This is a genomic window from Bradyrhizobium sp. USDA 4506, from assembly GCF_054058795.1.
This window is the reverse complement of record NZ_JBSSBM010000002.1, coordinates 4,474,360-4,703,216: the sequence shown is the minus strand read 5'-3', so window position 1 is coordinate 4,703,216 and position 228,857 is coordinate 4,474,360. Positions and strand designations below refer to the sequence as shown.

At 65.0% G+C, this 228,857-nt stretch carries 200 protein-coding genes, 2 other RNA genes, 6 pseudogenes and 1 riboswitch (2 of these 209 only partly in view); of the genes and pseudogenes, 127 read left to right on the top strand and 81 right to left on the bottom strand.

The genetic code is table 11. The annotated features are described in order from the left end of the window. Positions 1-154, bottom strand: the beginning of a protein-coding gene (locus ACVIHF_RS24520) for a hypothetical protein (RefSeq protein ID WP_310883019.1). It extends 242 nt beyond the left edge of the window; 154 of the gene's 396 nt are visible here — the first part of the coding sequence; its start codon is at positions 152-154; the stop codon falls past the left edge of the window. 153 nt (positions 155-307) lie between these two features. Between ACVIHF_RS24520 and ACVIHF_RS24515 the strand changes: the two genes are divergently transcribed. Next, positions 308-1,975 (top strand): flavin-containing monooxygenase, encoded by a 1,668-nt coding sequence (locus tag ACVIHF_RS24515; RefSeq protein ID WP_310883020.1) that lies wholly within the window; start codon positions 308-310, stop codon positions 1,973-1,975. A gap of 112 nt (positions 1,976-2,087) precedes the next feature. On the opposite strand, the gene ACVIHF_RS24510 is transcribed toward ACVIHF_RS24515, so the two are convergent. The 7 genes from ACVIHF_RS24510 to ACVIHF_RS24480 all read right to left on the bottom strand — a co-directional run bounded on the left by ACVIHF_RS24510 (position 2,088) and on the right by ACVIHF_RS24480 (position 8,329). Continuing rightward, the gene (locus tag ACVIHF_RS24510) at positions 2,088-2,483 is read right to left on the bottom strand and encodes a hypothetical protein (RefSeq protein WP_057014948.1); all 396 of its coding nucleotides are present in this window, start codon (positions 2,481-2,483) and stop codon (positions 2,088-2,090) included. A gap of 336 nt (positions 2,484-2,819) precedes the next feature. Then, positions 2,820-4,685: a phosphomethylpyrimidine synthase ThiC gene (gene thiC, locus ACVIHF_RS24505; protein WP_310883021.1), complete on the bottom strand. Its 1,866-nt coding sequence runs from the start codon at positions 4,683-4,685 to the stop codon at positions 2,820-2,822. A 133-nt stretch (positions 4,686-4,818) separates the two neighbouring features. Beyond that, positions 4,819-5,427, bottom strand: a complete 609-nt coding sequence (gene thiE, locus ACVIHF_RS24500; RefSeq protein WP_057014950.1) for a thiamine phosphate synthase — start codon at positions 5,425-5,427, stop codon at positions 4,819-4,821. Then, positions 5,414-6,196 (bottom strand): thiazole synthase, encoded by a 783-nt coding sequence (locus tag ACVIHF_RS24495; RefSeq protein ID WP_310883022.1) that lies wholly within the window; start codon positions 6,194-6,196, stop codon positions 5,414-5,416. The genes thiE and ACVIHF_RS24495 overlap by 14 nt, the downstream gene beginning before the upstream one ends. 168 nt (positions 6,197-6,364) lie before the next feature. Next, positions 6,365-6,562, bottom strand: coding sequence for a sulfur carrier protein ThiS (gene thiS / locus ACVIHF_RS24490; protein WP_057014951.1), 198 nt, complete (start codon positions 6,560-6,562; stop codon positions 6,365-6,367). Next, complete coding sequence (locus tag ACVIHF_RS24485; RefSeq protein WP_310883023.1) at positions 6,553-7,566, bottom strand: FAD-dependent oxidoreductase; 1,014 nt, start codon at positions 7,564-7,566, stop codon at positions 6,553-6,555. The genes thiS and ACVIHF_RS24485 overlap by 10 nt, the downstream gene beginning before the upstream one ends. After that, positions 7,554-7,695: riboswitch (TPP riboswitch) on the bottom strand. Its footprint overlaps the gene before it by 13 nt. Before the next feature lie 109 nt (positions 7,696-7,804). Further along, positions 7,805-8,329, bottom strand: a complete 525-nt coding sequence (locus ACVIHF_RS24480; RefSeq protein ID WP_310883024.1) for a lytic transglycosylase domain-containing protein — start codon at positions 8,327-8,329, stop codon at positions 7,805-7,807. A gap of 370 nt (positions 8,330-8,699) precedes the next feature. On the opposite strand from ACVIHF_RS24480, the gene ACVIHF_RS24475 reads away from it, so the two are divergent. Continuing rightward, positions 8,700-8,897 carry a hypothetical protein gene (locus ACVIHF_RS24475; protein ID WP_456792668.1) on the top strand — a complete coding sequence of 66 codons (198 nt, stop codon included), beginning with the start codon at positions 8,700-8,702 and terminating at the stop codon, positions 8,895-8,897. 29 nt (positions 8,898-8,926) lie between these two features. Here ACVIHF_RS24475 and ACVIHF_RS24470 read toward each other — a convergent pair whose 3' ends face one another. Continuing rightward, a complete protein-coding gene (locus ACVIHF_RS24470) occupies positions 8,927-10,282 on the bottom strand; it encodes an ATP-binding protein (protein ID WP_310883025.1) in 1,356 nt (451 codons plus the stop codon). Between the two features lie 2 nt (positions 10,283-10,284). Next, positions 10,285-11,022, bottom strand: coding sequence for a response regulator (locus ACVIHF_RS24465; protein ID WP_018273044.1), 738 nt, complete (start codon positions 11,020-11,022; stop codon positions 10,285-10,287). A 290-nt stretch (positions 11,023-11,312) separates the two neighbouring features. Here ACVIHF_RS24465 and ACVIHF_RS24460 point away from each other — a divergent pair, with 290 nt between their 5' ends. After that, positions 11,313-11,690 (top strand): PRC-barrel domain-containing protein, encoded by a 378-nt coding sequence (locus ACVIHF_RS24460; RefSeq protein WP_028344225.1) that lies wholly within the window; start codon positions 11,313-11,315, stop codon positions 11,688-11,690. Here ACVIHF_RS24460 and ACVIHF_RS24455 read toward each other — a convergent pair. Then, complete coding sequence (locus ACVIHF_RS24455; RefSeq protein WP_310883026.1) at positions 11,672-12,046, bottom strand: hypothetical protein; 375 nt, start codon at positions 12,044-12,046, stop codon at positions 11,672-11,674. The two genes, ACVIHF_RS24460 and ACVIHF_RS24455, sit on opposite strands and share 19 nt — an antisense overlap. Here ACVIHF_RS24455 and ACVIHF_RS24450 point away from each other — a divergent pair. The 3 genes and pseudogenes from ACVIHF_RS24450 (at position 12,027) to ACVIHF_RS24440 (ending at position 15,805) form a co-directional block, all read left to right on the top strand. Then, positions 12,027-12,554 carry a PRC-barrel domain-containing protein gene (locus ACVIHF_RS24450; protein ID WP_225164377.1) on the top strand — a complete coding sequence of 176 codons (528 nt, stop codon included), beginning with the start codon at positions 12,027-12,029 and terminating at the stop codon, positions 12,552-12,554. The two genes, ACVIHF_RS24455 and ACVIHF_RS24450, sit on opposite strands and share 20 nt — an antisense overlap. Positions 12,555-12,735: 181 nt before the next feature. Continuing rightward, positions 12,736-14,040 (top strand): annotated as a pseudogene (locus ACVIHF_RS24445) (glycoside hydrolase family 38 N-terminal domain-containing protein); the annotation flags it as partial. Then, positions 13,988-15,805, top strand: a complete 1,818-nt coding sequence (locus tag ACVIHF_RS24440) for an alpha-mannosidase (RefSeq protein ID WP_456794118.1) — start codon at positions 13,988-13,990, stop codon at positions 15,803-15,805. The pseudogene ACVIHF_RS24445 and the gene ACVIHF_RS24440, both read left to right, overlap by 53 nt. A gap of 79 nt (positions 15,806-15,884) precedes the next feature. Here ACVIHF_RS24440 and ACVIHF_RS24435 read toward each other — a convergent pair whose 3' ends face one another. The 3 genes from ACVIHF_RS24435 to ACVIHF_RS24425 all read right to left on the bottom strand — a co-directional run bounded on the left by ACVIHF_RS24435 (position 15,885) and on the right by ACVIHF_RS24425 (position 19,821). Continuing rightward, positions 15,885-17,099: an ABC transporter substrate-binding protein gene (locus tag ACVIHF_RS24435; protein ID WP_310883028.1), complete on the bottom strand. Its 1,215-nt coding sequence runs from the start codon at positions 17,097-17,099 to the stop codon at positions 15,885-15,887. A gap of 273 nt (positions 17,100-17,372) precedes the next feature. Continuing rightward, on the bottom strand, positions 17,373-18,941 hold the full coding sequence (locus ACVIHF_RS24430; protein ID WP_310880712.1) for a DUF4403 family protein: 1,569 nt from the start codon (positions 18,939-18,941) through the stop codon (positions 17,373-17,375). 190 nt (positions 18,942-19,131) lie between these two features. Then, complete coding sequence (locus ACVIHF_RS24425) at positions 19,132-19,821, bottom strand: L,D-transpeptidase (protein ID WP_168857511.1); 690 nt, start codon at positions 19,819-19,821, stop codon at positions 19,132-19,134. A 254-nt stretch (positions 19,822-20,075) separates the two neighbouring features. On the opposite strand from ACVIHF_RS24425, the gene ACVIHF_RS24420 reads away from it, so the two are divergent. Then, positions 20,076-21,296, top strand: coding sequence for an acyltransferase family protein (locus ACVIHF_RS24420; protein WP_310880711.1), 1,221 nt, complete (start codon positions 20,076-20,078; stop codon positions 21,294-21,296). Positions 21,297-21,319: 23 nt separating this feature from the next. On the opposite strand, the pseudogene ACVIHF_RS24415 reads toward ACVIHF_RS24420, so the two are convergent. Continuing rightward, a pseudogene (locus tag ACVIHF_RS24415) lies at positions 21,320-22,103 on the bottom strand (sulfite exporter TauE/SafE family protein). A gap of 116 nt (positions 22,104-22,219) precedes the next feature. Then, entirely contained in the window at positions 22,220-23,602 is a 1,383-nt protein-coding gene (locus ACVIHF_RS24410) for a TAXI family TRAP transporter solute-binding subunit (RefSeq protein ID WP_310880710.1), read from the bottom strand. 138 nt (positions 23,603-23,740) lie between these two features. Between ACVIHF_RS24410 and ACVIHF_RS24405 the strand changes: the two genes are divergently transcribed. The 3 genes from ACVIHF_RS24405 (at position 23,741) to ACVIHF_RS24395 (ending at position 26,379) form a co-directional block, all read left to right on the top strand. Further along, positions 23,741-24,796, top strand: coding sequence for a glycosyltransferase family 4 protein (locus tag ACVIHF_RS24405; protein ID WP_310880709.1), 1,056 nt, complete (start codon positions 23,741-23,743; stop codon positions 24,794-24,796). Positions 24,797-24,829: 33 nt separating this feature from the next. Then, positions 24,830-25,519 carry a class I SAM-dependent methyltransferase gene (locus ACVIHF_RS24400; protein ID WP_028332588.1) on the top strand — a complete coding sequence of 230 codons (690 nt, stop codon included), beginning with the start codon at positions 24,830-24,832 and terminating at the stop codon, positions 25,517-25,519. Between the two features lie 242 nt (positions 25,520-25,761). Continuing rightward, complete coding sequence (locus ACVIHF_RS24395) at positions 25,762-26,379, top strand: hypothetical protein (RefSeq protein WP_057014961.1); 618 nt, start codon at positions 25,762-25,764, stop codon at positions 26,377-26,379. A 399-nt stretch (positions 26,380-26,778) separates the two neighbouring features. On the opposite strand, the gene ACVIHF_RS24390 is transcribed toward ACVIHF_RS24395, so the two are convergent. Continuing rightward, entirely contained in the window at positions 26,779-28,443 is a 1,665-nt protein-coding gene (locus ACVIHF_RS24390; RefSeq protein ID WP_310880708.1) for an aminotransferase class III-fold pyridoxal phosphate-dependent enzyme, read from the bottom strand. Positions 28,444-28,477: 34 nt separating this feature from the next. On the opposite strand from ACVIHF_RS24390, the gene asd reads away from it, so the two are divergent. After that, on the top strand, positions 28,478-29,344 hold the full coding sequence (asd, locus tag ACVIHF_RS24385; protein WP_310880707.1) for an archaetidylserine decarboxylase: 867 nt from the start codon (positions 28,478-28,480) through the stop codon (positions 29,342-29,344). 121 nt (positions 29,345-29,465) lie between these two features. Further along, positions 29,466-30,266 (top strand): NUDIX hydrolase, encoded by an 801-nt coding sequence (locus tag ACVIHF_RS24380; RefSeq protein WP_310880706.1) that lies wholly within the window; start codon positions 29,466-29,468, stop codon positions 30,264-30,266. Here the strand turns inward: ACVIHF_RS24380 and ACVIHF_RS24375 are convergent, their stop codons facing one another. Continuing rightward, positions 30,267-32,072, bottom strand: coding sequence for a winged helix-turn-helix domain-containing protein (locus tag ACVIHF_RS24375; RefSeq protein ID WP_253607526.1), 1,806 nt, complete (start codon positions 32,070-32,072; stop codon positions 30,267-30,269). Positions 32,073-32,235: 163 nt separating this feature from the next. Here ACVIHF_RS24375 and ACVIHF_RS24370 point away from each other — a divergent pair, with 163 nt between their 5' ends. The 3 genes from ACVIHF_RS24370 to ACVIHF_RS24360 all read left to right on the top strand — a co-directional run bounded on the left by ACVIHF_RS24370 (position 32,236) and on the right by ACVIHF_RS24360 (position 33,974). After that, a complete protein-coding gene (locus ACVIHF_RS24370; protein ID WP_057014965.1) occupies positions 32,236-32,541 on the top strand; it encodes a nickel-binding protein in 306 nt (101 codons plus the stop codon). A 78-nt stretch (positions 32,542-32,619) separates the two neighbouring features. After that, a complete protein-coding gene (locus tag ACVIHF_RS24365; protein WP_310880705.1) occupies positions 32,620-33,027 on the top strand; it encodes a hypothetical protein in 408 nt (135 codons plus the stop codon). 119 nt (positions 33,028-33,146) lie between these two features. Next, positions 33,147-33,974: a class I SAM-dependent methyltransferase gene (locus ACVIHF_RS24360; RefSeq protein WP_310880704.1), complete on the top strand. Its 828-nt coding sequence runs from the start codon at positions 33,147-33,149 to the stop codon at positions 33,972-33,974. A gap of 90 nt (positions 33,975-34,064) precedes the next feature. On the opposite strand, the gene ACVIHF_RS24355 is transcribed toward ACVIHF_RS24360, so the two are convergent. The 3 genes from ACVIHF_RS24355 to ACVIHF_RS24345 all read right to left on the bottom strand — a co-directional run bounded on the left by ACVIHF_RS24355 (position 34,065) and on the right by ACVIHF_RS24345 (position 36,888). Then, entirely contained in the window at positions 34,065-35,651 is a 1,587-nt protein-coding gene (locus tag ACVIHF_RS24355; protein WP_310880703.1) for a FecR domain-containing protein, read from the bottom strand. A 154-nt stretch (positions 35,652-35,805) separates the two neighbouring features. Continuing rightward, the gene (locus ACVIHF_RS24350) at positions 35,806-36,129 is read right to left on the bottom strand and encodes a hypothetical protein (RefSeq protein WP_310880702.1); all 324 of its coding nucleotides are present in this window, start codon (positions 36,127-36,129) and stop codon (positions 35,806-35,808) included. Positions 36,130-36,273: 144 nt separating this feature from the next. After that, positions 36,274-36,888: an inner membrane-spanning protein YciB gene (locus ACVIHF_RS24345; protein WP_092087682.1), complete on the bottom strand. Its 615-nt coding sequence runs from the start codon at positions 36,886-36,888 to the stop codon at positions 36,274-36,276. Between the two features lie 740 nt (positions 36,889-37,628). Here ACVIHF_RS24345 and ACVIHF_RS24340 point away from each other — a divergent pair. The 4 genes from ACVIHF_RS24340 (at position 37,629) to ACVIHF_RS24325 (ending at position 43,867) form a co-directional block, all read left to right on the top strand. Next, positions 37,629-41,252 carry an autotransporter domain-containing protein gene (locus tag ACVIHF_RS24340; protein ID WP_310880701.1) on the top strand — a complete coding sequence of 1,208 codons (3,624 nt, stop codon included), beginning with the start codon at positions 37,629-37,631 and terminating at the stop codon, positions 41,250-41,252. A 124-nt stretch (positions 41,253-41,376) separates the two neighbouring features. Then, on the top strand, positions 41,377-42,612 hold the full coding sequence (locus tag ACVIHF_RS24335; protein ID WP_057014972.1) for an extensin-like domain-containing protein: 1,236 nt from the start codon (positions 41,377-41,379) through the stop codon (positions 42,610-42,612). Positions 42,613-42,725: 113 nt separating this feature from the next. Beyond that, complete coding sequence (locus tag ACVIHF_RS24330; protein ID WP_050425581.1) at positions 42,726-43,109, top strand: response regulator; 384 nt, start codon at positions 42,726-42,728, stop codon at positions 43,107-43,109. Between the two features lie 59 nt (positions 43,110-43,168). Next, positions 43,169-43,867, top strand: a complete 699-nt coding sequence (locus tag ACVIHF_RS24325; protein ID WP_016845814.1) for an ABC transporter permease — start codon at positions 43,169-43,171, stop codon at positions 43,865-43,867. On the opposite strand, the gene ACVIHF_RS24320 is transcribed toward ACVIHF_RS24325, so the two are convergent. Then, positions 43,841-44,659, bottom strand: a complete 819-nt coding sequence (locus ACVIHF_RS24320) for a substrate-binding domain-containing protein (RefSeq protein ID WP_310880699.1) — start codon at positions 44,657-44,659, stop codon at positions 43,841-43,843. The genes ACVIHF_RS24325 and ACVIHF_RS24320 overlap by 27 nt on opposite strands. A gap of 140 nt (positions 44,660-44,799) precedes the next feature. Here ACVIHF_RS24320 and ACVIHF_RS24315 point away from each other — a divergent pair, with 140 nt between their 5' ends. Together ACVIHF_RS24315 and ACVIHF_RS24310 are read left to right on the top strand one after the other, a co-directional pair. Next, positions 44,800-45,504, top strand: a complete 705-nt coding sequence (locus ACVIHF_RS24315) for an SDR family oxidoreductase (RefSeq protein WP_253607534.1) — start codon at positions 44,800-44,802, stop codon at positions 45,502-45,504. A 412-nt stretch (positions 45,505-45,916) separates the two neighbouring features. Continuing rightward, the gene (locus ACVIHF_RS24310; RefSeq protein ID WP_310880698.1) at positions 45,917-48,589 is read left to right on the top strand and encodes a flavin-containing monooxygenase; all 2,673 of its coding nucleotides are present in this window, start codon (positions 45,917-45,919) and stop codon (positions 48,587-48,589) included. Positions 48,590-48,786: 197 nt separating this feature from the next. Here ACVIHF_RS24310 and ACVIHF_RS24305 read toward each other — a convergent pair whose 3' ends face one another. After that, positions 48,787-49,629, bottom strand: coding sequence for a GNAT family N-acetyltransferase (locus tag ACVIHF_RS24305; RefSeq protein WP_310880697.1), 843 nt, complete (start codon positions 49,627-49,629; stop codon positions 48,787-48,789). Positions 49,630-49,896: 267 nt separating this feature from the next. Then, a complete protein-coding gene (locus ACVIHF_RS24300) occupies positions 49,897-50,538 on the bottom strand; it encodes a TetR/AcrR family transcriptional regulator (RefSeq protein WP_057014977.1) in 642 nt (213 codons plus the stop codon). A 188-nt stretch (positions 50,539-50,726) separates the two neighbouring features. Between ACVIHF_RS24300 and ACVIHF_RS24295 the strand changes: the two genes are divergently transcribed. The 4 genes from ACVIHF_RS24295 to ACVIHF_RS24280 all read left to right on the top strand — a co-directional run bounded on the left by ACVIHF_RS24295 (position 50,727) and on the right by ACVIHF_RS24280 (position 57,247). After that, positions 50,727-52,013 (top strand): HlyD family secretion protein, encoded by a 1,287-nt coding sequence (locus ACVIHF_RS24295; protein WP_310880696.1) that lies wholly within the window; start codon positions 50,727-50,729, stop codon positions 52,011-52,013. 47 nt (positions 52,014-52,060) lie between these two features. Beyond that, complete coding sequence (locus ACVIHF_RS24290) at positions 52,061-53,650, top strand: DHA2 family efflux MFS transporter permease subunit (RefSeq protein WP_310880695.1); 1,590 nt, start codon at positions 52,061-52,063, stop codon at positions 53,648-53,650. A gap of 566 nt (positions 53,651-54,216) precedes the next feature. Continuing rightward, the gene (locus tag ACVIHF_RS24285) at positions 54,217-54,750 is read left to right on the top strand and encodes an REP-associated tyrosine transposase (RefSeq protein WP_310880694.1); all 534 of its coding nucleotides are present in this window, start codon (positions 54,217-54,219) and stop codon (positions 54,748-54,750) included. 697 nt (positions 54,751-55,447) lie between these two features. Next, positions 55,448-57,247 carry an ABC transporter ATP-binding protein gene (locus ACVIHF_RS24280; RefSeq protein WP_456779569.1) on the top strand — a complete coding sequence of 600 codons (1,800 nt, stop codon included), beginning with the start codon at positions 55,448-55,450 and terminating at the stop codon, positions 57,245-57,247. 62 nt (positions 57,248-57,309) lie between these two features. Here ACVIHF_RS24280 and ACVIHF_RS24275 read toward each other — a convergent pair whose 3' ends face one another. Continuing rightward, complete coding sequence (locus ACVIHF_RS24275; RefSeq protein WP_018273026.1) at positions 57,310-58,053, bottom strand: sulfite exporter TauE/SafE family protein; 744 nt, start codon at positions 58,051-58,053, stop codon at positions 57,310-57,312. Positions 58,054-58,257: 204 nt separating this feature from the next. Between ACVIHF_RS24275 and ACVIHF_RS24270 the strand changes: the two genes are divergently transcribed. Next, positions 58,258-58,974, top strand: coding sequence for an alpha/beta fold hydrolase (locus ACVIHF_RS24270; protein ID WP_456779570.1), 717 nt, complete (start codon positions 58,258-58,260; stop codon positions 58,972-58,974). Positions 58,975-59,106: 132 nt separating this feature from the next. Here ACVIHF_RS24270 and ACVIHF_RS24265 read toward each other — a convergent pair whose 3' ends face one another. The 3 genes from ACVIHF_RS24265 to ACVIHF_RS24255 all read right to left on the bottom strand — a co-directional run bounded on the left by ACVIHF_RS24265 (position 59,107) and on the right by ACVIHF_RS24255 (position 62,761). Continuing rightward, positions 59,107-61,614 (bottom strand): arylsulfatase, encoded by a 2,508-nt coding sequence (locus tag ACVIHF_RS24265; RefSeq protein ID WP_456792667.1) that lies wholly within the window; start codon positions 61,612-61,614, stop codon positions 59,107-59,109. A gap of 256 nt (positions 61,615-61,870) precedes the next feature. Next, positions 61,871-62,398 (bottom strand): hypothetical protein, encoded by a 528-nt coding sequence (locus ACVIHF_RS24260; RefSeq protein ID WP_310880690.1) that lies wholly within the window; start codon positions 62,396-62,398, stop codon positions 61,871-61,873. A 183-nt stretch (positions 62,399-62,581) separates the two neighbouring features. After that, a complete protein-coding gene (locus tag ACVIHF_RS24255) occupies positions 62,582-62,761 on the bottom strand; it encodes a hypothetical protein (protein WP_310880689.1) in 180 nt (59 codons plus the stop codon). Positions 62,762-62,990: 229 nt separating this feature from the next. Here ACVIHF_RS24255 and ACVIHF_RS24250 point away from each other — a divergent pair, with 229 nt between their 5' ends. Continuing rightward, positions 62,991-64,010 (top strand): patatin-like phospholipase family protein, encoded by a 1,020-nt coding sequence (locus ACVIHF_RS24250; RefSeq protein WP_310880688.1) that lies wholly within the window; start codon positions 62,991-62,993, stop codon positions 64,008-64,010. Between the two features lie 4 nt (positions 64,011-64,014). Next, positions 64,015-65,466, top strand: a complete 1,452-nt coding sequence (locus ACVIHF_RS24245) for a GntP family permease (protein WP_310880687.1) — start codon at positions 64,015-64,017, stop codon at positions 65,464-65,466. A 110-nt stretch (positions 65,467-65,576) separates the two neighbouring features. On the opposite strand, the gene rnpB is transcribed toward ACVIHF_RS24245, so the two are convergent. Beyond that, positions 65,577-65,991, bottom strand: an RNA gene (rnpB, locus tag ACVIHF_RS24240) — RNase P RNA component class A. A gap of 145 nt (positions 65,992-66,136) precedes the next feature. On the opposite strand from rnpB, the gene ACVIHF_RS24235 reads away from it, so the two are divergent. Then, the gene (locus tag ACVIHF_RS24235; RefSeq protein ID WP_168859073.1) at positions 66,137-67,036 is read left to right on the top strand and encodes a LysR family transcriptional regulator; all 900 of its coding nucleotides are present in this window, start codon (positions 66,137-66,139) and stop codon (positions 67,034-67,036) included. A 105-nt stretch (positions 67,037-67,141) separates the two neighbouring features. Continuing rightward, on the top strand, positions 67,142-67,576 hold the full coding sequence (locus ACVIHF_RS24230; RefSeq protein WP_092087651.1) for a PAS domain S-box protein: 435 nt from the start codon (positions 67,142-67,144) through the stop codon (positions 67,574-67,576). A gap of 201 nt (positions 67,577-67,777) precedes the next feature. Here ACVIHF_RS24230 and ACVIHF_RS24225 read toward each other — a convergent pair whose 3' ends face one another. Beyond that, the gene (locus ACVIHF_RS24225) at positions 67,778-67,978 is read right to left on the bottom strand and encodes a hypothetical protein (protein WP_057014987.1); all 201 of its coding nucleotides are present in this window, start codon (positions 67,976-67,978) and stop codon (positions 67,778-67,780) included. A 7-nt stretch (positions 67,979-67,985) separates the two neighbouring features. Beyond that, positions 67,986-68,141: a hypothetical protein gene (locus tag ACVIHF_RS24220; RefSeq protein WP_176937094.1), complete on the bottom strand. Its 156-nt coding sequence runs from the start codon at positions 68,139-68,141 to the stop codon at positions 67,986-67,988. 228 nt (positions 68,142-68,369) lie between these two features. Here ACVIHF_RS24220 and ACVIHF_RS24215 point away from each other — a divergent pair, with 228 nt between their 5' ends. Further along, a complete protein-coding gene (locus tag ACVIHF_RS24215) occupies positions 68,370-68,723 on the top strand; it encodes a YciI family protein (protein WP_057014988.1) in 354 nt (117 codons plus the stop codon). Positions 68,724-68,817: 94 nt separating this feature from the next. Continuing rightward, entirely contained in the window at positions 68,818-70,053 is a 1,236-nt protein-coding gene (locus ACVIHF_RS24210; protein WP_310880686.1) for an RNA polymerase sigma factor, read from the top strand. Between the two features lie 80 nt (positions 70,054-70,133). Here the strand turns inward: ACVIHF_RS24210 and ACVIHF_RS24205 are convergent, their stop codons facing one another. Continuing rightward, entirely contained in the window at positions 70,134-70,361 is a 228-nt protein-coding gene (locus tag ACVIHF_RS24205) for a hypothetical protein (protein ID WP_016840052.1), read from the bottom strand. Between the two features lie 120 nt (positions 70,362-70,481). After that, positions 70,482-71,348, bottom strand: coding sequence for an N-acetylmuramoyl-L-alanine amidase (locus tag ACVIHF_RS24200; protein WP_176937093.1), 867 nt, complete (start codon positions 71,346-71,348; stop codon positions 70,482-70,484). Between the two features lie 580 nt (positions 71,349-71,928). On the opposite strand from ACVIHF_RS24200, the gene rsmH reads away from it, so the two are divergent. From rsmH to recN, 20 genes and pseudogenes are all read left to right on the top strand, one after another. Then, positions 71,929-72,924 (top strand): 16S rRNA (cytosine(1402)-N(4))-methyltransferase RsmH, encoded by a 996-nt coding sequence (rsmH, locus tag ACVIHF_RS24195; RefSeq protein WP_456779572.1) that lies wholly within the window; start codon positions 71,929-71,931, stop codon positions 72,922-72,924. Between the two features lie 2 nt (positions 72,925-72,926). Next, positions 72,927-73,376, top strand: coding sequence for a cell division protein FtsL (gene ftsL, locus ACVIHF_RS24190; protein ID WP_253625833.1), 450 nt, complete (start codon positions 72,927-72,929; stop codon positions 73,374-73,376). Between the two features lie 11 nt (positions 73,377-73,387). Continuing rightward, entirely contained in the window at positions 73,388-75,145 is a 1,758-nt protein-coding gene (locus ACVIHF_RS24185) for a peptidoglycan D,D-transpeptidase FtsI family protein (protein WP_050385389.1), read from the top strand. Positions 75,146-75,194: 49 nt separating this feature from the next. Then, positions 75,195-76,652 carry a UDP-N-acetylmuramoyl-L-alanyl-D-glutamate--2,6-diaminopimelate ligase gene (locus ACVIHF_RS24180; RefSeq protein WP_456779573.1) on the top strand — a complete coding sequence of 486 codons (1,458 nt, stop codon included), beginning with the start codon at positions 75,195-75,197 and terminating at the stop codon, positions 76,650-76,652. Beyond that, positions 76,649-78,082, top strand: a complete 1,434-nt coding sequence (locus ACVIHF_RS24175; protein ID WP_456792666.1) for a UDP-N-acetylmuramoylalanyl-D-glutamyl-2,6-diaminopimelate--D-alanyl-D-alanine ligase — start codon at positions 76,649-76,651, stop codon at positions 78,080-78,082. The genes ACVIHF_RS24180 and ACVIHF_RS24175 overlap by 4 nt, the downstream gene beginning before the upstream one ends. A gap of 9 nt (positions 78,083-78,091) precedes the next feature. Further along, on the top strand, positions 78,092-79,198 hold the full coding sequence (gene mraY, locus ACVIHF_RS24170; protein ID WP_456779575.1) for a phospho-N-acetylmuramoyl-pentapeptide-transferase: 1,107 nt from the start codon (positions 78,092-78,094) through the stop codon (positions 79,196-79,198). A 109-nt stretch (positions 79,199-79,307) separates the two neighbouring features. Then, positions 79,308-80,708, top strand: a complete 1,401-nt coding sequence (gene murD / locus ACVIHF_RS24165) for a UDP-N-acetylmuramoyl-L-alanine--D-glutamate ligase (protein ID WP_456779576.1) — start codon at positions 79,308-79,310, stop codon at positions 80,706-80,708. A gap of 281 nt (positions 80,709-80,989) precedes the next feature. Then, on the top strand, positions 80,990-82,027 hold the full coding sequence (locus ACVIHF_RS24160; protein ID WP_253605065.1) for an IS110 family RNA-guided transposase: 1,038 nt from the start codon (positions 80,990-80,992) through the stop codon (positions 82,025-82,027). A 387-nt stretch (positions 82,028-82,414) separates the two neighbouring features. Beyond that, positions 82,415-83,566 carry a putative lipid II flippase FtsW gene (gene ftsW / locus ACVIHF_RS24155; protein WP_057014997.1) on the top strand — a complete coding sequence of 384 codons (1,152 nt, stop codon included), beginning with the start codon at positions 82,415-82,417 and terminating at the stop codon, positions 83,564-83,566. A 142-nt stretch (positions 83,567-83,708) separates the two neighbouring features. Further along, positions 83,709-84,809 (top strand): undecaprenyldiphospho-muramoylpentapeptide beta-N-acetylglucosaminyltransferase, encoded by a 1,101-nt coding sequence (gene murG / locus ACVIHF_RS24150; RefSeq protein WP_456779577.1) that lies wholly within the window; start codon positions 83,709-83,711, stop codon positions 84,807-84,809. Between the two features lie 120 nt (positions 84,810-84,929). After that, on the top strand, positions 84,930-86,333 hold the full coding sequence (gene murC / locus ACVIHF_RS24145) for a UDP-N-acetylmuramate--L-alanine ligase (protein ID WP_253607554.1): 1,404 nt from the start codon (positions 84,930-84,932) through the stop codon (positions 86,331-86,333). 2 nt (positions 86,334-86,335) lie between these two features. Next, a complete protein-coding gene (gene murB, locus ACVIHF_RS24140) occupies positions 86,336-87,256 on the top strand; it encodes a UDP-N-acetylmuramate dehydrogenase (RefSeq protein ID WP_456781859.1) in 921 nt (306 codons plus the stop codon). 107 nt (positions 87,257-87,363) lie between these two features. Further along, a complete protein-coding gene (locus ACVIHF_RS24135; protein WP_092088695.1) occupies positions 87,364-88,350 on the top strand; it encodes a D-alanine--D-alanine ligase family protein in 987 nt (328 codons plus the stop codon). A gap of 68 nt (positions 88,351-88,418) precedes the next feature. Continuing rightward, positions 88,419-88,743, top strand: a pseudogene (locus ACVIHF_RS24130) (D-alanine--D-alanine ligase); the annotation flags it as partial. After that, positions 88,683-89,693: a cell division protein FtsQ/DivIB gene (locus ACVIHF_RS24125; protein ID WP_057015001.1), complete on the top strand. Its 1,011-nt coding sequence runs from the start codon at positions 88,683-88,685 to the stop codon at positions 89,691-89,693. The pseudogene ACVIHF_RS24130 and the gene ACVIHF_RS24125, both read left to right, overlap by 61 nt. Further along, positions 89,690-91,006, top strand: a complete 1,317-nt coding sequence (gene ftsA, locus ACVIHF_RS24120) for a cell division protein FtsA (RefSeq protein WP_028332543.1) — start codon at positions 89,690-89,692, stop codon at positions 91,004-91,006. The genes ACVIHF_RS24125 and ftsA overlap by 4 nt, the downstream gene beginning before the upstream one ends. Positions 91,007-91,095: 89 nt before the next feature. Then, on the top strand, positions 91,096-92,886 hold the full coding sequence (gene ftsZ, locus ACVIHF_RS24115) for a cell division protein FtsZ (RefSeq protein WP_092088690.1): 1,791 nt from the start codon (positions 91,096-91,098) through the stop codon (positions 92,884-92,886). Between the two features lie 350 nt (positions 92,887-93,236). Further along, positions 93,237-94,199 carry a UDP-3-O-acyl-N-acetylglucosamine deacetylase gene (gene lpxC, locus ACVIHF_RS24110; RefSeq protein ID WP_168858441.1) on the top strand — a complete coding sequence of 321 codons (963 nt, stop codon included), beginning with the start codon at positions 93,237-93,239 and terminating at the stop codon, positions 94,197-94,199. Positions 94,200-94,457: 258 nt separating this feature from the next. Beyond that, complete coding sequence (locus tag ACVIHF_RS24105) at positions 94,458-95,366, top strand: outer membrane protein assembly factor BamD (protein WP_028332540.1); 909 nt, start codon at positions 94,458-94,460, stop codon at positions 95,364-95,366. 13 nt (positions 95,367-95,379) lie between these two features. Further along, positions 95,380-97,053: a DNA repair protein RecN gene (gene recN, locus ACVIHF_RS24100; protein WP_456779578.1), complete on the top strand. Its 1,674-nt coding sequence runs from the start codon at positions 95,380-95,382 to the stop codon at positions 97,051-97,053. 95 nt (positions 97,054-97,148) lie between these two features. Here recN and ACVIHF_RS24095 read toward each other — a convergent pair whose 3' ends face one another. Further along, on the bottom strand, positions 97,149-97,436 hold the full coding sequence (locus tag ACVIHF_RS24095; RefSeq protein WP_057015104.1) for a GIY-YIG nuclease family protein: 288 nt from the start codon (positions 97,434-97,436) through the stop codon (positions 97,149-97,151). Between the two features lie 124 nt (positions 97,437-97,560). Between ACVIHF_RS24095 and ligA the strand changes: the two genes are divergently transcribed. Next, a complete protein-coding gene (gene ligA, locus ACVIHF_RS24090) occupies positions 97,561-99,711 on the top strand; it encodes an NAD-dependent DNA ligase LigA (protein ID WP_456792665.1) in 2,151 nt (716 codons plus the stop codon). 117 nt (positions 99,712-99,828) lie between these two features. On the opposite strand, the gene ACVIHF_RS24085 is transcribed toward ligA, so the two are convergent. Together ACVIHF_RS24085 and ACVIHF_RS24080 are read right to left on the bottom strand one after the other, a co-directional pair. Further along, the gene (locus tag ACVIHF_RS24085) at positions 99,829-101,106 is read right to left on the bottom strand and encodes a multidrug effflux MFS transporter (protein WP_456792664.1); all 1,278 of its coding nucleotides are present in this window, start codon (positions 101,104-101,106) and stop codon (positions 99,829-99,831) included. 304 nt (positions 101,107-101,410) lie between these two features. Beyond that, positions 101,411-103,240, bottom strand: coding sequence for an aminopeptidase P family protein (locus ACVIHF_RS24080; protein WP_456792663.1), 1,830 nt, complete (start codon positions 103,238-103,240; stop codon positions 101,411-101,413). Positions 103,241-103,430: 190 nt separating this feature from the next. Here ACVIHF_RS24080 and ACVIHF_RS24075 point away from each other — a divergent pair, with 190 nt between their 5' ends. Next, positions 103,431-103,616: a hypothetical protein gene (locus ACVIHF_RS24075; RefSeq protein ID WP_253607564.1), complete on the top strand. Its 186-nt coding sequence runs from the start codon at positions 103,431-103,433 to the stop codon at positions 103,614-103,616. 18 nt (positions 103,617-103,634) lie between these two features. On the opposite strand, the gene ACVIHF_RS24070 is transcribed toward ACVIHF_RS24075, so the two are convergent. Both ACVIHF_RS24070 and ACVIHF_RS24065 read right to left on the bottom strand, forming a co-directional pair. Then, positions 103,635-104,141: a hypothetical protein gene (locus ACVIHF_RS24070; RefSeq protein WP_456779580.1), complete on the bottom strand. Its 507-nt coding sequence runs from the start codon at positions 104,139-104,141 to the stop codon at positions 103,635-103,637. Then, a complete protein-coding gene (locus ACVIHF_RS24065; RefSeq protein ID WP_456792662.1) occupies positions 104,138-105,022 on the bottom strand; it encodes a 50S ribosomal protein L11 methyltransferase in 885 nt (294 codons plus the stop codon). Before ACVIHF_RS24065 ends, ACVIHF_RS24070 begins: the two co-directional genes overlap by 4 nt. Before the next feature lie 170 nt (positions 105,023-105,192). Here ACVIHF_RS24065 and ACVIHF_RS24060 point away from each other — a divergent pair, with 170 nt between their 5' ends. Beyond that, a complete protein-coding gene (locus ACVIHF_RS24060; protein ID WP_016841571.1) occupies positions 105,193-105,357 on the top strand; it encodes a Flp family type IVb pilin in 165 nt (54 codons plus the stop codon). Between the two features lie 262 nt (positions 105,358-105,619). Here the strand turns inward: ACVIHF_RS24060 and ACVIHF_RS24055 are convergent, their stop codons facing one another. Beyond that, on the bottom strand, positions 105,620-107,221 hold the full coding sequence (locus ACVIHF_RS24055; protein ID WP_456792661.1) for a phytoene desaturase family protein: 1,602 nt from the start codon (positions 107,219-107,221) through the stop codon (positions 105,620-105,622). Between the two features lie 177 nt (positions 107,222-107,398). Between ACVIHF_RS24055 and ACVIHF_RS24050 the strand changes: the two genes are divergently transcribed. Then, complete coding sequence (locus ACVIHF_RS24050; RefSeq protein WP_456792660.1) at positions 107,399-109,663, top strand: spermidine synthase; 2,265 nt, start codon at positions 107,399-107,401, stop codon at positions 109,661-109,663. Positions 109,664-109,709: 46 nt separating this feature from the next. Here ACVIHF_RS24050 and ACVIHF_RS24045 read toward each other — a convergent pair whose 3' ends face one another. After that, positions 109,710-110,297, bottom strand: coding sequence for a TetR/AcrR family transcriptional regulator (locus ACVIHF_RS24045; RefSeq protein ID WP_456792659.1), 588 nt, complete (start codon positions 110,295-110,297; stop codon positions 109,710-109,712). Positions 110,298-110,431: 134 nt separating this feature from the next. Between ACVIHF_RS24045 and ACVIHF_RS24040 the strand changes: the two genes are divergently transcribed. Further along, positions 110,432-110,989, top strand: coding sequence for a DUF308 domain-containing protein (locus ACVIHF_RS24040; protein ID WP_310880667.1), 558 nt, complete (start codon positions 110,432-110,434; stop codon positions 110,987-110,989). Positions 110,990-111,088: 99 nt separating this feature from the next. Here ACVIHF_RS24040 and ACVIHF_RS24035 read toward each other — a convergent pair whose 3' ends face one another. Further along, complete coding sequence (locus tag ACVIHF_RS24035) at positions 111,089-111,937, bottom strand: alpha/beta fold hydrolase (protein WP_310880666.1); 849 nt, start codon at positions 111,935-111,937, stop codon at positions 111,089-111,091. 309 nt (positions 111,938-112,246) lie between these two features. After that, positions 112,247-113,038: a L,D-transpeptidase gene (locus ACVIHF_RS24030; protein WP_456792658.1), complete on the bottom strand. Its 792-nt coding sequence runs from the start codon at positions 113,036-113,038 to the stop codon at positions 112,247-112,249. 300 nt (positions 113,039-113,338) lie between these two features. Here ACVIHF_RS24030 and ACVIHF_RS24025 point away from each other — a divergent pair, with 300 nt between their 5' ends. Continuing rightward, positions 113,339-113,668, top strand: a complete 330-nt coding sequence (locus ACVIHF_RS24025; RefSeq protein ID WP_229190145.1) for a hypothetical protein — start codon at positions 113,339-113,341, stop codon at positions 113,666-113,668. Positions 113,669-113,898: 230 nt separating this feature from the next. Here the strand turns inward: ACVIHF_RS24025 and ACVIHF_RS24020 are convergent, their stop codons facing one another. From ACVIHF_RS24020 to ACVIHF_RS24000, 5 genes are all read right to left on the bottom strand, one after another. Continuing rightward, positions 113,899-114,660, bottom strand: a complete 762-nt coding sequence (locus tag ACVIHF_RS24020; protein ID WP_028342160.1) for an ABC transporter permease — start codon at positions 114,658-114,660, stop codon at positions 113,899-113,901. After that, positions 114,657-115,580, bottom strand: coding sequence for an ABC transporter ATP-binding protein (locus tag ACVIHF_RS24015; protein WP_225643686.1), 924 nt, complete (start codon positions 115,578-115,580; stop codon positions 114,657-114,659). Before ACVIHF_RS24015 ends, ACVIHF_RS24020 begins: the two co-directional genes overlap by 4 nt. A 447-nt stretch (positions 115,581-116,027) precedes the next feature. Then, on the bottom strand, positions 116,028-116,720 hold the full coding sequence (locus tag ACVIHF_RS24010; protein WP_076824165.1) for an OmpA family protein: 693 nt from the start codon (positions 116,718-116,720) through the stop codon (positions 116,028-116,030). Further along, positions 116,717-117,130 carry a hypothetical protein gene (locus ACVIHF_RS24005; RefSeq protein WP_057015016.1) on the bottom strand — a complete coding sequence of 138 codons (414 nt, stop codon included), beginning with the start codon at positions 117,128-117,130 and terminating at the stop codon, positions 116,717-116,719. Before ACVIHF_RS24005 ends, ACVIHF_RS24010 begins: the two co-directional genes overlap by 4 nt. Before the next feature lie 90 nt (positions 117,131-117,220). Further along, entirely contained in the window at positions 117,221-119,812 is a 2,592-nt protein-coding gene (locus ACVIHF_RS24000) for an ATP-dependent helicase (RefSeq protein WP_456792657.1), read from the bottom strand. 293 nt (positions 119,813-120,105) lie between these two features. Here ACVIHF_RS24000 and ACVIHF_RS23995 point away from each other — a divergent pair, with 293 nt between their 5' ends. Then, positions 120,106-120,279: a DUF1328 domain-containing protein gene (locus tag ACVIHF_RS23995; protein WP_016846258.1), complete on the top strand. Its 174-nt coding sequence runs from the start codon at positions 120,106-120,108 to the stop codon at positions 120,277-120,279. 42 nt (positions 120,280-120,321) lie between these two features. On the opposite strand, the gene ACVIHF_RS23990 is transcribed toward ACVIHF_RS23995, so the two are convergent. Next, positions 120,322-120,810, bottom strand: coding sequence for a thioesterase family protein (locus tag ACVIHF_RS23990; protein ID WP_456794117.1), 489 nt, complete (start codon positions 120,808-120,810; stop codon positions 120,322-120,324). Between the two features lie 160 nt (positions 120,811-120,970). Between ACVIHF_RS23990 and ACVIHF_RS23985 the strand changes: the two genes are divergently transcribed. From ACVIHF_RS23985 to ACVIHF_RS23975, 3 genes are all read left to right on the top strand, one after another. Next, positions 120,971-122,395, top strand: coding sequence for an FAD-binding oxidoreductase (locus ACVIHF_RS23985; protein ID WP_456792656.1), 1,425 nt, complete (start codon positions 120,971-120,973; stop codon positions 122,393-122,395). Positions 122,396-122,510: 115 nt separating this feature from the next. Continuing rightward, the gene (locus ACVIHF_RS23980; protein ID WP_456792655.1) at positions 122,511-123,890 is read left to right on the top strand and encodes a Spy/CpxP family protein refolding chaperone; all 1,380 of its coding nucleotides are present in this window, start codon (positions 122,511-122,513) and stop codon (positions 123,888-123,890) included. Positions 123,891-124,126: 236 nt separating this feature from the next. Further along, the gene (locus ACVIHF_RS23975) at positions 124,127-124,519 is read left to right on the top strand and encodes a hypothetical protein (RefSeq protein ID WP_456792654.1); all 393 of its coding nucleotides are present in this window, start codon (positions 124,127-124,129) and stop codon (positions 124,517-124,519) included. A 309-nt stretch (positions 124,520-124,828) separates the two neighbouring features. On the opposite strand, the gene ACVIHF_RS23970 is transcribed toward ACVIHF_RS23975, so the two are convergent. The 3 genes from ACVIHF_RS23970 to ACVIHF_RS23960 all read right to left on the bottom strand — a co-directional run bounded on the left by ACVIHF_RS23970 (position 124,829) and on the right by ACVIHF_RS23960 (position 128,679). Further along, the gene (locus ACVIHF_RS23970) at positions 124,829-126,517 is read right to left on the bottom strand and encodes a SulP family inorganic anion transporter (RefSeq protein WP_456792653.1); all 1,689 of its coding nucleotides are present in this window, start codon (positions 126,515-126,517) and stop codon (positions 124,829-124,831) included. Between the two features lie 91 nt (positions 126,518-126,608). After that, complete coding sequence (locus ACVIHF_RS23965; RefSeq protein ID WP_016846251.1) at positions 126,609-127,340, bottom strand: cytochrome c biogenesis CcdA family protein; 732 nt, start codon at positions 127,338-127,340, stop codon at positions 126,609-126,611. A gap of 598 nt (positions 127,341-127,938) precedes the next feature. After that, positions 127,939-128,679 (bottom strand): FadR/GntR family transcriptional regulator, encoded by a 741-nt coding sequence (locus ACVIHF_RS23960; protein ID WP_253607579.1) that lies wholly within the window; start codon positions 128,677-128,679, stop codon positions 127,939-127,941. A gap of 160 nt (positions 128,680-128,839) precedes the next feature. Here ACVIHF_RS23960 and ACVIHF_RS23955 point away from each other — a divergent pair, with 160 nt between their 5' ends. From ACVIHF_RS23955 to ACVIHF_RS23905, 11 genes and pseudogenes are all read left to right on the top strand, one after another. Then, the gene (locus tag ACVIHF_RS23955) at positions 128,840-129,871 is read left to right on the top strand and encodes a TRAP transporter substrate-binding protein (RefSeq protein ID WP_018273005.1); all 1,032 of its coding nucleotides are present in this window, start codon (positions 128,840-128,842) and stop codon (positions 129,869-129,871) included. Positions 129,872-129,880: 9 nt separating this feature from the next. Next, a pseudogene (locus ACVIHF_RS23950) lies at positions 129,881-131,730 on the top strand (TRAP transporter large permease). 11 nt (positions 131,731-131,741) lie between these two features. Beyond that, positions 131,742-132,725, top strand: a complete 984-nt coding sequence (locus tag ACVIHF_RS23945; protein WP_456792652.1) for an NAD(P)-dependent oxidoreductase — start codon at positions 131,742-131,744, stop codon at positions 132,723-132,725. 161 nt (positions 132,726-132,886) lie between these two features. Continuing rightward, positions 132,887-134,083, top strand: coding sequence for an ABC transporter substrate-binding protein (locus ACVIHF_RS23940; RefSeq protein WP_456792651.1), 1,197 nt, complete (start codon positions 132,887-132,889; stop codon positions 134,081-134,083). Positions 134,084-134,102: 19 nt separating this feature from the next. Further along, the gene (locus ACVIHF_RS23935; RefSeq protein WP_050385417.1) at positions 134,103-134,960 is read left to right on the top strand and encodes a branched-chain amino acid ABC transporter permease; all 858 of its coding nucleotides are present in this window, start codon (positions 134,103-134,105) and stop codon (positions 134,958-134,960) included. Then, positions 134,960-136,759 (top strand): branched-chain amino acid ABC transporter ATP-binding protein/permease, encoded by a 1,800-nt coding sequence (locus ACVIHF_RS23930; protein ID WP_456792650.1) that lies wholly within the window; start codon positions 134,960-134,962, stop codon positions 136,757-136,759. Before ACVIHF_RS23935 ends, ACVIHF_RS23930 begins: the two co-directional genes overlap by 1 nt. Continuing rightward, positions 136,740-137,486 (top strand): ABC transporter ATP-binding protein, encoded by a 747-nt coding sequence (locus tag ACVIHF_RS23925; RefSeq protein ID WP_456779581.1) that lies wholly within the window; start codon positions 136,740-136,742, stop codon positions 137,484-137,486. The genes ACVIHF_RS23930 and ACVIHF_RS23925 overlap by 20 nt, the downstream gene beginning before the upstream one ends. Positions 137,487-137,710: 224 nt before the next feature. Further along, complete coding sequence (locus ACVIHF_RS23920; RefSeq protein ID WP_456792649.1) at positions 137,711-140,950, top strand: AAA family ATPase; 3,240 nt, start codon at positions 137,711-137,713, stop codon at positions 140,948-140,950. A gap of 40 nt (positions 140,951-140,990) precedes the next feature. Continuing rightward, the gene (locus ACVIHF_RS23915; protein ID WP_456792648.1) at positions 140,991-141,632 is read left to right on the top strand and encodes a hypothetical protein; all 642 of its coding nucleotides are present in this window, start codon (positions 140,991-140,993) and stop codon (positions 141,630-141,632) included. Further along, positions 141,571-142,230 (top strand): hypothetical protein, encoded by a 660-nt coding sequence (locus tag ACVIHF_RS23910; protein WP_456792647.1) that lies wholly within the window; start codon positions 141,571-141,573, stop codon positions 142,228-142,230. The genes ACVIHF_RS23915 and ACVIHF_RS23910 overlap by 62 nt, the downstream gene beginning before the upstream one ends. A 170-nt stretch (positions 142,231-142,400) precedes the next feature. Then, complete coding sequence (locus tag ACVIHF_RS23905; protein ID WP_456792646.1) at positions 142,401-143,693, top strand: MFS transporter; 1,293 nt, start codon at positions 142,401-142,403, stop codon at positions 143,691-143,693. Positions 143,694-143,697: 4 nt separating this feature from the next. Here ACVIHF_RS23905 and ACVIHF_RS23900 read toward each other — a convergent pair whose 3' ends face one another. Next, positions 143,698-144,309 carry a TetR/AcrR family transcriptional regulator gene (locus ACVIHF_RS23900; protein WP_456792645.1) on the bottom strand — a complete coding sequence of 204 codons (612 nt, stop codon included), beginning with the start codon at positions 144,307-144,309 and terminating at the stop codon, positions 143,698-143,700. A 158-nt stretch (positions 144,310-144,467) separates the two neighbouring features. Here ACVIHF_RS23900 and ACVIHF_RS23895 point away from each other — a divergent pair, with 158 nt between their 5' ends. Together ACVIHF_RS23895 and ACVIHF_RS23890 are read left to right on the top strand one after the other, a co-directional pair. Beyond that, positions 144,468-145,700 carry a cytochrome P450 gene (locus ACVIHF_RS23895; protein WP_225643645.1) on the top strand — a complete coding sequence of 411 codons (1,233 nt, stop codon included), beginning with the start codon at positions 144,468-144,470 and terminating at the stop codon, positions 145,698-145,700. Positions 145,701-145,900: 200 nt separating this feature from the next. Then, positions 145,901-149,608, top strand: coding sequence for an AsmA family protein (locus ACVIHF_RS23890; RefSeq protein WP_456792644.1), 3,708 nt, complete (start codon positions 145,901-145,903; stop codon positions 149,606-149,608). Between the two features lie 64 nt (positions 149,609-149,672). Here the strand turns inward: ACVIHF_RS23890 and ACVIHF_RS23885 are convergent, their stop codons facing one another. The 6 genes and pseudogenes from ACVIHF_RS23885 to ssrA form a co-directional block, all read right to left on the bottom strand. Next, positions 149,673-150,026 carry a VOC family protein gene (locus ACVIHF_RS23885; RefSeq protein ID WP_076824248.1) on the bottom strand — a complete coding sequence of 118 codons (354 nt, stop codon included), beginning with the start codon at positions 150,024-150,026 and terminating at the stop codon, positions 149,673-149,675. A 56-nt stretch (positions 150,027-150,082) separates the two neighbouring features. Continuing rightward, positions 150,083-150,358, bottom strand: coding sequence for a ribbon-helix-helix domain-containing protein (locus ACVIHF_RS23880; protein ID WP_024580116.1), 276 nt, complete (start codon positions 150,356-150,358; stop codon positions 150,083-150,085). Further along, complete coding sequence (locus ACVIHF_RS23875; protein WP_016841076.1) at positions 150,355-150,543, bottom strand: DUF4169 family protein; 189 nt, start codon at positions 150,541-150,543, stop codon at positions 150,355-150,357. The genes ACVIHF_RS23880 and ACVIHF_RS23875 overlap by 4 nt, the downstream gene beginning before the upstream one ends. A 274-nt stretch (positions 150,544-150,817) precedes the next feature. After that, positions 150,818-152,237 (bottom strand): annotated as a pseudogene (gene fumC, locus ACVIHF_RS23870) (class II fumarate hydratase). A gap of 167 nt (positions 152,238-152,404) precedes the next feature. Then, complete coding sequence (locus ACVIHF_RS23865) at positions 152,405-152,926, bottom strand: SspB family protein (protein ID WP_057015035.1); 522 nt, start codon at positions 152,924-152,926, stop codon at positions 152,405-152,407. Between the two features lie 148 nt (positions 152,927-153,074). Further along, positions 153,075-153,430: a transfer-messenger RNA gene (gene ssrA, locus ACVIHF_RS23860) on the bottom strand. Between the two features lie 89 nt (positions 153,431-153,519). On the opposite strand from ssrA, the gene ACVIHF_RS23855 reads away from it, so the two are divergent. From ACVIHF_RS23855 to ACVIHF_RS23800, 12 genes are all read left to right on the top strand, one after another. Next, the gene (locus tag ACVIHF_RS23855; RefSeq protein ID WP_310880652.1) at positions 153,520-154,131 is read left to right on the top strand and encodes a chromate transporter; all 612 of its coding nucleotides are present in this window, start codon (positions 153,520-153,522) and stop codon (positions 154,129-154,131) included. Further along, complete coding sequence (locus tag ACVIHF_RS23850) at positions 154,128-154,661, top strand: chromate transporter (protein ID WP_076824254.1); 534 nt, start codon at positions 154,128-154,130, stop codon at positions 154,659-154,661. Before ACVIHF_RS23855 ends, ACVIHF_RS23850 begins: the two co-directional genes overlap by 4 nt. A 93-nt stretch (positions 154,662-154,754) precedes the next feature. Then, positions 154,755-155,255, top strand: coding sequence for a tripartite tricarboxylate transporter TctB family protein (locus ACVIHF_RS23845; RefSeq protein WP_057015038.1), 501 nt, complete (start codon positions 154,755-154,757; stop codon positions 155,253-155,255). Between the two features lie 7 nt (positions 155,256-155,262). Next, positions 155,263-156,777 carry a tripartite tricarboxylate transporter permease gene (locus ACVIHF_RS23840; protein WP_018272999.1) on the top strand — a complete coding sequence of 505 codons (1,515 nt, stop codon included), beginning with the start codon at positions 155,263-155,265 and terminating at the stop codon, positions 156,775-156,777. Positions 156,778-156,910: 133 nt separating this feature from the next. Next, positions 156,911-157,891 carry a tripartite tricarboxylate transporter substrate binding protein BugD gene (locus tag ACVIHF_RS23835; protein WP_092089948.1) on the top strand — a complete coding sequence of 327 codons (981 nt, stop codon included), beginning with the start codon at positions 156,911-156,913 and terminating at the stop codon, positions 157,889-157,891. Between the two features lie 175 nt (positions 157,892-158,066). Next, positions 158,067-158,861, top strand: a complete 795-nt coding sequence (locus tag ACVIHF_RS23830) for a thymidylate synthase (protein ID WP_028332488.1) — start codon at positions 158,067-158,069, stop codon at positions 158,859-158,861. Positions 158,862-158,881: 20 nt separating this feature from the next. Further along, positions 158,882-159,367, top strand: coding sequence for an N-acetyltransferase family protein (locus tag ACVIHF_RS23825; RefSeq protein WP_456792643.1), 486 nt, complete (start codon positions 158,882-158,884; stop codon positions 159,365-159,367). Then, on the top strand, positions 159,367-159,879 hold the full coding sequence (locus tag ACVIHF_RS23820; RefSeq protein WP_456792642.1) for a dihydrofolate reductase: 513 nt from the start codon (positions 159,367-159,369) through the stop codon (positions 159,877-159,879). The genes ACVIHF_RS23825 and ACVIHF_RS23820 overlap by 1 nt, the downstream gene beginning before the upstream one ends. Before the next feature lie 144 nt (positions 159,880-160,023). Next, complete coding sequence (gene hflK / locus ACVIHF_RS23815) at positions 160,024-161,163, top strand: FtsH protease activity modulator HflK (RefSeq protein WP_028342342.1); 1,140 nt, start codon at positions 160,024-160,026, stop codon at positions 161,161-161,163. Further along, positions 161,160-162,059 (top strand): protease modulator HflC, encoded by a 900-nt coding sequence (gene hflC / locus ACVIHF_RS23810; RefSeq protein ID WP_016841064.1) that lies wholly within the window; start codon positions 161,160-161,162, stop codon positions 162,057-162,059. The genes hflK and hflC overlap by 4 nt, the downstream gene beginning before the upstream one ends. 94 nt (positions 162,060-162,153) lie before the next feature. Next, on the top strand, positions 162,154-162,354 hold the full coding sequence (locus ACVIHF_RS23805) for a DUF2065 domain-containing protein (RefSeq protein WP_028332483.1): 201 nt from the start codon (positions 162,154-162,156) through the stop codon (positions 162,352-162,354). 269 nt (positions 162,355-162,623) lie between these two features. Beyond that, positions 162,624-164,120, top strand: coding sequence for a Do family serine endopeptidase (locus tag ACVIHF_RS23800; RefSeq protein WP_168857168.1), 1,497 nt, complete (start codon positions 162,624-162,626; stop codon positions 164,118-164,120). Positions 164,121-164,229: 109 nt separating this feature from the next. Here ACVIHF_RS23800 and serB read toward each other — a convergent pair whose 3' ends face one another. Next, on the bottom strand, positions 164,230-165,135 hold the full coding sequence (gene serB, locus ACVIHF_RS23795; RefSeq protein ID WP_456792641.1) for a phosphoserine phosphatase SerB: 906 nt from the start codon (positions 165,133-165,135) through the stop codon (positions 164,230-164,232). Here serB and miaA point away from each other — a divergent pair. From miaA to ilvC, 8 genes are all read left to right on the top strand, one after another. Further along, positions 165,134-166,063: a tRNA (adenosine(37)-N6)-dimethylallyltransferase MiaA gene (gene miaA, locus ACVIHF_RS23790; RefSeq protein ID WP_253609927.1), complete on the top strand. Its 930-nt coding sequence runs from the start codon at positions 165,134-165,136 to the stop codon at positions 166,061-166,063. The two genes, serB and miaA, sit on opposite strands and share 2 nt — an antisense overlap. Before the next feature lie 442 nt (positions 166,064-166,505). Continuing rightward, complete coding sequence (locus ACVIHF_RS23785; protein WP_168857166.1) at positions 166,506-168,281, top strand: acetolactate synthase 3 large subunit; 1,776 nt, start codon at positions 166,506-166,508, stop codon at positions 168,279-168,281. Between the two features lie 207 nt (positions 168,282-168,488). Further along, positions 168,489-169,475: a threonine dehydratase gene (locus ACVIHF_RS23780; protein ID WP_310880647.1), complete on the top strand. Its 987-nt coding sequence runs from the start codon at positions 168,489-168,491 to the stop codon at positions 169,473-169,475. Positions 169,476-169,496: 21 nt separating this feature from the next. Beyond that, entirely contained in the window at positions 169,497-170,039 is a 543-nt protein-coding gene (ilvN, locus tag ACVIHF_RS23775) for an acetolactate synthase small subunit (RefSeq protein WP_016841057.1), read from the top strand. Between the two features lie 3 nt (positions 170,040-170,042). Further along, complete coding sequence (locus ACVIHF_RS23770; RefSeq protein ID WP_028332477.1) at positions 170,043-170,738, top strand: class I SAM-dependent methyltransferase; 696 nt, start codon at positions 170,043-170,045, stop codon at positions 170,736-170,738. Positions 170,739-170,773: 35 nt separating this feature from the next. Beyond that, positions 170,774-171,649 (top strand): EamA family transporter, encoded by an 876-nt coding sequence (locus tag ACVIHF_RS23765; protein WP_057015046.1) that lies wholly within the window; start codon positions 170,774-170,776, stop codon positions 171,647-171,649. Between the two features lie 7 nt (positions 171,650-171,656). Continuing rightward, positions 171,657-172,265 carry a LysE family translocator gene (locus tag ACVIHF_RS23760; RefSeq protein ID WP_092089957.1) on the top strand — a complete coding sequence of 203 codons (609 nt, stop codon included), beginning with the start codon at positions 171,657-171,659 and terminating at the stop codon, positions 172,263-172,265. A gap of 150 nt (positions 172,266-172,415) precedes the next feature. Further along, a complete protein-coding gene (ilvC, locus tag ACVIHF_RS23755) occupies positions 172,416-173,435 on the top strand; it encodes a ketol-acid reductoisomerase (protein WP_018272993.1) in 1,020 nt (339 codons plus the stop codon). Between the two features lie 155 nt (positions 173,436-173,590). On the opposite strand, the gene ACVIHF_RS23750 is transcribed toward ilvC, so the two are convergent. Further along, positions 173,591-174,697, bottom strand: coding sequence for a DUF2336 domain-containing protein (locus ACVIHF_RS23750; RefSeq protein WP_168857165.1), 1,107 nt, complete (start codon positions 174,695-174,697; stop codon positions 173,591-173,593). A gap of 193 nt (positions 174,698-174,890) precedes the next feature. Continuing rightward, the gene (locus ACVIHF_RS23745; protein WP_253607603.1) at positions 174,891-175,910 is read right to left on the bottom strand and encodes an adenylate/guanylate cyclase domain-containing protein; all 1,020 of its coding nucleotides are present in this window, start codon (positions 175,908-175,910) and stop codon (positions 174,891-174,893) included. Between the two features lie 212 nt (positions 175,911-176,122). Between ACVIHF_RS23745 and ACVIHF_RS23740 the strand changes: the two genes are divergently transcribed. Then, positions 176,123-176,356 (top strand): hypothetical protein, encoded by a 234-nt coding sequence (locus tag ACVIHF_RS23740; RefSeq protein ID WP_076824274.1) that lies wholly within the window; start codon positions 176,123-176,125, stop codon positions 176,354-176,356. Between the two features lie 12 nt (positions 176,357-176,368). Here the strand turns inward: ACVIHF_RS23740 and ACVIHF_RS23735 are convergent, their stop codons facing one another. After that, on the bottom strand, positions 176,369-176,989 hold the full coding sequence (locus tag ACVIHF_RS23735) for a hypothetical protein (RefSeq protein WP_456792640.1): 621 nt from the start codon (positions 176,987-176,989) through the stop codon (positions 176,369-176,371). Between the two features lie 107 nt (positions 176,990-177,096). Here ACVIHF_RS23735 and ACVIHF_RS23730 point away from each other — a divergent pair, with 107 nt between their 5' ends. Both ACVIHF_RS23730 and ACVIHF_RS23725 read left to right on the top strand, forming a co-directional pair. Continuing rightward, positions 177,097-177,804 carry a TetR/AcrR family transcriptional regulator gene (locus ACVIHF_RS23730; protein ID WP_310880645.1) on the top strand — a complete coding sequence of 236 codons (708 nt, stop codon included), beginning with the start codon at positions 177,097-177,099 and terminating at the stop codon, positions 177,802-177,804. 171 nt (positions 177,805-177,975) lie between these two features. Next, positions 177,976-179,688 carry a sulfatase-like hydrolase/transferase gene (locus tag ACVIHF_RS23725; RefSeq protein ID WP_057015052.1) on the top strand — a complete coding sequence of 571 codons (1,713 nt, stop codon included), beginning with the start codon at positions 177,976-177,978 and terminating at the stop codon, positions 179,686-179,688. 99 nt (positions 179,689-179,787) lie between these two features. Here the strand turns inward: ACVIHF_RS23725 and ACVIHF_RS23720 are convergent, their stop codons facing one another. From ACVIHF_RS23720 to ACVIHF_RS23710, 3 genes are all read right to left on the bottom strand, one after another. Beyond that, positions 179,788-181,347 carry an ABC transporter permease/substrate-binding protein gene (locus ACVIHF_RS23720; RefSeq protein ID WP_456792639.1) on the bottom strand — a complete coding sequence of 520 codons (1,560 nt, stop codon included), beginning with the start codon at positions 181,345-181,347 and terminating at the stop codon, positions 179,788-179,790. Continuing rightward, a complete protein-coding gene (locus ACVIHF_RS23715) occupies positions 181,344-182,132 on the bottom strand; it encodes an ATP-binding cassette domain-containing protein (protein WP_253607606.1) in 789 nt (262 codons plus the stop codon). The genes ACVIHF_RS23720 and ACVIHF_RS23715 overlap by 4 nt, the downstream gene beginning before the upstream one ends. A 147-nt stretch (positions 182,133-182,279) precedes the next feature. Next, positions 182,280-182,495, bottom strand: a complete 216-nt coding sequence (locus ACVIHF_RS23710) for a hypothetical protein (protein ID WP_016844293.1) — start codon at positions 182,493-182,495, stop codon at positions 182,280-182,282. Between the two features lie 230 nt (positions 182,496-182,725). On the opposite strand from ACVIHF_RS23710, the gene ACVIHF_RS23705 reads away from it, so the two are divergent. The 4 genes from ACVIHF_RS23705 (at position 182,726) to ACVIHF_RS23690 (ending at position 185,082) form a co-directional block, all read left to right on the top strand. After that, positions 182,726-183,562, top strand: coding sequence for a hypothetical protein (locus ACVIHF_RS23705; protein WP_026193124.1), 837 nt, complete (start codon positions 182,726-182,728; stop codon positions 183,560-183,562). 112 nt (positions 183,563-183,674) lie between these two features. Beyond that, positions 183,675-184,385, top strand: a complete 711-nt coding sequence (locus ACVIHF_RS23700) for a hypothetical protein (protein WP_456792638.1) — start codon at positions 183,675-183,677, stop codon at positions 184,383-184,385. 39 nt (positions 184,386-184,424) lie between these two features. Then, the gene (locus tag ACVIHF_RS23695; protein WP_456792637.1) at positions 184,425-184,694 is read left to right on the top strand and encodes a DUF3551 domain-containing protein; all 270 of its coding nucleotides are present in this window, start codon (positions 184,425-184,427) and stop codon (positions 184,692-184,694) included. Positions 184,695-184,809: 115 nt separating this feature from the next. Beyond that, positions 184,810-185,082 carry a DUF3551 domain-containing protein gene (locus ACVIHF_RS23690; protein ID WP_016844297.1) on the top strand — a complete coding sequence of 91 codons (273 nt, stop codon included), beginning with the start codon at positions 184,810-184,812 and terminating at the stop codon, positions 185,080-185,082. 24 nt (positions 185,083-185,106) lie between these two features. Here ACVIHF_RS23690 and ACVIHF_RS23685 read toward each other — a convergent pair whose 3' ends face one another. From ACVIHF_RS23685 to ACVIHF_RS23655, 7 genes are read right to left on the bottom strand one after another with little or no spacing between them, the layout of a single operon-like run. Beyond that, positions 185,107-186,306: an FAD-dependent monooxygenase gene (locus tag ACVIHF_RS23685; RefSeq protein ID WP_456779598.1), complete on the bottom strand. Its 1,200-nt coding sequence runs from the start codon at positions 186,304-186,306 to the stop codon at positions 185,107-185,109. Between the two features lie 10 nt (positions 186,307-186,316). Continuing rightward, complete coding sequence (locus tag ACVIHF_RS23680; RefSeq protein WP_225162579.1) at positions 186,317-186,712, bottom strand: hypothetical protein; 396 nt, start codon at positions 186,710-186,712, stop codon at positions 186,317-186,319. Positions 186,713-186,735: 23 nt separating this feature from the next. After that, complete coding sequence (locus ACVIHF_RS23675; protein ID WP_310880637.1) at positions 186,736-186,930, bottom strand: hypothetical protein; 195 nt, start codon at positions 186,928-186,930, stop codon at positions 186,736-186,738. A gap of 42 nt (positions 186,931-186,972) precedes the next feature. Then, positions 186,973-187,566: a 3-phenylpropionate/cinnamic acid dioxygenase subunit beta gene (locus ACVIHF_RS23670; protein ID WP_310880636.1), complete on the bottom strand. Its 594-nt coding sequence runs from the start codon at positions 187,564-187,566 to the stop codon at positions 186,973-186,975. A 32-nt stretch (positions 187,567-187,598) separates the two neighbouring features. Next, the gene (locus ACVIHF_RS23665; RefSeq protein WP_310880635.1) at positions 187,599-188,405 is read right to left on the bottom strand and encodes an SDR family NAD(P)-dependent oxidoreductase; all 807 of its coding nucleotides are present in this window, start codon (positions 188,403-188,405) and stop codon (positions 187,599-187,601) included. Further along, complete coding sequence (locus ACVIHF_RS23660; RefSeq protein WP_057015061.1) at positions 188,402-189,751, bottom strand: aromatic ring-hydroxylating oxygenase subunit alpha; 1,350 nt, start codon at positions 189,749-189,751, stop codon at positions 188,402-188,404. Before ACVIHF_RS23660 ends, ACVIHF_RS23665 begins: the two co-directional genes overlap by 4 nt. A gap of 56 nt (positions 189,752-189,807) precedes the next feature. Then, positions 189,808-191,043, bottom strand: coding sequence for an ABC transporter substrate-binding protein (locus ACVIHF_RS23655; RefSeq protein ID WP_456792636.1), 1,236 nt, complete (start codon positions 191,041-191,043; stop codon positions 189,808-189,810). Positions 191,044-191,174: 131 nt separating this feature from the next. Between ACVIHF_RS23655 and ACVIHF_RS23650 the strand changes: the two genes are divergently transcribed. Further along, positions 191,175-191,972 (top strand): IclR family transcriptional regulator domain-containing protein, encoded by a 798-nt coding sequence (locus ACVIHF_RS23650; RefSeq protein WP_438073288.1) that lies wholly within the window; start codon positions 191,175-191,177, stop codon positions 191,970-191,972. On the opposite strand, the gene ACVIHF_RS23645 is transcribed toward ACVIHF_RS23650, so the two are convergent. Beyond that, on the bottom strand, positions 191,948-192,871 hold the full coding sequence (locus ACVIHF_RS23645) for a ketopantoate reductase family protein (protein WP_456792635.1): 924 nt from the start codon (positions 192,869-192,871) through the stop codon (positions 191,948-191,950). The genes ACVIHF_RS23650 and ACVIHF_RS23645 overlap by 25 nt on opposite strands. Before the next feature lie 199 nt (positions 192,872-193,070). Between ACVIHF_RS23645 and ACVIHF_RS23640 the strand changes: the two genes are divergently transcribed. Both ACVIHF_RS23640 and ACVIHF_RS23635 read left to right on the top strand, forming a co-directional pair. Then, positions 193,071-193,886 (top strand): ABC transporter ATP-binding protein, encoded by an 816-nt coding sequence (locus ACVIHF_RS23640; RefSeq protein ID WP_456792634.1) that lies wholly within the window; start codon positions 193,071-193,073, stop codon positions 193,884-193,886. Next, positions 193,886-194,671 (top strand): ABC transporter permease, encoded by a 786-nt coding sequence (locus tag ACVIHF_RS23635; protein WP_225643575.1) that lies wholly within the window; start codon positions 193,886-193,888, stop codon positions 194,669-194,671. The genes ACVIHF_RS23640 and ACVIHF_RS23635 overlap by 1 nt, the downstream gene beginning before the upstream one ends. Before the next feature lie 76 nt (positions 194,672-194,747). Here the strand turns inward: ACVIHF_RS23635 and ACVIHF_RS23630 are convergent, their stop codons facing one another. Both ACVIHF_RS23630 and ACVIHF_RS23625 read right to left on the bottom strand, forming a co-directional pair. Next, positions 194,748-195,146 (bottom strand): hypothetical protein, encoded by a 399-nt coding sequence (locus ACVIHF_RS23630; RefSeq protein WP_253607617.1) that lies wholly within the window; start codon positions 195,144-195,146, stop codon positions 194,748-194,750. A gap of 6 nt (positions 195,147-195,152) precedes the next feature. Next, a complete protein-coding gene (locus tag ACVIHF_RS23625; protein ID WP_253607618.1) occupies positions 195,153-195,992 on the bottom strand; it encodes a helix-turn-helix transcriptional regulator in 840 nt (279 codons plus the stop codon). Positions 195,993-196,084: 92 nt separating this feature from the next. Here ACVIHF_RS23625 and ACVIHF_RS23620 point away from each other — a divergent pair, with 92 nt between their 5' ends. Further along, the gene (locus ACVIHF_RS23620; protein WP_456792633.1) at positions 196,085-196,969 is read left to right on the top strand and encodes an SDR family oxidoreductase; all 885 of its coding nucleotides are present in this window, start codon (positions 196,085-196,087) and stop codon (positions 196,967-196,969) included. Between the two features lie 72 nt (positions 196,970-197,041). On the opposite strand, the gene ACVIHF_RS23615 is transcribed toward ACVIHF_RS23620, so the two are convergent. From ACVIHF_RS23615 to ACVIHF_RS23605, 3 genes are all read right to left on the bottom strand, one after another. After that, complete coding sequence (locus tag ACVIHF_RS23615; protein WP_456792632.1) at positions 197,042-197,962, bottom strand: 4Fe-4S binding protein; 921 nt, start codon at positions 197,960-197,962, stop codon at positions 197,042-197,044. Next, the gene (locus tag ACVIHF_RS23610; protein ID WP_456792631.1) at positions 197,962-198,369 is read right to left on the bottom strand and encodes a hypothetical protein; all 408 of its coding nucleotides are present in this window, start codon (positions 198,367-198,369) and stop codon (positions 197,962-197,964) included. Before ACVIHF_RS23610 ends, ACVIHF_RS23615 begins: the two co-directional genes overlap by 1 nt. A gap of 218 nt (positions 198,370-198,587) precedes the next feature. Further along, on the bottom strand, positions 198,588-199,037 hold the full coding sequence (locus ACVIHF_RS23605; protein ID WP_225162591.1) for a cupin domain-containing protein: 450 nt from the start codon (positions 199,035-199,037) through the stop codon (positions 198,588-198,590). A gap of 182 nt (positions 199,038-199,219) precedes the next feature. Between ACVIHF_RS23605 and ACVIHF_RS23600 the strand changes: the two genes are divergently transcribed. From ACVIHF_RS23600 to ACVIHF_RS23535, 14 genes and pseudogenes are all read left to right on the top strand, one after another. Further along, the gene (locus ACVIHF_RS23600) at positions 199,220-200,245 is read left to right on the top strand and encodes an ABC transporter substrate-binding protein (RefSeq protein WP_456779606.1); all 1,026 of its coding nucleotides are present in this window, start codon (positions 199,220-199,222) and stop codon (positions 200,243-200,245) included. Positions 200,246-200,257: 12 nt separating this feature from the next. After that, a pseudogene (locus ACVIHF_RS23595) lies at positions 200,258-200,960 on the top strand (NUDIX hydrolase). 15 nt (positions 200,961-200,975) lie between these two features. Next, positions 200,976-201,740 carry a substrate-binding domain-containing protein gene (locus ACVIHF_RS23590; protein WP_456792630.1) on the top strand — a complete coding sequence of 255 codons (765 nt, stop codon included), beginning with the start codon at positions 200,976-200,978 and terminating at the stop codon, positions 201,738-201,740. Between the two features lie 176 nt (positions 201,741-201,916). After that, complete coding sequence (locus ACVIHF_RS23585; RefSeq protein WP_456792629.1) at positions 201,917-203,227, top strand: ABC transporter substrate-binding protein; 1,311 nt, start codon at positions 201,917-201,919, stop codon at positions 203,225-203,227. A 22-nt stretch (positions 203,228-203,249) separates the two neighbouring features. Then, the gene (locus ACVIHF_RS23580) at positions 203,250-204,023 is read left to right on the top strand and encodes an ABC transporter ATP-binding protein (protein ID WP_050385458.1); all 774 of its coding nucleotides are present in this window, start codon (positions 203,250-203,252) and stop codon (positions 204,021-204,023) included. Positions 204,024-204,027: 4 nt separating this feature from the next. Beyond that, positions 204,028-204,732 (top strand): ABC transporter ATP-binding protein, encoded by a 705-nt coding sequence (locus tag ACVIHF_RS23575; protein WP_253607624.1) that lies wholly within the window; start codon positions 204,028-204,030, stop codon positions 204,730-204,732. 232 nt (positions 204,733-204,964) lie between these two features. Then, the gene (locus ACVIHF_RS23570) at positions 204,965-205,846 is read left to right on the top strand and encodes a branched-chain amino acid ABC transporter permease (RefSeq protein WP_456792628.1); all 882 of its coding nucleotides are present in this window, start codon (positions 204,965-204,967) and stop codon (positions 205,844-205,846) included. Continuing rightward, a complete protein-coding gene (locus ACVIHF_RS23565) occupies positions 205,843-206,853 on the top strand; it encodes a branched-chain amino acid ABC transporter permease (RefSeq protein WP_456779607.1) in 1,011 nt (336 codons plus the stop codon). The genes ACVIHF_RS23570 and ACVIHF_RS23565 overlap by 4 nt, the downstream gene beginning before the upstream one ends. Then, positions 206,819-207,760, top strand: a complete 942-nt coding sequence (locus tag ACVIHF_RS23560) for a polyphosphate kinase 2 family protein (protein ID WP_456792627.1) — start codon at positions 206,819-206,821, stop codon at positions 207,758-207,760. The genes ACVIHF_RS23565 and ACVIHF_RS23560 overlap by 35 nt, the downstream gene beginning before the upstream one ends. 92 nt (positions 207,761-207,852) lie before the next feature. Next, positions 207,853-208,866, top strand: coding sequence for a phosphatase PAP2 family protein (locus tag ACVIHF_RS23555; RefSeq protein WP_456792626.1), 1,014 nt, complete (start codon positions 207,853-207,855; stop codon positions 208,864-208,866). Between the two features lie 409 nt (positions 208,867-209,275). Beyond that, entirely contained in the window at positions 209,276-210,835 is a 1,560-nt protein-coding gene (locus ACVIHF_RS23550; protein WP_038383406.1) for a 2-isopropylmalate synthase, read from the top strand. A 320-nt stretch (positions 210,836-211,155) separates the two neighbouring features. Continuing rightward, positions 211,156-212,145: a LysR substrate-binding domain-containing protein gene (locus ACVIHF_RS23545; protein ID WP_253607628.1), complete on the top strand. Its 990-nt coding sequence runs from the start codon at positions 211,156-211,158 to the stop codon at positions 212,143-212,145. Positions 212,146-212,378: 233 nt separating this feature from the next. Next, the gene (locus ACVIHF_RS23540) at positions 212,379-213,998 is read left to right on the top strand and encodes a hypothetical protein (protein WP_456792625.1); all 1,620 of its coding nucleotides are present in this window, start codon (positions 212,379-212,381) and stop codon (positions 213,996-213,998) included. 280 nt (positions 213,999-214,278) lie between these two features. After that, positions 214,279-214,917: an HD domain-containing protein gene (locus ACVIHF_RS23535; RefSeq protein WP_456792624.1), complete on the top strand. Its 639-nt coding sequence runs from the start codon at positions 214,279-214,281 to the stop codon at positions 214,915-214,917. A gap of 15 nt (positions 214,918-214,932) precedes the next feature. On the opposite strand, the gene mobA is transcribed toward ACVIHF_RS23535, so the two are convergent. Both mobA and ACVIHF_RS23525 read right to left on the bottom strand, forming a co-directional pair. Continuing rightward, positions 214,933-215,565 (bottom strand): molybdenum cofactor guanylyltransferase MobA, encoded by a 633-nt coding sequence (gene mobA / locus ACVIHF_RS23530; protein WP_456792623.1) that lies wholly within the window; start codon positions 215,563-215,565, stop codon positions 214,933-214,935. Further along, positions 215,558-216,442, bottom strand: a complete 885-nt coding sequence (locus ACVIHF_RS23525) for a formate dehydrogenase accessory sulfurtransferase FdhD (protein WP_082653657.1) — start codon at positions 216,440-216,442, stop codon at positions 215,558-215,560. Before ACVIHF_RS23525 ends, mobA begins: the two co-directional genes overlap by 8 nt. Positions 216,443-216,626: 184 nt before the next feature. Here ACVIHF_RS23525 and ACVIHF_RS23520 point away from each other — a divergent pair, with 184 nt between their 5' ends. The 4 genes from ACVIHF_RS23520 to dapD all read left to right on the top strand — a co-directional run bounded on the left by ACVIHF_RS23520 (position 216,627) and on the right by dapD (position 223,827). Beyond that, complete coding sequence (locus ACVIHF_RS23520) at positions 216,627-217,880, top strand: molybdopterin molybdotransferase MoeA (RefSeq protein ID WP_456792622.1); 1,254 nt, start codon at positions 216,627-216,629, stop codon at positions 217,878-217,880. A 207-nt stretch (positions 217,881-218,087) separates the two neighbouring features. After that, a complete protein-coding gene (locus ACVIHF_RS23515; protein WP_456792621.1) occupies positions 218,088-219,800 on the top strand; it encodes an NADH-ubiquinone oxidoreductase-F iron-sulfur binding region domain-containing protein in 1,713 nt (570 codons plus the stop codon). Between the two features lie 36 nt (positions 219,801-219,836). Next, positions 219,837-222,623, top strand: a complete 2,787-nt coding sequence (fdhF, locus tag ACVIHF_RS23510) for a formate dehydrogenase subunit alpha (protein WP_456779614.1) — start codon at positions 219,837-219,839, stop codon at positions 222,621-222,623. A gap of 232 nt (positions 222,624-222,855) precedes the next feature. Further along, positions 222,856-223,827: a 2,3,4,5-tetrahydropyridine-2,6-dicarboxylate N-succinyltransferase gene (dapD, locus tag ACVIHF_RS23505; RefSeq protein WP_456779615.1), complete on the top strand. Its 972-nt coding sequence runs from the start codon at positions 222,856-222,858 to the stop codon at positions 223,825-223,827. A 531-nt stretch (positions 223,828-224,358) separates the two neighbouring features. Here dapD and ACVIHF_RS23500 read toward each other — a convergent pair. Further along, the gene (locus ACVIHF_RS23500) at positions 224,359-225,312 is read right to left on the bottom strand and encodes an MBL fold metallo-hydrolase (protein ID WP_092090555.1); all 954 of its coding nucleotides are present in this window, start codon (positions 225,310-225,312) and stop codon (positions 224,359-224,361) included. Between the two features lie 311 nt (positions 225,313-225,623). On the opposite strand from ACVIHF_RS23500, the gene ACVIHF_RS23495 reads away from it, so the two are divergent. From ACVIHF_RS23495 to ACVIHF_RS23485, 3 genes are all read left to right on the top strand, one after another. Further along, positions 225,624-225,977, top strand: coding sequence for a DUF2200 domain-containing protein (locus ACVIHF_RS23495; protein ID WP_057020632.1), 354 nt, complete (start codon positions 225,624-225,626; stop codon positions 225,975-225,977). 1,088 nt (positions 225,978-227,065) lie between these two features. Next, complete coding sequence (locus ACVIHF_RS23490) at positions 227,066-228,070, top strand: TRAP transporter substrate-binding protein (protein WP_028342401.1); 1,005 nt, start codon at positions 227,066-227,068, stop codon at positions 228,068-228,070. A 320-nt stretch (positions 228,071-228,390) separates the two neighbouring features. Next, positions 228,391-228,857: the 5' portion of a TRAP transporter small permease gene (locus tag ACVIHF_RS23485; protein WP_057020631.1), read on the top strand. 106 nt of this gene lie beyond the right edge of the window; 467 of the gene's 573 nt are visible here — the first part of the coding sequence; its start codon is at positions 228,391-228,393; its stop codon lies beyond the right edge, outside the window.

Sequence of the window (228,857 nt, the reverse complement as noted above, 5' to 3'; positions counted from 1 at the left end):
TGTGCGTGCTGATCGGACAGCCCGGCATCACGCAGGGTTCGGTCACGCTGCCGCCGAGCGCGCCGCCGGCGTCGATCAGCGTCGCCAGGAACGTGACCATGCCGCTCGGCTGAACATAGCTGCCGTCCCAGACGCCGGTGAGATTGTCGGTCATGTCGCTTGCCCGGATTGCGCTCGGTGAAATTGCAGTGATCGATGTGGTGCATGCAGCGCCTCAACGCAAGTCGTGCCCGATCGCGCGGTTGCTTGCAGGTGCAAAAGGGTCTGTAATCCGCTCAAACAGATCAAGAAGAATTCGGGAGCGGACATGACAGGAGAGGCGAAAACCCACTTTGAGGTGATCGTGGTCGGCGCCGGCGTCGCGGGCATCTACCAGATCAAGCGGCTGGCCGATCTCAGCATCGACGCCACCGTGCTCGAAGCCGCGCCCGATCTCGGCGGCACCTGGTACTGGAACCGCTATCCGGGCTGCCGCTTCGATTCCGAGAGCTACACCTATGGCTTCTCATTCTCGCGCGAGCTGCTCGACGAGTGGCACTGGAAGGAGCGCTTCTCCGGCCAGCCCGAGAATCTGCGTTACCTCAACTACGTCGCCGACAAGTTCGACCTGCGCAAGTACATGCAGTTCAATTGCAAGGTCGATATCATGCAGTTCGACGAGACGCGCGACCTCTGGCAATTGAGGATCAGTGACGGCCGCGAACTGACCTGCCGCTTCGTGGTGCTCGCGATCGGGCTGTTGTCGGCGCCGACCATGCCGCGCGTGCCTGGCATCGATGACTTCAAGGGCCGCTCGTTCCACACCTATTACTGGCCGCACGAGCCCGTCGATCTCGCCGGCAAGAAGGTCGCGGTGATCGGCACCGGCGCGACCGGCATCCAGCTGATCGGCGAGATCGCCGACAAGGTCGGCGAGCTCACGGTGTTCCAGCGCCGGCCGAACTGGAGCGCGCCGCTCAACAACTCTGCGATCTCCGTTGACGAGATGGCCGAGATCCGCGGCCGCTATGACGAGATTTTTGCTGCCTGCGCGTTGACGCCGGGCAGTTTTGTCCATGGCCCCGACAAGCGCGGCTTCTACGAGGTGAGCCGCGAGGAGCGGCTCAAGCTGTGGGACAAGCTCTACGACGAGCCCGGCTTCGGCATCTGGCTCGCGAACTTCCGCGAGATCTTCATGGACGAAGCCGCCAATGCGGAGCTCTCGGAATATATCGCGGGCCGCATCCGCCAGCGCGTGAACGATCCTGATGTCGCCGAGAAGCTGATCCCGCGGGATCACGGCTTCGGCGTGCAGCGCCTGCCGCTGGAGACCCGATATTTCGAGGCGTACAATCGCGACAATGTGCAGCTCGTCGATCTCTCCGAAACGCCGCTGGTGCGCGTCACCGAAAAAGGCCTCCGCACCGCGGCGCGCGACTACGATTTCGACATCATCGTCTACGCCACCGGCTTCGACGCCATCACCGGCGCCTACGACCTGATCGATATCAGGGGCATCGGCGGCGAGAGCCTTGCCGACAAGTGGAAGCACGCGCCGTCGACCTTCCTCGGCATGCTCGTGCACGGCTTCCCGAACCTGTTGATGCCGACCGGCCCGCAAAGCGCCTCCGCGTCGACCAACTTCCCGCGCGGCATCGAGAACGGCGTCAACTGGTGCACCAACCTGCTGCAATACATGTGGGACCGCGGCCTGACCCGCGCCGACGCGACCCTGGAAGCGCAGCAGCGCTGGACCGCGCATGTCGTCAAGATGTACGAGATCATGCTGATGCGCAAAGCCAAGTCGTGGTTCACCGGCTACAACTCCAACGTCGCCGGCCACGAGGAGGGGACGGTCCGCTACTTCGTCTACAACGGCGGCACGCCGAAGTTTTTGGGGATCATCAACGGGGTTGCGGAGAAAGGGTATCAGGAGATTGCGTTTGGTGCGGGGGCGCGGGGCGGTGTGCAAGCAGCTGTCGGGGCGACGGCGTAGGATTCAGGAATAGTCCGGTAGCCCGCATGAGCGTAGCGATATGCGGGACAGGTAAACCCCGGATATCGCTTCGCTCATCCGGGCTACTTGCTCAAGCCGTCGCCGCCGAATGTCACATCGAGCAGCGAACATACGGCGTCTCGATGGGCACCGGTGCCTTGGAGCTGAGTATGATCTTGTTCTCTCCGGAGAGTGTTATGTCGAATGACACGTCCGAAACCGCGACGCCGTCCGAGCACGCCGCAATCACGCGAACATTCTGCCCGTCATCATGCAGCGATTTGACGGTGCATTTTTGAAACGTGCCGGTGATTTGCTTGCCCTGGACGATCAAGCCTCCCGCGTTGAGATCGGCATCTTTCTTGAACGCGAGCTTGTTGTTCTCCTTGGTGAAGACCTGGTTGCAGGCCGAGGCGTCGATCGTCCAGGCTCCGCTCAAATCCGCAGCCTGTGTCGAGGCCGCTTGCGCAACGAGAAGCACGAATAGCACGGCGTTGAAGGTTCTCATGAAACTCTCCAATCAAATTGTCATTGGGCTACTGGACTCTCTGCGAAACGAACGTGGAATGGCGCTCAATCGTCTATTTGAGAAGAGCCATGATAACATGTCCGGCGCGGCTTTCATCGCTTTTTGAGCATCGTAGCATACGATGAGATGAAGGGTTTTCGTTGATCCAGGTCAATGGTTCTCCGGGGCTCTTGGGCCGGTCGCTGTCGTGATCGGGCCATCTGGACACGCGCGATGGATTGAGTGAGTGCTCCAGAAGCAAAAGGCCGGGCTTTCACCCGGCCTTTCGTTTTCGATGGATGCCCAGGTTTTGCCTGGGCATGACGAGCGCGAGGGTTAAAAGACCCTGTTGCTCTCCTTTACCTTGTCCGCGTCGAGATACACGTTCTCACCCATCTCCTTGAACTTGGCGCTCATCTGCGCCATGCCCTGCTCCTTGTCGTTGAGCGTCGCGGCGTAGTCGCGGACGTCCTGGGTGATCTTCATCGAGCAGAATTTCGGGCCGCACATCGAGCAGAAATGCGCGACCTTGTGGGCTTCCTTCGGCAGGGTCTCGTCGTGGAAGTTCTTCGCGGTGTCGGGATCGAGGCCGAGGTTGAACTGGTCCTCCCAGCGGAAATCGAACCGGGCACGGCTGAGCGCATCGTCGCGCAGCTGCGCGGCGGGGTGGCCCTTGGCCAGATCAGAGGCGTGGGCCGCGATCTTGTAGGTGATGACGCCGGTCTTGACGTCGTTGCGGTCGGGCAGGCCGAGATGCTCCTTCGGCGTGACGTAGCATAGCATCGCGCAGCCGAACCAGCCGATCATCGCCGCGCCAATGCCCGAGGTGATGTGGTCGTAGCCCGGCGCGATGTCGGTCGTCAGCGGCCCGAGGGTGTAGAACGGCGCCTCGCCGCATTCCTTGAGCTGCTTGTCCATGTTGATCTTGATCTTGTGCATCGGCACGTGGCCGGGGCCCTCGATCATGACCTGGCAGCCCTTGTCCCACGCGATCTTCGTCAACTCGCCGAGCGTCTCGAGCTCCGCGAACTGCGCGCGGTCGTTGGCGTCGGCGATCGAACCCGGGCGCAGACCGTCGCCGAGCGAGAACGAGACGTCATACTTGCGCATCAGATCGCAGATCTCGTCGAAATGCGTGTACAGAAAACTCTCCTTGTGATGCGCGAGGCACCACTTCGCCATGATCGAGCCGCCGCGCGACACGATGCCGGTGACGCGGTTGGCGGTGAGGTGGATGTAAGGGAGGCGCACGCCGGCGTGGATCGTGAAATAGTCGACGCCCTGTTCGCACTGCTCGATCAGTGTGTCCTTGTAGAGCTCCCAGGTCAGCTTGACGGGATCGCCGTCGCACTTCTCCAGCGCCTGGTAGATCGGCACGGTGCCGATCGGCACCGGCGAGTTGCGCAGGATCCATTCGCGGGTGGTGTGGATGTTGCGCCCCGTCGAGAGGTCCATCACGGTGTCGGCGCCCCAGCGGATCGCCCACACCATCTTGTCGACCTCTTCTTCCACTGATGAGGTCACCGCCGAATTGCCGATATTGGCGTTGATCTTGGTCAGGAAGTTGCGGCCGATGATCATCGGCTCGAGCTCGGCATGGTTGATGTTGGAGGGAATGATGGCGCGACCGCGTGCGATCTCGTCGCGGACGAATTCCGACGTGATGAAGGCGGGTACCGCAGCGCCGAAGCTCTCGCCGTCGGCGAGCGCGGCCTCGGCGCGCTCGAGCTGTCGCTTGCGGCCGAGATTCTCGCGCTCGGCGACGTAGATCATCTCCTTGGTGATGATGCCGGCGCGGGCGAACTCGAGCTGCGTGATCTTGTGGCCGTCGAGGCCGCGCAGCGGCCTGTGGTGCGCGGTGAACGCCTTGGCGGCGTGCGAGGCGCCGACATTGCCGTTGTCCTCCGGCTTGATGGTGCGGCCCTCATATTCCTCGACGCCGCCGCGCTCCTTGACCCAGGCGAGGCGATTGCGCGGCAGGCCGGCGTTGACGTCGATCGTCACGTTCGGGTCGGTGTAAGGGCCCGAGGTGTCGTAGACCGGCAGATTCGGCTCGCCGGCGCCCTCCGACAGCATGATCTCGCGCAGCGGCACGCGCAGATCGGACGCGGCCTCCGGCGTCGCAAAGATCTTGCGTGAGGCGGGCAGCGCGCCGGTGGTGACGGCGGGACGGGTGGTGTCGGGATTGGAGCGGATGTTCATGAGGGATCCTCCTTAATCTTGTCGTCATTCCGGACGGTCCGTTAGGACCGATCCGGAATCTCGAGGTGGTGGCGCGAGATTCCGGGTTCACGCTTCGCGTGCCCCGGAATGACGCTGGTGAGAGTTACGTGCATCACGCGGCCTCCGCGCTGAGGCCGAGCCATTGTCTGACCCGCGCGTCTGGGTCGGGGTTCTGGGTGACGTCACTGACGACGGCGATCGAATCGGCGCCGGCGGCGAAGATCTCGGCCGCATGCTCGAACTTGATGCCGCCGATCGCGACAAGGGGGATCCCGCCGATCCGCTTCTTCCACTCGGTGATCTTCGGAATGCCCTGCGGCTCGAACCGCATCGATTTGAGCGTGGTGAAGAAGATCGGGCCGAGCGCGACATAGTCGGGCTTGGCGGCGAGCGCGGTGGCGAGCTCGGCGTCGTCATGGGTGGAGATGCCGAGCGTCAAGTTCGCTTTGCGGATCTCGCCGAGGTCGGCCTCGGCGAGGTCTTCCTGCCCGAGATGCAAATGCTCGGCGCCGGCGACGATCGCCGCGCGCCAATAGTCGTTGACCACGAGCTTGGTCGGCGTGCCCTTGGTCACTGCGAGCGCATCGCTGACGATCTGCAGCGCCCCGGCATCGTCGAGCTCCTTGGCGCGCAGCTGGATGGTGCCGACGCCGAGTTTTGTCAGTCGCTCGACCCATTTGATGCTGTCGACGACGGGATAGAAGGGATCAGGATACGGCATGCCAGAACGGGGTCCCAACGACAGGGGTGGACGGGGAGGCGAAGTCGCGGGCTTCCATCAGCCCGGCTTCGTAAGCGGTGCGGCCGGCCTCGACGCCGAGGCGGAAGGCATTGGCCATCGCAACGGGATCGGCGGCTTTGGCCACGGCGGTGTTGAGCAGAACGGCGTCATAGCCGAGCTCGAGCGCCTCGGCGGCATGCGACGGCGCGCCGAGCCCGGCGTCGATCACCAGCGTGATGTCGGGCAGGCGGTCGCGCAACAGCTTCAGCGCGTCGCGGTTGGTGATGCCCTTGGCGCTGCCGATCGGTGCTGCCCACGGCATCACCACCTTGCAGCCGGCGTCGACCAGCCGCGAGGCGACCGAGAAATCCTCGGTGCAATATGGGAAGACTTCAAAACCGTCCTTGATCAGGATGCCGGCCGCCTCGACCAGGCCGACCACGTCGGGCTGCAGCGTGTCGTTGTCGGCGATCACCTCGAGCTTGATCCACGGCGTGCCGAACAATTCGCGCGCGAGCTTGGCGGTGGTCACCGCTTCCCTCACGCTGCGGCAGCCCGCGGTGTTCGGCAGCACGGTGACGCCGAGCTCGCGGATCAGCGACCAGAACGCATCGCCCGTCTTGCCGCCCGCCGCTTCGCGCCGCAGCGACACCGTAACGATGCTGGCGCCGGAGGCGCGGATCGCGTTCTGCATGATCGCAGGCGAGGGATACAGCGCCGTGCCGATCAGCAGGCGTGACGGGAAGGATTTGCCGTAGAAGGTGACCATGTGTCTCCTCAAACTATGCCGTCGTCCCGGCGAAAGCCGGGACCCATAACCACGACCGGAAATTGTCGGATGGGACGTCTCCCCGCGTGCTTCACTGAAGGGCCGCTGAGTATGGGTCCCGGCTTTCGCCGGGACGACGTGGGGAGGGAGCTTGCGAATAAGCTCACATCACCCTCCCTGCCGCGGCGTGATGATCTCGATCTCGTCGCCGGCTTTCAGCGCGGTGTCGGCCCAGCGGCTCTTCGGCACCACGTCGTAGTTCAGCGCGATCGCGAAATGCGTGCCCTCGTAGTCGAGCTCGGCCAGCAGCGCATCGACGCTGGAGGCCGCGATCTCCCGCTGCTCGCCGTTGACGATCACGCGCATTGCATCACCTCATTGTCGATTTCGCCGCGCGCGAGGTAGGCGAGCGTCAGCTCGGCCAGCGCCGGCGCCAGCAGAAAGCCATGACGGTAGAGTCCGTTCACCGTGATGCGTTCCTGCTCGATCCTGATTTTCGGGAGATTGTCGGGAAATGCAGGGCGCAGGCCGGCGCCGAATTCGACGATGCGCGCCTCGGCGAATGCCGGATGCACGACATAGGCGGCCCCTAACAGCTCCAGCGCCGAGCGCACGCTGACGCCGTTGTCCTCGGCCTCGATCGAGGTCGCGCCCAGCATGAAGCGGCCGTCGCCGCGCGGGATCACGTAAAGCGGCCAGCGCGGATGGATCAGCCGCACCGGGCGCGCCAGCTCGATCTCGGAGGTCTCGATGATGATCATCTCGCCCTTGACGCCGCGCAAGCTCGCCTCGCGGTCGCGCGCGGCAAGGCCGCGGCAGTCGATCACGACGCCGTCGAGATCGGTTGCCTCGGCGTCGCTGCCGAACTTGATGGCGCCGCCGGCCTTGGCGATCGCGGCATGCAGCCGCGGCAGCACGCGGCGCGGCTCGACATGGCCCTCGTCGGGATAGAACAGGGCGTCACGGAAACGGCCCTCGAGCGACGGCTCGAGCGCGCGAACGCCCTCGGCGTCGATCCGGCGATGGCCGGTGGTGAGGCGGGCAAAGCGCTCGAAATCGGCGCGGTCGCGCGGATGCGCCACCACCAGCGAGCCGTTGAACGGGGTTTCCGGAACATGCTGCCGCCACAGCTCGAGCGAGCGGATGCCGAGCCGGGAGATCACCGGCTCGGAGGCCTCCGCCTCGCACCAGGGCGCCAGCATCCCGCCGGCCCAGTGGCTTGTGGATTCCGTCATCGCGGCGTCACTGCGCTCATGCAGGGTGACGGCACGTCCGGCCTCTGCGAGCAAGAGCGCATGCCAGGCGCCAGCTATGCCTGCGCCGATGATGGAAACGGGGGAATCCCCCCGCGGTCTTGACGTCTGATACATCCCTGTCCCTTCGCCGGCATGACCCGGATCAGGTTCAAAGGGTCACCGCGGTCCCGGACTATTCGCCTACTGGCTAGTCCAAGCTTGCGGTATCTCAGCTCCTCCTTCGGAGCACCCCTCGGAACGCCCCTAATGTAGGCGGATGGGCTCGTGTGTCAACTTGTATGCCAGACACGTTTGACAGGCGGTGTCGAGGATGGCCGGCACGCGTCGTGGGGCTGCGCGGACGCGATCGGTGCTATTTTTCGGCCTGTTCCGGCTTCGGCTCGGCGGTATCGGCCGTCATTTGCTCCGACTTGGCGAATTCCTTCGGCGGTGCACCCGCGCCGCCATGCTTCGCTTCCTTCAGGTGATCCCCGCGCTGGCGCTTTGCGACGTAGTAATACCCGCCCGCGAAATAACGCACGGCTCGATCGTGATTGCCATCGGCGGCGCGATAGGCGCCGGCGAGGTACTTGATGCCGTATTTGAGGTTGGTCTGGGGATCGCGCAGACCCTCGGCGGTACCGGTGTAGCCGAGGCCGCGTGCAGTGCCGAGCTTGATTTGCATCAGCCCGATCGCGCCGCCGCGTCCGATCAGCTGCGGATGGTACTTGCTCTCGCGCACGATGACGCGATGCACCAGCTCTTCCGGTACGAGGTTGGCCTGGGCCTCGGCCGCCACCATCGCCTCATATTGCGCGCGCGATTGCGCCTGCGCGCTCGCGCAGGACGCCAGCACCGCGATTGCGGCAAGGCAGCCAAGGGCTTGTACGGTCTTCATCTCAATCGCTCGGGCTTTCAGATGCGCGTCGGTTCTGCGGTCTCATTGGTACGGCGAGCGGGCAGGAATGTGGCAAAACCTTCGCATCAGCGAACGTTAATGCATCCGTGATTGTCCGGTCATGGGGTGAAGGGACGACGCGATTGCAAGACGGATGCTTCAAATTGTTTGCTTCAATCGTCTCAGCCAAAAATTGTCTTGGCCTGCAATTTCCTTCTAATTTTTCTGACTAATTTTGCCGCACGCTCCACAGCAGTTTGTCGTGCAAACGAATCAATGAAGGTCTAGACTTCATCCACGACAGAGTGCGCGATCGTTCAGTCAGCAGCTCTGTCCAAGCACGCAAGAAACAACATTCGGGAGATGCGCCATGGTCCGTCAGGACACCGGCTATATGCCTCGCGAAAATCCCTGCGCGCAATGCGGCAAGCCGATCGCCCGCCCTGATTGGGTGGAGCACAGCGAAGGCCGCTCCTCGTTCCTGTGGAATTGCCGCGCCTGCAATTACCGCTTCGAGGCCGTCGCGATCTACGAGGAAGCGGAGCTCATTACGCCGCTCGCCGCCTGACGTCTCCTCATCGCATCAGCTTCGCCTGATCAGGCCGCGGATTTCTGCCGCTGCAATTGCTGTTGCCGCGCCGGCAATTCGATCCGGACCACGAGTCCGTGCGGCTTGCGATCGTGCAGCGACAGCGTGCCGGCATGCGCGAGCACGATGGCGTTGGCGATCGACAGACCAAGGCCGAAGCCTTCGGCCTCATCCATGTTGCGCGCCTGGTCGCCGCGCACGAACGGCTCCAGCACGCTCGCCTTGTGCGCATCCGAGATGCCGGGCCCGTCATCCTCGATATCGACGACGAGGCGGTCGGGCTTGACGTCGAGGCGGACGGCAACTTCGCCGCCGAACCGCACGGCATTCTCCACCAGATTGGTGATGCAGCGATGCAGGTCGGCCGGCCGCGCGGTCGCCATCGCGTGCTGCGGGCCCGTGTAACTGACCTTGTGTCCCATGTCGGCGAACTGATCGGTGACGAGGTGCAGCGTGCTCGCGATGTCGACCAGCGTCATCTCCTCGAGCTTGCGGTCGTTGCGCAGGAACGACAGCACCGATTCCAGCATCGAGCGCATCTGGTCGAGGTCGCGCAGCATGCGGTGGCGGTGGGTCTCGTCCTCGATGAATTCGGCGCGCAGCCGCATCCGCGTGATCGGCGTGCGCAGGTCATGGCTGATCGCGGCCAGCATCTTGGTGCGATCGTCGATCAATGCGGTGATGCGCTCGCGCATCCGGTTCAGCGCCCGGGCCAGCGAACGAATCTCCTCCGGACCGCGCTCGGGCAGCGGCGCGGCGGCGCCGTTCAGGCTGAAGGTCTCGGCGGCCTTGACGAAGGACGACAGCGGCGCGGTCAGCGCCCATGCCGCCCACAGGCCGAGCAGGGTGACGCTGATGACGGCGAACAGCACCGTCATCATCCACGGTCCACCCCAGAACGGCCGCATGTGCTGATCCGGCGTCAGGTTGGCGGCGAACATGGCGCCGTCGGGCAGGCGGATCGCGACGCGGCGAATTTCGCCGTCATGCGGCGTGCCGCCAGCCTCGCGCGGCAGCAGGAAGATGCGATAGCCGGCGCCGAGCCGGCGCAGCGCGTGCAGGCTCGGCGTGTCGGTTTCGGTGAGCGCGCCGGCATCGGCCGGCAGGTCGCCGATCGCAAGTTGCGGGAAGGCACGGGCGACGTCGGCCACGAGCCGCGGCCGCTCCGACGCCGGGGCATGCCCGAGCAGCTGCGCGGCGGCGGCGAGCTGGGTGTGCCAGCGGTCCGAAGGCTCCACCCGATCAGGGCGATGGATCAGGAAGGTGGCGGTGATGATCAAATGCAGCGCGACGATCGAAACGACGACCAGCGCCGCCATCTGGGCGCCGATCCCCCGCAGACTCAGCACGCGCAGCAGCTTCATGGTCAATTGTTCGTGGCGGCAACCGCCTCCACCCTCGGCGTGAACACATAGCCGCCGGAACGCACCGTCTTGATCATGGTGGCTTCCTGCGGATCGGGCTCGATCTTGCGGCGGATGCGGCTGACCAGCACGTCGATCGAACGTTCGAACGAGCCGGCGCTGCGGCCCTGGGTCAGGTCGAGCAGGCTGTCGCGCGACAGCACGCGGCCGGGCCGCTCGCAGAAGGTGCGCAGCAGGTCGAACTCGGCGCTGGTCATGGCGACGCGTGCGCCTTCGGGGTTGCGCAGCTCACGCAGGCGGATGTCGATACGCCAGCCGAGGAAGGTCAGCGTGGTCGCGCCCTCGATCGCGCTGGCGTTGCGCGCGGCGGCCTGCCGGCGCAGCACTGCGTTGATCCGCGCCAGCAGCTCGCGCGGGTTGAACGGCTTTGCCAGGTAATCGTCGGCGCCCATCTCGAGGCCGAGGATGCGGTCGACGTCCTCGCCGCGCGCGGTCAGCATGATGATCGGCGTCTGCGATTCCGCCCGCACCTTGCGGCACAGGCTGAGGCCGTCCTCGCCGGGCAGCATGACGTCGAGCACCAAGAGATCCACGCGGTGGTCGGTCATCGCCTTGGCCATCTCGCGGCCGTCGGAGGCGGTCGTGACATGACAAGAATTGGTACGGAGATATTTTGCGATAAGGGACCGCGTCTCGCGGTCGTCCTCGACGACAAGGATATTGGGCGCAGCCTGGGTCATACCGATCTTTTGTCCGTGATTCGGGGAAAGCGGCTCAGGAATTTTGTTTCAGTATGTGTCTGAAATCTTGCCCGGCTATTCGGGTTAACAGGTCGGCCGCAGGGAGAAAAGTTATCGTTCTGTCATCAATCCTATGCCCTGAAATGCGGGCAGAACCCTCTCGGGACAGCGCATCGGCCCCTGGTCGTCGTTATGGCGGCCGGAGAAAGGGAAGGGCGGCTGTCATATCCGGGGGCGGAACCCGTTACCCCGGCGACGCGTTATTTCCCTTTCGGGTCAAGGAGGGTGAGATGGCTGTCGAGGTCGAGACCAGGCCGCATCAGCTCATTGCAAGCGACCGGGTCGAGGGGACGGCGGTGCGCCGGGCCAATGGCGACATGATCGGCCATATCGAGCGGCTGATGATCGACAAGATCTCCGGCAAGGTATCGTACGCGGTGTTGAGCTTCGGTGGCTTCCTGGGCATTGGAACCAATTTGATCCCGCTGCCCTGGGGCCGGCTGCACTACAACCCGAAGTTCGAGGCCTATGAGCTCGACATCGAGGACGAGGAGCTGAAGCGCGCGCCGTCGTTCCGTGCCGACAAGGATTTCGATTGGGGCGATCGCTCGCAGGAAGTCGAGCTGCATCGCTTCTACGGCGTGCCGCCCTATTGGGGCGGCTTCTGATCGCGCGGCAACATGTGCGCATGACGACGCTCGCCGATCGATGATGCGGTCGCCGGGACGAGCGCGCGGCTTGTGCAGCGCGGTTCGCCGGGACGACTTAGTGAGCCAAACATCGTCACATCATGGACTGCGCGTCCGGCGCAGTCGTGAGGCTCAACCGCAAGCTTGGTTGAGAGATCACGATACCTTTCGTCAAGCGGCGCAGCGTTTCCGTGCGCTGAAAGGTCCTCACCCTGTTCCTCGGCATTTAAGCGGCTTTTGAGCGCAGGTCCGTTAGGAACGGTTGCGAAGATGACGGGTTTTCCCAGCATCGATTTTGCGAGAGGAGAGCCATCAATGTTGGTCAAATCCATCATCGCCGGCCTCGCCGGCACCGCGCTGCTTGCAACCGTCGCCGTTGCGCAGACGCCAACCGATAAGGGCGACAAGATGTCTCCTGCGGCGTCGACGTCAGCCACGTCAGCCACGTCGCCGGATTCGTTCAAGGGCAACTGGCGCGCGTCGAAGGTCGTCGGCCTCAGCGTGTACAACGATGCCAATGAAAGCGTCGGCTCGATCAATGATCTGCTGATGGAGAAGGGCGGCGCCATGAAGGCGGTCGTGATCGGCGTCGGCGGCTTCCTTGGCGTCGGCGAGCACCTGGTCGCGGTCCCGATCGACAAGGTGAAGTTCGTGAACGAGCCGATCGCCTATACCGGCGCCTCGAACACCGGCAGCACAAGCAAGTCGACGACCACCACCACGGGCGCGGCGCCTGCGGCGGCGACGTCGAAGCCGAATCCCTGGTATCCGGATCATGCCGTGTTCAATGCGAGCAAGGATGAGCTGAAGGCGATGCCGGAATTCAAGTATTCGATCGACTAACGCATCGCGTCACCTGCAAGAGAAGAGCGCGTCCGGTTGCTGCCGGGCGCGCTTTTTTTCTGGCCGGATGGATAAAATTTGGGAAGAGTGTAGGGAGTAGGTCAGGCGATCCAATTCGGACAGCGCGTTGCAATCATCATCAACCCTTACGTGATCATTCGTCAAATGGCTGAAGAACCTGATGAATGACAAGGAGCGCGATGGCGGCGATCCCGCGGTAGCCCGGATTCGCGGCCGCTACCCGCAATACACGCGGCGCCGGTTGGCAGGCTTTGCGGAGCGGCTGCAACAGAAGGTTCATGCCGGCCGCGTGCCGGTCACCTCGCTCGCGCTTGCCGGTCCCACCGAGCGGATCAGCCTCGAGGACGCGCTCAAGCTCGATTATCGGCCGGTCCCATTGGGCGAGACGCTGGGACCGCTATGGGCGACTTATTGGGTGCAGGTCGTGGCCGAGGTGCCGCAGGCCTGGGCCGGCTCGCGCGTGGATCTGTATTGGGACAGCCGCTCGGAAGCGCTGCTTTGGCTCAACGGACGTTCCTCGCAGGGTCTCAATCCCGGCCGCCACATAGCGCCGCTCGTTCAGTCGGCGAGCGGCGGGGAGACGATCAGCATCCATGTGGAGGTGGCCTGCAACGGCCTGTTCGGTGCGTTCTGGAGCGATCCGCAGGCCTACGCGCTGGTCGCCTGCGAGCTGCGCCGCTTCGATCCCGAAGCTACGGCATTCTATTTCGACTACGAGGTGCTGCGCCAGCTCGAGGCTGACCGCGACCCCACGACAAAGTCGAGGTCATACGGAGCTGTCGGAGAGACGGCGCAGCCGGCGCTGGATCGGACCTGGGCGGGGCGCCTGCTGCACGATCTCAACCGCATCTGCAACATCACCGATCCCGACGATCGCGCGACCTGGCCGGCGGCGCGGGCGATCCTCGATGGCCTGCTCGCGGCACGAAATGGCAGCATCACCCACGAGATGTCGGCGATCGGCCACGCCCATCTCGACACGGCATGGCTGTGGCCGCTGGCGGAAACCCGGCGCAAGGCGCAACGCAGCTTTTCCACGGCGGTGGCGCTGATGGAGCGCTATCCCCATTTCAAGTTCGCCTGCTCGCAGGCCTATCAGTATGCCGTCATCGAGCAGAATGACCCTGACCTGTTCGCCCGAATTCGCGCCAAGGCCGCCGCCGGCCAATGGATTCCGGTCGGCGGCAGCTGGATCGAGCCGGACTGCAATCTGCCGTGGGGCGAGTCGATCTGCCGTCAGTTCCTCTACGGTCAGCGCTATTTCGAGCGAACGTTCGGCGCGCGCTCCAGCGTGTTCTGGAATCCCGACGTGTTCGGCTACGACGCCCAGCTGCCGCAGCTGATGCAGTCGGCGGGGATGTCGCGCTTCCTGACCCAGAAGCTGTCGTGGAACAAGTTCACCTCACCGCCGCATCACAGCTTCCATTGGCGCGGACTGGACGGCAGCACGGTGCTGGCGCATTTCCCACCCGGCGGACACCTACAACGGATCGGCGCAGGTCGCGGAGCTCCGCTATCACGCCGCCAATTACAAGGACGCCGACCGTTCGTCCGACGCACTCTATCTGTTCGGCTATGGCGACGGCGGCGGCGGTGCCGACGAGACGATGCTGGAGACGTTGCAGCGCGCAAGGGACTTGCAGGGGCTGCCGCGAATCCAGATTCGCTCCGTCGACGAGTTCTTCGACCGCCTGGCGATATCAGCGCCGGATCTGGCGACGATCGAGGGCGAGCTCTATCTCGAATATCATCGCGGCACCTACACCACGCAGGCCGAGACCAAGCGCCTCAACCGCGCTTGCGAGGCCGGCCTTCAGGCACTCGAATTCGTGACCACTGTCGCGGCTGCCTGCCGGCAACCGGCACCGTCAGCACAGGAGATCGAAGCGCTGTGGCGCACGCTGCTGGTCAACCAGTTTCACGACATCATTCCCGGCAGCAGCATCCGCGAGGTCTATGAACGTGCGGAGGTCGAACTCGCTGGCGTGGCGGAGGAGGCCGGGCGTCGCACGCAAGCCGTGCTGGCGACGCTGTGCGATCCCGAAGACGGCAATTGGACACCCGTCAACACGCTGGGCTGCGCGCGTGCCGAGGTCGCGTCCGACCCCGACGGCGAGCTTCGTCACATCGTCGCCGCGCCGTTTGCGGCGGGTGAAACGACGACGACCGACGATCGCGTTGTGGTCGCCGCCGATCTGGACGGCTTCGTGCTGTCGAACGCGCGGCTCGAAGCGCGCATTGATCGCAGCGGGCTCGTTTGGTCGCTGCTGCATGTTGCGACCGGCCGCGAGACCTTCGCATCACCGGCAGCCCGGCTGCTGCTGCTCGATGACCGGCCGCTCGATTTCGAGGCATGGGATATCGATCCGTTCGCGCTGGAGACCGCGCGCGAGGTGACAGAGGAGGTGAGCTGCGCCGTGCTGTCGGATGGCGGACTGCGCGGCGAGGTCCGTTTCGAGCGCGGGCTCGGACGCGCAAGCCGGCTCACGCAGGTGATCCGCCTCGATGCCGGCGCCGATCATCTCGAATTCGAAACCACGGTCGATTGGCAGGAGCGCAAGACGGCGCTGAAGGTCATGTTCCCCGTCGCCTGCCGTGCATCGAACGCAACCTATGAAACCATGTTCGGCGCAACCGAGCGGCCGACGCATGCCAACACGGATGCCGACGCGGCCAAGTACGAGGTGCCCGGGCATCGCTGGGCCGATCTCGCCGAGCCGGATTTCGGCGTGTCGCTGTTCAGCGACCGCCGTCACGGCTATTCGGCGTTCGGCAATCAGCTCGCGTTGACGCTGCTGCGCGGCTCCGAATTGCCTGATCCGCAGGCCGATATCGGGCGGCACCGGATGCGCTATGCGATCTATCCCCACCACGGCGACTGGCGCAGCGCGGACACGGTCGGGCGCGCCTTGCGGTTCGAGCGTCCGGTGCTGTGGACGAAGGGAAAACCGCACGCGCCGTTGCGACACTCGCTCCTGACCGCGTCCCCGGCCAACGTGATCGTCGATACGATCAAGCCCGCCGAGGATGGAGACGGCTGGGTGGTGCGGCTGTACGAGAGCGCAGGCATCCGCACCGCCGTGACTCTCGATTTCGGCGTCGACATCGCGTCGGTGTGGATGAGCAACACCCTGGAAGACCGCATCGAGACCCTGCCGACCGAGGATCGGGGATGCCGCCTGGCGCTGCGTCCATTCCAGATCGCAACGCTGCGGGTCTGCCAGGCGTAGTGATTGCAGTGACTTTCGCCCCGGCTTGCGCGGAGAGACCGGATCGCATCGCCAGATGCGATCCGGTGTGGCGTAGCCGTCAGTTCGACTTCACCAGCGGACAGCCGCCCTTGTCGAGCGGGCGGAACGCCTCGTCGCCGGGCACGGTGGCGATCAGCTTGTAGAGGTCCCACTCGCCCTTGGATTCCTCGGGCTTCTTGACTTCGAACAGATACATGTCGTGCACCATGCGGCCGTCGATCCGGATATGGCCGTTCTTGGCGAAGAAGTCGTTGACCGGCGTGGCGCGCATCTGGGCCATCACCTTCGGCGCCTCGTCGGTGCCGATGGCCTCGATCGCCTTCAGGTAATGCATGGTCGCCGAATAGAGGCCGGCCTGGATCATGGTCGGCATGTGGCCGACCTTCTCGTTGAAGCGCTTCGAGAAGGCGCGGGTCTCGTCGTTCATGTCCCAGTAGAAGGCGTCGGTGACGATCAGGCCCTGGGTCGCCTTGATGCCGAGCGAATGCGTGTCGGTGATCTCCTGCAGCAGCGCGATCATCTTCTGGCCGCCTTGGGTCAGGCCGAACTCGGAAGCCTGCTTCAGCGCGTTGGTGGTGTCGCCGCCGGCGTTCGCCAGTGCCACGACCTTGGCCTTGGAGGCCTGCGCCTGCAGCAGGAAGGACGAGAAGTCCGACGAGTTGAGCGGATGACGCACGTCGCCCAGCACCTTGCCGCCACTCTCCTTGACGACATTGGCGGCATCGCGTTCCAGCGCCATGCCGAAGGCGTAGTCGGCGGTGACGAAGAACCAGGTGTCCTCGCCGCGCTTGACCATCGCCTTGCCGGCGACGTTCGATAGCGCATAGGTGTCGTAGGTCCAGTGCACCGTGTTGGGCGAGCAGGCGGTGCCGGTGATATCGGAGGAGCCGCCGCCGGAATTGATGTGGATCTTGTTCTTCTCGCGCGTCAGCGCCGAGATCGGCAATGCGACCGACGAGGTCGGCACGTCGAGGATCGCGTCGACCTTGTCGTTGTCGTACCAGTTGCGTGCGATGTTGACGCCGACGTCGGGCTTGTTCTGGTGATCGGCTGCGATCACCTGCACCGGCTTGCCTTTCACCTTGCCGCCGTAATCGGCGACCGCCATCTCGACGGCGGCGACCGAGCCCTTGCCGGTGGCGTCCGCATAGAGGCTCGACATGTCGGTGAGCACGCCGATCTTGACGACATCGTCGGAGATCTGGGCGTTCGCCGCGGTCCCTGAGGCCGCGAGCGCGAGGCCGGCCGCCGCTGCGGCCAAGAGTGTTTTCATCGTGTTTTTCTCCCTGACTTTTTCGTTGAGGGTTGCTTCCACCGGGGCGTTCTAGCCGCTGCGACAAGCTGTCGCAAAGACGACTTTTTGAGCATGCGCGCGGCAAGTGTTCCCCCTCTCCCCGCTCTTCGCGGGGAGAGGGTTGGGATGAGGGGCCTTATCCACGGGTGGCGATTGTCGTGAGACCTGTACCCCCTCACCCGGATTGCTTCGCAATCCGACCTCTCCCCGCAAGCGGGGCGAGGTAAGAGAGCAATCCGCTCGGGCAGTGTCCTACAGCGCCGGTAACGCGGTGACGGCGGCCTTGATGCTGCCGTCGGTTTCCACGATCACCCGCAACGTCTTGGAATCGAAGTCGATCCCGGCCAGCCGGATGCTGTTGACCTCGGCGTCGACGCGGATGCCCTCCTCGTTCTTCTGCAGGTCGGCGATGGCGGCGGCGACCTTGCGCTGCGCGTTGGTCGCGAATGGCTTCAGGTCGACCACCAGCCGATCGTTGAGGGTCTGCTGCATGTGCGGGATCGCCGCGCGTGCGGCGGCGCCGAGCAGGCCGAACGCGGCCTCGGATTCCACCGCCAGCTCGACGTCGGTCAGCCGCAGCGTCTGCGACGGCTGGTCGAGCCGCGGCCGGCCCCAGATGTGCACGGTTGCCTCGGCGCCCAGCCCGAACCAGCTGGCCTTTTCCTTGGCGTGCACCAGGAGCGAGATCAGAAGCCGGTCGCCGGAGGCGGCGATGCTCGCGCTTTTGACGGTTACGTCGACCGGACCGGAGCCGTCCTCGGGGAAGGTCTTGCCCTTGAGCTGTGCCTCGACCAGCTGGCTCAGCGTGGTGAAGGACAGGTCGACCGGCAGGCCGATCGCGACCTGGCTCGGCATCGGCGGCACGATCGAGAGTTTTTCGGGGAACGGGCAGTTCGGGGTGGTCTGCGCCTCCGTGATCCGCGTTTCGGCCTCGATCCCCATCGTCAGGATCAGCGAGGACGCATCGACCTTCGGCTGCGCGGCGATCGCGCGGGTCGGTCGCAGTTCGAGCCACATCGGCGGCATCGAGGTGGTGCCGCCGGTACCTTGCAGCGGGATCGAGCGGCAGGCCTTGGCCCATTGCGTGCGGGCGTTGTTCTGGAACACCGGGTCGTTGTGCAATCGGGCCTCGACCACGGAAATCTGGTCGGCGACCGCCTTGTCGATGACAGGCTTGACCTGGGCCGGCACGCTGATGCGGACGCCGGCCGTCGACAGGCTGGTGTCGCCGAGATTGACCTGTGCCTGCAGGTTCGGCTCGATCCGCCAGGATGCACCGAGCTTCGGGCGCGCGGTGAGGGTGACGTTGCCCTTGATCTCGGCGTTGGCGTTGATGTTCTTGATGTTCACGGCGCCGATCTGCTTGGCGACATTGCCGCCGAGCAGGCTGCCGAGCGCGTCGTTGACCGCGCCGGTTGCCTTGGCGGACAACGCGCCGGTGACCTTGAGCGTGCCGTTGATCGGGGTGGTCAGCGTCAGCACGTCCTGCGCGCCGGTGGCGGCGATCGGCCCGCGCGATGCGGTCCAGCCGATGTCGGCATTTTGCAGGATTTGCTGGACCGGGTTGTCGGCCTTGCCGCCGAACGTCTTCGGCGCGCCGCGTTCGGCGGCGTCGCGGATCGCCGACAGCGCGACCGAGACCTGCGCCACGATCGTCGAAGAACGCGGCGCCTGCGGCAGCGGCGGCAGCTCTGCGAGCTTCGGCTGCTGCACGGTGACGCTCGGCGCGAGCCAGTCCATTGCCTTGAGGCTGATCACGAACGAGACCAGCACCACCGCGATCCCGAGCGCTATCGTCCTTGGATGCATCGGTAGACGCATCATTCCCCCGGATGAAAATCAACTTGACGGCTTGTACAGGCCCCCCGACGAGGGCGCCAGTGTGGCGGGATCAAGCTGCTTCAGGGGCGGAAGGCGTTAAGGTTGATGAACGCGACAACGGCCCCGGCACGAGAATGCCGGAGCCGTGGTCGAGGACGCCTTTATTAAGGACGCCTTGGAGGGGAGGGGCTTAGCGGACGGCCGAGCCGAGATCGGCGCGGCGGTCGGTCATCGGCAGCACGATCACCTTGGTGCCGACGCTGACCCGCGAATAGAGGTCGGAGACATCTGCGTTGGTCAGGCGCAGGCAACCGGAGGACACGCGGGTGCCGATCGTCTCCGGCGCGTTGGTGCCGTGGATGCGGTAGATGGTGCCGCCGAGATACATGGCGCGGGCGCCGAGCGGATTGCCGGGGCCGCCGGCCATGTGGCGCGGCAGATAGGGCTGGCGGGCGATCATTTCCGGCGGGGGCGTCCAATCCGGCCACTCTGCCTTCTTGGTGATGGTCTGGGTGCCCGACCAGGTGAAGCCGTCGCGGCCGATGCCGATGCCGTAGCGCATGGCCTGGCCGTTGCCGAGCACGAGATAGAGATAGGTGTGCGGGGTGTCGATGATGATGGTGCCGGGCGCCTCGCGCGTCGGATAGGCGACGACCTGGCGGCGCAGGCGGGCGGGCAACTCAACCGAACGGTCTTCCTCCTGCGCCTGCGGCATCGACTGCACCGGCGGCTGCACGGCCTCGGTCGGCGGCGTCAGGATGAAGGGGAACATCGGCAGCGGAGCGGCCGCGGCGGAATTCGAAAAAGCGACGGTGCCAATCGCCAGCGCACCGAAGGCGGCGGCAGCGAGACGTGAGTTCAGCTTGATGGAATTGAACATTGTCGACCCCTGTTGTTTGCGCCCTGCGCGCCAGTTCCGGCGCGTCGTTGGGTCAAAGCAGTACAGGTGAGGCGTTTCAGGACGTTTGCACGAAATCGCCAAAATGGTTTCGTGCCGTTAGGGAATTGTTTCGTGCGTGTTTCGTCGCACGGTTAAGGCCGGGTTGCCGGGAAGGGGTTGTCCCGCCGCAAGACAGTCTTCCTGGCACGGCGCTTGCTGTCCCAGCGCATTGGTTTCGGAATGGAGTGGAAATGATGCTGGGGCACACGATCGGCAGCATGCTGGATCGGCAGAAGGGCTTCGGCCCCGGGTTCGATTTTCTCCGTATCGCACTGGCGATTTCCGTCGTCGCCGCCCACGCGCCCTATGTCGCGGGCGGCAGTGGCGACGGCGAGCAGGCGTGGATCGCCTGGTTTCCGCACTACGCCATTCTCGTGATGTTCTTTGCGCTGAGCGGGTTTCTGATCGCGGCCAGCGGGCTGCGGCTCTCGCTGAGGGAGTTTCTCACCAATCGCGGCATGCGGATCATTCCGGCGCTTGCGGTCGAGATCGTGCTGTCGGCGCTGATCCTCGGACCGATCTTCACCGCGCTGCCGCTGTCGGACTATTTCACCAATTTCGGCACCTACAAATACTTCACCAACATCATCGGCCTCGTGAACTACGTCCTGCCCGGCGTGTTCAGCGGCAATCCCGCGCCGGAGGTCAACAGCTCGCTGTGGACGGTGCCGTTCGAATATGGCTGCTACGCGCTGATGACGGTGTTCATCCTGTTCGGCCTGTTGCGCAAGCCGCCGCTCATCGTGCTCGGTGCGCTCGTGCTGGTCGGCATCGGCCTTGCGCTCGTACTCACCGGGCATGGCGCGCAACCCTCGCAACTGCCCGCCGGGGTCGCCGGTACGCTGCATGACAGGATCTTCAGCACGGCGCCGTTCCTCGGACGCGGCGCGAAGCTGCCGGTCGCGTTCATGCTCGGCATCGCGATCTATCTCTATCGTGACCGCATTCCCTACAACGGAAGGCTTCTCGCCGCGTGCTGCGCGCTCTGCGCGGGCGCCGCGCTGCTCGGTCCGGCGGACTGGATGAGCCAGCCGGTGCTCAATCTGCTGATCGCCCCGGCGCTGGTCTATATCACCGCCTATCTCGGCGTTTCGAAGCTGCCGAGGCTGCCGCTGATTTCGCGCGGCGACTATTCCTACGGCATCTATCTCTACGGCTTTCCGGTGCAGCAGGTTGTGCGGGTATGGCTGCCGCACGCGCCCGTGATCGTTCAGTTCGCGATTGCGCTGCTGCTGATCACGCTGTTCGCCGCGTTCTCCTGGCACTGGATCGAGAAGCCGATCCTGAAACTGCGCAGCCGCTTCTCCTTCGTGGCGCGCGAGCGCCTTGCGCCGGACGACGCGTCCGCGCCGCGCCAGGACATTGCGCCTCTTGCCGTTGCCGCGAACGTCGTCCGCAGCAGACACTCCTCCTGACGAGGAGCCAGCACCTTCGCCGTTCAGGAGCTGAGATATCCGGCCGATCCGTCCCACAGCAGCTTGGCCGCGGTGATGACCAGAATGGCGTAGCAGGCGCGGTACAGCGCGCGCTGGTCGAGACGTTCGTGCAGCCGCCATCCGGCCCAGACGCCAACCGGCACCGCCGGCACGCAAAGCGCCATCAGCATCCACAGGCTGCGCGACGGCGTGGCCAGCACGAGCCACGGGCCGGCCTTCAAGAGGTTTGCCGACCGTAAAGAACAGGCTGGTGGTGCCGGCGTAGAGCGCCTTCGGCATGCCGAGCGGCAGCAGATAGATCGCAAGCGGCGGCCCGCCCGAATGGGCCACCATCGTGGTGACGCCGGAGGACAGGCCGGCGAACGTCGCCTTGAACGTCGAGCGCGGACGCGGCTTGATCTCGCCGCCGCCGAGAAACCACAGCGCGGCGAACACCAGCGTCACCACGCCCATCACGATCTCGACGGCATGCCGGTCGAGATCGCGCAGCACGAAATAGCCGAGGCCGATGCCGATGACGAGCGCCGGCAGCAGCATCGCGAGGTCGATGCGCGACCACGTGCTCGGGCGCCAGAACCGCAGCGCGGTGACGTCCATGACGACGAACAATGGTGCCAGCAGCGCGCCCGCCGCGATCGGGTCCATCGCCAGCGACAGCAGCGGGATGCCGACGATGGCAAAACCGCCGCCGAACGCGCCCTTCATGAAGGCGATCAGGAAGACGCCGGCGAAGGCAACCGCGAGCACGAAAGGCCCGGGCAGGTCAGCGACGATGGACGTGATCATGGTGTCGTGCGAAGCGTTGTGGTCAGTACTCAACATGGCCACGCGCGCCTGCATGCGCAATCCAAACATTGCTCTCGGTGCACATTGCTCTCGGTGCAATTCGGCGTGCACGCGGCCTAGCCGGCGCGCATCCGCGGCAGGCCCGGCTTGTCGCCGTTGATCACGGCGCGGCGGTCGGAGACGGCGTGATGGAATTGCTCGAGCGTCAGCCCGATCACCGAGAGATCGCCTTCCTCGATCGCGCCGTCGTCGTAGCAGTCGAGCGCCTCGCGCAACAGGGCATCCGCTTCGCCCTGCATGGCGGCGAGCTGTTCCGGCGTCTCGGCGCCGCGCACCTGCGAGATCAGGGTCAGCAGATTGTCGCGATGGGTGATGTAGTGCTCGCGCTCGTCGCGCTTCACGTAGTGGCGCAGCCAGGCGCCGGCCGAGCCGAGGCCGGAGAGCAGCAGGATGCCGCCCCAGATGTAGTCGGAGTATTTTTCGAGGAAGGTGCGCTCGGTGCCGTCGATATAGGCGGCCGCGCCCTGATGCGCCGGCAGCGCGGCGTCCTTGTCGGTGTCGGGCTTCTCGATCTTTGCCGCCGCCGGCAGATCGCGCGCGACCTGGAGGCGCAGCGTGAACAGCTGCCGGTCGAGCGCGCCGACGGTCGCCTCGCTCAGCGCATGCTGCGCGATGATGAGGTGATTGACGCTGACGGTCTCAACCTTGTCCTCGGGCCGCGCCGGCGACGAGGAGAAGATGCTGCCGGCGATCTCCTCGGACTCATAGCGCGGATGCTTCTGCGCGATTGCCTCCGAGACATCGACCGGGAGGAAGACCGGCTCGCCGCGCGCGGCCGCCGTCGCTGTAATCGCTTCCGCCGTCACCTTGCTGTCGAGCGGGCCGACGGTCATGTAGGCATCGAGCGAGGGATCGCGCGCGAGGTCGGCGATCTTGTTGACGGCGAACTGGCTGACCGCGACCTTGTCGGGGTTGACGCCGGATTCGGTCAGGATCACGCGCAGCAGCGTGACATTGGCCTGGGTGCTGCCGACCACGCCGACCTTGTGGCCGGCGAGATCGTCGATGCTCTTGATCTTCGCGGACCGCCGCTTGCCTTTGGCGCCCGAGGGCGCCCACAGCACGACGACATTCTTGCGCAGGATCGCAACCGACTCGGCGCTCGCGGGCAGATCGAGGTCGCCGCGCACCACCGCGAGGTCGACCTTGTTCGCCGTGAACAGCGCGATGCTCTCGGCGGAGCCCTGCGTCGTGACCGGCTTCAGCCGCACCGAGCTGCCGTCGTGCGTAAAGACCTGGGCGAAACCCTGGATCAGCTTGACGTCCTCGCTGCCGGTCGGGCCGACCGCGATCGCGAGCGTCACCGGACGCAGCGCGTAATACAGCGCGCCGGCGGCGAGGCCGAACACAAGCATGCCGGCCGCAAGGATCAGCAGCGACGAGTTTCGTCGCCTGAGCCTGCGGCGCTTGGTGCCGGGATTTTCACTCTGCTCTGACATCTGGCTGTCACGTTACACGAAAAACCGGCCGTTTGCCGTGAAAAACAACCTAACATTTCGATGACGTCATACGTTTGAAACATCCATGTCAGAACGTCGTGCGAGCAGAATCAAGATTAACGATTTGGATCTCCTGCAATGCGCATACTCGTTGCGACCGATGCCTGGCATCCGCAAGTCAACGGCGTGGTCCGGACGCTGACGTCGCTTGCGCGCAGCGCAGCCGGGCTCGGCGCCGAGATCGAATTCCTCACTCCCGACGGTTTCCGCTCGGTTGGCGTGCCGACCTATCCTGGCCTGCGCGTGGCGCTGCCGAACCGCCGCGAGATCGCGCGCCGGATCGAGGAGGCCGCGCCCGAGGCGATCCACATCGCGACCGAAGGGCCGATCGGCTGGGCGGTGCGCGGCTATTGCCAGCGCAACAAGCTCGCCTTCACCACATCCTATACAACGCGCTTCCCGGAATATGTTTCGGTTCGCACCGGAATTCCCGACAGCGTCGGCTACGCGGTGCTGCGCCACTTCCACGCCGCCGGGTCGATGACGATGGTCGCGACCGACTCGCTGCGCAGCGAGCTCGCCGAGCGCGGCTTCCGCAGGCTCGGCTTCTGGACCCGCGGCGTCGACACCAGGATCTTCAATCCGGACCAGCCGGCGGTGCTCGATCTGCCGCGGCCGATCTTCATGACCATGGGCCGCGTCGCGGTGGAGAAGAACCTCGACGCCTTCCTGTCGCTGGACCTGCCGGGCTCCAAGGTCGTGGTCGGCGACGGCCCGCAAAGGGCGGCATTGGAACAGAAATATCCCGACGCGATTTTCCTCGGCGAGAAGAAGGGGCAGGATTTGACCTCGCACCTCGCCGCCGCCGACGTCTTCGTGTTCCCGAGCCTGACCGACACCTTCGGCGTCGTACAGCTCGAGGCGCTGGCCTGCGGCACGCCGGTCGCGGCATTCCCGGTCACCGGCCCGAAGGACGTCATCGCCAACCATCCGATCGGCGCGATCGACAACGACCTGCGCAGCGCCTGCCTGCGCGCGCTGACGATGTCGCGCGCGGACTGCCGCAATTTTGCGTTGGAGCGTTCCTGGGAAAACAGTGCGCGTCAGTTCATCGGCAATCTGGCCACGCTGCAGCCGAGCCGCGCGCTGCGGCCCGCCCGCCGCGTTGCCGGCCGCAGCGCGGTTCCGAATTAACAGCTCAATCGAACGAGAGGCGAGAGACGATCTATGGCTGAAATCATCAAGCTGGGTGCCGACCGTTCCATGGACTTCGACCGCGAGACGGTCGAGCAGGCCTATGACCGCTGGGCGCCGATCTACGACCTCGTGTTTGGCGGTGTGTTCAGCAAGGGCCGGCAGGCCGCGATCCAGGCCACCAACAAGATCGGCGGCCGGGTGCTCGAGGTCGGCGTCGGCACCGGCATCTCGCTGCCGCTCTACAGCCAGAACGTCCGCATCTTCGGCACCGACATCTCGGAAGCGATGCTGGAGAAGGCTAAGAAGCGGGTCGCGGAGCGGGGCCTGAAGAATGTCGAGGGCCTCGCGGTGATGGACGCCGAGAAGCTGGAATTCCCCGACAATTCGTTCGACGTGGTGATGGCGCAGTATGTGCTGTCGGCGGTGCCGAACCCGGAAGCCGCGCTCGACGAGTTCGCCCGCGTGGTGCGTCCGGGCGGTGAACTGATCATCCTGACCCGCGTCAGCGCCGATGCCGGCGTGCGCCGCTTCATCGAGCAGAAGCTGCAGCCGGTGGTGCGCCCGCTCGGGTTCCGGACCGCCGAATTCGCCTGGTCGCGCTACACCAAATGGCTCGCGGGCGCGCGCGGCATGGAGCTCGCGGAGCGGCGCCTGATTCCGCCGCTCGGCCACTTCTCGCTGGTCCGCTTCCGCAAGGCGGATGTCGCCAAAGCCGCCTGAGGCGGCCCGGCCAGGCGGCCCAGCCCGCCGCTCCTCCCGGGTGAGGTAGCGCACAGCGCACCCCAGGCCGGGAGGCTACGATCTCCTTCGCCTGATCTCCGCAGATCTTCTCGGGATGAGGCGAGACCCTGCTCCGGTTGCGTCAAGGCGTCGCTCCGCATTGTCATATGTCATTATGATGATGTCACACGCGATACATCGAATCCCTGTAAATCCTGTTCCGAAAGATGTTGGGGGAACCAATGATCAAGAATTTCCTGCAAGAGCTGCGTACCCAGCGTTGGGATGACCATCGCTTCTACCATCACAGCCGGATCAACCAGAGCCTGCACTTCGTCAGCGCGCTGAGCTTCCTGTTCGCCTATGTGATGCTGTTCTTCGATCCGGTCGTGTCGGCGCTGGTCGGCTGGCTGGTCTCGATGACCTCGCGCCAGGCCGGTCACTTCTTCTTCGAGCCGAAGGGCTACGACCACGTCAACCAGGCGACCCATGAGCACAAGGAAGACATCAAGGTCGGCTACAATCTGCAGCGCAAGGTCGTGCTGATGGCGATCTGGGCGCTGTCGCCGATGGTGCTGTACTTCGATCCGACGCTGTTCGGCCTGTTCAAGCCCTGGGTCACGATGGGCGACTTCACCCGCCAGGTGGCCAAGATCTGGCTCGTGGTTGGCATCGGTGGCCTCTTGTTCCGCACGATCCATTTGTTCTTCATCCGCGACGTCGAGACCGGCCTCGTCTGGATGACCAAGATCGTCACCGACCCGTTCAACGATCTGAAGCTCTATCACAAGGCGCCGCTGTTCCTGATGAAGGGCGAACTGATCGATCCGGGTCTCGAGAAGCACGTCAAGCACGCCTGATCGGTTGCCCTCAGCGTCTTCAAGCTGCGTCATGCCCGGGCTTGTCCCGGGCATCTACGTCTTAGGATTACGGCGGATCATCACTTGAGCGCCTTCGACCGCGCGTACACGTCACCTCGCCCCGCTTGCGGGGAGAGGTCGGATCGCGCCAGCGATCCGGGTGAGGGGGGCTCACCACGAGTCCGTCCATTTCCGATTTTATGGATGCAGCCCCTCACCCCAGCCCTCTCCCCGCAAGAGCGGGGCGAGGGAGTAGGAGGGCCGCGCGTTGCCTCAGCGCCTGAACTTCACGGTGACGACCCAAACGCCGTCATTCCGGGGCGATCGCGCCAGCGAGCGAACCCGGAATCTCGAGATTCCGGGTTCGATGCTGTGCATCGCCCCGGAATGACGGTGTGCTCAGCGGCCGAACCTCACGGCGACCATCTCCTTCAGGATCTGCCGCTTGATGTTCTTGTTGGTAAGGCCGGCCTTGTGCCACCACCAGCCGTCGCGCTTCATCTTCTCGGCTGCCGCAACGAAGCGGTCGCTGACCTCGGCGAAGTCGGCGTCGGTGTAGTTCAGGGTGAAGATCAGGCGGCCGGTGCCGACCCAGCTCAGCGCCAGTCCCTCGGCCCGCAGATAGTATTGCAGCATCCAGTTGTAGCGGGACGGCTCGGTGTAATAGACGGTCCAGATCGACGAGATGTTGCCGACCCGAACTGGAAGGCCTTGCGCGGCGAGGCGGTCGTTGAGCGCCTTGGCACGGCCGTTCCAGGTCTCGTCCAGCCCGTTGTAGATCGAGCGGAAGTTCGGGCTGGCGAGCCGGCTCAGGAACTCGTCCATCGCCGTCATCACATAGGGATGCGAGTTGAAGGTGCCGCGGGCGAAGCAGATGTCGGCCGGGCGGTCGTCGCGGAAGCGCCGCATCAAATCCTTGCGGCCGCACACCACGCCGACCGGAAGCCCGCCGGCCAGGCTCTTGCCGTAGGTCGCCATGTCGGCCTTGACGCCGAAATATTCCTGGGCGCCGCCGGCGGCGAGGCGGAAGCCGACGAACACCTCGTCGAAGATCAGGACGATGCCGCGTTCGGTGCACACCTCGCGCAGCTTCTTCAGCCATTCGGTGTAGGCGGCGCGGTCGTATTTGGAGGAGCGCGAGGAGTCGACCAGCGCGGAATCGCCGGGCGCGTTGGAATTGGGATGCAGCGCCTGCAGCGGGTTGACCAGCACACAGGCGATGTCGTTGCGCGTCCGCAGCACGTGCAGCGTCTTCTCCGACATGTCGGCGAGCGTGAAGGTCTCGTGCGGCGACACCGGGTTGCCGACGCCGGGCTGCACGTCGCCCCACCAGCCGTGATAGGCGCCGGCGAAGCGCACGAGGCGCTTCCGCTTGGTGTGGTAGCGCGCGAGCCGCACCGCCTGCATCACCGCCTCGGTGCCGGACATGTGGAACGAGACCTCGTCGAGGCCGGACAGCTCGCACAGCCGTTTGACGTTGTCGGCAATGATCGGGTGGTAGGGGCCGAGCACGGGGCCGAGCGCGTGGGCGCGCTTCTCACCCTCGGCGATGCACTCCTTGTAGAAGTCGTTGCCGAAGATGTTGACGCCGTAGGAGCCGGTCAGGTCGTAGAACACATTGCCGTCGACGTCGGTGACGGTGACGCCGCTGGAGGCCTCGACGAAGGCCGAGGTGCCGAGATGTTCGCGCACCAGGCGGCTGTACTGGAACGGCACGCGGTAGGTTTCGGTGAACTGCAGGTCGGAGATGCGCTCCGTGACCTCGGCGGTCAGCGCGCGGCCCTTGGGGTAGCGATCCCCGTAGAGGCCGGCGAGGCGGAAGAAGCCGTCCTGGCGCTGCATCGCGACGTCCTTCGGCGCGCCGTCGGAGCGGAAGAAGTCGTCGATGTCGAATTCGTAGTGCGGGACCATCCGCGCGACCATCTTGGACATCTTGGAATGTCCGGTCAGCGAGCGGTGCTTGGCACGCGAGAGCGCGATGCGGGCCTGAATTTTGGGGAAAGCTGCGGCGGCGCCGGCAAGCGCGGCGGCGGACAGCGAGAGAATCGGAAGGGATGTTTCCATGACAGAAGCGCTAGCCTCAGCACCTAACAGATTCATGACAGTCAAGGGCCTGATCTCGGCATTCACCCAGCAGGAAGACCTCAATTTCCTGCTCACCAACCGGATTCCGCGGGCGGCGCTGACCCGTTTCATGGGCTGGTTCTCCAAGGTCGAGAACCCCCTGGTGCGCGACGCCTCGATCGCCTGCTGGAAGCTGTTCTCCGACCTCGATCTGTCGGAGGCCAAGAAGACCGAGTTCAGGAGCCTGCACGATTGCTTCACCCGCGAGCTCAAGCCCGGCCTGCGTCCGGCAGCGGCCGATCCCGCCATCATCGCGAGCCCGTCGGACGCGATCATTGGCGCGCATGGGCGGATCGAGGACGGGCAATTGTTCCAGGTCAAGGGCGCGCCCTATTCGCTGCTCGATCTGGTCGGCGATCCGGCGCTGGTGGAGCAGCACCGGAACGGCCGCTTCGTCACACTGCGGCTGACCTCGAGCATGTATCACCGCTTCCACGCGCCCTATGATCTTGCCATCGACAAGGTGGCGTTCATTCATGGCGACGTCTGGAACGTCAATCCGATCGCGCTGAAGCGGATCGAGCGGCTGTTCTGCAAGAACGAGCGCGCGGTGCTGCGCGCCAAGCTTCCAACCGGCGAGGCACTGACGCTGGTTCCGGTCGCGGCGATCCTTGTCGCGAGCCTCCGCCTGCATTTCCTCGACATTACGCTGAACGCGCAGTCGCGGGGTCCGGTGGATTTTTCCTGTAACGCGCATGTGAAGAAGGGCGATGAACTCGGCTGGTTCGAACACGGCTCGACGATCATCGTGCTGGCGCCCGGCAATTTCGAATTCCCTGACAACGTCGCGGAGGGAACGCGGATCAAATGCGGCGAGCCGCTGCTGCGGAAGCCTTTATAGCCTTGTTTCCATCGCGCTCATCGTTTGAGCATGAAAACTGGCTTCCACTTTTCGCGATCATGCATAGAATGGTCGGGATCGTCGTGCGACGATCCTAAATCGCAAACCTGATGGACACGAGATGGCGCGGACGCCTGTTCTGGCGGCGGGAGGCATTGTGCTGCGGCGGGACGCACCGCAGCGCTTCGCCGTAGTGCGGCTGCGCAAGCGCAATGAATGGGTGTTGCCGAAAGGCAAGCTCGACGACGGCGAGACGCCGCGCGCCGCTGCCGAACGCGAGGTGCTCGAGGAAACCGGCCACGACGTCGACGTGCACGAATTCCTCGGCACGCTGGTCTATGATTCAGGCGGCCGATCCAAGGTGGTGCATTACTGGCGCATGGATGCCGGCGGCAAGCCGGTGCGGGCGCTGATGAGCGACATCCGCGAGGTGGACTGGCTGCCGCTCGATGAGGCACTCGAGCGTCTGTCACGCGGCTATGAGCGCGCGTTCCTGGAAAATGTCGGACCGATCGCGTTGCAGGCCGCGGCGATCGCCGAGCGCGAGCGGCGCGCGCGGGCGAGAGCCGTGGCCGCAGAGCGCCGTCGGATTCGCGAAGTCGCTGTGCCACAGGTCATCGACGAGCAGGAGGTCGCCGACGCGCCTGATGTTGCCGATGCGGCTACGCCGGCGGAGACGCCGGCCATCGATCAGCCGCCGCTGGTGCAAAGCGAGCCCGATCCGCCGGCCATGGCGCCGCAAGACGTTCCGGTGGCCGCACCCGATGCAACTGCCGAGACCGAGCGGGGCGCCGAGACGGTCATCCCTGAACAAGCGCCGCCATTCGTGCACGAGGTCGTGCCGGCCGGCGCGGCACCTCAGCCCACGCCGCGCAAGAATCTGATCGAACGCGTGCGCGACTGGCTGCGCCGCGCGGCGTGATCACCCGCACATCTGACGTCGCGCCGTTGGCTGCCAGGCGTCAATGTCACGCTGCAAGGCAAGACACTCGGCAAGACGCTTGGGCGAGCCCAGGTCACGGGCCAGAAGCTGTGCCGCATGAACTTCGGCCATGGCGCCGCGAACATCTCCATGCTCCAGCTGGAGGCTGGAGATCTGAAGCCGCAGCCGCACGATCTGGACCCGCCCTTCGATGCTGGACCACAGCTGGCGGGCGAGATGGAGATGCCGCATGGCTGTTTCATGGTCCTGCCGGGAAAGCGCGAGGATCGCCTGTGCTTCGTTGGTGAGTGCGCGGATCGAGGGCATCGGCCAGCGATCCGGACTTCCCGACAGTTCGCAGATCAATGCCTTCGCTCGAACGGTCCGATGCGTGTGCGCGGCAACCAGCGCCAGATGCGCGAGCAGGATTCCGCGTCGCTGCAGCGTCCACCAGGTCTTGCCGATCAGGCTCCGCTCGAGGCTTGCATAGGCGGCCTCCGCTTCCCCTCTTGCGAGCAGCAGCATGGCGCGGCCCGGCTCCGGACACCAGCCCAGCGTGTAAGCCCTGTCATAGGCTTCGAGCGCTGCGTCGTCATTGCCGATCGCCGCCTGAATATCGCCCAGCACCCGGTTGGCATCGCCAAGCGACCAGGGCGCATCGCTGGTGAGGCGCGCGAGCGCGTCCTGAATGCGCGCCAGCGCTTCGTCGAGCGAGCCTCGGATGCCGAGCACCTCGGAGCGGTGCAGCTGGCACGAGCCCGTCAATTCCATGCCGCTGCCCGAGCAGAAGTTCTGGTAGCTCCGCGTCCACTGGTCGGCGCGTGCCCAATCTCCGAACATCCGGGCCGCCCAGAGGATGTTGCAATAGAGGTTGCCGCCCATGATCGGGTCCAGATTGTTGCTGGACAGGGCAACTGCGGCGGCATGGTCCTGATCGGACAGTCCTCCGTGTGTGTCGCCGAGGCACAGCCGATAGAAGCCGCGATAGGCCAGGCTCAGCGCTTCGATATTGATCGCATCCTTGTATCGGACGGCGGTGTAGGCAGCATCGGCCAACGCGAGTGCCTGTTCCGGTTCGCCATCGAAAGCAGCCAGTTTCGACTTCATCCATAACACCAGGGCCGTCGTCGGAGGATCGTCGAGCGTTGAAGCCCAATCTTCCGCCCGCGCGAGCCAGCCCTTTCCGATCGCGGCCTGGCCGCTTTCGAAATGCAAGGCCGAGAGTGCTATCGCGTCGACCGTGGCGCCTGCGGCGTCACCGGCCTGGCTGCGTGCGCCGACCGCGCGAACCAGAATCGGAATCGCTGCCGTGGCCCTGCCGAGGCACTGCAGGGCGAGCGCCCAATCGTGCAGATCTTCAGCGTTGAGCTGGCCGCTTTCATCCGCGCTCGCGAACAGGGTCGCTGCCTGCAACCACAATTGTCCGGCCGCTGCGCGTCGGGCGAGACCGATTGCACCGACGGTGCCATCGACTTGCTTAGGGTCGATCCGTTCCGGCTGCCGGATCTCGGACTCGAGGAAGAAGCGATAGCCTTTGCCCGGCAGATTTCGGATCGCGCCGTCCATGCCGCCGTTGCGCAGCGCGGCGCGCAACGCACTCACCGCCCGCTGCAGCGAGTTGTCTGTGACCGTCACATCCGGCCAGACGGCTTCGAGGAGTTCTTCCTTGGGGATGACCCGGTCGCGGTGTCGAACCAGATAAATCAGCAGATCGAACACACGCGGCTGCAATGGGACCTCTTGGCGCGCGCACAGCAACACGCGTCCAGCTTCATCAAGCTCGAACAGTCCAAATGAGAATGCCATGTGTATGAGTGCGGGCTCGGCGGAAAAGGTTCAGGCAAGGATCAGACAAAGATCAGGCAATGATCAGTCCGCGGTAAGGACAGTCGGCATCGACAGCGCCTATAGCTGATCATGGCTCGCCATGAGCGCCTGCCGTTCAATAATTGCAACCGAGGAGATTTCGATGGAACTCTATGTCATTCGCCGTCCGAGCGCCTGGGCGAACATGAGCGAGCTGGAACTCGCCGGCGCAACGTCCGCAAGGGTCGGCGACGAGCAGATGCCGGACCGTGTCCGCTGGATCCGCAGCTACGTGGTGCACGAGGCGGATGGTCGCATCGGCACATTCTGCATATACGAGGCGCGTGACGGTGACTCGATCCGGGAGCATGCGCGCTGCGTCGGCATGCCGGGCGAGGAATTCTACAAGGTCGCGGCAACCGTGGTGGTGCGTGGTGATCCGGTCCAACCGCCCATTGCAGCCGAATGACGCCTGCGCGGCGTCGCATGGCGTATCCCGACCAAACCTGATCCGGAGCGCCATCACACTTCGATCAAGGAAACAATTATGTCGATTTCATTCATGGAATCCATTTCAAGTCCGGTACGAAGGCATTTTTCCTTCCTGCTTTTGCGGATCCGCCGGATCGTCAATCAATCGGTCGCAGGCATGCTCGCCCATCGCGAGCGGCAGGCCAGTCGCCTGATGCCGCGCGAGGCCGGCGGCCAGTCGAAGGGTGCCGGGAACCGCTGCTCACGGCCGATCGGGCGAAGCGCGCTGCTCGGGCTGGTGATCGCGGGTTTGTCCTCGCCCGTGTTCACCCGAGCGGAGGAACCTGTCGTTCCGGAGCATCGTGCAGCTCCGGCGCAGCAGGCCGCCTCGACGCAGCGTAGCAGCCACGGCTGCAGGCATCGCTCGGACTGGAGCATAGTTGCCGCATCGACCATCCCGGTCCTGCTCGACCGCCGCACATAGCGCGCAGCACATTTGAAGTCATTGCACTGCTCGACGCCGTTTTTTGGCGCAACCCGCGGACTTTCGGCGAAGCCGGCGGCCTCGCCGCGAGCCGCACCACATTTTCAAAGGAGATGCACATGAACGTTCAGACCGAAATGCCGGCCATCGATCTCGCCGCCGTCAAGGCGCGCCAGCAAGCCACCTGGAGTTCGGGCGACTACGCGATCGTCGGCACCACGCTCCAGATCGTCGGCGAGATGCTCTGCGAGGCAGTCGACCTGCGCAGCAATCAAATGGTGCTCGACGTCGCCGCCGGCAACGGCAATGCGACGCTGGCCGCGGCACGGCGCTTTGCCGACGTGGTCTCGACCGACTACGTCGCGGCGTTGCTCGAGCGCGGCCGCGAGCGGGCGGCGGCGGAGCATCTGCCCGTCACGTTCCAGGAGGCGGACGCGGAGAAGTTGCCGTTTGCCGATGCCAGCTTCGATGTCGTGCTGTCGACCTTCGGGGTCATGTTCACCGCGGACCAGCAGCAGGCGGCGAATGAACTGCGCCGCGTCTGCCGCATCGGCGGCAAGATCGGCCTCGCAAGCTGGACGCCGGAAGGCTTCATCGGCCAGCTGTTCAAGACCATCGGGAAGTATGTGCCGCCGGCGCCGGGCGTGAAGTCTCCCGCGCTGTGGGGCACCGAGGCGCATCTCGGCGCCTTGTTCGGCCCGCAGGCGACGCTCGATGCCAGGCGCAGGCACTTCAATTTTCGTTACAGGTCGCGCGAGCATTTCCTCGAGATCTTCCGCACCTATTACGGGCCCGTGCTGAAGGCGTTCGGGGCGATCGATCCGGTCAAGCAGCAATTGCTCGCCGCCGACATGTTCAGCCTGATGGACCAGTTCAATATCGCCAGGGACGGCACGCTGGTGATCCCGAGCGAATATCTGGAGGCCGTGATCACCAGGCGCGGCTGACCTGCCGCTCGGCATTGGTCGATCTGTGCATGGCGCCGGCGTAACTCGCCGGCGCCATTCGCTCGTTGATCGACATTGCTGTGATCTCAGTTACTGGCGCTTGTCCCTGGGTGGAGGCTTCGCGCCGCGCGGCGGAGGCGGCGCGCGCCGTTGCTGGAAGCCCGAACGCGCCTGCACCGCGGGCCGTTGCATGCCCGGACGTACGCCCGGTGCGGCTTGCTGGATACCGGGTCGGATCTGGCCGGGCGCCTGCGGCACGGGCTGCGCGGTGCCTTGTCGCGGCGCGCCCGGTTGACCCGGCTGGGCCGCTGGTGGTCCTGGCTGGCGCACGCCGCCCGGCGCCTGGGTGCGGCCGGGCTGCAGACCGCCTTGACGTGCCGGCGATTGTTGTCCGCCGGGTTGCGTCGCGCCGCCTTGGCGCGCGGGCTCTTGCGTGGGGGCTTGGCGCGTTGGCTGTTGTCCCGCCGGCTGTTGTCCGGCTGGCGTCTGGACGCCGGGCGCGTGCGGCAGCGTCGCGCCGCCGGGTTGGCCGGGCAGCGCATGCTGTGCGCCGCCTTGCTGCTGCGTGCCGGGCCGCTGCTGCGAACCTTGCCGGCCAGGCGTGCCCGGTTGCTGGCCGGGACGGTTCGGCTGACCGGGCTGCTGCATCTGGCCCGGACGGTTTTGCTGACCCGGCTGCTGCGGCGTGTTGCGGTTCTGGCCCGGCAGGCCGTTCTGCCGCTGCGGGTTCGGCTGCACGGGCTGGCCGCGGTTCGGATAGGGCGCGGCCGGATTGGCCCTGCGGAAATCGGGATTGGCGCGGCGGAAGTCGCGCTGCTCGGTCACGACCTGGCGGCCCAGCGTCTGCGCGCTATGGACCTGGCGCACAAAGCCCTGGTCGCGCGTGATCTGTTGCGGCGAGATTGTCAGCGGCACCGCGGCGAAGCGGGCGCCGCCGGTGCCCGGACGAATCGCAAAGCCACTCGCGCCGCGCGTCAGCACGCCGAGCGAAGCGCCACTGCGGTCGTTGACCTCGATGCGGCCGACATGTCCGTCGGCGTCGGGATAGAGCTTGATGCCGACATTCCTGCTGGTCGCGGTGGCGCCTTCGGGCACCTCGACGAGGCCGGTGGTGCCGCGGATGCCGAGCGTCGCGGTCGGGGTCGAGATCTTCATGTCGCCGGTCTTGGCGACCGCGGCGGCAACGAAGGCCGCCGTTCCCTTGGTGACGTTGAACAGCGCACTGTTCTGCTGGCCGCCGTCCTCATAGACATAATTGTCGATCGTGATCCTGGCATTGGCGCGCAGGTTGAAGGTGGTGCCGTCGTTGAAGGTGATGCCGAGCGAGGAGGTCGCTGATGTCGCGACCTCGTCATTGGCAAAGATGTCGTCGCGGATCTGCAGCGGCGTCGCGGTGTTGTTGCGCGTGACGGTCGCGGTTCCTGTCAGTGTTGCCACGTTGCCGATCGGCTCGGGCGCCGCGGGCTGCGCGCTCGCGGCCGGCGCCGGCGTTGCAGGCGCGGGTGTTGCAGGAGCGGGCGTAGCCGGCGTCGCACTCGGCGCCGGGGCGGGCGCCTGTGCAGGCTGCGCCTGTGCGAGCCGCGTCAAGTCCGGCGCGGCATTGGCCGTTGGTTGCCAACCGATCGTGACGCCGGCGCCAAGCAGAAGCGCAAAGAGAAAGCTGCGGCGCATCGCCATCGATTCCCGGGGGAGGCAGTGGGGACGGCAATTGAGCCGCGTCAGGCTGAATGCCGGATGAACGGTCGTGCCTTGTTGTCATGGCGGACCGAAACGATCAAGCACCGCGCTCCGTTGCCGGAAGCGCGGTGCTTGGTCGCTGTTGGGGTTTTGCTTAGCCGCGCTTGTGAGGAGTGATATTGAGCGGTTTCGCCGGCTTGGCCGCGGGCGCATAACTCGCGGGTTGCGCAGCCGCCGGCGGCACGTAATGGAACACCGCCTTGCAGCCGTCGCTGAGCAGCGCGCGCTGACGGATCATGCAGGCGGTGACGCGATCGACGTCGGGAATTTCCGAGCTGCACAGCCGCATGGCGTCGCTGGTGCACATCTGCTGCTGCTCGTCGGTGTAGGCATAGGACGCCGAGGTCAGCAGACCGAGCGTGAACGCGGTTGCCGCCAGCAGTTTGCCGTGACGAAGCGCGGAAGCGGTGAAAGCCATCATGTCCCCCTTGTGATCGCGCCGAAGCAGCGCGTTATCGAACCGATCACTAGGCAGGCTTGGTTTCAGCAATTCTTCGTCGTCATGGCAAAATGGTTTCGTCGCGCGGGCCGTTTGTTTCGTCAACAACACCCCGATCGGGGGTTACGGCGCCGCGGGCGCCGGTGCTCCTTCGAGCGCGAGCACAGCCTCGCGCTGCGTCTCCGGCATGGCGCGGATACGGCGCCTCGCGGTGAGGCGGAGCGCGGCAAAGCCGCCGAGGAATACCACGATCTTGCTCACGATGCCGAAGATCGGCATCACGACGGCCCATGTCGTGATCTCGCAGGTCAGCGCGACGACGGCGTTCACCGCGGCGGAGATGAACATCAGGGCGGCCCAGGCATAGCCGACCTTGACGGCGACATCGGGCACGACCTTCTGTGCGATCTCGGGCAGGTAGCGGTTGAGCCAGCCGGGCTTCAGCATCACGACGCCGACGATGGCGTAGATCACGCTCGGCTTGAACAGCACGAAGCGCGGGTCGTGGGTCAGCAGCGTGGCGGAGCCGGCGGCGACAACCAGGAACAGGCTGAGCCATTCCATGGTGTCGATCCGTTTGCCGCGCACCATCTGGACGCCGATCTGCACGACGCCGAATGCGATGCCGAGGCCGACCGCAAGCGCGGTGTTGTGCGTCAGCAGGAACAGAACCAGAAACACAAGCGTCGAGGCGAGATCGAGGGCCAGCAGCCTGGCCGCGGTGAGAAAATGCTTCATTGGTTGCCGGTCGCCTGCAGGTTCAATTCATTTTCGACAATGCGGCTCTTATAGCGGGTCCGGCGACGCACATGAAGCGACCGCCGGGCAGATACAAGCCATTACCTGAAGGGCGACTCGCAAAACTCGCCCGCCGTTGCACGGCGCAGCCCTGCTCCCGCATCGCATTCGGGCCCTTCGTTGCGATCGTCGAGTCGTAGTTGTGGCGGAGTGAATGCAAAACAGCAAAGCGCCGGCGGGGGCGGCCGCCGGGCGCTGAACTCATGCCTGTCGAATGTCCTAGAACACGCCGAGAATAATGGCGCCGACGAAGGCTAACGCGATGTACGCGGCCACAATGCTCAGCTTGCTCAGCAGAGGACTCGCGAAATCCATTGGGGAAACTCCCTCGGTTCACACAACGCTGCCCGCATTAACGTCAAAGCTAGCAAGGGGTTCCAGGCCGAAAAAGGCAGTCTTGTTGTCAGGCTCGCAATTCGCGGCGATGCCGCATTGCGATGCGCGGCTCAAATGGCCGCCAAATCAAGGCGTTGACGCGCCGCAAATATATTCAGCGGCGGCGCCGGTTCCAGGCGCCGATAGCAGTACCCGCTTGGATGTCCGTCGGTTGCTCTCGCCCCTGTGTCGTTGCGCCGCAAGGCAGCATCGTCATTTGTTGTGCGCCTGTCACAAACCATACCCAGATTGCCGCCCGCAATGACCGGGGCTCTACCCCGGTAATAAGTACTTGGGGGCGTTACGTGAAATCTGAGTTTCTGAGCCGCGCAAGCCGGCTTGCGCTGGCTATTTCTGCGACTTCGTTGGGGTTCTCCTGTCCGGCACTGGCCGCAAGCTTCAGCACTCCTCCGAACAGCACGACGGCGCAGACCGTCTCCAACAATGACGCCGGCTCGGTCGGCGCCGGCAGCAGCCTGTCGGTGACGGGCACCGCGATCACCTGGATCACCGGCCTGTCGTCGCCCGGCGTCGTCATCACCAACAACGGCACCATCTCGGCGACCTCACGCGGCATCGACACCTCGAGCAGCGCCATCAGCGGCAATCTCACGCTGATCAACAATGCCGGCGCGCTCTTCACCGCGTCCAACGATGCATTCCGGATCAATGGCGGCCTGAGCAGCGGGTCGGTCACCGTCGACAATGCCGGCACCATCCAGTCGACGGGCAACGGCCGCGTCTTCGACTTCGTCAACGCGACGTCGAACACCACCGTGTTCTCGATCACCAACCAGAGCGGCGGCACCATCAGGTCATCAGGCAGCGACGTAATGCGGATCGGCGGCGGAACCACCACGATCACCAATTCCGGCATGATCGACGCGACCAATACGGCCGGGTCTCGCGCGATCCGCGCCACCACCAATCTCAACAACGTGATCTCGCTGTCGGTCGTCAACAATGCGGGCGCGACGATCCAGTCGGCGGACGACGCCATCCAGATCAACGGCGCATCGGGCAGCAACAGCACGACCGCGGCCAGGTTCTCGGTCGACAATGCCGGCACCATCAAATCGGCGACCGGGCAGGCGATCGACTTCGACAATCTCACCTCGACCGCCGCGAGCGTTCACATCACCAACCGCGCGACCGGCCTGATCACCGCGGCCAATGCGGATGCGATCCGTCCCGGCGAAAACTTCACCATCGACAATTACGGCCAGATCATCGCCAATGGCACGATCGATCCCGCAACCGGCCGGCCCAGCGCCGATGCGATCGATCTTCAGGGCGGCCACAACGGCACCGTCAACAACTATGCCGGCGGCCTGATCTCGGGTGCCAAGAACGGTACCGCGGGCGACGCCGGCACCATCACGGTCAACAATTTTGCCGGCGCAACCATCATCGGCCGCAACGGTGCGGGCGTCGGCGGCGGTAACGCCATCGTCACCAATTACGGCACCATCACCGGGGCGATCGACGGCGTGTCCACGCGCAGCGATGGCGACGGCATCGATATCGACAATGTCCTGACGCTGACCAATTACGGCATCGTCCAGGGCACCGGCGCGACCGGCGCCGATGACGGCGGCCGCTTCAACAACAGCGAAGGCCTTGCGATCGGCGGCGGCACCATCCGCAACTACGGCACCATCAGCGGCGCCGCGGCGGGCATCGTCGTCAACAACGATTCAAATCCGGACAATTCGCGCAGCGGATCGGCGGCGCTCGACCTGATCAACTATGCCGGCGCCACCATCGTCGGCAACAACAGCTATGCGATCCGCTCCGAGAACAAGACCGGCAATGCCGCCGTCGACAACGACAGGATCGTCAACTACGGCACCATCATCGGCAACGGCACGATTCCCGATCCCAATGGCGTTACGCTGCTGCAGAACGGCACGCCCGATACCGGCTCGATCGGTACGCTGAACGGCGTGACCTATACCGGTACCGGCTCGACCCGCTTCATCCGCGGCGACGGCGCAGCGATCCAGACCGGCGAGGGCGCCGACGTGCTGTCGAACTACGGCACCATCATCGGCAATGCCGGCCGCGCGATCAGCATGGAAGGCGGCGACGACACGCTCAATCTCTATGGCGGCTCGACCATCAGCGGCCGGATCGATGGCGGCGTCGGCACCGACACGCTCAACCTGTTCGGGCCAGGCTCGGGCACGCTCTCGAACGTGATCAATTTCGAGGTGCTCAACGTGCAGGGCGGCGTCTGGACCGTGACCGACGCGCAGAGCTACCAGGCCGGCGCCACCATCGGCGCCGGTGCGACGCTGCTGGTCAATGGCTCGCTTGGCAATGCCGTGACCGTCAATGCCGGCGGCACGCTCGGCGGCAATGGCAGCGTCGGCAATGTCCTGGTCAATGGCGGCACGCTGTCGCCGGGCAATTCGATCGGCACGCTCACGGTGCAGGGCAGCCTGACCTTCACCGCCGCATCGACCTATCTGGTCGAAGTGTCGGCCGCGGCGTCCGATCGCACCAACGTGACAGGTGCGGCAACGCTCGGCGGCGCCACGGTCAACGCGTCCTTCACCGGCACCACGTTCCAGAAGCAGTACACCATCCTCAACGCGGCCGGCGGTGTCAGCGGCAGCTTTGCCGGGCCGGTCAACAGCAATTTGCCATCGAACTTCATCTCCAGCCTGAGCTATGACGCCAACAGCGTCTATCTCAATCTGGCGCTGAATTTTGCCGCAACCGCCAGGCTCAGCGGCAATCAGGCCGCGGTCGGCCATGCGATCAGCAACGCCTTCAACAGCACGGGCAGCATTTCCGCCGCGTTCGGCGCGCTGACGCCGGCCGGGCTGACGCAGGCGTCGGGCGAACTCGGCACCGGCTCGCAGCAGACCACTTTCGATGCCATGAACATGTTCCTCGGCGTCATGACGGATCCCTTCACCGAAGGGCGCGGTGGCATGCGCGCAAGGGGCGGCGCGTCGCAATTCGCTGATGACACCATGAACTACGCGTCGACTGGCATGTCGCGAGCGAATGGCGCGCGCGACGCCTATGCCGCGATCTATCGCAAGGCACCGCCGCTGCAACAGACGTTCGAGCAGCGCTGGAGCGTCTGGGCGGCGGGCTTCGGCGGCGGGCAGAGCACCGATGGCGGCACCGCCATCGGATCGAATTCGACGACGAGCCGCATTTTCGGTGTCGCTGTCGGCGCCGATTACCGGATCTCGCCCGACACGATTGCCGGCTTTGCGCTCGCCGGCGGCGGCACCAATTTCACCGTGGCCAATGCACTCGGCGGTGGACGCTCCGATCTGTTCCAGGCCGGCGCCTTCATCCGTCATGGATTCGGGCCGGCCTATCTGCTGGGCGCGCTGGCCTATGGCTGGCAGGACGTCACCACTGATCGCACGGTGACGATCGCCGGCATCGACCGGCTGCGCGCGCAGTTCAACGCCAATGCGCTGTCGGGCCGGATCGAAGGCGGCTATCGCTTCATCACGCCGTGGTCGCTGGCGCTGACGCCCTATGCCGCCGGACAGTTCACGACCTACGATCTGCCTGCTTATGCCGAGCAGGTGCTCTCGGGATCGAGCGCGTTCGCGGTGGCCTATGGCGCCAAGACCGTCACCGCCACGCGCAGCGAACTCGGCCTCCGCAGCGATCGCTCGATCGCGTTGCAGGATGGCATTCTCAGCCTGCGCGGCCGCCTTGCCTGGGCGCACGACTACAACACCGATCGCAGCGTTGCCGCGACATTCCAGACGCTGCCGGGCGCGTCCTTCGTGGTCAACGGTGCGGCGCCGGCGAGCGATGCGGTGCTCACCACCGCGAGCGCGGCGATGAACTGGACCAGCGGCTGGTCGGCGGCGCTTACCTTCGAAGGCGAGTTCTCCGACGTCACGTCGTCCTATGGCGGCAAGGGTGTCGTTCGCTACACGTGGTGATGACATCATCTCGGCAGGGCGCGTGTTGCCCTGCCGGGTTCCGCTGCATGGTTAAGGACAGCTGAAAACAACGCATCGAAATGCGTTGAAGAGTCTTTAATCAAATTCGCAGAACCTCCGCGCCATGACGCGTGGAGTTCGTTTGTATCTCGTCGGCTCCCTTGTCCTTGTGTCGCTTGCTGGTTGCGGTCGCGGTCTGTTTCAGACCGCCGAGCGCGAACCGTGGCGGGCCGAGGCCGAGGCCGCATGCCTGAAGTCGGGCGCGGTCAAGGAGAGCGCCGACCTCGTCCGCATCGATCCGATCTCCGGTCCCGGCGTCTGCGGCGCCGAGTTCCCGCTCAAGGTCGCCGCGCTCGGTGAAGCCAGTTCGGCTTACGGATTTGCCGACGACAGCCTGCGCCCGCCGGCATCAGTCGGCAACCAGCCGCGCTGGCCGATCAACCGCCAGCTGCCTCCGCCGCCCGCGCAGGCGCCGTATTCCAATCAGGCCGTCGGCCAGCCGAGCTATGGCAACGAGCCGGGCTATGGCAGCCGTCAGAATGGGCCGGTCTCGCTGTCGGCGCCCGGCGTTCCGCCGCAGCAGGACGAGATCGATTTGCCGCCGGAAGGCTCGCCCGACGCCAGGGGCGAGCGACCTTATTATCCCGGCCTGCCATCCAATCCGCAGCGCGACAGCGCGGCCGCGCCCTATTCACCGGCACCGTATTCCCAGCAGCCGCCCGGCGCGCCACCGCCGCCGCGGCTCGGTCCCTCGAGCGGCAATCCGGTGGTGACGGTCGGCCCGGTCGCAGTGAAGCCGGCGGCAACGCTGGCGTGCCCGATCGTCTCGGTGCTCGAGCGCTGGCTCGCCGATTCCGTACAGCCGGCGGCGCAGCGCTGGTTCGGCGCGCGCGTCGTCGAGATCAAGCAGATTTCGGCCTATTCCTGCCGCGGCATGAACGGCAATTCGCACGCGCATATTTCCGAGCACGCCTTCGGCAATGCGCTCGACATCGCAGCCTTCACGCTGGCTGACGGTCGCCGCATCACCGTGAAGGATGGCTGGAGGGGCCTGCCGGAGGAGCAGGGCTTTCTGCGCGATGTCCAGGCCGCCGCCTGCCAGCAATTCACCACGGTGCTGGCGCCGGGGTCCAACGTCTATCACTACGACCACATCCATGTGGATCTGATGCGCCGGGCCAGCCGGCGTCTGATCTGCCAGCCCGCCGCCGTCTCGGGCGAGGAGGTCGCGGCGCGTGCCGGCGGCCGTAACCCCTATGCAACGCGCGAACCTTATGTCACAGGATCGCTCGGCGGCAGAAAGCCGGCCCCGCGGGGTAAGGCGGGGGTCAACGAAGAAGACGAATTCGCCGACGAATAGGGACGCGTCTGATACCCGTATTTTTACTGGGTGACACCGTGCAAACGGTAGCCACTTTTATGCTGCATATGCTTCGGAGCCGGGCGCACCCGGCTGATTTCTGGGGGATAGCTTTGCAAGACGCGCCGATCATTCTCGTCATCGAAGACGATCGTGATCTTCAGATGATGGTAGAGGACGCCCTGAGGGACGGCGGCTATGAGCCGGCGATCGCGGGCTCGGGCGAGGAAGCGTTGACGCTGCTGAAGGCGTTCCGCACCAAATACTCAGCACTGGTCACCGACATCCGCCTGCTCGGCCGGCTCGACGGCTGGCGCGTGGCGCGCGGCGCCCGCGAGATCGACCCGTCATTCCCGGTGCTCTACATCACCGGCGGCGGCGGCGACGAGTGGCCGACCCGGGGCGTGCCGGACAGCGTGCTGCTGAACAAGCCGTTCTCGCCCGACGAACTGGTCGCGGCCGTGGCCAAGCTGCTCAAGAACGGCGCGCCGGCCTGAGCGACTGATCGTTCCTGCGATTTGACGATGCGCACGTTGTGCGGGCAAAACGTGCCGGCATGAATGATTTCGCACAGTCGATCACGGCGGCGGCATCGCTGATAGCCGGTCGCGATCCGGTCCTGCTTGGGATCGTCGCATTGTCGTTGCGCGTCAGCCTGCTGGCGAGCCTGCTCGCGCTTCTGATCGGCGCGCCGATCGGCGGCTGGCTTGCGATATCGAGGTTTCGCGGACGGCAGGTGGTGATCGTGCTCGCCAATGCCTGTCTCGGCCTGCCGCCGGTCGTGGTCGGCCTCGGGCTTTATCTGCTGCTGTCGCGATCCGGACCGCTGGGCTTCGCCGGGCTGCTGTTCACGCCGACGGCGATGGTGGTGGCGCAGGTCATCCTGGCGACGCCGATCGTGGTTGCGCTGGTGCATCGTCCGGTCGCGCTGCTGTGGGCGGAATATGCCGATTTGATCCGCACCGACGGCCTGTCCCGCCTGCGCAGCCTTGCGCTGGTGTTCTCGCTCGGCCGCGCCTCGCTGCTCACCGCGTTCCTCGCCGCCTTCGGCCGCGCCATCGCGGAGGTCGGCGCCATCATCATCGTGGGCGGCAATATCAGCGGCTATACGCGAACGATGACGACCGCGATTGCGCTCGAGACCAGCAAGGGCGAGCTGGCGCTCGGCCTCGGGCTCGGCGTCATCCTGCTTGCGCTGAGCGTCAGCGTCAGCACGATCGCGTTTCTGCTAGTGCGCGGCGTTGGGGAAAAATAGCTGCTCGCCGCCGACCTTGTAGCCGGCAATGGCCGACTGCCCGGCCTGCGAGACCAGCCAGTCGATGAAGGCCTCGCCGTCCGCGGCCTTCACCGTCGGGTGCTTGGCCGGATTGACCAGCATCACGCCGTACTGGTTGAACAGCCGCCGGTCGCCTTCGGTCAGCACGGCGAGCTCGCCGCGGTTCTTGAACGACAGCCAGGTGCCGCGGTCGGACAGCACATAGGCATTCGACGCGGATGCCATGTTGAGCGCCGGACCCATGCCCTGGCCGATCTCGCGATACCACTGGCCCTTCGCTGAGCCGAGATCGACGCCGGCCGCTTTCCAGAGCCGCAGCTCGGCCTCGTGCGTGCCGGAGTGGTCGCCGCGCGAGATGAAGGCCGAACTCGTCGCAGCGATCTTGCGCAGGGCATCCGCGACATCCTTTTCGCCGGCGATATGCGCCGGATCGGCCTTCGGGCCGACGATGACGAAATCGTTGTACATCACGTCATATCGCCTGGTCGCAAAGCCCTCGGCCAGGAATTTCTCTTCGGCCACGCGATCATGCACGAACACCACATCGGCATCGCCGCGCCGTCCGATGTCGAGCGCCTGTCCGGTGCCGACCGCGACCACCTTCACGGCAATGCCCGAGGTCTCCCAGAACCGCGGCAGCAGATAGCCGAACAGGCCGGACTGTTCGGTCGATGTCGTCGAGGCGACGGTGATGGACCGGGTCTGCGCGAGTGCGGGACCGGCGAACAGCAGCGCGGCGGCGATGACAAGGTGTCGAAGGAGGGATGTCATGTGAATACTGCGTACCGGAGAACGATGTCGGTCACCATGCCGCATTTCGTCCGGTGACGCAAAGCAGGAGCGATGTCGCGCGCTGCGATCGGCGGTGATAGGGTCGCCTCGAACGAAGCAATAAGAAGGGATATCAGGTCATGGCTTTGGAGAAGGTCGCGCTCGTTACCGCAGGCGGCAGCGGCATGGGAGCGGCGGCGGCGCGGCGCCTCGCGGCCGATGGTTTCCGCGTTGCGATCCTGTCGTCGTCGGGCAAGGGCGAGGCGCTGGCAAAGGAGCTCGGCGGCCTCGGCTTCACCGGCTCGAACCGTTCCAACGATGATCTGAAACGCGCCGTCGACGGCGTGGTGGAGCGTTGGGGCCGCATCGATGCGCTGGTCAACAGCGCCGGCCACGGCCCGCGCGCGGGTGTGCTCGAACTGACCGACGAGCAGTGGCACACCGGTCTCGACGTCTACCTGATGAACGTGATCCGCCCGACGCGTCTCGTCGCGCCTCGCATGCAGGCGCAGAAGTCGGGCGCGATCGTCAACATCTCCACCGCCTGGGCGTTCGAGCCGAGCGCGATGTTTCCGACCTCGGCGGTGTTCCGCGCCGGGCTCGCCGCGTTCACCAAACTGTTCACCGACAGTTACGCCGCCAGCAATGTGCGCATGAACAACGTGCTGCCGGGCTGGATCGACAGCCTCCCGGCAACCGACGAGCGCCGCGACAGCGTGCCGATGAAGCGCTACGGCAAGGCGGAGGAGATCGCCGCAACCATCAGCTTCCTCGTCTCCGACGGCGCGGGCTACATCACCGGCCAGAGCATCCGCGTCGACGGCGGCCTGATGCGGTCGATTTGAGGCAACTGCTAACCCGTCATCCTCAGGGTCTGACTCATAGTCAGACTCTGAGGAGCAAGTGAGCTCGAGCTTCACAAGCGGCTCCAAATGTTCGCCGTCGTCCCGGCGAAAGCCGGGACCCATAACCACCGACGGTTATCGTTGCGGATCGGTGAAATGACGAGTCCCGTCCACAACATCCGCCGCGGAGTATGGGTCCCGGCTTTCGCCGGGACGACATCAAAGTGTGCGGCGCCGTTCGTACCCGTTGCGTCGCCACAACTTACGTCACCAGTTGCGTCTACGCGCTGCGCGGCGCGCTCCAGGCCGCGGGCGTCACAATTGCGGCGACCTCTGATTGCGTTTGTCGTGATGACAAACTGAAGGCGCAGGGCTAGCCTTCCGTCAAATCAAAACATACCGGAGGAATGGCATGCCAGACGCAGCAGTTGCAGCACGCGCTTCAGACTCCACGCAGAGCGGAACCACGCAGCAGGTCGACGTTGCGGTGGTCGGCGCCGGCTTCGCCGGACTTTACCTGCTGCATCGGTTGCGCAAGGCGGGCTTCTCGGCGATCGCGCTCGAAGAGGGCGCCGACGTCGGCGGCACCTGGTACTGGAATCGTTATCCCGGCGCGCGCTGCGACATCCAGACCATCGACTACAGTTACACTTTCGATCCCGAGCTCGATCAGGCCTGGACCTGGTCGGAGAAATACGCGACCCAGCCGGAAATCCTGCGCTATCTCGGTTTCGTCGCCGACCGTTACGATCTGCGTCGCGACATCAGGTTCGGCACCAAGGTTACGCAGGCGACCTGGAATGATGCGACCTCGCGCTGGCAGATCTCGACCAACAACGGCGCCAACGTCTCGTGCCGCTACTACATCATGGCGACCGGCTGCCTGTCGTCGCCAAAGCCGCCGGAGATCGACGGCGTCAAGGACTTCAAGGGCGAGATCTATTTCACCGGCCGCTGGCCGCATCAGGGCGTCGATCTCAAGGGCAAGCGCGTTGCCGTGATCGGCACCGGATCGTCGGGCATTCAGTCGATTCCTTTGATCGCCGAGCAGGCCGCGCAGCTCACCGTGTTCCAGCGCACCCCGAACTTCGCGCTGCCCGCGGGCAACGGCCCAGCGCCCGAGGATCGCAAAACCTATTTCGAGAGCGACCGTGCTGCCTATCGCGACCAGGCGCGCTGGTCGATGGCCGGCGTGCCCTATCCGCAGCAGACCGTGGTGAGCTGGCAATTGAGCGACGCCGAGCGCCGCGAGCGGTTCGAGAAGGCGTGGGCGGCGGGCGACCTCGTCCACATCCTGACCCAGCTCTGGGCCGACCAGGCGGTCGATGTCGACGGCAACAGGTTGGTCGCCGACCTGATCCGCGAGAAGATCGGCGCCGTGGTCAAGGATCCGGAGACGGCGGCGGCGCTGGCCCCGCACGATCATCCGTTCGGCGCCAAGCGTCCCTGCCTCGATACCAATTACTACGCGACCTACAACCGTCCCAACGTGACGCTGGTGAATCTGCGGCAGGAGCCGATCAAGGGGATCACCACCAGCGGCATCTTCACCAACGGACGCAAGTTCGACGTCGACGTCATCGTGTTCGCCACCGGCTTCGACGCGATGACCGGGGCGATCATGGCGGTGCATCCGATCTCCGGCCGCGGCGGCAAGTCGCTGTCGGATGTCTGGGCGCACGGACCGCAGACCTATCTCGGCGTCACCGTCGCGGGCTTCCCCAATCTGTTCATGATCACCGGCCCCGGCAGCCCGTCGGTGCTGTCGAACATGGCTGTCTCGATCGAGCAGCATGTCGATTGGGTGGTGGAACGGATCGCCGCGCTGCGCGACGCCGGCTTCACCACGATGGAAGCGACCGAGACCGCGCAGGCCGGCTGGGAACGGCACATGGCCGATTGCGCGACGCTGACGCTGCACCGGCTCGCCAACACCTGGTACACGGGCGCCAACGTGCCCGGCAAGCCGCAGGGCGTGATGCCTTATACAGGCGGCGTCGGTCCGTATCGCAGCATCTGCAACGAGGTGGTCGGCCGCGGCATGCTCGGCTTCAGGCTCACGGGCCCCGGCGTTGCCGAGCAGTGCAATGACGGCGAGATCGTGCGCCTGCAGCCGGACGTGCGGCTGGTGCTGAATCTACTTGGCGAGATGAACCTGCCGCCGCTCGAGACGATGGGGGCGCAGGGCGCGCGCGACTTCCTCACCGAATTCAACAAGGGGCGTCCCTTTGGCCGCCCGGTCGGCGAGGTAGGCGGCGGCATGCTGCAGGGCGCGGACGGTCCGTTGCCGTACAAGCTCTACCGGCCGACGACGTCTGGGCCGCATCCGATCGTGGTGTATTTCCACGGCGGCGGCTGGGTGCTCGGCGACGAGATGTCGGATGATCCGTTCTGCCGCGACCTGTGCCGGCGCACCGGCATGATCGTCGTCAGCGTCGGCTATCGCCATGCGCCCGAGCATCGCTTCCCGGCCGCGGCCGAGGACGGTTTTGCGGCGACGCGCTGGATCGCGGCCCATAGCGCCGAGCTCGGCGGCAGGGCAGGGCCGCTGCTGGTCGCGGGCTGGAGCGCCGGCGGCAACCTTGCGGCCGTCACCTGCCAGCTCGCGCGCGATCGCGGCGGGCCCGAGATCGCGGGCCAGCTCCTGATCTGTCCGGTCACCGATTCCACATTCGACCGGCCGTCCTATGTCGACAACGCGACCGGCTATTTCCTGACCCGCGGGCTGATGTACTGGTTCTGGGACCTGTACTGCTCGCCGGCCGACCGCACCGACCCGCGCGTCGCGCCGCTGCGCGGCAAGCTCGAAGGCCTGCCGCCGACGTTCATCGCGACCAGCGAGTTCGATCCGTTGCGCGACGAGGGCATCGCCTATGGCGACGCGCTCGCCAAGGCCGGCGTCAAGGTCGAGCAGCTCAAGGCGCAGGGCCACTTCCACTCGTCGTTCGTGATGGTCGACGTCATCATCACCGGCGTTGCCGGCCGCGTGAAGATGGCGAAGGCGCTGCGGCGCTTCGCCGGCCTGCCCGAGGAGGTCGAGCAGGACAACGTCGCTACGCCGGAGGTCAACGCGGCGGCGAACTAGCTCGGGTTTGAATTGCAGCCGCGCTCCCTCTCCCGCTTGCGGGCACTTGCGGGGGAGGCGCGTTGCGAAAATATCGAAAACAACCCCATGCAAAGGAGCCGGCGGTGGCAGGCGTTCGACCTAGCGGCGTTCGACCTAGCCACTTGACACGTCGGGCAACTCACGGATATATTTCTAATATTCCGAAATCTCTCGCTCTAACCGAGCTCGAACGTCGTGACGCCGAACACGCGATCGATCCGGAGTGGCGGGATCGCGCCGGTATACATCCGCGCGGTCTCGAACACCGGCGACAGCCCGAGGCCTTGCGCCAGCGCGACGGCGTCGCGGTTGACCGCGGGGACATCGAGGAAGACCTCGCCGCTGCCCGCACTCGCGAGCAATGCCGCGACAACGGCCTCGGCGCCGGCACGGTCATCGGCAACCAGCGGACCGATCTTGCGGCCGGTCCGGCACGGGCGGATCACGCCCCAGCCGGCCAGCCTGCCGTCGCGCATCAGCGCGCGCCCGACATGTCCTGACGTGTTGATCCAGGCGCGCAGGAATGCCGGCCGCGGTGCGGGAAACACAGTGGCGTCATCGGCCTCGATCAGCGCCATCGGCAGATCGGTCAGCGCGACGGTGCCGTCGCTCGGCGCGGATGGTGCGGCGACAGTGCCGCCGCAGCGCACATTGGCGTAAGCGAGCGCGAAGCCGGACTTCTGGTAGTTCGCCTGCTGCGCCACCACGCCATCGAGCCCGATCACGCGCGGGCGCGCATGCGCGATGGCCGCATTCCAGATCTTCAGGCCATGGCCGCGGCCGCGCAGATCCGGACGCACGATGTAGAAGCCGAGGAAGGCAAATTGCGCGCCGTAATTGACGCAGGAGATCACCGCGGCCGGCTCGCCATCGAGCTGGCCGATGAAGAAGCCCTGCGGGTCCTCGGCGGCAAAGCAGGGCGCATCTGCGAGACCAGGATTCCATCCCTCCGCCGCGGCCCAGTCCACCGCGAGCGCGATCTCGTCCGGCTGCATCTGTCGGATGGTGAGGTCGTTCATGGTCGATCGCCTCGTCGTGCTGGAGTTATTGATCGTGCACATCGACGGCTGGAGAACAATACCCCCCGTGACGATCTAAAGAACGTACGTCCGTCATGTTGATGAGGCTGCCAACGAGTCCGCACAAAGCGCGGCCCGATGATAAACTCCGCGGCCGTCTCAAGCACGACGGCCACCAGCCGGGCCGCGCATGCTTCGAGGCTCGCTACGCGAGCACCTCAGCATGACGGGACGAAGAGCGCGCTGGTCCGCGATAAGACGTCGATCTCACCCGGCCTTCGGCCGGTACGCCGCGAAGAACACGCGCGTCGCGCTGTCTACGACGGTTGCGATCCGCTCCGGCGAGGGCGACGGCTTGGCCTGGAAGATGAACGCCTGGAACAGCGTCGCCTGGCACATCTGCATGAATTGCCAGGCCGCGAGCTGGTAGTCGTCGATCACGAGCTCGCCGAGCGCGGCGCGCGCCTCGAGATAGGCGGCGAAGCGGTCGACGGTGTGGGCGATGACGTGGGTGTAGAACCGGCTGCCGAGCTCGGGCATCCGCTCGGCGATCGCCATCACGGTGCGGATCGCCGAGCCGCCGCCGGGCCGGCACAACACCGCGACATAGGCGCGGCCGAATTCGGGGAGGGTGGTGTCGACGTCGCGCGCCGGATCGAAATTGAAGGCGACCTTGCCCTGCTCGAGCTTTTCCTCCTCGACGATCGCCGCGAACAGCCCGGCCTTGTCGGGGAAATAGACGTAGAGCGTGCCCTTGGAGACGCCGGCAGCGCGCGCGATCTCGCCCATGCTCGCGCCGTCAAAGCCGAGCTCCAGGAATACCTTGCGGGCGCCGTCCAGGATCTGGCGGCGTTTCGACGATTCCTCCTCGCCGACGGACTGGAGGGAGGTTCGGGGCGCTGCAACCATTGATTTAGCTTCTCGGGAAAGAACTCAACCCAAAGTAGGAAAGGGAAGAATCGAAGCTTTATAATCTAGCGGGCGGGAATGTATATTGACCGAACCGTTCGGTCAATGGTATCTTGGGAGTGACGATGCGCCGCACGGCCCTTATTCCGCCATCGCGCGCGTCAAGATTTTTGTGGGGAGCCTCGGCCATGGCCGCAGCACGGGATCAGGCTGCACGCATTGTTCGTTCCGAGCCTGAGATGGCCGAGGACGCGATCGCGCGCGATGCATCCGCCGATCTCGGCGAGCAGGGCCGTGCTGACGAAGCTAAGCGTCCCGCGGAGGCGCCGCCCGCGTCTGCGCCCGAACAGCCGGCGGCTTCGTCCACTGCGGCGCCGGCGCCGAAATCCGGCAAGCGCAAATTCGTGATGATGGGCGTGGTCGGCCTGCTCGCGCTCGCTGCCGCGAGCTATGCCGCCTATTACCTGATGGTCGGGCGCTTCTACGTCTCGACCGACGATGCCTATGTCCGCGCCAACAACTCCATGCTCGGCGCGCGCGTCGCGGGCCATATCGCGGCGATCCTGCCCGGCGACAACGCGCTGGTGCGCGCAGGCGACGTAATCTTCCGGATCGATGATGGCGACTACCGTATCGCGGCCGACGCCGCGCGCACCAGGATCGCGACCCAGCAGGCGACGATCGAGCGCATCGGCCGCCAGGTTGCGGCGGCGGCGAGTTCGGTCGAGCAGGCGCAGGCCCAGCTCGTGTCCGCGCAGGCCGGCCTGAAGCGCGCCGATCTCGATTTCGATCGTCAGCAGGCGCTCAGCACCAAGGGTTTTGCCTCGCGTGCCACCTTTGAAGTCTCGGAGGCCGGCCGCGATCAGGGCGCGGCCAGCGTGCGATCCGCGCAGGCGGCCTATGATGCCGCCAAGGACAATGTCGAGGTGACCAAGGCGCAGCAGGCCGAGGCCCGCGCCCAGCTCGCCGAATTGCAGACCCAGCTCGCCAAGGCCGAGCGCGATCTCGAATTCACCAACGTCCGCGCGCCGGTCGACGGCACCTTCTCCAACCGCCTGGTCAACACCGGCGACTACATCAATGTCGGTCAGCGGCTCGGCAATGTGGTGCCGCTCGACGGCGTCTACATCGACGCCAACTATAAAGAGACCCAGCTCAAGCGCATCCGCACCGGGCAGCGCGTGACGATCAAGGTCGACGCCTACGGCTTCCGCAAGTTCACCGGCCTCGTCGACAGCATTTCGCCGGCGGCAGGCTCGGTGTTCACCTTGCTGCCGCCCGACAACGCCACCGGTAACTTCACCAAGATCGTGCAGCGCCTGCCGGTCCGCATCCGCGTGCCTGCCAGCGTCGCCAGGCAGGGCCTCTTGCGCGCCGGCATGTCGGTCTACACCACCGTCGACACCCGCGAGGGCGCGGCCGATGCCGACGCCGAAACCGATCTCGACGCGCCGATGATGATCCATCCGCAGTGATGTCTTGAAGCTTCGGACAGAGTCCGAGGCTCGGAGCCGATGAGCCCATGGCTGATACGACCACTGCTTCACCCTCGATGATGACCGGCGCCTCGGAGTCCGAGCGCATCCAGCCGAAGCGGCTGGTTGCCTTCATCATCATGGTGTTCGGCATGTTCATGTCGATCCTGGACATCCAGATCGTCTCGGCCTCGCTGTCCGAGATCCAGGCCGGCCTGTCGGCATCCTCGACCGAAGTGTCGTGGGTGCAGACCGCCTATCTGATCGCCGAAGTGATCGCGATTCCGTTGTCCGGATTCCTGTCGCGTGCGCTTGGCACGCGGCTGTTGTTCGCGATCTCCGCGTTCGGCTTCACCGCCTCGAGCCTGCTGTGCGGCTTCGCCTCCTCGATCGAGCAGATGATCCTGTGGCGCGCGCTGCAGGGTTTTCTCGGCGCCGGCATGATCCCGACGGTGTTCGCCTCGGCCTACACGATCTTCCCGCGCACCAAATTCCACATCGTGGCGCCGATCATCGGCCTCGTCGCGACGCTGGCGCCGACCGTTGGACCGACCGTCGGCGGTTACATCACCGACCTGATGTCGTGGCACTGGCTGTTCTTCATCAACATCGTGCCCGGCGTCATCATCACGGCAGGCGTGCTGGCGCTGGTCGATTTCGACCAGCCGAACTTCGCGCTGCTCGAGCGCTTCGACTGGTGGGGCCTGATCTTCATGGCCGGTTTCCTCGGCTCGCTCGAATATGTGCTGGAGGAGGGTCCGCAATATGAGTGGCTGCAGGACACCTCGGTCGCGGTCTGCGCCGCGATCGGCTTCGTCTCGGCGGTCGCGTTCTTCTGGCGCGTCTTGACCGCGGAGGAGCCGATCGTCGATCTCTACGCCTTCAGTAACCGCAACTTCGCGGTCGGCTGCGTGCTGCAGTTCTGCATCGGCATCGGGCTCTATGGCCTGACTTACGTCTATCCGCGCTATCTCGCGGAGGTCCGCGGCTACAGCGCGCTGATGATCGGAGAGACCATGTTCGTCTCCGGCGTCACCATGTTCTTGATGGCGCCGGTGGTCGGGCGGCTGATGCAGAAGGTCGATCTGCGCTACATCATCGCCTTCGGCCTCGTGACCTTCGCGCTCGGCTCCTGGCAGATGACCTGGATCACCCGCGACTATGATTTCTACGAGCTGCTGCTGCCGCAGATCCTGCGCGGCATCGGCATGATGTGCGCGATGGTGCCGACCAACAACATCGCGCTCGCGACATTGCCGCAGGATCGCGTCAAGAACGCCTCCGGCCTGTTCAACCTGATGCGCAACCTCGGCGGCGCGGTGGGTCTCGCCGTCATCAACGAGGTGCTCAACGACCGCACCGATCTGCACATCTCGCGGCTGCATGACCGCGTGACCTGGGGCAACACCACCGCGGTCGAGACCCTCAACATGTTCACCCAGCGCATGCAGGGCATGGGCGATTCCGCCATCATGGCGATGAAGCAGCTCTCGCAGATCGTGCACCGCCAGGCAGCGGTGATGGGCTATGGCGATGCCTTCTTCATGCTGTCGCTGTTCTATGTCGCGCTCAGCCTTCTGGTGCTGTTCGTCAACAAGCCACCGTCGATGACCGCGAGCGGCGGCGACGCGCATTAGGTGTCATCGGTTTTCGTAGCCCGCATGAGCGAAGCGACATGCGGGACCGATCTCAGCAGTTCATCACTAAGCGTGACGCGGCGCCGAATATCGCTTCGCTCATCCGGGCTACGAAGCTTCCAGATCTCAGGCGCTGATCTGTATTGACGCAAGCGTCTGCTAGTCTGCAGTATTCTAACATCGTAGCCCGCATGAGCGAAGCGACATGCGGGACCGATCTCAGCAGTTCATCACTGAGCGTGACGCGGCCCCGGATATCGCTTCGCTCATCCGGGCTACGAAGCTTCGAGATCCCAACCGCTGATCTGTATTGACGCAAGCATCTGCTGATCTGCAATATTCTAACATCGTAGCCCGCATGAGCGAAGCGACATGCGGGAGCGATCTCAGCAGTTCATCACTGAGCGTGACGCGGCGCCGAATATCGCTTCGCTCATCCGGGCTACGAAGCTTCGAGATCCCAGGCGCTGATCTGTATTGACGCAAGCGTCTGCTAATCTGCAATATTCTGGCATCGTAGCCCGCATGAGCGAAGCGATATGCGGGAATGCTGCGGGAGCTGGGGCATGGTCAGATACCGACGCAACTTCATCCCGGGCGGTACCTTCTTCTTTACGGTCACACTCGATGACCGGCGATCCAGCCTACTCGTGGATCATATCACGGCGTTGCGGGATGCGTTCGGTACCGCCCGTCGCGAACGTCCGTTCTCCGTCGACGCAGTGGTGGTGCTCCCCGATCACCTCCACGCGATCCTTACACTGCCGCAAGGCGATTCCGATTTTGCAGGTCGTTGGCGTCGGATCAAAGGACACTTCAGCAGCCGGTTGCTTGCTGCCTCGATAGACCTGAAGCGTCGATCGAATGGTGATCTGGCGCTTTGGCAGCGGCGGTTTTGGGAGCACACAATCCGCGATGAAGATGACTGCGCGCGGCACGTTGATTACATCCATTTCAACCCAGTCAAGCATGCCTTGGTCCAGCGTGTGTGTGACTGGCCACATTCCTCGTTTCATCGCTATGTGAGGGAGGGTGCGTTGCCATTCGACTGGGCGGGCGATGCGGGAGAAGGCGGAAGTTTTGGCGAACGTCCTGAGTGAGGAGAGTTGGTGGATCGTCATTCGTAGCCCGCATGAGCGAAGCGATATGCGGGACCGATCTCAGCAGTTCATTACTGAACGTGACGCGGCCCCGGATATCGCTTCGCTCATCCGGGCTACGGACTGCCAGCCGATTGGGTGGGTGACGCGGGAGAAGGCGGAAGTTTTGGCGAACGTCCTGAGTGAGGAGAGTTGGTGGATCGTTACTTGTAGCCCGCATGAGCGAAGCGACATGCGGGGAGCGCGCTGACCAGATTCGATGATCGCAACCGGGGCGCCCGGATATCGCTTCGCTCATCCGGGCTACGAACGTGTGCCGTTGTCGCCGGGCTGAGTGCATCGCATCGGCGCGCGGGCTGCGCCCGGTCGCGTGAATAGCTGGTGTCGCCGACACATTGACGCACTCACGCCGATGTTACCTTGCCAATCGCGCGTGATGCATTTATAAGCAGCGCTTCCTTACTCGAACCGGGGAGATGCGCATGAAGCCGTTTATTTCGCAGATCGCGCGCCCGCGTTCGACGGTGCTGGACGCCTTTACGCGTTAGCTCCCTGCGCTGATCGAGCCTGATCCCCGATCAGCAAAACGTCCCAACAATTTATCGACAATTTCCAGCGGCGCTCGCGGTCGGATTCCGCCCGCACGTCGCCTCAGATGGAGCCGGCGCGCGCTGCAAAAGCGTGGCCGGAATGTGCCATGACCTCTCTGACGACCAAGCGGCCGGCCGCAATCCGGATCGTGCTCCCCTTTGTCTTCCGCCATTGGCTGGAACAGCCGCTGCGTGCCTCCGCGGTGACGGCGGGATTCCTCGGCGCAACCGCGGCCGACCTGTTCATGCCGGTGTTTTCCGGCCATCTGGTCGACGCGCTGACCGCGGGCGCGACCGATGCGGCCGCGCGCCATGCGGCGATGCTGGCGTTCGGCGCCATCGTCGGCCTCGGCGCGCTGTCGCTGGTGCTGCGGTTGGTCGGCATCCAGACCATCGTGCCGTTCACGCTGAAGACGATGTCCGATGTCGGGCAGCAGGCCTTCATGCGGGTGCAGCGCTTCTCGACCGACTGGCACGCCAATTCGTTCGCCGGCTCCACCGTGCGCAAGATCACGCGCGGCATGTGGGCGCTCGATTTGCTGAACGACACCATCCTGATGGCGCTGCTGCCGTCGGTCGTGGTGCTGGTCGGCTCGATGATCCTGCTCGGCGTGCATTGGCCGCAGCTCGGCGCGGTGATCGCGGTCGGCTCGGTGATCTATGTCGCGATGACCATGATGTTCCAGGTGCGCTACGTGGCGCCTGCCGCGCGCGTTTCCAATGCGTGGGACACCAAGGTCGGCGGCACGCTGGCCGACGCCTTGACCTGCAACGCGGTGGTGAAGTCGTTCGGCGCGGAGACGCGCGAGGACATGCGGCTCGACGGCGTCATCAGCCGCTGGCGCCGGCGGGTGCGGCGGACCTGGTTCCGCTACAACCACACCTCGACGGCGCAGCTCGTGGTGCTGCTGTGCTTCCGCGCCTCGGTGATCGGCGGTGCGATCCTGCTGTGGGCGCAAGGCCGCGCCACGCCGGGCGACGTCACCTATGTGCTGACCAGCTACTACATCATCCACGCCTATCTGCGCGATGTCGGCATGCACATCAACAACCTGCAGCGTTCGGTGAACGACATGGAGGAACTGGTGCAGATCCATGGCGAGCCGCTCGGCATTGTCGATGCGGATGATGCTGGGACGATCGACATCCAGGGCGGCCGCATCGTGTTCGACGACGTCACGTTTCACTATGGCGGCCATCGCCGGCCGCTCTATGACGGGTTGTCGGTCGACATCGACGCCGGCGAGCGGGTCGGCCTGGTCGGCCGCTCCGGCTCCGGCAAGACGACCTTCGTCAAGCTGGTGCAGCGGCTCTATGACGTCTCCGCTGGCCGGATCCTGATCGACGGTCAGGACATCGCCAAGGCGACGCAGCAATCGCTGCGCAGCCAGATCGCGATCGTGCAGCAGGAGCCGATCCTGTTCCACCGCACGCTGGCGGAGAACATCGCCTATGGCCGGCCGGGCGCCGGCATGGAGGCGATCGAGCAGGCGGCGCGGCTTGCCAATGCGCACGACTTCATCATGCGGCTGCCGAAGGGTTACGGCACGCTGGTGGGCGAGCGCGGCGTCAAGCTGTCGGGCGGCGAGCGGCAGCGCGTGGCGCTGGCACGCGCCTTCCTGGCCGATGCGCCGATCCTGATCCTGGACGAGGCGACCTCGAGCCTTGATTCGGAATCCGAGGCGCTGATCCAGCAGGCGATGGAACGGCTGATGAAGGGCCGCACCTCGATCGTGATCGCGCACCGGCTGTCGACCGTGCGCAGCATGGATCGCATCCTGGTGTTCGACCGCGGCGAGATCGTCGAGCAGGGCACCCATGAGGTGCTGGCCGCGCGTCAAGGCGGCATCTATCGCGGCCTGTTCGAGCGTCAGGCGACCGAGTTCGGTCAGGCCGCGGCGGAGTGAGATGGCGCATGGCTGGAGCGTCGGTTCTGATTGGATCAGAACCGACGCTCACGCAGCGCCCGCTATTTCGGCGCCAGTCCGTTCCACACCAGCGCGACGCCGGACAGGAACAGCAGCAGCAGCACGACGTCGGAGAAATTGCGGTCGCTGAGCGCGTGATAGAGCCGCGCGCCGAGCCAGGCGCCGAGCAGCGTCCCCGGAAACGCGCACGCCACCAGCCAGATGAGCTCGGGCTTCACCAGGCCGCTTGCGATCTGCACACAAAGCGCGGCCGCCAGGATCGTGAAGTTGAAGATCTGGAACACGCCGCGGCGCTGCTGCTTGCCCCAGCCGCGCACGCTGGCCCACAGGATCGGCAGCGGGCCGGACAGTCCGGCGAGGCCGCCGAGGATTCCGCCGGCAAAGCCGATTGCGCCGTCGGCCCATTTGCCGCCGAAGGCGATCGACATCGGCTTGCGCTGCAGGAACAACGCGGTCGGAAACACCAGCAGGAAGACGCCGATCGTCAGCTTGAAGACCTCGGGGTCGGCCCGCGCGATCAGCAGGATGCCGATCGGCACGCCGGCGAGGCCTGCGATGACGAACGGCCAGACCAGACGGAAATCGATGCTCTTCCAGATCGACGGCAAGGTCGAGAGCTGCGCGATGACCGAGCAGACCAGCACCAGCGGCACCGCGAGCGTCGGCGGCAGCACATAGAGCCAGATGCCGAGCGCCATCAGCGCGGTGCCGAAGCCGGCAAGGCCGGAGACGAAACCGCCGGCAAGCGCGCCGAAGAACAGGATCGCATAGCTTGCCGGGGTCATCGAGGCCTTTCAATCGTCATTCCGGGGCGATGCGCAGCATCGAACCCGGAATCTCGAGATTCCGGGTCTGGTCCTGCGGACCATCCCGGAATGACAAAGGGAGGGGAGCGACTGCACGTTTACACAACGTGCATCGTGGGTACACTTCAAAATCGCCGCTCATCAACGATAATCGGAATGGAAGCATCCCCAATGACTGCGAGCATGCCTGCGAACTCACAAAAAACCTTTCTGGTCTGTCACGGCGCCTGGTCGGCAGGCTGGGCATGGAAGAAGATGCATCCCCTGATGCAGGCCGCCGGGCATCGGCTGGTCACGCCGAGCTACACCGGGCTTGGCGAGCGCGCGCACCTTGCGCATCAAGGACTCGACCTCGAGGCGCATATCCAGGATGTGCTCAGCGTCATCAGTTACGAGGACCTGCACGACATCGTGCTGATCGGGCACTCCTATGGCGGCATGGTCGCGACCGGCGTCGCCGACCGGGTGCGCGAGCGCATCGCGCAGATGATCTATATCGACGCCTTCGTGCCGCGCGACGGCCAGTCGCTGTTCGATCTCAACGAATCGGCGATCGAGACCATGCGTGAGTTCGCGAGCGACGGCGACGGCTGGCGTATTCCGCCGATGCCGGTGCCGCCGGACACGTCGCCCGCTGACGTCGCATGGCTGAGCGCGCGGCGCGTCGACATGCCGATCAAATGCTTCGAGCAGAAATTGCGGTTGAAGCACGGCGAGACCAGCCTGCCGCGCAGCTACATCTACGCCACCCGCGCCACGCAGGCCGACACGTTCGGCCAGTTCGCCCGGCGCATCAGGAACGAAGCCGGCTGGCGCTATTTCGAGATCGACGCCAGCCACTCGCCGAACGTCACCGCGCCGGAGGTGCTGATGGCGATGCTCATGGAAATTGCCGCCTAGTCGGGGCGATGCCAAAGATCGCACCCGGCATCCCGAGCTTCGCGGCGCATTGCTCTCGAAAACGCCGCGGCGCCGTGGACAGAAGGTGCGGGCTCTTCGCCATGTGGCGCGGCCCGCACGCATGCCCTGCGATCAGTCGGCGCTGGCCTTTTCCTGCATCGCCGCCTGCAGTTTCTTGATGTCCGCGGGCGTGAGTTGCGGCCGGTCGACCTTGATGGTGAGTTTGTTGAGCTTGGCCGTCAACGGGAATGGAGGCTTGTAGTCTGCATCGTTCACGCCCGTGAGCGTGTCGGAGCCGATGTCGAAGCTCTCGTCCCACTGGAGGATCATCGGCAGCGTCTTCTCCATCTTCTGGCTGGCAACCGCCTTGCCGTCGACCTTCAGCGTGCCGGTGCCGGGCTGAGCGAGGCCGCTGAAATCGTTGTACGCGAGCGTGCCGGCACCAATGCCGTCGTATTTGAAATCGAACTCAACCGTGTGTTGGCCCGGCGACAGCGCATCAGGGCCCTCCCACCTGATGCGTTCGAGATCGACCATGTTCCAGAGGAAGACCGGTTTGCCCTGCAGCAGGTAGAAGCCATAGCCGGCGAAGCGGCCACCCGAAGTCAAGATCATGCCTTCGGCACCGCCCTGCGGCACATCAATGTCCGCGGTGATCGTGTACGAGGTATTGAGCAGCGCCGGCGAATCCCCCTGCGGCAATCCCGTCATCGGCCGCGTGTACACGAATTCCTTGCGGCCGGCGGTGATGTTCGGGCGCGGCGCCACGATGCGGGCCGCGACTGAAGCATCGAGCGGGAAAACTTGATACTTCCTGGCTTCGGAAACGAACTTCTGCCGCATCGCCTTGACCTTCTGAGGGTTCTGCGCCGCGATGTCGTCGGTCTGGCTGAAGTCGTTGTTCAGGTTGTAGAGCTGGAAGACCTGATTGTTGAGCGGGTCCGGGTTCGCCGGGCCGAACGTCTGCCACGGCGCGCGGTTGACTTTGGTGATGAGCATCCAGCCCTCGTCATAGAGAGCCCATTGGCCGAACATCTCGAAGTACTGGGTCTTGTGACGCGACGCGGTCTTCGCGTTCGCCGCGTCGAAGGTGTAGGCGAAGCTCGTGCCTTCGATCGGCGCCTGCTTGATGCCGTCGACGACTTCGGGCGCGCGGATGCCCGCCGCTTCGAGGATCGTGGGGACGACGTCGATCACATGCACGAACTGCTCGCGCAAGGCTCCCTTGTCCTTGATGCGTGCCGGCCACGACACCACCATGTTCTGGTTGATGCCGCCGAGCCTGGAAGCGTTCTGCTTGAACCAGTCGAACGGGGTATCAAATGCCCATGACCAGCCGGCCGACATGTGGTTGTAGGTCTGTTCGGTGCCCCAGACGTCGTAGAACTTCATCTGCACGTCTGCCGGCAACTCGTTCAGGCCGTTGAAGAACGCAACCTCGTTTGGCGTGCCGAGCGGTCCACCTTCGGCGCTGGTGCCGTTGTCGCCGTTGATGTAGATGACAAGCGTGTTGTCGAGCCGGCCGAGCTCCTGGAATTGCTGGATCACGCGGCCAATCTCGTGGTCGCTGTAGGCGGCGTAGGCGGCAAAGACCTCGACCTGGCGGATGAAGAGCTTTTTCTCCACGGGGCTCAACTGGTCCCACGGCTTCAGCATTTCCTTGGGCCATGGTGCGAGCCTGGTGTTCCCGGGAACGACGCCGAGACGCTTCTGGTTCTCGAGGATGCGCTCGCGCAGCTTCTCGTAGCCATCGTCGAACAGATGCGTCGCGCTGATTTTGTCGACCCACTCCTTGGTGGGGTGATGCGGCGCGTGGGTGGCGCCGGGCGCGTATTTGATGAAGAGCGGCTTCGACGGGTCGGTCTGGTGCATCCGCGTCATCCAATCGATGGCGTCGTCGGCCATCGCGGTGACCAGGTTCCAGGTGCCGGGCGGCTTGCCCTGGAACGGATAAATCTGCGTCGTGTTGCGGAAGAGGTTGGGCTCCCACTGGTTGGCGTCGCCGCCGACGAAGCCATAGAAATACTCGAAGCCCATACCGACCGGCCATTGGTCGAACGGCCCGACCTGGCTCGCGGCAAAGGCTGGCGTGTTGTGCTCCTTGCCGAACCACGAAGTGCCGTAGCCGTTGTCGAGCAGGATCCGACCGATTGTGGCTTTATCCTTGCCGATAATGCTGTTGTAGCCCGGGAAGCCGGTCGACTGCTCGGAGACCACGCCGAAGCCAGCCGAATGGTGATTGCGCCCGGTGATCAGCGCGGCGCGGGTCGGTGAGCAAAGCGCGGTGGAGAAGACGCGGTTGTAGCGCAGGCCGTCATTGGCGATGCGGTCCATCGCCGGCGTCGGGATGACGCCGCCAAAGGTGCTCGGCACGCCGAAGCCGGCGTCGTCCGTGATGATCAGGAGCACGTTCGGTGCGTCCTTGGGCGGGACGATACGCGACGGCCACCACGGCTTCGACTGCAGGGCGCCGTCCTTGATAATGCCGCCGAACTTGGGATCGGGTGGCGGAAGCTGCCTTCCGTCGATTGCTGTCGTGGCGCTGGGCGAGCCCGGTGCACCGGTGCCTTGCTGGGCTAGCGCCGACGTGGAGATGAGCAATCCAAGCGTAAGAGCTGACACAGCTTTGGGGCAATGCATGGCGACGCTCCCGATTCAAAAAAATATGGGCAGCGTCACCTGTGATGGCGGTCGCAACATTGATGTACATCAAGCCGGAAAGCGCGGGCGAGGATTGGAGCGATCCCGACCAGGTCAGCGGCATTGACCAATGCCGCTGACACGCCCGCGCTGTCCACTTCGGCATACGGCAGGCCGCGCGCAACCGCGACGGCTGACGTATGCCGCGGGATGCCGATGCCGCGCCGGAATCAATCAGCCGCTTGTTTGCCCGGGATCATGCACCGCGCGCGTCGCGGACGGCTTGAGCGACCTTCGTCGCCTGCGATACGCGTCCGATCTTTGCGCCTGCAATGATCTTTCGTCGGCGTTCGCTTGGCTTCGACGCCATGCCTTCGCCCGCGGGGGCTCCAGCCGGGGGACGCGTCGTGAAGTTCGCGGCCCGGTACAGCGCGAGGGCCTTTCGCGCAGCTTCGACATGTGCGGTCCGGGCTGCCAAATTGTGCTGACGCCTCAGCTCCGTGTTGACCCGTTTCAGCGCTGCCGCGAAGACCTGTTTTCGCTCTGAAGCATGCTTGGCGGTTCCTGGAAAGCTCGTGCCGCGAGCCTCGGCCTTTCCGCGGCTCTCTCGCTGCTTCTGTCGGCCGACCGTTCGCTCCTTGTCGCGCATCTTGCGCAAGCGGGGTCGCATGGCCTCGAGCTCGCTCACCTCGACGCCGTAGATGGCGGGATGATGCGTCAGGCGGATTGCTTCATATTCTTCATGGCTGAGGATGCTGCGTTCGAACTTGCAGGCGACCGACATTCCTATTCCTCCTCTGATCTTCTTGAATCTCGGGGCAGAAGGACACGTCCAGCTGTAGCGGATCATAGCTGCAATGCCGCCGGATGGCCAATCTGCCACTATCCAAACTCGGCCAGCGCTTCGATCGCAGTGATCGATTGTCTTGCTGTGGCGTCAAAGCACAGTGGCTCCTACTTTGGGCTCCTACTGTTCTGCTTCGTCGTCCTTGAGACGAATCCCCTCAGTCCGCAGAGCCGCAAACAGAGCCGCGATATCTTCGGGCTCCATATTGTTGGGGCACATCCCGTTCAGTTGCTCGGTCGTGATCGTGCCGGTACTCCTGGCGATGTCTCTTGCCTTCGCCATGATCTTCTGAAGGTCCATCTGCGATCCTCCGCGAGGGGCACACTCTACGCCCGCGACCCCATGCATGTCGCCTTTTAAGAAACGTGGGCCTGTGGCGGCACTGAAGCGATCGGTTCGCTTCGCTTCGAGTTGAGATAATATCGTTCGAAGTTCGCCGTCGGAATTGCGCAGCGACCGCAACTTTGTCTCGCATGTTCGGCTAAACTGCGACATAATCAGTATCTCGCGTGCTGGTGAGCATGGATTCATGAACCGCAGCCCCGTGCTCGTAGACCTGGCGCTTCAAGGCGGGGGATCGCACGGTGCGTTCACGTGGGGTGTCCTGGATCGGCTTCTCGAAGAACCATGGTTTCAGATTGCGGGCATATCCGGGACATCGGCCGGAGCGATGAATGCAGCCGTGCTGGCGGATGGTTGGACCGCGGGCGGCGCTGCCGGCGCGCGCGAAGCGCTTGAAAAATATTGGCGAAGCGTCTCGCGCGCCGCCGCATTCAGTCCGTTGCAACGCTCGCCGCTCGACCGCCTGATGGGACGCTGGTCGCTTGACAGCTCCCCGGCCTATCTCTTCACCGATTTGATGTCGCGGATGCTTTCACCCTATGACCTCAATCCGCTTGGCTTCAATCCGCTACGCGACATATTGAACGACAGTATCGATTTCGAGCGTCTTGCACGCGCGCCGATCAAGCTCTTCATCACCGCCACGCGCGTGCGTACGGGCCGCGGACGGATTTTTCGCAACGCGGAGATTACCGCGGATGTCCTGCTTGCGTCGGCTTGCCTGCCAACGATGTTTCGCGCGATCGAGATCGATGGCGAGCCCTATTGGGACGGCGGCTACGCGGGTAATCCCACGATTACGCCGCTCGTTCGCGAGACCGACGCGCGCGACACCGTCGTCGTCCAGATCAACCCGACCGAGCGTCCGGAGCAGCCGCGCACGGCCGCTGACATTCTCAACCGGCTTAACGAGATCTCGTTCAACTCGCCGCTGGCAAAGGAGCTGCGGATGATCGCGTTGCTTCGCCAGGTCGCCGACCCCGGTACTGGGGAAGGCGCCCGCTGGGCGCAGATGAAGACGCACCGGATCAAGAGCGACATGCTCGCGACGTTCGGTTCGTCATCCAAGCTTAATGCCGAATGGGCGTTCGTGGCCAAGCTGCACGAGGAAGGGCGGCGAGCCGCCGGCGAATTCCTCGAGGCGCATGGCGCCGATCTCGGTGAGCGTTCGACCGCAGATCTCGATATTCTGCTGGCGGAGTGCTGAGACGATGGGTCTTCTCGGCATTCTCGTCGGGCTTGGACTGCTGGTCTGTCTTGCTTTCCGCGGTTGGAGCGTGCTGCTGCTCGCACCGCTCTGTGCGCTGGTGGCCGCAGCTTTCGGTGGCGAGCCGCTGCTTGCCAACTGGACGCAGACCTTCATGGGTAGTGCGTCGGAGTTTCTCGCGCAGTTCTTCCCTATTTTTCTGCTTGGCGCCGTGTTCGGAAAGCTCATGGATGACAGCGGCGCGGTCGCTGCGGTCGCGGGCTTCATCTCCCGGTGCCTGGGCGAACGCCGGATCATCCTCGCGGTCGTGCTCGCAGGCGCACTGGTTACCTACGGCGGCGTCAGCCTGTTCGTCGCCTTCTTTGTCATCGTTCCGATGGCGCAGTCGCTGTTTCGCACGGCGGGGATTCCACGTCGTCTGGTACCGGCGGCGGTCATTCTCGGGACTTCGACCTTCACCATGTCGGCGCTGCCGGGCACGCCGTCGATACAGAATGCGATACCGATGCCTTTCTTCGGCACGACCCCCTTTGCCGCACCGGGCCTCGGCGTTGTCGCCTCGATCATCATGCTGGGCGTCGGGCTGTGGTGGCTTCTTCGCGCGGAGAAGGCAGCGCATCGCGCAAAAGAGGGATATGGCGACGAGCCGCCGGTGCCGGCGGATGCAGCCGACGATGAGCTGTTGCGCGAGCGGGCTACGACGGCGCGGGAATTCGACCCGGCGGAGCTCCGCCACGGATATCACAGCGATGCCGCCGTCCCGATTTTCAACGCCTTGCTTCCCCTGATCGTCGTCGTCGCCGTCAATCTGGTGATGTCGCTGGTTGTGCTGCCTCGGCTTGATTTCTCGTTCCTGGCCGAACAGCGGTGGGGAAATACATCGCTGGCTGCCGTGGCCGGCGTCTGGTCGGTGGTCGTGGCGTTGGCGGGAGCGATCGTGACGGTCATCCTCTGCAACTGGACGCGGCTGCCCGCATTGCGACGAACCATGGATGCCGGTGCCAACGCGTCGGTCCTGCCGGCGCTGAGCGTCGCAAGCCTTGTCGGATTCGGCGCCGTTATCGCCTCGCTTCCCGCTTTCGGCGTGGTGCGGGACTGGGTGTTGCGAATTGAAGGCGGTCCATTGGTGTCGCTCGCGGTCGCGACGAACATCCTTGCCGCGCTGACGGGGTCGGCTTCCGGCGGCTTGACGATCGCGCTCGATGCGCTGGGACGGACCTATATGGATCTTGCCGCGGAGGCGGGTATTGACCCCGGCCTGTTGCATCGCGTCGCGGTGATCGGTTCGGGAACGCTGGACATTCTACCTCACAACGGCGCTGTCGTTAGCCTGCTTGCGATCTGTGGGCTCAAGCATCGCGATAGCTATCTCGACATTGTCATGGTCGGCATTGTGAGTTCTGTCATTGCTCTCGCAGCGGTGATTGCGATCGGCACCGCATTCGGGTCGTTCTGACGCAAGACGATGGGTTGGCTCTACTTCCCGCCGGCGCGCGTAGCTGGAACGATGCTGATCTGAAAATGGCGAGGGGCCCGGCGTGTCGCGCCGAGCCCCTCATACTCCAAGATATCAGCCGGCCTGTAAGCCGGGTTCTGTAGGGCACCATTCTTGCGAATGATGCGCGACGGCCATTCCTCTGGGACAAGGTTCGCACCTTGCCTCGGGCAACCTACCCGGACAGCGGGCCTGACATCGCCCTGCGGTGTTATCGCGCGTGCGCGAACTAACCGCGTTGCCGTCCCTATTCGGTTTTGCTCCCGGTGTGGTTTGCCATGCCGTCTCCGTTGCCGGAAACGCGGTGCGCTCTTACCGCACCTTTTCACCCTTACTTCCTCCGAAGAGGGAGCGGTTCGTTCTCTGTGGCACTTTCCCTGGGGTCGCCCCCGCCGGATGTTATCCGGCACCGCATGTCGATGGAGCCCGGACTTTCCTCCCCCGCGGCCTTTCGGCGCTTGCGGGAGCGGCCGTCCGGCCGACTGACGGGTTACGCATGCGGGCTTTGGCCGCCCGCGTCAAGCGATTGCGATGGTTAACCTTGGCCTGGCGCGCGGCTGGCTCTCGATTTTGACATTCGCAGAGGAGAGGCCTTTGATATCGATTTGATCGATCCAAAGGTCGAGGCGCCATGGATACCGAACTGGCCCGGACGTTCCTGACGGTGGTGAGCGCCGGCAACTTCATCACCGCGGCGGAGCGGCTGCATGTCAGCCAGTCGACCGTTAGCACCCGCATCCACACGCTCGAGCAGCAGCTCGGCTGCGTGCTGTTCGTGCGCAACAAGGCCGGCACCACGTTGACGCCGGCCGGCCGCCAGTTTCAGCGCCACGCCTCGGTGCTGGTCCGCACCGTCGAGCAGGCGCGCCATGATGTCGGAATCCCCAAGGGATTTTCCGCGACGCTGGTGGTCGGCGGCCGCATCGGACTTTGGGAAGAGTATCTGCTGCGCTGGCTGCCGCTGATGACGCGGGCGCATCCCGACATCTCGATCCGCGCCGAGAGCGCGCTCGAGCCCGAGCTGATGCAGGGGCTGGTCGAGGGACGCATCGACATCGGCGTGATGTACACGCCGCAGAGCCGCCCCGGCCTCAAGGTCGAGCAGCTGTTCGAGGAGCAGCTCATCCTGGTGTCGACCGATCCGAAAAGCGCACCGGAGCCGGGACCGGGCTATGTCTATGTCGATTGGGGCCCCGAATTCTACGCGCGTCACGCCACGCTGTTTCCGAATTTCGCCGGCCCCGCGCTGACGGTGAATATCGGCTGGCTCGGATTGCAGCATCTTTTGGAGAATGGCGGCTCTGGCTTCTTCGCGCGTCGTATCGTGGAGCCGCTCCTGAAGGCGCGGCGGCTGCACGCCGTCGCCGGCGCACCTGGCTTTGCGATGCCCGCCTATGTCGCCTATCCGGCTGACAGCCAGGACGATCATCTGGCGCGCGCGGTCGAGACCATGCATCGGCTTGCCGCGTCGCAGGTTAATGCGAGCGCGGACCTGCCGCGGGCCAGGCCTGCCGCGCGGCGGCGGCGCTGACCGCGATTTCTATCGGCATCTCCGATCGATTCCATCGGCTTTCTTCGCTTGTCAGCGCGAACGTCCGCGTTCACAGCAGGATCGGGATCAGCAGGAGTTCAAACGATGGATATTGCGGCAGAAGTGGGAGACGCGTTGCTCAAGGGAGCCTCCGACGCGATCGTCGCGACCGATGTCGAAGGCCGTATCACCTTGTGGAATCCCGGCGCGGTCAGGATGTTCGGCTTCAGCGCCGAGGAGGCGATCGGACAATCGCTCGATTTGATCATTCCGGAGAATCTGCGCGCGCGTCACTGGGCCGGCTTCCGGCACACGATGGCGACCGGGACGAGCCGCTACGGTCAGGGCGATCTGCTGTCGGTGCCGGCGCTGACCAGGCACGGGACGCGCATCTCCGTCGAATTCACCATCGAGATGCTGCACGATGCGGCGCACAAGGTCGCCGGCACCGTCGCGGTGATGCGCGACGTGACCAAGCGTTTCGAGGAGCTCAAGGAGTTGCGGCGCCGCGCCGCGCAGCAGGCCGCGACATCGTCGTAAAGGCTGGGAAGCCATGCCGTCATTGCGAGGAGCTCGCGACAAAATTGCGAAGCAATTTTGCGCTGAAGCGACGAAGCAATCCATCGCTCCGCACATGCGACAGATGGATAGCTTCGCTTCGCTCGCAGTGACGCGGATAAGGCTACAAGCAAATGCCAGGTTCTCGGTCATCCCCTCCGGAGCCGATCACGGCCGCTGGAGCTACTTTCCCGATCGCAGGCGGGTCTCCGCCAGCGCGGTCACAAGGCCGATGACCAGCATCGAGGCCACGATGTCGGCTTCCGCACCGAAACCAAATGCGATCACCGTCGCTGCGGCGACCGCCGCAAGGATCGCGATGGTCAGCCCTTCGTCGGCGATCAGCTGACGCAACGCCTTCAGGCGCGTGATGCCCCGTTGCATTGCCTGCTCACACGCCGAGCGGATTGCCGCCCGCGGCGATGTTCGAGGCGACCTGACTGGCGTGGTGGCGCGGTTTCGCCACGATCCGGCTGCGCAGGATTCGGTACAGCATCGACAGCAGGAGCCGGGAAAGGCGTGTGGCTGTCTGCGGCAGTGGTGTCATGGCGAAGTCCTCCGGGCATGCGAAGGCTACGCGCTGCCATGAATTTAACAAACGAATAATATTGGCGATTACTATCGGATTATCCGATATAAGCTGGCTCTGCGGCCCGCCGGGCCGGTGAGACATTCACGGCGGGCGGCCAAAATAATTTATCCTGACGATGTCGTCCTGCGTGTCGCCCGTTCGACTGGGTGTCGGCGATCCAGCCGATCAAGAGGAGTTCTCAAGATGCAATATCTGTTGCTGATCTACCGGAGCGACGCGGAATATGGCCGCATGAATGCCGACGACCGCAAGGCCCTGTCGGCGGAATATGGCGTCTACACCCAGTCCATCATCCAGAGCGGACACTTCAAGGCGGGTGACGGGCTGCAGCCGGTGTCGACCGCGACCACCGTTCGGGTGCGCGACGGCAAGACGCTGACAACCGACGGGCCGTTTGCGGAAACCCGCGAACAACTCGGCGGCTATTATCTGGTCGATGCCAAGGATCTCGACACGGCGCTCGGCCTCGCGGCGCGGATTCCCGGCGCCAAGACCGGCTCGATCGAAGTCAGGCCGGTGATGATCTACGACAAGTGATGGTTTCGTCGTTCCGGGGCGCGCGAAGCGCGAACCCGGAACCTCGAGATTCCGGGTTCGATGCTTCGCATCGCCCCGGAATGACGGTGAGACCATGACCCCCAGCCAGATCGAAAAAGTGTTTCGCGACGAGGCGGGCCGGGCGCTCGCAACGCTGATCCGTCTCGTCGGCGATTTCGACCTGGCCGAAGATGCGCTTCAGGATGCTTTTGCCGTGGCGCTGCAGCGCTGGCCGATCGGCGAATTCCCCTCCAATCCGCGTGCCTGGCTGGTCAATGTCGGCCGCAACAAGGCGATCGACCGCGTTCGCCGCGCGGCGACGTTTCGCGGCAAGCAGCAGGAACTGACGCATCAGATCCTGCTCGATGCAGAGTCCTCGCCCGAGCCGGCCGATGCAACGCTCGACGACGACATGCTGCGGCTGATCTTCACCTGCTGCCATCCGTCGTTTGCGGCGGAGGTCCAGGTCGCGCTGACCTTGCGCACGGTGTGCGGGCTGACGACGGTCGAGGTCGCGCGCGCCTTCCTGGTGAGCGAGGACGCCATGGCGCAGCGCCTCTCGCGCGCCAAGCAAAAGATAAAACTCGCCGGCATTCCCTATGAGGTGCCGGAGCGTGAGGCGCTGGAGCCGCGCCTCACCGGCGTGCTCGCGGTGATCTACCTCGTCTTCACCGAAGGTTATGCGGCGACCGCCGGCGAGGATCTGATGCGGCCCGATCTTGCCCGCGAGGCGATCCGGCTGGCGCGGCTGATCGATGCGCTGATACCGGCGCGCGGCGAGATCAAGGGGCTGTTGGCGCTGATGCTGCTGCATGATGCGCGCCGCGCCGGCCGCCAGACCGCCGGCGGCGATATCGTGCTGCTCGAGGAGCAGGACCGTTCGCTGTGGGATTTCCAGCAGATCGCCGAAGGCCTCGAACTGGTCGAGGAGGCGCTGCGGATGCCGGGCCGGCCGCAGTCCTACGCCGTGCAGGCGGCGATCGCCGCGCTGCACGCGCGGGCGCCGAGTTACAAGGACACCGACTGGCCGCAGATCGCCGGTCTTTACGAGGTGCTGCTGCGCATCAGCCCGTCGCCGGTGATCGAGCTCAATCACGCCGCCGCGGTGTCGATGGTCGATGGTCCGGCGCGCGCGCTCGACCTGATCGACGCGCTGGACGCGCGCGGCACTTTGAAGGGATATGACCAGCTGCCCGCGGTGCGCGCCGACCTGCTGCGCCGCCTCGGCCGCAAGGATGAAGCGCGGCAGGCCTATCTCGCCGCAACGGCAGCCACGCAACTCGAACCGCTGCGCCGGCTCTATGCGCGGCGCATCGCCGAGATGGGGTGACGCACCCCATCTCTTGCGTGGCCAGTGACGGCGCGCCATTTATCCACGATGGTCAGCGCGCCGTGAGGCGTTGAGCGTGCTCAGTACCCTGTCTTTGCCTTGGCGCCGGTGCTCGATTGCCCGGTCGTCGTCCCCTTCGACATGCCGGTCGTGGTGCCGGGTGCCATCTTCTTCTGCGCGTGATGGACCTTCTGGGTCTTGTGATGGGTCGACGACATGGTCTTGCTTTGGGTCGACATAGCGCCAGCGGCTGCCGGAGCGACAATGAGGCCGACGGCGGCGGCTCCTGCGATCAGTGCTTTGAACATGGACGAATCTCCACTCGGACCGCCCCACCTACAAAGACCGCTCATGCCGAAAAGTTCCAACGTGCACGCACACTTGGCCGGTAAATGCACCGCTCCTCGCGACGACGGACGGAGGCGAGCCTAGCTCGACGCGACCACCGTCGCCGCATCCGGCGGCAGGCTCTCGAGCAGCGCGTGCAGTGTGGCCATGGTGGAACGGTCGGCGATCCCGTCGATGCGCTCCGGGCGGAAGTGGCGCTGGAAGGCGGTGACGACCTCCATGGTCGGGCCGTCGAACTTGCCGTTGTTCGGGATGTTGTAGCCGTAGCGCCGGAACGCGGCCTGCATGTTGGAGACGCTGTCGCTGATCGCACCGAGCTGCAGCGCGTCGCCGCGCACGATCGGCGCCGGCTGCACCCAGTGCCCGACGCCGGAATTGGCCAGCGAGTGCCACGGGAATTTCTCGCCGGGATCCTTCTTGCGCGCCGGCGCCACGTCGGAATGGCCGAGCACGCGATGCGGAACCACCTTGCGGCGAAGCATGATGCCGCGGCACAGCGCTATGACAGCCGCGATCTGGCGCAGCGGAAAATCCGGATAGCCCCAATCGTGACCGCGATTGACGATCTCGACGCCGATCGAGCAGGAGTTGATGTCGTCATCGCCGGCCCACGCGGACACGCCGGCGTGCCAGGCGCGCTTGCTCTCCGGCACGCACTGCACGATGCGGCCGTCCTCGAGCACGATGTAGTGCGCCGAGACCTCGGTGCCGGCCGTGCAGAGCTGGGTGATCGCACCCTCGACGTCGGGCATGCCGGTGTAGTGCAGCACGATCATGTCGGGTTGCCGGCCATTGGCGCGATCGCCGAAGTTCGCCGACGGGATCACGTCGGAGGCGATCGAGGAATCCGGCGTGAACGTCTTCGCGTCCGCCACCCCCTTTGGAACAGGGAGGGCGCGCTGACGCTTCGAATCAGCGTTGCCGGACGAAGACGAACTTGAAGCCATACGAATCACTCAAACCCGAACCAGGAGAAAGCATTTTGACACATGGATAAACAAATAGGCGTTTACTATTCCTTTACCGTGCGGGCCGCGCAATCGACCCCTGCCGGTTCCACGATCCGCATGATGCGCTGCGCCATTGTGCCCGGAGTGGGTCGCGAGGGTATCACTCGAATGCGGATCAAAGCCGCGCGATTCCGCTAACCGATCATCAACGTTTTCTTAACGTTAAGTGCCGTTACTGAGAGGTGAAGTGCCGAACCGGTTTCGGGGGACGGCCAAAGGACGCTGAGCCCCGCTGTTTGCGCGAAATCCCATGGAAACCCTCCCAATTCCGGTCGGATATCAGGATTTGCGGCCGAGAACGGGAGTTGGCGCTGGCGTCACGCAGCGGCTTTTTCACGCGTTTTCGAGCGAAGTGGATACCGGTTCGCGTGAAGAAAACGCGTCAAGACAGGAATCCAGAGCCCCGTTCCGATCCAATCGGAACGAAGAAGGCTCTGGGCGCGAGGATTCGAGGCGCAATGAGTCGGCGCGCACCCAGCTTGCATGCCAGTTACGCGGCTCCGCCCGGGAGTGGCGCATGAGCGAGCGTGCGCCGCGTCACATTTCGGTGCTGGGCCGCGAGGCGGTCGCGTATCTCGCGCCGCGCGCCGGCGGCGTCTATGTCGACGCCACCTTTGGTGCCGGCGGCTACAGCCGGGCGATCCTCGATGTCGCCGATACCCGCGTGATCGGCATCGACCGCGACCGCACCGCGATAACCGGCGGCTTCGATCTGGTCGACGGCGCGGGCGGTCGGCTGACGCTGGTCGAGGACCGCTTCTCCAACCTCGCCGAGGTCTGCGCGTCGCACGGGGTGGATAAGGTCGACGGCGTCGTGATGGATGTCGGCGTCTCCTCGATGCAGCTCGACCAGGCCGAACGCGGCTTCTCATTCCGGCTCGGCGGTCCGCTCGACATGCGGATGGCCCAGAGCGGCCCGACCGCGGCCGACGTGGTCGCGACCGCTTCCGAGAAACAACTCGCCGACATCATCTATATCTTCGGCGAGGAGCGGCATTCGCGCGGCGTCGCCCGCGCCATCGTCGCCGCGCGCAAGGACGCGCCGATCACGACGACCGACGCGCTTGCCGATATCGTCGCGAAGGTCGTGCGCGCCAAGCCGAACGAGATCCATCCGGCGACGCGGACCTTTCAGGCGCTGCGCATCTTCGTCAATGAGGAGCTCGATGAGCTCTATCGGGCGCTCGCAGCGGCCGAGCGCGTGCTGAAGCCGGGCGGCCGGCTCGTCGTGGTTTCGTTCCATTCGCTGGAAGACCGCATCGTCAAGAATTTCCTCAGCCTGCGCGGCAAGGTCTCCGCCGGCTCGCGGCATTTGCCCGAAATGGCGCAAGCGGCGCCGAGCTTTCAGATCCTGACCAAGCGGCCGGTGACGCCCGATGAGGCCGAGCTTGCCGCCAATCCGCGCGCGCGATCGGCCAAGCTGCGTGCCGCCGAGCGCACCGCGGCGCCGATGCACGCCGACGACGACCTGCCGTCATGGCCGCGGCTGTCCGACCTGAAGCGGGGAGGGTGACGATGCGCCTTCTCCATCTCCTCGTCATCGGCATGCTGATCTTCGCGGCGTCCTATGTCTACCGCATCAAGATGGAATCGACCGCGCGCGTCGAACGCGTGCTGCAGCTCAACGCCGAGATCCGCGAGCAGCGCAATGCGATCGCCGCGTTGCGCGCCGAATGGGCCAAGCTCGATGCGCCGCTCCGGCTGCAGGGCCTCGCCGAGCGCCATCTGCCGCTGAAGCCGGTCAACGCCAACCAGTACGATTCCCTGAAGAACCTGCCGGAGCGGCCGCCGAGCTTCACGCGGCCCGGTTCGCGCGATCCGATCGGCGCGATGATCGACACCATCGAGGCCGCCGCGGCGCCCGACAGCACCACCGGATCGATCGACAAGGCGGCGACCGACCAGCCGGCCGCCGACCAGCCTGCGCCCGAAGACTCCGGGCAGGGCGGGGGAGACCAGCAATGACGGGACCAGCCATGACCGATCCGGCACCCGCCAACACACCGGCCGTGAAACCCGCCGAGCCCTGGAACCAGCGGCTGATCCGCACGCTGCTGTATGGCAGCAATGTCGACCGCGCCGCCAAGGCGCGCGCGCGCGTTGGTCTTGCCATCCTCGCTTTCGCCGCGGTCTATTGCGTGCTGGCCGGACGTCTCGTGCTATTCGCCGTCGGCGCCGACAGCCACGGCGCGCGCCGCACCGCCTCGCAAGACGCCATCGCGACCGCGCGGCCCGACATCACCGACCGCAACGGCGAAATCCTCGCCACCGACGTCAAGGCGCCGAGCCTGTTCGCCGAGCCGCGCCGCCTGATCGACAAGGACGAGGCGATCGAGCTCTTGACCGGAGCCTTGCCCGATCTCGACACCAGCGAGGTGCGCGATCGCCTGTCGTCGCGCAAGGGCTTCGTCTGGCTGAAGCGCGAGATCACGCCGAAGCAGCAGAGCGACATCCATCGCCTCGGCCTTCCCGGCGTCGGCTTCCTGCGGGAGAACAAGCGCGTCTATCCGACCGGCAACGAGGTCGCCCACCTGATCGGCCTGGTCAACATCGACAACCAGGGCATCGCCGGCATGGAGAAGTGGCTGGACAGCAACGGGCTGGCCGATCTGCATCGCGCGGGCTTCGCCACCGACCGGCTGCAGAAGCCGGTGGAACTGTCGGTCGACCTGCGCGTCGAGCACGCGCTGCGCGACGAGCTGCTCAAGGCGAAAGAGAAGTTCAAGGCCAAGGCCGCCTCCGGCCTCGTCTCTAACGTCCGCACCGGCGAGATCGTGGCGATGGTGTCGCTGCCGGATTTCGATCCGAACAATCCGAAGGAGGCGCACGATCCCGATCGCATCAACCGCCTGACCACCGGCGTCTACGAGATGGGCTCGACCTTCAAGGCGTTCACGCTGGCGATGGCGCTGGATAGCGGCCGGTTCGACCTCAACTCGATGTGGGATGCGCGTGGCCCGCTGCACTACGGCAAGTTCGCGATCCATGACGATCACAACATGGGCCGCATGATCAACATGAAGGAGGTGTTCTACTATTCCTCCAACATCGGCGCCGGGCGCATTGCGCTGGCGATGGGCGTCGACGCGCACAAGGCGTTCCTGCGCAAGATGGGCCAGCTCGAGCGGCTGCGCACCGAATTGCCGGAGAGCGCCTCGCCGATCGTGCCGAAGAAGTGGGGCGAACTGAACACCGTCACCATCTCGTTCGGTCACGGCATCGCGGTGGCGCCGCTGCAGGCGGTGATGGGTATCGACGCGCTGGTCAACGGCGGCTACCTGATCCCGCCGACCTTCCTGAAGCGCACCGAGCAGGAGGCGATGGCGCTCGCCAAGCGCGTCATCAAGCCCGAGACCTCGGACAAGATGCGCTATCTGATGCGGCTCAATGCCGAGATCGGCACCGCGAAGAAGGCCGACGTCAAGGGCTACTATATCGGCGGCAAGACCGGCACCGCGGAGAAGGTGATCAACGGCCGCTACGCCAAGAAGCGCGTGCTCAACGCCTTCACCGCGATCCTGCCCGCCGACAATCCGAAATACCAGCTCCTGATCATGCTCGACGAGCCGCAGCCCCTGAAGGAGACCTACGGTTTCATCACCTCGGGCTGGAATGCGGTGCCGACCGGCGGCAATGTGATCGCCCGAATTGCGCCGCTTTTGGGCGTTGAACCGCGATTCGACCTGCCGCCGTCCGACCGCCTTATTCTTGCGGCATCCAGAACAACCCAGTAAGGCGTATACTCACGCGGCGCCAGAACGGCGCCGGCCAGACTGGAAGATCATGAGACTTCGCGACCTCTTCAGCGATGATGCCACGATCGATCCGAGTGCCTCCTCGCTCATTGTCGGAGGGCTCGCGGTCGACAGCCGCGCGGTGAAGCCGGGCGACCTGTTCTTCGCGCTGGCCGGCAGCAGGACCGACGGCGCGCGCTTCGTCGATGCGGCGATTGCCGCCGGCGCGGTCGCGGTCGCCAGCGACCATCTGCCGCAAGGTCACGCGCGCGCCCCCTTCGTCATCACGCCGAATCCGCGCCGTGCGCTGGCGCTCGCCGCGGCCAAATTCTTTTCGCGCCAGCCGGCGACGATCGCGGCGGTGACCGGCACCAGCGGCAAGACCTCGGTCGCAGCATTTACACGCCAGATCTGGCAGCGGCTCGGTCATTCCTCCGCCAGCATCGGCACCATCGGCCTCGTCTCGGACAAACGCACCGTCTACGGCTCGCTGACCACGCCGGATCCGATCGCGCTGCATCGCCAGCTCGACGAGATCGCGAGCGACGGCGTCACCCATCTGGCGTTCGAGGCGTCCTCGCACGGCCTCGACCAGTATCGTCTCGACGGCGTGCGCATCGCCGCCGGCGGCTTCACCAATCTGTCGCGCGACCACATGGATTATCATCCCGATGTCGCGCATTACCTCAATGCAAAGCTCCGGTTGTTCCGCGATCTGGTCGCACCAGACGGCGCCGCGGTGATCTCGGCCGATCATGACTGTTCGGGCGAGGTGATCGATGCGGCGCGCTCGCGCGGCCTGCGCATCATCGCGGTCGGGCGCAACGCCGATGCAGGCGATGGCATCAAGCTCCTCGATGCCGCCATCGAAGGCTTTGCCCAGCGGCTCCTGATCGAGCACCGCGGGCGCAAGCACGCGATCCGGCTGCCGCTGGTTGGCGAATTCCAGATCGAGAACGCGCTGGTCGCGGCCGGGCTTGCGATCGGCACCGGCAGCGCCGCCGATGACGTGTTCGGCTGCCTCGAACATCTCGAAGGCGCCAAGGGCCGGCTGGAATTCGTCGGCGAGCACAATGGCGCGCCGATCTTCGTCGACTACGCCCACAAGCCCGACGCACTTGCCAAGGCGCTGCAGGCGCTGCGGCCCTATGCCAGGCGCAAGCTGGTCGTGATCTTCGGCGCGGGCGGCGACCGCGACGCCGGCAAGCGTCCGATCATGGGCGCGATCGCGGCAGAGAATGCCGATCAGGTCATCGTCACCGACGACAATCCGCGCAGCGAGAAGCCGGAGGCGATCCGCGCCGCGATCATGGCGACGGCGAAGGGCGCGCGCGAGATCGGCGACCGCGCCGCGGCGATCCGCGCCGGCATTGCCGGCCTCGCGCCGGGCGATGCGCTGGTCGTCGCCGGCAAGGGCCACGAGGTCGGGCAGATCGTCGGCAACACGACGCTGCCATTCAGCGATCATGAAGCGGTCGCCAGTGCACTGGCTGCGGAGGGCGCATGAGCACGATGTTGTGGACCTCGGATGCGATGGCGATGGCGATGCGCGCCGCCACGCAAGGCGCGCTGCCGGACGGCGTCACCGGTCTCTCGATCGACAGCCGCACCATTGCAAAGGGCGAGGCGTATTTCGCGATCAAGGGCGATGTCCATGACGGCCATGCCTTCGTCGAGGCGGCGCTGAAGGCCGGTGCCGGGCTCGCGGTGGTCGAGACCGCGCAACGGGCAAAGTTTCCCGCTGATGCGCCGCTGCTGGTGGTCGACGACGTGCTCGCCGGTCTTGTCGAGCTCGCGCATGCCTCGCGCGCGCGGCTCAACGCGCAGATCGTCGCGGTGACCGGCTCGGTCGGCAAGACCTCGACCAAAGAGGCGCTGCGCCGCGTGCTGTCGGCGCAGGGCGAGACCCATGCGTCGGTGGCGTCGTTCAACAATCACTGGGGCGTGCCGCTGTCGCTGGCGCGCTGCCCGGCCAGCACGCGCTTTGCGGTGTTCGAGATCGGCATGAACCATGCCGGCGAGATCACGCCGCTGGTGAAGATGGTGCGCCCGCACGTCGCAATCATCACCACGATCGAGCCGGTGCATCTGGAATTCTTCGCCGGCATCGAGGCGATCGCCGACGCCAAGGCGGAGATCTTCGCAGGGCTCGAGCCCGATGGCGCCGTCGTGCTCAACCGCGACAACGGGCAATTCGCGCGGCTGCAGAAGCAGGCAAAGCAGGCCGGAGTCTCGCGCATCGTCTCGTTCGGCACCGACAAGCGCGCCGAGGCGCGGCTGCTCGACTTGTCGCTGCACGCGACGTGCTCGGCGGTGCATGCGGATATTCTGGATCATGACATCACCTACAAGATCGGCATGCCCGGCCGGCACATGGCGATGAACTCACTCGCGGTGCTCGCCGGCGCTTCGCTGCTCGGCGCCGATATCGCGCGCGCGGCGCTGTCGCTGTCGCAGCTCGAGGCGCCGACCGGCCGCGGCTTCCGTCGCACCCTCGAGGTCGGCCATGGCGAGGCGATGCTGATCGACGAGAGCTACAACGCCAACCCGGCCTCGATGGGCGCCGCGCTCAACGTGCTCGGTCAGGCCCAGACCGGGCCGCATGGCCGCCGCATCGCGGTGCTCGGCGACATGCTCGAGCTCGGGCCGACCGGGCCCGAACTGCACCGCGGCCTCAACGAGGCCGTGACCGCCAACCGCATCGACCTCGTATATTGTTGTGGTCCGCTGATGCGGAATCTGTGGGATGCCCTTTCCACCGGCAAGCGGGGAGGCTATGCCGAGAGTTCGGCGGCGCTCGAAGCGCAGGCGGTCGCCGCGGTCCGTGCCGGTGACGTGATCATGGTGAAGGGCTCGCTGGGATCGAAGATGAAGCTGATTGTCAGCGCGCTGGAAAAACGCTTCCCCGACAGGGCCGCGCACGAAGAAGCGGTATAGGACCCTCGAATGTTCTACTGGTTGATCGAACTGTCCAACACCGTTCCGGGGTTTGGGGCGTTCCGCAGCGCTTTGAACGTGTTCCGCTACATCACTTTCCGCACCGGCGGCGCGATGGTGACCGGCGCATTGTTCGTGTTTCTGTTCGGGCCCTGGATCATCGATCACCTGCGGCTGCGGCAGGGCAAGGGCCAGCCGATCCGCACCGATGGCCCGCAGTCGCATTTGATCTCCAAGAAGGGCACGCCCACCATGGGCGGGCTGATGATCCTGTCCGGGCTCGTGGTGTCGACGCTGCTCTGGGCCAATCCGCTCAATCCCTATGTCTGGATCGTGCTGGCGGTGACGCTCGGCTTCGGCTTCGTCGGCTTCTATGACGATTATTTGAAGGTCACAAAGCAGTCGCACAGCGGCTTCGCCGGCAAGCTGCGGCTGCTGATCGAAGCCGCGATCGGGCTCGCCGCCTGCTACGCGCTGGTTCGGCTCGGGCGCGACGTGTCGTCGACCTCGCTCGTGATTCCGTTCTTCAAGGACCTCGTGATCAATTTCGGTTGGTTCTTCGTGATCTTCGGCGCCTTCGTGATGGTCGGCGCCGGCAATGCGGTGAACCTGACCGACGGCCTCGACGGTCTTGCGATCGTGCCCGTGATGATTGCCGCCGCAAGCTTCGGCATGATCTCGTACCTGACCGGCAACGCGGTGTTCTCGGATTACCTGCAGATCAATTACGTCGCCGGCACCGGCGAACTGGCGGTGCTGTGCGGCGCGGTGCTTGGCGCGGGCCTCGGCTTCCTCTGGTTCAACGCGCCGCCGGCCTCGATCTTCATGGGCGACACCGGTTCGCTGGCGCTCGGCGGCATGCTTGGCGCGACGGCGGTTGCGGTGAAGCACGAGATCGTGCTCGCCGTGATCGGCGGCCTGTTCGTGCTGGAGGCGGTCTCGGTCATCGTCCAGGTCACCTCGTTCAAGCTCACCGGCAAGCGCGTGTTCCGGATGGCGCCGCTGCACCATCATTTCGAGCAGAAGGGCTGGACCGAGCCGCAGATCGTGATCCGGTTCTGGATCATCTCGGTGATGCTGGCGCTCGCCGGCCTGTCGACGCTGAAGCTGCGCTGATGGTTTCGCATCCCATTGACTGTCATTCCGGGGCTCGCGCAGCGAGAACCCGGAATCTCGAGATTCCGGATAACCGCTGCGCGGTTTCCGGAATGACAGGGAGATAGACATGATCCCGGTCACCTCCTTCTCCGGCAAGACGGTCGCGGTGTTCGGGCTCGGCGGCTCCGGGCTCGCGAGCTGCCAGGCGCTGAAGGCCGGTGGCGCCGAGGTGATCGCCGCCGACGACAATGCCGACAACGTCGCCAGGGCGGCGCAGGCCGGCTTCACCACCGCCGATCTGCGCACCGTGTCGTGGGCGAATTTCGCCGCATTGATCCTGACCCCGGGCGCGCCGCTGACCCATCCGGCGCCGCACTGGAGCGTGCTGAAGGCGCGCGAGGCGGGCTGCGAGGTGATCGGCGACGTCGAACTGTTCTGCCGCGAGCGGCGCCGCCACGCGCCGAACGCGCCGTTCGTCGCCATCACCGGCACCAACGGCAAATCGACCACCACCGCGCTGATCGCGCATCTGATGAAGGTCGCCGGCTACGACACCCAGATGGGCGGCAATATCGGCACCGCGATCCTGTCGCTGGAGCCGCCGCGCATGGGTCGTGTCCATGTGATCGAGATGTCGTCCTACCAGATCGACCTCGCACCGTCGCTCGATCCGTCGGTCGGTATTCTGATCAACATCAGCGAGGATCACATCGACCGCCACGGCACGCTCGAGCATTACGCCGCGGTGAAGGAGCGGCTGGTCGCCGGCGTACAGGCCGGCGGCACCGCGATAACAGGCGTCGACGACATCTGGTGCCGCAACATCGCCGACCGGCTCGATCGCGCCGGCAAGCGCGTGGTGCGCATCTCGGTGAAGAACCCGCTGCCCGACGGTCTCTATGTCGAGCACGAGACGATCGTGCGTGCCTCGGGCGCGGCGCGCAGCGAGATCGCGCGGCTGGGCGGCATCGGCTCGCTGCGCGGCCTGCACAATGCGCAGAACGCCGCCTGCGCCTCGGCCTGCGCGGTGGCGATGGGGATCGCGACCGACGTGTTGCAGAACGGCCTGCGCAGCTTCCCGGGTCTCGCGCATCGCATGGAGCAGGTCGGCCGCCGCGGCAACGTGCTGTTCGTCAACGACTCCAAGGGCACCAATGCGGATGCGGCCGCGCATGCGCTGTCGTCGTTTGCCGACATCTACTGGATCGCCGGCGGCAAGCCGAAGGCCGGCGGCATCACCAGCCTGACCGAATATTTCCCGCGCATCCGCAAGGCCTATCTGATCGGCGAGGCGGCGGCCGACTTCTCCGGCACGCTGGGCGAGCGCGTCCCGCACGACATGTCCGGCACGCTCGACGTCGCGATCGCCAGCGCCGCGCGCGATGCCGAGGCATCGGGGCTCGCGGAAGCCGTCGTGCTGCTGTCGCCGGCCTGCGCCTCGTTCGACCAGTACCGCAATTTCGAAATCCGCGGTGCCGCCTTCCGCGACATCGTGCAGGCGCTGCCCGGCGTCAAGCCGGTGGTGTGACGATCACGTAGGGCGGATTGGCACAGCGTAATCCGCCGTTCGGTGCCGGGCGATGACACCGAGATGAAGTACGCAGTGACGGTGCGTCGTATCGCGCGAGAACCATCCTCATCGTCGTCCTGGCGAAAGCCAGGACCCATTACCCCAAATCTCAATCGTTGCGCGACGCTGGGGCCGCGGTAGCGTCCATTATCAAGTCGGTGGTTGATGGTGTGGACGGCCCCCTACGGCATCAGTGTGCCAGAATGAGGTTGTCTAGATCTCATACATGGGAGCCGTCCGTGAACCAGATTATCCGCATTGGGATTGATACGTCGAAGTATATTTTTGTGCTGCATGGGGTTGATGCGGCGGAGCAGGTGGTGCTGCGCAAGAAGCTGTCGCGCAAACAAGTGCTGGAGTTCTTCGCCAAATTGCCGCCGACTGTGATCGGGATGGAGGCCTGCGGGGCTTCGCAACATTGGGCGCGTCAGCTTTCCAAGCTCGGTCACGAGGTGAAGCTGATGGCACCGCAATTGGTCAAACCCTACGTGATGCGGAACAAGAATGACGGGCGGGATGCAGAAGGCCTGTGTGAAGCGATGAGCCGGCCGAGCATGCGCTTCGTGCCGGTGAAGACGGCCGAGCAGCAGGCCGCGCTGATGCTGATGGGTGTCCGCGACGGATTGATCGTCCGGCGCACCCAGCTGACCAATACGATACGCGGCCACGCGGCGGAGTATGGCCTGATCGCCCCCAAGGGACTGGACGCGATCGAACCCCTGCTGGTGCGGATTGCGCAGGACGAGACGCTTCCGGTTCTGGCGCGCGAGCTGTTTGTGGTGCTGGGCCGGGAGCGCGTCAGGCTCGAGGGTGAGTTGGAGGCGGTTGAGGCCAAGCTGATGGCCTGGCACCGCGCCGATGCCACGGGCCGGCGCTTGGCTCAGATCCCCTCGGTCGGTCCGATCGTTGCAACCGCGCTGGTGATGAAGACACCTGATCCGCGCACGTTCCGTTCTGGTCGTCATTTTGCGGCCTGGCTGGGATTGACACCCAAGGACCACTCCACCGCTGGCAAGACCAGGCTTGGCAAGATCACGCGGGCTGGCGATGAGAACTTGCGCCGTCTGCTGGTGGTCGGGGCCACAGCGGTGATCCAGCAGGCCAGGCGGGGACGCGGTCATCACTCGCGCTGGCTGCTGGCCCTGATCAAGCGCAAGCCGCCGAAGCTTGCGGCCGTGGCGCTCGCCAACAAAGTGGCCCGTATCGCCTGGAAGCTGATGGCAACGGGCGAGAGTTACGAGGCGGCACGGATGAATCCCATGACAGCCGCCGCCTAATCGATTAGCCGGCGGGCTCGCTCGCCGGCCGACCGGAGCTGCAAGAGCAGATGGAGCGATCGATCGAGCAACGATGCGAGACAGTCCGCAGGACCCATCGGCCGCCAACAGGCCGCGTGGTTGTTTGGAACTCGCATCGCGCAAACCATCTTGGCCAGCGATCCATTCGATCGCACCCAACAGGCCGGACATATGGATGCAAGCGATCCGATCTCACCAAACAGCTCTTGTGCCACGGGGGCCGTCCACATATGGGTCCTGGCTTTCGCCAGGACGACGTCGGGATGGGGGCTCATTCACCTCCCTCAAAAGTTACCCATCCCGTTAACCCCTTGGAAACCATCCTGCGCCACGAATGGACGTTATCTCTGCCATCTGGGGACGCCCATGCTCGCCCGTGACCAACGCACCCCGTTCTCGGACTGGTGGTGGACCGTCGACAAGCTGCTGCTTGTCGCGATCGCCGCGTTGATGCTGGCCGGCGTCATCCTGTCGCTGGCGGCGAGCCCGCCGGTGGCGACCCGGATCGGGCTCGATCCGTTCCACTTCTTCAACCGCCACGTCATGTTCCTGGTGCCGTCGCTGATGGTGCTGATCGGGGTGTCGTTCATGACGCCGCGGCAGATCCGGCGCACCGCGCTGATAGTGTTCGCGGTCTCGATAGCGCTGATCGTGCTGACGCTGCTGCTCGGCCCCGAGGTCAAGGGCTCGCGGCGCTGGATCACGCTGCTCGGTGTCAACATCCAGGCCTCCGAAGCTGCAAAACCCTCTTTCGTCATCGTCGCTGCCTGGCTATTTGCGGAATCGACCAAGCGGCCGGAGATGCCGGCGACCTCGATGGCGCTGGTGCTGTTGCTGACGCTGGTCACGCTGCTGGTGATGGAGCCCGACTTCGGTCAGACCATGCTGATCCTCACGGTGTGGGGCGCGCTGTTCTTCATCGCGGGCATGCGGATGATCTGGGTGTTCGGGCTCGCCGGCGCGGCGGGCGCGGGCCTGTTCGGCGCCTATCTGCTGGTGCCGCACGTCGCCGGCCGCATCAAGCGCTTCATGAATCCGGCCTCCGGCGACACCTTCCAGGTCGACACCGCGATGGAGGCGTTCTGGAACGGCGGCTGGTTCGGCCTGGGGCCGGGCGAGGGCATCGCCAAGCGCAGCCTGCCGGACAGCCACACCGACTTCGTGTTCGCGGTCGCGGCGGAGGAGTTCGGCATCATCCTCTGCCTGATGCTGGTCGCGCTGTTCGGTTTCATCGTGATCCGGACGCTAACCCGTGCCTATGCCACCGAGGACATGTTCTCGCGCTTCGCGGCGTCGGGGCTTGCGATCCTGTTCGGCGTGCAGGCGACCATCAACATGGCGGTCAATCTGCAACTGATCCCGGCCAAGGGCATGACGCTGCCGTTCATCTCCTATGGCGGCTCCTCGTTCGTGTCGCTTGCCTATGGCGTCGGCATGATGCTGGCGCTGACGCGGCAGCGGCCGCGCACCGAGATCGAATCGATGGAAGGCGCCAGCGCTCAGCGCGCCTACGCGTAGGTGAACCCTTGTTGTCATTGCGAGGAGCGAAGCGACGACTTGTCCGCCGAAGCCTCGGCGAAGGCGGAAGCAATCCATCCCGCCGTTCTGCGGGGCGATGGATTGCTTCGCTTCGCTCGCAATGACGATGTAAAAGGCGGCTATGGACAACGCGCCCCTGATTCTGCTGGCGGCCGGTGGCACCGGCGGCCATCTGTTCCCGGCCGAAGCGCTCGCCGTGGAATTGATCAGGCGTGGCCTGCGCGTCCGGCTCGCCACCGACGGCCGCGCGCTGCGCTATTCCGGCCTGTTCGGCAGGGAGAGCATCGACCTCGTGCCGAGCGCAACCGTGCGCAGCCGCAACCCGATCTCGGTGGCGCGCACCGCGCTGATGCTCGGCTACGGCACGCTGGTCGCCGCCAAGCTGGTGCGCCGGCTGAAGCCCGCGGCCGTGGTCGGCTTCGGCGGCTACCCGACCTTGCCGCCGCTGATGGCGGCGCGGCTGCTCGGCGTTCCCGGCATCATCCATGACGCCAATGCGGTGCTCGGCCGCGCCAATCGTTTCCTCTCTGCCCGCGTCAGCGCGATCGCGACCTCGCTGCCCGGCGTGCTCGATCGCGATCCCGCGCTGGCCGGCAAGGCCACCACGGTCGGCACGCCGATGCGGCCGGCGATCCTTGCGGCTGCGGCAGTGAAGTACACGCCGCCCGAGGCGAACGGTCCGCTGCGCCTGCTCGTCGTCGGCGGCAGCCAGGGCGCGCGGGTGATGAGCGATATCGTGCCGCCCGCGATCGAGCAGCTCGCGCCCGCGCTGTGGAGCCGTCTGATCGTCACCCAGCAGGTGCGCGAAGAGGACATGGATCGGGTGCGCGCGGTCTACGACCGGCTCGAGATTAACGCCGAGCTCGCGCCGTTCTTCGCCGACCTGCCGGCGCGCCTCGCCTCGAGCCAGCTCGTGATCTCGCGCTCGGGCGCCGGCACGGTCGCCGAGCTCGCCGCGATCGGCCGGCCCTCAATCCTGGTGCCGCTGCCGGGCGCGATCGATCAGGACCAGTTTGCCAATGCCGGCGTGCTGTCGCAGGCGAGCGGCGCGCTGCGCATCGCGCAGGGCGACTTCACGCCCGAGCGGTTGGCCGCCGAGATTTCGGCCTTCGCCACCGAGCCCGTGAAACTGACCACGATGGCGGCGTCGGCGCGCGGCGTCGGCCGGCTCGATGCCGCCGAGCGGCTGGCCGATCTGGTTGCGAAAGTGGCCGGAATTTAGGCCGCTTTCGAGGAATTTCGGCCGTGGGACGCCATGGCCGGGCTTGTCCCGGCCATATCAGTCTTTCATAAGTCGGAGAATTGCCGGGGTGAGTCCGGAGACGATGAAGGTGTTAGCATCATGAGACTGCCGCGCGAGATCGGACCCATTCACTTCGTCGGGATCGGCGGCATCGGCATGAGCGGCATCGCCGAGGTACTGATCAATCTCGGCTACACCGTGCAGGGTTCCGATGCTTCGGACAATTACAACCTCGACCGCTTGCGCAAGAAGGGCGCCAAGGTCTCGGTCGGCCACGCCGCCGAGAATGTCGACGGCGCCGATGTCGTCGTGGTCTCGACTGCGATCAAGCGCGACAATCCCGAACTGATGGCGGCCCGCGCGCGACGCATTCCGGTGGTGCGGCGCGCCGAGATGCTGGCGGAACTGATGCGGCTGAAGAGCTGCGTCGCGATCGCCGGCACCCATGGCAAGACCACCACGACCACGATGGTGGCGACCCTGCTCGATGCCGGTGGGCTCGATCCGACCGTGATCAATGGCGGCATCATCAACGCCTATGGCTCCAACGCACGGCTCGGGGCCGGCGACTGGATGGTGGTCGAGGCCGACGAGAGCGACGGCACCTTCCTGAAGCTGCCGTCCGATGTCGTCATCGTCACCAATATCGACCCCGAGCATCTCGACCACTTCAAGACCTTCGAGGCGATCCAGGACGCGTTCCGCAATTTCGTCGAGAACGTCCCGTTCTACGGCTTTGCCGTGATGTGCACCGATCACCCCGTGGTGCAAACTCTCGTCGGCAAGATCGAAGACCGCCGCATCATCACCTACGGCCAGAACCCGCAGGCTGATGCGCAGCTCAAGGAGCTGACGCCGATGGGTGGCGGCTCAAAATTCTCGGTCGCGATCCGCGATCGCAAGTCCGGCGCGGTCCATGAGATCGCCGATATCATGCTGCCGATGCCGGGGCGCCACAACGCATCGAATGCGACGGCCGCGATCGCGGTCGCGCACGAGCTCGGCGTGTCCGACGACGTCATCCGCCAGGCCATGGCCGGCTTCGGCGGCGTCAAGCGGCGCTTCACCAAGACCGGCGAGACCAACGGCATCACCGTGATCGACGATTACGGTCATCATCCGGTCGAGATCGCAGCCGTGCTGAAGGCGGCGCGGGAATCCGTCAACGGCAAGATCGTCGCCGTGGTGCAGCCGCATCGCTACACCCGCCTGCAATCGCTGTTCGAGGAATTCTGCACCTGCTTCAACGATGCCGATGCGGTCGTGGTCGCCGAGGTCTATCCGGCCGGCGAGGCGCCGATCGCTGGCGTCGACCGCGACCATTTCACCGCCGGCCTGCGCGCCCACGGCCATCGCAATGTGGTGCCGCTGCCGAACGCGGGCGAGCTCGCGAAGATCGTGCACGGCCTCGCCAAGCCCGGTGACCTCGTCGTCTGCCTCGGTGCCGGCAACATCACGCAATGGGCCTACGCGCTGCCCGGCGAATTGAAGGCGTTGGGGTGATCGTGACCTTCCGCGACATCACGCCCGACCTGAAAGCCGCGATGCCGGAGCTGCGCGGGCGGCTGCTGGCGAACCAGTCGCTGGCGGAGCTGACCTGGTTTCGCGTCGGCGGCCCGGCGCAGGTGCTGTTCACACCGGCAGATGAAGATGACCTCGCCTATTTCCTGAAACGCCTGCCGCAGGAATTGCCGGTCTATGTCGTCGGCGTCGGCTCCAATCTGATCGTGCGCGATGGCGGCATGCCCGGCGTCGTCATCCGGCTCGCGCCGCGCGCGTTCGGCGAGACCAGCGCGGCCGGCGATGTCGTCATCGCCGGCGCTGCGGCGCTCGACAAGCGCGTCGCCGAGGCGGCTGCGGCGGCTGACATCGGCGGCATGGAATTCTTCTTCGGCATTCCCGGCACGGTCGGCGGCGCGCTGCGCATGAATGCCGGCGCCAATGGCGGCGAGACCAAGGACGTGCTGATCGAGGCCACCGGCATCGGCCGCGACGGCGTGAAGCATACGTTCGGCAATGCCGACATGAAGTTCGTCTATCGCAACAGCGGCGTCGATCCGTCCATCGTCTTCACCTCGGCGCGCTTCCGCGGCACGATCACCGATGCTGTGGCGATCCGCGCCCGCATGAACGAGGTGCAGGGCCATCGCGAGACCGCGCAGCCGATCCGCGAGAAGACCGGCGGCTCAACCTTCAAGAATCCGCCCGGCAACAGCGCCTGGAAGCTGATCGATGCCGCCGGCTGTCGCGGCCTCAAGGTCGGCGGCGCACAGGTGTCGGAGATGCACTGCAATTTCCTGATCAACACCGGCAATGCCACCGGGCACGACATCGAGACGCTCGGCGAGACGGTGCGCGAACGGGTCAAGCAAAGCAGTGGAATTGAGCTACACTGGGAAATCAAGCGGATCGGAAATTCATCGTAGTCGTCATTCCGGGGCGATGCGCAGCATCGAACCCGGAATCTCGAGAGTCCGGTCTGGTGCTTCGGACCATCCCGGAATGACGGAAGCAGCGAAGACAGGCAAAGAAGATGCAGGTGACCATTCTGTTCGGCGGCACCAACAAGGAGCGGCTGGTCTCGGTGGCGAGCACGCAGGCGCTGCACCGCGCGCTGCCCGACGCGGACCTCTGGTTCTGGGACGTCGACGACACCGTGCACGCGGTGACGTCGGAAAAACTGCTCGGCCACACGCGTCCGTTCGAGGTCGACTTCAAACCCGACGGTCGCGGCATCGCACTCGACCAGGCGCTCGACAAGGCGGGCGCCGAGCAGCGCGTGCTGGTGTTCGGCCTGCACGGCGGCCGCGCCGAGAATGGCGAATTGCAGGCGATGTGCGAGATGCGCAACGTCGCGTTCACCGGCTCCGGCTCGGCGTCGTCGCATCTGGCGTTCGACAAGCCGTCGGCAAAGCGTTTCGCCGCGATCGCAGGCCTCAACGCGCCGCAGGGCATCAATGTCGAACAGATCGATGACGCCTTTGCGAAACACGGCAAGCTGATTGCAAAACCCGCCAAGGACGGATCGAGCTACGGGCTGATCTTCGTCAACGCGAAGCAGGATCTCGTCGCGGTCCGCAATGCCGCGAAGCATGAAGAGTATCTGATCGAGCCGTTCGTGTCGGGCGTGGAGGCGACCTGCGGCGTGCTCGAGCAGTCCGACGGCTCCGTGTTCGCGCTGCCGCCGATCGAGATCGTGCCGGGGGAGGGAACCTTCGACTACACAGCCAAATACCTGCTGAAGTCGACCCAGGAGATCTGTCCCGGCCGCTTCGCGCCCGAGGTCAGCGCCGCGATCATGGACCATGCGCTGCGGGCGCACCGCGCGCTGTCCTGCACCGGCTACTCGCGCAGCGATTTCATCGTCTCGGCCAATGGCCCGGTCTATCTCGAGACCAACACTCTGCCGGGGCTCACCGCGGCATCACTGTACCCTAAGGCCTTGAAAGCACAGGGTATCGCCTTTGCCGACTTCCTCACCGACCAGATCGAGCTGGCCCGCCGCCGCGTCCGAAGTTAATGCCCGGCCGGGGGGAACCCGCCCTGGTCGGCCGGATGGAACCCGGGCGCTGTTGCTAAAATGCTAACGAGTTCGCGGCAAAGTACTCACGGCGTTGGTCAAAACACGCTCCAGGCCGAAGTCATTTACCCTTTGTTTACCAGGAAGCCCGAAGGTTAACGCTGGCGGCGCATGTAGCGCTTGGCTGCCGGGGCGTGAGCTGTCGCGGATTACCGCTTCGAGGATCGCAACCAGGGAACAGGGGGCCACTCTAATCCCACCGGTCTAGCCGAGACGTGATTTGTGCCGGGACCCGCGGGGTTTGCGGGCGCAACATGTGACGAGCTCGTGCAATGGATGGTGCAGGACGCCTCACCCGATCGCTGCGATCGCTGGGGCCTCAAGCTGACCTGAGAGCAGCCGCTATTGGAGCGGCGGTGCTGCTGCGCGAGTATGTCGGTGCCCATCTCGCGCGCCGCAGGCGGCGTCCCGCCAAGCGGCCGCAAGTCATCATCGATCGCGAGCCGCCGAACCGCTACATCCTGATGGTCGAACGTTATCTGCCGCGCCGCATCGGGCTGGTCGCGACGCTCGCGATCCTGTTCGGCAGCCTGGGCCTCGGCATCGTCAAGGGCGGCCATGTCGAGGAATTCACCACCGCGCTCAGCGATGCCCGCAACGCGCTTGCCAATACCGCCGGCTTCCGCATCACCACCGTCGGCATCAACGGCCGCAAGCAGCTAAGCCAGGACGAGGTGCTCGCGATCGGCGGCGTCAACGGCCGCTCCTCGCTGCTGTTCCTCGACGCCGACACCGTGCGCGCCAAGCTGAAGGCCAATCCCTGGATCGCGGATGCCACGATCCTGAAGCTCTATCCGGGCCGGCTGCAGATCGACATCGTCGAGCGCACCGCCTTCGCGCTGTGGCAGCAGAACGGCCGCCTGTCGGTGATCGCTTCCGACGGCGCGGTGCTCGAGCCCTACGTCTCGCGCCGCTTCCTCAATCTGCCGCTCGTGGTCGGCAAGGGCGCCGACGTCAGGGCCCACGACTTCCTGGCGCTGCTCGACCGTTATCCGCAGGTCCGTTCGGTGACCAAGGCGGCGATCTTCGTCGGCGAGCGGCGCTGGAACCTGCGCCTCAAGGACGGTCTCGACGTCCGCCTGCCAGAGAACGACGTCGGCAACGCGCTCGCTGCGCTCTCCAGGCTCGACAAGGACGAGAAGCTGTTCTCGCGCGACATTGTCGCCGTCGACATGCGGCTGCCCGATCGGCTTATCGTGCAATTGTCGGAGGACGCCGGCAAGGCGCGCGACGAACTGTTCAAGGACAAGAAGTCCAAGAAGAAGGCCGGTGACTCCGCATGACCGGCCTCGATCGCAACCTGACCCCGAAGACCCGCCCGATGCAGAAGCGCACCGCGATGGTGGCTTCGCTCGATGTCGGCTCCAGCAAGATCGCCTGCATGATCGCGCGGCTGAGGCCATCGCCGCCGAACGAGGCGCTGCGCGGACGCACCCATGCGGTCGAATTGATCGGCTACAGCCAGATCCAGTCGCGCGGCGTCAAGGCCGGCTCCGTGGTCGATCTCGCCGAATGCGAGAAGGCGGTGCGCCACGCGGTGGCGTTGGCCGAGCGCATGGCCAAGGTCCGTGTCGAATCCGTCCTGCTGTCGGTCTCCGGCGGCCGGCAGCACGGCCAGCTGGTCGAGGCCGCGGCCGATATCCGCGGCGGCTCGGTGACCTCGGACGATATCAGCCGCGTCACGTCCGCCGGCATGCGCCACGCCGCCGGCGCGGGCCGCACCGTGCTGCACGCGCTGCCGGTCGGCTACGCACTCGACGGCGTCAAGGGCATCCGCGATCCCCGAGGCATGGTGGCGCGCCAGTTCGGCGTCGACATGAACGTGGTGACGTCGGACGCGACGGTTGCCAAGAACCTGATGTTGGTGGTCGAGCGCTGCCATCTCAACGTCGAAGCCATGGCGTCGAGCCCCTATGTCGCGGGCCTCTCGGTGCTGACCGATGACGAGGCCGATCTCGGCGCTGCCGTCGTCGAGATGGGCGCGGGATCGACCACGATCGCGACATACTCCGGCGGACGTCTCGTGCACGCATCCGGATTTGCGCTGGGCGGACAACACATCACGATGGACCTTGCGCGCGGCATCGGCGCGTGCATTGCGGATGCCGAGCGAATCAAGACTTTATACGGCACGGTGCTGACCGGCGGTTCGGACTCGCGCGAGCTGATGTCCGTTCCCACTGCAGGCGATGATCGGGAGACACCGCAAATCGTGTCCCGCGCCACGATTGCGAACATTGTCCGGCATCGCGCCGAGGAGATTTTCGAAATGGTCCGTGACCGGCTCGCGGATTCCCCCTTTGCGGCAGAGCCGAGGGCGCGCGTCGTGTTGAGCGGCGGCGCCTCGCAGCTCACCGGCACCGTCGAGCTTGCCACCCGCATCCTGAACCGTCAGGTCCGCATCGGCCGTCCGCTCGGCTTCGGCCGGCTGCCGAACGAGGCGAAGGGCGCTTCGTTCTCGGTGCCGACGGGCCTCCTGGTCTATCCGCAATACGCACATCTTGAACATGTCGAACCGCGGCGCACGCGGCAGCTCAGGACAGGGACAGACGGTTACTTCGGAAAGGTCGGACGATGGCTTCGCGAGGGCTTCTGATGACCGCACCCCGGCTCACTGCATTTTCACCAGCTCCGGCGGCCAGCGGCCGGGACGAACCAACGCGCGCATAATCGAGAGAGGCAACCATGGCACTCAATCTGACACCCCCTGACATCAGCGAGCTGAAACCGCGGATCACCGTCTTCGGCGTCGGTGGCGCGGGTGGTAATGCCGTCAACAACATGATCACCGCCGGGTTGCAGGGCGTCGACTTCGTCGTCGCCAACACCGACGCGCAGGCGCTGACCATGTCGAAGGCGCAGCGCATCGTGCAGATGGGCACCCAGGTCACCCAGGGCCTCGGCGCCGGTTCGCAGCCCGACGTCGGCGCTGCGGCCGCGCAGGAGGTCATGGACGAGCTGCGCGATCACCTCACCGGCGCCAACATGGTGTTCGTCACCGCCGGCATGGGCGGCGGCACCGGCACCGGTGCTGCACCCGTGATCGCCAAGGCCGCTCGCGAGATGGGAATCCTCACCGTCGGCGTGGTGACGAAGCCGTTCCACTTCGAAGGTCAGCGCCGCATGCGCACCGCCGAGCACGGCATCGCCGAGCTGCACAAGGTGGTCGACACGCTGCTGATCATTCCGAACCAGAACCTGTTCCGGGTCGCCAACGAGAAGACCACCTTCGCCGACGCCTTCGCGATGGCCGACCAGGTGCTGTACTCGGGCGTCGCCTGCATCACCGACCTGATGGTCAAGGAAGGTCTGATCAACCTCGACTTCGCCGACGTCCGCGCCGTGATGCGTGAAATGGGCAAGGCGATGATGGGCACCGGCGAAGCCACCGGCGAGAAGCGCGCGCTGACCGCCGCGGAAGCGGCGATCGCCAACCCGCTGATCGACGACAGCTCGATGAAGGGCGCCCGCGGCCTCTTGATCTCGATCACGGGCGGCAAGGACCTGACCCTGTTCGAGGTCGACGAAGCCGCCACCCGCATCCGCGAGGAGGTCGACGCCGACGCCAACATCATCGTCGGCGCCACCTTCGACGAATCGCTCGACGGCGTCATTCGCGTCTCGGTGGTCGCAACCGGTATCGAGCAGGCGGCGATCGCCTCCCGCGCCCAGGCTCCCGCCGCGCAGCAGTCGGGCGGTTCGCCGGAGAGCCGGCTGGCCGATCTGACCGCCCGCCTGCGTGCCGACAATCAGCGCATGGCCGAACGTGCCCAGAAGCTGGAACCGCCGACCGGCGTGACGGTCGCCCCGATTGCAGCTCCCGCCGCTCCGCAGCAGCGTCCGGCCGTCGAGCGCGCCGCGCTTGCGGCGATCGCCGCCGCGGTTGCTCCCGACAGCGCGCCGGCTGCCCAGGCGCCGATGCAGCCGGCCTCCTACGGTGACGTCACCGTGCGGCCGATTGCCCAGAAGCCCTCGCTGTTCCCGGACCACGAGGCCGCCCGGGCCGAGCAGCATGAGCCGATGCCGCCCGAGACCTTCATCCCGCAGGCGGCGGAACGGTCGCCGGTCCGTGCTCCGCGGATGCCGAAGTTCGAGGATCTGCCGATGCCGGCGCAGGCCGAAATCCGCCAGGCCAGCGGTGACGGCGAACCGGAACACCCGCAGAAGACCCGCCTGTCGCTGCTGCAGCGGTTGGCCAATGTCGGCCTCGGCCGCCGCGACGAGGAGACCGAGCCGCCGATCGCGGCCCGTTCTTCCGGTCCGGCCATGCCGACGATGCCGCCACTGCCCGAGCGCAAGCCGGCCCGAAGCGTCGCCCAGCAGATTTCGGCGAACGAATCGCCGGTATCCGAATATGCAAAGCGCCCTGCGCCGCAGGGTCTGGACGCTCATGGCCGCCAGGCACCTGTTGCCCCAGCGCCACAGGGCGACGACCATCTTGATATCCCGGCCTTCCTGCGCCGGCAGGCAAACTGAAGTTTGTTACAATCTTGGCCACGAAGAAGGCCTCGGCGGGGAACCGCCGGGGCCTTTTCCTTGTCGCGGGCAGGCGATCGCGCCGGATGAACAAGCAACTGATTTTAAATGATTAATTATTCTTTCGGTGGTCAGATGGCGCGTCGCCGAGGACCGCTTTCGCTGCCGTAGTTTGGTTTACCTTGGGCGTGAATGCGGCGGAGATGGGGTAACAATCGGTAAAGAAGCGTGAGTTGGCGCGGTTTAGGGCCGTGACTATGGTCTGCCGTGACTTGGGGAGCTCAAGCGAGTCGGCCTTGGGGAAATTTGGCCACTTGAATTGAGTGAAGTCGGGTAGTGGGCATTATCGAATGAAGTTCAGCCGTCAAACAACGCTTCGGTCGCAAGCCACCGTGACTGGCGTAGGCGTTCATTCCGGTCTTCCTGTCAGTCTCACCATGGGACCTGCACCTGTTGATGCGGGTTTTATTTTTGTCCGCACCGGTCTCGACGGTTCCGACCGCGAAGTCGTGGCCACCGCCGATGCGGTGATCGCGACCGAGTTCGCGACGGTGCTGGGTGACCGCGAAGGGCCGCTGGTTTCGACCGCCGAGCACGTGCTCGCGGCGCTGCGCGGCATGGGCGTCGACAACGCCACCATCGAAGTCGACGGCGCCGAAGTTCCGATCATGGACGGGAGCGCTGCAGCGTTCGTCGCGGCGATCGATCAGGCCGGGATTGTGACCCAGCCCGGTGTCCGCCGCTTCATCCAGGTTTTGAAGCCGGTGCAGGTCAAGATCGGCGAATCGGTTGGCGAGTTGCGTCCGTTCGCCGGCGGGTTCCGCACCGAAGTCGAGATCGATTTCACCAACCAGGTGATTGGCCGCCAGACCTTCACCTTCGATCTGTCGCCGGAAGGTTTCCGCCGCGAGGTTGCCCGTGCCCGCACGTTCGGCTGCATGAGCGACGTGGCGCGGCTGTGGGGTGCAGGCTTCGCGCTCGGCGCGTCCTTCGACAACACCGTGGTGTTCGACGAGGCCCGTCTGCTCAACGCCGAGGGCCTGCGCTACGCCGACGAATGCGCCCGCCACAAGGTGCTCGACGTGATCGGCGATCTGGCGCTGGCCGGCCTGCCGCTGCTCGGCAGCTACCGTTCGGTACGGGGCGGCCACAAGCTCAACAACGCGGTGCTGAAGGCGCTGCTCGCCGACCGCAGCGCCTGGCGGGTGGTCGAATCGGAGACGGCTCGGCGGCCGGCCCGTGGCCATGTCGAAGCCGGTGCAGGCACCGTGGGCGGCCTCGTCGCCCCGGCCTATGGCCCGGACGTGTCCTGATCGCCCAAGTCCTGATCGCCTAGCCGGTCGGGCCCAATTTCCGTAATAACCACAGCAGGCTGTGAGCTTCGCCGGGTCGCCTTATTCCCGGCGGAATGGCTCCGTATTCGGTTGGTCCACGGTCATTTTTCGGCTAAGCAGGCCTGCGGTTGCGAGTAACGGCAGTCAAGGCACTGGAAATATTGCATCCATGACCGCGGTTCATGGGTGGAGTGGGGTCGCCGTTAACCGCATCAAAGGCGTCAGGTTTTACAATTCATGTCGGCAATGCGTATGGCGCTCGAATCACGCAATTCTTCTGACGTCTCCGGCCTGACCAAGGCCGCGCGCACGCTGCGTTTTGCGGCGGGCCTGATTGTGCTGGCCATGCCGCTCAGCGGCTGCGGCACCGGCGCGCTGTGGGACAAGTTCATGGCCAAGGACGACACCTTCGTCGATGAGCCCGCGGACAAGCTCTACAATGAGGGCTTGTACATGATGAACGAGAAGAAGGACCTGAAGGCCGCGTCGAAGAAGTTCGAGGAAGTCGACCGTCAGCATCCCTATTCCGACTGGGCGCGCAAGTCGCTCTTGATGTCGGCCTATTCGTTCTACCAGGCAGGCGACTACGACAGCTGCATCGGCTCTGCCACCCGCTACGTCACGCTGCATCCCGGCAGCCCGGACGCGTCCTACGCCCAGTACCTGATCGCGGCCTCGCATTTCGACCAGATCCCGGACATCTCGCGCGACCAGAGCCGCACCGAGAAGGCGATCGCGGCGCTCGAAGAGGTGGTCCGCAAATATCCGACCTCGGAATACGCCACCCAGGCCAAGTCCAAGATCCAGGCTGCGCGAGACCAGCTCGCCGGCAAGGAAATGGCGGTCGGGCGCTATTACATGGGCAAGCGCGACTTCACCGCCGCGATCAACCGCTTCAAGACCGTGGTCACGCAGTACCAAACCACGCGCCACGTCGAGGAGGCGCTGTACCGCCTCACCGAGGCCTACATGGCGATCGGCATCGCCGGCGAGGCGCAGACCGCGGCCGCGGTGCTAGGCCACAATTTTCCAGACAGCCGCTGGTACAAGGACGCATATAATCTAGTAAAGTCCGGCGGTCTCGAGCCGAGCGAGAATCAGGGATCCTGGATCAGCAGGACCTTCAAGAAGATAGGTCTCGGCTAGGAATTGTCCTCGCATGCTGGCGCGTCTGTCGATCCGTGACATCGTCCTGATCGAACGGCTCGATATCGAATTTTCCCGTGGCCTCGCGGTGCTGACCGGCGAAACCGGCGCAGGCAAATCCATCCTGCTCGATGCCTTTGCGCTGGCGCTCGGCGGCCGCGGCGATGCCGGACTGGTGCGCCACGGCGCCGAACAGGGGCAGGTCACCGCCATGTTCGACGTCCCGAAGGGGCATCCGGCGGCCGGCATCCTGGCCGAGAACGGCCTCGACGACACCGGTGAGATGATCCTGCGCCGCGTGCAGCTCGCCGACGGCCGCACCCGCGCCTTCATCAACGATCAGGCGATCAGCGTGCAGACCCTGAAGGCGGTCGGTGCCGCGCTGGTCGAGATCCACGGCCAGCATGACGAGCGCGCGCTGGTCGACGCCTCCACCCACCGCCAGCTGCTCGACGCCTTCGCCGGACACGAGAAGGAGGTCGCGGCGCTGGAAGCGTTGTGGGATATCAGGCGGACCGCCAATGCCGATCTCGACGAGCATCGCGCCGGCATGGAGCGCGCCGCGCGCGAGGCGGACTATCTGCGCCATGCCTCGCAGGAATTGAAGACGCTGGCGCCGAAGGAAGGTGAGGAGACCGAGCTCGCGGGTCGCCGCACCACCATGATGCAGGGCGAGAAGATCGCAACCGATCTGCGCGAGGCGCAGGAGGCGATCGGCGGCTCGCATTCGCCGGTGGCGTCGCTGTCGGCCGCGGTACGGCGGCTGGAGCGGCGCGCCGCCAATGCGCCTTCGCTGATCGAGCCCGCGGTCAAGGCGATCGACATTGCGATCAACGCGCTGGAAGAGGCCGACCAGCACCTCAACGCTGCGCTGGCGGCGACCGATTTCGATCCGGCCGAGCTGGAGCGCATCGAGGAGCGGCTGTTCGCGCTGCGCGCCGCCTCGCGTAAATATTCGACGCCGGTCGATCTGCTGGCTGCGCTGGCGGCGCAATATGCCGGCGACGTCGCGCTGATCGATGCCGGCGCCGACCAGCTGAAGAAGCTGGAAGCGGCCGCCGGTGAAGCCGACAAGCGCTATGCGGCGGCTGCCGCCAAACTGTCGGCGGCGCGCACCAAGGCCGCCGAGAAGCTCAACAAGGCCGTCAACGCCGAGCTTGCGCCGCTCAAGCTCGAGCGCGCGAAGTTCATGACCCAGGTCGAGAGCAACGCGGCCGCGCCGGGGCCGCAGGGCATCGACCGTGTCGAGTTCTGGGTGCAGACCAATCCGGGCACCAAGCCGGGGCCGATGATGAAGGTCGCCTCCGGCGGCGAACTGTCGCGCTTCCTGCTGGCACTGAAGGTCGTGCTGGCCGATCGCGGCTCGGCGCCGACCTTGGTGTTCGACGAAATCGACACCGGCGTCGGCGGCGCGGTGGCCGATGCGATCGGCTCGCGGCTGGCGCGCCTTGCCGGCAAGGTGCAGGTGATGGCGGTGACACACGCGCCGCAGGTCGCCGCCCGCGCCAGCCAGCATCTCCTGATCTCCAAGGACGCGCTCGACAAGGGCAAGCGGGTCGCCACCCGCGTCAACGCGCTCGCCGCCGACCACCGCCGCGAGGAGATCGCGCGCATGCTGGCCGGCGCCGAGATCACCGCGGAGGCGAGGGCGGCCGCGGAACGGCTGCTCCGGGCGGCGACAGCGTAATCTCTCCCCTCGTCATTCCGGGGCGATGCGAAGCATCGAACCCGGAATCTCGAGATTCCGGGTTCATCGCTGCGCGATGCCCCGGAATGACCACCTCAGGTACAGATCGACTCGTACAAGTCATTCCACTGCGGATTGCTCGCTTCGATCAATTGCGTCTTCCAGGCTCGCTTCCACTTCTTGAGCTCCTTCTCGCGTGATATCGCGGAGATCGGGTCGTCGTAGATTTCGAACCAAACCAGCTGCGTGATGTTGTATTTGGACGTGAAGCCTGGGACGGCCTTCATTCGATGTTCGTAGACCCGCCGCACGAGATCGTTGGTGATCCCAACATAGATTGCTCCGTCTCGTCGACTTGCTAGAATGTACACGTAGTACGACATGAGCCCCATTTCCCACACAGTCATTCCGGGGCGATGCGAAGCATCGAACCCGGAATCTCGAGATTCCGGGTTCGGTCCTGACGGACCGCCCCGGAATGACGAAAAACTATAGCGCGCCCGTCGCATGGCTAAAGCAGCAAAAAAGAAAGAACTCTCCGACGTCGACAAGCTCACCAAGGCCCAGGCCAAGGTCGAGTTGATGCGCCTTGCGCTCGAGCTCGAAGGTCACGACAAGCGCTACTATCAGGACGATGCGCCGAGCGTCACCGACGCCGAATACGACGCGCTGCGGCAGCGCTACAATGCGATCGAGAAGCGCTTTCCTGAATTCGTCACCGCGGAATCGCCGTCGCAGAAGGTCGGCGCCGCGCCGTCGGGGCGCTTCCGGAAGGTTCGCCATTCGCTGCCGATGCTGTCGCTCGACAACGCGTTCGCGGAAGCCGACGTGGTCGATTTCGTCGGGCGCATCACGCGCTTCCTCAAGCTGCCGGATGACAAGATCGATTTCTCGGCCGAGCCGAAGATCGACGGGCTCTCGATGTCGCTGCGCTACGAGGGCGGCGAACTCGTCACCGCGGCAACCCGCGGCGACGGCGCCGAGGGCGAGGACGTTACCGCCAACATCCGCACGCTCGAGGACGTGCCGCAGAAGCTGAAGGGCCGCGACGTGCCTGACATCTGCGAGGTGCGCGGCGAGGTCTACATGACCAAGAAGGCGTTCCTCGCGCTCAACGAGCGGCAGAAGGCGGCCGGCGACACCATCTTCGCCAATCCGCGCAATTCGGCGGCCGGCTCGCTGCGGCAGAAGGATCCGACCATCACCGCCTCGCGGCCGCTCGGCTTCTTCGCCTATGCCTGGGGCGAGATGAGCGCCATGCCCGCGGATACCCAGACCGGCATGATCCACTGGTTCGAGCGGTGCGGTTTCAAGACCAATCCATTGACCAAGCTGTGCCACTCGGTCGAGGAGCTGATCGCGTTCCATCGCAAGATCGAGGAGCAGCGCGCCGAGCTCGACTACGACATCGACGGCGTCGTCTACAAGGTCGATCGCATCGACTGGCAGGAGCGGCTCGGCTTCGTGTCGCGCACGCCGCGCTGGGCGATCGCGCACAAATTCCCGGCCGAGCGCGCCATGACGGTGCTACGCGACATCGAGATCCAGGTCGGGCGCACCGGCTCATTCACGCCGGTCGGCAAGCTCGAGCCGGTCGGTGTCGGCGGCGTGATCGTGCAGAACGTCACGCTGCACAACGAGGACTACATCAAGGGCATCGGCAACAAGGGCGAGGTGCTGCGCGAGGGGCGCGACATCAGGATCGGCGACACCGTGGTGATCCAGCGCGCCGGCGACGTGATCCCGCAGGTCGTCGACGTCGTGATCGACAAGCGGCCGAAGAGCGCGAAGGAGTTCCACTTCCCGAAGAAGTGCCCGTGCCCGCTGCACACCGACGTGGTGCGCGAGGAGACCGCGGCCGGCGAGGAGGGCTCGCGCGCCCGCTGCACCGGCGAGTTCGCCTGTCCGTTCCAGAAGGTCGAACACCTCATTCTGTTCGTGTCGCGCCGCGCCTTCGACATCGACGGTCTCGGCGTGAAGCAGTTGCAATATTTCTTCGACGAGGGATGGGTCAAGGAGCCGGCTGATATCTTCACGCTGCAAAAGCGCAACGCGAAGCTGAAGCTGGAGGACATCGAAGGCTACGGTGAGACCTCGGTGCGCAATCTGTTCGCCGCGATCGACAGCCGCCGCAGGATTGGCCTGGAGCGCTTCATCTACGCACTCGGCATGCGCCATGTCGGCGAGACCACCGCGCTGGCACTGGCGCGCGGCTATGGTTCCTGGGACGCGTTCCACGAGGCCTGCCTCAAGGTCGCCAAGGGCGACGAGGAAGCGATGGCGGAGATGGATGCGCTCGACCAGATCGGCGACACCGTGATCAGGAGCATCGCCGACTATTTCGGCGAGAGCCACAATCGCGGCATCGTCGAGCGGCTGACCGGCGAGCTCGACGAGATCATCGACGCCGAGAAGCCGAAGAGCAATTCGGCGGTGGCCGGCAAGACCGTGGTGTTCACCGGATCGCTCGAAAAGATGACACGTGACGAGGCCAAGGCGAGGGCCGAGCGGCTGGGCGCCAAGGCGGCCGGCTCGGTGTCGAAGAAGACCGACTATGTCGTCGCGGGGCCGGGCGCCGGCTCGAAGCTTGCCGAAGCGCAGAAGCACGGCGTCCAGGTGCTCACCGAGGACGAGTGGCTGAAGCTGATCGGGGAGTAGGGTTGTCCGTCATTCCGGGGCGCCTCGAAGAGGCGAACCCCAGGTGCGCGATTGCGCACCGGGGAATCTCGAGATTCCGGGTTCGATGCTGCGCATCGCCCCGGAATGACGAACTGCTCACATCATCCCCTGCTCATCCTCCTCGGTCTGCGCGATCAGCTCTTCGCTCACCACCACCTTCCGCCGCGGCACGACGAAGATCATGGTGCAGGCGCAGGCGATCGAGATCGCGAAGATCGCCGCGGTCAGCGGCAGCGTCGTGGTGGAGTGGCCGCCGAGATAGGCGCCGAATTGCGAGATCAGCGAGCCGATGCCCTGCTGCAGGAACCCCATGGCGCCCGAGGCGGTGCCGGCGGCTTCGGGCCGGATGCTGATGGCGCCGGCGGCGGAATTGGCCATCACGAAGGCGTTGGCGATCATCACGATCATCTGGGTGCCGAACAGCCAGAGCGGGGCCTGGTTTACTCCGGTAAAACTCCAGACCAGGTTCAGCAGGCTGCTGCCGACCTGCAGCGCGAGGCCGAACCAGATCAGTTTCTCCAGCGAGTGCCGCGGCGCGAAGCGCACGCACAAGAGATTGCCGACGAAGTAGCCGAACCCCGTCATCGCGAACCACGCGCCATACTCGGCGCTGGTCCGGCCCATCTGGGTCACCACGATGTAAGGGCCGCCGCCGGCGAAGGCGAAGATGATCTGCGACGCCAATACCTGGCACAATAGATAGCCGACGAAGGCGCGGCTCGTCATCAGCTTGCCGAGGTCGCCGCGAAAGCTGCTGCTCTCGGCGCGGTCGCGGCGGGTTTCCGGCAGCGCCAACGCGATGAAGATCGTGGTGATCAGCGACGCCGCGGTGATGAGATAGAGGATCGCGCGCCAGCCGAATGCGGTCTCCAGCAGGCCGCCGGTCAGCGGGCTCACCATCTGCGCGATCATCAATGCGGCGACGACGAGGCTGATCATGGCGCCGACCCGCTCGCGCGGATAGAGATCGCGGATGATGGCACGGCTGATCACCATGCCGCTGGCGCCGCCGAGCGCCTGGAAGAAGCGCGCCGCGATCAGTTGCGGCAGGGTCTCGGCGAACACCGAGCCGACGCCGGCCACGACCATCAGGCCGAGGCCCGCGAGCAGCACCGGCCGACGGCCGAACCTGTCGGACAGCGGCCCCATGATCAGCTGTGAAAGCGCGATGCCGACCATGTAGAGCGACACGGTCATCTGCGCGATAGAGATGTCGCGGCCGAAGGTGGTCGCCAGCACCGGCAGCGCCGGCACCAGCATGTAGAGCGAGATCGGCGCCACGCCCGTCATCACGACGAGCATCAGCAGCATGACCTTCGATGTCGCGATGTTGTCTTTGGCCGCGCCGGGCGGCTTGCCCATCACGCCGTGCATTCAGGTCCGATCCAGCATTGTGGAAAGACTGTAGCGTGCCCGTCCGCGCGGAATACGGGTGTTTCGGCATACGCCCATGCGATTTCAGGAGACGCGGTGACGATGTTTCGTCTCGCGCAATAAACGCTCTGTCGTCAGCTGCGAATTCCGCTGTCGTCCTCGGCGAAAGCGGGGACCCAGTACTCCAGAGGCAGGCGTATTTGAATTGATAGGCCGCGGCGTACTGGATCCCCCGCTTTCGCGAGGGATGACACAGAGCGTTGGGGGGGGACGACGTCGAGCGTGCGGATGCCTGGGCGCGCCGCTACTTCAGCGCCGCCGTTGCCTCGTCCAGCCACAGCTTGGTGGCGTTGTCGTCGAGATGCGGCCGCACCACATGCGCGACGCGGGCGTGGTAGTCGTTGAGCCAGCTTAACTCGTCCGGGCTCAGCATGCTGACCTCGATCAGGCGGCGATCGATCGGCGCCAGCGTCAGCGTCTCGAATGCATTGATCGGCCTCTCGGCGCCGGCAATGTCGGTGCCGATCACGAGCTCGAGGTTCTCGATCCTTATGCCGTAGGCGTCGGTCTTGTAGTAGCCGGGCTCGTTCGACAGGATCATGCCGCGCTTCAGCGGCGTGGTGCCGAGCTTGGAAATCCGCGCCGGCCCTTCATGGACGCTGAGATAGCTGCCGACGCCGTGGCCGGTGCCGTGCTCGAAATCAATCCCGGCCTGCCAGAGATATTGCCGCGCCAGCGTGTCGAGCTGCGCGCCGGTGGTGCCGTCGGGGAAGATCGCGCGGGCGATCGCGATATGGCCGCGCAGCACGCGGGTGAAGCGGTCGCGCATCTCGTCGGTCGGCTTGCCGATCGCGATGGTGCGGGTGACGTCGGTGGTGCCGTCCTCATATTGCGCGCCGGAATCGATCAGCAGGAGATCGCCGGGCTCGATGCGGCGGTTGCTCTTGCGCGTCACACGGTAGTGCACGATGGCGCCGTTCGGCCCGGTGCCGGCGATGGTCGGGAAGGAGACGTCCTTCAGCGCGCCGGTCTGGCGGCGGAACGTCTCCAGCGCCTCGACGGTGTCGATCTCGGTGAGGCTGCCGGAGGGCGCCTCGCGATCGATCCAGGCGAGGAAACGCACCAGCGCCACCGCGTCGCGCTGATGCGCCGTGCGCGTGCCCTCGATCTCGGTGACGTTCTTGACCGCCTTCAAGAGGCTGACCGGATCGCTGCCGCGCACCGGCTTGCCGCCGGCACCCGCGATCAGGCGGCTCAGGGCGTCGGCTGCGGTCGCGTTGTCGAGCGCGATCGAGGCGCCGCGCTTGGCGAGCTCGGTGAGTTTTGCCGCCAGCGCCGCGGGCTGCTCGACATCGGCCGATTGCTCGAGATGGTCGCGTGTCGAGTTGGACAGCTTGCGCTGATCGATGAACACCAGCGGCCGGCCTTCCTTCGGTACCAGCGCATAGGACAGCGGCAGCGGCGTATGCGAGACGTCGGCGCCGCGGATGTTGAAGGTCCAGGCCACCGCGTGGCTGTCGGACAGCACCAGCGCGTCGACGCCGAGCTTGTTGATCTCGAGGCGGATGCGCTTGAGCTTCTCGGCTTCGATCTCCCCGGAAAACTGCGCGCCGTGGATCGTAACCGGACCGAGCGGCGGTGCCGGCCGCTCGTGCCAGATCGCATCGAGCGGATTGCCGTCGACGGCGACCAGTTCCGCGCCGGCCTTGGCGCAGGCCGCGGCCAGCCGTTCGGCTGCCGCAGAAGTGTGCAGCCAGGGGTCAAATCCTAGGCGGTCGCCGGCCGCCAGATGCCGGGTCAGCCAGTGCTCCGGCGGCGGCTCGACCAGCGGCTCGACCTGCCAGGCCTTGCGGTCAACCTGCTTGCCGGCCTGCAGCGTGTAGCGGCCGTCGACGAACAGGGCGGCCTCCTTGCTCAGCACGATCGCGAGCCCGGCCGATCCGGTGAAGCCCGTCAGCCAGGCGAGCCGCTCCTCGGAGGCCGCGACATATTCATTCTGCTGCTGATCGGCGCGCGGAACCACGAATCCGGTCAGCTTGCGCCGCGCCAGCTCCTCGCGCAGCGCGCTCAAGCGGGCAGCCAGCGCCACGCCGCCTTCGGGCTCTTCGAACGTCTGGAAATGGGCTTCGAACATCGCCGTCGCACTCTCTTCGGATGGAGCATGACCTTCGCGCGAGCGCGGTCAAGCATGACCATATTTTTGGCATAACTTATGCTTGAATATGGCATAGTGGAATTGGCCGGACGATGTCCACTGCACGTCAACGGTCAAGCGTACGGGGAGTGTCCAGGAGTGTCTCAACTCAACGGTGAGGAGATGCACGATGCCTGCATTCACGTTTGAGAAGATCTCGCCGCCGGTCCGCCGCGGCCCGATCGCGCCGGTCGAACAGAAGCAGCGCGGCGTCATCGTCCAGATGCTGGACCGCCTTGTCGAGGCGCGCGCCAAGCGTGCGGCCGGTCAGGACAAGGTCGAGACCAACCGTAGCGATTCGCCAGCGCCCAAATAAACAACCCGCGGATCGCGGCTACCGTTCCAGATCGGATGCCTTCGCCACGGTCACATTGACGACCTTGCCGTCCTCGAGCTCGCGCACGATCCGCTCATCGGGGCCGACGATGCCGAGATCGAATTCGCGCTCGGGCGTCACGAGCGTCATGCGCTGGCCGGCGATCACGACGACGGTCATGTCGAGCGTCTCGCCGGAGATCGCCCATTCCCTGAGCTCGTTGCAAAACGGCTCTTTGCGCCAGGCGTCGGGGAAGCCCGGATCGCATCTGACCTCAAGACCATCTTCCGACGTGGTCAGGACGAGCTTCGACCTGGAAGGCTTCCAGTGCTCCTCCAGCAGCTCGTTCGCCAGCCAGACGCAGCTGAACGAGCGGCATTCCATAGGCCGCCCCGGATAGGTCCGGCAGCCGCGCCCCGGTTTGCAATGCGGGCACCACGTGTTGGCGGGCTTGGCCAGTTCCTCGATCGCCATCACCTTGCAGCAGAGCGTGCAGTCGCCGCACTGTCTGCCGGTCGCGGTCACTTCACGGAGCGCAGCAGCAGGCTGCTCCAGCCCTCGATCTTCAGATGCCGCAGCGGCACCAGCCCGCGGGCGCGGTAGGCGGCGATGACCGCCGGCGCCTGGTGCGTCAGCAGGCCCGAGAGAATGACCTGCGCCGACGAGGCGAGGTGACGCGCCATCGGGCCGGCCAGCTGCCGCAGCGGATTGGCGAGGATGTTGGCGAGCACCAGGTCGAACGGACCGTCCTCGGCGAAGCGCGGAGCGGCAAAGCCGGTGGCGCGGATCACGTCCACCAGATCGCCGGCGCCGTTCAGCCGGGCATTCTCCTCGGCGACCCTGACCGACGGCGCGTCGATGTCGCTCCCCAGCACCTTGCCGTGCAGCGCCTTGGCGGCGGCGATCGCCAGCACGCCGGTCCCGGTACCGAGATCCAGCACGCGGCGGGGCTGATACGCCTTCAGCACGTGGTCGAGCAGCAGCAGGCAGCCGCGGGTGGTGCCGTGATGGCCGGTGCCGAAGGCCAGCGCCGCCTCGATCTCGATCCCGAGCTTGTTGGGGGGTATCCGGTGCCGGTCATGCTGGCCGTGGACGATAAAGCGGCCGGCCGCGACCGGGACAAGATCCTCCAGGCTGGCCTTGACCCAGTCCTTGGCCTCCACGGTATCAAAAACTAAAGTCGATGCGACATCCTGCCGCAGCACCTGGCCAACCAGTTCGCGCAGTAAATTTTGGTCCGGCGGCTCGGCAAAATGGACGGTGACGTCCCAGCGGCCATCCGGTCGCTCGAAGGCCGCAAACGCCGCCTGATCCTCGAAAAACACCTCGGAAAGCGCATCTACCACGCGCTTTGCGGTCGATTCATCTGGAAGGGTGACGCTGGCGCGGTGTGTGGACGGGGTCATCGGAGGCCGGTAGCGCGGTTTTTGTTAAAATTTCAAGCCGGATTCAATCGAATATCGCGAGAATTGAGAGGTTCCCGGTTCAGACAACCTTAGATGTTGCCGTACTACTAGGGTGGCGGAACTGGGAACACCCTTCGTTCCAAGGCATCACAACCAAGGGCAGGGCTGCAATGAAGGCTTTTATCGTTAAGTTTTTGCGGAATGAATCCGGCGCGACCGCCATCGAATACGGACTGATCGCAACCGGTATCGCCATCGCCATCATCGCTGCGGTGAATGGCGTCGGCACGGCACTGAGCGGGACCTTCAACTCGATCAGCGGCTCGCTGAAGTAATTTCTCGAACGGCGTTCTCAGGGAAGCACCGGGCGACATGTCGCTCGGTGTTTCTTTTTGACCGATTGTCCACAGAGCCACACGCAGCTTGTCGACAAGACATCAACTGCGTTTTCCCGGGATTGTGAGCGTCGGTCGCACAGCCGGTCCACAGTGGCGTCCACCGGTTATCCCGTCTTGAGGCAAGGCCGCCGTCCACCGCAGGCCCACAGCTTCTCAACACGCCTGTCCACAGCTTGTCCCGCGGCGCGCGGTGTGTCGTCTACGAGAACAGCGCGCGATGGTCGGCCAGGATGGCCCGCGCGGCATTGTGGCCGGGGGCGCCGGTGACGCCGCCGCCGGGATGGGCGCCGGAACCGCAATGGTAGAGACCCTTCAGCGGTCCGCGATAGTCGGCATGGCCGAGCATCGGCCGTGCCGAGAACAATTGGTTCAATGTCAGCGCGCCGTGAAAGATGTCGCCGCCGAGCAGGCCGAATTGCCGCTCGAGGTCGAGCGGCGACAGGATCTGGCGGCCGATCACGCTGCCTGCGAACCCGGGCGCGTAGTGGTCGACGGTTGCGATCATCAGATCGGCGACCTCTTCGCGATGATCGTCCCACGATCTGCCGTCGGGTAGTTGCGGCGCGACGTGCTGGCAGAACAGGCTCGCGACATGCTGGCCCGGCGGGCTCAGGCTGTCGTCGAGCGTCGAGGGGATCAGCACCTCGACGACCGGGGCGCGGCTCCAGCCGAATTCGCGCGCATCGCGCCAGGCGCGATCCATGTAGCCGAGGCTCGGAGCGATGATGATCCCCGCCGTGAGGTGATCGCCCGGGCCGGGCAGCGCGCTGAACGAGGGCAGGGCGCTTAGCGCCACATTCATCCTGAACGTGCCGGACCCGTTCCGCCATCGGGAGATGCGCGCGCGAAACTCGGGCGCCAATGCGCCTTCCGGTACCAGGCGTGTGTACAGCAGCTTCGGATTGACGTTCGAGACGACGTATTTGGCGCGCACGGTCTTGTCATTGTCGAGGACGACGCCGACGGCGCGCTCCTTCTCGACGATCACCTCGCGGACGGCAGCATCGGTTTCGATCTCGACGCCATGGCTGCGCGCGGCACGCGCCATCGCCTGGGTGATCGCGCCCATGCCGCCGGTCGCGTGGCCCCAGACGCCCTTCTTGCCGTTCACCTCGCCGAACGCATGGTGCAGCATCACATAGGCCGAGCCGGCCGCGTAGGGGCTGGCATAATTGCCGACGATGGCATCGAAGCCGAACAGCGCCTTGACGAGGTCGTTCTCGAAGCGCTCGTCGAGCATCTCGCCGGCCGATCGCGTGAACAGGTCGAGCAGATTGCGCTGCTGTTCCAGCGACAGCCGGCGCAGGATGTTGGCGGTGCCGAGCGCGTTGAAGGCCTCGCTGATCGCGCCGATGCCAAAGCCCTCGACGAGGTTCGGCGGTGCGCGCAGCACGAATTGCCGCAGCACGTCTGCGATGGCTTCGAGTTCCCCTGAGAACACGCTGATTGCGGCCGCGTCCTTTTGGCTGAGCTTTTCGACCGACTCCCGGGTCCGGCCTTCGCCCGTCAGCAAATAGCTGCCGTCGGGCGAGGGGAGGAAGTTCTGCGCGCGCCGCTCGACGATCCGGAGGCCGTGATCGGCAAGTTTCAGGTCAGAGATGATCTGCGGATTGAGCAGGCTCACCGTGTAGGCGGCGACGGAGTTGCGGAAGCCCGGACAAAATTCTTCGGTGACCGCGGCGCCGCCGACTACCTTGCGGCGTTCCACGACCTTCACGCGCAGCCCGGCCATCGCGAGATAGGCCGCGCAGGTGAGGCCGTTGTGCCCCGCACCGATGATAACGACGTCTGTTTCGTTCATGTCCGCTTCAAGAAGCAGTGATTACAGCCTGCTGTGGCGCCGCAGCGCCGCGTCGTCAAGTCCGCGTGACCGCCGTTTCTTGTCCGTGATAGTGCCGTATGCTCAACTGAAATCCTCCGGTGGGGTGCCACCGGACTGTCCGCCTCCGGCGCCCGCCGGGTCCATGCCGGAGCTTTCATGACGTCTGAGCCGACCGCCTCGCGCAACCGGCTGGTGCTGGTTGTCTACACCGCCGCGATCTTCGTCAGCGCCCTGTTGCTGTTCTCGGTGCAGCCGCTGTTCACCAAGATGGTGCTGCCGCGGCTCGGCGGCTCGCCGGCGGTGTGGTCGGTGGCGATGGTGTTCTTCCAGTCGCTGCTGCTCGGCGGCTACGCCTATGCGCATCTCTTGATGAAGCTGAACGGCCGTATTGCGCCGGTCGCGGTGCATCTGGTGCTGCTCGTCGTCGCGCTGCTGACCTTGCCGCTGGCGATCAGGAGCGGCTGGGGCGAGCCGCCGACGTCCGGCTATGCGGTCTGGCTGCTCGGCCTGTTCGCGGTTTCGATCGGCCTGCCGTTCTTCGCGCTCGCTGCCAACAATCCGCTGCTGCAGGCCTGGTTCGTGCGCACCGGACATCCCAATGGTCCCGATCCGTATTTCCTCTACGCATCCTCGAACATCGGCAGCTTCCTCGCGCTCTTGTCCTATCCGGTGCTGCTCGAGCCGATGTTCACGTTGCGCACCCAGAACCTGATCTGGACCGGTGGTTATGGTCTGCTGATCATTCTGATCGCGAGTTGCGGCATGCTGCTGTTGCGGTCGCCGGCCAATGCCGCCGCGCTCGACATGCAGGTCGATGACGCCAATGCGCCGGCGCCGTCCTGGCCGCTGCGGGCGCGCTGGATCTTCCTCGCCGCGGTGCCGTCCGGCCTCTTGATCGCGGTGACGGCGCATATCTCGACCGACGTCGCCGCCGCGCCCCTGCTGTGGGTGCTGCCGCTGTCGCTGTATCTCTTGACCTGGGTGCTGGTGTTCCAGTCGCGGCCGCTATTGCCGCACAAATGGATGCTGCGGGCGCAGCCGCTGGCGATTGCCGGCGTCGTGATCCTGCTTGCGGTCGGCGGCGAGCAGAACCTGCTGCTCACGCTCGGCGGCCATCAGCTCTGTTTCTTCATCATCGCGATGGCCTGTCATGGCGAGCTCGCGCGCACCCGCCCGGCGGCGAAATATCTCACCGGCTTCTACGTCGCGCTGTCGTTCGGTGGCATGGTCGGCGGCCTGTTCGCGGGGCTTATTGCGCCTTTTACTTTCTCGTGGGTCGCCGAATATCCGATCCTGCTGGCGCTCGCGGCGCTATGCCGTCCGCCCGGCGGCGCGGAGCGGCTGCCGCGCTGGAGCGCCTGGTACTGGCCGTTCCTTGCGGTGCTGGCGGTGGCGCTGATCGCGCCGAGCTATTCGGCCGGCAACATCTTCAACTGGTTCGACGTGCACCGGGTCTGGGTGATCGGCGCGGTCGGCGTGCTCTCGGCGCTGCTTGCGCTCGCGCTGAACGCCAATCGCTGGAAGATCTTCGCCACCGTCGTGGTCGCGTTGGTGGTGCTGCGCGCCTATCCATCCGACGACGGCCGCGTCGAAACCGTGCGCAGCTTCTTCGGCGTGCACAAGATCGTGGTGACGCCGAACGGGCAGTATCACGTGCTGATGCACGGCACCACGATCCATGGCGCCGAGAAGTTCAAGAACGATGACGGCACGCCGGTCGCCGGAAAGCCCGAACCGATCAGCTACTATTACAAGGATGGCGGCATCGGGCGGGCGATCACTGCAATCCGCGAGCGCAAGGGCGCGCCGCTGAAAGTGGCGGTGATCGGGCTCGGTTCGGGGACGCTGACCTGCGCGTCGGCCCCCGGCGAGGACTGGCGCTTCTTCGAGATCGACCAATCGATGGTCGATACCGCGCGCGATCCGAAATACTTCACCTACATCCAGAACTGCGAGCCGAACCTCAAGCCTGTCATCGGCGACGCGCGGCTGACCTTCGCCAAGGAGCCGGACGGCGCCTACGATCTGATCATCGTCGACGCCTATTCGTCGGACGCGATCCCGATCCATCTCGCGACCGAGGAGGCGATGGCGATCTACAAGGAGAAGCTGGCGCCGCAGGGCGCCGTCGTGATGCACGTCTCCAACCGCCACCTCGAGCTTGCCAGCGTCGTGGTCGGCATCGCCGACGCCAACGACATGAAGAGCTGGGTCTACAGCGAGGATTCCGGCCGCGACAACGAGTACATCTTCTCGACCTCGGTCGTGGTCTCCGCGCGCGAGGAGGAAGACGTCGGCAAGCTCGCATCGTCTGATGTCTGGACCGAGACCGAAGCCGACGAGAAGCAACGGGTCTGGACCGACGACTATTCGAACGTGCTGGGTGCAGTGTACCGCCGACTGCGCGACGGCGAGCAGTAGGACCTGCAAGCCGAGCCAATCGCGGCGGCTTCCGCGCGATAATTCTCTAGCGATCGGCTACCAGCAGTCTGGCGAACTGGGGCTTGACGATTGCGGCGAACAGATTGGGATCGTCGAAAGCCCTCGCAGAGAGCATCGCGCCGTGGACCGACGCCATCAGCATCTGGGCCTCTTCGTCCGGCCGCTGATCCAGCCGGAACAGATGCTGTTCCGCGCCGGCCTGCAGCACCGATGTCAGCCATCCTGCGAGATGACGGAAATGGGCGCGGACGCGCGATGCGATCTCGTCCGGCAACATCGGCATCTCGCCGGCAAGCATCGCGCAGACGCAGAACGGCAGCGAGGCATCGCCGATGCACGCCTGCCAGAAGTTCACGTAAGCCTGCAGTTGGTCGGTCGGGCTCGCGAATTGCTCCTGAAGCAACTTCAGGCCCAGCGCGGTCTGCTGCCGGTAGCGATCCACCAGCGCCGAGACCAGCTCGGCCTTGGTCGGGAAGTGATGGTGGATGCTCGCCTTCCGGATGCCGATGGCATCGGAGATGTCGGCATAGCTGAAGCCGTTGTAGCCCCCGGCGACGATGAGGGGCTGCGCGACGTCGAGAATTTTTTCAGAAGTCGAAATCATCACGTTCACGTTATGCCTACCTTCCAGTAGGTAAATTACAAAGGTAAATCAAGGCCTTCCTCTCCACACAGGGCGTCCGAGCGCCAGATTGACTTGGAATTGTTGTCTACCTACTAGTAGGACGATAAACAAGGAGCCTGTCAATGCAAAGCCACCTTTCGACCCAATCCACCTGGCTGCGATCCTATTATCTCGGGCGCGCCATCTTCTCGGTCGCCTGGGTCGCCGCTGCCGTTCTGTTTAGCGGCCAAGCCGGCCCTGCCGGGGTTCTGTTCGTGATCTACCCGGCGTGGGACGGCATCGCCAATCTGGCTGATGCCCGGGTCAATGGCGGCCTGAAAGCCAACCCATCCCAGGCCCTGAATGTCGTGGTCAGCGCGATCACGACGCTCGCCGTGATCGTGGCGCTCAGCCACAGCAGCTATGCCGTCCTGGCCGTGTTCGGGGTTTGGGCGATCCTCGCGGGTGTGCTGCAATTGTACACCGGCGTCAGGCGCTGGCGTCATTATGGTGCGCAATGGGCGATGATCCTGAGTGGCGCACAGTCGGCACTCGCCGGCGGCTACATGATCAGCCAGTCCATCGGCACCGTTGCGCCGACCATTCTCGACGTCGCTCCCTATGCGGGCTTCGGCGCGTTCTATTTCCTGCTTTCCGCAATCTGGCTCGTTGCCACTGGCTATCGCCACGCGCGCGCCTAGTGTCAAAGCAAGAAGCTGGAGCTCCGTTCCAGTTCAACCGGAACGGAGAGCTGTCCGGCAGCACCGGAGGAGCGCCAGCTCGCCTTCAGCGCGACGCGACTATTTGTTCTCTGGCGGCGCCGCACCCGCGGAGGCGGGCGTCGAGGCAGCGAGCAGCGGCATCGTCGGCGTGCTCTCGCCCGCATCCTCGTCTAGGAATTGCTCCACGCCGGCCTGGATCGACGATTTCGCGCTGTCCGGGCCGCGGTCGCTGAGATCGTTGTGCTGGAATTCGGTTCTGACCACCTTGATGCCGAGTCTCGCACAGGTCTCGTCGTCCGGCACGACGCCCGGATCGGCCTTGAACACCGGATCCCTGGAGCGAAACGAGAGGATCTTGATCTTGCCGTCGGTGATGAAGGGGACGCGCAGATTGTCCAGCGTGACGACCTTCTTGACCAGGTCGGGATGCTGCTTGGCGAAGAACATCGAGATGTCGCCGCCGTTGGAATGGCCGATCAACGTCAGCTGGCGATAGTTTGCGTTCGGATAGACCTTCTTGAGCTCGTCGATCGCATACATGATGTTGAAGACGCCGCGATTGTACTGCATGCGGCGGCCTACATATTCCTCGCCGACCTTGGTAACCATCGGCGCGTCGGTGTCGAGATCATGCTGAATGCTGATCACGAGGTATCCGCGCGACGCGAACAAATTGGTGAGGAACGAGTACTCGGTGTTCTTGACGGTGTTGCCGTGGCTCAGGATCGCGACCGGCAGCTCGATCATCTCGGCCATCGCCTGCATTTGCCGGTCGCGGCGCACCGCGACCTCGACCGTGACGTCGCGGTCGTCGCGCAGAACGTCGTGGAACGTCAGCGTCGTGTGACGGATGGCCCATCTGTCCGTCGTGAAATAAGCGGCCATCGCCACGACGCACAGGCAAAGGACAATGATGCCCCGTTTCATGTCGACCTCTGATCTTGCCTACGTGACCCGCGCTTCTCGCCCTGATTTCATCGGGCATACAGCGTGAATCGGCCTCCAGGGGCCAAGCGGGCGCTTGTGCCGCCGAATATCGGGCTAGTTTTACAATCAGATGACGACGGGCCGCGGCGCACGTTGACGGACGCCCTTTGCGACGGTCACAAGCGGGTGAGGGGAGCGTGAACTGACGGCGCCCTGCCTGCGGCGCCGTCACGGATCAAGAGCGTGCGGCAGATTTCTTTTGACGCGTTTTCTTCACGCGAACCGGCGCCTACTTCGCTCGAAAACGCTCTAATCCTGATAGGTGTTGCCGTAGAAGCCGCGCGGCTGATAGGCGGGGCGCGGCTGGTAGTAGCCTTGCGGCGCCGGCGCGTAGCCCTGATTGCCGTAATACTGCTGCTGGCCATAGGCCTGCGCATCGTAGACGCGGCGGCTTGACGGTGGTGCCGGATAGCGGCGATCGGTCGAGCTGCCGTCGGCCGGATAGATGTAGCCGTCATCGGTGCGGGCCTGCGCCGGATAGTCGCGCGGCTGCGGCGTCAGCACGACCGGGTCGCCGGCGGCGGCGGTGCCGTACTGCTCGTCATATTGCTGCGGCGCGCGGCGGGCGACGGCGGTGCCATTGCGCCCACGCGGATTGCGCGCCAGCGCGACCTGCGACGAGCCGGTCAGCGTCACGGTGGTGTTGAGCACGCCTTCCTTCTGGACCAGCGAGTAAAGCGTGGTTGCGTTGTCGCGCGACAGCCGCACGCAGCCATGCGAGGCCGGCGAGCCGAGGCGGCTGACCGAGTCGGTGCCGTGAATCGCGTGCCCGATCTTGGTGAAGAAGATCGAGTGCGGCATCGGCGCGTCGTCGAATTCCTTGGAGTAGTGATCCTCTTCCATGCGGAAGGCGCGGAAGCTGCCGTTCGGCGTTTCGCGCGACGGGATGCCGGTCGAGACCGGCCAGTGATAGCGCGCGACGCCGTCGACCGCGACGGTCATCTGCTGGTTGTCCTTGTCGATGGTGATATCGACCTTGGCCTGTGCGGCGCCGGCGGTGAAGAGCATCACGGACGTGAACGCAATGAGGAACGAACGCATTTTACCTTTGGCCTCCAGGCCTGCTCGCGAAGCCGCGGCTCTCCGTCCCCGGCAATCAATATGCACGGAATCCGAACTTGGTTCCAGTGGCGGGCCAAGGCCGTGATCAATTGCCATGGTTAATCCCGTGCGCGGCGCAAACAAGGCCGAAGCCGGGCCTGCCTGTCACGGCGGGCTGACTTTTTCGCGAGCAGGCCGCGACCACGGCCCGATTGGTCTCCGACACGCAACCATTTGGCCGCATGGGCGTTTAACAATCCCGCCCGGCGGCGCGTTCGCGCCGCGCATCAAGGAATCCAGATGAACAACACCAAGGCGAAGACCGCGGCCGTCGTCCCAGCCGGCCTCTCCGCGCGGCTCCTGCTTGCGGCCGCAGCCCTCGCTTTGACGCTGGTCGCAGTCCCCCATGCAGGCCATGCCCAGGGCATCGTCCGCGGCGCTCATGAGGGCGCCTATGAGGGCAACCGGGTCGCCGGCCCGGTGGGCGGCGTGGTTGGCGGCGCCGTCGGCGCCGGTGTCGGTGGCGCCATGGGCGCGGTCAAGGGCGTGTTCGGCATCCCGGATCGCGGTTACCGCCGTGGCCACCGCTGCCGCGGCTATTACCGCCACGGTCATTTCCACTGCTATTGATCGTTGAAGAACCTGTAGCTCGGATGGAGCGAAGCGAAATCCGGGTTCTGCAGGCTTGGCGATAAGGTCCCGGATTGCGCTTCGCTCTATCCGGGCTACGGGCGAGCGTCATTCCGGGGCATGCGAAGCATGAACCCGGAATCTCGAAGTGACGGCGCGAGATTCCCCGATGCGCAATTGCGCATCTGAGGTTCGCGCTAAGGCGCGCCCCGGAATGACTTGCTTGCAAGTCAGTTCTTCAGCCGGTAGCCGGTCCTGAAGATCCACGCCACGATGGCCATGCAGGCCACGAGGAATCCCACGGTCATGCCGAGGCTCAGCGGCACGCTGACATCGGCGATCTCGTAGAAGCTCCAGCGGAAGCCGGAGATCAAATAGACCACGGGATTGAGCAGGGTGATGGTGCGCCAGCCCGACGGCAGCATGTTCACCGAATAGAAGCTGCCGCCGAGGAAGGTCAGCGGTGTCACCACCAGCATCGGGATCATCTGCAGCTTCTCGAAGCCGTCGGCCCAGATGCCGATGATGAAGCCGAATAGGCTGAAGGTGACCGCCGTCAGCACCAGGAACGTCAGCATCCACACCGGATGCTGGATATGCAAGGGGACGAAAAGCCCGGCCGTCGCCAGGATGATCAGGCCGAGGATGATCGACTTGGTGGCGGCAGCGCCGACATAGCCGATAACGATCTCGAAATAGGAGATCGGCGCCGACAGGATCTCGTAGATCGTGCCGACGAATTTCGGGAAGTAGATGCCGAACGAGGCGTTGGAGATGCTTTGGGTCAGCACCGACAGCATCACGAGCCCCGGCACGATGAAGGTACCGTAGCTGACGCCCTCGACCTCGGTGATGCGCGAGCCGATCGCGGCGCCGAACACCACGAAATACAGCGAGGTCGACACCACGGGCGAGACGATGCTCTGCAGCAGCGTGCGCCAGGTGCGCGCCATTTCGAACAGGTAGATCGCCCGGATTGCGCGGTAGTTCATGGCGCCCTCACGAGGCTGACGAAGATATCCTCGAGCGACGACTGCCTGGTATCGAGGTCCGAGATGCGGATGCCGGCATTGCGCAGATCGTTGAGCAGGCTGGTGATGCCGGTGCGATCGCCCTTGGTATCGTAGTCATAGGTCACGGTGCGGCCGTCGTCGGACAATTCGAGATTGTAGGCAGACAGAACATCGGGAATGGCCTCGAGCTTGTTCTGCAATTGCAGCGTCAGCTCCTTCTTGCCGAGCTTCTGCATCAAGGTCGCCTTGTCCTCGATCAGGATGATCTCGCCCTTGTTGATGACGCCGATGCGGTCGGCCATCTCCTCGGCTTCCTCGATGTAGTGCGTGGTGAGGATGATGGTGACGCCGGAAGCCTGCAGCGTGCGGACCACCTCCCACATGCCCTTGCGCAATTCGACGTCGACCCCGGCGGTGGGCTCGTCGAGGAACAGGATCTGCGGTTCGTGCGACAGCGCCTTGGCGATCATCACGCGGCGCTTCATGCCCCCGGACAGCGTGATGATCTTGTCGTCCTTCTTGTCCCACAGCGACAGGTCGCGCAGCACCTTCTCGATATGGGCGGGGTTCTTCGGCTTGCCGAACAGGCCGCGGCTGAAGCTGACGGTCGCCCACACCGACTCGAACGCGTCGGTGTGCAGTTCCTGCGGAACCAGCCCGATCATCGACCGCGCCGCGCGATAGTCGGCGATGATGTCGTGCCCGCCGATCGTGATGCGGCCCTCGCTCGGATTGGCGATGCCGCAGATGATGCTGATCAGCGTGGTCTTGCCGGCGCCGTTCGGCCCGAGCAGCGCGAAGATCTCGCCTTTGACGATGTCGAGATTGATGCCCTTCAGCGCCTTGAAGCCGGAGCCATAGGTTTTCGAAAGATTGGATACGGAGATGATCGGCGACATGGAGAGTCGGTGAGCGTGAGGGAGGGGGCGCGCGCGGATTGGGGCCCGGGCAGGCGCGTGATGCGGGTTCAGCCCAGATAGGAACGCACGGTCCGTTCTGCAATCGGTCGGCGAGGGAGAAATTTATTCTGCAGCGTGCACCGCTCCCGCTTGCGGGCAGGGCCATTGCATACGGCGCTTGCGGCCTCTGCAACTCACGTGTCCACGTATCGAGGCCGGGCTCGAACGAGGCTGATAGCCTGCCGCCTCAGGGGCGCACTACCAAAATATCGAAAACAACCCCATGCAAAGGAGCCGGCGGCCGGCGGCGCATATTGCAACTTGACCCGTCGGGCAAATCAGCGGTAATCTTCTATTATTCCGAAATCGTGGAGGCGCCGCTCGCCCCGGGGACATCGTATACGGGCGGGAGGGGACGCAGTTCCGACGCCCCGATATTCAATCCAATCAGTGCTTCTTGGCTGATTTCGCCGGCTTCTTGGCGGCGGCCGTCGGGGCAGGGTGCGCGGGCGGCGCGCTGTCGGCGACCTTCGCGACCAGCATGATCTGCACCTGGTTGTTGACCGGCGCGTTGGGTTTGGTCGGGTCGAGCAACTGCTCCTCGCCGAGCCCGACCGACTGCAGGCGCTTCGCGGTGATCTTGAAGGTGTTGACCAGGATGTCGCGGATCGCGTCGGCGCGCCGCTGGCTCAGCAGCACATTGTTCTCGCGTCGTCCGGTCGATTCGATGTGGCCGACGATCAGGAAGGTGTAGGGCAGCAGCGAGGAGTGCGTCAGCGCATCGGCGATCCGCCCGACCGTCTGATACGACTCCGGCAGCACGATCGGCGTGTCGACGTCGAACGCGATGTCGACGTTAAACGTCGGCAGCTTGGTCAGGTCGGGAGCGATCGGCGGCCGCTTCGAGGGCGGTGGCTCGTTCTTCGATCGCGACTTCGATCGTTCGGCCACCTGCTGGCGCAGCGCAGGGACATCGACCTCGGCATCTGTCTCAAAATGATTGAGCTTGGCGATGACGTCGTCGCGTGTGATGGCGGTCTGCGCCGGCGCTGGCGCAATCGACATCGCCAGCAAAGCCAGCGTGCCCAGCAGGGCCAAAAGGCCAGGATCGCGCAAGCCTCGCCTCGACAGCCGCATCATTGATACCCCGCGTCATTGATCGCCTGGGTGCAATTGCGGCTGAGGCCCTTGGCGCTGACGAGGCAGGGCACCGACTTGCTGGTCTCCTTGGTCGAGCCGCCGCAGACCTTGACGATCTCGCGGGTGCAGGCATTCGCAACGGTGACGCGCGCCGCGATCCGCTTCTGGATCGCATCGAGGGTGGAGAAGTAGCTCTCCTTGCACTGCGGCGAGATCACGTCGCGGTTGCGCGACAGGCATTCCTTGAGGCGGTTGGAGTCGAGATTGACGCCGCGGCAGTTCGCGGTGATGTCTGCGCCGCAGGCCTTGGCGAGCTGGGCTGCCGAATCGCCAAAGCTCATCGTCTCCGCGACCGCCAGCGACGGCGCGGTGAGCGCGATGACAAAAAGGAAAAACCTCCCCCGGACCATGGATCCATCTCAACCCATGAAATCAACTGGGGTCAAGGGCTACCAACAGAGAAGACCGCCAAAGAAGGTCGCCAAAGAAAGGTCGCTATGTCACATCCGTTGCACAAAGCTGTCGACCACCTTCTTCTCGCCGGCCTTTTCGAAGGCGATGGTCAGCTTGTTGCCGTCGATCTTCACCACATGGCCGTAGCCGAATTTCTGGTGAAATACCCGGTCGTCCAGCGAAAAATCCGACGTTGTGCCGGTGGACTTCGCCACCAGCTCGCCCTCGATCACGACAGGGCCGCGCTTGGTGCGATTGAAGCTTTCGGAGGAAAAGGAGGATTGCCGCTCCTCGAAGCCGCTGCCGCTACGGCCCCCGCCGCCGCGGTTGCGGTTGGCCTGGGCGCGCTGCCAGCCCGGGGTCGAATAGCTCGAGCCGAATGATTCGAGGTTGTCGAAGCGCGAGGCGCCATAGCCGCCGCTGCCGCCCCAGCCCGATCCGCCCTTGGATTCGGTGATTTCGACATTGTGCGCCGGCAGCTCGTCGAGGAAGCGCGAGGGGATCGTGGTCGACCAGGTGCCATGGATGCGGCGGTTGGTGGCGAAATAGATCTTGGCGCGGCGGCGCGCCCGGGTCAGCCCGACATGGGCGAGGCGGCGCTCCTCCTCGAGCCCGGCGCGGCCCTGTTCGTCCAGCGTGCGCTGGCTCGGAAACAGGCCTTCCTCCCAGCCCGGCAGGAACACGTTGTCGAATTCCAAGCCCTTGGCCGAATGCAGCGTCATCAGCGACACCGCCTCGTCGCCGGCCTCGCCGTCGCGGTCCATCACCAGCGAGATATGTTCGAGAAACCCTTGCAGGTTCTCGAATTCCTCCATCGAACGCACCAGCTCCTTGAGGTTCTCCAGCCGGCCCGCGGCATCAGCCGAGCGGTCCTTCTGCCACATCTCGGTGTAGCCGCTCTCGTCGAGCACGATCTCGGCGAGCTCGGTATGCGAGGTGACCTCGCGCTGGGCGCGCCAGCGGTCGAACTGCATGACGAGATCGCGCAAGGAGCCGCGCGCCTTCGGCTTCAGCTCGTCGGTCTCGACCACGGCGCGCGCCGCCTCGAACAGCGGAATGCGGCGCTTGCGGGCATGGTCGTGCAGCAGCTGCACGGTGGCGTCGCCGAGCCCCCGCTTGGGCACGTTGACGATGCGCTCGAAGGCGAGATCGTCGGCCGGCGAATTGATGGTGCGCAAATAGGCCAGCGCATCGCGGATTTCGGCGCGCTCATAGAATCGGGGGCCGCCGATCACGCGGTAGGGCAGGCCGAGCGTGACGAAGCGGTCTTCGAACTCGCGCATCTGGAACGAGGCGCGCACCAGGATGGCGACGTCGTTGAGGTTCTCGCCCGCGCGCTGCAGTTCCTCGAGCTCCTCGCCGATCGCGCGCGCTTCCTCTTCCGAATCCCAGGAGCCGGTGACGGTGACCTTCTCACCGTCGACATCCTCGGTGCGCAGCGTCTTGCCGAGCCGGCCTTCATTATGCGCGATCAGATGCGAGGCCGCGGCCAGAATGTGGCCGGTGGAGCGGTAATTGCGCTCGAGGCGGATGACCTTGGCGCCGGGGAAATCGTGCTCGAAGCGCAGGATGTTGTCGACCTCGGCGCCGCGCCAGCCATAGATCGACTGGTCGTCGTCGCCGACGCAGCAGATGTTCTTGAGGGGTTGTTGCGTGGTGACGTTTTCCTCGTCATTCCGGGGCGCACCGCCAGGTGCGAACCCGGAATCTCGAGTTGAGTCCTCATTGCTTCGGGATTCCGGGTTCGCCTCTTCGAGGCGCCCCGGAATGACTGGCGCGTTGGTTGCTCCCGGAATGACGTCGGCAAGGCGTCGCTCCGGCCGCGACGGCGCCTGCGACAGCAGGCGCAGCCACAGATACTGCGCGACGTTGGTGTCCTGATATTCGTCGACCAGGATGAACTTGAAGCGGCTCTGGTACTGCCGCAGCACGTCTGGATTTTCGCGGAACAGCCTGATGTTCTCGAGCAGCAGGTCGCCGAAATCGGCCGCGTTGAGGATCTTCAACCGCTCCTGATAGGTCGCGTAGATCTTGCCGCCCTTGCCGTTGCCGAACGAGGCGGCTTCGCCCGCCGGCACCTGCGATGGCGACAGGCCGCGATTCTTCCAGCCATCGATCAGGCCGGCCAGCATCCGCGCCGGCCAGCGCTTGTCGTCGATGTTCTCGGCCTGCAGCAATTGCTTCAACAGCCGCACCTGATCGTCGACGTCGAGCACCGTGAAGTTGGATTTCAGCTGCACCAGCTCGGCATGGATGCGCAGGATGCGGCCGCCGATCGAGTGGAAGGTGCCGAGCCACGGCATGCCCTCGACCGCCTGGCCGAGCATCTGGCCGAGCCGCAGCTTCATCTCGCGCGCCGCCTTGTTGGTGAAGGTCACCGACAGGATCTCATGCGGCCGCGCGCGGCCCTGGCTCAGGATATGCGCGATGCGCGTGGTCAGGACGCGTGTCTTGCCGGTGCCGGCGCCGGCAAGCACCAGCACCGGACCGTCGAGCGTCTCGACCGCCTCGCGCTGCTCCGGATTGAGGCCGTTCAGATATTGCGGACCGGCCGCCGCCCGCGCACGCGCGGCGATGCCGCCAGCCGCCGGCTGGTGCTCGGGAACGCCGTGATGGGGCAATTTGCTCGGCTCGGTCATTGGCGAATCGTCTCGGCCCCACGATGGCACCGCAGGATGGTGAAGGGGAGCCTTCTTAACAGGGATTGAAGGCCATATAGGGCCTGATCGGCCGTTTTGACAGGTTTTATCGCGGCTGGCGGGAACGCTTTTGGCAGCAGCCCGCAGTCAATCGCGGTTCCGGAAATCGGCGAAAATTTCGCGGTTTCATGCTCAGGAACCAGCATTTCCCCGCCGGATTGTTTCAACAGGTGCGGCGTCGGGCAGAGGTTCGCGCCGAGCAACAACAGGGAAAACGAAGCGGAGTTTTGATCATGCTGAGCTGGGTCGTCACGTTCCTGGTCATCGCCCTGATCGCGGGCATTTTGGGCTTTGGCGGCATCGCCGGCGCCTCCGTCGAAATCGCCAAGGCGATCTTCTTCATCGCCGTCATCCTGTTTCTGGTGTCGGCGGTGGTCGGATTGGTGCGCGGCCGCACAAGGGTCTAGCGAGGCCGCGAACCGGCGGCCGCTTCGCTTGAAAACGGCAAGTTATTTCGCCGAGGGCATCGCCACGTTGCGGCCGATGCCCTCGGGACGTGGTACACCCGCATAGCTGTCGACGATCGCGCGAGCGCGGGCGCGGATATCGGGCGGAAACGGCGCCACCTTGCGCGCCTCCATGTCGATGTGCAGCGTGAGGTTTTCCGAGGTCGCGGAGAGCCAGCCTTCGGTGGCATGGCGCAGCTCCTCGAAGGTGTGCAGCCGCTTCTCGTCGGCGCCGAGCAGGTGGACGTGGACTTGCACGGGATCGCCGAGATGAATTTCCCTGAGATAGCGGACGTGGCACTCGGCGGTGAAGGTCGAGCACTGCCGCGCCTTCATGTAGGCCGGCCCGATGCCGAGCTGCAGCCACATCTCGTCGATGGCGCGGTCGAACATCACGTTGTAGTAGGCCATGTTGAGATGGCCGTTGTAGTCGATCCATTGCGGCTCGATCTGCATCACCGAGGATCTGAACGGGGCCGGCGGAAGCGGCATCTCGCTCGTGGCAGTCACTGAAGTCATGATCCATCCCCGGTTTGCTGGCGTTCGAGCATGAGCTTTTCTGTGACTCCGGCGTCCACTTTTTCAAGTCAGGCTCTCTTGACCCCTTATACAAGCTTTGCCACGGTCGGCTAAAGGTGGGAGGAAATTTGACGTGGCGACAACGATTTCGAGCACTGTGACGCGCCCTGAGCCGCAGGCCCTGAAGCGCGCGATCGACGCGCTGGCGGCGCGGTTCGGCAACCGGCTCGTCACGTCGCAGGCGGTGCGCGAACAGCACGCCCATACCACCACATGGCTGCCGACCCAGCCGCCGGATGCGGTCGTGATGGCGCAGGAAACCGCCGACATCCAGGACGTGGTGCGAATCTGCGCCGCCAATCGCGTGCCGGTCATCGCCTTCGGCACCGGAACCTCGCTCGAGGGGCAGGTCAACGCGCCCGCGGGCGGCATCTGCATCGATCTGCGCGACATGAACAAGGTGCTCGAGGTGCATGCCGAGGACCTCGACTGCGTGATCCAGCCCGGCGTGACGCGGAAGGCGCTCAACGAGCATCTGCGCGACCAGGGCCTGTTCTTTCCGATCGATCCCGGCGCCGATGCCTCGCTCGGCGGCATGACCTCGACCCGCGCCTCCGGCACCAACGCGGTGCGCTATGGCACCATGCGCGAGAACGTGCTGGCGCTGAAGGTGGTGCGCGGCGACGGCGAGATCATCACGACAGGCACGCGCGCCAAGAAGTCGTCGGCCGGTTACGACCTGACGCATCTGTTCGTCGGCGCCGAAGGCACGCTCGGCATCATCTCCGAACTCACCATCCGCCTGCGCGGCATTCCCGACACGATCGCGGCGGCGGCCTGTTCGTTCGACACGGTGCGTGGCGCCTGCCAGGCGACAATCCTCGCGATCCAGACCGGCATTCCGGTCGCCCGGATCGAGCTGCTCAATGCCGCGCAGGTGAAAGCCTGCAACAGCTATTCGAAGCTGTCGCTGCCGGAGACGCCGCTGCTGCTGCTGGAATTCCACGGCAGCGAGGTCGAGGTCGCCGAGCAGTCGAAGAATTTCCGCGACATCGCCGGCGAATGCGGCGGCGGCGACTTCACCTGGACCACCAAGCCGGAAGACCGCACCAAGCTGTGGCAGGCCCGGCACGATGCCTACTGGTCCGTCAAGGCGCTCCGCCCCGGCGACAGCATCGGCGTTGTCGCCACCGACGTCTGCGTGCCGATCTCGCGGCTTGCCGACTGCGTCACCGAGACCGAGGAGGATCTGCAGCGGCTCAACCTGCTGTCGCCGATCGTCGGTCATGTCGGCGACGGCAATTTTCACTGCTCGCTGCTCTGCGACGTCGACAACAAGGACGAGATGGCGCGCGGCGAGGAGTTCATGCACCGCCTGGTCGAGCGCGCCCAGGCCATGGGCGGCACCTGCACCGGCGAGCACGGCATCGGGCAGGGCAAGCAGAAGTACTTGCAGGCCGAACTCGGGCCGGAGGCGCTCGACGCGATGCGGGCGCTGAAGCATGCGCTCGACCCGCAAAACATCTTCAATCCCGGAAAGATCGTCCCGGCCGCCTGAGGCGCCGTCACGCCGCGCAGGGTCCGCCAACGTCCGCGCGTGGTGCGTGGAACTTTTCCGCCCACCCGGCGTCTCTCTTGTTGCCGCGATATGTGCGGTGCGCGGAGGGAACGCCGTGATCGGACGGGCAATCGGAATTGCGGTCGTGGTGCTTGCGATGGCGCTGTCGGGCGATGCGATCGCCCGAGGCGGCGGCGGGCACGGTGGCGGCCATGGCGGAGGACATGGTGGCGGCCATGGGCATGGTGGTGGCCACGGGCACGGCGGTGGCCATGGACGTGGCGGGCATGGCTTCGGCCACATGCATTTTGGCGGCGGCCATCATGGCGGGGTCGGCCGCTCGCATGCGATCTCGCGATCAGGCTTCGCCGGCCATGGCGCCTTCGCATCGCGCGGGGGCGGCAATTTCGGCCGGATGCGCAATGCCGCGATCGCACCAGGCCATATGCGCAATGCGTTCAACTCGCTGTCGCGCAACGGCGCATTGCGCAACGGCCGGCTGTTGAGCAACCCGGCGGCGCGCGCGCAGATCGCCGCGGCCGCGGCGCTCGCCGGCTGGCACGGCGGGACTGTCGCCAACGGCTGGTGGCAGCATCCCGGCGGCGGCTATGGCTGGGTTGGCCCGCTGTTCTGGCCGTTCGCGTACAACGACATCTACGACTACGCGATCTGGGGCGACGACATCGGATTCTGGGGCTACGGCTATCCTGATATCTATGCCGGCATCTTCGGGCCTTATGGGTATGACGATCTCAGGGGCTATCTGCCGGAGCGCCGGACGGGCCGCCGTTACCGCGGCGGCGGGCGCATCGAGCAGATGTGCGGCAATGACAGCCGTTCGGTCGCCGGCCTGCCGGTAGATCAGATCGCGGATGCGGTGCAGCCGACCGAAGCGCAATCGGTGGCGCTCGGCGAGCTCGGCAACGCGTCGCTCGCGGCTGCCCAGGTGATTCGCGCGGCATGTCCCGCGCAGGTGGTGTTGACGGCGCCGAACCGCCTCGCCGCCATGCAGCAGCGGATCGAAGCGATGGTCACCGCGGTCGGAATCGTGAAGCCTCCGATGGAGAAGTTCTACGGCCTGCTCGATGACGAGCAGAAAGCGCGGCTCAACGCGCTCGCCGAGAACCAGCGCAAGGAAGCCGCGGCGCGCGATCCGAACGCGACGGTCGCCCAGAGCTGCGGCGCTGCGCAACCGGCGATGCAGGAATGGCCGACCGGCGAGATCGAGGCGCGGCTGCAGCTCAGCGACGCCCAGCGCGGTGCGCTTCAGGCGCTGCAGGATGCCAGCGCCGACGCCGCGCGGAAGCTGAAGGCCGCGTGCCAGACCAACGAGGCGATGACCCCGCCCGCACGCCTTGCCTTCGTTGCCAGGCGGCTCGACGTTATGCTGCAGTCGGTCAAGGACGTCCGCGCCGCGCTTGAGAATTTCTACGCCACGCTCAGCGATGAGCAAAAGGCGCAGTTCGAGGCGATCGGGCCGAAACGATCGGCTTAGAGCCTCGTCGGTTCGCGTGAAAACGCGGCAAGCGAAAACCCCGCAGCCTCGGCTCTGACGCAATCAGAACCGAAACGGGCTTTATTCCATGAGTTCGACATCAATTCGCGCGCGGATCGGCCGCGGGTGTGGCCGCCGGGCCATAGTGTGCACCTCTTGCTCGGCACCGAGTCGACTCTGCGGTTCACAGGTTGCGCCAAGGCCAGCTATGTTTGCCGTGCATTCAAGGTGCGGCGATGTGGTGGTTCAGCAAGGACGAGCACAAGGATATCTGGGACGATCCCGTCGCGCATCCGCTCGGCGACATCGAAGCTGCGCAGCGGATCCGTGCGATCTGCCGCGATGCCGCCGGCTGCGCCGAGGCGGTCGGCTCGCCCGACACGCGCTCAGCGAAGAAGCAGCAGATCGAGCGTGATCGCTACGAGCGTGCCGCCAAGGTCGCGATGGAGACCGCGATGAAGATCTCCGACGAGTTGGTGCGGGATTCCGCGGTGCGCGAGATCGTCGGTCTCTGCATGAAGGCCAATAACATCAAGACGGGGCGGGCGCTGCTGCGCGCCATCCACGCGGGCTCGATCAAGGCGGAAGTTTTGAGGGAGCATCCGACGCTCGAGGGCGAGCAGGCCTGAGGTCGTCCGGTAGCCCGGATGGAGCGTAAGCGAAATCCGGGACGGTTCATCAACGCGCGAGAAATCCCGGATTGCGCTTCGCTTCATCCAGGCTATGCAGCTGAGTCGCCCTAAATTTGTAGCTCCGTCATTGCGAGGAGCATAGCGACGAAGCAATCCATGCTTCCGCATACGCCACACGATGGATTGCTTCGCTTTGCTCGCAATGACGGAGGATCGTGCGTAGCCCGCATGAGCGAAGCGATATGCGGGAACGGTTTCCCGGGTATCGCTTCGCTCATGCGGGCTACGGACTGATCTCACCAACCTCTACGCCTGTCCGCCGAGCGTGCGGACCGCTTCGTCGACGCTGCGGAAGACGTGGTCCCGCGGCAACACCTCGTAGAGACCGAAGCGCCCGAAGGCGTCCTGCGCGCGCTCGGATTCGAGCCGCGCCACCGCCACCGTCACGCCGTCATCGCGGCATTCGCGAAACAGGTCGCGCAGCGCCTGCGCCGCCGTGAAATCGATCTCGATCATGCCGCTGGCCTCGATCACCAGCAGCCGCGGGTTGGGTGTCGTCGCGCTGATGGTTTTGAGCACGCCGCTGTGGAAGCTTTCCGCGTTGAGGAACGACAGCGGCGCCTGCAGGCCGACGACGGCAATGCCGGGCGTGCGCTCGCCTGTGACGTGCGGGCCCGTCGGCCACCAGATCGTGGTGCCGGGCACATGGACGAATTCGGCAAGCTGGCCGCGCGTCGTGGTCCAGATGCCGTGCAGCAGTGACAAGGCGATGCCGACGGCGACGCCTTGCTCGATCGGCAGCACGATGATCGCGGCTGCGGTCGCCACCACCAGCAGGAATTCATAGAACGACTGACGGAAGATCGCGACGATCTGCTTCACGCGGATGATGCGCAGCGCCACGAACAGCAGGACCCCGCCGAGTGCCGCATCGGGCACGTGCTGCAGCAGCGTCGCGCCGAACGCGAGCAGCGCGAGCACGATGGCCGCGGCAAACAGCCCCGAGAGCTGCGTACGTCCGCCGGTCTCCGACACGATGCCGGTTCGCGGCGGACTGGCGTTGACCGGAAATGCGCCGAACAGTCCGGACAGCAGGCTGCCGGCACCGGCGCCGAGGAAGTCGCGATCGACGTCGGCCGGCTTGTCCGGATCGGACAGGAACGAGCGCGTCGTCGCCGCGGTCTGCACCATGATGACAACGGCGATCAGGATCGCCAGCGACAACAGCTTGATCCAGCGCTCCGGCGCGATGTCCGGAAACGATGGCGTCGGCAGCGTCCCGGGCACGGTGCCGACCACCTTGACGCCCTTGCTTTCGAGATGGCCGGCGATCACGGCGGCGGTGGCCACGACAAGGCCGATCAGCGCGCCCGGAATGCGTGCGCTGATCTTCTCCGATCCGGCGACCAGCGCCAGCACGCCGAGGCCGATCGCCAGCGTGTAGAAATTGGTTTGACCGATCTTCTCGGTGAGCACCCCGAGCTTGTAGAGCGTCGGCCCGTCCGGCGTGGTCAGGCCGAGCACGCCGGGCAATTGCGAGACCAGGATGTGGACCGAGATGCCGGCAAGGAAGCCGACCGTCACCGGCGTCGACAGCAAATTGGCGATCCAGCCGAGCTTGAACAGGCTGCCGGCGATCATGATCGCGCCGACCATCAGCGCCAGCGCCATCGCCAGCGCCTGATAGTCCGGCGAGCCGGCGGTCGCCATCAGCGCGAGGCCGCCGGCGAAGATCGGCGTGATCGTGGAGTCGGCGCCGCAGGACAGGAAGCGGTTGGCGCCGAACATCGCAAAGCCGATAGAGCCGGCCATGAAGGCGAAGAAGCCGATCTGCGGCGAGAAGCCGCCGAGCCGCGCGGTCGCCATCTGCTCCGGGATCGCGATCGCGGCGAGCGTCAGCCCGGCGATCAGGTCACCCGGCAGGTCGCTTGGCCGGAAGGCCCTGAGCGAACTGAAGATCGGCCAGCTGGCGCGCGTCTGACGATCCTGGCCCATCGGTGCCCCGTGAGGATTGCGGCGATTCCCCGATAGTCCGACATCGCGCGGCCAAAAGCCAGCCGACGGCACCCTGCGTCGGCGTGAAGGCCTAGCCGATATTTTGCAGCGCCGGGAAGGTTTCCAGCAGCCAGACGCTGACGCTCGAGACTGCGCCGGTCAGGAAGCCGATGCCGGTGACCACCATCAGCACGCCCATCACCCGCTCGACGGTGTCGAGATGGCGCTTCATCCGCGCGAACAGCGAGGAGAACTGCTTGACCATGAAGGCCGCAAGCAGGAACGGGATGCCGAGCCCGGCGGAATAGACCGCGAGCAGGCCGGCGCCCTTCGTCACCGTGGCCTCGGCGGCCGCGATCGAGAGGATCGCGGCGAGGATCGGCCCGATGCATGGCGTCCAGCCGAAGGCGAAGGCCAGACCCATGACGTAGGCGCCCCACAGCCCGACCGGCTTCGGCGCGGTCAGCCGCCCCTCGCGCATCAGCAGGCCGATCCGGGTCACGCCGAGGAAGTGCAGGCCCATGATGATGATGACGATGCCCGCCAGGATCGAGAGCTCGGCCGACCAGGCGCGCACCAGCCCGCCGACGAAGGACGCGCTGGCGCCGAGCGCGACGAACACGGTGGAGAAGCCGAGCACGAACATCAGCGCCGCCGTCATCACCGCGCGCTTGGAGGCCGCGGTGGCGCCGTCCTGGTTGACCTGCTCGATGGTCGCGCCGGTCAAATAGATCAGATAGGGCGGCACCAGCGGCAGCACGCAGGGCGAGAGGAAGCTGACCAGACCGGCGATCAGGGCCGCCGGGATCGAGACGTCGTGCATCAATGAAACCTTCGCAGAATAGCGCTCTTGTCTTGGCGTCTACGCGGCCAACAATCCAGAAGTTTCGTCGTCGCAGCCTTCAACTATGGTCACAGGCCCGTGTGCGGGTCGACTCTCGTGGCGGGCGCGGAATGACGGCGAGGTGAGCACGCCGCGCGGCTCCCACTCTCGCAAGGGGCAGGGAACCCTTCTGGCGGTGCCTCGCTCACGCGCCAATCACTGATGCGGATTTTTGACCTGCAAGCGGCACCACACATTCGCTGTCGTCCCGGCCTAATGCGCAATTGCACACGGGGGTCGGGACCCATAACCACCGCTGAGCTAGGTTGCGCGACGCTGGAACGACGAGTCTCACCGACAACATCGGCCGCGGCGTATGGGTCCTGGCTTTCGCCGGGACGACGATTGGGATGTAGGCCGCGCCCCATATTCGATGTCGTCCTGGCGAAAGCCAGGACCCATTACCCCAAATGTCAGGTCTTGCGCGACGCTGGGGCCATGATCCCGGTCACAACCACTTGCGGTGGTTATGGATCCTGGCTGTCGCCAGGACGACCATGTGGAAGCAGTGAGCGCATCACGACCGCAGTCACCAACATCATCGGCGCTTGGCTGGACGTGGCGTGTCGAACTCCCGGCCACGAATGCGCACCAGGTCGTCGGCGGAATTCGTCAGCAGCACGACCGTGGCTGTGCGCGCCGTCTCCGCATCTCCGGCGGCGATCGCGTCCAGCACCGCGCGGTGCTCGCGCAGCGCCCGCGGACGGTGCGAGCCCGGCGCTGCGATCGTAAAGCTCTGGCGCAGCGTGATCTCGAACATCTGCGCGATCGGCCAGAAGAATTCGTTGCGGGTGGCGAAATAGATCGCCTGGTGGAACGCAATGTCGGCGGCGACGAACTCCTCGTTGGTCTCTGCCGCGTCCATGCCGTCGCATCCGGCGCGGATGCGGGCGATGTCGACCTCCTCGGCATGGGTCGCCGCCAGCGCTGCCGCGGCCGGCTCGACCGCGGCGCGCAGCTGGAACAGCTTGGCGAGGTAACGGTCGATCTCCGCGGTCTCGAGGTGCCAGCGCAGCACGTCGGGATCGAGCTGATTCCACTGCTCGGGCGGCCGAACCCGCGTGCCGCTCTTGGGCCGCGACTCGATCAGGCCCTTGCCGGTCAAGGTGCGGATCGCCTCGCGCACCACGGTGCGGCTGACGTCCATCATCTCGCAGATCCGGATTTCCGGTGGCAACGTTTCGCCGACGCCGATCTCACCGCGCACGATGCTGCTGCCGACGCGGTCGGTGACCTGGCTGTGCACGCTCCGACGCAACGCGTTGGATGTCTGGAACATCGAGGGCCTCGCTGCGGTTGCAGCCTGCGCCGCCGCCGAGCCGCGCCCTTGCACAACCGTATCCGTTTTGTCATACATTATGACAAATCGGCTGCCAAGCTCACGCCGTCAGGCGGGTGGCCAACACAATAAAGATCCGTCCCCGGGGAGGAGCACCAACATGACGTCGAACCGCGTGAGCCGCCGCATTGTGCTGCAGTCGTCGGTCGCAGCGACCGCGTGGCTTGCCGCCGCGCCCGCCATCATCGGCCGCGCCGAGGCTGCGGTGATGAAAATGCGATGCTCGTCGTCGCTTCCGAACGATCCCAAATACGCCAATGGCCGCGTCTACTACGACAATCTGGTCAAGAGTCTGAAGGCGAACGGGCTCGGCGAGCAGATCGAGGTCACCTTCTTCCCCGATAACCAGCTCGGCCAGGAGATCGACGTCATCAACTCGGTAAAGCTCGGGGTGATCGACCTGATGGTGTCGGGCTCGTCGATCTCGGCGAATCTCGTGCCGCTGGTCGGCACCTTCGACCTCGGTTACCTCTTCACCAGCTTCCAGCAGCAGACCAAGGCGTTCGACGCCGGCGCGGCGAAGCCGATCGAGGCTGCGCTGCTCAAGGGCGCCGGCATTCACATCATCGGCTGGGCCTATAATTTCGGCGCGCGCAGCGTGCTGGCGAAGAAACCGGTGAAGACGCCGGAGGATCTCGCCGGCCTGAAAATCCGCACCTTGCCCAATCCGATCATCACCGAATGCCTGCGGCTGATGGGGGCCGCCGCGACGCCGCTGGCGTTCGGCGAGATCTATACGGCGCTGCAGGCCGGCGTGCTCGACGGCCTCGAACACGATCCGCCGACCATCCTGGCGAGCAAGTTCTACGAGACCGCGAAGCACTATGCGCTGACCCAGCACATCTTCTCGCCGCTCGCGGTCTATTTCAGCGACACCAGCTTCAACCGCATGGCTCCCAAGCTGCGCGAAGGCTTTCTCGACGCGGCGAACAAGGCCGCGACCGACACCCGCGCGCACGGCCTTGCGGTGGAAAAGGAGGCGCTGGCGGCGTTGGTGGAGAAGGGCGTCACCGTCGTCGAATGCGACAAGGAGGCGTTCCGCAAGCGCGTGCTGCCGCAGACCGACAATTTCATCAAGGCGCGGCCCGAGGCCAAGGCTGTCGTCGACCTGATCCGCGCCACCCAGGCCTGAGGTCGGCGCATGTCAATCGCCGCAGTCGAGGCGAGAAGCAGCGCTGATCGGATCACGGCGCCGCTGCTCGCCATCAGTGACGCGATCGCCGCGCTCCTGCTTGCCGCCGATCTCGTGGTGGTCTGCGTCTCCGTGCTGGCCCGCTTCCTGTTCAACGCGCCGGTCGAATGGTCCGACGACGTCGCCCGCGGCCTGATGGTCGGGTCGAGCTTTTTCGGCGCGGCAAGCGCGCTCGCCCGCAGCGAAAATCTCGGCGTCGCCTTCTTCGTCAACATGCTGCCGCCGGGCGTGCGGCGGGTGGTCGACGCGGTCGGTGCGCTGCTTGTCACCATCATTGCCGGCTATGTCGCGTTCAACGCCGTCAAGCTGGCTGACCACCGGTCAGACCTCCGGCTCCGGCCTGCCGCTGGAATGGACGTTCTATCCGATGGGCGTCGGCGCGGCGTTTATGACGATCTTCGCGTTCGAGACGTTCTGTGGCCGGCCGTTGCGCGACATGACGGTGGCCATCGTCGCGACTGCCGTCATCGTGGGTCTCTATCTCGCTTGGGATGCATTCGCACCATCGTCCGTACCGTCATCGCAAACGTTGATGCTGATCGGCTTCTTCCTCACACTGTTCGGCGGACTGCCGATCGGTTTTGCGCCGGCGCTGGCGGCGCTGATCTTCATCTGGGTCGAGGGCACGCTGCCCGGCGTGATCTTCGCCCAGCAGATGGCGCGCGGCATCGACAATTTCGTGCTGCTCGCGATCCCGTTCTTCATCCTGGTCGGCTACCTGATGGAAGCCAACGGCATGTCGGTCCGGCTGATCGAATTGCTGCAGCGCGGTCGGACGGATGCGCGGCGGGCTCAACGTCGTCATGGTGATGTCGATGGTGCTGTTCTCCGGCATCTCGGGCTCCAAGATGGCCGACGTTGCCGCGGTCGGCTCGGTGCTGATCCCGGCGGCGCGCCGCTCGCGGCAGAACCCGGGCGGAGCGGTGGCGCTGCTCGCCGCCTCCGCTGTCATGGCGGAGACCATTCCGCCCTGCATCAACCTCATCATCCTCGGCTTCGTCGCCAACCTGTCGATCGGCGGACTGTTCGTCGCCGGCATGTTGCCGGCCGCGCTGATGGCGCTGGCGCTGATCGCGGTGTCGATCATCTTCGGCAAGCGCCCCGCGGCGAACGTGGAAGCCGAGCCGCGCGCCGCGGTATCGGGGCTCTGGACCGGTGCGATCGCCTCGTTCGGGCTGATCTTCATGATCTTCTTCGGCTTCAAGAGCGGCTTTGCCACCGCGACCGAAATCTCCGCCTTCGCCGCGGTCTACGCCATCGCCGTCGGCAGCCTGCTGTTCCGCGAGCTCGGCGCGAAGCGCCTCGCGCACTGCTTCGTGCAGTCGGCTGTTCGTTCGGGGCTGGTGCTGTTCATCGTCGCCGCGGCGCAGTCGCTGGCCTTCATCCTGACGCTGCAGCAGGTGCCGCATGCCGTCGGCGACCTCATGCTGGCGATCTCGGGCAGCCACGGCGTCTGGCTGTTCATGCTGCTGTCGATCCTGGTGCTGGTGGTGATGGGCTCGGTGCTCGAAGGCGCCGCGGCGCTGATCATTTTCGGCCCGCTGCTGCTGCCGGTTGCCGTCAAGCTCGGCATCGATCCGCTGCATTTCGGCGTCGTGCTTGTGATCGCGATGGGGCTCGGGCTCTTTGCTCCGCCACTTGGCCTTGGGCTCTACGGCGCCTGCCTGATCGGCAACGTGCCGATCGAGCAGACCATCAAGCCGATCGCGGGCTATCTCGGCCTGCTGTTGCTGTGCCTGCTCGTGATCGCCTTCGTGCCGGCGATCAGCACGGCCTTGCCGCATGCGCTCGGCTACTAGGGAGTGGAATCGTGAAGGTGCTGCTCGCCCATACCCCGCAGATGCGCCGCGACTATTATGGCGAGCGCAGCCTGAGCGGCCTGCGCGCGGTCGCCGACGTCAAGCTGCACGAAGGCGACGAGGCGCTCGACGCGGCGGCGCTGGTCAAGGCCGCGGCCGATGTCGACATCATCGTCGCCGACCGCATGACGCAGGGGCGAGGGGAGATCTTCCCGCAGCTGCCGAAGTTGCGCGCGTTCGTGCGCTGCGCGGTCGATATCCGCAATATCAACGTGGCTGCAGCCTCCGCCGCCGGCGTGCTGGTGACGCAGGCGAGCGCCGGCTTCGTCCAGTCGGTCGCCGAGCTCGCGCTCGGCTTCATGATCGATCTGTCGCGCGGCGTCTCGCGCGCCACCGCGGATTATCACGCGGGCAGGGCGCCCGAGGTCGTGATGGGCCGCCAGCTGGCGGGAAGCACGATCGGCATCATCGGCTATGGCAGCATCGGGCGCTATCTTGCCGGGATCGCAAAAGTGCTCGGCATGAATGTGCTGGTCGCCGATCCCTACGTAACGATCGATGATGCGGCGATCCGGCATTTGCCGCTCGACGATCTGCTGGCATGCGCCGACTACGTTGTCTGTCTCGCGATCGCCAACGCGCAGACCGAGAACCTGATCGGGCAGGCCGCGCTGGCGCGGATGCCGAAGCACGCATTCTTCATCAACCTTTCGCGCGGAAACCTCGTCGACGAGGCGGCGCTGTCGGCCGCGCTGCGCGATGGCCGCATCGCGGGTGCCGCGATGGATGTCGGCCGCGCGCCGGACCAGATGCCGACGCCCGAGCTTGCGAAGCTGCACAATGTGATCGCAACGCCGCATGTCGGCGGCCTGACGCCGCAGGCGATCGAGCATCAATCGTCGGAGACGGTACGCCAGGTCGCGAAGATCGTCGCCGGCGAGATACCCGTCGGTGCCGTCAATGCCGGCTACTGGACGCGGCGACCTCGGCCATGAAAGTTTGGCGAAGCCCAATGTCGTCCGCGGGGCTGGACAAGAGCTTCGCATCCGGCCCAGACTTGGCCCGCATAACCGCGGCCCCTGAGCGCGCGGACAATCAATGAACGGACGTCCCGCAACAAACGACGGGCGCCAAGAGGGAAACAGGGAGGCATCACATGGCTATTTCACGCCGTGACGTTTTGTTGGGCAGCGCCGGTGCATTGGGCGCCGCATCATTTTCCTTCCCGGCGCCTGCCATCGCACAATCGGAACCGATCAAGATCGGCTGTCTCGCGGCGATCACCGGCCCGAGCTCGGCGCCGACCGTCGGCTTCAATCGCGGCGTCAACTTCGCGGTCGACGCCATCAACGGCGCCGGCGGGGTGAAGGGCCGCAAGATCGAGCTCGTGATGCGCGATACCCAGGGCGATCCGACCAAGGCGGTGAACGCCACGCAGGAGCTGATCAGCCAGGCCAAGGTGCACGCGATCTGGGGCCCGCTGAACTCGGGCGAGGCGCTGGCGACGACGCCGATCATGGCGCGCGCCAAGATGCCGGACCTGCATCCCTGCGTGGTCGAGACCCTGATCGACCCGGTCAAGTTCCCCAACGCGTTCCGCATCGCGCCGTCGAACAACCAATGGGACGATGCCGTGCGCAATTACTGTCTCAAGATCCTCAAGGTGAAGAAGGTCGCCGTGATCGGCGACACCACCGGCTATGGCGTCACCGCGGTCGGCGCTTCCGTCGCGGCGTTCAAGAAGGACGGCGCCGAGGTGGCCTATCAGGCCAATATCGACGCCACGCAGCCCGACATGACGCCGGACATGCTGCGCGCCAAGAATGCCGGCGCGGAAGCGATCGTGGTGTGGAGCGTCTCGACCGGCATGGAGGCGCGCATGTTCAACACCCGCGCCGCGATGAACTGGGACGTGCCCTTCGTCGGGCATCCCTCGATGGCGTCGGGCGAGCTTGCGAGCCTGGTCGCCAAGCCGGAGAACTGGAAGAAGGTCTACGCGATCGGCTACAAGAGCTGCAGCTATGATGCCGCCGGCAAGCTGCCGCCGAAGAGCGCGGACCTGGTCGCGCGCCTGGCCAAGGCCAACGTCGCACTGAACGACACGCTGTTGTGGTGGGTCGCGGGCGGCATCGATTGCATCGAGCTGATCGCCAAGGCGGTCGCCGAAAGCGGCTCGACCGACAGCGCCGGCATCATCAAGTACTGGAACACGCTGTCGACCTATCCCGGCTATTTCGGCAATTACCGCTTCTCGCCGACCGAGCACAACGGCTACCTGACCGAAGAGATCGTGATGTCGGAAGCCTCTACCGCCAAGGACGGCACCTTCGCGCTGGCGCCGGGGTATACATAGAAGGGCGAGGGCGCAGCCGATGCTGGCCTCGATCCTTGCATCCGGTCTCGCTGCGGGCGCGATCTACGCGCTCGTCGGCGTCACCTACAACACGATGTTCTCGACCTCGCGGGTGATGAGCTTCACCGCCGGCCAGCTGGCGATGCTGGGCGGCGTGTTCGGCTCGATGTTCACGCTGAAGCTCGGCTTGCCCATTGCCGTCGGCTTCGTGCTGACGCTGCTCTGCTGCGCGGTGATCGGAATCATCACCGAATTCGTCGCGGTGCGGCCGGTGCTCAAGAGCCTCGACCAGCATCTCTACGTGCTCTCGACCCTCGCGGTCGCGCTGATGATCCAGCAAATCACCGCGATCAAATGGGGCACCGAGCCGCAGCCGTTCCCGCGCATCGCAGGGTTCGGCGAGGGCGTCCTCGATGAGAAATTCTGGCTGCCGGTCCTCGCCTGCGCCGTCACCATTGTCGGCCTTGAATATCTCTACCGCCGCACCCTGGTCGGCCGCGCGTTCCTGGCCATCGCGGAGGATAATTTTGCGGCGCGGGCGCTCGGCCTGCCGGAGCGCAATCTGCGGGTCGCGAGCTACGCGCTTGCCGGCGTGGTCGGCGGCATCGCCGGGTTTTCCGGCGGGCAGTTGCTGCTGGCCTTCTTCGCCAACGGCGCGCTGCTCAACTTCTACGGCTTCGTGCCGGTGGCGCTGGGCGGGCTCGGCAATAACAGAGGCGCGATCATCGGCGGGCTGGCGCTCGGCCTGTTCCAGCAGGCGGCGAACTTCCTGGTCGGCGGCATCTTCTCCTCGGTCGCGGTGTTCACGCTGTTCATCGTGGTGCTGCTCGCCGCGCCGCAAGGGCTGTTCGGCGCCTCGACCGCGCGGAGAGTGTGATGACGTCGGTCGTGGCCACGCCGTCCCGAACCGACAGCGGCGTGTGGCGCGCCGCGCTGCCGCACGTCCTGCCGTTCCTCGGCATTCTGGTGGCGGCGGTGCTGCTGCCGTTCGTCAGCAACGATTACTGGGTGCTGATCGGTACCCGCATGGCGATCTACTGGGTGCTGGTGTCGGGCCTCAATCTGGTGGTCGGCTTCGCCGGTCACCTTGCGATCGGCTATGTCGCGCTGCTGACGCTCGGCGCTTACACGACGAGCGTGCTGGTTGCCGGCAACGTGATGCCGGCGATTCCGGTGTTCGTCGCCTTGCCGATCGCCGGCCTGATCGGCGCGATCTTCGGCGTGGTGGTCGGCCTGCCGGCGCTGCGCCTGCGTACTTTCTACTTCGCCATGTCGACGCTCGGCTTTGCCACCATCGTGACCCAGATCGCGCTGGCCTGGCAGAGCGTGACCGGCGGCGGCATTGGCATTGCAGGTCCGGAATTCCCGCCGCCGTTTAACACGCCGTGGGGGTTCTACGCCCTCTGCATCGCCTTCGCCGCCTTGACCACCTGGATGAGCGCCAACGTCGCGCGCAGCCGGTTCGGCCGCGCGCTGATCGCGGTGCGCGACGCCGAGGTCGCCGCCGAGGCCAGCGGCATCTCCAAGCCGAAAATGCTGATCGCGATCTTCCTGTTCGCCGGCGCGCTGGCGGCGATCGCCGGCGGATTGTTCGCGACCCTGCAGACCTACATCACGCCTGATGCGTTCACCTTCGACCTCTCGGTGCTGTTCTTCATCGCGATCCTGATCGGCGGCCGCGGCTCGATCCTCGGGCCCATGCTCGGCACCATCATCCTGACCATCCTGCCCGAGATCGCGGCGCCGCTCGCGGCGTGGTCGACCTTCCTCTACGCGGTGCTGCTGCTCGTGATCGTGCTGGTGATGCCCGGTGGCATCGCGGCGTTGCTCGATTTCCGCAACCGTCGGCCGCTCGCCAGCAACCGCGCCATCGTTCCGCGTCCCGCTGCACTCGCCGACATCGTGCGCCGCAGGGACGGCGGCAAGACGCTGCAGCTGCGCGGCATCGCGCTGAGCTTCGGCAATGTGAAGGCGATCGATGGTCTCGATCTCGATATTGCGCCCGGCGCGATCCACGGGCTGATCGGACCGAACGGCAGCGGCAAGACCACGACGCTCAACGTGATCTCGGGCTATTATGCCGCCAAAGCCGGCACCATGACGCTTGGCGGCGAAGTCCTGGCCGCGGGCCAGCCGGTCAAGCGCGCCGCGTGCGGCATCGCGCGCACCTTCCAGACGCCGCGGGTGATCGGCGAAGCCTCGGTGCTAGAGAACGTCATGATCGGCGGCTCGATCGAGGGCCGTGCCAATTTCGTCGAGGCGATACTCGCACTGCCGCGCAACGGCGCCGACGAGCATCTGCTCGCGGCCAAGGCGTACGCACTGCTCGGCGTCGTCGGCCTCGAGGCGCTCGCCGACATACGCGCCGATCGCCTGCAGCACAGCGAACTGCGCTTCATCGAGATCGCGCGGGCGCTGATGCTCGATCCGGACTTCCTGCTGCTCGACGAGCCCGCCGCGGGTCTCTCCAATGACGAGATCGAGCGGCTTGCCAGCCTGATCAAGGCGGTCTGCGGCCGCGGTACCGGTGTGCTGCTGGTCGAGCACCATGCCGATCTGATCTTCGATATCTGCCACCAGGTCACCGTGCTCAATCTGGGCCGGACGCTGGCGGCGGGAACCCCGGCGGAGATCCGCGTCCACAAGGAGGTCGTCAGTGCCTATCTCGGCGGCTGAACCGTTGCTCGCGGTCAATGGGCTGCAGTCCGGCTATGGCAAGATCCGTGTGCTGCACGGCATCGACATCACGATTGGCGCCGGCGAGGTCGTGGCGCTGCTCGGGCCCAACGGGGCCGGCAAGACCACGCTGCTGCGCGCGATGTCCGGACTGTTGCCCGTCACTGCCGGACAGGTCCGGTTCGGCGACCGCGACATGACCAACGCCACGCCGCGCGATGCCGCGCGTGCCGGGCTGGTGCATGTGATCGAGGGACATCGCGTGTTCACGCAGATCTCGGTGACCGACAATTTGCTGCTTGCCGGCTATGACCTGCCGCGCGCCGAGCGCGCCGTGCGCATCGAGGAGGCATTGGCGTTCTTTCCCGAAATCGCCGAGAAGCGGCATGAACGCGGCGGCGCGCTGTCGGGCGGGCAGCAGCAGATGCTGACGGTGGCGCAGGGCCTGGTCCGCCGGCCGCGGCTGTTGATGCTCGACGAGCCGTCCGCGGGACTGTCGCCGGTGCTGGTCGATCGCGTCCTCAACGTCATCGGCCGGCTGCGCGAGCAGGGCACCTCCGTGCTGCTGGTCGAGCAGCTCTTGGAGAAGGCGCTCGCCTGTGCCGATCGCGTCTACGCGCTGGTGCAGGGTGCGATCGCGCTGGAGGCGCCGACCGGAGAGAGCGACCTCGCGCATCGGCTCGAGCGCGCCTATTTCGGCCATGAGAGCCACGCGTTGCAGACCTAGCCAATGCAACCTGTGTGCTCGACGCCAACGGCCACGCAACTTGTGATCGGATGCGGCGTCGACTGCCGTTGTGGCGCAATCTGCACGTGCGTCATAAAATGGCACGACAGGTGCAGGCGGCTTTGCTAAGCTTCACAGCGATGCCCGATTGTGGATATTTGTCGCGTTGTTTTTAAGACTTGTTGCGGTTGCCTGCGTCTGCAGCTCTCTTCAAGAGGCCTACGATGCAATGTTTGCGTTGCGGTTGTCAGAACAGGGCGACCAATGAGTATTGCGAAGGGTGCGGGGCCTCTCTCGGAATTACGTGTGAAGCTTGCGGCCACCTGAACGGATCAAGCAGCCGCTTTTGCGGAAAGTGTGGCGCTGCGTTGGCGACGGCGATTGACGCGACCCAGGTTCAGCCGTCGCACGAGCATGCCCTGAGGAGCCTGCATGCCAAGGGCGGGGAGCGGAAGCGCCTCACGATCCTTTTCGCTGATATCAGCAACTCGACGGGCATCATCGATAGCCTCGGAGATCCCGAACTGGGCATGCGGCGCTTGCAGCCGGTGCTCGACCTGATGAACGAGGCGGTTCACCGCTACGGCGGCGTCGTCAACAAGGCCCAAGGCGACGGCGTCATGGCGATGTTCGGCGCCCCGCAGCCTCATGAGGATCACGCCGTTCGGGGCTGTCTCGCGGCGTTGGCGATGCAGGATGACGTCAAGCGGCTGCATGACGTCGATATGCAAATCCGCGTCGGCGTCCACACCGGTGAGGTCGTCTTCCAGGCCATCGAGCACGGCATCTATCAAACCTATGATGCCGCGGGCGCGAACGTGCACCTCGCCAGTCGACTGGAGCACCTTGCCGAGCCCGGCACCATTCTGGTCTCGAGGGAAACCTACGCTGTTGCGAAGCAGTTCGTGGAGGTGGAGTCGCTTGGAGAGCAGGCCATTCGGGGGCTCGCGGCTCCCGTCGAGGTGCTCAGGCTGAGGGGCCTTCAGCATGCGCCGTCGAGCGGTGTGTTCCGGACCGGACGACGGTTGAGTCCCTTGACCGGCCGCGCCGACGAGTTTGCGGCGCTGACGGCTGAACTCGAGAACACCCGCAAGGGAGATGGCCGGGTGATCGGTGTCGTCGGCGAAGCCGGCATTGGAAAGAGTCGCCTTTGCTTCGAATTTGCCGAGAGTTGTCGCAGCAAGGGCATCCGCGTCTTCGAGGCGCGTGTGCTCGCGCACGGCCGCGCAACGCCGTTTCAGCCGGTGCTGGCGCTGCTTCGGGATATTTTCGGCCTTCGCATCAAGGAGGAAGCGCCGGACGTTTCGCGCCGCCGTATCTTCGACCGGCTGGCGGCGATGCCGGTCTCCGATCATCTGGCACCCGTGCTGCTGGAATTCCTCGGTCTGGCGGACCCGCACCAGCCCGCGCCGAAACTGGATCCCAAGGCCCGCAAGGCCCAATTGCTCGATTTCGTCGGCGAACTGGTACGCGCCGCACCTCGTGACAATGTGACGGTCGTCCTGATCGACGATCTGCACTGGATCGATCCGGCGAGCGAGGAGTTTGTCGAGGCCCTTGCCGACGCCGTGGTCGGAACCACGACGATGCTGCTGGTCAATTTCAGGGCCGGATTGAGCGCGCCGCTGATGCAGCGGTCTCATTATCGGCAGATCAACATGGCTCCGCTTGGGCCCGCGGAGGCGCAATCGATCTTGCGCGATCATTTTGGTACCGACCCGTCGCTGGCGCTGTTGAGCCGGAACATCGTCGAGCGCGCGCACGGCAATCCGTTCTTCCTGGAAGAGCTCATGAGCGCCCTCGTCGAGCGCGGCGACTTCGAGGGCGAGAAGGGCGCGTACCGGCTGAAGGGCGGCATCGACACAATCCCGCTTCCGACGACCGTGCAGGCCGTGGTCGCGGCGCGCATCGATCGCCTCGACGAACACGCAAAAAGAGCCCTCGAGGTCGCTTCGGTTGCCGGGCGCGAGATTTCGTTGTCGGTTCTCGATGCCGTTGCCGGACTGGCGAAGGCCGAGCTGCTGGAAGCCGTGGGACATTTGCGACGCGCCGAATTGCTCTACGACGTGCCTCCCTTTGAGCAGCGGCTGATCGCGTTTCGTCATCCGCTGATCCAGGAAGTCGCTTATCTGTCGCTGTTGCACGAGCGGCGCCGCGAGCTTCACGCGGCCGTCGCGCAGGCGATCGAGAAGCTGTTCAAGGATCGCGCCGAGGAACGGGCGTCGCTTCTCGCCTACCATTGGGAGCATGCCGGCGAACATTTGAAGGCGGCGCAGCAGCACATGCGTGCGGCGGTCTGGGTCGGCGCGAACGATCCCAGTCAGGCCTTGCGGAGCTGGAAGAAGGTGCGTGAACTGCTGACGCACCAGCCTCCGTCGCAAATGACCGACTATCTGAAGATGATGGCCTGTGGCCAGATCGTGAATTTCGGCTGGCGCGAGGGAATTTCCGCCGCCGATGCGCAGGTCTATTTCGAGGAAGCCCGCGGCCTCGCGCTCGCGATGGGGGACCTGCGCGCCAACACGCTGATTCACGCTGCCTACGGCCGGATTTTGGCGAATGGCGGCTCGGCCGACGAATATGTCGAGCGGGTGCTGGAAGCCAAGGCGCTTGCCGACACCGGCACCGACACCAGCGTCCAGGTCACGCTGAAGGCCATTCTCTGTCATGCGCTCCGGCTCTCGGGGCGGATGTCGGAGGCGCTGCAGATGAACTTGGAGGCGGCCGCGCGCGCCTCGGAGATCGTGAAGTCGGACCGGGAGACGCTTGGATTCGACGTCGAGGTCTGGTTGACCGCCATGCGCGGGCAGACGCTCGTGATGCTGGGGCGCGGGTCCGAGGCCCGGCCGCTGCTCGATCGCGTGCTGCAACTGGATGGCAGCCAGGTCGATGCCATTCACTACGTCATTCCGAGCCTCGCTTATGTCGACCTCGCCTGGTCCGAAGGCGACGTCGGACTGGCCCAGCACCACGCCGATCGCGGCTTCTCGCTCGCGGTCAAAAGCGGCAATCCATATTTGCGCGTCTACGCCCAGGCCAGCCGCGGCCTGTCCCATATGGTGGCAGGCCGGATCACATCATCGATCGAGGACCTGACGGCCGCGCTCGACTTCGCGCGAACCCGCAAGGCCGGCCTTGAAAACGAAGCACGGATTCTCGCCGATCTGGCGAACGCGTATCGGCAGAAAGGAGATGCGGCGGCAGCGTTGTCCGCCGTCGACGAGGCGATTGCGGTTGCGGTCAAGCGGCACGCGCGCATTCCGGAATGTCTTGCCCGATCGGTTCGCGCCGATCTGCTGTTGCGCTCCGGGCGGAGCGATGAGGCCGAGGAGGGCACGAAGGAGCTGGACCGCGCGACCGCGCTGCTTCACGAGACCGGCGCGATGATCTTCGCGCCCTTTGTCGGTGGCGCGGGAAAGACGGTCAAAGCGAGTCGAAGTTCGAACGAAGCCAATAATATTTGAGTTGCGAGTGAATTTGTTCTGATCCCATTCGGATGATCTCATGTTGTTCGCGAATATGACGGGCGAACCGGTCGGCAAAGGAAGCGCCCGCACGCGCAGGGACGCGCTCCTTTGCGACATCCTTGCCGATTTCAGGCGTGCGTTTCCCGATCTGCTTTTCGAACTCGACGAAGGCAGCGCAACCGTCAATGCCCAGGCCTTCATTCGTGGCAACGACCGGGTCGTGCGGATCTATGGCGGACTGGCTTACCACGCGGCGATGAACGCCGATGGCCTGGTCTTCGCCCTGCTTCACGAAGTCGGACACCATCTGTCGAAAGGCGGCCGGCTCGCCGCCAATTCCGAGCTCGGTTGCGAGTGCGCGGCGGACCGCTGGATTCTCGCCAAGGGCGCAGCCCGGCTACGCAAGCAGACCGGGCGCACGCTCTCGATTGAGCGCGCGGTATCGAGCATCGAGCAATTGACCGCGCTTGCCGCTTGCGGCCTGGGAGCTCGCAAGCGCGGTCCAAGCGTGTGCTGGGCCGATCATTGGCCGAGGCGGAAACATGTACTGGTTCGACCGGAGGCCGCGCCGGCAATTCCGCGGTGCTATCTGTCCAGGTTTTTACGACTGAATCAAATTGCACAAAGGGAGACGACAAATGGGTGCGCTACTTCCCGTCGGCAGCGGTCCCGATGCTGAAATCGTGGACCGGCTGAATGAGCTCTTCAGCGGCAAGGATCTGGCTACTCTTCGCAAGCACAACAAAAAGGAAAAGCTGTTTGATCCGAGCCACAGGTTACGGCGCGTGGCGTTCCGCATCGGTGCCTATCCGAGCAAGGATTACGGGAAGGATGATGCCAAGCGGAAATGGTTCTTCTTTCTCCACCATGTGCTGCCTCAGGAGACGCAGGAGGCGATCAAGAAGATCCTGGGCGACGCGATGACCCGAACCGCGATCAAGGCGGTGAAGTTCTCGGTCGAGGAAAACAGCGTGGTGACCTATCCGCATCTGTTTCCGAGCAACAACGAGCCGCTCGCGAACTACCTGAATGGGGCCGGCACCGCCTATCTTGTCCATCTGGTCGTGCAAGGGCCGATGGATGACAGCGCCGAAGATCCGCCCGGCGACAACGACCCGGACAGCGGTGAGCAGCCGATCGCCTGGCCCGAGCTTTCGCTCCGCAGGCCGACGTTCAGGCGCACCAAATCAGGCGGCGGGAAGCCCGCCGGCAAGAAGAAAGCCGTCAGCAAGAAGAAGGCAGCCAAAAAGGCGGCCAAGCGTCCGCGCAAGCGTTGACGAGGCGATCACGGCGGTTGATTGTGGCGGCAAGGGTCGACGGATGCGTCGGCCCTTCTGTCTCCAGGTCGTCCTGAAATCTGGCTGGTGGCAGCGCCTGCTGCCGGCTGCCCAAAGTCCGCCACGGCGCCGGTCCAGCCTGTTCCGTTGCGGATGGAATGCTGCGTCCGATGCGACTTCCCTTTTTCTACGGCTGGATCATCGTCGCGGTGACCTTCGTCACCATGGCGATCGGCGTCAACGCGCGTACGGCGTTCTCGCTGTTCTATCCGCCGATCATCTCGGAATTCGGCTGGGAGCGCGGCATCACGGCTGGCGCCTTCTCGTTCGGCTTTGTCGCCTCGGGGATCGCAAGTCCGCTGATCGGACGGTTGATGGACCGCGGCGGTCCGCGCGCGGTGATGGAGCTTGGCGTCCTCCTGATGGGCTCGGGCCTGCTGTTGGCGCCGCTGACCACGCAGCCCTGGCACCTCTATCTCACGATCGGCGTGCTGGTCGGCGCTGGCAGCGTCTGCCTCGGCTATTCCGGACAATCGTTGTTCGTGCCGAACTGGTTCCTCCGCCGCCGCGGACTTGCGATCGGGCTCGCCTTCGCCGGCGTCGGTATCGGCTCGGTGACGCTGCTGCCGTGGGTGCAGCACATGATCGAGCACACCGGCTGGCGCACCGCCTGCACCGCAATGGGGATCGTGGTGCTGGTCGTGCTCGCGCCGATCAATCTCTTGCTGCACAAGCGGCCGGAGGACATCGGCCTGCAGCCGGACGGCGATGCCGCGCCGACGGCGACGTCAGCCAGGCCGGCATCGAATATCGTCGACCCGGTGTGGGCCGGCACCGACTGGACGCTGTCGCGTGCGCTGCGCACCGCGCGGTTCTGGTGGATCGCGACCGGTTATTTCTGCGGCCTGTACATCTGGTACGCGGTGCAGGTGCATCAGACCAAATTCCTGCTCGACATCGGCTTCAGCTCCAGCGTCAGCGTCTGGGCGCTTGGGGTCGTCAGCCTGCTCGGCATTCCCGGCCAGATCTGGCTCGGGCATCTCTCCGATCGCATCGGCCGGGAATGGGTGTGGGCGATATCCTGCTTCGGCTTTGTGATCTGCTTCGCCGCGCTCGCCGCCTTGAAATACTGGCCCAACATGACGCTGATCTATCTCATGGTCTTCACCCAGGGCGCGCTTGGCTATGGCCTGACATCCGTGATGGGACCGGTCGTGCTGGAGATCTTCCAGGGCAAGCATTACGGCAGCATCTTCGGCACCGTGATGCTGGCTGCGCTTGCCGGCGGCGCTGCGGGCCCCTGGATCACCGGCCAGCTCTATGATCTCTCGGGCAGCTACACCAGCGCCTTCCTGCTCGGGATCGCCGTCAGCCTGCTGTCGGCATTTGCGATCTGGCAGGCCTCGCCCCGCAAGGTCCGCGCCGTCGCCGGACAGATGCACAAGGCCGCAAGCGAGGCCTGACGCATCAGGCCGACGAAACGCCGATCGCGCGCTGCAGGTCGGTGATCGCGCGCAGGCAACTGTCGGCGGGGGTGGTTTCCGGATCGATCAGGCGGTGCAGGCGGAAGCCATCTTCCAGCGCCAGCACGATCGCTCCGGTCCAATCCGGATCGAGTCTGCCGTTCCTGCCGCTATTCTTCTGCGCAGTCGTGACGATGTCGGCGATCAGCTTGCGCCGCGCGTGCAGACGCTTGGCGAGCTCGGGCCGGCGCTTCTCGGCGCGCGCCACGAACAGGATCATCTCCATGTGCAGGAGAGGGGAGCGGCCGAGCGGATCCTGCCGGCTGCGATCCATGGTGCGCAGCGCCTCGAGGAAGTCGGCCAGGTTGTTGTGCCGGGCGAGCAAATCGAGATTGCGCCGGATCGATTGCTCGACGTGATCCTCGAGCATCGCGAAGATCAGCTCGTCCTTGCTCTTGAAGTTCGAATAGAAGGCGCCGCGGGTGAAGCCCGCCGCGGCCGCGATCGCCTCGATGCTGGCGCCGCCGATGCCCTGTTCCTCGAACACCCGCGCCGCCGCCTCGAACAGCTTCTCGCAGGTGTCGTCCCGTGTCGGTCTGGTTCGAACCCTTGACATCGGCGCATTTTAGGGCACAATGCAACTCGATACAAGAGTGTATCGAGTTGCATTCGACAGAACCAGAACAGCCGCATCCGTGATGATGCGGACTTGAGGATGACACCAGGGCACGCCAGCCTTTTTAGGCACCGGCGTCGCGAGCGAACGAGGTCACCATGAACGAGCAAGTTCAGCCGGCGAGCGGCGAGCCGCTTTTCAATCCACTGGCGCCTGAATTCATTCGCAATCCCTATCCGTACTACGAGCGGCTGCGCCGCCTCGATCCGATGCATGTCAATGTGCACGGCGCTTTCGTCGCCAGCCGGCACGCCGAGGCGAGCCTCGTGCTGCGCGACAAGCGGTTCGGCAAGGATTTTGCCGAGCGCTCGATCCGCCGCTACGGTCCGAAGATCATGGACGAGCCGGTCTTCCGCAGCATGAGCCACTGGATGCTGCAGCAGGATCCGCCCGACCACACCCGCCTGCGCGGCCTTGTCGTCAAGGCCTTCACCGCGCGGCGGGTCGAGGACATGCGGCCGCGCATCCAGCACGTCGTCGACGAGACGCTCGACCGCATCATTCCGCAAGGCAAGATGGACCTGATCGAGGATTTCGCGTTCCGCCTGCCGGTCACGATCATCTGCGACATGCTCGGCATCCCCGAGGAACACCGCGAGGCCTTCTACAACGGTTCGCGCGATGGTGGCCGCATCCTCGAGCCGGTGCCGCTGACGCCCGAGGAAATCAAGCAGGGCAACGCCGCCAATGCGATGGCGGCGATGTATTTCCATCAGCTGTTCGAGCTGCGCCGCAAGCAGCCCGGCGACGACCTCACCACCCAGCTGGTGCAGGCCGAAGAGGACGGCCAGAAGCTCACCAACGAGGAACTGACCGGCAACATCATCCTGCTGTTCGGCGCCGGCCACGAGACGACCGTGAACCTGATCGGCAACGGCCTGCTGGCGCTGTTCCGCAACCCGGACCAACTTGCGCTGCTGAAGGCCAATCCCGGCCTGATCACCAATGCGATCGAGGAGTTCCTGCGTTACGATTCCTCAGTGCAGCTGACCGGCCGTGTCGCGCTGGAGGATATCGACGACCTCGGTGGCAAGCGCATCCCGAAGGGCGAGAGCGTGCTGTGCCTCCTGGGCTCGGCCAATCACGACGAGGCTGTCTACCCCGATCACCCCGAAAGGCTCGACATCCGGCGGCCGAACGTCAAGCCGCTGTCGTTCGGCGGCGGCATCCATTTCTGCCTCGGCGCCCAGCTGGCGCGGATCGAGGCCGAGATCGCGATCTCGACACTGCTGCGCCGGATTCCCGACCTGCGGCTCGATGACGCGGAAAATCCGGAGTGGCGGCCGACCTTCGTGCTGCGCGGGCTGAAGCGGCTGCCGGCGAGCTGGTGACGTTCCCGCGGGTCAGCGATCCGCGGCGGGGCCGGCACACGCACGCTTGAACGGGAAATCAACCATCTGTCCAGAGTCCCAGCAGTAAACCGGCTGTGACTTCGCCGTACTTGTCTCTATATTTAGGTTGCTCCGGCCAGAGGTTGGCAAAGGGTTCAGCATGAGGAGGCTGCCCCGGAGCTGGCTCAAAGGGAGACACCGTGCAGACGACGCTGCTCGGCCTGGCAATTGCCTTCATTCTTGCACTGGTCGCGGCGCTGGTCGGTCCATATTTCGTTGACTGGAACCAGTTCCGGCCGCAGTTCGAGGCGGAGGCGTCCAAGATCATCGGCGTGCCGATTCGCGTCGCCGGCAATCTCGACGCGCGGCTGCTGCCGGCACCCTCGCTGCGGTTGAAGACGGTCACCGTCGGCGGCGCCAACGACCTCGGCAAGATTCGGGCTGCCAATCTCGACGTGGAGTTCAGCCTGAGCTCGCTGATGCGCGGCGAGTGGCGCGCGAACGAACTCACCATCAACGGCGTGTCGCTCGATCTCGGGCTGGATCCGAAAGGGCGGATCGACTGGTCGCCGTCGAGCGGAAGCTTCAACCTCGCTTCGCTGGCGATCGACCGGCTCAACCTGACCGGCCGCATCGCGCTGCATGATGCCGCGAGCCGCAGCACGCTCGAGCTGAACGACATTGCCTTCAGCGGCGACGTCCGCTCGCTTGCCGGCGCGATCCGCGGTGACGGCAATTTCATGTTTGACGGCAACCGCTACCCGTTTCGGGTCTCCTCGGGACAAAGCGCCGATGGTAGCGGCACCCGCCTGCACTTCAGCGTCGATCCCGGGCAGCGGCCGGTGTCGGCCGATCTCGACGGCATCCTGACCTTCGAGGCCCGCGCGCCGCGGTTCGAGGGCACGCTGACGCTGGCGGGTGCGCCCGGTCAGCGCGGCGGCGATGCGCCGCCATGGCGGATCGCGGCCAAGGTGAAATCGGATTATTCGGCGGCGCGGCTCGACCAGATCGACGTGAGCTATGGCGCCGAGGACCGTGCGCTGAAGCTCGCCGGCAATGGCGATCTGCGTTTCGGTGCGTCGCCGCTGCTGCGCGCCTCGCTTACGGCGCGGCAGCTCGACGGCGACAAGTTCGCCGCCAAGGATAGCAGCAATGGCAATGTCGAGCCGGTCCGCGTGCTGCCGGCGATGCGCGCGGTGTTGTCGGGTCTTCCGCAAAGCCCGATACCGGCGCAGGTGGAGCTGGCATCCGAGCAGATCATGCTCGGCGGCCGTCCATTGCAGGACATCTCGGCGGAGCTGCGATCGGATGCGAAATCATGGACGGTGCGCCGGCTGGAATTTCGCGCGCCGGGATCCACGCGGGTCTCGATGAGCGGTGCCAGCGCGCAAGCTGGAGCGGCGAACAGCTTCAAGACCGCGCTCAACATCGAATCGTCCGATCCCGACGCGCTGATGACCTGGCTGCAGGGGCGCGGCGACGCCACCTATCGCAGCCAGAGGCCGCTGCGTTTGCGCGGCGACGTCATGGTGTCACCATCGGGCTTTTCGATCGATGCGATGAAGGCGGAGATTGAGGGCGGCACGCTCGAGGGCCGCGTCGCGGTTACGCACCGCGAGGCGACCAGCGGCTCGAAGGTCGAGGCGCAGTTGAAGGCGGAGCGGCTCGATCTCGACGCGACCGCGGCATTGATCCGCTCGCTGGCCGGTCCGCAAGGCGAATGGCCCGACGAGGCGCAGCTGTCGCTCGACGTTGGGCGTGCGGTCTCTTCCGGGCAGGAATTGCGGCCGCTGCTGGCGAAGATCGCCTATAGCCCGAAGAATATCGTGCTCGAGCGCGTCAAGATCGGCCAGCCCGACAACGTCACGCTGGACGGCAATGGCAATTTCGACCGCGCTAATTCGACCGGCAAGCTCGCGGTCGACGCGACCGCCGCGTCGCTTGGCCGGCTGACCGCTGTGGTTCAGCCGTTCGCGCCGGCGCTGGCCGCGCGGCTTGGCGTGCTCCGCGCGGATGCCGGCCCGGTTCGCGCCAGGCTCGCGCTCGACCTCGGCAAGGGCAAGGCGGCCGATCGCGTCAGCGCGCGCGCGACGCTCGATCTCGACACGCCGCAGCTCAAAGGCAACACGGTGATCTCGGCGACGCCGCAGGTGGCTGCAATCCGTGCGCTGGATTTCGATGCACTTCGCCGCAACGAGGTTGCAGCGGAGACGAAATTCTCGGCAGGCGATGGCAATGCTTTGCTGGCGCTGCTTGGGCTTGACCATGCGGTCGCAGCCGGTGCCGGCTCGACGCAATTCGAGGGCACGGCGATCGGCGCGTGGGGCGCGCCGTTGCGGCTGAAGGCAAGGCTCTGGGGCGCAGGGCTCGACGTGGATGCCGAAGGGACCGCGGAGCCTTGGACCAAGGACGGGGCCAACGCGGGCAAATCGAGCATCAGCCTCCGCGTCCGCAGCGCCGACATCAGTCCGCTGCTCAATCTGAAGCCAGCCGATCCGGTCGCAAACATCCGCCTGTCGTCGAAGCTGACGCTCGCGGGCGACAAGCTGACCTTCGACGATCTCGACAGCATCATCGCCGGTTCACGGCTGCGCGGTCATTTGGCGCTGACGCTCGCCGATCAGAAAAGCGTCGACGGCGAAGTCGGTCTCGATCAGATCACGCTGGCGCCGATTTTCGCGGCCGCGATCGGCGCGGCCGGTCACGATGCGACGGAGCCGCTCGGCCAGGGCCTCACAAGCGCCTGGCGCGGCAAGGTCACGTTCGAAGCGCTGCATGGCCTGCTGCCGGGTGGCGCCGAGCTGCAGCCGGTCAGCGGCACCATCAGGTCGGATGGGCAGTCGCTGACCTTCGACGGCATCAAGGGCAAGATCGGCGGCGGCGAGGCGACCGCCACCATCGATGCGCGACAGGGCGCCAACGGACTTGCGCTCAGCGCCAATGTGCGGCTGTCCGGCATCGACAGTTCAGCCTTGCGCTACCGCAGTCTCGCGATGCCCAAGGGACGCGCCTCGATGCAGATGACGCTGTTGACGCAGGGCCGCAGTGCCTCGGCGTTGACCGGCGCGCTGTCCGGCAGCGGCACCGTGACGCTGGAGGGACTGAGCCTTCCGGGCCTCGATCCGCGCGCCTTGGAGGTTGCGATCCGCGCCAGCGATTCCGGGCAGGCGACCGACGACACGCGGCTGCGGCAGATCGTCGAACCGGTGCTCGCGAGCGGCGCGCTGTCGATTGCTTCGGCGCAAATCCCCTTCAACATCCGCGACGGCCGCCTCCGGGTCGGCGCCACCACGCTCGCGGCGAACGGTGCCAATGCGACCGTATCCGGCGGCTACGACATTCCGGCCGACCAGGCCGACATCCGCGCCGCCCTGGCATCGACGCAGGTCGGCACGGCCAACAGCCGACCGGAAATCCAGCTGCTTGCCGTTGGCACGCCCGACGGATTGTCGCGCAGCATCGACATTGCGGCGCTGTCGTCGTGGCTTGCGGTGCGCGCGATCGACCGGGAGACCAAGCGGCTCGACGCCATCGAGCGCGGCGAACCGGCGCCGCCGCCGACCCAAACGGCGCTTCCGCATCCGGCCGAGCCGGCGCCGGATGCATCCAACCCGAATTCGGCAGGCGTGCCTTCCGCCAACTTGCCGGGGCCTGGTCCTGATCCGCGCCGCGTGCCGGCGAAGCCGAAGATCGTTGCGCCGCGGCCGCCGACTGTCCCGCCGGCCGCCACCGCGCCCGCCATTGCGCCGCCCGCGTCGCTTGCGAGCCAGCCGCAGCTGGCGCCGCTGCCGCCGCCGATCGAGGTCAAGCCGGCGCCCGGCGCGGCCAGGCCAAAGCCGCTGCGGCCCCCGCTGTCGCTGACGCCGCAGGTCGCCAATCCACCGCAGCGGCCGGCGATGCAGAACTAAACGCGCTTTCAAGCGAAGTGGGCACCGGTTCGCGTCAAGACAGCGCGTCAAACGAAGCGCTGGCTCATGATCGGTGCTGGAGAATATTGATCAGCTTGCCGAAGGGATCGCGGACGAAGAAGCGCCGCACGCCCCATGGCTCGTCCGCCGGTCCGTATTCGATCGCGATGCAGGCTGCCTTCATTCGGCGCAGGGCCTCGTCGAGATCGTCAACCTCAATGGAGAGATCAGGCACCGGCGTGCCGGAGCCACCTTCGGAAGCGAAGCTGATTTGAGCCTGCATTGTTTCGGATGAGCCATAAGTCGCAACCCAACCGAAATCCATCAGGGGCTCGAGGCCAAGCACGTCGCGATAAAACGACTTCGCTGCCGCTGTGTCCGGTGCGGCAACGTTCGCGACGATCCGATTGACCTTCATGCTGAGCCCGCGCAGCGGAACGACCGTCTACTGGTGGCGACGGTCGGAGACGGCCGTCAGGCCTGCTGACGCGTGTCAACCTGTTGCGGCCTGACATCCGTGGGCACCGCCGGCGTGGCGCGCGAGCGGAAGTAGTCGAGCACGAACAGCCGGATCGCGGAGGACAAATTGCCCTGCTGACGGTTGTTGTCGATCTCGCCGACCAACTCCGACAGCGTCATGTTCCGCAGACCGGAAATCTCCTTCATGCCATTCCAGAAGGCTTCTTCGAGGCTGACGCTGGTCTTGTGTCCGGCGACGACAATCGAGCGCTTGACGACGGGAGACTTCATGATGCGTCTCCATTTTCGATGCGGTGCTGATCGAGCACACGCGCGTTGCGCTCGCCGAGGAATTCGTCACGCGCTCGTTCGGATTTGGTGCGACCGAATAGCGCACGATTGGCTTCGGCCTGCTTCGCTGCTTGTTCGCGCTCACCGCGCTTCTTGAATCGTTTCAAGTTGACCACGTCGCCCATGCTCGTCGTCCTCATCGTCCCCAGAGCGGAATTGGTGATGCATCGTGACGAAAGCAAGAGCAACTGCGCTACGCGCCCGGCTCGATATCCATCCCGAATCCCCGTTTGATGCTCTGATAGCATCAAAGAATCCGTTTCGCTCTGCGAAAACTAGACGTCTGTACCATGCGCCAGCGCAGAGCTCATAGGTAACGCGCCTTAGTCTTTAGGCGTTATGATCCATAATTATATCACGCGCGCTGACCGTAATTATCCGGACAATGCGCGCTTCGCTTTAGCCCGGGTGTGTCATTTTGTCCGGCTGCACGAGGCGATCAAATTCATCCGCGGAAACAAATCCGAGCCGCAAAGCCTCTTCCTTCAGCGTCGTTCCGCGCGCATGCGCCGACTTGGCGACCTTGGCTGCGTTGTCGTAACCGATCTTCGGTGCGAGTGCGGTGACCAGCATCAGCGAGCGCTGCATCAGTTCGTTGATGCGCTTTTCGTCGGCGCGTATTCCGACAACGCAATGCTCGGTAAATGAGCGGACAACGTCAGACAGCAACTGAATGGAATTTATCATACAGTATGCCAACACAGGCTTGTACACGTTCAACTCGAAATGGCCCTGGCTGCCGGCGACGGTGATCGTGGTCTGATTGCCGAACACCTGGCAGCAGACCATGGTCATGGCTTCGCACTGGGTCGGGTTGACCTTGCCCGGCATGATCGACGAGCCCGGCTCGTTCTCGGGCAGGATCAACTCGCCGAGGCCCGAGCGCGGGCCCGAGCCGAGCAAGCGGATATCGTTGGCGATCTTGAACAGGCCGGTCGCCACCGAGTTGATCGCGCCGTGCACCAGCACATAGGCGTCGTTGGAAGCCAGCGCCTCGAACTTGTTGGCCGCGCTGGTGAACGGCAGCTTGGTGATCTTGGCGACGTGGCGCGCGAAGGTTTTCGCAAATCGCGGCTTCGAGTTGAGGCCGGTGCCGACGGCGGTGCCGCCCTGCGCGAGCGGAAAACAGATCTTTCACCGCGACGCGCAGCCGCGCGATGCCGCTCTCGACCTGCGCGGCGTAGCCGGAGAATTCCTGGCCGAGCGTCAGCGGCGTCGCATCCTGGGTGTGGGTGCGCCCGATCTTGACGATCTTGGCAAACGCCTTCTCCTTGTTGCGCAACGCGCGATGCAGTTCGGTGAGTGCCGGAATCAGATCGGCGACGATGCGGCTCGCTGCGGCGATATGCATCGCGGTCGGAAACGAGTCGTTCGACGACTGACTCATGTTGACGTGATCGTTCGGATGAATCGGCTTCTTGGCGCCAAGCTCGCCGCCGAGCATCTGGTTGGCGCGGTTGGCGATCACCTCGTTCACGTTCATGTTGCTCTGCGTGCCCGAACCGGTCTGCCAGACCACCAGCGGGAAATTGTCGTCGAGCTTGCCTTCGATTACTTCCTTGGCTGCGCGGATGATGGCGCCGGCGCGGCGCGCATCGAGCTGGCCGAGCTCGCGATTGGTCTCCGCGGCCGCAAGCTTCACGATGCCGAGTGCATGGACGATCGCGATCGGCATGCGGTCGTGGCCGATCTTGAAATTCTGCCGCGAGCGTTCGGTCTGCGCGCCCCAATAGCGGTCGGCGGGAACGTCGATCGGACCGAAGCTGTCGGTCTCGCTGCGGGTCTTTGCCTTGGAGGGGATCGTCGATCGAGCCATCATGCTTTCCGTGGATGCTTGCCGTTGCGTCATCAAAACGTGGCCCGGCGCGGCAACGCGACAGCGTCCGCGTGAAGGGCACGTTCATGCAGAAGGTAGGCCGCGATGACGATTTGTCATCCCGATCCCGGCAAGCATCCTACAAGGTCGAGGCGTGATCTGCGCTTAGATTATTTCTTGCGGAAGCGGTCCAGCCGCACGACCTCGGCGCCTTCGCTGGGCTTCGCGGGCTCCTGCTCGGTCTCGGCGCTCTCGGTCTCGGCCGCTGCGTGGGCCGCAGGGGCGGGCAGGGGAGAGGCCGGTGCGGTGGCGGGAGGGGCTTCTTCGGACAATGCGTCCGAGACATCGAAGCGCAAATCGAACGGCGCGGACGGATCGAGGAAGCGCGTCACCGCGGCGAACGGCACGGTCAGCCGCTCGGGAATCCCGCCGAACGACAGGCCGACCTCGAAGCGATCCTCGGTCACCACCAGATCCCAGAACTGGTGCTGCAGGATGATGGTCATCTCCTCCGGATACTGCGCGAGCAGCCGGGGCGACAGCTTCACGCCGTCGCCGTGCGACAGGAAGGTGATGTAGAAATGATGCTCGCCCGGCAGGCCATGCTCGGCGGCGTCGGACAGCACCCGGCGCAGCACCCCGCGCAGCGCATCGCGCGCCAGCACGTCATATCGGATGTGATCGGTCGCCATGGTGATCCTGTCGCTTCGAAAATGCCCGCCGGGGCGGCGCCGGACCGTCCGACTCGCCCTTTTGCCATGCTACCCCGCCGGGAGCCGGAAATCAGCAGGGCTGGCCGCTGAAATGCGCGCGGACGCCCGATTGGGAAACAAGGGATAAAGTGGAGGCTTCTGTTGCCAGGTGCCTCCGAACCCCGCCTAGCGGAGCTTAACCCGCTAGGACTTTAAGATGGTCTTTCAAACTGCGTTACGCAGCCTGAGCAACCGGAGCAAAGTTGTCGTTGGCAACTATTGCATTGGCCCGATGTCGGCGGAACCATACCGAGAAAAAACACGCCCTTTACGCCCTCGTCGATCCTATTTCGCCCCCGCCGAAAGCCACCGCGACGGATGGGTTTTGGTGGAGGCGCCGGGTACCGCCCCCGGGTCCGAATGGTTTATTGCGACGGTCATTTATTTCCATAGCCGGCGAACCGGCACCCCCAATATAGCGGCAAAGTCTTAGAAAAACAGAGCCGATTCAGGTCCTTTCGGCTGTGAAAACCCGCCGATTTGGGGCTGGCCAAGGTCTTGGCGCTGTCCCGGCGCCGTTCTAGGTTTCGTCCATGCCCCCGGAATCTCCGCCGGTTGCCGCCCCGGCGCCGGATGCCCCCGTACCATCGCCGCCCCACCAGCCCGGCCTGCTCGAGCTGTTCCTGGCCTTTGCCAAGATGTCGCTGGCCGGCTTTGGCGGGGTTCTGGTCTGGGCCCGCCGCGCGATCGTCGAGCAGCACCGCTGGATGACCGCGGAGGAGTTCAACGAGACCTTCGCGCTGTGCCATTTCCTGCCAGGTCCGAACATCGTCAACCTGTCGGTCGTATTCGGCTCGCGCTTTCGCGGCATAGCCGGCGGGCTCGCGGCCTTCGCCGGGCTGGTCGGGCCGCCGATGGTGATCGCGACCATCCTTGCCGCGCTCTATGCCCGTTACGGCGACATCGACGTGCTGCGCCGGACGCTCGCCGGCGTCGCCTGCGCCGCGGTCGGGCTGCTGTTCGCCGTCGTCTTCAAGATGATGATGCCGCTCCTGAAGCGGCGCGATGTCACGGGCCTCGTCATTCTGGCTGCTGTTTTCGTCGCGATCGGACTGATCCGCTGGCCGCTCCAGATCGTGCTGCTGGTGGCGATCCCGCTCAGCATTGCGACGACGGTCCTGGCGCGCCGCATGGTGCGGGCATGAGCTCGGAGTCCAACCCGATCGCGGCGCTGGTCTGGACCTTCGGCCTGATGTCGCTGTTTGCGGTCGGCGGCGCCAATTCGGCGATTCCCGAAATGCACCGTGCCGCCGTCGACGTGCATCACTGGCTGACCGACAAGCAGTTCGCCGACGTATTCGCGATCTCGCAGCTCTCGCCGGGGCCGAACGTGCTGATCGTGACCTTGATAGGCTATTCTGTCGCAGGCGTCGCCGGGGCGTTGGCCGCGACGGTGGCGATGTGCGGACCGACCGCGCTGCTTGCCTATTATGTGAGCCGTTTCCTCGATCGCTCGCGCGAGGCGCGCTGGCCGGCGATGATCCAGGCGGCACTGGTTCCGCTGTCGATCGGTCTGATGGCGGCCTCCGGCCTGATCGTGGCGCAGACCTCAGACCAAAGTTGGATCGCGGTCCTGATCACCATTGTCGCGGCCGCGCTTGCTTTTGCGACGCGGATCAACCCTTTGTGGATGTTGCTGGCCGGAGGCCTTTTGGGTTTCGCTGGCGTTATCTGACGAAAATCGCTAGCAAGGCTTTCGGTCAACGCACCACAAACCAAGCCATTCAATCAAAACGGGCGGGACAGCCCTGACGGGGGAAGCGAAGTCATGAGCGATACGCCGAGCGAGGCGCCGGTCAAATCGATCTTGCCGAAATGGGTGCGCGGTCCGCAGGATTTTGTCGGCGGGCTCGCCATGATGGCGGTTGCGCTGTTTGCCTTGTGGGCCTCGAGCGATTTGCAGGGCATGCACGGATTTTCGTTCGGCGCCGGAACCGCGCCGCGCATGTTCGCCGTGCTGCTGCTGTTGCTCGGCGGTGGTGTCGCGCTGATGGGAGTTCTGCAGAATGGCCCGCATATCGCGGCCTATTCCTGGCGCGGCCCGTTGTTCGTATCCGCCGCAATCGTGTTCTTCGCATTGGCGATCCGGCCGCTCGGGCTTGTGGTCTCCGCCTTTGCCGCCTTCATGATCGCGGCGATGGGCTCGCAGGAGACGAAATTGGTCGAGGCCATCATTGTCGGCGCCTGTCTGACCCTCGGCTGCGCGCTGCTTTTCCCCTATGTGCTGGGACTTCCGATGCCGATGTTCCCGCGTTTCCTGATCCAGTGAGGGCGTGATGGAACTGTTTGCCAATCTCGCCCACGGTTTCGCGGTCGCATTCTCGCCGATCAACCTTCTGATGTGCCTGATCGGCGCACTGGTCGGCACGCTGGTCGGCGTGCTGCCGGGCATCGGCACCATCGCCACCGTCGCCATGCTGCTGCCGATCACCTTCGGCCTGCCGCCGGTCGGTGCGCTGATCATGCTCGCCGGCATCTATTACGGCGCGCAATATGGCGGCTCGACCACCTCGATCCTGGTCAATATTCCGGGCGAGGCGACCTCCGTCGTCACCGCGCTCGACGGCCACCAGATGGCCAAGCAGGGCCGCGCCGGTCCGGCTCTGGCGATCGCCGCGATCGGCTCGTTCTTCGCCGGCTGCGTCGCGACCGTGCTGATCGCCGTGCTCGGCGCGCCGCTGACCAAGCTCGCGCTGGCGTTCGGTCCGGCTGAATATTTCTCGCTGATGGTGCTCGGCCTGATCTTCGCGGTGGTGCTCGCCAAGGGCTCGGTGCTGAAGGCGATCGCGATGATCGTGTTCGGCCTGTTGCTGTCGATGGTCGGCTCTGACATCGAGACCGGCGCCTCGCGCATGGCCTTCAACATCCCCGAACTCGCCGACGGTCTCGGCTTTGCCACCGTGGCGATGGGTGTGTTCGGCTTCGCCGAGATCATCCGCAACCTCGACCACGGCGCCGAGATGAACCGCAACCTGGTGCAGCAGAAGATCACCGGTCTGATGCCGACCAGGAAGGACATCGCGGATTCCACGCCTGCGATCCTGCGCGGCACCGTGCTCGGCTCGATCCTCGGCATCCTGCCGGGCGGCGGCGCCGTGATCGCCTCGTTCGCGGCCTATACGCTGGAGAAGAAGCTGGCGAAGGATCCGAAGCGGTTCGGCCGCGGCGCGATCGAGGGCGTGGCGGCGCCGGAAAGCGCCAACAACGCCGCGGCGCAGACCTCGTTCATCCCGCTGCTCACGCTCGGCATCCCGCCGAACGCGGTGATGGCGCTGATGGTCGGCGCGATGACCATCCACGGCATCGTGCCGGGTCCGCAGGTGATGCAGAAGCAGCCCGATCTGGTCTGGGGCATGATCGCCTCGATGTGGATCGGCAATCTGATGCTGATCATCATCAACCTGCCGTTGGTGGGCATCTGGGTCCGTCTGCTGCGCGTGCCGTACCGGCTGATGTTCCCCTCGATCGTGGTGTTCTGCGCGATCGGCATCTACTCGGTGAACAACGCGCCGGTCGACGTCGTGCTCGCCGGCGTGTTCGGCCTGGTCGGCTATTGGCTGATCAAGCATGATTTCGAGCCGGCACCGCTGCTGCTCGGCATGGTGCTGGGCCCGCTGATGGAGGAGAACCTGCGTCGCGCGCTGTTGATCTCGCGCGGCGACTGGAGCGTGTTCGTCTCGCGGCCGCTGTCGGCGGTGCTGCTGGCGATCGCGGCCGGTCTCCTGGTGCTTGCCGTGCTGCCGACCTTGCGTGCCAAGCGCGACGAAGTGTTCGTGGAATCCGAGGGCTGAGCGAGCCGTCGGCCCTGCGTCGGCGCGCCGCAGGCGGAAGTCGAATCGACACTCGATGTCGTCCCGTGAAATGAAAATGCCGGCCGATTTGGCCGGCATTTTTATTGGTCAAACGTTCCCGGGAGGAATTGAGATGATGTCCATTCGCTCGCTTGCGGGCGCATGCCTTTCGGCATTTGTCGCGCTCGGCGCATTCGCCATGCCGGCGTCTGCGCAAAATTATCCGACCCGCACCATCACCATGATCGTGCCGTTCGCAGCCGGCGGCCCGACCGATGTCATCTCGCGCATCGTCACCGCGCACATGGCGCAGACGCTGGGACAGAGCATCGTGATCGAGAACGTGGTCGGCGCCGGCGGCACCACCGCGACGACGCGCGCCGCACGCGCCGCCAATGACGGCTATACGTTGATTACAGGGCATATGGGCACGCACGCCGCCTCGGTGCCGCTCTATCCGAAGCTTGCCTATCACCCGGAAAAGGATTTCGAGCCCGTCGCGCTGCTCGCCGGCACGCCGATCCTGATCCTTGCCCGCAAGGACTTCCCGCCGAAGGATCTCAAGGAATTCGTCGCCTACGTGAAGGCCAATGCCGAGAAGGTCAACGCCGCGCATGCCGGCATCGGCTCGGTCTCGCACGCCTCCTGCGAGCTCCTGAACTCGATCCTCGGCGTCAAACCGGTCGGCGTGCCCTTCAACGGCACCGGCCCGGCCATGAATGCGCTGGTCGCCGGCCAGGTCGATTACATGTGCGACCAGATCGTCAACGCGGTGCCGCAGATCAACGCCGGCACCATCAAGGCCTATGCGGTCGCCACCCCCGAGCGCAACCCGTCGCTGCCCAATGTGCCGACCACGACGGAAGCCGGCTTGCCGGCCTTCCAGGCCCAGGCCTGGAATGCGATTTTCGCGCCGAAGGGAACTTCGCCCGCCATCATCGCCACGTTGAATGCCGCGGCCATCAAGGCGCTCGACGATGAGAATGTCCGCAAGCGCCTGCTCGACCTCGGCAGCGTGATCCCGGCACCCGCCAACCGTACGCCGGAGGCTCTCGCGACCCTCGTCAAGAACGAGATCGCGAAGTGGACGCCGGTGCTCAAGCCGGCAACTTAATCCAGTACAATCAAGTGGATAGGATAGGGGGCGGGACGCGAGTTCCGCCCCTTGTCGTTTGGCGCGGAGTGCTCACTTTTCAGGGTATAATCGGTGTGTTCAGCCGAATCAGCGTGCCGACCGGCGGCCTTGGCCGCTACATTGGCCGTTCTCTCGAAAGCCCGAAACAGACGCCATGAACCAGTATCACGACCTGCTCGAACGCATCCTCGCCGACGGTGCCGAGAAGCACGACCGCACCGGCACCGGGACGCTGTCGATCTTCGGTCATCAGATGCGCTTCAACCTCGCGGCCGGCTTCCCGATGCTGACCACCAAGCGGCTGCCGCTGAAGGCGATCGTGCACGAGCTGCTCTGGTTCCTCGCCGGCGACACCAACATCAAATATCTCAACGACAACGGCGTCACGATCTGGGACGAATGGGCCGACGCCAACGGCGACCTCGGTCCGGTGTACGGCTCGCAATGGCGGTCGTGGCCCGCGCCGGATGGCCGTAGCATCGACCAGATCGCTGGCGTGGTCGAGATGATCAAGCGCAATCCGGATTCGCGGCGGCTGATCGTCAGCGCCTGGAATCCGGCCGAGGTCGACAAGATGGCGCTGCCGCCGTGCCATTGCCTGTTCCAGTTCTATGTCGCGAACGGCAAATTGTCCTGTCAGCTCTATCAGCGCTCGGGCGACGTCTTCCTCGGCGTACCCTTCAATATCGCCTCCTATGCGCTGCTCACCATGATGGTCGCGCAGGTGACCGGGCTGAAGCCCGGCGATTTCGTGCACTCGCTCGGCGACGCGCACCTCTACTCCAACCATCTCGAGCAGGCGCGCCTGCAGTTGACGCGGCCGACGCGGCCGTTGCCGACGATGGCGATCAATCCGGACGTGAAGGATATCTTCGCGTTCCGCTACGAAGACTTCAAACTCGAAGGTTACGACCCGCATCCGCACATCAAGGCCGAGGTCGCGGTATGAGTTGCGGTCCGAGGGATTGAATGTCGCTGACGATCCGCCGCGCGCGGCCCGATGAGGCCGGACTGGTGTTCTCGCTGGTCCGCGAACTCGCCGAATACGAAAAGCTTCTGCACGAGGTTCACGCCAGCGAGGCCGATATCGCCGAGGCGCTGTTCGGCGCCAACCCACAGCTCTATTGCGACATCGCGGAATGGAACGGCGAACCTGTCGGCTTCGCGGTCTGGTTCGTCAATTTCTCGACCTTCGCCGGCCGCCACGGCATCTATCTCGAAGACCTCTTCGTGCGTCCGGCGCTGCGCGGCAAGGGCATCGGCAAGGCGCTCTTGGTGCATCTGGCGAAGCAATGCCTCGCCAATGGCTGGTCGCGCCTGCAATGGGCGGTGCTCGACTGGAACGCGCCGTCGATTGCATTCTACAAGTCGCTCGGCGCCGAGATGATGGACGAATGGACGATTTGCCGCGTCTCCGGCGAGGCGCTGTCGGCTCTCGCGGAAGGGGCGCGCTGATGGAGATCGTGCTCGTCGTAGCGGTCGCCGAGAACGGCGTGATCGGGAGCGACAACGCCATTCCGTGGCGGCTGAAATCCGACCAGCAGCGTTTCAAGGCGATCACGCTGAACAAGCCCGTCGTGATGGGGCGCAAGACCTTTGAGTCCCTGCACAGGCCGCTGCCGGGCCGCACCAACATCGTGGTAACGCGCGATCCCAACTACCGCGCGCGCGGCGCCATCGTCACGACGTCGTTTGACAACGCCCGCGCCATTGCGCTTGGTGACGCGCTGCGGCGTTTCGCCACTGAGATTGCAATCATCGGTGGCGCGGAAATCTACGCGCAATGGATGGGCACCGCCGATCGCCTTGAGATCACCGAGGTCCATGCCCGGCCGGACGGCGACACGCGGTTCGACAAAATCGATGCGCAGCTATGGGACGAGGTGGCGCGCGTGCGAAATCCGGCAGGCCCGGACGACAGTGCCGACTTCTCCTATGTGACATATCGTCGGCGCGGCCGGGGTTAACCAATGTTTGCATTGACAATTATGCCCCGGCGCATAGCTCGTCCGGCCAGGAAGCTTGCGTTGTAAGGGCCCTAGGGGTCCCCTATAACCGGGCCGGACATTCGAGGCCGGGCGTCCCGTCCGGACTTGCCGAGGAGATGTTTGATGCCGTGGAAAAATCAAGGCGGGGGGCCCTGGGGCTCGGGTCCGAAAGGGCCATGGGGCACCGGTCCGCAGTCAGCCGGGCCAAGGCCGCCGGATCTTGAGGATCTGCTGCGGCGCGGCCAGGATCGCCTGCAGCAGTGGCTGCCCGGCGGGCATTTCAGCGGCATGGGCGTCGCGCTGGTGCTGGTCGCCGCGCTGGCGATCTGGTTCGCGACCGGCATCTTCCGCGTGCAGTCTGAAGAGCTCGGCGTCGTGCTGCGCTTCGGCAAGTACGTCCGGGATGCGCAGCCGGGCCTGCGCTATCACCTGCCATATCCGATTGAGACAGTGCTGCTGCCGAAAGCGCTGCGCGTCAACACGATCTCGATCGGCATGACGCTGATCGACGATCCCGCTCGCCGCGGCCGCACCATGCGCGACGTGCCGGAAGAGAGCCTGATGCTGACCGGCGACGAGAACATCGTCGACGTCGACTTCACGGTGTTGTGGCGCATCAAGCCGGGTGGGGCCGGCGCCTATCTGTTCAATATCCAGAATCCCGAAGGCACCGTGAAGGCGGTTGCCGAAAGCGCGATGCGTGAGGTGATCGGCCGCTCGCAGATCCAGCCGATCCTGACCGGGGCGCGCAACGTCACCGAGCAGAGCGTCCAGGAGCTGATGCAGAGGACGCTCGATACCTACAACGCGGGCATCCAGATCACGCAGGTGCAGATGCAGAAGGTCGATCCGCCGGCGCAGGTGATCGACGCATTCCGCGACGTGCAGGCGGCGCGCGCCGACCTCGAGCGCAAGCAGAACGAGGCACAGACCTACGCCAACCGGATTGTGCCGGAAGCGCGCGGTCGTTCCGCGCAGATCCTGCAGGCCGCCGAAGGCTACAAGGAACAGGCGGTCGCCGACGCCAAGGGCCAGAGCGCACGCTTCCTGAAAGTCTATGAAGAGTACAAGAAGGCACCCGACGTGACGCGCGAGCGCATCTATCTGGAGACCATGGAAAAAGTGCTCGGCGGCTCCGAGAAGCTGGTTTACGACGGCGGCCCGGGCCAGAACATCGTGCCCTACCTTCCGCTCGGCGAACTGACGCCGCGGCGTCCGGCGGCACCGGCCACGACCGGCCAGCAGCAGGGAGCCACCCGATGAGGTCTCCCGTCACCGGCATTGTGTCCCTGATCATCCTCTTCATTGTGCTCGCCGTCGGCTACAGCTCGGTGTTCACCGTGCAGCAGACCGAGCAGACCATCGTCTTGCGGTTCGGCGAGCCGGTCGACATCGTCACCGAGCCCGGTCTGCACTTCAAGGCGCCGTGGAATTCGGTGATCAACGTCGACAAGCGCATCCTCGATCTGGAAAACCCGTCGCAGGAGGTGATCGCCTCCGACCAGAAGCGGCTCGTGGTCGACGCCTTCGCGCGCTATCGCATCAAGAATGCGTTGCGCTACTACACCAGCGTCGGCTCGATCCAGGCCGCCAATCTGCAGCTGACCACGCTGCTGAACGCGGCGCTGCGCCGCGTGCTCGGCGAGGTCAACTTCATCACCGTGGTGCGTGACGATCGCGAGAAGCTGATGCAGCGGATTCGCGAGCAGCTCGACAGGGAAGCGGACGGCTACGGCATCGAGGTCGTCGACGTCCGCATCCGCCGTGCCGACCTGCCGGAGCAGAACAGCCAGGCCGTCTACAACCGGATGAAGACCGAACGTGAGCGCGAGGCGGCCGAGTTCCGTGCCCAGGGCGACCAGAAGGCGCAGGAAATCCGCTCGAAGGCCGACCGCGAAGCGACCGTGATCGTCGCCGAGGCGAACTCGGCCGCGGACCAGACCCGCGGTGCCGGCGACGCCGAGCGCAACCGCCTGTTCGCCGAAGCCTATGGCAAGGACAAGGACTTCTTCGCGTTCTATCGCTCGATGACGGCCTATGAGAACGGCCTGCGTTCCAGCGACACGCGTTTCCTGTTGCGGCCGGACTCGGAATTCTTCAGATACTTCGGCGGTGCAAGCGGCAAGTTGCCTGAGGCGGCCGCCGCGCCGAAACAGTAACGTCACGACTTGAACATCAGGACTTGGCGGCGATGCGGATGACGCTTCGCCGCCGACCAAAAACAACAAGCATCGAGCGGGAGGCTGCCATCCGATGAAGTCCATAGCGTTCGGCGACTTCCTCATCGGGTTGGGAATCCTGTTCGTGCTCGAAGGCATTCTGTTCGCGGCAAGCCCCGCCTGGATGCGCCGGGCGATGAAGAGCGCGCTGGCGACACCCGACAACATCCTGCGCATCGTCGGTATCGGCTCGGCGGTCGCCGGGCTCGTCCTGATCTGGGTGGTGCGAAGATAGTCGCCGCTCCGGAGCATGCGAAGCATGACCGCCAATGCGCGATTGCGCATCGGGGAACCTCGAGATTCCCCAAGGTGCGCAATTGCGTCCCCGGGGTTCAGCCTTGTCGGGCTGCCCCGGAATGACAAGCAAGACTGAACATAATCGTGAGCCTCTCGCAGCCGGTTTTTCGCCGAAATGTCCGGCTGAGATGCTTGCGCCGTATGCCCGTTCGGGCGCACTCTGTAACTAGCGCATTTGAACCCGTTTGCCTCTGGAGAAACTCCTACATGACCGCTGCCAGACCAGCCCTGAGCCGCCGCTTCCGCATGATGGGAGCCGCGATCTCGATCGGTGCTGCGAGCATGCTGAGCTCCGTGCCGGCGTTCGCACGCGGTCCTGAAGGCATCGCCGACATCGCCGAGAAGGTGATCGACGCCGTCGTCAACATCTCGACGTCGCAGACCGTCGAGGCCAAGGACCGGACGATGCCGCAGCTGCCGCCGGGTTCGCCGTTCGAGGAATTCTTCGACGACTTCTTCAAGAACCGCCGCGGGCCGCCTGGCAAGGGCGGCGACAAGAGCGGTGAGTTCCAGCCGCGCAAGACCAACTCGCTCGGCTCGGGCTTCATCGTCGACACCGCGGGCATCGTCGTCACCAACAACCACGTCATCGCCGACGCCGACGAGATCAACGTCATCCTCAACGACGGCACCAAGATCAAGGCCGAGCTGGTCGGCGTCGACAAGAAGACCGACCTCGCGGTCCTGAAATTCAAGCCGCCGAAGCCGCTCACCGCGGTCAAGTTCGGCGACAGCGACAAGATCCGGCTCGGCGACTGGGTGGTCGCGATCGGCAACCCGTTCAGCCTCGGCGGCACGGTGACCGCGGGCATCGTCTCGGCCAAGAACCGCGACATCAGCCAGGGCCCGTATGACAGCTACATCCAGACCGACGCCGCCATCAACCGCGGCAATTCCGGCGGTCCGCTGTTCAACCTCGATGGTGAGGTGATCGGCGTCAACACGCTGATCATCTCGCCGACCGGCGGTTCGATCGGCCTCGGCTTCGCGGTGCCGTCGAAGACCGTGGCCGGCGTCGTCGACCAGTTGCAGAAATTCGGCGAGCTGCGCCGCGGCTGGCTCGGCGTGCGCATCCAGCAGGTCACCGACGAGATCGCCGACAGCCTCAACATCAAGCCGGCGCGCGGCGCGCTGGTTGCCGGCGTCGACGACAAGGGGCCGGCCAAGCCGGCGGGCATCGAACCCGGCGACGTCGTCGTCAAGTTCGACGGCAAGGACGTCAAGGACCCGAAGGATCTGTCGCGCATCGTTGCCGACACGGCGGTCGGCAAGGAAGTCGACGTCGTCGTCATCCGCAAGGGCAATGAGGAGACCCGCAAGGTCACGCTCGGCCGGCTCGAGGACAACGAGAAGGTTCAGCAGGTCAACGCCAAGTCGAAGGACGACACCGCCGAGAAACCGGTGACCCAGAAGGCGCTCGGTCTCGACCTCGCGGCGCTGAGCAAGGACCTGCGCACCAAGTACAAGATCAAGGACAGCGTGAAGGGCGTCGTCGTCACCGGCGTCGACGGCAATTCCGATGCCGCCGAGAAGCGGCTGTCGGCGGGCGATGTCATCGTCGAGGTGGCGCAGGAGGCGGTGTCGAGCGCCGCCGACATCAAGAAGCGCGTCGATCAACTCAAGAAGGACGGCAAGAAGTCGGTGCTGCTGCTGGTCTCGAACGGCGACGGCGAACTGCGCTTCGTCGCGCTCGGCGTGCAGTAGCCCCGATGGTCATTGCCGGGCTTGACCCGGCAATCCATCACCTAACAAAGTTCTTGCGAAGAAGATGGATGCCCGGGTCAAGCCCGGGCATGACGACTTTCGCGAACGGCTACCCCGCCACGAACTCATCCCGCCGGTAGCCCTGCGCGTACAGCAGCGCGGTGAGATCGCCGTGGTCGATCCGGACCGCGGCCGCGGCCGCGACCGCCGGCTTGGCGTGATAGGCTACGCCGAGGCCCGCAGCCTGGATCATGCCGAGATCGTTGGCGCCGTCGCCCACCACAAGGGTGTCGATCTCGTCGAGATCGAAGGACTTGGTGAGCTCGATCAAGGTGGCGAGCTTGGTGGCGCGGCCGAGGATCGGCTCGACCACCTCACCGGTCAGCTTGCCGTCCACGACCTGCAACTGGTTGGCGCGGTTTTCCTGAAAGCCGACCTTCGCCGCGACCACCTTGGTGAACAAGGTGAAGCCGCCCGAGATCAGGCAGGTATAGGCGCCGTGCGCGCGCATGGTCATGACCAGTTCGCGGCCGCCCGGCGTCAGCGTGATGCGCTTGTCGAGCACCTCGTCGACCACGCTGACCGGCAGTCCCTTGAGCAGCGCCACCCGCTCGCGCAGCGCGGACTCGAACTCGATCTCGCCGCGCATCGCACGCTCGGTGATCGCAGCGACATGGGCCTTGAGCCCGGCGAAGTCGGCGAGCTCGTCGATGCACTCCTGGCCGATCATGGTGGAATCCATGTCGGCCAGAAAAAGCTTCTTGCGCCGGGCGATCCGAGGCTGCACGACGATGTCGATCGGCAGGTCGCCGCGGGCCTGGCGAACGCGTTCCTCGATCGCCTTGATACCGTCCCTGCTGCTGTCCTCGCTCTCGAACGGAATGTCGGCGGCGACTTCGTTGAACAGCCACTGCGCCGGGCCGGGTGAGGGCAGCAGGGCCCGCGCACCGTCGACGATGGTGGAGTCGAGCGCGGGGCTTGCAGGATTGCAGATCAGCGTGGCAACGAGGGACATGCAGGCGCATTCGGGATTGTTGAACAAGGCAGTGCTTATCGCAGGGCCGACCGCCAGCGGCAAGTCGGCGCTGGCGCTCGAACTCGCGCAGCGGACCGGCGGGGTCGTGATCAACACCGACTCCATGCAGGTCTATCGTGACCTCCGGATCATCACCGCGCGGCCGACCGCAGGCGAAGAGGCGCTGGTTCCGCACCGGCTCTATGGCCATGTCGACGCCGGCGTGAATTTCTCGGCGGGCGCCTGGGTGGCCGATGCGGCGAAGGTGCTCGGCGAGGCGCGTGCGCAGGGACGGCTGCCGATCTTCATCGGCGGCTCGGGCCTCTATTTCAAGGCGCTGACGCGCGGCTTGTCGGCGGTACCGCCGATCCCGGCCGATGTGCGCGACGGCGTGCGCGCACGGCTCGAGCAGCACGGCGTCGAGGCGCTGCATGCCGAGCTTGCAGCGCGCGATCCGGTGTCGGCCGAGCGGCTGAAGCCGCGCGACCGCACCCGCATCGCACGCGCGCTCGAGGTCGTCGAGGCCACCGGCCGCCCGCTGCCGGACTGGCATCGCGAGGGCCTGCCGCCACTGCTGCCGCCGGGCGATTTTCATGCGCTGTTTCTCGCGCCGGAGCGCGAGAGGCTCTATGCACGGATCGACGCCCGGTTCGGTGTCATGCTCGATGCCGGCGCGCTCGACGAGGTCGCGGCGCTGGCGGCGCGTGGGCTCGATCCGTTGCTGCCGGCGATGAAGGCCCATGGGGTGCCGGCGCTGATCCGGCACCTGAGGGGAGAGATCAGCCGCGAGGAGGCCGCCGAGATCGGCCGGGCCGATACCCGCCATTATGCGAAGCGCCAGTTCACCTGGTTCCGCCATCAGCTCCCGGAATTCGAATGGGTCGAGCCGGATACGGCGGGCAAATGGCTGCGAGGGCAAGTCCCGTAGCCCGGATGGGAGCGCAGCGCAATCCGGGGACCGGCCCTCCGCGCGGAGGCTATCCCGGATTGCGCTGCGCTCCCATCCGGGCTACCGGGCCGGCGGTCCCGCACGCCCGTCAGCCATGCGCGTTCGCCCGCGCAAAAACACTCGCCGAACGAGCGGAACCCCGGTAGAGTACGGAAATCGCGAAAGTGCTTGCCTCGCCTTGACATTCAGGCTTTGGCCGCTATGTTCGCGCAACCTTTGGGAAGACTGGGTCGTATCGTGCGCAACATTATTACCAAACTGCTTATCGCCGTCGTACCCAGGCACACCGCCGGGGATGGCTAGCGGCCATCCAAATTCGGGCGGTGTGCATGGGGCCTCTAGGGCCCCTTTTTATTGCCCGAAGCCGAACTGACGAGAACTGACAAAAGCCGCGCAAAAACAAGCGCATCCGGAGCGAACCATGACCGACAAGAGCCACGATCCCAATCAGATGACCGGCGCCGCGATGATCGTGCGCGCGCTCATCGATCACGGCGTGCAGCATGTCTTCGGCTATCCCGGCGGTGCGGTGCTTCCGATCTACGACGAGATCTTCCAGCAGAGCGAGGTCGAGCACATCCTGGTCCGTCACGAGCAGGGCGCCGGCCATGCCGCCGAAGGCTATGCCCGCTCGACCGGCAAGCCCGGCGTGGTGCTGGTGACGTCGGGCCCCGGCGCCACCAACATGGTGACGCCGCTGACCGACGCGCTGATGGATTCGATCCCGCTGGTCTGCATCACCGGCCAGGTGCCGACCCATCTGATCGGCAACGACGCCTTCCAGGAGTGCGATACGGTCGGCATCACGCGGCCCGCCACCAAGCACAATTGGCTGGTCCGCGACGTCAACGACCTCGCCAGGGTGCTGCACGAGGCCTTCTATGTCGCCACCACCGGCCGGCCCGGCCCGGTCGTGGTCGACGTGCCGAAGGACGTGCAGTTCGCGACCGGCACCTATCATCCGCCGCGCAAGTCGGACGTGCACATCTCCTACACGCCGCGCGTCAAGGGCGACGCGACCCAGATCCGCAAGGCGGTGGCGATGCTCGCCAATGCCAAACGTCCCGTGATCTATTCCGGCGGCGGCGTGATCAATTCGGGTCCTGAGGCCTCGAAACTGCTGCGCCAGTTGGTGGAGGCGACCGGCTTCCCAATCACCTCGACCCTGATGGGGCTGGGCGCCTATCCCGCTTCGGGCCCGAACTGGCTCGGCATGCTGGGCATGCACGGCACCTACGAAGCCAACATGACGATGCATGATTGCGACGTCATGCTGTGCGTCGGCGCGCGCTTCGACGACCGCATCACCGGCCGTACCGACGCCTTCTCGCCGGGCTCGAAGAAGATCCACATCGACATCGATCCGTCCTCGATCAACAAGAACATCCGCGTCGACGTGCCGATCATCGGCGACGCCGGCAACGTGCTCGGCGATTTGCTGCAGGTGTTCAAGGCGGAAGCCAAGAAGCCGGACATCAAGTCGTGGTGGCAGCAGATCGCGCAATGGCGCGCGCGGAACTCGCTGTCCTACCGCAAGAACAACGATATCATCCTGCCGCAATACGCGATCCAGCGCCTGTTCGAGCTGACCCGCGGCAAGGACACCTACATCACGACCGAGGTCGGTCAGCACCAGATGTGGGCCGCGCAGTTCTTCGGCTTCGAGGAGCCGCACCGCTGGATGACCTCGGGCGGTCTCGGCACCATGGGCTACGGCCTGCCGGCCGCGGTCGGCGTGCAGGTGGCGCATCCGGACAGCCTGGTGATCGACATCGCCGGCGACGCCTCGGTGCAGATGACGATCCAGGAGATGTCGACGGCGGTCCAGTTCGAGCTGCCGATCAAGATCTTCATTCTGAACAACCAGTACATGGGCATGGTGCGGCAATGGCAGCAGCTGCTGCACGGCAACCGCCTGTCGCATTCGTACTCCGAGGCGCTGCCGGACTTCGTCAAGCTCGCCGACGCCTATGGCTGCGTCGGCCTGCAGGCGACCAAGCCGTCCGATCTCGACGGCGCGATCAAGGAGATGATCTCGATCAAGCGCCCGGTGCTGTTCGATTGCCGCGTCGCCGCGCTGGAGAATTGCTTCCCGATGATCCCGTCGGGCAAGGCGCATAACGAGATGCTGCTGCCGGAAGAGGCGACCGATGAGGCCACCGCGAAGGCCTTCTCCGGTGGCAAGGCGCTGGTGTGATGATGGATCGGCGTGGAGCACTCTCTTTTCACCTCGCCCCGCTTGCGGGGAGAGGTCGGATTGCGCGCAAGCGCAATCCGGGTGAGGGGGAGTCTCCGCGAGTCCGTCTCTCACCATTGCTCTGGAAGCAGCCCCTCACCCCAACCCTCTCCCCGCAAAGAGCGGGGAGAGGGAACTTATCGCGCGCTCGAATGGAGGGCGGCTCCCATGTTTGACCTCAACGAGCTCGAGCGTGCACACCGGATCGTCGGCACCGCAGTGCCAGCGACGCCGGCACACGCCTGGCCGCTGCTGGCCGAGCGGCTCGGTACCGAGGTCGTGGTCAAGCATGAGAACCACACGCCGACCGGCGCCTTCAAGGTGCGCGGCGGCCTGGTCTACCTCGAACGGCTGAAGCGCGAGCGGCCCGACGTTCCCGGCATCATCTCGGCGACGCGCGGCAATCATGGCCAGAGTCTGGCGTTCGCGGCAGGACGTCAGGGCGTGTCGGCGACAATTTACGTGCCGCGCGGCAACTCGGTCGAGAAGAACCGCGCCATGCACGCGTTCGGGGCCGAGCTCGTCGAGCACGGCGACGACTTCCAGGCCGCGCGCGAAGAGGCCGAGCGCCGCGCCCAATTCGCCGGCCTGCACATGGTGCCGTCGTTCCACCCGGACCTCGTGCTGGGTGTCGCGACCTACGCGCTCGAACTGTTCCGTACCGCGCCCGATCTCGACATTCTCTATGTGCCGATCGGGCAGGGCTCCGGCATCTGCGGCTGCATCATGGCGCGCGACCTGCTCGGGCTGAAGACCGAGATCATCGGCGTGCAGTCGACCGAGGCGCCGTCCTACGCGCTGTCGTTTGCGGCCGGAAAGATCGTCACCACCGAGTCGAGCAACACCCTTGCCGACGGCATGGCGACGCGGATTCCGGACGCGGATGCGTTCGCGCTGATCCGCAAGGGTGCCTCCCGCATCGTGCAGGTCAGCGACGACGAGGTCGGGCAGGCGATCCGCGCCTACTGGACCGACACCCATAATCTCGCCGAGGGCGCGGGCGCTGCGGCGCTTGCGGCCGCGCTGCAGGAAAAGAGCAGGCTCGCCGGCAAGCGGGTCGGCCTGATCCTGAGCGGCGGCAATATCGATTTCGATCTGTTCCGGACCTGGATCGGAACGGATGCTGCGCCGGCCGCCGAGCGGGCGGTGGCGTGAACAGAATGTAAGGGGACGACCATGAACCAGCCCGCATCCGCCTACTTCCTCGAAGAGCGTCACGATCCCAACGAGACGCACACTTTGTCCGTGCTCGTGCAGAACGAGCCCGGCGTGCTCGCGCGCGTGATCGGCCTGTTCTCCGGCCGCGGCTACAACATCGAGAGTCTCACCGTCTCGGAGACCGAGAGCCAGAAACATCTCTCGCGGATCACGATCGTCACCACCGGCACGCCGATGGTGATCCAGCAGATCAAGCATCAGCTCGACCGCATGATCCCGGTCTACCGCGTCGTCGACATGACGCTGACCGGCAGCTCGATCGAGCGCGAGCTTGCGATGGTCAAGGTGCGGGGCGGTGGCGATCACCGCGTCGAGGCGCTGCGGCTGGCGGACGCGTTCCGCGCCCGGGTGATCGACGCCACGACCGAGAGCTTCGTGTTCGAGATCACGGGCAATTCGTCCAAGATCAGTCAGTTCATCGACCTGATGCGTCCGCTGGGCCTGGTCGAAGTGTCACGAACCGGGGTGGCCGCGATCACGCGCGGGCCGGAAGGGATGTGAGGCATGTTGGCGCGCGACTGGTACTACACGCAACGGCGGCAGGTCGGTCTCGATACCGCGGTGGCCTCGATCTATGACGTCAGCGAGGACAGCGATGTCCGTGCCCGCCAGGCGCTGACCATGCTCGGCGTCAAGCCGGGCTGGCGGATCGCCGATATCGGCTGTGGCAACGGCGTGCTGGCCACCGAGGCGGCATTGATGGGCGCCGAGGTCGACGCCATCGACATCTCGCCGGCGATGATCGGGCTTGCCGAAATCTATGCGCGCGACCGCAAGGCGAAGATCCGGACCCAGCCGGCCGGCCTGCTGTCGTTCGCCTACCAACCGAATTCCTACGACCTCATCGTCAGCGAGTTCACGTTGCACCATCTGCCGGACTTCTGGAAGGCGGTGGCGCTGTCGCGAATCTTCAACGCGTTGAAGCCCGGCGCGAACTTCTACCTGCGCGACATGGTGTTCGTCGGCATGCCCGACGGTGTCGATCGCGATGTCGAAGGATGGGCCGACTTCTCGATCAAGAATCACGGCTTCGAGCGCGAAAGCGTGATCACCCATATGCGCGACGAATACTCGACCTTCGGCTGGGTGATGGAGCGCATGCTGACCGAGACCGGTTTCACGCTGGTCTCCGTCGACTACCACGCGCCCCTGCACGGCACCTATCTGCTGCGCAAACCGAAGCCCGACGAACAGATCTAGATCCCGACCGAAACGGAAGCAAAAGAAGAACAACAATGAAGCCGGCCGATGTTGGCATCGCCGTCATGGTCGCGGTGATCTGGGGGCTTGCGTTCGTCGCAAGCCGGATCGCGCTCGATGAGTTCTCGCCGGAGCTGATGACGACGCTGCGCTTCGCCATCGCCGCGCTGCCGTGCCTGTTCCTGCGCAAGCCCGGCGTTTCCTGGCCGCTTCTGATCGCGATCAGCTCAACGCTGTTCCTCGGCCAGTTCCTCGCACAGGCCTTTGCGATCGCGCATGGCGTTCCCGTCGGGCTTTCCAGCGTGATCGTGCAGAGCCAGGCGCTTTTCACCATCGCCTTCGCCGCCCTGGCCTTCGGGGAAATCCCGACACGGAGCCAGGCAATCGGCATCGCGATCGCCGCGCTCGGCCTGCTGATGATCTGCGGGACGGTCGGCTACGACTTCAGCGTCGCCGCGTTTGCGATCATCATGATCTGCCCGATCAGCTTCGCGATCGGCAATCTTCTCCTGCGGCAGGCGAACGGCGCGCCGATGTTCGATCTGTTCGCCTGGCTGTGCCTGTCAGCCGCGGTGCCGCTCGCGGTGCTGACCTTGATCACGAACGGCCCGCAGCCGACCTGGCATGCGCTGACCCACATGTCGCTGACCGGGCTCGTCTGCATGCTCTGCCTCGGCGGCATCTCGACCAGCATCGCCTACTGGCTGTGGGGCCGGCTGCTGCGGGATTATCCGGCGGCGCAGGTGGTGCCGTTCGCGCTGCTGGTGCCGTTCGTCGGCTCCGCCGCGTCGAGCATCGTGTTCGGCGAGACATTCGGGCCGCTGCGGCTGGCCGGCATGGTCACCGTGATCGCCGGCATCGCCGTGATGCTGCTGTCGAAGCGGCCAAAAGCTCTGCCGAAAGTCGCGTGAGGGCACCATGTCGAATTCGCTGCTGTTCGCCTTTGTCGTGTTCGCCGTCGTGATGTTCTTCACGCCGGGCCCCAACAACATCATGCTGCTGTCGTCGGGGCTGACCTACGGCTTCCGCCGCACGGTGCCCCATATCGCCGGCATCACGGTCGGCTTCGCCTTCATGGTCGGCGCGGTCGGCGTCGGGCTGGGGACCGTCTTCATCGCCTATCCGGTGCTGCAGACGATTCTGAAATATGGCGGCGTCGCTTACCTGATCTATCTCGCAGCCGTCATCGCCATGGCCGAGCCGCCCTCGGCGGACAAGGACGACAGGGGCGGCCGCGGCCCGATGACGTTCTGGGGCGCCGCCATGTTCCAGTGGATCAATGCCAAGGGCTGGGTGATGGTGATCGGCACCATCACGGCCTATGCGGCGATTGCCGCCTTTCCTTGGAACATCGCGATCCAGGTCGGCCTGAGCCTGATCCTGGGCACGGTGTCCTGCATCGTCTGGGCGCTGTTCGGGACCGCCCTGCGGCCGATCCTGACCTCGCCCCGGGCGATCCGCGCCTTCAATGTGGTGATGGCCATCCTGCTGCTGGCCTCGCTCTACCCGGTCTTCATGGACGCATGATGCCGCACCGCGCCATGCGAGATGAGGGTTTCCCCTGAGGGGGAAAATGCTCTAGACAACGCCGGAAATTCGCGGGCGCCCGGCGGTTCTGACCTTCCGAAAGCCTGATTCATCGGCCGATTTTGGCCCCCTTCAAACGAGGAAACCACGATGCGAGTTTACTACGATCGCGATGCCGACCTGAACCTGATCAAGGGCAAGAAGGTCGCCATCGTCGGCTACGGCAGCCAGGGCCACGCCCACGCGCTGAATCTGAAGGATTCGGGCGTCAAGGAAGTGGCGATTGCGCTGCGCAAGGGTTCGGCCTCGGCCAAGAAGGCCGAGAACGCCGGCTTCAAGGTGATGGAAGTTGCCGAAGCCGCCAAGTGGGCCGACCTCGTCATGATGCTGACCCCGGACGAGCTGCAGGGTGACATCTATCGCGAGCACCTGCACGACAACATGAAGAAGGGCGCGGCGCTCGTGTTCGCCCACGGCCTCAACGTGCACTTCAACCTGCTCGATCCGCGCGCCGACCTCGACGTGCTGATGATCGCGCCGAAGGGCCCCGGCCACACCGTGCGCTCGGAATACCAGCGCGGCGGCGGCGTGCCCTGCCTGATCGCGATCGCCAAGGATTCGTCGGGCAACGCCCATGACCTCGGCCTCAGCTATGCCTCGGCGATCGGCGGCGGCCGCGCCGGCATCATCGAGACCACCTTCAAGGAAGAGTGCGAGACCGACCTGTTCGGCGAGCAGGTGGTGCTCTGCGGCGGCTTGGTCGAGCTGATCAAGGGCGGCTACGAGACGCTCGTCGAGGCCGGCTACGCGCCCGAGATGGCCTATTTCGAGTGCCTGCACGAAGTGAAGTTGATCGTCGACCTGATCTATGAAGGCGGCATCGCCAACATGAACTACTCGATCTCCAACACCGCCGAATACGGCGAGTACGTCACCGGTCCGCGCATCGTCACGGCCGAGACCAAGGCGGAGATGAAGCGCGTGCTGGCCGATATCCAGGGCGGCAAGTTTGCCCGCGACTGGATGCTGGAGAACAAGGTCAACCAGACCTCGTTCAAGGCCACCCGCGCCAAGCTCGCCGCGCATCCGATCGAGGAAGTCGGTGCCAAGCTGCGCGACATGATGCCCTGGATCAAGAAGGGCGCGCTGGTCGACAAGAGCAAGAACTGACAGGCGAGGCCTGTCATTCCGGGGCGGTCCGCAGGACCGAACCCGGAATCTCGAGATTCCGGGTCCGCCTCTTCGAGGCGCCCCGGAATGACGCTGTGATGAAAAAGGGTGGGCGCGTTGCCCACCCTTTTTCTTTGTCGCAGAGGCGCGGAGGCCTAGCCGGCCGCCATCGGCTGCTTCTCGATCCTGTTGTGCAGCTGCCAGAACCGCACCGTGCGCTGCGCGGTTTCCAGCGAGAGCCGGCGGTAATCGCGCTGCGCGATCTCGAGCGTCGCATTGTCGAGCGGCAACGGCAGCGGCCGCTTGCGCAGGATGCTTTCGACCGTCGGCCAGTTGAGCCGCGCCGAGCGGCACGGGATCAGGATCAGGTCGGAGCGAAGGCCGAGCATCAGCCGTTCGATCATCGCGATCGGCATGTCGTTGAGCACGGCGAGCGCGACCGTGACCTCGTCGAGCTTGCCCCCTTCGGCGAATTTGTAGACGGCCGCATCGTCGAGCTCGTTCAGCTGCTTCATCAGCTTGACCAGCTCTTCGGCGATGCCATAGTTGCGGCGCGGCGCCGCGGCCTCTTCCTGGGCGATGTCGTTCAGCACCTGGCTGATCTCCTCGCGTGCCCTGGGCGACGCGATCGAGAGCAGGCGGGCGCGCACAGTATCCTTGGCGCGCTGCAGCAGGTCGCGCAGCAGTTTGGCCGGAATGTCGATGCGCAGCCCGAGGATCTCGACCAGCTCGTCGTCGCCTTCGGCGCGGGCGACGATGCTGGAATAGCCGTTGTCGGAGAACTGGGCGCCGGCGTTCTTGGCGAGACGCCGGATCACCTTGTCCTCGCCGCGGTCGATGATCACGTCGGTGACGGAAGGCGGCAGGTTTTCCCGCGCGGAGATCGCGAACAGGTGGTCCTGGCCCTTGCTGCTCGCGATCTCGCGCAGGGCGTCGTTCGAGAGGCGGCTGGAGTGGGTCAGTACGTCGCCGGCGACGCTGATGTCGTCGTCCCAGGCGAGGTGCTGGATCACCTCGAACGGCGCATAGTCGAGCGGTGCGAGCCGCTTGCTGAGCTCGGCCCGCGCACGCGTCTCGACGCGCGCGACCAAGAGGCAGAGCACGTCGTCGAACACCTTGACCTGTTCATCGTTGAGGCGGTCGCCGTCGTTCAGGAACAGATCGGTGACCTGCCGCAGCGTCTGCACGCGCTTGGCCGATGTCCCGTCCCGGACCGCATCCTCGAGTTCGGCGATAATCGATTGTGACGCCTGTTGCGCCATCGATGGGCAACCTTGTTTTTGTTGAATGACACCTGTTTGCGCACCATGCGGGGCGCGGTCTTACACCTGCGTTAAGGTGGAATACGGTGCAAATACGGTGTGCGTCGCATCCTTAACAGGCTGCGACCCGACTCGATTCAATGCGCGCTTTCGGCTCAGCGGAAGCTGATGCCGGTGCATTTTAAGAGATCGTTTAGGACGATAGGCGCCGCGCGACGGAAAAGATGTCGATCGACGCTGCTCGTCCGCGCAATTGCGTCGAGCCGAGCGGCTCGACGACTAAGTCCCGGTCCGGCGGCAGCAGGCGGAGCAGGTCGCCCGATACCAGCAGCGGCCGGCCGGCCTCCTTGCAATGCGCCTGCAGCCGCGCCGTGACGTTCACGGTGTCGCCGAAATAGGCGATCTGTCGCCGCGAGTCCCCGCATTCCGCGATGACGACCGGACCGGCATGCATCCCGGCCCTAAACGCGGGCACCACGCCGAACTCCTTGCGATATTGATCGGCCCGCTTGGCGAGGCGATCCTCGATCGCGAACACGCAATCGAGATACCGCCGCGATCGCCCGTCGGCATTGGCCGGCCAGGTCACGATCACTTCGTCGCCGACATAGGCGTGGACTTCGCCGCCGTGCGACACGATCGGCTCGTCGATGTCGAAGAAGAAGCGCGTCAGCAATTCCTGCACGCGCAGCTCGCCCATCGATTCCGCTAGCGTCGTCGAGCCGACCAGGTCGAGAAACAGCAGCACGCGCTCCTCGCGCACCGGCTGCCGATAGCGTCCGAGCACGATGCCGAGCAGCGTGTGCCCGCCGATCATCCGGACCAGCTCGTAGATCGTCGTGATCGGGATCGACAGCAGCAGGCCGACGCCAATGATCTTCAGGAAGGTTTCGCGCATCCACTTGGCTTCGAGCCCATGCCCGTAAAGCACGATTTCCAGCACGATCGCGGCGGCCGCAACGGTGACGGCGAGGATCACAGAGCGGCCGATCAGCTCGACGATGAGTGATTGCCGTCGCAGCCAGCCACCACGTGCGGCCAGATAGAGATGCGTCGCCCAGACGATCACCGTGAGGGCTGCGCCGTCGAGGGCGCTGCGCACATAATTCGAGACGGAGGCCTCGTCGGACTCATCGAACGCATAGCGAAACAGCCCACCGACGAGCAGGCCGAACACCGCCAAGACGATCACAGGCGTCACGGCGCGCCGCATGGTCCCCTCCATGCATATGAAATATCCTGCGCGGACCGGGAAGGCCAGCCGCGGCGCGGCCGGCGGTGGACGGGATGCATCGCGGCGGCACCACGTATGCTGCGACGACAAGATCGATCGAACAGGCATGCGCAGCATGACCGAAGCCCGCGCTAAGGAACTGGAGAATCTTGGCCATCAGTGAGCCATCTTCCGGAGTCAGGACCGAGGTCATGACTGATGGAAAGAGCCAGGACGAATTGACCCGACTTGCGGATGAGGCGTTGCGCGCCCAGCCCGGCTGTGAGACCGCGCGCGTGCCGGCGATCGCCGGGCTGCCCGATGCGCAGATCGGACGCAACTGGGAGATTCCGAACGTCGTGCTCGGCGACAGCCTGATCAGCGACGTCGACCGCGCGGTGCTATCGGTTCATCGCCAGCTCGGCCGCAAGTTTCACCTGGTGTAAGGTGGCCCGATCTTAGCTCGCCTGCGCCTGACGTGGCGCGGGCCGGCCGGCCATGCTGATCATCCTGAGCGCGAACACCGCAGCGAGCGGCACGAGGAATAGCGCGTAGAGCGGCATCTCGGGAATCCGCTTGCCGAACGAGACCATGAACTGCAGCAGCAGATAATAGCCGCCGATCAGATGCAGCCTGCGCCAGGCGCGCGGGCCGAGCAGTGCAGCCGTGCGATCGAACGAAGTCGCGGTCAGCGCGATGATGGTGAGATAGCCGATACCGCCGAAGACGTAGGAGACGATCGAGGTCGCGGCCGCAAAGCCGGGCGGATCGAGCATCGCGAAGGCGGCGATCGCGACCGCATGGATGGCGTGCGAGGCCGCGAAGGTGAAGCCCAAATAACGGCGGTTGCGGCGCTGCCAGTGCGTCCAGGCGTTCGGCCACAGCCGCGCCAGCGCCGCCGCCGAGAAGGCGAGGCAGAAGAACAAGAGCGAGGTCCGCGCCGTGAAGCGGATCACCATCCGCACGCCCTCGACCTCGAACTGCCGCATGGCGGCGATCCAGATCGAAAGCCCGATCAGGGTGAGCGTGAGCAGGCCAAACAGCCGCCAGCCCTCGAACCAGTTGCGATGCGTCGCCATATCCCGCCTCCCGTTTATGTAATCACCAGTTACATTTCGTGCCCGCGCGCGGTCAATCCGTGTAATCATCGCTTACATTCACAAGCGGGTGATGCTAGAGGATCGCCATGCGCCGCCCCGCCAAAAGCCCGCCCACCGGCCGCCGGCCCGCCAAGCCGCGTCCGGTCGCGACGCGGGCGCAGGCGGCCAGGCCGTATCACCACGGCGATCTCCGCCGGGTCCTGATCGATGCCGCCATGCAACTGGTCGGCGAGGGCGGGCCGGAGGCGGTCAGCGTCCGCGAGGCCGCGCGCCGCGCCGGGGTCTCGCCGGGCGCGCCGTTCCGGCATTTCCCGAGCCGGGACGCGCTGATGAATGCGGTGGCGGAGGAGGCGCAACGCCGCTTTCGCGCCGAGATCGAGGCGGCGTTGGCCGAGGCGCCGTCAGGTGATCCGCTCGGCCGCTTCCGCCATCTCGGGATCGCCTATCTGCGCTGGGCGATGAAGAACCCGACCCATTTCGAGATCATCTCCAGCCGCCGCTTCTTCGACCACGACCGCTCGGCCGCCGTCTCCGGCGACAATGCCGAGTTGATCGGCCTGACCGAGCGCACGCTGGTGGAGGCATTATCAGCTGGCCAACTCGGGACGCGCGACCTCAGGCAGGTCCAGATCGCCGGTCGCGCGCTGGTCTATGGCTTCGCGCGGATGCACATCGACGGTCATTTGCCGCGCTGGGGTGTCGGCGATGCGGAGGTCGAGCAGATGGCTGCCGACATCGTCGATCTCTTCATCGCGGGTATCGCTAGCCACGCCGCGCCGGCCGCCAAAGTTTAAGGCACGCGCGCTGCCTGCCGCGGCCAGGCCTGGGCAGGCAAATTCATTGCGCGTTCATGACGATTCAATTACGGTTTTGTGACGCGGCCCAGACACCGGCTGTGCCGCATGCCTCCTGGCCGTTGCCAGTCAAGGCGGTGGCATTGCGCCGGGTTGTATTGCGTCCCGCCCATGGCGCCCGCGCCTCAGCAGAACTCCTCCGTTGCCGCACTGGCCGGCGGTCTTGCCGCGCTTGGCATCTGGCGGTTGATGGCGGTCGCGGCACCGCATTTCGGCGCGCTGATCCTGATGCTGCGCACCGAGACCGATTTCGGCTCGCGGCTTTGCTTCCTGCTCACCTGGGGAATCCTGAACTTCCTGTTCATCGCGCTGCTGCGCCGGCCGGCGCTGTCGGGCGCGCTGTCGCTGACACTGGTCGTGGTCTTGGTGCTGCTGTCGCGCTTCAAGCACGACGTGGTGCAGATGACCGCGAACTTCGTCGACCTGATGGTGATCGACCGCGACACCGCGGCGTTCCTGCTGACGATCTTCCCGAGCCTGCGCTGGTCGATCATCGGTGCCGGCCTCGTCACGCTGCCCCTGATGTACGCGCTGTGGTGGCTCGATCCGTTCCGCATTCGCCGGCTGCCGGCTGCGGCGGCCTGCCTCGCCTGCACCGCGGCGCTCTCGGGTTATGCCTTCGCCTGGCCGGATGAAGCCTGGCGCGGCTATTACGACGACGGCTACCTCTCGAAGTTCGCGCGCTCCGGCGTCACGGCCGTGTCCGATTTCGTCGCCTACGGCTTTATGGAGTCGGATCCGACCGCGAGCGATCAGCTCAAGATGCCCCTGGTCGATGCCTGTCATCCCGCCGGGCGGCGGCCGAACATCATCATGATCCATGATGAATCGAGTTTCGACATCCGCGCCGCCTCCGGCGTCAAGGTGCCGCCGGGCTATGGCAGCCAGTTCAAGTCCTACGACGGCGTCGCGCGCAAATTCCTTGCCGAGAGCAATGGCGGGCCGAGCTGGTTCACCGAGTACAACGTGCTTGCGGGATTGTCCTCGCGCTCGTTCGGCCGGTTCTCCTATTTCGTCACCCGCATCGCATCGGGGCGCGTGGAGCGCGGCCTGCCGTTGGCGCTGCGCCGCTGCGGCTACGACACGCTCTCGCTCTATCCCGCATTCGGCGCCTTCATGAGCGCGCGCAACTTCCAGACCACGACCGGCATCCAGCGCTTCTACGACGCGCATGACCTGCATGCGAAGGATGTCGAGCCCGACAGCTTCTTCTACGACAAGGCGCTGAAGCTGATGGCCGAGCAGAAGACGTCAGGCACGCCGCTGTTCGCCTTCGTCTATCTCGCCGCCAATCATTTCCCCTGGGAAACCAAATTCCGTCCCGAGTTGCTGCCGTCGTGGAAGCGGCCGGGCAATACGCCCGCGGTCGACGAATATCTGCGCCGGCAGGCGATGAGCGCTGGCGACTATGCCGGCTTCGTCGCGGCGCTGAAGAAGAAGTTTCCGGCGCAGCCTTTCCTGATCGTGCGTTACGGCGATCATCAGCCGGAATTCTCGCCGCAGCTGCTCGATCCCGATCTCGACGAGGCCGGCATCGGCAAGAAGCTGATGGATTACGATCCGCGTTATTACGCGACCTACTATGCGATCGACGCCGTCAACTTCGAACCCGTGAAGAGCCCGGCGGTGATGGACACGATCGACGCCGCCTATCTGCCGCTGGTGATTCAGGAAGCCGCGGGCATTCCGCTCGACCCGTCGTTCGAGGAGCAGAAGGCGATCATGCTTCGCTGCAACGGCGCATTCTATTCCTGCAAGGACGGCGCAGAAGCACGCCGCTTCAATCGCCTGTTGATCGACGCGGGGATCATCAAGGGATTGTGAGACGTCGTCATTGCGAGGAGCGTAGCGACGAAGCAATCAATCTTTCCTCGCATGCGGAGAGGTGGATTGCTGCGCTTCGCTCGCAATGACGGCGAGAGGCTATTTTCCGCCGACCTTCCCCCACAGCCAGCGCGCCACGGCGTCGGGCGACGATGATGCGTCGTTGCCCGACGCGCGCAAATTCGCCTCGCGCATCCCGGCGATATCGATCTTGCCGAGCAGCGGCCGCAGCGCCGCCTTGAGCGCCTCGTCGTCGCGCCGCTTTGGCGACAGCAGGACGATGGCGTCATAGGGCGGGATGGCGTGCCTGTTGTCCTCGAGCGTGACAAGATCGTATTTCGCGATCAGTCCGTCGCTGGTGTAGCCCGCGATCACGTCGACCTCGCCGGAGGCAACCGCCGCATACATGAAATCCGGCTGCATCTGACGCTGGGCGCGGAACGTCAGCCCATAAGCCTTCTGGATGCCGGTCCATTCCGGCCGCGAGAAGAATTCATAGTCTCCGGCGATCGACATCGTCGCCGCGCGTGACGCGAGGTCGGCGATCGAATGGATGCCGAGCTCTTCGGCGCGCTTCCTCGGCATCACCAGCGTATAGGCATTCTCGAAGCCGAGCTCGCCGAACAGCGTGATGTCTTGCTTCGCCAGCGTTGTCTGCAATTCGCCCAACAGATCGGCGCGGGGCTTGATGTCAGTGTGATGGAACTGGTTGGCCCACAGCGTTCCGGAATAGTCGACATAGACATCGATATCGGCGGCCGCGAGCGCGTCGAAGATCACGTTGGAGCCGAGGCCGGCGCGGGTCGTGGCCGGAAGGCCGGCCGCCTGTAGCCGCTGCGCGATCAACGCCGACAGCACATATTGCTCGGTAAAAGTCTTGGCGCCGACCACGATGCCCGCATGCGAGCGCGCGATCGCGGGCACCAGCGTCGTCGCGATCAGGGCGGCAATACCGAGCCCGCCGAGCGCCGTCCGGATGCGGCTGCGATTGCGCAGGCCGTTCTCGATCAGCGCCAGCAATTGGTCAACCACAAGCGCGAGCACGGCCGCAGCGAAACAGCCGAACAGCACGAACACCCAGTTCTGGGTCTGCAATCCCGCGAAGATGTAGTTGCCGAGGCTGGTCTGGCCGATCGGCGTCGACAAGGTGGCGGTGCCGATTACCCATACCGCCGCGGTGCGGATCCCGGCCATCATCACCGGCAGCGCCAGCGGCAGCTCGACCATGGTGAGCGATTGCCGCGGCGTCATGCCGACGCCCTGGGCGGCTTCCAGCACCGCCGGATCGACCCCGGACAGACCGGTGATGGTGTTGCGCAACACCGGCAGCATCGAATAGAGCGCGAGCGCCAGCACGGCGGGCAGGAAGCCGAAGGCGGAGAAGCTGAAGCCGAGCCACGCCGCGGTCAACGCGGCGAGCGCCAGCAGCAGCGGATAGAACAATGCGAGCAGCGCGAGACCGGGCACGGTCTGCACGATGCTGGCAAGCCCGAGCAACGTCGTGCGCAGCACCGGCCGGTTACGCGCGATGATCGCAAGCGGCAGGCTGATCAGGAGCCCGAGCGCCAGCGCGGCGACGCTGACCCGCACATGATTGCCGAGATAGTCGGGCAGATGGGAAAGCGCCTCGCTCCAGCGCGGATCGGCTGATAGAGTCATGCCGTGTCGCCCCGCGGCAGCAAAGCGCCCAGGCGTTCAGCCTGCCGCCGCGGCGTGTGCATCAGTTCACCGACATAGCCATCGGTGCTGGCCGAGAGTTCCGCCGGCGTGCCCTGGGCCAGCAGCCTGCCGCCGCGCATCACCGCGACACGATCGGCCAGCAGCAACGCCTCGGTCATGTCGTGGGTGATCATGACCGTGGTCAGGCCGAGCTCGCGGTGCAGCGTTCGATAATCGTCGCCGAGCGCGTCGCGGGTGAGGGGATCAAGCGCGCCGAACGGCTCGTCCATCAACACGATGCGCGGCTTCGCAGCCAGCGCACGCGCGACGCCTATGCGTTGACGCTGGCCGCCGGAGAGTTCGTGCGGCAAACGCTCGCGATATTGTGAGTTGTCGAGCCGCACAAGGTCGAGCAGTTCATCGACCCGCGCCGAGATTTCCGCCTGCGTCCAGCCGAGCAGATGTGGCGTGATGCCGATGTTGTCGGCGACGGACAGATGCGGAAACAGCCCACCGCTCTGGAAGACATAGCCGATGCGGCGCCGCAGCAGGATCGGGTCGATGCGGCTCACATCCTCACCCTCGACCGCGATCCGGCCGTGGTCGGCTTCGATCAGGCGATTGGCGAGCCTGAGCAGCGTCGTCTTGCCGGAGCCCGAGCCGCCGACAATCGCCAGGAATTCACCCTCGGCCACGTCAAGCGAGACGTCGTCGACCGCCACCACGCGACCACTGTCAAAACTCTTGCCGACATGCGCATAGGCAATCAGCGGCGTTGCGGGCATTCCGGGGCGACCTCATGTCTCACCGTCGTTAACGACAGTGATAGCCCATAAATTGGACTTTGACTCGAGGCGCGGGCGCCTGCGCGGTGGTTTCGCAGGCTGTTCCGGTCGAAGCGGATCAGCCCCGTCCGGGGCTGTGAGCACACATCACACTTCGTTCTTGGGTACGTACTTGCCCATGATGCATTTATAGCTCTGCAGGTGCCATTCGTGATACGGCCCCTTGGCGAGCCAATCGGCGATGCCGATCTGCGCATTCACTGCGCAGGCGCCCATGGTGATGCCGGATTGGTCACTCGTGGTGACGACCTTTTCCATGCAGAGTTGAGCATTGCAGAGGATGGCGACGAGCGTAACGAGCATGACGGCCTTTATCAGTGGGGTTAACCCGGTCTGACCCGAATCATGCAGGGTTCATGCCACTATCAGCAGCTCTGGCGTCGCAGCCGACAAGACCGGGAAAGTACGGCCGGAGCGAATCGTCACGGCCGTCAGCGCGTAGCCGCACGCCCGTAGATACGCTATAGTCGCTGCCCAACTACGGCGTGAGATCGGGGCAAGCGAGGAACGTTGCGCGGTCGGGGGCTGCATCGATGATGACGTTACCTGAGTTGGCGGCAGGTGCTTTGGAGAAGTTTCTCGCCACGCATGTCAGCCGCACCTTCGGCGCTTCGCAGGCGCGCTTCGGCGAACTCCTGCCTGCCGCCGCGCGCATCGCGCTGGAATGCATCGGCAACAGCGACGCGCTCTACCACAATGTCGAGCACACGATGCTGGTCACGCTCGCCGGGCATGACATCATCCGCGGCCGCGCGCTGCACACCCACGTCACCGCCGAAGATTACACCCACACCATCATCGCCTGCCTGACTCACGACATCGGCTATGTGCGCGGTCTTTTGAAAGGCGATGGACCCGATGGCTACGTCATCGATGCCTCCGGCAACAAGGTGGTGCTGCCGCGTGGCTCGTCGGATGCCGGCCTGATGCCGTATCATGTCGACCGCTCGAAGCTGTATGTGCTCGACAGGCTCGAGGCCGTCCTTCCACTCGATCGCGAGCGCGTCGCGCGCAACATCGAGGGTACGCGGTTTCCGGCGCCCGAAGGCCAGCAATATGACGATGAGGCGTCGATCGTCCGGGCGGCCGATTTCATCGGTCAGCTCGGCGATCCCAACTATATCAGGAAGGCCAACGCGCTCTATCACGAGTTCGAGGAGGTCGGCATCAACCGCCAGCTCGGCTATGAGTCGCCGGCCGATATCGTCGACCGCTATCCGCAATTCTACTGGAACATGGTTGCGCCGCACATTCAAGGCGCCATCAACTGCCTGAACATGACGGCAAGCGGCCGCCAGTGGATCGCGAACCTCTATAGCAACGTGTTCCGCGCCGAGCGCGAGGTGACGCTGTCCGGCCCGCAAATCTGACGCCGCGGCCTTTCAGCACGGATTGTGCTGCGTTCCCCAGCCGTTCGCGTGGTGTCCACATTTAGGCCTGCTTCGTCGTTGCACAGTCCATGGAAATCAGCGACCTTGCGCCATGGACCCCTCCAGCGACCGTGTTTTCGACCGTTTCAGCATGATCTCCCGTTTCGCTCAATTGATTGCGGCTGCCGTTCTCTGCTGGCCGGCGCTGGCCGTTGCCGCCGGTCCGGTCTACGACGTCGACCTGTACGCGTTGATGTCCGGCACTTGCCGCAATGTCACCGTTGCGGGCCGCAGCTACACCTGCAAGGCAGTCGCTTACTTCCACACCCTGCGCGGCCGTTCCGAATTCACCGTGGTACTCGACGATCCCGCCGACAAGAGCCACATCATCTCGTTCTCCGGCGAGAGCACCGAGCGCACCCAGGACAATCTGTTCGAGCTCGCGGTTGACCGCATGTTGCTGAAGTCCAGCGACCGCCCGCGGGTGGATGGTCTGCCGGTGCCGCTGGTCGAGATGTCGACGGGCTCATGCCGTCAGGTCGGAAGCTTCATCACGCGGCAGGTGTCCACCATCACCTGCGCCGCCACCGACCAGAACGGCAAGAAATACGAGCTGAGCTTCGAATCGGACGGCTCGCCGATGACGTTGCGGCGGTTGCGGCAATCGACGCTGCCGTCCGAACGGCAGCGGGCGCGCCAGATCGCGCAGCTCGAATGCCGTCTCAAGGCGCGCGCCGCGCAAGTGCTGCCGCGGGACACGACGGCCTTCATGATCCGCTGCCTCGGTGAGGGCGACGACAAGCCGGCCGACGAGCAACGATAGCCGCGCCCTGCGTTCCGGACCAGGCTTGAGGAGAATTCGATGCGCTTGAAATTCATCATCGCCGCCCTCGGCGCTGGTCTCGCCGAGCCCGCCGCCGCGCAAATGTACGATCCGAACTATCCGGTGTGCCTGGAAGTCTATGGCGGCAGGCTGACGCCCGAGTATATCGATTGCAGCTACACGTCGCTTCCGCAGTGTCAGGCGACGGCCTCGGGGCGCTCCGCGACGTGTTCGGTCAATCCGTTCTACAAAGGTCCGAAAAAGCCGCCAAAGCAACGGGGGCAGCGACAACGCCAATCCGCCAACTAGCGCGCTCAGGCTTGCCGCCTGCCGTTGCTCAAGACTGTATGGCCGTCGTGTCCCCAGTGCGGTTGACTAACTCCGGCAGTTGTGAGGAAACGGTCCGAGCAATAAGGAGAATCCGATGCGCCTGAAACTTTTCGCGATCGCTGCGTTCGCGGTTGCGCTGGCCCGACCTGCCGCCGGACAGGCCTATGATCCGAACTATCCGGTCTGTTTGCATCTCTACAACGGGCCGATGGCCGGAGACCACATCGATTGCAGCTACACCTCGATCCCGCAGTGTCAGGCGACCGCATCGGGTCTCTCTGCGATGTGCATCGTCAATCCCTTCTTCGCTCCTCCGCCACCACCCCCGGAACGTCCGGTGCGCCGCGGACGCCATCCCGTTCAGTGAGGCGGGCCCGCGAAACTCGTCCCGTCAAAGCGGCACACGCAAGGCATCGTAGGTGAACAGCCAATCATAGCGCTCGCGCACCCGGTCCGGCTGCCATTCGCGCGAGACATAGGCGTCGGCGCCTTCGGCGTCGGCAAGCGCGGGATTATGGAAGCGCCTGGCATTCTCGGCCGACTTCACCACGATCGCGTTCGTCCGCGTCAGCCGTGCGGTCTGGTAGCGCTGCAGCGCTTCCTCGGGCGGGAAGCCTTCAAGACAGCGCGCCAGCACCATGCCGTCCTCGATCGCCATGTTGGCGCCCTGGGCCAGGAACGGCAGCGTCGGATGCGCGGCGTCGCCAAGCAGGCAGGCGCGCCCGACGACGAAGCGATCGAGCGGGTCGCGGCCGAGCAGCGCCCATTTGTAGGGAATATCGAGGCTCGCGATAATGGTGTGGATCTGCGGATTCCATCCGGCAAAGGCTCCGCTGCAGGCCTCGCGCGTGCCGCGTTCGGTCCACGATTCGACCGACCAGCTCTCACCCTCGAAGATACCGACGAAGTTCAACAACTCGCTGCGGCGAACCGGATAGGTGATGACGTGGCCGCCCGGGCCGATCCAGTTGGTGCCGACGTCGCGCCTGAGCGGTGACGGTAGCCGTTCCATCGGCACCAGTCCGCGCCAGGCGGCCACGCCCGAAAAGAACGGCTTGGTGTCGCCGCCGATCTGCCGGCGAATTGCGGAGTGCACGCCGTCGGCGCCGACCACGACGTCGCCGCGCCGACGCTCGCCGTTGGCAAAGTCCAGCCAGATGCCGTCGCCGTCCTGGTCAAATCCGGTGCAGCGGCTGCCGAGATGCAGCCGCCCCGGCGCCCGAACCGTGAATGCGTCGACCAGCACGCGGTGAAAGTCGCCGCGATGCACCATCCAGTAGGGCGCGCCATAGATCGCGCGCGAGGAGGCGCCGAGGTCGAACAGTTTCCAGGTCCGCCCGGTGCTGAACAGCCTGATCTCCTTGCCCGAGGGCTCGCAGGCGATGGCCTGCATCTCCTGCTCGAGGCCGAGCGCGATGAGGACGCTGGTGCCGTTGGCGCTGAGCTGGACACCGGCGCCGAGCTCGCGCAGCTCGGACGCCTGCTCGAAGATCTCGACTTCGATGCCACGCTGCAGCAGCGACAATCCGGCGACGAGACCGCCGATCCCGGCGCCGGCAATCAGGACCTTTGGCTTGCGGTCTGTACTCACGCGAACACCGCTATCTGCGCGTGATCAGGAAGTCGTCGGTGAATTCGCCGCGCGACAGCTTGACCGGGATCTCGCCGACGCTGCCGATCTCGACGATCTCCGAGCCGGACTTGTTATCCTCAGGGGTTAACAGCTCGATGCGCTCGGCGATCCGCTCCGCCTGCCAATCGGTCAGTTTCCAGGCAAACCGGCCGCCGAGATCGCGCATGCCGAATTCGTCGTCGGCAGGCGCTAGCACCAGCGCGTCGCGCGAGACGGCACCGGGAATCCGCTCCGCGACGGCAATGGTCTGCGGGTCTTCGGCAAAGCGCCGCAGCAGCATTGCCAGGGCGGCGAGATCGGCAGCTTCGCCGAGGAACAGGAACAGCGGATGAAAATCGCTCGGCATGTATTCAAATCGCAGCATGATCGTCGGTCCGTTGACTGGGACTACTCGCTGAGCACCTTGATGACGTCCTGGGCGTGGCACAGCTCCACCGCGCCAACGTCGGCGGGCCGGGCAGGGCACTCCAGATAGCGCACCTGCAGCCACTGGCCATCGTCCATGTTCTCCACCACTTCGGCGACGACGCCGGCCTCCAGTTTCAGCCGCGTCCCCACCTTGATCGCCATCACGTCAATCATCGCTACCCCTGCTACGCTTGGCCCACTCGGAATTGGCCTCGTTCAGAAGAACGTGGTGAGATTCTTGGCCAGCAGGATGTTCTGTTCAAGCAATATCTCGCGCCGCGCGATCTTCCAGCCATTGTCGGTCAGGCGCAGCGTGTCGTTGCGGCGGCCGACGAAGATGTAGGTCTCGTACTCGACGCGGTTCTGGTAGACGAGGAAGCGGCTAGTGACATCCAGCTCGCGCGCCGCATCGATATCCGGCTGCGCGCCCTTGATCTGCGCATTGCTGACCATGTGCGTGATGCGCGACAGCGGCTCCTCGGCATAGTGCACGCCGGTCAGGATCTGCTCGACCCGCTTGGTCAATGTCCACTTGTCCTCGTCGAACCAGCTGATGCCTTCGCCGCGTTTGGTGTTCTCGCGCGCGGCCTGCTGGCCGAACTTCACGTTGCGGCGGATCGGCATGAAATAGCTGATGTCATCGGTGAGTAGCTCGAGCCAGTCGCGGAAGCGACGGTCGTCGAGCAAATCGGCCTCATGATAGTAGAAATCCTCGACATCGGCCTTCAGCCGGTAGTAGGCCGCCGATCGCTCGATCGCAGCGTTGCCGGCGTGTCGTTGTTGGTCCTGATCCTGAACGGTCGTCGTCATCGCTATCTCCTCATCAGGCATCGCAGGGGTTGTCAGAGCGCCGGCTTGGGCGGAATCGGTCCGCCCTGCTGGGCGAAGCAGCCGACATCGATCACGGTGCCGGACAGCGTTTCGGCTTCCGGCGACAGCAGGAAGGCGACCACATTGGCGATGTCGTCACCGGCGGCGACGCGGCCCGCGGCGGTGCCCGGCGCGCCCTTGCCGAAACGCGCCGCATCGCCGCCGACACGACCGAGGCTCATGCCGCTGACGATGCCGCCGCCGCCGGGAATCACGGTGTTGACGCGAATACGCTGGTGGAAGAAGTCGTAGGCCATCGCTGCGCTCAGCGCGACAACGCCGCCCTTGCTTGCGCTGTAGACCGCCATGTTCGGCTTGCCCCAGCCGGCGCCGGAGCCGACGTTGACGATCGAGCCGCCGCCTTGCGCGATCATGTGCGGGATCGCGGCGCGGCTGGTCAGATACGGTCCCTTCAGGTTGACGGCGATGATCCGGTCGAACAGCGCCTCGTCGGTGTCGAGCACCGTGCCGAGCGGGCCGATCGCGGCGTTGTTGACGACGCCGTCGATGCGCCCGAACCGCGCCATCGTGTGCGCGACCACCTTGGCGACATCGCCGGCCTGTGACACATCGGCTTCCATCAGTTCGGCGGAGAGCCCTTCGCGATCAAGCTCCTGGCGCAAGGCCGGAATGGCGTTCTGCGCGGTACTCGAGACCTGCGCCGCCTCGAGACCGAAGGCGACCACCGCGTGGCCGCGCCGCGCAAGGCCGAGCGTGATCGCGCGGCCGATGCCGAAGGTGCCCCCGCTGACGAGGACGGTTTTTGCGGGCGCGGTCATTCTGCGGCCTGCCGGTTGCCAGCGGGTGATCCGAGCAACTCGTGCCAGTCGCCGCCCTGCATGTAGGTGGTCCAGCGGCGATAGAAGCCGCGCGCGATCTGCTCGGTGACTTGCGTCGAGACATCGCCGCCGAGCGGATGATCGGTGACGTAGGCGCCCATCGACTGCTGATAGTTGAAGGGATAGCGCCGCGCGACCGTGCCGGTGCTCGCCGCGGTGGCATAGAGCCAGTTCTCCATGTCGTCCTGTTCGGTCATGCCGGCAGGGCCGGAGTAGCGCATGTAGTAGCGGCGCAGATATTCCTTGGCTTCCTTCGGCGCATCCTTGTCGACCAGGAAAAAGCGCCAGCCTTCGGTCGAGGTCGGGCTGTGCGGATGCCAGGCGCAAAGTCCGCGCGGCTGACGGCCGTGATAGGAGGTGTTGGGGAAGATCGTGCCGACGAACGGCAGCAGCCGCGCCCCTTCGCCGAGCCGCCGTTTGCGCTCCTCGAAACAGTGCCGGAAGTATTTTTCGAGGATCGGGTTGTCGAGGAAGGACTCGATATATTCATTGGCCTCCGGCTGGATCGCGCTGTGCACGCCATGGCCTTCCGGAAAGCTGATCCAGACGTGCTGTGCCTTCTCCAGCTCGTCGTCGCGGCGGCCCTTCTTGCCGGCGGCAGCGCTCGGCCCGATGCCGATCAGGTCGACCGAGCGATGGCTTGGATTGTGATAGGTGTCGCCGAGGAAATTCTCAGCAGCGAATTTCCAGTTGGCGGGGAACACCCATTTGTGGACGCCGATCACCTCGGAGCCGCCCTCGCGGCCGTCGCGGCAGTCGAGCGCCTGGTCGAGATGGATCTTGGCATCGCCGAGATAGGTGATGAAGTCGGGCGCATCCTTGTCCCAGGTCGCCCAGATCGAGCCCTTGTAGTTGCAGAGCTTCGCCACCGAGACCAGCGAGTTGGCCTCGCGGTCGAGCACCCCGTCATACAGCGTCCGGTGCAGCGGAACGCCCTGCAGCTTGCCGTCGGTGGTGTAGGTCCAGCTGTGATAGGGGCAGGTGAACAACGACGTGTTGCCCTGCTCGTAGCGGCACACCTTCATGCCGCGGTGCCGGCACGAATTCAGAAAGACGTGGATATCGCCTTTCTTGTCGCGGCAGAGGATGACGGATTCCTCGCCCATCCGCGAGGTGTAGAAGTCGCCGGGATTGGGCACCAGGCTTTCGTGCCCGACCAGCAGCCACGCACGGGTGAAGACCTTGTCGAGCTCCTGCCGGTAGATATCGGCATCCACGAAGATCTCGCGGCTGATGAAGCCACCCTTGACGTCAACAAGCTGATCGAAATCGTTGCGAAGCGGCATCGGCTCCTCCTTGATCTTGCATGCGCGACCGCGCGTCGCGGCGATAATGGTGCGTCCTACTTGTCGAGCTTGCAGCCGCCCGTTCCCTCGGGGCGGAAGGCCTTGTCGCCGGGGATGGCCGCGATCTTCTGGTAGTAGTCCCAGGGATATTTGCTCTCATCCGGCTTCTTCACGCGGTAGAGCGAGAGGTCGTAGACGACGCGGCCGTCTTTGCGGATGTGCGCGGGGCGGCCGAAGAAATCGACCGGCAGCTTGCGCATCTCGCCGTTAACCACCTTCGCCTCGTCGCTGCCGCCGGCCTCGATCGCCTTCAGATAGTGGCGCACGGCGGCGTAGGTCGCGGCCTGCAATTTGGTCGGTTCACGCTTCTCGATCTCGATGAAGCGCTTGGCGAAGGCGCGGGTGCCGTCGTCATCATCCCAGTAGTATTGGGACGCGATGTACATGCCCTGCGCGTCGCGCAGGCCGATCGAATGGACGTCGGAGATGAAGGTCAACATGCCGACGATGGTCTGCCCGCCCTGTTGCAGACCGAATTCGTGGGTCTGCTTCACCGCGTTGACGGTGTCGGCGCCGGTGCCGGCCAGCGCCACCACCTTGGCGCCGGAGCTCTGCGCGGCCAGCAAAAAGGATGAGAAGTCGGTGGTGTTGAAGGGATAGCGCACCGCGCCGATCACCTTGCCGCCCGTATCGGTCACCGCGCGCGAGGCATCCTTCACCATCGCGGTGCCGAACGAGTAATCGACCGCGACGAAGAACCATTCCTTGCCGACGCGGCGGCTCAGCTCGCCGACCAGGCCGGCCGACAGTGCGTAGGTGTCGTCGGCCCAATGCGTGACCACGGGCGAGCATTTGTCGCCGGTCAAATCGGACGTCGCGGCGCCCGAGACCAGCGCGGTGCGGTTGCTCTGCGTTGCAAGGCCGGCGACGGCGAGTCCGACCGAGCTCACGGCGAGATCGGTCACCGCGTCGACATGCTCGACGTCGAACCATTGCCGCGCGATTCCGACCGCGACGTCCGGCTTGTTCTGGTGATCCGCCGAGATGATCTCGATCGGCTTGCCCAGCACCTTGTTGTGAAAATCCTCAGCGGCAAGCTTGGCCGCGGTCACCGAGCCCGGCCCGCCGAGATCGCGGCCGCTGCCGTAGTCACCCAGCACCGCAATCCGCACTACGCCGTCCGAGATGCCTGAGCCGTCGGGTGCGGCGTACGCCAGCGGCGCTGTGAGCATCAGCGTGGCGATCGCGGCGGCGGCCCATCTGCGCGAGGCGTTTGTCTCCAGCAATTCCAATCCTCCCGTCGATTTTTCGCATGTCCATCTAGTGGACATTATTCTCATAATTTGCGATACTATCCGCGCGGGCCGATTGGTCAAGCGCGCTGGATGCAGCGCGCCCCTGCCGATTTTGCGGATGTGGACGGATGGCAAAGAAACCGAAGGCGGAGGTTCTGGACGCGGAGCAGGGGGCGTCAGGCGTGCGGGCCGTCGACCGCGCCATCGCGATCCTGCAATGCTTCACGCCGGATCAGCCGGCGATGAGCGTGATCGAGATCCAGAAGCGGGTTGGGCTGAGCCGGCCGACGCTCTATCGCCTGCTGCAGACGCTGGCGCAGCGCGACCTGATCCAGGCCGAAGGCGACCCGCAGCGTTTCCGGCTGTCGCACGGCGTGATGAAGCTGGCCCATGTCTGGCTGAAGGGTCTCGAGGTGGTCGCGATCGCGCGCCCGGTCGTCGAAGGCCTGCGCGAGGCGACCGGCGAGACCGCAGCGTTGTTCCGCGAGCAGGACGATCGCGGCATCTGCATCCTCGAATGCGAGAGCCGTCACGTGCTCTCGATCAGCCGCGGCGTCGGCCACAGTCTGAGCCTGATCCAGGGATCGACCGGCAAGGCGATGCTGGCCTTCATGGACCCGAAGCGGCAAGCCGCGCTTCTTGCCAGCATTGCAAAGAGCGCGGACCGTGCGCGGCTCGAGGACGCGCTGAGCTTTGCGCGGCGCAACGGCTATGCGACCAGCCATGGCGAGATCTTCGCCGGCGCGGTCGCCGTCTCCGCGCCGTGTTTCGATCACCGCGGCGAGGTGGTCGGTTCGGTCGGCCTCTACGGACCGAGCGCGCGCATCGACGAGCGGAAGCTATTGGAATATTCAAAGCTGGTGCGCGAGGCCGGGCGGCAGATTTCGGTTCTGCTGGGCTATCAGGACGGCGCGCCCATCGCATAGGGCTTCAACACCGCATAGAGCATGTCGTGCGTCGGCGTCGGGACGCCGAGCTTGCGGCCGAGCTCGACCACCTTGCCGTTCAGCCACGGCAGTTCGAGCCGGTTGCCGCGCTCGAGATCGAGCGCCATGGAGGCCTTCATCGCCGGCGGCGCGTGTCCGATGAAGTCGAGCACTTTCGTCAGCGCATCCGGCGGCAGCTTTATGCCGCTGGCGTGCGCGACGGCGATGATCTCCTCGCAAGCCGATACGAAGAGCGGGCGCAAATGGGGATCGTCGCGCAGCTTGCCGATCGGCAGCCGCGTGACCGCGGTCATGCCGGCATTGGTGGCGAGGCCGACGAACTTCATCCAGAGCTCGGTGTTGATCTGCTCGCTCAAGGTCGCGTCGAAGCCGGCCTTCAGGCAGAGATCGAGCAGCGCCTTGCCGCGCGGTGTGATGCGGCCGTCGAGCTCACCGAAGATCATGCGCATGAAGGTGCCGACCTGGTTGATGACGCCAGGCTTGATGATCGAGGCCGAGATCTGCGCCACGCCGCCCATCACGGCGTTGCGTCCCAGGATCGGGACCAGCCTGTCGGGCGCGTCGATACCGTTCTGCAGCGGGATCACCGCGGTGTCGGGGCCAACCATCGGCCTGATGTGTTGGCCGGCGCTCTCGACGTCCCACAGCTTGACGCAGAACAGCACGATATCGACCGGGCCGACGCTTGCCGGATCGTCGGTCGCCTGGGTCGGGACCAGATGGGTTTCGCCGCGGCCGCCCTGAACCTTCAGCCCCTCGCTGCGCATGGCGGCCAAATGAGCGCCGCGCGCGATAAAGGTGACGTCCGCGCCGGCATGCGCGAGCGCCGCACCAAAGCCGCCCCCGACGCCTCCGGCGCCCACCACTGCGATCCGCATGATTGTCTCCTTGTCCGTCGCTTTGGTCCGCAGCCTCGACGATGTCGGCGCAATGCGCAACCCGGTTGCGCAATTGAGCAACCCTGGCCTGTCTGAAAATCGCGTGACCACAGCCTTGTTTGCTAGGCCATCTTCCTGCGTTGACTTGCCCGCCCGAACCGCTAAGCCATCTCGGAAAGTTCGGGAGGGATGCGTGGCGATGACGGAGCCGACGGCGGTCGCGCTTGACAGTGCGACGGTGGCGTTTCGGTTGGCGGATGGACGCGTCTATACCGCGGTCGAACAGGCCAATCTTTCGGTTGATCATGGCGAGTTCGTCGCCATTGTCGGACCGACTGGATGCGGGAAATCGACGCTACTTAACGTCACGGCCGGGCTGCTCAAGCCCGCGGCCGGAACGGCAAGGATCTTCGACAAGCCGCTGAGCCGCCTCAACCGTGATGCCGGCTACCTGTTCCAGGCCGATGCACTGTTCCCCTGGAAGACCGCGATCGACAATGTCGCGATCGGGCTCGAGATATCAGGCACGCCGCGCGCCGAGGCGCTCGCGCGCGCGCAGAAATGGCTGACCTCGGTCGGGCTCGGCGCCTTCGCCAATCGCTATCCGCACATGCTCTCGGGCGGCCAGCGCAAGCGCGTCGCGCTGGCGCAGGTCCTGATCCGCGATCCGAAGATCCTCCTGATGGACGAGCCGTTCGGTCCGCTGGACGCCCAGACCCGGCAGATCATGGGCAATCTGCTGCTGGAATTGTGGAGCGCTGACCGCAAGGCGGTGCTGTTCGTCACCCACGATCTCGAGGAAGCGATCGCGCTGGCCGATCGCGTCGTGATCATGTCGGCCGGTCCTTCCGCGCGCATCATCGGCGACTGGCGCATCACGCTGCCGCGGCCCCGCGACATCGCCGAGATCCGGATGGAGAAGGATTTCCATGCCCTGCACCGCGAGATATGGGGCGTGCTGAAGGACGAGGTGATGAAGGGTTATGTCCAGTCGACGCAGGCGGGAGCTGCCTGATGTCGCGCGTCACACTGTTGTCCCTGCAGGTTCTGGTCGCCGTCGTCACGCTGGCGCTGTGGCAGGTCTTTTCCACCGTGCCGGTGTTCGGCAAGGTGTTGCTGCCGCCGTTCTTCTTCTCCAATCCGATCGACGTCTTCAGCCAGATCGTGAAATGGTTCTCGACCGGGGTGATCTGGAAGCATCTCGCGATCACGTTGTGGGAATCCATCCTCGCCTTCGTGATCGGCTCGGCCGGCGGCATTCTGGTCGGCTTCTGGTTCGCGCGGCAGCCGCGCGTCGCCGCGGTGTTCGATCCCTATGTGAAGATGGTCAACGCGTTGCCGCGCGTGGTGTTGGCGCCGATCTTCGCGCTGTGGTTCGGGCTCGGCGTCTGGTCCAAGGTCGCGCTCGGCGTAACCCTGGTGTTCTTCATCGTGTTCTTCAACGTCTACCAGGGCGTCAAGGAAGTGCCGACCACGGTGCTCGACAATGGCCGCATGCTCGGCATGAACGAGCGGCAGCTGATGCGCCACGTCTACTGGCCGTCGGCGCTGTCCTGGATGTTCTCCTCGCTGCACACCTCGGTCGGCTTCGCGGTGGTCGGCGCGGTGGTCGGCGAATATCTCGGCTCCGCAGCCGGCCTCGGCTACCTGATCCAGCAGGCCGAGGGCGTTTTCGACGTCGCCGGCGTGTTCGCGGGCATGTTCGTGCTGTCCGCCTTCGTCATCCTGATCGACATGGGCGTGACGATGGTCGAGAATCGGCTGCTGGTGTGGCGGCCAACGCCGGTGACGCGGGACTAGGGCACAAGCTTGGCGCGTCCCGAACGAAAGAGGCCGCCAGCGTTGGTGGCCTCTCCGCATTCGCGACGCGAAAGCATCAGGTCTTGTATCCTTGACTGGTGCACCACCATGAGGTGCCCCAGCTATCGTGGCCTAACTTGAGCAGGAATTCCCGGCATTCGTTGTAACTGTGGAAACGTTGGACGAGACGTGGCGCGCACGGCACCGGCGCCGGATTGGGCCAACTGCTGGTGACGGAGCAACCAGACGGGTGTGTTTCCGCGGCGGCCTGCGTGATGAGTTTGCGCTTGTTCTCAGCATTCGCAGATGCAATCGAAACGATTGCGACAGCTAGGCCTGCGACGCAAAGTGACGAGGCTTTCATGGCTATCTTCTCCCATCCACCGTTGGCTCGGTGGTGGCGCACTATACCATAGGTCGCATCAAAGGAGCGCTTCAATTCGCGTTTCGCTTCGTGTACGGCGCCGACGATCATGTCCGTTCATTTCCCGGGTGCGGTGTTCATCAACCCGCGAATCTTCTCCGCCACCTCGGGGTCGATCGGATTGTAAACGATCATGCTGAGGTCGGGTCGGCCGTCGACCGCGAACGCCGAATATTCGAACTTGACCGGGCCCAGGATCGGATGCCGGAGCTGCTTGACGCCTTCGCCGTGCGTTCGCACGTCGTTGTCGCGCCACAGCGCCGCGAATTCCGGACTGAGCCGGCAGAGCTCGTCGACGAACGGCTGCACCTCGGCAGCGGCGCCGGCACGTGCTGCGTCGACCCTGAAGGCGCCGACCACGAAGCGCGCCACGCTGGCCCAGTCATGTTGTGCCGCGCGGACGCGCGGATCGAGGAACATGAAGCGCAGCACGTTGCGCTCGCGCGGCGGCAGCGATCCGTAGTCCGTCAGCATCACGGTCGCGGCCCGGTTCCAGGCGACGATATCCCAGGTCGCGGTGCGTATCACGGCGGGGCGCGGCTCCAGCGCGTCGAGCACGCGCTGCAGCCGGGGCGTGACGCCTTCGCTCTTCTGGTAGCGCACCTCGGGCGTGCGGCCGAGGCCGAGCAGGAACAGATGCTCACGCTCGACATCGGTCAGCATCAGCGCACGCGCGATGCGGTCGAGCACATCGGCCGAGGGCGCGCCGCCGCGGCCCTGTTCGAGCCAGGTGTACCAGGTCGCGCTGATGTTGGCGCGCTGCGCCACCTCTTCGCGGCGCAGGCCCGGCGTGCGCCGCCGCTCCGGCGGAAAGCCGAACACGGCCGGATCGAGCTTGCTGCGGCGGTCCTTCAGGTAGGCGCCGAGCAGGTTCTCTTGCGCGAGCGGTTCGCTCATCCTGTTAGCTATTATACCATGATAAGGTCACTACTTTAACAGGATAGCGCGCAGGGCCAGATTTGTCTCCAACGAAACCTGGAGACTTCCTCATGCGTGTGTTCGTCACTGGTGCCACCGGATTCATCGGCACGCCCGTCGTCAAGGACCTGATCGCCGCCGGACATCAGGTTCTTGGTGTGGCCCGTTCGGACGAGGGGGCGAACGCGATCTCTGCCCTCGGCGCGGAGGTTCTTCGCGGCTCGCTCGAGGACCTTGATAGCTTGCGCAAGGGGGCAAGCGCGTCGGATGCCGTCATTCACCTGGGCTTCGTTCACGACTGGTCCAATTTCGCGAAGAGTTGCGAGATCGACCGCTGCGCCATCGAAGCGCTGGGTTCTGTTCAGGCCGGATCGGACAGGCCGCTGATCGTGACCGGGGGCTTGGCGGGATTGGCCGCGCCCGGCCAGATCGCGACTGAGGACCAAACGATATCGCCGGATTTCCCATTCCCCCGCGTGTCGGAACAGACAGCCTTGTCGCTAAAGGGCGTCCGCGCGTCGGCCATGCGTCTTCCCCAGGTCCACGATCCTGTCAGGCAGGGTCTCATCACCCCATTAATCGCGGTGTACCGCCAAAAGGGCGTGTGCGCCTATCTCGGCGACGGGCAAAATCGTTGGCCGGCGGCGCATGTTCTCGACGTGGCGCGTCTCTACCGGCTGGCCATCGAAAAGGCTGAGCCGAACGCAAGGTATCACGCCGTCGCCGAAGAGGGGGTCTCGATGCGCGATATTGCCGAAACGATCGGACGGCGGCTGAAGCTGCCGGTCAAATCCATCGCCCCGCAAGAGGCGCAAGCCTTCTTTGGCTGGCTCGGCACGTTCGCTGCATACGACATGGCGGCCTCCAGCGAGCAGACGCGCAGGAAGCTTGGATGGCAGCCGACCGGGCCGGGGTTGATTGCCGATCTCGAACAGCTGGTCCATTCCGCCCAGTAAGAAGCAGCGCAGTAGGATGCGTAGGGTGGGATAGCCGAAGGCGTAAGCCACCCTACGCATCTACGCTGCGGCTCAGAGCGGGAAGCACCGCATGTAGGCGGCGAACAATGCTTCGTCGCTGTAGCTCACCAGCTTCGCGGCAATCGCGTCGGCCAGTTCGAGGTCGCGGTTCTGCACGCGCAGCCAGGCCTGGGTATCGGCGGTGATGGTCAGAGCCGCCTCTCCGACATGCCGTCCCGGCACGACCTGGAGATCCTTGCCCTTGATCGCAACGGTCATGTCCAGCGCGCTCGTGCCGGTGAAGCGCAGATGCGTCACGAAATCCAGACCTCGGGCCCTGCCGCGCTGGAATCCGAGCGAGAGCGAAAAGATATAGGCCTGCAGGCTGCCGGTATGGCGGCCGGACGTGACATGCTGAAGCTTTTTGTGCGGAAAGCGCCGCGTCACCGTGTCCTCGGCGTCGGTATCCGGGATCACGTAGACGAACTCGTCCTTGTCGATCAGCGGCTGCACCACATCGGAGAAGTGGGCGTCGCGATCGTGGAGGAAGGGGCCGATCACGTCTTCGCCGGCCGGGCAGGCCGAAATGCAATAGGCCGCCTTGTAGCCAGGCTTGAACGACAGCGATTGCCAGATGTTTAGCGTCTCGGTGCGGGGAACGCGGGCACGATAATCCCTTGCGTCCTTTGCATCCGCGACCTTCTCCACCCATTGCGAGAAGTTGCCGAGAAAGTCGTGATAGTTGTGGGTGTGGCAGGACAGGAAGTCGAAGCCGCCGTCGGGCTTGATGGCGCCGACCGGGCAGGCGGCGACGCACAATTTGCACTCCAGGCAGGGATTGTAGTCGATCGGATGGTCATGGGCGTCGACCTCGCATCCGAGCAGGATGGTGCCGAGCAGGACGAAGCTGCCGAATTTCGGGTGGATGACGCTGCGATGGATTCCCATGCGGCCGAGACCGGCCTCCACCGCGATCGGCTTGTGCTGAACCATCATGATCCTCGGCAGATCCATCTCCATCGGGAACGCGGCAACCGAGTTGCAGGCCGGGATGCCGTGCTCGTCGAGCGCGCGCGAACGATGGCGCGCGCGGTTTCGTTGACGTGATCGTAGGTGCTGTGGAATTCCTCGTTGGCGACCGAGCGCGAGGGCGAGCGCACCGGCTCGCGGTTCATGTGGCAGACGATCGCGAGCAGGGAGCGCGTCCGGCCATAGACCTTGCGAATGAAGTCCCGCTGCGGCGCGATGGCGGCCCGTTCGAACTCGATGATGCCGACATCATCAGCTCCGCATCGCCGCGCGATATCCTTGATCAGTTCCGATGAAACCGGGACGTCGCGGACCGGTTCGCTGCTGCGAGCGCGCACAGCCCTGACCGTGGGGTGATCGTCCAGGCTCATGGGTCTAGCTTTCTATGAAATGACGATTGTCATCCTATGGAGCGAACGAACTTGAGGCAAGTGAATTATCTGTCAAGTGTCATGTCATGGAACCGGCGCTGGCGCGCGCGACTTTCGTCATTGCGAGGAACGAAGCGACGAAGCAATCCATGGGTCCGCCTATCCGGAGAGATGGATTGCCTTCGCTTCGCTCGCAATGACGTTGAGGATGGCCGTAATCAATCCAGCAGCTTGGTATCATCCGGCGCCTGCGGCGGCGTCTTGATCGCGATGGCCTTGATGGCGCGGCCGTTCGGCTTGGTGCCGCCATGCGGCGTGCCCTTCGGGATCACGATCAGGTCGCCCGGCTTCACCGTCACTTCCTTGTCGCCGAGCCAGACCGTGCCGGTGCCTTCGAGGACGAACTGCATCTCGTTGGTGTTGGGATGCATGTGCTTCGGCACATTGCCGTCCTGGATAGAGACGGTGGCGCCGTCGGCGGAGACGAACATCTTGGAACGGAAGCCGACCTTGTTGGCGTCGCCGAGCTTGTCGCCCTCCATCTCGCCGGTGTGGATGACCTGCGCCGTGATGTTTTCGGCGGCGAGCGCCGGCCGCAGCAAATGGGTGATGCCACAGCCCGCGGCAAAGGCGGTAGCGATCGACAGCGCGGTTGCAATACGATTCATGAAGACCTCCCTTGATGTTTCCCTTGAAGTATTCTTGGTGCTTATGGTTTTGGCGCTTCTTCTGCGTTTTCTTGTATCCGCGATGCTATGCCGCCCCCGCAGGCTTGACCAGCTGTCGGAAAGTCGCCTTCTCAAGGCCTGCCGGCTCCTCTATCTTGCCGGCCAGTCGAACGGAGGACGTCATGAACAAACTGCTTGGCAAGCTTGCCGGAATGCTGCTGGCGCTGACCCTGTCCACGGGCCTTGCCGCGGCGCAAAGCAAGATCACCATCGCGGTCGGGGGCGGCGCTTGCCTGTGCTATCTGCCCACCGTGCTGGCCAAGCAACTCGGCGAATACGACAAGGCCGGGCTCGCGGTCGAACTGGTCGACCTCAAGGGCGGCTCGGATGCGCTCAAGGCCGTGCTCGGCGGCAGCGCCGACGTCGTCTCCGGCTATTTCGACCACTGCGTCAATCTTGCGGCCAAGAAGCAGGAGCTGCAGGCCTTCGTGGTCTATGACCGCTATCCCGGCCTCGTGCTGGTGGTGTCTCCGAAGCACACCGGCGAGATCAACTCGATCAAGGATCTCGCCGGCAAGAAGGTCGGCGTCAGCGCGCCGGGCTCCTCGACCGATTTCTTCCTGAAATATCTCTTGAAGAAGAACGGCCTCGATCCTACGGGCACCGCCGTGATCGGCGTCGGCCTCGGCGCCACTGCGGTGGCGGCGATGGAGCAGGGCCAGATCGACGCCGCCGTGATGCTCGATCCTGCCGTCACCGTGCTGCAGGGCAGCTACAAGGACCTCAAAATTCTCAGCGACACCCGCACCCAGCACGATACGCTTGCAGTGTTCGGCGGCGAATATCCCGGCGGCGCGCTGTATTCGACCGCGGCCTGGGTCAACGGCCACGAGAAGGAGGTGCAGGCGCTGACCAACGCGATCATGGCGACGCTGGCGTGGATCCATTCGCACAGCGCCGAGGACATCATGGCCAAGATGCCGGATGAGATCGTCGGCAAGAACAGGGCGCAGTATCTCGCCGCGCTGAAGAACACGATTCCGATGTATTCGGAAACCGGCAAGATGGACCCCAAAGGCGCGGAAGCTGTGCTCGCGGTGTTCAGCGAAGGGTCACCCGATGTCGCGAAGGCCGGCATCGACGTCACCAAGACCTACACCAACAAGTTCGTCGATCAGGCCAAGAAGACCACCGGAAGCGGAAAGTAAACGCGTACGGACATGCAGTCTCCGCTCATTTGTCGTGTCACCGCGCTCGACCTTGCCTTGCAGCGGCGTCCCTGGCCGTTCGCGGACGAGCGGCGCGCCGAGATCGACGCGCATTTCGCCGAGCAGCAGCGGCTGAACCCGAACCTGTGGAACGGCCGCGTGCTGCTCGGGCGCGATCCGGTCTTCGCCGGCGAGCGGCTTAGCGCGAGCTATTTCGAGACCGATTTCGCGAGCTTCCTCGCCTGGCGCGACTGGGGCTTTCCGGACCACGAGGTGTTCAACGGTTTCGGCATGGGGGCCGCTGCTCGCCAGCGACGGCGCCTTCGTGTGCGGGGTGATGGGCGAGCAGACCGCGAATGCCGGACGCATCTATTTTCCCTCCGGCACGCCCGACCTCGACGATATTAGGGGCGACACGGTCGATATCGCCGGCAGCGTGATGCGCGAGCTCGAGGAGGAGACGGGACTGTTGCCGTCGGATTGCCGCGGCGACGCCGACTGGCACTGCATCTACACCGGGCCTGCGCTTGCAATGATGCAGATCCTGCGCGTCGATATGCCTGGTGACGCGTTGCGGGCGCGGATCGAGGCCAATCTCGCGCGCCAGGCAAATCCCGAGCTTGCCGGCATCCATCTGGTGCGCAGCCGCGCCGATCTCACTCCGGCAATGCCGCGCTTCGTCACCGCGTTCATCGAGACGCAGCTGCCGGCCTAGGCAAAGGAATGCGCAATGACCGGTCAAGCCACCGCTGCCGCCGCATTGACACCGGCAATCGCCGACGGTCCTAAAACGATCAAGGTCATCATTTCGGGTGGCTTCGCCGCGGTCTACCGAGACGTGCTGCCTGAATTCGAGCGAAGCACGGGCATCAGGGTGGAGACCGGATCGGGCGCGTCGGAGGGGACGGGTCCGAAGACGATCAGGCACCAGCTTGCGAACGGCACCAAAGTGGACGTGGTTATCCTTTCGCGTGAGGGACTTCGAAGTCTGATCGAAGATGGCCGAATTCGTGTGGGATCGGAAGCCGGACTGGCGACGACACCTTTGGCCGCGGCGATTCGGGCGGGCTCTTCCAGGCCGGACATCGGCAACGGTGCCGCGCTCAGGCAGGCTTTGATCGACGCCGGCGAGGTGGTGGCGCCGAGCAGCACGAGCGGGCAGTACGTCCGCGACAAGGTTTTCCCCAGGTTGAACTTGCCGGACACGGTTAGGCTCACCCTCGAGGCGCGCGGAACCGAGGCGGCCGAAGCGCTGAGAGCAGGCAAGGCAAATCTGTCGATCGGCCCGACCAGCGAACTGGTTCAGGAGAGCGGCATCGAAGTTGTCGGCCTGCTGCCGCCAGATCTCCAGCTGGTCCAGACCTTCACGGCCGCGATCGTCAGCGACGCGCAAGCGCCGGAAGCAGCCAAGCGCCTGATCGATTTTCTTGTCTCGGACAGCGATATTTTGCTCACGGCCATCAAACGAGCCGGCATGGAACGGCCTCGCGGATAAATTGCCGCGGCCAAGCGCACGCCGGAGCACCGCGCGTCGGCACCGTTCCGCCGAAACTTTGCGCAAGCCTGCGCGGTGCGGACGCAGCCATCGCGCTTGACATCATCGGCCGCTCCCCCTGTGATAGGGCCGCACGACAACAAAAAATGCAGTGCACAATCTCTGGGGAGGGATTCATGCCGGTCAGGAGGGCTGCCCGCTGGCTTGCGGGTCTATCTGTCGCGCTTGCGGCGCTTGGTGTGGCCAATGCAGCGCATGCGCAGGACAAGAAAATCAAGATCGGCGTGATCTTCGATTTGACCGGCCCGCTGGCCGGCGGCGGCTCCGAGCTGCAATACACCGGCGTCAAGATCATGCTCGACCATTGCGCCAAGACCGGCGTCGAGGGTTACAAGGTCGAGGCCGTCTATGCCGACGCGCAGAGCAAACCCGACATCGCGATCAACGAGGCCGTCCGCCTGCTCGAGCAGGAAAAGGTCGACATGGTGATGGGCTTCTTCTCCTCGGCGCAATGCGTGCCGGTGTCGGCGCGGGTCGAGCAGATGAAGAAGTTCATGTGGATCACGACCTGCATTTCCTCCGGCGTGTTCGACGGCAAGAACTACAAATACGTGTTCCGTCCGCAGGCCGCCGGCAACCAGTACGGCATGATGACGACCGACTTCATCGCGCAATACTCCATGTCCAAGTTCGGCAAGGAGCCGAAGGATCTCCGCGTCGCCATCATCCATGAGGACGGCGCCTATGGCGTCGACGTCTCCAAGGGCAATGAGGCCGGCGCCAAGAAGGCCGGCTTCAACATCGTGCTCAAGGAGGGTTATTCGGCGACCGCGCCCGATCTGTCGGCGCTGGTGACCAAGCTGAAGCGCGCCAAGCCCGACGTGATCTTCCACACCGGCTACAATCCGGACATTACCCTGCTGTTCCGCCAGGCCCGCGAGCAGGGATTGAAGTTCGGCGCCATTGTCGGCCATGGCGCGGGCTACGGCGTCTACGAAAAGCTGAAGGAAGGGCTCGGCACCGACGCCAACTATCTCTTCAACACCGACCCGATCTCGATCTGGCTTGCCAACCAGAAGAACATGGATCCCAAGCTGCCGCCGGTCATCAAGATGGTCGGCGAGGAGTTTGACCGGCTGAAGCCCGGCGTGCCGATCCGATCCGCCCATGTCGGCATCGGCGCGGCCAACGCCTATGTCTTCCTCGACGACGTCTTGCCGCGCGCGATCAAGAAGTATGGCGGCGTCGATCCGGATGCGCTGCGCAAGGCCGCGCTCGACACCGACATACCCGAGGGCGGCACCATGCTCGGCTATGGCGTGAAGTTCTATGGCGAGGGAGAGCAGTATGCCGGGCAGAACGCGCGCTCGTTCCCGGTGGTGCTGCAATATATCGACGACAAATCCTATGTGGTGTGGCCGAAGAGCCAGATGCAGCGCGAGACCGAGCTGCCGCTGCCGGCCGGCACCACCTACAGCTACAAATAGCTCGCTCGCGAAGGGAACTGCCGTGCTCGCCGTCGAAGGCCTGGTCAAGCGGTTTGGCGGCTTTCGTGCCGTCAACAACGTGTCGTTCCGCGTCGAGCAGGGCGAGATCCTCGGCCTGATCGGCCCGAACGGCTCCGGCAAGAGCACGATCTTCAACATGCTGTCGGGCACCTTGCCGCCGACCTCCGGCTCGATCCTGTTCGACGGCCACGAGATCGCGGGGCTCGCCCCGCACCGGATCATCAACCGTGGCATCGGCCGAACCTTCCAGATCCCGCGGCCGTTCCATCGCCTCAGCATCTTCGAGAACGTCGTGCTCGCCGGCTTCTACGGCCAGGGCCGCCACAGCCGCGGCAAGGCCGAGGAGGCGGCCGAGCGGGCGCTCGCGATGGTCGGGCTGCCGACCGATCGTCACGCCAGCGTCGAGGGCCTGGGCGCCGCCGGGTTGAAGAAGCTCGAGCTCGCCAAGGCGCTCGCCACCGGCCCGAAGCTGTTGCTCGCGGATGAGAGCCTTGGCGGCCTTGACGAGGCCGAGATGGACCAGGCCGCCGACATGCTGCGTCGGATCCGCGACGAGCTCGGCATCACCATCATCTGGGTCGAGCACATCATGGGCGTATTGATGCGCGTGGTCGATCGCGTGATGGTGCTCGATCACGGCGAGAAGATCGCCGAGGGCCTGCCGGCCGATGTCGCCGGCGACGCAAGAGTGATCGAGGTCTATCTCGGCACCGATGCGGATGCGAGCCTCGCAGCCGCGGCCGCAGCCCAGGCGCGGCGCCGGATCGGGGCGTGAGCGCATGCTGGAATTGAAATCGATCGACGCGGGCTATGGCAGCTTCCAGGCGCTGTTCGACGTCAGTCTCGACGTCAAGGCGGGCGAAGCGGTCGGCGTGATCGGCCCGAACGGCGCCGGCAAGACCACCCTGATGCGGGTGATCTCAGGGTTGATCCGCCCGATCAGGGGCACGATCGCGATGGAAGGCGTGAACGTCATCGCGACACCTCCGCATCGCATCGTCAGCCTCGGGATCGCGCATGTGCCGGAAAATCGCCGGTTGTTTCCCCGGCTCACCGTCGCCGACAACCTGAAGATGGGCGCCTACATGCCCGGTGCCCGCGCGCATTACGCCGAGCGGCTCGACTTCGTGTTCGAGCTGTTTCCGCGCATGAAGGAGCGCCAGCACCAGATGGCCGGGACGATGTCGGGCGGCGAGCAGCAGATGTGCGCGATCGGCCGTGCGCTGATGTCGAACCCGAAACTGCTGCTGCTCGACGAGCCGTCGGCTGGCCTCGCGCCGGTCGTGGTGCAGCAGGTGTTCGAGCTCGTCAAGCGCATCCGCTCAAGCGGGCTGACGGTGCTGATCGTCGAGCAGAACGTGCAGCAGGTGCTGCGCGTGGTCGACCGCGCCTATCTGCTGGAAGCCGGCAGCATCCGCGCCGCCGGGTCAGCGGCGGAGCTCGCGGCGAGCGACACCATCAAGCAGGCGTATTTGGGGGTGTGAGGGGGTAATGATCGTGAATCGAGCAAGCGCACTCACATATTTCCCCGTCATCCCCGGACGAACGCGTTTGCGTTCGCTCGGGAGGCGCGCGCTCTTGCGCGCCTCGAAGGATGAATCGGCCACAGACGGGCCGTGCATCCTTCGAGGCTCGCTCCGCTCGCACCTCAGGATGACGGTTGCGCTAGTTCGAGTTCGGCCAGATGACGACGCCTCGGTCTAAGGCGGAGCCACCATGCAATCCTTCCTCGACATCTTCGACATCTACCTGCTGGAGGCCGTCATCAACGGCATCCTGCTCGGTGGCGTGCTGGCGCTGCTTGCGCTCGGGCTCAACCTGATCTTCGGCGTCATCGACGTAACCTGGATCTGCTACGCCGAGCTCGTGATGATCGGCATGTACGGCATGTACTATCTCGTGCAGTATTACGGCCTGCCATACTGGGCGGCGGCGCCGCTGGTGATCCTGCTGGTGGCGCTGCTCGGCGCCGCGCTGCATTTCTTCGTGATCGCCCCGCTCCTGACCGCTCCGCCGATCAACCAGCTGCTCGCCACCGGCGGCGTGCTGTTCATCCTGCAGAGCTTTGCCACCGTCGCCTTCGGCATCGACTTCCGCAATCTCGGCATCCGCCTGCCGGTGCTCGCGCTCGGCGAGATGAATTTCAGCTACGCGCGATTGCTGTCGTTCGCCGCCGCGCTGCTCGGCATGATCGGCGTCTATCTGTTCCTGACCCGCACCTTCAGCGGCACCGCGATCCGCGCCATCGCGCAGGACCGCCAGATCATGCCGCTGATGGGCGTCGATCCCAAGCGCATCTATCTCGTCACCTCGGCGATCGGCGGCGGGCTCGCCGGCCTCGCCGCCTGCCTCCTGGTGCTGCAATATGACGTGCATCCGTTCGTCGGCCTGTCATTCGGGCCGATCACCTTCCTGATCTGCGTGCTCGGCGGGCTCGGCAATTTCATCGGCGGCTTCATCGCCGCCTTCGTGTTCGCCGAGATCATCTCGCTCGGCGGCCTGTTCTCCGATCTCGAATGGGGTTACGTGCTGGCCTTTGCCTTCTTCATCGTCATGATGTTCATCCGGCCCGCGGGCCTCCTGGCGAGGCGCTCGTGAACAGGCAAGCCGCCGGCTGGATCATCGCGCTGATCGCGCTCGTCGCGGTGCCCTTCGTGCATCGCGATCCCTATCATCTGCACGTGCTGGTGCTGATCCTGATCTGGTCGTTCGCCTACACCTCGTGGTCGATCATGGGGCGCTTCGGCCTGGTCTCGCTCGGCCATGGCGGCTTCATGGGCATCGGTGCCTATGTCACCGCGCTGCTGTGGAACCATCTCGGCGTGTTGCCCTGGATCGGCATTCCCCTCAGCATGGTAACCGCCGGCGTGCTCGCGCTCGTCGTCGCCTATCCCTGCTTCCGCTTCCGCATCACCGGGCATTATTTCGTGCTGGTGACGCTGGCGCTGTCGGGCATCGTGCTGCAGGTCATCACCGCGACCCGGGACTATACCGGCGGCTCGCTCGGCTACACCCCGCAGCGCGCCCCGAGCGGCAAGGGGCTGCTCGCGCTGCAATTCGACGAGAAGACCACCTGGTATCTGATCGCGCTCGCGGTCTGGCTCGCCGGCCTCGTGATCTGGCGCGCGATCGATCGCAGCATGATCCGCCATGCCATGGAGGCGATCTCGGAAGACGAGGATGCCGCCGCCGCCGCGGGCGTCAACGTCACCGCCGAGAAGCTCAAGATCACCCTGATCAGCGCGCTGATGACCGCGCTGTCGGGCGCGCTCTACTGCCAGTACCAGATGTTCATCTCGCCCGACACGGTGAGCGGCATCGCGGTCTCCCTGCAGATGGTGTTCGCGGCGATCGTCGGCGGCGTCTATGTCGCGCTGGGACCGACGGTCGGCGCCGTCATCACCATCGTGCTGGCCGAGGTGCTGCGCATCTCTTTCGGCACCAAGGCGGTCGGCTGGGACAATCTGGTCTATGGCGTGCTGCTGGTTCTGTTCATCATCTTCCTGCCCAAGGGCATTCTTGGTAGCGTGATCGACCGGATCAAATCGCCACGCAAGCCGTCGAGAAGCCATGAGCAACAAACCGTCCCCGTCGCTCGCCGATGAACTGAAGCCCTTCGTCGCGCCGTTCCGCTTCGACGGGTCGGGCGAATTTCACCTCAAATCGTATCCGACCGCCGAGAAGGGCGGCATCGACAAGGACGCCGGCGGCAAGATCATCGAGGCCAACCGCAAGCGGCTCAACGGCTTCCAGGAGAAGCTCTACGCCCAGGACCGCTGGTCGCTGCTGCTGATCTTCCAGGGCATGGATGCCGCCGGCAAGGATTCCGCGATCAAGAGCGTGTTCGAGGGCGTCAATCCGCAGGGCTGCGAGGTTTCCTCCTTCAAGCAGCCTTCGACCAGGGAGCTCGACCACGACTTCATGTGGCGCGCCATGATCGCGCTGCCGGAGCGCGGCCGCATCGGCATCTTCAACCGCTCCTATTACGAGGAGTGCCTGGTGGTGCGGGTGCATCCGGAAGTGCTCGACAAGCAGAAGATCCCGAAGAAGCTGGTGACCAAGGACATCTGGCGCGAACGCTTCGAGGACATTGCGTCGATCGAGCGCTATCTGTCGCGCAACGGCACCGTGATCCTGAAATTCTTCCTCAACGTCTCCAAGGAGGAGCAGCGCCAGCGTTTCCTCGACCGGCTCGAGGAGCCGGCCAAGAACTGGAAGTTCTCGATGGCCGACGTCGCCGAGCGCAAGCTGTGGGCCAAATATCAGGCCGCCTATCAGGACATGATCCATCACACCGCAACCAAAGAGGCGCCCTGGCACATCGTGCCGGCCGACCACAAATGGTTCGCCCGCGTCGTGATCGGCTCGACCATCGTCAACGCCCTCGACGGGCTCGACCTGAAATTCCCCGAAGTCGACAAGGCCGACTTGAGCGAATTCAAGCGCGTCCGCGCGGCGCTGGAGGCGGAAGGCAAGGGCGGGGCGGGCGAGAAGACGTCTGCAAAGAAGTAGGCGCCGCGTCCCATGTTTGTCGCATGCGGATATTCCCAGCGCGTACCGGCCGCTCGCAAGGCAATCTTAATGAATTGACGCAACATGGGGGCATGACAACCACAGATTTAGCGACAGGCAGTCACAACGCGAACGATGTCGCACTGACGGGCGTGCTATGGGCGCCTGTCCTGCTGTTCCTGGCTGGTTGCTTTGCTGCCTTCCATTGGTCCGGATTCCGGCACGTCGATGTCAATTGGGCCGGCTATGGCGGGATGGCAGCGATCTTGCTCAGCGCCTACCTCGTGACAAAGGGACTGCGAATCCAATTCGTCCAATTGTTCATAAACTGCTGGTCGCAGAATCTGGTGGTTGCGATCGCCGCGACGATGTTGACCTATGCCGCCGCGACAGTCGGCCGTCCCTTGATCGACGACCAATTGCTGCGTGCTGATCAGCTGATCGGATATGATTGGAGAGCTTATGCGGGGTTCTTCGCGGGCTCGGACACGATGGTCCGCATCGTGAGCGAATTCTATAACTCGATTTTTTATCTACCCAATGTTGTGATCCTGGCGCTGGCCATCAAGAAGGATGTCAAGACGCTTGAGAAATTCATCCTGGCGGCGATCATATCACTGCTGCTGACGATTGGGATTTTTGCCCTGGTTCCGGCCACCACGGCGTGGACCCATCTGCATCTCAGCGATACCGAGATATCCTCGATCCGGAATTTGCCGCTGTCGTCCGACGGCTGGATCGACGAGCTGATCCGGATTCGCGAAGGAAGCCTCAGAAGCCTGCGCAATTTCCAGGGAAAGGGACTGATCGCGTTTCCTAGCTTCCATTGCGCGGCAGCCCTGATCCTGATCTGGGCAAGCTGGAACATCCGCTGGCTGCGCATCCCGATGACGCTCGTCAATCTGGGCATGATCCTGGCAACGCCGATCGTCGGCGGTCACTACGTCGCGGACCTGATCGGCGGTCTGGTGATCACGATCGTGTCCGTGATCCTCGCTGGTTGGCTTCACACCTGGATGCTGCGGCACGTGGCTGTGGTCCGGCGAGGAGCATGGGCGATGATACCCGCGGTGCAACGAGCTGAGCCCCGGGCGGAAGTCAGGTGAGGGCGATCGCGCCCCCGCCATGCGGCAACGATAGGTCAACCCAACTGACCATCTTTACCCATTGCGGCAGCTTGCCATAATCGTCTAGAACGACGGCGCACAGCGCGTCCCGGCAACCAACCGTCAATGGTTTTGCCCGAGAATTTTGGCGCTCAACAGGGTCTGGCAATGCTGATTCGCGGCCAAATTGATGGGATTTCGGGGGAGGTGGCCCAGGCTACCGCCACGTTCCCTGCCGCAGCGCCCACCCTGCTTATTGGCGGCCTTCTTCTTACCTGCCCCTGAGGGCCGGCTGGGCGTTTGCGCCTGGGCACTCAGGGGTTTGTACGAGATCACCGAACCCTGATATCGCCCAGGTAATTGCTCAAGGAGCAACATGACGGGCGCAAAGCTTAAAGGAATTTCTGACATGGCCACCGCGAACAAGTCCGAGAAGGACCGCGTCATCATTTTCGACACCACCTTGCGCGACGGCGAGCAGTGCCCCGGCGCCACCATGACCTTCGAGGAGAAGCTCGAGGTCGCCGAACTCCTGGACGACATGGGCGTCGACGTCATCGAGGCCGGCTTCCCGATCACCTCGGAAGGCGATTTCCAGGCGGTCAGCGAGATCGCCCGCCGCTCCAAGAACTCGGTCATCGCGGGCCTGTCCCGTGCCCATCCGGCCGACATCGACCGCTGCGCCGAAGCCGTGAAGTTCGCCCGCCGCGGCCGCGTCCACACCGTGATCGCGACCTCGCCGCTGCATATGCGGGTGAAGTTGAACAAGACCCCCGAGGAGGTCATCGAGACCTCGGTCGCGATGGTCGCCCGCGCCCGCAACCAGATCGACGACGTCGAATGGTCGGCCGAGGACGGCACCCGCAGCGAGATGGACTATCTGTGCCGGATCGTCGAAGCGGTGATCAAGGCCGGCGCCACCACGGTGAACATCCCCGACACCGTCGGCTACACGGTGCCGGAGGAATACACCCACTTCATGCGCACGCTGATCGAGCGCGTGCCGAATTCCGACAAGGCGATCTTCTCGGTGCATTGCCACAACGACCTCGGCATGGCGGTCGCGAACTCACTGGCCGGCGTCGTCGGCGGCGCGCGGCAGGTCGAGTGCACCGTCAACGGTATCGGCGAGCGCGCCGGCAATGCCGCGCTGGAAGAGATCGTGATGGCGATCAATGTGCGGAACGACAAGTTTCCGTTCTGGAACAAGATCGACACCACGCAGCTCACCCGCGCCTCGAAGGTGGTGTCCGCGGCCACCTCGTTCCCGGTGCAGTACAACAAGGCAATCGTCGGCCGTAACGCGTTCGCGCATGAGAGCGGCATCCATCAGGACGGCGTGCTGAAGGACGCCTCGACCTACGAGATCATGCGGCCCGAGATGGTCGGCCTGAAGCAGTCCTCGCTGGTGCTCGGCAAGCATTCCGGCCGCCACGCCTTCATCCACAAGCTGGAGGAGATGGGCTACAAGCTCGGCGCCAACCAGCTGGAGGATGCCTTTACGCGGATGAAGGCGCTGGCCGACCGCAAGAAGGACATCTACGACGAGGACATCGAGGCGCTGGTCGACCAGGAGATGGCGGCCGCGCACGACCGCATCAAGCTGACCTCGCTGACCGTGATCGCCGGCACCCATGGCCCGCAGCGCGCGACCATGAAGCTCGACGTCGACGGCCAGATCAAGATCGAGGAGGCCGAGGGCAACGGCCCGGTCGATGCCGTCTTCAACTGCATCAAGCGCCTGGTGCCGCACGAGGCCAAGCTGGAGCTCTATCAGGTGCACGCGGTGACCGAAGGCACCGACGCGCAGGCCGAGGTCTCGGTGCGTCTGGCACATGAAGGTCGCTCGATGACCGCCCGCGCCGCCGATCCGGACACGCTGGTCGCCTCCGCAAAGGCCTATCTCGGCGCGCTGAACAAGATCGTGATGAAGCGCCAGCGCGACGTCCCGGCCAAGGCTGCGGGCTGACGAGCGAGATCGACCGACAAAGTTGAAACGCGGCGCCTCGGTGCCGCGTTTTTCGTTCGGGCGTGCAGATCCAGAGCGAGAGTCCCTCCGTCATTGCGAGCGTAGCGAAGCAATCCATCTCTCCGATTCCTGATACATGGATTGCTTCGTCGCTTCGCGCCTTGCAATGACGGCGGTAGTTGGCCAGATTGGAATAAAATTAGATCATTCCGGTTACCGTTGGAATAATTTACCAATAATCCGTCTCATTCCGCACTGCTTTGGAATCTTCCGCGCCATCTCCAGCGCTACGCTGCGTTCTTTCCTGGGGAACGCCGTCCATGCCGATCTCCTCCATCGTGACAGACCTTCCGCGCGCCGCCACGCCGGCGGAGACCGCGCTGACGCGCCGGGTCGACCTGACAACGCTTCGCCTGTTCGTCGCGGTCTGCGACGAGCAGAACCTCACCCGCGCCGCGCAGCGCGAGGGGATCGCGGCGTCGGCGGTGTCGAAGCGGATGAACGATTTCGAGCTGGCGTTCGGCGTCACGCTGTTCAAGCGGCTCGCCAAGGGCATGGCGCTGACGCCGGCCGGCGAGGCGCTGCTGCACCACGCCCGGGTGACGCTGCTCAATGTCGAGAAGATCGCGGTCGAGCTGTCGGAATATTCGCAAGGCGTCCGCGGCCATGTCCGCATGCTCGCCAACCTCTCGGCGATCGTGCAATACCTGCCCGAGGATCTCTCCGCCTTCTTCGCCGCGCATGAATTGCTCCGCGTCGATCTGCAGGAGCGGCCGAGCGGGCAGGTGGTGCGCGGCATCGAGGAGGGCGCGGCCGAGATCGGCATCTGCTCGGCCGAGGCCGACAGCCGCGCGCTCGAGGCCTTCCATTATCGCTACGACAATCTGGTGGTGGTGATGCGCGCCGACCATCGGCTGGCCGGCCGCGAGACATTGCTGTTCACCGAGACGCTCGATTTCGACCATATCGGCTTGCACACCGCGAGCTCGATCTATCTGCGCTCGCAATATGCGGCGACGCAAGCCGGCAAGGCGATGCGGCTGCGCATCAATGTGCCCGGCTTCGATGCGGTCTGCCGCATGGTGCAGGCCAATATGGGGCTCGGGCTGATCCCCGACCGCGCCTTCGAGGTGGTCGGCGCCGGCATGGGCCTTCGTGCGATCCCGCTGCGCGACGATTGGGGACGGCGCGAGCTGAAGATCGTGGTCCGCGACACCACGCATCTGTCGGCAACCAGCCGTCTGATGCTGGACTATCTGCGGGCGATCGAAACGGATCGGGTCGGCCGGGTTGGCGGACGGGCCAGCTAAGCGATCAACGCGAAGCGTTTGCGCGACGATCATGCTCGAACCATGAGCCAAAGCGCGATGACGATCCGACCCAATCTCATCGCCCTTTGGCGTCTCCCGCATCGGCGGGCGACACGCGAGCCGCGGGATTTCCGGAACGTGAACACGAAGTGCGGCAATCTGTCACACGAGTGTTGCGATCGGCCCCGTATGAGGAAACCCATTCCAATTTTCAAAGAATGGGGGGTCTTCGCATGTTCAAATCAATCGCCAAATCGCAAACAACTCCGGAAACATTTCGCCGCGCGATTGTCCGGCGCCTGATCGCGGGTACGGCGCTCTCACCGGTGCTTTTTGCGGTCCATCCGGCGTTGTCCCAGACCGCGGGCAATCCGCACGAATTGCTGGTCAGCACGGCGGTCTATGCGGGCAACCCATCGACCGTCACCGTAGGCCAGACATTGCCGACCGGCGCGACGGCTGTGGCCGACGGCAGCTATCCGGGGGTCTTCAACAACGTGGCTGTCGATTCGAATTTCGGCGTGACCGCGCCGGTGGTGATCAAGAAATTTCATCTGGAAGGCCGTCGGCTGCGCGAAATCGGCGCGCTGACCGTCCCGGCGGACGTGGCGGTGACGAGCTTCAGCTCCAAGTCTGAACTGTCGCTGCATTTGTCGCCCGACGGCAAGGCCGTGACGTTCATGGGCTACGACGCGGCGGTGAACCAGCTGGACGTTTCCAACTCCAATTCGCCGAACCACGTCGACCCGACCAATCCGGACACCGGTGTGCATGCGCGCGTGGTCGCGGAGCTGGATTTCGACGGCTCGCTGCACCGGACCAAGGTCAATGTCTATAGCGGCGACAATGGCCGCGGCGTGATCCGCGCCAACAAGGTCAATGGCACCCAGGCCGACCAGTATTTCACGGTCGGCAACGCCGGTAACGGCAGCGGCACCCAGCCGGTGCTTGTCGTCAACGACACCGGCGTTCAACTTGCGACGCCCGCTGTCGATGGTTCCGACGCCGTGGTTGGCGTGCAGCAGGGTACGCCCGGCAGCAAGAATGGCTTCCAGTTCGGCTTCTCGGTTGCCCAGCTCGGCTTTGCCGCCGATAAGTCCGGCAAGGACGATAATTTCCGCGGTCTCGCGATCTCCGACAACACGCTTTACGTGACCAAAGGCAGCGGCGGCAACGGCATCAACACCGTCTATCAGGTCGGCCAGCCGGGCGTGCTGCCGACCCGCGAGACCGCCGCCTCGACGGCGTTCAACATTCTTCCGGGTTTCCCGAACAATCCCTCGGCGAACTCGGGCGCGAACGGCTTCTATCCGTTTGGCATCTGGTTCGCCGACGCGACGACGCTTTATGTCGCCCAGGAAGGTGACGGCAATCTCGCCGACGCCGCCACGTCACCGACCGCAGGTCTTCAGAAGTGGGTCTATGTCAACGGCAGCTGGAGCCTTGCCTACACGCTGCAAAAGGGCCTGAACCTCGGCACGCTCTATCATGTCAACGGCTATCCGACTGATCCGGCAACCGGCGGCCTGCGCAACATCACCGGCCGCGTCAACCGCGACGGCACCGCGACGCTTTTCGCGGTGACGTCGACCGTAGGCAACTCGGTCGAGCCCGGCGCCGATCCGAATCAAGTCGTCACCATCACGGACAGGGTCGCGGCGACAACGCTTCCGGCGAACGAAGCCTTTGACGTGGTTGCGCCGCCGGCGTTCGGTATGGTCTATCGTGGCGTGTCGTTCGCTCCCGTCAATTGCGATGGTGATCACGGCCGGATGAAGGATAATGGCCGCGGCCACGACAAGGACTCGCAGGACGACGTCTGCGGCCCGACCCGGATCGCCGCGGGGCACTGATCGCCGCGACCCAGCGGAGCCTGTGCCGGCTGCTTCCGGTCAGGCTTCGGCTGGATCAGGCGAGGCACGATCGGCTGAACCCGATCGCGCTTTCCGTATTGCACCAGCCTCACGATCTCCCTGCAGAATCTTCATGCGGCAGGGGCCTTCCGGTTGCCGCTTCGCGGGTTAGGTAGTGGGGTGCGATTCACTGCAGCGGAGTGCCGGCGCGCATGAATCGTGACGCCATTGGCCGTCCAGTGCATCCATCCGGGACGCTACACAGGGCAGGAGTGCGATGATGGTGGACACGATTTCCAGCGTTCGAATCCCGGACAGCAAGATCGCGCGGGAAGCCGCCGAGCTGGTGCGGCAACATGAGACCGAGATGTTGTTCAATCACTCGGTCCGCGTGTTTGTGTTCGGCGCGCTCAAGGGTGCCAGTCAAAATCTGAAGTTCGACGCTGAACTGCTTTATGTTGCCGCGCTGTTTCATGATCTCGGCCTCGTCGATCATTTTCATACCGACACCAAACGGTTTGAGGTCGACGGCGCCGATGCGGCGCGCAAATTTCTCAGGAGCCACGGCATCGCCGAGCCCAAAGCAGACCTGGTGTGGGAGGCGATCGCATTGCACACCACGCCCGGCATTCCGCAATACATGCGGCCGGAAATCGCGCTCACCAATGCGGGCGTATTGGTCGATGCCGTCGGCGTCGGATACGATGACTATACGGCCGAGCAGCGCGACGGCGTCCTTGCCGCGTTGCCCCGCGGCGATTTCAAGAACGAGTTCATCGAGGTTCAGACCTGCTCGGCCCTGAAGAAGCCGCAGACCACGTTCGGCTCTGTCAATTTCGACTTCGTCGCGGAGCGCGATCCCACATTTCACAGGCCGAACGCCTGCACCCGGATCCGCAGCACGCCGTGGCCGAGCTAAACGGCACGGCGGATATCAGCCGCCGTCGAGCGCGGCGAGGCGGTCGGCTTCCGCGATGTCCTCGACGGTATTGGCATTGAAGAACGGATCCAGCGGCTCGGTCGGCCACTCGACCGTTGCGAGCGGATAGCGCGCGGTCCAGCGGTCGATCTTGCGCACGTCCTCGACGACAAGCGCCTTGCGCAACTCGTTCCGCAGGCGCACGCTCCAGAGGCCGATGACGGGATGCGTCTGCCCGCCGGATGAAGCGACCGCGAGCTCGGCATTCTGCGCTCGACGCGCTTCTTCGAGGCGCGTGACGAGATCGCGCGGCAGAAACGGACAGTCGCCCGCGGCGCTGAGCACCCATTGCGCATCCGGCCGGTTGGCGGCGGTCCAGTCGAGCGCGGCCAGGATGCCGGCGAGGGGACCGGGATAATCGGCGACATCGTCGGCGACGACCGGAAGGCCGAACGTGGCGAAGCGCGCCGGGTCGCCATTGGCGTTGATGATCAGCCCACTGCATTGCGGAGCGAGACGGTCGATCACCCGCTGCAGAATGGTGCGGCCCGCGATCTTGCGCATCGGCTTGTCGCCGCCGCCCATCCGGCGCGCGAGGCCGCCGGCGAGCAGCACGCCCGGGATGCTAGTCCCCGGAATGTCAGTCATTGTCGGTCTCGCCCTTGCGCTTGTGACGCATCGATTCCTCTTCGACATAGTCGAGGTTCTGGTCGTAGACGATCCGCTCCTCACCGGACAGCGCGATGAAGCGCTTGCCGCGGGCGCGCCCGACCAGCGTCAACCCGACCTGCCGCGCCAGATCGACGCCCCACGCCGTGAATCCGGAGCGGGAGACCAGGATCGGGATCCCCATCCGCACCGTCTTGATCACCATCTCCGAGGTCAGCCGGCCGGTGGTGTAGAGAATCTTGTCGGCCGGATCGACATTGTGCCGGTAGATCCAGCCCGCGATCTTGTCGACGGCATTATGCCGGCCGACGTCCTCGGTGTAGCACACCGGCGTCGCCTCCTTGCACAGCACGCAGCCGTGAATGGCGCCGGCCTCCAGATAGAGCGACGGCATCGTGTTGATGGTGTGCGTCATCCGGTAGAGCCAGGAGGTTCGCAATTCGGCTTTCGGCAGCGCCACCTTCTCGACGGCTTCGAGCAGGTCGCCGAACGCCGTGCCCTGGGCGCAGCCCGAGGTCTGCGTGCGCTTCTTCAGCTTGGCCTCGAAATTGGTGTGGTGCGCGGTGCGCACCACGACGACCTCGAGATCGTCGTCATATTCGACCTCGGTGACGACGTCGTCGTATTTGAGCATGTTCTGGTTCAAGAGGTAGCCGAGCGCGAGGTATTCGGGATAGTCGTTGATCGTCATCATCGTGACGATCTCCTGCGCGTTGAGGTACAGCGTCAGCGGCCGCTCGACCGGCACCTTGATCTCGGTCCGTGCGCCGGTCTGATCGACGCCGACCACGCGCTCCGTCAGGCGTGGATCGTCCGGATCAGGAACAATGATGGGAGCGGTGGTCTTCTCGGGCACTGCTTGACGTCCAGATGGGTTCACATGGCATCGCAGCTAGGGATATAAGCACGTTCGGAGACTGACTGGCGACTCTCCGCCGCGTCGCGGGAACTGCCATCGATCGGTCCGGCTTTAAGGATAACGCCGCAGTTCGCGATCCGGGTCGAACAAATCTTGTCGATGGCGAGGACTGAGGGAGATCATGGCGCAGCTTTCGGACGACTGCTTCGCATTCGGCGGACCGATGATGTCGGTCGATGAGGCCGTCGCGATCATCGCCGCGCGGGTCAAGCCTGTCGGCGAGACCGAAGCCGTTGCCCTCGTGGATGCGGACGGACGCATCCTGGCCGGCGACATTGTCGCGCCGCTTGCGCTGCCGCCGTTCAAGAATTCCGCCGTCGACGGCTACGCGGTATCCGGCGCGGACCTGCCGGCGAGCGGCGAGCGCGCGTTCCCCGTTGCCGGACGGGTGCAGGCGGGCGCGTCGGCGCAGCCGGCGCAGCCCGGACAGGCGGTGCGGATCTTCACCGGCGCGCCGATGCCCGAAGGCACCGACACCGTGTTCATGCAGGAAGACGTGCGGATCGACGATTCCGGGCGCGTGATCCTGCCGTCCGGCCTGAAGGTCGGCGCCAATGTGCGCCCCAGCGGCGAAGACATTCCGCGCGGCCATGTCGCGCTGGCGGCGGGCCGGCGGCTGCGCCCGCAGGATATCGCGGTCGCCGCGGCCTTCGGGCTCACCACGCTCGATGTGGTGCGTCGGCTTCGCGTCGGGGTGTTCTCGACCGGCGACGAACTAGCCGCGCCCGGCAGCGCGCGCGCCGAAGCGCAACTGTTCGATTGCAACCGTTTCATGCTGATGGCGATGCTGCGGCGGCTCGGTTGCGAGGTCGGCGATCTCGGCATCCTGCGCGACGAGCGGGCCGAGCTCGCCGCGGCGCTCAAGCAGGTCGCGCGGCGCTACGACCTGATCCTGACCACCGGCGGGGTCTCGACCGGCGAAGAGGACCACGTCAGGGCCGGTATCGAACAGGCGGGCTCGCTGGTGCTGTGGCGGATGGCGATCAAGCCCGGCCGCCCGGTGGCGATGGGAATCATCGACGGCACGCCGCTGATCGGCCTGCCCGGCAATCCGGTGGCGAGCTTCGTCACCTTCGTTCATGTCGTGCGGCCGACCGTGCTGGCGCTATCGGGCGCTGTGCCGTCCCCCTTGCTGCCGATGCCGGTGCGGGCGGCCTTCAGCTACAAGAAGAAGAGTGGGCGGCGCGAATATGTCCGCGTCTCGCTGCGACGGGCGACGGACGGTACGCTGGAAGCGAACAAGTTTCCTCGCGAGGGAGCCGGTCTGCTGTCGTCGCTGATCGAGACCGATGGACTGGTCGAACTCGGCGAGTCGGTGGTGCGGGTTGAACCTGGCGATGCCGTCGGCTTTCTCGGCTACGCCGACCTGCTGTGAGAGCTGAAACGCGGTCGGGACCGCGCAGCGCGACGGGTGCGCGATAGCAAAATCAGATCGCCCGATAGGCAAACATAAACAATGGCCTACGCGGCAACCCGACGCTGCTAGAGACGTTCTAAAACTGCTTGCCTCTGGCATACCAGAGAATAGAGTTCGTCGAAGCAGTGCAATTCGCGCAAAGCGTGGTTCCCAAGGCGAGGCTTCATGAGTCGAGACGACGTTCACAAGGTTCGTGCGTTCGAGCATCCCGGACAGGGCAGGAAGCGAGCGAAGGCCACGCCCAAGGGACGCCAGGTCGACCCCGTGGCCGCCCATGAGATCGAGACGCTGCTCGGCGATCGTCCGAGGCGGCGCGACCTCCTGATCGAGTATCTGCATCTGATCCAGGACAAATACCATCAGATCTCGGCGGCGCATCTTGCCGCGCTCACCGACGAGATGAAGCTGTCGTTCGCCGAAGTGTTCGAGACCGCCACCTTCTACGCGCATTTCGACATCGTGAAGGAAGGCGAGGCTGACATCGCGCCGCTCACCGTACGTGTCTGCGATTCGCTGACCTGCGCGATGCTCGGCGGCGAACAGCTGTTGAAGGATCTGCAGAACCGCGCCGGCCCCGGCATCCGCGTCGTGCGCGCACCGTGCGTCGGCCGCTGCGACACCGCGCCCGCTGCCGAGGTCGGCCACAACTTCGTCGATCATGCGACCGTCACCAATGTGCTGGCGGCGGCGAAGAGCGGCGACACCCATGTGCACCTTCCGCCATATGTCGACTACGACGCCTATGTGGCGGGCGGCGGATACCGGCTGCTGGCGCGCCTGCGCTCAGGCGAGCTGCCGCGCGAAGACCTGCTGAAGGCGCTCGACGATGCGTCGCTGCGCGGCCTCGGCGGCGCCGGTTTTCCGACCGGCCGCAAGTGGCGCGCGGTGCTCGGCGAGCCCGGTCCGCGATTGATGGCGGTGAACGGCGACGAAGGCGAGCCCGGCACGTTCAAGGACCGCTATTATCTCGAGACCGATCCGCATCGTTTCCTCGAGGGCATGCTGATCGGCGCCCACGTGGTCGAGGCGCCGGAAGTCTACATCTATATCCGCGACGAGTACCCGGCCTGCCGCGACATCCTCGCGCGCGAGATCGCGAAGCTCCCACCGGGTGGTCCGACGCTGCATCTGCGGCGCGGCGCCGGCGCCTATATCTGCGGCGAGGAATCCTCGCTGTTGGAATCGATCGAGGGCAAGCGCGGCCTGCCGCGGCACAAGCCACCATATCCGTTCCAGGTCGGGCTGTTCGGCCTGCCGACGCTGATCAACAACATCGAGACGTTGTGGTGGGTGCGCGACATCGTCGAGAAGGGCGCCGATTGGTGGAAGAGCCACGGCCGCAACGAACGCCACGGCCTGCGCAGCTTCTCGGTGTCGGGACGCGTCAAGGCTCCTGGCGTCAAGCTCGCTCCCGCCGGCATCACGCTGCGCGAGTTGATCGACGAGTTCTGCGGCGGCATGGCCGACGGCCATACCTTGCAGGCCTATCTGCCGGGCGGTGCATCCGGCGGCATCCTGCCGGCGTCGATGGACGACATCCCGCTCGATTTCGGCACGCTGGAGAAATATGGCTGCTTCATCGGCTCCGCCGCCGTGGTCGTGCTTTCGCAGGCCGATGACGTCAGGGACGCCGCGCTGAACCTGATGAAGTTCTTCGAGGACGAGAGCTGCGGGCAGTGCACGCCGTGCCGCGCCGGAACCGAGAAGGCGGCACTGTTGATGCAGCAGCCGGTCTGGAACAAGGAACTGCTAGACCAATTGAGCCAGGCGATGCGCGATGCGTCGATCTGTGGCCTCGGTCAGGCGGCCTCCAATCCGCTGACCTCCGTGATCAAATATTTTCCGGACGGCTTTCGTCCGCAGCAAGCCGCCGAGTAGGCAAGGCCGAGCAGACGAATTTCGACGAGGACTTGAATGAGCAACAATCAGAACTCAGGCCTGACGATTCAGTTCGAGCTCGACGGCCAGCAGGTCGAGGCGCGGGCCGGCGAGACGATCTGGCAGGTCGCCAAGCGCCAGGGCACCGAGATCCCGCATCTGTGCTATTCGCCCGCTCCGGACTACAGGCCGGACGGCAATTGCCGCGCCTGCATGGTCGAAATCGAAGGCGAGCGCGTGCTGGCGGCGTCCTGCAAGCGGATGCCGACGGTCGGCATGAAAGTGAAGTCGGCCAGCCAGCGCGCCGTCGCGGCGCAGAAGATGGTGATGGAGCTGCTGGTGGCGGACCAGCCGGCGCGCGAAACCTCGCACGATCCGGACTCGAAATTCTGGCACTGGGCCGAGAAGACCGGCGTGACCGAAAGCCGCTTTCCCGCGACTGAACGCTGGCACGCCGACACCAGCCATCCGGCGATGAGCGTCAATCTCGACGCCTGCATCCAGTGCGGCCTCTGCGTGCGTGCGTGCCGCGAGGTGCAGGTCAACGACGTGATCGGCATGGCCTACCGCAACCACGACGCCAAGATCGTGTTCGACTTCGACGATCCGATGGGCGAATCGACCTGCGTCGCCTGCGGCGAGTGCGTGCAGGCCTGTCCGACCGGCGCGCTGATGCCGGCGGTCATGCTCGACGACAAGCAGACCCGCGTCACCTATCCAGACAAGAAGGTGGATTCGCTCTGTCCGTATTGCGGCGTCGGCTGCCAGGTCACCTACCAGGTCAAGGATGAGAAGGTGATCTACGCGGAAGGCCGCGATGGTCCCGCCAATCACAACCGGCTCTGTGTCAAGGGCCGCTTCGGCTTCGACTACATCCATCACCCCAATCGTCTGACCAAGCCGCTGGTGCGGCTGCCCGGCGTCAAGAAGGATGCCAACGACCAGGTCGATCCGGCCAATCCCTACACCCATTTCCGCGAAGCGACATGGGAGGAGGCGCTCGATCTCGCTGCTGCGGGCTTGCGCAAGATCCGCGACGAGAAGGGCGCCAAGGCGCTCGCCGGCTTCGGCTCGGCCAAGGGCTCGAACGAGGAAGCCTATCTGTTCCAGAAGCTGGTGCGCACCGGCTTCGGTTCCAACAATGTCGATCACTGCACGCGGCTGTGTCACGCCTCGTCGGTGGCGGCGCTGTTCGAGGGATTGAGCTCAGGCGCGGTGTCGGCGCCGTTCGCGGCCGCGGCCGACGCCGAGGTGATCTGGGTGATCGGCGCCAATCCGACCGTGAACCATCCGGTCGCCGCCACCTACATCAAGAACGCCGCCAAGCGCGGCGCCAAGCTCTATGTGATGGACCCGCGCCGGCAGACGCTGTCGCGCCACGCCACCGAGCACCTGCAATTCAAACCGGGCAGCGACGTCGCGATGCTGAACGCGATGATCCACACGATCATCACCGAAGGCCTGACCGACGAGCAGTACATCGCCGGCTATACCGAGGGCTATGACGAGCTGAAGGCGAAGATCCAGGAGTTCACGCCGGAGCGCATGTCCCAGATCTGCGGCATTCCGGCGGAGACGCTGCGCGAGGTTGCACGCGCCTACGCCCGCGCCAAATCGTCGATCATCTTCTGGGGCATGGGCATCAGCCAGCACGTCCACGGCACCGACAATGCGCGCTGCCTGATCGCACTGGCCCTGATCACCGGCCAGGTCGGCCGCCCCGGCACCGGGCTGCATCCCCTGCGCGGGCAGAACAATGTGCAGGGCGCCTCCGACGCCGGCCTGATTCCGATGTTCCTTCCGGACTACCAGCCGGTCGGCCGCGACGACATGCGCGGCGCCTTCGAAAAGCTGTGGGGACAGGAGCTCGATCCGGTGCGCGGCCTGACCGTGGTCGAGATCATGAACGCGATCCACGCCGGCGAAATCCACGGCATGTATGTCGAGGGCGAGAATCCCGCGATGTCCGATCCCGACCTGCAGCACGCGCGCGAGGCGCTCGCCAAGCTCGATCATCTCGTCGTGCAGGACCTGTTCGTCACCGAGACCGCGTTCCACGCCGACGTCATCCTGCCGGCTTCGGCGTTCGCCGAAAAGTCCGGCTCCTTCACCAACACCGACCGCCGCGTGCAGCTGGCGCGCGAGGTGATCAAGCCGCCGGGCGATGCAAGGCAGGATCTCTGGATCATCCAGGAGATCGGCAAGCGGATGGGACTGCCCTGGAACTATGCGGGGCCGGGTGAGGTCTTCACCGAGATGGCCGAGCTGATGCCGTCGCTGAAGAACATCAGCTGGGAGCGCCTGGTGCGCGAGGGCGCGGTGACCTATCCGGTCGACGATCCCGACAAGCCCGGCAACGAGATCATCTTCACCACCGGCTTCCCGACCGAAAGCGGCCGCGGCAAGATCGTGCCGGCCAAGGTGATCCCGCCTGACGAACTGCCCGACGACGAGTACCCGATGGTGCTGTCGACCGGCCGCGTGCTCGAACATTGGCACACCGGCTCGATGACGCGCCGTGCCCAGGTGCTCGACCAGATCGAGCCCGAAGCGGTCGCGTTCATGACCCCGAAGGACATGCACAAGAAGGGACTCGCGCCCGGCGACTTCATCCGTCTCGAGACGCGCCGCGGCGCGGTCGAGGTCAAGGTGCGTGCCGACCGCGACGTGCCCGAGAACATGGTCTTCATGCCGTTCTGCTACGCGGAAGCGGCGGCCAACCTGTTGACCAACCCGGCGCTCGACCCGTTCGGCAAGATTCCGGAGTTCAAGTTCTGCGCGGTCCGCGCCGAGAAGATCGATATCCGGACCGCGGCGGAATAGCGGTCCGGGGACGAAGCGCGGAAAGCCGCCCGCCGGCTACTCGCTCGCCCGACACAGCACCGCAAGCACCGTCGATCGACGTCCGCTCAGAGCGTAAGAGCGGGGCGTCGCTGCGGCGTGGACCCATGTCGCCCTTTGCCCCAAAGCGGACCTGTTTGAGAGCCCGGAAGTTGCCATTTCCACGAGAACTCGCGTATGCATGACGTGCAGGATCGCAGTGTGAGAAATTCAGATGACGATGGAGCTGAGGGGCGCGAGAGGCGAGGGATTTGCGACGATTGCCGCTGAAGGGCGCGTGCTGGATTCCTGGTTTCTTCAGCTGCGCCTGGTCGCGGAGGCCGACAAGACGGCAACGGTGCGGCTGGCGAGCGACGAGATCACCAGATCGTTGGGCGAGTCGGCGGACGGATATGCGCGACACGACGACATTCGCAATGTCGACATCGTTCCAATCCGCACAGAAATTGGCTCCCTTGCATCTGCACCGACTGACGTGCACGACGCGTATCTTCGACTCCATCTGCTGAGCCACCGGCTCGTCCAGCCGAATTGCCTGAACCTCGAGGGAGTTTTCGGTCTCTTACCTAACGTCGCCTGGACGACCCTCGGTCCCTGTGAGTGCTCTCGTGTACCGGACGCGCGAATGGAGGCACGAAAGCGTGCCCTCGCGTTCGAGGTGACAGGCGTGGATAAATTTCCGCGCATGACTGACTATGTGACGCCCGCAGACGTGAGAATTGCAGATGCGGATCGCGTAAGGCTCGGAGCCCACTTGGCCCCGGGCACGACCGTCATGCATGAAGGCTTTTGCAATTTTAACGCGGGTACGCTCGGTCCCTGCATGGTCGAAGGCCGGATCAGCGCCGGTGTGGTTGTCGGAAGCGGCAGCGACGTTGGTGGCGGAGCGTCGATCATGGGCACTCTGTCCGGAGGAGGGAAAGAGAGGATTACAGTCGGTGAGCGCTGCCTGATCGGAGCCAACGCCGGTATCGGCATTTCATTGGGTGACGATTGTATCGTCGAAGCGGGCTGTTACGTCACGGCAGGCGCGCGCATCCTTTTGGAGGATGGCCGAGTCCTGAAAGCCAAAGAACTCTCGGGCCAGAAGGGCCTGCTTTTTCGTCGGAATTCCCAGAGCGGTGCCCTTGAGGCAACCAAGCGTACGCCAAATTGGGACGGCCTCAACGCGCAACTTCACAGCTAGTCCCCGTCCGTCAGGGGACGATCACCACTCGGATTGCGATCTGTTTGGCGCGATCGCTGTTCACCACCAGTATGGCCACCGCCACGCCTCATAGAGGCGCCACGACGACACCAGGGGCGGGGCGTATGGATCGACCCGGTCGTCTTCAGGGCGATATTGATATCGTGGAACAATATAATAGTCCCACGGAGTTGGCCTTATCACGGGCGTCGGGATAATGACCCTCCTTGGTTCATGAACGACTTGTGCCTTCCGCGCCCGGGCTTCAGCACCAGACGTCCCGAGGTTGCACAGCACGAGGGCCGCTCCGAGAGCGCACGCGACGGTCATTATCTTCATGCATCGGCCTCCTTTGCCTGAGAGTGCAAAAGGACTCAAAGCAAGGCAAGCTAATTCGCTCTCGACCGGCTTGAATGACAGCTTGTGGGGCCCGTAGCCGACCTTTGCTCAGAAGGGCCGCGCGGAAGCCGGAGCCCGCACCCATGATCGATATGAGTACGCGCCCCGGTTCGGCTCTAACTCGACAAGGTCTCAGTAGTCCCAGAACACCGGCACCCAACGGAAGGCGTCACCCTCGACCGCGACATGTCCGACGGACGGGAACGGCATATGCGTGGCAACCAGCAGCTCGCGGTTCGCCGCCAGTTCCCGCAACAGACTGATCCGGGCGCGGGCCGCCTCTTCGGGATCGTGCTCGAAGCCATTGTGCCATTCGGGGTGCTCGAACCCGACCGCGAACACGAGGTCACCGGCGAATGTCAGCCGGTCGCCGCCGGACGCCAGACGAACGACGCTGTGGCCGGGAGTGTGGCCGCCGCTGCGACGGACGACCACTCCGGGCGCCACCTCGTGCTCCTCGTCGAACAGCCGCAGCTGGCTCTGGTATTCCTTCCTGAACCGCTTGGCCGTCGCACGAAGCGCGTCGGGGAAACCCGGCGGCATCGAGACGCGGGAGAAATCGGGCGCCTCCCAGAACTTGACCTCGGCAGCCGCCACATGGATCCGCAGGTCCGGACGCAGCCGCTCCTTCACGCCCTCGACGAGCAGCCCGCCAACGTGGTCCATGTGCATGTGGGTCAGCACCACGTCGGTCACGGACCCAAGATCGATACCGGCCGCCTCCAGTCGCTTGACCGTCTGCCCGGCCTTCGGCAGGTGCAGGTCCGGGTCCGACCCCAGCCCGGCGTCGACGAGGATGGTTTTCCCGCCGCTTCGCACCACGACCACGTTCAGCGCCCAGTCGAACGCGTCCGGCGGCAGGAACATGTCGTCCAGCCAGGCCGCGCGGACGGCCGGCTCGGCATTGTGCGCCAGCATCTTGGTCGGCAGCGGCAGCACCCCGTCGCTGACGACCAGCACGTCGATCTCGCCGATCTTCAGCGCGTAGCGCGATGGCACCAACTCGTTTGGCCCCGGCTGACCGGCGTGCGAGACATTGTCGAGGTTCATGCTTGTCTCCTGGGTATTGCGGATCATCTGGTTCATCGTTGAAAACTCCTGCGTTCGATCCTGATGTTCGATCCCGGCGGGCCGCATTGTTTCCGCCCGTGGATTGGACATGGTGGTGATCTAACGGATCGGGTGGGGCGCCGCCCCAGAGCGGTTGCCGTCGCTGTAGAGCGATTGCTGCCAACGCATGCGGGCCGCCGCACGCGAGCGCTGGGGACGAAACGGGAGGCAGCAGGCCATCGCCATGCCCCTAGCCACGTGCGACACTTCGGATTGGCGAAGCCGGTTCAACCCAGGACTAATATCTCCTCGTCGAGACCCCGGAATACGAACGTTCGGAGCAATTCATGGCCAAGCATCGGATCTATACAACGAGCTTCGCAAGCGTTTACCCGCTCTATGTCGCGAAAGCGGAGAAGAAGGGACGCACCAAAGCGGAGGTTGATCAGGTGATCTCCTGGTTGACCGGCTACGGTTCGAAGGAGCTGGAAGCTCAGTTGGAAAAACAAACCGACTTCGAAACGTTCTTCGCAAAGGCGCCTGAAATGAATCCTTCGCGGGCCTTGATCAAGGGCATGGTGTGCGGTGTCAGGGTTGAGGAAATCAAAGAGCCGACCATGCGGGAAATTCGTTACCTGGATAAACTGATCGATGAGCTGGCGCGTGGAAAGGCCATGGATAAAATCCTGCGGAGGGAATGACGCCTGATCGACCGGATTCCGTTCGCTCGGCGAGGCGACACCGGACGCTGGTGCGTCGCCCGCAATGACGAAAGGACCGGGGAGGGCCGCTACCACTGAGTTGCCCGACGGCGCAAGCCTTCGCAGCAAAAATATTTCGCTTTATCCGAAGCGTGGCTCGGTGTATGGTCTGCCCGTCTCACCCGACACGAGGGGCGCTTCGCGGTCGTCACGAACGTGGGTCGAGATGCGGTGGACGCCGATTGCGCAGTTGACGAACGTGCATGAGGCGGACGGTGAAGTCGTGTGGTCCTGACGCCCTAGCGGCAGGTGTCTTTTCCGATTGCGCAGTGCGCGTTGCGAAGACGGTGACAACCAAGCCCAGTCTCGCCGGGGAGAGCACGAAGTAAGCCGTAGCCCATCGCGCAGGGAAAGCCGGGTTGTTTCCGGTTACACCTGTGGTCCTACCCCCGAGCTTTCTACCCATTGCTCGGGGCCCATGGGTGCGATCGGCACCCGGCTTTCCCTGCGCCCTCTGCTTGAGGTGAGGGCGGAACAAGATGCAAAGCTCGGACGCAATGCGCCGCGAGACTGCGGAAGCATGAGCCACACGTGGTCCAACACATTCAGTGTCGTCTTGGCGTCAGTGTCGTCTTGGCGAAAGCCAGGACCCATTACCCCAAATGAGACTTGTTGCGCGATGCTGGGGCCACGACCTCGTTCACAATCAAATGCGGTGGTTATGGGTCCTGGCTTTCGCCAGGACGACAACGAAGAGTCACATCTGCAAGATTTGCCGCGGCGTATGGATCTCTGTTTTCGCAGGGCGACAGCCGGCAAGAAACACGCGCAGCATTCGCGCCCGGCGAACCCGCCATTGCCAAACCTCGCATTGACCTCATTGCCGTGGCCGGGCACAGCGTGCGGGCGGTGTCATTGAACGGTCGCAAGAGCCGAAGGGGATACCGCCGCATCGAATTTTGCAGTGCAGCAATGGTGCAATTGGCCCCTGCTAAAGGGGCAATGGCAATCGTCTTTGCTTGTCTGTAATGGTGCGACCGGATGTCTCGGGGCCGGTATTCGCGCTCCGCAATTACGCGGGAGGAAACATGCGTAAACTCATATTGGCTGCGGCGTCGATCGCGGCTTTGACCTTTGTCGGGCCTGCGGCGGCGCAGTCGCCGATCGTTCTCAAATTCAGCCACGTGGTGGCCTCGGATACGCCGAAGGGCAAGGCGGCCGACAAGTTCAAGGAACTCGCCGAGAAGTACACCGGCGGCAAGGTGAAGGTCGAGGTCTACCCGAACTCGACGCTTTACAAGGACAAGGAAGAGCTCGAGGCGCTGCAGCTCGGCGCGGTGCAGATGCTGGCGCCGTCGAACTCGAAGTTCGGCCCGATCGGCATCAAGGAATTCGAAGTCTTCGATCTGCCCTACATCCTGCCCGACCTGAAGTCGCTGCGGAAGGTCACCGACGGGCCGCTCGGCGCCCAGCTGCTCAAGAAGCTGGATTCCAAGGGCATGACCGGTCTCGCCTATTGGGACAACGGCTTCAAGCAGATGAGCGCGAACAAGAAGCTGGTCGCGCCCGCCGACTACAAGGGGCTCAAGTTCCGCATCCAGTCGTCGAAGGTGCTGGAAGCCCAGTTCCGCGCGCTCGGCGCGATCCCGCAGGTGATGGCATTCTCCGACGTCTACCAGGCGCTGCAGACCGGCGTGGTCGACGGCCAGGAGAACACCTGGTCGAACATCTACACCCAGAAAATGCATGAGGTGCAGAAGTACGCCACCGTCACCAATCACGGCTACATCGGCTACGTCGTGGTCGTGAACAAGAAGTTCTGGGACGGCCTGCCGGCCGATATCCGCGAGCAGCTCTCCAAGGCAATGAAGGAAGCCACCGAGTTCGGCAACAGCCAGTCGGCCAAGGAAAACGACGACGCGCTCGCCGAGATCAAGAAGGCCGGCAAGACCGAGATCGTCGCGTTGACGCCGGAGCAGGACGAGGCGATGCGCAAGGCGATGATGCCGGTCTACAAGGACGTGGCATCGCGCGTCGGCCAGCCGTTGATCGACGAATTCCTCAAGGAAACCGGCCGCAGCCCGATGAACTAGCTGCGATGCTTCGCCGCTGAGGCGATGCCAGACGAGCTCCCTCTCCCGGTTCTTGCGGGGAGAGGGTTGGGGTGAGGGGCCTTCTCCGCGAACGCGGCTCCAGATGTGCTCGCGGAAGCTCCCCCTCACCGGAAATTCAAGCTGCGCTTGAATTTCGACCTCTCCCCGCACGCGGGGCGAGGTAGATCGGAGGCAGCTCCGATCGACGGCAACAGTCACGCGGGACTTGAACCGCAAACATAGTGAACGCCGCGGCCGCGTGAGGTCGCGGCCAGGGTGCCGTGGCCGGTTGCCGCATCAGGCCATGACAGGGGAGATCAATGCTGCTTAAAATTCTGGACCGGCTCGAGGAAATCATCATCGCGAGCCTGATGGGGGCCGCGACGCTGCTGACCTTCGTCACGGTCGTGCACCGTTTTCTGGTCGACGTTCCCGTGCTCTATCCGTACCTGTTCGGCATCAATCTCGCATGGTCGCAGGAACTCTGCATCTACATGTTCATCTGGATGGCGAAGTTCGGCGCCGCCTATGGCGTGCGCGCCGGCGTCCATGTCGGCGTCGACGTCCTGATCAACCGGCTCAACGATTTCTGGCGCAAGCGCACCATCACCTTCGGCCTGCTCGGCGGCGCGCTATTCACCGGGATCGTCGGCACCATGGGCGCCAAATTCGTGTTCGAATTGATGCATACCGACCAGGTCTCACCGGATCTCGAGATCCCGAGCTGGATCGTCTACGCCTGCATTCCGCTCGGCTCCTATCTGATGTGCTTCCGCTTCCTGCAGGT

Coding starts and splice junctions, on each gene's coding strand:
- ACVIHF_RS24515 (WP_310883020.1), top strand. CDS start 308: ATGACAGGAGAGGCGAAAACCCACTTTGAGGTGATCGTGGTCGGCGCC.
- ACVIHF_RS24510 (WP_057014948.1), bottom strand. CDS start 2,483: ATGAGAACCTTCAACGCCGTGCTATTCGTGCTTCTCGTTGCGCAAGCG.
- thiC (WP_310883021.1), bottom strand. CDS start 4,685: ATGAACATCCGCTCCAATCCCGACACCACCCGTCCCGCCGTCACCACC.
- thiE (WP_057014950.1), bottom strand. CDS start 5,427: ATGCCGTATCCTGATCCCTTCTATCCCGTCGTCGACAGCATCAAATGG.
- ACVIHF_RS24495 (WP_310883022.1), bottom strand. CDS start 6,196: ATGGTCACCTTCTACGGCAAATCCTTCCCGTCACGCCTGCTGATCGGC.
- thiS (WP_057014951.1), bottom strand. CDS start 6,562: ATGCGCGTGATCGTCAACGGCGAGCAGCGGGAGATCGCGGCCTCCAGC.
- ACVIHF_RS24485 (WP_310883023.1), bottom strand. CDS start 7,566: ATGTATCAGACGTCAAGACCGCGGGGGGATTCCCCCGTTTCCATCATC.
- ACVIHF_RS24480 (WP_310883024.1), bottom strand. CDS start 8,329: ATGAAGACCGTACAAGCCCTTGGCTGCCTTGCCGCAATCGCGGTGCTG.
- ACVIHF_RS24475 (WP_456792668.1), top strand. CDS start 8,700: ATGGTCCGTCAGGACACCGGCTATATGCCTCGCGAAAATCCCTGCGCG.
- ACVIHF_RS24470 (WP_310883025.1), bottom strand. CDS start 10,282: ATGAAGCTGCTGCGCGTGCTGAGTCTGCGGGGGATCGGCGCCCAGATG.
- ACVIHF_RS24465 (WP_018273044.1), bottom strand. CDS start 11,022: ATGACCCAGGCTGCGCCCAATATCCTTGTCGTCGAGGACGACCGCGAG.
- ACVIHF_RS24460 (WP_028344225.1), top strand. CDS start 11,313: ATGGCTGTCGAGGTCGAGACCAGGCCGCATCAGCTCATTGCAAGCGAC.
- ACVIHF_RS24450 (WP_225164377.1), top strand. CDS start 12,027: ATGTTGGTCAAATCCATCATCGCCGGCCTCGCCGGCACCGCGCTGCTT.
- ACVIHF_RS24455 (WP_310883026.1), bottom strand. CDS start 12,046: ATGATGGATTTGACCAACATTGATGGCTCTCCTCTCGCAAAATCGATG.
- ACVIHF_RS24435 (WP_310883028.1), bottom strand. CDS start 17,099: ATGAAAACACTCTTGGCCGCAGCGGCGGCCGGCCTCGCGCTCGCGGCC.
- ACVIHF_RS24430 (WP_310880712.1), bottom strand. CDS start 18,941: ATGCGTCTACCGATGCATCCAAGGACGATAGCGCTCGGGATCGCGGTG.
- ACVIHF_RS24425 (WP_168857511.1), bottom strand. CDS start 19,821: ATGTTCAATTCCATCAAGCTGAACTCACGTCTCGCTGCCGCCGCCTTC.
- ACVIHF_RS24420 (WP_310880711.1), top strand. CDS start 20,076: ATGCTGGGGCACACGATCGGCAGCATGCTGGATCGGCAGAAGGGCTTC.
- ACVIHF_RS24410 (WP_310880710.1), bottom strand. CDS start 23,602: ATGTCAGAGCAGAGTGAAAATCCCGGCACCAAGCGCCGCAGGCTCAGG.
- ACVIHF_RS24405 (WP_310880709.1), top strand. CDS start 23,741: ATGCGCATACTCGTTGCGACCGATGCCTGGCATCCGCAAGTCAACGGC.
- ACVIHF_RS24400 (WP_028332588.1), top strand. CDS start 24,830: ATGGCTGAAATCATCAAGCTGGGTGCCGACCGTTCCATGGACTTCGAC.
- ACVIHF_RS24395 (WP_057014961.1), top strand. CDS start 25,762: ATGATCAAGAATTTCCTGCAAGAGCTGCGTACCCAGCGTTGGGATGAC.
- ACVIHF_RS24390 (WP_310880708.1), bottom strand. CDS start 28,443: ATGGAAACATCCCTTCCGATTCTCTCGCTGTCCGCCGCCGCGCTTGCC.
- asd (WP_310880707.1), top strand. CDS start 28,478: ATGACAGTCAAGGGCCTGATCTCGGCATTCACCCAGCAGGAAGACCTC.
- ACVIHF_RS24380 (WP_310880706.1), top strand. CDS start 29,466: ATGGCGCGGACGCCTGTTCTGGCGGCGGGAGGCATTGTGCTGCGGCGG.
- ACVIHF_RS24375 (WP_253607526.1), bottom strand. CDS start 32,072: ATGGCATTCTCATTTGGACTGTTCGAGCTTGATGAAGCTGGACGCGTG.
- ACVIHF_RS24370 (WP_057014965.1), top strand. CDS start 32,236: ATGGAACTCTATGTCATTCGCCGTCCGAGCGCCTGGGCGAACATGAGC.
- ACVIHF_RS24365 (WP_310880705.1), top strand. CDS start 32,620: ATGTCGATTTCATTCATGGAATCCATTTCAAGTCCGGTACGAAGGCAT.
- ACVIHF_RS24360 (WP_310880704.1), top strand. CDS start 33,147: ATGAACGTTCAGACCGAAATGCCGGCCATCGATCTCGCCGCCGTCAAG.
- ACVIHF_RS24355 (WP_310880703.1), bottom strand. CDS start 35,651: ATGGCGATGCGCCGCAGCTTTCTCTTTGCGCTTCTGCTTGGCGCCGGC.
- ACVIHF_RS24350 (WP_310880702.1), bottom strand. CDS start 36,129: ATGGCTTTCACCGCTTCCGCGCTTCGTCACGGCAAACTGCTGGCGGCA.
- ACVIHF_RS24345 (WP_092087682.1), bottom strand. CDS start 36,888: ATGAAGCATTTTCTCACCGCGGCCAGGCTGCTGGCCCTCGATCTCGCC.
- ACVIHF_RS24335 (WP_057014972.1), top strand. CDS start 41,377: ATGACGCGTGGAGTTCGTTTGTATCTCGTCGGCTCCCTTGTCCTTGTG.
- ACVIHF_RS24325 (WP_016845814.1), top strand. CDS start 43,169: ATGAATGATTTCGCACAGTCGATCACGGCGGCGGCATCGCTGATAGCC.
- ACVIHF_RS24320 (WP_310880699.1), bottom strand. CDS start 44,659: ATGACATCCCTCCTTCGACACCTTGTCATCGCCGCCGCGCTGCTGTTC.
- ACVIHF_RS24315 (WP_253607534.1), top strand. CDS start 44,800: ATGGCTTTGGAGAAGGTCGCGCTCGTTACCGCAGGCGGCAGCGGCATG.
- ACVIHF_RS24310 (WP_310880698.1), top strand. CDS start 45,917: ATGCCAGACGCAGCAGTTGCAGCACGCGCTTCAGACTCCACGCAGAGC.
- ACVIHF_RS24305 (WP_310880697.1), bottom strand. CDS start 49,629: ATGAACGACCTCACCATCCGACAGATGCAGCCGGACGAGATCGCGCTC.
- ACVIHF_RS24300 (WP_057014977.1), bottom strand. CDS start 50,538: ATGGTTGCAGCGCCCCGAACCTCCCTCCAGTCCGTCGGCGAGGAGGAA.
- ACVIHF_RS24295 (WP_310880696.1), top strand. CDS start 50,727: ATGGCCGCAGCACGGGATCAGGCTGCACGCATTGTTCGTTCCGAGCCT.
- ACVIHF_RS24290 (WP_310880695.1), top strand. CDS start 52,061: ATGGCTGATACGACCACTGCTTCACCCTCGATGATGACCGGCGCCTCG.
- ACVIHF_RS24285 (WP_310880694.1), top strand. CDS start 54,217: ATGGTCAGATACCGACGCAACTTCATCCCGGGCGGTACCTTCTTCTTT.
- ACVIHF_RS24280 (WP_456779569.1), top strand. CDS start 55,448: ATGACCTCTCTGACGACCAAGCGGCCGGCCGCAATCCGGATCGTGCTC.
- ACVIHF_RS24275 (WP_018273026.1), bottom strand. CDS start 58,053: ATGACCCCGGCAAGCTATGCGATCCTGTTCTTCGGCGCGCTTGCCGGC.
- ACVIHF_RS24270 (WP_456779570.1), top strand. CDS start 58,258: ATGCCTGCGAACTCACAAAAAACCTTTCTGGTCTGTCACGGCGCCTGG.
- ACVIHF_RS24265 (WP_456792667.1), bottom strand. CDS start 61,614: ATGCATTGCCCCAAAGCTGTGTCAGCTCTTACGCTTGGATTGCTCATC.
- ACVIHF_RS24260 (WP_310880690.1), bottom strand. CDS start 62,398: ATGTCGGTCGCCTGCAAGTTCGAACGCAGCATCCTCAGCCATGAAGAA.
- ACVIHF_RS24255 (WP_310880689.1), bottom strand. CDS start 62,761: ATGGACCTTCAGAAGATCATGGCGAAGGCAAGAGACATCGCCAGGAGT.
- ACVIHF_RS24250 (WP_310880688.1), top strand. CDS start 62,991: ATGAACCGCAGCCCCGTGCTCGTAGACCTGGCGCTTCAAGGCGGGGGA.
- ACVIHF_RS24245 (WP_310880687.1), top strand. CDS start 64,015: ATGGGTCTTCTCGGCATTCTCGTCGGGCTTGGACTGCTGGTCTGTCTT.
- ACVIHF_RS24235 (WP_168859073.1), top strand. CDS start 66,137: ATGGATACCGAACTGGCCCGGACGTTCCTGACGGTGGTGAGCGCCGGC.
- ACVIHF_RS24230 (WP_092087651.1), top strand. CDS start 67,142: ATGGATATTGCGGCAGAAGTGGGAGACGCGTTGCTCAAGGGAGCCTCC.
- ACVIHF_RS24225 (WP_057014987.1), bottom strand. CDS start 67,978: ATGCAACGGGGCATCACGCGCCTGAAGGCGTTGCGTCAGCTGATCGCC.
- ACVIHF_RS24220 (WP_176937094.1), bottom strand. CDS start 68,141: ATGACACCACTGCCGCAGACAGCCACACGCCTTTCCCGGCTCCTGCTG.
- ACVIHF_RS24215 (WP_057014988.1), top strand. CDS start 68,370: ATGCAATATCTGTTGCTGATCTACCGGAGCGACGCGGAATATGGCCGC.
- ACVIHF_RS24210 (WP_310880686.1), top strand. CDS start 68,818: ATGACCCCCAGCCAGATCGAAAAAGTGTTTCGCGACGAGGCGGGCCGG.
- ACVIHF_RS24205 (WP_016840052.1), bottom strand. CDS start 70,361: ATGTTCAAAGCACTGATCGCAGGAGCCGCCGCCGTCGGCCTCATTGTC.
- ACVIHF_RS24200 (WP_176937093.1), bottom strand. CDS start 71,348: ATGGCTTCAAGTTCGTCTTCGTCCGGCAACGCTGATTCGAAGCGTCAG.
- rsmH (WP_456779572.1), top strand. CDS start 71,929: ATGAGCGAGCGTGCGCCGCGTCACATTTCGGTGCTGGGCCGCGAGGCG.
- ftsL (WP_253625833.1), top strand. CDS start 72,927: ATGCGCCTTCTCCATCTCCTCGTCATCGGCATGCTGATCTTCGCGGCG.
- ACVIHF_RS24185 (WP_050385389.1), top strand. CDS start 73,388: ATGACCGATCCGGCACCCGCCAACACACCGGCCGTGAAACCCGCCGAG.
- ACVIHF_RS24180 (WP_456779573.1), top strand. CDS start 75,195: ATGAGACTTCGCGACCTCTTCAGCGATGATGCCACGATCGATCCGAGT.
- ACVIHF_RS24175 (WP_456792666.1), top strand. CDS start 76,649: ATGAGCACGATGTTGTGGACCTCGGATGCGATGGCGATGGCGATGCGC.
- mraY (WP_456779575.1), top strand. CDS start 78,092: ATGTTCTACTGGTTGATCGAACTGTCCAACACCGTTCCGGGGTTTGGG.
- murD (WP_456779576.1), top strand. CDS start 79,308: ATGATCCCGGTCACCTCCTTCTCCGGCAAGACGGTCGCGGTGTTCGGG.
- ftsW (WP_057014997.1), top strand. CDS start 82,415: ATGCTCGCCCGTGACCAACGCACCCCGTTCTCGGACTGGTGGTGGACC.
- murG (WP_456779577.1), top strand. CDS start 83,709: ATGGACAACGCGCCCCTGATTCTGCTGGCGGCCGGTGGCACCGGCGGC.
- murC (WP_253607554.1), top strand. CDS start 84,930: ATGAGACTGCCGCGCGAGATCGGACCCATTCACTTCGTCGGGATCGGC.
- ACVIHF_RS24135 (WP_092088695.1), top strand. CDS start 87,364: ATGCAGGTGACCATTCTGTTCGGCGGCACCAACAAGGAGCGGCTGGTC.
- ACVIHF_RS24125 (WP_057015001.1), top strand. CDS start 88,683: ATGGATGGTGCAGGACGCCTCACCCGATCGCTGCGATCGCTGGGGCCT.
- ftsA (WP_028332543.1), top strand. CDS start 89,690: ATGACCGGCCTCGATCGCAACCTGACCCCGAAGACCCGCCCGATGCAG.
- ftsZ (WP_092088690.1), top strand. CDS start 91,096: ATGGCACTCAATCTGACACCCCCTGACATCAGCGAGCTGAAACCGCGG.
- lpxC (WP_168858441.1), top strand. CDS start 93,237: ATGAAGTTCAGCCGTCAAACAACGCTTCGGTCGCAAGCCACCGTGACT.
- ACVIHF_RS24105 (WP_028332540.1), top strand. CDS start 94,458: ATGTCGGCAATGCGTATGGCGCTCGAATCACGCAATTCTTCTGACGTC.
- recN (WP_456779578.1), top strand. CDS start 95,380: ATGCTGGCGCGTCTGTCGATCCGTGACATCGTCCTGATCGAACGGCTC.
- ACVIHF_RS24095 (WP_057015104.1), bottom strand. CDS start 97,436: ATGTCGTACTACGTGTACATTCTAGCAAGTCGACGAGACGGAGCAATC.
- ligA (WP_456792665.1), top strand. CDS start 97,561: ATGGCTAAAGCAGCAAAAAAGAAAGAACTCTCCGACGTCGACAAGCTC.
- ACVIHF_RS24085 (WP_456792664.1), bottom strand. CDS start 101,106: ATGCACGGCGTGATGGGCAAGCCGCCCGGCGCGGCCAAAGACAACATC.
- ACVIHF_RS24080 (WP_456792663.1), bottom strand. CDS start 103,240: ATGTTCGAAGCCCATTTCCAGACGTTCGAAGAGCCCGAAGGCGGCGTG.
- ACVIHF_RS24075 (WP_253607564.1), top strand. CDS start 103,431: ATGCCTGCATTCACGTTTGAGAAGATCTCGCCGCCGGTCCGCCGCGGC.
- ACVIHF_RS24065 (WP_456792662.1), bottom strand. CDS start 105,022: ATGACCCCGTCCACACACCGCGCCAGCGTCACCCTTCCAGATGAATCG.
- ACVIHF_RS24060 (WP_016841571.1), top strand. CDS start 105,193: ATGAAGGCTTTTATCGTTAAGTTTTTGCGGAATGAATCCGGCGCGACC.
- ACVIHF_RS24055 (WP_456792661.1), bottom strand. CDS start 107,221: ATGAACGAAACAGACGTCGTTATCATCGGTGCGGGGCACAACGGCCTC.
- ACVIHF_RS24050 (WP_456792660.1), top strand. CDS start 107,399: ATGACGTCTGAGCCGACCGCCTCGCGCAACCGGCTGGTGCTGGTTGTC.
- ACVIHF_RS24040 (WP_310880667.1), top strand. CDS start 110,432: ATGCAAAGCCACCTTTCGACCCAATCCACCTGGCTGCGATCCTATTAT.
- ACVIHF_RS24035 (WP_310880666.1), bottom strand. CDS start 111,937: ATGAAACGGGGCATCATTGTCCTTTGCCTGTGCGTCGTGGCGATGGCC.
- ACVIHF_RS24030 (WP_456792658.1), bottom strand. CDS start 113,038: ATGCGTTCGTTCCTCATTGCGTTCACGTCCGTGATGCTCTTCACCGCC.
- ACVIHF_RS24025 (WP_229190145.1), top strand. CDS start 113,339: ATGAACAACACCAAGGCGAAGACCGCGGCCGTCGTCCCAGCCGGCCTC.
- ACVIHF_RS24020 (WP_028342160.1), bottom strand. CDS start 114,660: ATGAACTACCGCGCAATCCGGGCGATCTACCTGTTCGAAATGGCGCGC.
- ACVIHF_RS24015 (WP_225643686.1), bottom strand. CDS start 115,580: ATGTCGCCGATCATCTCCGTATCCAATCTTTCGAAAACCTATGGCTCC.
- ACVIHF_RS24010 (WP_076824165.1), bottom strand. CDS start 116,720: ATGATGCGGCTGTCGAGGCGAGGCTTGCGCGATCCTGGCCTTTTGGCC.
- ACVIHF_RS24005 (WP_057015016.1), bottom strand. CDS start 117,130: ATGGTCCGGGGGAGGTTTTTCCTTTTTGTCATCGCGCTCACCGCGCCG.
- ACVIHF_RS24000 (WP_456792657.1), bottom strand. CDS start 119,812: ATGACCGAGCCGAGCAAATTGCCCCATCACGGCGTTCCCGAGCACCAG.
- ACVIHF_RS23995 (WP_016846258.1), top strand. CDS start 120,106: ATGCTGAGCTGGGTCGTCACGTTCCTGGTCATCGCCCTGATCGCGGGC.
- ACVIHF_RS23990 (WP_456794117.1), bottom strand. CDS start 120,810: ATGCCGCTTCCGCCGGCCCCGTTCAGATCCTCGGTGATGCAGATCGAG.
- ACVIHF_RS23975 (WP_456792654.1), top strand. CDS start 124,127: ATGTGGTGGTTCAGCAAGGACGAGCACAAGGATATCTGGGACGATCCC.
- ACVIHF_RS23970 (WP_456792653.1), bottom strand. CDS start 126,517: ATGGGCCAGGATCGTCAGACGCGCGCCAGCTGGCCGATCTTCAGTTCG.
- ACVIHF_RS23965 (WP_016846251.1), bottom strand. CDS start 127,340: ATGCACGACGTCTCGATCCCGGCGGCCCTGATCGCCGGTCTGGTCAGC.
- ACVIHF_RS23960 (WP_253607579.1), bottom strand. CDS start 128,679: ATGTTCCAGACATCCAACGCGTTGCGTCGGAGCGTGCACAGCCAGGTC.
- ACVIHF_RS23955 (WP_018273005.1), top strand. CDS start 128,840: ATGACGTCGAACCGCGTGAGCCGCCGCATTGTGCTGCAGTCGTCGGTC.
- ACVIHF_RS23940 (WP_456792651.1), top strand. CDS start 132,887: ATGGCTATTTCACGCCGTGACGTTTTGTTGGGCAGCGCCGGTGCATTG.
- ACVIHF_RS23935 (WP_050385417.1), top strand. CDS start 134,103: ATGCTGGCCTCGATCCTTGCATCCGGTCTCGCTGCGGGCGCGATCTAC.
- ACVIHF_RS23930 (WP_456792650.1), top strand. CDS start 134,960: ATGACGTCGGTCGTGGCCACGCCGTCCCGAACCGACAGCGGCGTGTGG.
- ACVIHF_RS23920 (WP_456792649.1), top strand. CDS start 137,711: ATGCAATGTTTGCGTTGCGGTTGTCAGAACAGGGCGACCAATGAGTAT.
- ACVIHF_RS23915 (WP_456792648.1), top strand. CDS start 140,991: ATGTTGTTCGCGAATATGACGGGCGAACCGGTCGGCAAAGGAAGCGCC.
- ACVIHF_RS23905 (WP_456792646.1), top strand. CDS start 142,401: ATGCGACTTCCCTTTTTCTACGGCTGGATCATCGTCGCGGTGACCTTC.
- ACVIHF_RS23900 (WP_456792645.1), bottom strand. CDS start 144,309: ATGTCAAGGGTTCGAACCAGACCGACACGGGACGACACCTGCGAGAAG.
- ACVIHF_RS23895 (WP_225643645.1), top strand. CDS start 144,468: ATGAACGAGCAAGTTCAGCCGGCGAGCGGCGAGCCGCTTTTCAATCCA.
- ACVIHF_RS23885 (WP_076824248.1), bottom strand. CDS start 150,026: ATGAAGGTCAATCGGATCGTCGCGAACGTTGCCGCACCGGACACAGCG.
- ACVIHF_RS23880 (WP_024580116.1), bottom strand. CDS start 150,358: ATGAAGTCTCCCGTCGTCAAGCGCTCGATTGTCGTCGCCGGACACAAG.
- ACVIHF_RS23875 (WP_016841076.1), bottom strand. CDS start 150,543: ATGGGCGACGTGGTCAACTTGAAACGATTCAAGAAGCGCGGTGAGCGC.
- ACVIHF_RS23865 (WP_057015035.1), bottom strand. CDS start 152,926: ATGGCGACCGATCACATCCGATATGACGTGCTGGCGCGCGATGCGCTG.
- ACVIHF_RS23855 (WP_310880652.1), top strand. CDS start 153,520: ATGCCCCCGGAATCTCCGCCGGTTGCCGCCCCGGCGCCGGATGCCCCC.
- ACVIHF_RS23850 (WP_076824254.1), top strand. CDS start 154,128: ATGAGCTCGGAGTCCAACCCGATCGCGGCGCTGGTCTGGACCTTCGGC.
- ACVIHF_RS23845 (WP_057015038.1), top strand. CDS start 154,755: ATGAGCGATACGCCGAGCGAGGCGCCGGTCAAATCGATCTTGCCGAAA.
- ACVIHF_RS23840 (WP_018272999.1), top strand. CDS start 155,263: ATGGAACTGTTTGCCAATCTCGCCCACGGTTTCGCGGTCGCATTCTCG.
- ACVIHF_RS23835 (WP_092089948.1), top strand. CDS start 156,911: ATGATGTCCATTCGCTCGCTTGCGGGCGCATGCCTTTCGGCATTTGTC.
- ACVIHF_RS23830 (WP_028332488.1), top strand. CDS start 158,067: ATGAACCAGTATCACGACCTGCTCGAACGCATCCTCGCCGACGGTGCC.
- ACVIHF_RS23825 (WP_456792643.1), top strand. CDS start 158,882: ATGTCGCTGACGATCCGCCGCGCGCGGCCCGATGAGGCCGGACTGGTG.
- ACVIHF_RS23820 (WP_456792642.1), top strand. CDS start 159,367: ATGGAGATCGTGCTCGTCGTAGCGGTCGCCGAGAACGGCGTGATCGGG.
- hflK (WP_028342342.1), top strand. CDS start 160,024: ATGCCGTGGAAAAATCAAGGCGGGGGGCCCTGGGGCTCGGGTCCGAAA.
- hflC (WP_016841064.1), top strand. CDS start 161,160: ATGAGGTCTCCCGTCACCGGCATTGTGTCCCTGATCATCCTCTTCATT.
- ACVIHF_RS23805 (WP_028332483.1), top strand. CDS start 162,154: ATGAAGTCCATAGCGTTCGGCGACTTCCTCATCGGGTTGGGAATCCTG.
- ACVIHF_RS23800 (WP_168857168.1), top strand. CDS start 162,624: ATGACCGCTGCCAGACCAGCCCTGAGCCGCCGCTTCCGCATGATGGGA.
- miaA (WP_253609927.1), top strand. CDS start 165,134: ATGCAGGCGCATTCGGGATTGTTGAACAAGGCAGTGCTTATCGCAGGG.
- serB (WP_456792641.1), bottom strand. CDS start 165,135: ATGTCCCTCGTTGCCACGCTGATCTGCAATCCTGCAAGCCCCGCGCTC.
- ACVIHF_RS23785 (WP_168857166.1), top strand. CDS start 166,506: ATGACCGACAAGAGCCACGATCCCAATCAGATGACCGGCGCCGCGATG.
- ACVIHF_RS23780 (WP_310880647.1), top strand. CDS start 168,489: ATGTTTGACCTCAACGAGCTCGAGCGTGCACACCGGATCGTCGGCACC.
- ilvN (WP_016841057.1), top strand. CDS start 169,497: ATGAACCAGCCCGCATCCGCCTACTTCCTCGAAGAGCGTCACGATCCC.
- ACVIHF_RS23770 (WP_028332477.1), top strand. CDS start 170,043: ATGTTGGCGCGCGACTGGTACTACACGCAACGGCGGCAGGTCGGTCTC.
- ACVIHF_RS23765 (WP_057015046.1), top strand. CDS start 170,774: ATGAAGCCGGCCGATGTTGGCATCGCCGTCATGGTCGCGGTGATCTGG.
- ACVIHF_RS23760 (WP_092089957.1), top strand. CDS start 171,657: ATGTCGAATTCGCTGCTGTTCGCCTTTGTCGTGTTCGCCGTCGTGATG.
- ilvC (WP_018272993.1), top strand. CDS start 172,416: ATGCGAGTTTACTACGATCGCGATGCCGACCTGAACCTGATCAAGGGC.
- ACVIHF_RS23750 (WP_168857165.1), bottom strand. CDS start 174,697: ATGGCGCAACAGGCGTCACAATCGATTATCGCCGAACTCGAGGATGCG.
- ACVIHF_RS23745 (WP_253607603.1), bottom strand. CDS start 175,910: ATGCGGCGCGCCGTGACGCCTGTGATCGTCTTGGCGGTGTTCGGCCTG.
- ACVIHF_RS23740 (WP_076824274.1), top strand. CDS start 176,123: ATGACTGATGGAAAGAGCCAGGACGAATTGACCCGACTTGCGGATGAG.
- ACVIHF_RS23735 (WP_456792640.1), bottom strand. CDS start 176,989: ATGGCGACGCATCGCAACTGGTTCGAGGGCTGGCGGCTGTTTGGCCTG.
- ACVIHF_RS23730 (WP_310880645.1), top strand. CDS start 177,097: ATGCGCCGCCCCGCCAAAAGCCCGCCCACCGGCCGCCGGCCCGCCAAG.
- ACVIHF_RS23725 (WP_057015052.1), top strand. CDS start 177,976: ATGGCGCCCGCGCCTCAGCAGAACTCCTCCGTTGCCGCACTGGCCGGC.
- ACVIHF_RS23720 (WP_456792639.1), bottom strand. CDS start 181,347: ATGACTCTATCAGCCGATCCGCGCTGGAGCGAGGCGCTTTCCCATCTG.
- ACVIHF_RS23715 (WP_253607606.1), bottom strand. CDS start 182,132: ATGCCCGCAACGCCGCTGATTGCCTATGCGCATGTCGGCAAGAGTTTT.
- ACVIHF_RS23710 (WP_016844293.1), bottom strand. CDS start 182,495: ATGCTCGTTACGCTCGTCGCCATCCTCTGCAATGCTCAACTCTGCATG.
- ACVIHF_RS23705 (WP_026193124.1), top strand. CDS start 182,726: ATGATGACGTTACCTGAGTTGGCGGCAGGTGCTTTGGAGAAGTTTCTC.
- ACVIHF_RS23700 (WP_456792638.1), top strand. CDS start 183,675: ATGGACCCCTCCAGCGACCGTGTTTTCGACCGTTTCAGCATGATCTCC.
- ACVIHF_RS23695 (WP_456792637.1), top strand. CDS start 184,425: ATGCGCTTGAAATTCATCATCGCCGCCCTCGGCGCTGGTCTCGCCGAG.
- ACVIHF_RS23690 (WP_016844297.1), top strand. CDS start 184,810: ATGCGCCTGAAACTTTTCGCGATCGCTGCGTTCGCGGTTGCGCTGGCC.
- ACVIHF_RS23680 (WP_225162579.1), bottom strand. CDS start 186,712: ATGCTGCGATTTGAATACATGCCGAGCGATTTTCATCCGCTGTTCCTG.
- ACVIHF_RS23675 (WP_310880637.1), bottom strand. CDS start 186,930: ATGATTGACGTGATGGCGATCAAGGTGGGGACGCGGCTGAAACTGGAG.
- ACVIHF_RS23670 (WP_310880636.1), bottom strand. CDS start 187,566: ATGACGACGACCGTTCAGGATCAGGACCAACAACGACACGCCGGCAAC.
- ACVIHF_RS23665 (WP_310880635.1), bottom strand. CDS start 188,405: ATGACCGCGCCCGCAAAAACCGTCCTCGTCAGCGGGGGCACCTTCGGC.
- ACVIHF_RS23660 (WP_057015061.1), bottom strand. CDS start 189,751: ATGCCGCTTCGCAACGATTTCGATCAGCTTGTTGACGTCAAGGGTGGC.
- ACVIHF_RS23650 (WP_438073288.1), top strand. CDS start 191,175: ATGGCAAAGAAACCGAAGGCGGAGGTTCTGGACGCGGAGCAGGGGGCG.
- ACVIHF_RS23645 (WP_456792635.1), bottom strand. CDS start 192,871: ATGCGGATCGCAGTGGTGGGCGCCGGAGGCGTCGGGGGCGGCTTTGGT.
- ACVIHF_RS23640 (WP_456792634.1), top strand. CDS start 193,071: ATGACGGAGCCGACGGCGGTCGCGCTTGACAGTGCGACGGTGGCGTTT.
- ACVIHF_RS23635 (WP_225643575.1), top strand. CDS start 193,886: ATGTCGCGCGTCACACTGTTGTCCCTGCAGGTTCTGGTCGCCGTCGTC.
- ACVIHF_RS23630 (WP_253607617.1), bottom strand. CDS start 195,146: ATGATCGTCGGCGCCGTACACGAAGCGAAACGCGAATTGAAGCGCTCC.
- ACVIHF_RS23625 (WP_253607618.1), bottom strand. CDS start 195,992: ATGAGCGAACCGCTCGCGCAAGAGAACCTGCTCGGCGCCTACCTGAAG.
- ACVIHF_RS23620 (WP_456792633.1), top strand. CDS start 196,085: ATGCGTGTGTTCGTCACTGGTGCCACCGGATTCATCGGCACGCCCGTC.
- ACVIHF_RS23615 (WP_456792632.1), bottom strand. CDS start 197,962: ATGGTTCAGCACAAGCCGATCGCGGTGGAGGCCGGTCTCGGCCGCATG.
- ACVIHF_RS23610 (WP_456792631.1), bottom strand. CDS start 198,369: ATGAGCCTGGACGATCACCCCACGGTCAGGGCTGTGCGCGCTCGCAGC.
- ACVIHF_RS23605 (WP_225162591.1), bottom strand. CDS start 199,037: ATGAATCGTATTGCAACCGCGCTGTCGATCGCTACCGCCTTTGCCGCG.
- ACVIHF_RS23600 (WP_456779606.1), top strand. CDS start 199,220: ATGAACAAACTGCTTGGCAAGCTTGCCGGAATGCTGCTGGCGCTGACC.
- ACVIHF_RS23590 (WP_456792630.1), top strand. CDS start 200,976: ATGACCGGTCAAGCCACCGCTGCCGCCGCATTGACACCGGCAATCGCC.
- ACVIHF_RS23585 (WP_456792629.1), top strand. CDS start 201,917: ATGCCGGTCAGGAGGGCTGCCCGCTGGCTTGCGGGTCTATCTGTCGCG.
- ACVIHF_RS23575 (WP_253607624.1), top strand. CDS start 204,028: ATGCTGGAATTGAAATCGATCGACGCGGGCTATGGCAGCTTCCAGGCG.
- ACVIHF_RS23570 (WP_456792628.1), top strand. CDS start 204,965: ATGCAATCCTTCCTCGACATCTTCGACATCTACCTGCTGGAGGCCGTC.
- ACVIHF_RS23560 (WP_456792627.1), top strand. CDS start 206,819: ATGAGCAACAAACCGTCCCCGTCGCTCGCCGATGAACTGAAGCCCTTC.
- ACVIHF_RS23555 (WP_456792626.1), top strand. CDS start 207,853: ATGACAACCACAGATTTAGCGACAGGCAGTCACAACGCGAACGATGTC.
- ACVIHF_RS23550 (WP_038383406.1), top strand. CDS start 209,276: ATGGCCACCGCGAACAAGTCCGAGAAGGACCGCGTCATCATTTTCGAC.
- ACVIHF_RS23545 (WP_253607628.1), top strand. CDS start 211,156: ATGCCGATCTCCTCCATCGTGACAGACCTTCCGCGCGCCGCCACGCCG.
- ACVIHF_RS23540 (WP_456792625.1), top strand. CDS start 212,379: ATGTTCAAATCAATCGCCAAATCGCAAACAACTCCGGAAACATTTCGC.
- ACVIHF_RS23535 (WP_456792624.1), top strand. CDS start 214,279: ATGGTGGACACGATTTCCAGCGTTCGAATCCCGGACAGCAAGATCGCG.
- mobA (WP_456792623.1), bottom strand. CDS start 215,565: ATGACTGACATTCCGGGGACTAGCATCCCGGGCGTGCTGCTCGCCGGC.
- ACVIHF_RS23520 (WP_456792622.1), top strand. CDS start 216,627: ATGGCGCAGCTTTCGGACGACTGCTTCGCATTCGGCGGACCGATGATG.
- ACVIHF_RS23515 (WP_456792621.1), top strand. CDS start 218,088: ATGAGTCGAGACGACGTTCACAAGGTTCGTGCGTTCGAGCATCCCGGA.
- fdhF (WP_456779614.1), top strand. CDS start 219,837: ATGAGCAACAATCAGAACTCAGGCCTGACGATTCAGTTCGAGCTCGAC.
- dapD (WP_456779615.1), top strand. CDS start 222,856: ATGACGATGGAGCTGAGGGGCGCGAGAGGCGAGGGATTTGCGACGATT.
- ACVIHF_RS23500 (WP_092090555.1), bottom strand. CDS start 225,312: ATGAACCAGATGATCCGCAATACCCAGGAGACAAGCATGAACCTCGAC.
- ACVIHF_RS23495 (WP_057020632.1), top strand. CDS start 225,624: ATGGCCAAGCATCGGATCTATACAACGAGCTTCGCAAGCGTTTACCCG.
- ACVIHF_RS23490 (WP_028342401.1), top strand. CDS start 227,066: ATGCGTAAACTCATATTGGCTGCGGCGTCGATCGCGGCTTTGACCTTT.